The organism is Tsuneonella sp. HG222, assembly GCF_053819185.1.
In genome coordinates, this window is record NZ_JBSOQZ010000001.1 from 1,321,719 (window position 1) to 1,545,380 (window position 223,662).

Annotated in this window: 211 protein-coding genes and 3 tRNA genes (2 of these 214 running past the window's edge); 119 read left to right on the forward strand and 95 right to left on the reverse strand. The window is 66.6% G+C overall.

Translation table 11 applies throughout. From position 1 onward, the window contains the following. Both ACWPMZ_RS06670 and ACWPMZ_RS06675 read left to right on the forward strand, forming a co-directional pair. Positions 1–1,114, forward strand: the 3' portion of a protein-coding gene (locus ACWPMZ_RS06670) for a ribonuclease J (RefSeq protein WP_455703225.1). The gene continues 536 nt to the left of window position 1, outside the view; 1,114 of the gene's 1,650 nt are visible here — the last part of the coding sequence; the start codon falls outside the window, past its left edge; the stop codon is at positions 1,112–1,114. Continuing rightward, positions 1,114–1,401: a DUF1467 family protein gene (locus tag ACWPMZ_RS06675; protein ID WP_455703226.1), complete on the forward strand. Its 288-nt coding sequence runs from the start codon at positions 1,114–1,116 to the stop codon at positions 1,399–1,401. Before ACWPMZ_RS06670 ends, ACWPMZ_RS06675 begins: the two co-directional genes overlap by 1 nt. On the opposite strand, the gene ACWPMZ_RS06680 is transcribed toward ACWPMZ_RS06675, so the two are convergent. Next, positions 1,398–3,944: an ATPase gene (locus ACWPMZ_RS06680; RefSeq protein ID WP_455703227.1), complete on the reverse strand. Its 2,547-nt coding sequence runs from the start codon at positions 3,942–3,944 to the stop codon at positions 1,398–1,400. The two genes, ACWPMZ_RS06675 and ACWPMZ_RS06680, sit on opposite strands and share 4 nt — an antisense overlap. A 70-nt stretch (positions 3,945–4,014) precedes the next feature. On the opposite strand from ACWPMZ_RS06680, the gene ACWPMZ_RS06685 reads away from it, so the two are divergent. The 4 genes from ACWPMZ_RS06685 to ACWPMZ_RS06700 are packed head-to-tail and all read left to right on the forward strand — an operon-like array spanning position 4,015 to position 7,926. Continuing rightward, positions 4,015–4,317, forward strand: coding sequence for an Hpt domain-containing protein (locus ACWPMZ_RS06685; protein WP_455703228.1), 303 nt, complete (start codon positions 4,015–4,017; stop codon positions 4,315–4,317). A gap of 56 nt (positions 4,318–4,373) precedes the next feature. Further along, positions 4,374–5,552, forward strand: coding sequence for a hypothetical protein (locus ACWPMZ_RS06690; RefSeq protein WP_455703229.1), 1,179 nt, complete (start codon positions 4,374–4,376; stop codon positions 5,550–5,552). 34 nt (positions 5,553–5,586) lie between these two features. Next, positions 5,587–6,540 (forward strand): hypothetical protein, encoded by a 954-nt coding sequence (locus ACWPMZ_RS06695; RefSeq protein ID WP_455703230.1) that lies wholly within the window; start codon positions 5,587–5,589, stop codon positions 6,538–6,540. Between the two features lie 3 nt (positions 6,541–6,543). Continuing rightward, the gene (locus tag ACWPMZ_RS06700; protein ID WP_455703231.1) at positions 6,544–7,926 is read left to right on the forward strand and encodes a sensor histidine kinase; all 1,383 of its coding nucleotides are present in this window, start codon (positions 6,544–6,546) and stop codon (positions 7,924–7,926) included. A gap of 4 nt (positions 7,927–7,930) precedes the next feature. On the opposite strand, the gene ACWPMZ_RS06705 is transcribed toward ACWPMZ_RS06700, so the two are convergent. Together ACWPMZ_RS06705 and gltX are read right to left on the reverse strand one after the other, a co-directional pair. Continuing rightward, positions 7,931–9,217 (reverse strand): citrate synthase, encoded by a 1,287-nt coding sequence (locus tag ACWPMZ_RS06705; RefSeq protein ID WP_455703232.1) that lies wholly within the window; start codon positions 9,215–9,217, stop codon positions 7,931–7,933. A gap of 26 nt (positions 9,218–9,243) precedes the next feature. Continuing rightward, on the reverse strand, positions 9,244–10,653 hold the full coding sequence (gene gltX, locus ACWPMZ_RS06710) for a glutamate--tRNA ligase (protein WP_455703233.1): 1,410 nt from the start codon (positions 10,651–10,653) through the stop codon (positions 9,244–9,246). Positions 10,654–10,771: 118 nt separating this feature from the next. Here gltX and ACWPMZ_RS06715 point away from each other — a divergent pair, with 118 nt between their 5' ends. Beyond that, positions 10,772–12,871, forward strand: a complete 2,100-nt coding sequence (locus tag ACWPMZ_RS06715) for a ComEC/Rec2 family competence protein (protein WP_455703234.1) — start codon at positions 10,772–10,774, stop codon at positions 12,869–12,871. 101 nt (positions 12,872–12,972) lie between these two features. Here ACWPMZ_RS06715 and lexA read toward each other — a convergent pair whose 3' ends face one another. From lexA to ACWPMZ_RS06770, 11 genes are all read right to left on the reverse strand, one after another. Beyond that, complete coding sequence (gene lexA / locus ACWPMZ_RS06720) at positions 12,973–13,662, reverse strand: transcriptional repressor LexA (protein ID WP_455703235.1); 690 nt, start codon at positions 13,660–13,662, stop codon at positions 12,973–12,975. Positions 13,663–13,735: 73 nt separating this feature from the next. Beyond that, entirely contained in the window at positions 13,736–14,935 is a 1,200-nt protein-coding gene (locus ACWPMZ_RS06725; protein ID WP_455703236.1) for a molybdopterin molybdotransferase MoeA, read from the reverse strand. Beyond that, positions 14,932–15,405 (reverse strand): cyclic pyranopterin monophosphate synthase MoaC, encoded by a 474-nt coding sequence (gene moaC / locus ACWPMZ_RS06730; protein ID WP_455703237.1) that lies wholly within the window; start codon positions 15,403–15,405, stop codon positions 14,932–14,934. Before moaC ends, ACWPMZ_RS06725 begins: the two co-directional genes overlap by 4 nt. A 165-nt stretch (positions 15,406–15,570) precedes the next feature. Next, positions 15,571–15,783 (reverse strand): hypothetical protein, encoded by a 213-nt coding sequence (locus ACWPMZ_RS06735; RefSeq protein WP_455703238.1) that lies wholly within the window; start codon positions 15,781–15,783, stop codon positions 15,571–15,573. Further along, a complete protein-coding gene (gene trpC / locus ACWPMZ_RS06740) occupies positions 15,783–16,577 on the reverse strand; it encodes an indole-3-glycerol phosphate synthase TrpC (protein WP_455703239.1) in 795 nt (264 codons plus the stop codon). The genes ACWPMZ_RS06735 and trpC overlap by 1 nt, the downstream gene beginning before the upstream one ends. Beyond that, a complete protein-coding gene (trpD, locus tag ACWPMZ_RS06745) occupies positions 16,574–17,566 on the reverse strand; it encodes an anthranilate phosphoribosyltransferase (protein ID WP_455703240.1) in 993 nt (330 codons plus the stop codon). The genes trpC and trpD overlap by 4 nt, the downstream gene beginning before the upstream one ends. Then, positions 17,563–18,189, reverse strand: a complete 627-nt coding sequence (locus ACWPMZ_RS06750) for an anthranilate synthase component II (protein ID WP_455703241.1) — start codon at positions 18,187–18,189, stop codon at positions 17,563–17,565. Before ACWPMZ_RS06750 ends, trpD begins: the two co-directional genes overlap by 4 nt. After that, on the reverse strand, positions 18,186–19,145 hold the full coding sequence (gene pip, locus ACWPMZ_RS06755; protein WP_455703242.1) for a prolyl aminopeptidase: 960 nt from the start codon (positions 19,143–19,145) through the stop codon (positions 18,186–18,188). Before pip ends, ACWPMZ_RS06750 begins: the two co-directional genes overlap by 4 nt. Then, positions 19,142–19,945, reverse strand: coding sequence for a phosphodiester glycosidase family protein (locus ACWPMZ_RS06760; RefSeq protein ID WP_455703243.1), 804 nt, complete (start codon positions 19,943–19,945; stop codon positions 19,142–19,144). The genes pip and ACWPMZ_RS06760 overlap by 4 nt, the downstream gene beginning before the upstream one ends. Further along, a complete protein-coding gene (locus ACWPMZ_RS06765; protein ID WP_455703244.1) occupies positions 19,942–21,453 on the reverse strand; it encodes an anthranilate synthase component I family protein in 1,512 nt (503 codons plus the stop codon). Before ACWPMZ_RS06765 ends, ACWPMZ_RS06760 begins: the two co-directional genes overlap by 4 nt. Before the next feature lie 11 nt (positions 21,454–21,464). Next, positions 21,465–23,435 carry a SurA N-terminal domain-containing protein gene (locus ACWPMZ_RS06770; protein WP_455703245.1) on the reverse strand — a complete coding sequence of 657 codons (1,971 nt, stop codon included), beginning with the start codon at positions 23,433–23,435 and terminating at the stop codon, positions 21,465–21,467. 154 nt (positions 23,436–23,589) lie between these two features. Between ACWPMZ_RS06770 and tpiA the strand changes: the two genes are divergently transcribed. From tpiA to ACWPMZ_RS06785, 3 genes are all read left to right on the forward strand, one after another. Continuing rightward, entirely contained in the window at positions 23,590–24,348 is a 759-nt protein-coding gene (gene tpiA, locus ACWPMZ_RS06775; protein WP_455703246.1) for a triose-phosphate isomerase, read from the forward strand. 73 nt (positions 24,349–24,421) lie between these two features. Next, positions 24,422–24,823, forward strand: coding sequence for a preprotein translocase subunit SecG (gene secG, locus ACWPMZ_RS06780; protein ID WP_455704176.1), 402 nt, complete (start codon positions 24,422–24,424; stop codon positions 24,821–24,823). Between the two features lie 80 nt (positions 24,824–24,903). Next, complete coding sequence (locus tag ACWPMZ_RS06785) at positions 24,904–26,535, forward strand: CTP synthase (protein WP_455703247.1); 1,632 nt, start codon at positions 24,904–24,906, stop codon at positions 26,533–26,535. Between the two features lie 281 nt (positions 26,536–26,816). Here the strand turns inward: ACWPMZ_RS06785 and ACWPMZ_RS06790 are convergent, their stop codons facing one another. Further along, entirely contained in the window at positions 26,817–27,305 is a 489-nt protein-coding gene (locus ACWPMZ_RS06790) for an Hsp20 family protein (protein WP_455703248.1), read from the reverse strand. A 129-nt stretch (positions 27,306–27,434) separates the two neighbouring features. On the opposite strand from ACWPMZ_RS06790, the gene grxC reads away from it, so the two are divergent. The 11 genes from grxC (at position 27,435) to ACWPMZ_RS06845 (ending at position 34,090) form a co-directional block, all read left to right on the forward strand. Beyond that, positions 27,435–27,695, forward strand: a complete 261-nt coding sequence (gene grxC, locus ACWPMZ_RS06795; RefSeq protein WP_455703249.1) for a glutaredoxin 3 — start codon at positions 27,435–27,437, stop codon at positions 27,693–27,695. 13 nt (positions 27,696–27,708) lie between these two features. After that, positions 27,709–28,536, forward strand: coding sequence for a carbon-nitrogen hydrolase family protein (locus tag ACWPMZ_RS06800; protein ID WP_455703250.1), 828 nt, complete (start codon positions 27,709–27,711; stop codon positions 28,534–28,536). Continuing rightward, a complete protein-coding gene (locus tag ACWPMZ_RS06805; RefSeq protein ID WP_455703251.1) occupies positions 28,533–28,982 on the forward strand; it encodes a DUF1178 family protein in 450 nt (149 codons plus the stop codon). The genes ACWPMZ_RS06800 and ACWPMZ_RS06805 overlap by 4 nt, the downstream gene beginning before the upstream one ends. Positions 28,983–29,021: 39 nt before the next feature. Beyond that, a tRNA-Arg gene (locus ACWPMZ_RS06810) sits at positions 29,022–29,098 on the forward strand. A gap of 88 nt (positions 29,099–29,186) precedes the next feature. Further along, entirely contained in the window at positions 29,187–29,906 is a 720-nt protein-coding gene (ccmC, locus tag ACWPMZ_RS06815; protein WP_455703252.1) for a heme ABC transporter permease CcmC, read from the forward strand. Further along, positions 29,903–30,043 carry a hypothetical protein gene (locus tag ACWPMZ_RS06820; RefSeq protein ID WP_455703253.1) on the forward strand — a complete coding sequence of 47 codons (141 nt, stop codon included), beginning with the start codon at positions 29,903–29,905 and terminating at the stop codon, positions 30,041–30,043. The genes ccmC and ACWPMZ_RS06820 overlap by 4 nt, the downstream gene beginning before the upstream one ends. Beyond that, positions 30,040–30,501 carry a cytochrome c maturation protein CcmE gene (gene ccmE, locus ACWPMZ_RS06825; protein ID WP_455703254.1) on the forward strand — a complete coding sequence of 154 codons (462 nt, stop codon included), beginning with the start codon at positions 30,040–30,042 and terminating at the stop codon, positions 30,499–30,501. The genes ACWPMZ_RS06820 and ccmE overlap by 4 nt, the downstream gene beginning before the upstream one ends. 10 nt (positions 30,502–30,511) lie before the next feature. Further along, positions 30,512–32,458 carry a heme lyase CcmF/NrfE family subunit gene (locus tag ACWPMZ_RS06830; protein ID WP_455703255.1) on the forward strand — a complete coding sequence of 649 codons (1,947 nt, stop codon included), beginning with the start codon at positions 30,512–30,514 and terminating at the stop codon, positions 32,456–32,458. Further along, positions 32,455–32,985 (forward strand): DsbE family thiol:disulfide interchange protein, encoded by a 531-nt coding sequence (locus ACWPMZ_RS06835; RefSeq protein ID WP_455703256.1) that lies wholly within the window; start codon positions 32,455–32,457, stop codon positions 32,983–32,985. Before ACWPMZ_RS06830 ends, ACWPMZ_RS06835 begins: the two co-directional genes overlap by 4 nt. Further along, positions 32,982–33,386: a cytochrome c-type biogenesis protein gene (locus ACWPMZ_RS06840; RefSeq protein ID WP_455703257.1), complete on the forward strand. Its 405-nt coding sequence runs from the start codon at positions 32,982–32,984 to the stop codon at positions 33,384–33,386. Before ACWPMZ_RS06835 ends, ACWPMZ_RS06840 begins: the two co-directional genes overlap by 4 nt. Then, complete coding sequence (locus tag ACWPMZ_RS06845) at positions 33,383–34,090, forward strand: tetratricopeptide repeat protein (protein WP_455703258.1); 708 nt, start codon at positions 33,383–33,385, stop codon at positions 34,088–34,090. The genes ACWPMZ_RS06840 and ACWPMZ_RS06845 overlap by 4 nt, the downstream gene beginning before the upstream one ends. Here ACWPMZ_RS06845 and ACWPMZ_RS06850 read toward each other — a convergent pair whose 3' ends face one another. Next, positions 34,091–35,080: a zinc-dependent alcohol dehydrogenase family protein gene (locus ACWPMZ_RS06850; protein WP_455703259.1), complete on the reverse strand. Its 990-nt coding sequence runs from the start codon at positions 35,078–35,080 to the stop codon at positions 34,091–34,093. Positions 35,081–35,198: 118 nt separating this feature from the next. Beyond that, positions 35,199–38,390: a TonB-dependent receptor domain-containing protein gene (locus ACWPMZ_RS06855; protein WP_455703260.1), complete on the reverse strand. Its 3,192-nt coding sequence runs from the start codon at positions 38,388–38,390 to the stop codon at positions 35,199–35,201. 564 nt (positions 38,391–38,954) lie between these two features. On the opposite strand from ACWPMZ_RS06855, the gene ACWPMZ_RS06860 reads away from it, so the two are divergent. Further along, positions 38,955–40,268, forward strand: coding sequence for a winged helix-turn-helix transcriptional regulator (locus ACWPMZ_RS06860; protein ID WP_455703261.1), 1,314 nt, complete (start codon positions 38,955–38,957; stop codon positions 40,266–40,268). 6 nt (positions 40,269–40,274) lie between these two features. On the opposite strand, the gene ACWPMZ_RS06865 is transcribed toward ACWPMZ_RS06860, so the two are convergent. Together ACWPMZ_RS06865 and hppD are read right to left on the reverse strand one after the other, a co-directional pair. Beyond that, positions 40,275–40,814, reverse strand: coding sequence for a hypothetical protein (locus tag ACWPMZ_RS06865; RefSeq protein WP_455703262.1), 540 nt, complete (start codon positions 40,812–40,814; stop codon positions 40,275–40,277). Between the two features lie 178 nt (positions 40,815–40,992). Beyond that, complete coding sequence (gene hppD / locus ACWPMZ_RS06870) at positions 40,993–42,093, reverse strand: 4-hydroxyphenylpyruvate dioxygenase (protein ID WP_455703263.1); 1,101 nt, start codon at positions 42,091–42,093, stop codon at positions 40,993–40,995. Positions 42,094–42,217: 124 nt separating this feature from the next. Between hppD and ACWPMZ_RS06875 the strand changes: the two genes are divergently transcribed. From ACWPMZ_RS06875 to ACWPMZ_RS06885, 3 genes are all read left to right on the forward strand, one after another. Then, a complete protein-coding gene (locus ACWPMZ_RS06875) occupies positions 42,218–42,535 on the forward strand; it encodes an FtsB family cell division protein (RefSeq protein WP_455703264.1) in 318 nt (105 codons plus the stop codon). A gap of 100 nt (positions 42,536–42,635) precedes the next feature. After that, positions 42,636–43,742, forward strand: coding sequence for a pyruvate dehydrogenase (acetyl-transferring) E1 component subunit alpha (gene pdhA / locus ACWPMZ_RS06880; protein WP_455703265.1), 1,107 nt, complete (start codon positions 42,636–42,638; stop codon positions 43,740–43,742). Then, positions 43,742–45,106 (forward strand): pyruvate dehydrogenase complex E1 component subunit beta, encoded by a 1,365-nt coding sequence (locus tag ACWPMZ_RS06885; protein WP_455703266.1) that lies wholly within the window; start codon positions 43,742–43,744, stop codon positions 45,104–45,106. The genes pdhA and ACWPMZ_RS06885 overlap by 1 nt, the downstream gene beginning before the upstream one ends. A gap of 10 nt (positions 45,107–45,116) precedes the next feature. Here the strand turns inward: ACWPMZ_RS06885 and ACWPMZ_RS06890 are convergent, their stop codons facing one another. The 6 genes from ACWPMZ_RS06890 to ACWPMZ_RS06915 all read right to left on the reverse strand — a co-directional run bounded on the left by ACWPMZ_RS06890 (position 45,117) and on the right by ACWPMZ_RS06915 (position 50,572). After that, complete coding sequence (locus tag ACWPMZ_RS06890; protein ID WP_455703267.1) at positions 45,117–45,803, reverse strand: TadE/TadG family type IV pilus assembly protein; 687 nt, start codon at positions 45,801–45,803, stop codon at positions 45,117–45,119. Beyond that, positions 45,800–46,381 (reverse strand): TadE/TadG family type IV pilus assembly protein, encoded by a 582-nt coding sequence (locus ACWPMZ_RS06895; protein ID WP_455703268.1) that lies wholly within the window; start codon positions 46,379–46,381, stop codon positions 45,800–45,802. Before ACWPMZ_RS06895 ends, ACWPMZ_RS06890 begins: the two co-directional genes overlap by 4 nt. Further along, positions 46,378–47,973, reverse strand: coding sequence for a pilus assembly protein TadG-related protein (locus ACWPMZ_RS06900; RefSeq protein WP_455703269.1), 1,596 nt, complete (start codon positions 47,971–47,973; stop codon positions 46,378–46,380). The genes ACWPMZ_RS06895 and ACWPMZ_RS06900 overlap by 4 nt, the downstream gene beginning before the upstream one ends. A gap of 78 nt (positions 47,974–48,051) precedes the next feature. After that, complete coding sequence (locus ACWPMZ_RS06905; protein ID WP_455703270.1) at positions 48,052–48,483, reverse strand: TadE/TadG family type IV pilus assembly protein; 432 nt, start codon at positions 48,481–48,483, stop codon at positions 48,052–48,054. Beyond that, the gene (locus ACWPMZ_RS06910) at positions 48,480–48,926 is read right to left on the reverse strand and encodes a TadE/TadG family type IV pilus assembly protein (RefSeq protein ID WP_455703271.1); all 447 of its coding nucleotides are present in this window, start codon (positions 48,924–48,926) and stop codon (positions 48,480–48,482) included. Before ACWPMZ_RS06910 ends, ACWPMZ_RS06905 begins: the two co-directional genes overlap by 4 nt. Further along, positions 48,926–50,572: a pilus assembly protein TadG-related protein gene (locus ACWPMZ_RS06915; RefSeq protein ID WP_455703272.1), complete on the reverse strand. Its 1,647-nt coding sequence runs from the start codon at positions 50,570–50,572 to the stop codon at positions 48,926–48,928. Before ACWPMZ_RS06915 ends, ACWPMZ_RS06910 begins: the two co-directional genes overlap by 1 nt. A gap of 157 nt (positions 50,573–50,729) precedes the next feature. On the opposite strand from ACWPMZ_RS06915, the gene ACWPMZ_RS06920 reads away from it, so the two are divergent. Together ACWPMZ_RS06920 and ACWPMZ_RS06925 are read left to right on the forward strand one after the other, a co-directional pair. Next, complete coding sequence (locus ACWPMZ_RS06920; protein ID WP_455703273.1) at positions 50,730–51,377, forward strand: hypothetical protein; 648 nt, start codon at positions 50,730–50,732, stop codon at positions 51,375–51,377. 14 nt (positions 51,378–51,391) lie between these two features. Then, positions 51,392–51,847, forward strand: a complete 456-nt coding sequence (locus ACWPMZ_RS06925) for a hypothetical protein (protein ID WP_455703274.1) — start codon at positions 51,392–51,394, stop codon at positions 51,845–51,847. On the opposite strand, the gene trmFO is transcribed toward ACWPMZ_RS06925, so the two are convergent. After that, on the reverse strand, positions 51,844–53,211 hold the full coding sequence (gene trmFO / locus ACWPMZ_RS06930; RefSeq protein ID WP_455703275.1) for a methylenetetrahydrofolate--tRNA-(uracil(54)-C(5))-methyltransferase (FADH(2)-oxidizing) TrmFO: 1,368 nt from the start codon (positions 53,209–53,211) through the stop codon (positions 51,844–51,846). The two genes, ACWPMZ_RS06925 and trmFO, sit on opposite strands and share 4 nt — an antisense overlap. A 72-nt stretch (positions 53,212–53,283) precedes the next feature. Between trmFO and ACWPMZ_RS06935 the strand changes: the two genes are divergently transcribed. After that, on the forward strand, positions 53,284–53,961 hold the full coding sequence (locus ACWPMZ_RS06935) for a lysoplasmalogenase family protein (protein WP_455703276.1): 678 nt from the start codon (positions 53,284–53,286) through the stop codon (positions 53,959–53,961). 32 nt (positions 53,962–53,993) lie between these two features. Here the strand turns inward: ACWPMZ_RS06935 and gyrA are convergent, their stop codons facing one another. Continuing rightward, on the reverse strand, positions 53,994–56,822 hold the full coding sequence (gene gyrA, locus ACWPMZ_RS06940) for a DNA gyrase subunit A (protein WP_455703277.1): 2,829 nt from the start codon (positions 56,820–56,822) through the stop codon (positions 53,994–53,996). 295 nt (positions 56,823–57,117) lie between these two features. Between gyrA and ACWPMZ_RS06945 the strand changes: the two genes are divergently transcribed. After that, entirely contained in the window at positions 57,118–58,410 is a 1,293-nt protein-coding gene (locus tag ACWPMZ_RS06945) for a hypothetical protein (protein ID WP_455703278.1), read from the forward strand. A gap of 61 nt (positions 58,411–58,471) precedes the next feature. Here ACWPMZ_RS06945 and ychF read toward each other — a convergent pair whose 3' ends face one another. Next, a complete protein-coding gene (gene ychF, locus ACWPMZ_RS06950; RefSeq protein ID WP_455703279.1) occupies positions 58,472–59,572 on the reverse strand; it encodes a redox-regulated ATPase YchF in 1,101 nt (366 codons plus the stop codon). A 140-nt stretch (positions 59,573–59,712) separates the two neighbouring features. Between ychF and ACWPMZ_RS06955 the strand changes: the two genes are divergently transcribed. Next, positions 59,713–62,139 (forward strand): zinc-dependent metalloprotease, encoded by a 2,427-nt coding sequence (locus ACWPMZ_RS06955; RefSeq protein ID WP_455703280.1) that lies wholly within the window; start codon positions 59,713–59,715, stop codon positions 62,137–62,139. Here the strand turns inward: ACWPMZ_RS06955 and ACWPMZ_RS06960 are convergent. The 5 genes from ACWPMZ_RS06960 to ACWPMZ_RS06980 all read right to left on the reverse strand — a co-directional run bounded on the left by ACWPMZ_RS06960 (position 62,136) and on the right by ACWPMZ_RS06980 (position 66,728). Beyond that, a complete protein-coding gene (locus ACWPMZ_RS06960; RefSeq protein ID WP_455703281.1) occupies positions 62,136–63,518 on the reverse strand; it encodes an MFS transporter in 1,383 nt (460 codons plus the stop codon). The two genes, ACWPMZ_RS06955 and ACWPMZ_RS06960, sit on opposite strands and share 4 nt — an antisense overlap. Then, positions 63,515–64,084: an aminoacyl-tRNA hydrolase gene (gene pth, locus ACWPMZ_RS06965; protein ID WP_455703282.1), complete on the reverse strand. Its 570-nt coding sequence runs from the start codon at positions 64,082–64,084 to the stop codon at positions 63,515–63,517. The genes ACWPMZ_RS06960 and pth overlap by 4 nt, the downstream gene beginning before the upstream one ends. A 96-nt stretch (positions 64,085–64,180) precedes the next feature. Beyond that, positions 64,181–64,843, reverse strand: coding sequence for a 50S ribosomal protein L25/general stress protein Ctc (locus ACWPMZ_RS06970; RefSeq protein WP_455703283.1), 663 nt, complete (start codon positions 64,841–64,843; stop codon positions 64,181–64,183). A 152-nt stretch (positions 64,844–64,995) separates the two neighbouring features. After that, positions 64,996–65,847 (reverse strand): TraB/GumN family protein, encoded by an 852-nt coding sequence (locus ACWPMZ_RS06975; protein WP_455703284.1) that lies wholly within the window; start codon positions 65,845–65,847, stop codon positions 64,996–64,998. Beyond that, entirely contained in the window at positions 65,844–66,728 is an 885-nt protein-coding gene (locus ACWPMZ_RS06980) for a TraB/GumN family protein (RefSeq protein ID WP_455703285.1), read from the reverse strand. The genes ACWPMZ_RS06975 and ACWPMZ_RS06980 overlap by 4 nt, the downstream gene beginning before the upstream one ends. Positions 66,729–66,845: 117 nt before the next feature. Here ACWPMZ_RS06980 and ACWPMZ_RS06985 point away from each other — a divergent pair, with 117 nt between their 5' ends. The 3 genes from ACWPMZ_RS06985 to ppdK all read left to right on the forward strand — a co-directional run bounded on the left by ACWPMZ_RS06985 (position 66,846) and on the right by ppdK (position 72,794). Next, positions 66,846–67,757, forward strand: coding sequence for a glycine--tRNA ligase subunit alpha (locus ACWPMZ_RS06985; RefSeq protein ID WP_455703286.1), 912 nt, complete (start codon positions 66,846–66,848; stop codon positions 67,755–67,757). Further along, entirely contained in the window at positions 67,757–70,042 is a 2,286-nt protein-coding gene (gene glyS / locus ACWPMZ_RS06990; RefSeq protein WP_455703287.1) for a glycine--tRNA ligase subunit beta, read from the forward strand. Before ACWPMZ_RS06985 ends, glyS begins: the two co-directional genes overlap by 1 nt. 61 nt (positions 70,043–70,103) lie before the next feature. After that, positions 70,104–72,794, forward strand: a complete 2,691-nt coding sequence (ppdK, locus tag ACWPMZ_RS06995; protein ID WP_455703288.1) for a pyruvate, phosphate dikinase — start codon at positions 70,104–70,106, stop codon at positions 72,792–72,794. Here ppdK and ACWPMZ_RS07000 read toward each other — a convergent pair. After that, positions 72,777–73,535, reverse strand: a complete 759-nt coding sequence (locus ACWPMZ_RS07000; RefSeq protein WP_455703289.1) for a methyltransferase domain-containing protein — start codon at positions 73,533–73,535, stop codon at positions 72,777–72,779. The genes ppdK and ACWPMZ_RS07000 overlap by 18 nt on opposite strands. Positions 73,536–73,577: 42 nt before the next feature. Here ACWPMZ_RS07000 and ACWPMZ_RS07005 point away from each other — a divergent pair, with 42 nt between their 5' ends. From ACWPMZ_RS07005 to ACWPMZ_RS07015, 3 genes are all read left to right on the forward strand, one after another. Then, complete coding sequence (locus tag ACWPMZ_RS07005) at positions 73,578–74,318, forward strand: ComF family protein (protein ID WP_455704177.1); 741 nt, start codon at positions 73,578–73,580, stop codon at positions 74,316–74,318. Between the two features lie 350 nt (positions 74,319–74,668). After that, a complete protein-coding gene (hisI, locus tag ACWPMZ_RS07010) occupies positions 74,669–75,007 on the forward strand; it encodes a phosphoribosyl-AMP cyclohydrolase (protein WP_455704178.1) in 339 nt (112 codons plus the stop codon). Further along, on the forward strand, positions 75,004–76,761 hold the full coding sequence (locus ACWPMZ_RS07015; RefSeq protein WP_455703290.1) for an acyl-CoA dehydrogenase C-terminal domain-containing protein: 1,758 nt from the start codon (positions 75,004–75,006) through the stop codon (positions 76,759–76,761). The genes hisI and ACWPMZ_RS07015 overlap by 4 nt, the downstream gene beginning before the upstream one ends. Here ACWPMZ_RS07015 and ACWPMZ_RS07020 read toward each other — a convergent pair. The 8 genes from ACWPMZ_RS07020 to tyrS form a co-directional block, all read right to left on the reverse strand. Next, positions 76,758–77,462 carry a dienelactone hydrolase family protein gene (locus ACWPMZ_RS07020; protein ID WP_455703291.1) on the reverse strand — a complete coding sequence of 235 codons (705 nt, stop codon included), beginning with the start codon at positions 77,460–77,462 and terminating at the stop codon, positions 76,758–76,760. The genes ACWPMZ_RS07015 and ACWPMZ_RS07020 overlap by 4 nt on opposite strands. Then, complete coding sequence (locus tag ACWPMZ_RS07025; protein ID WP_455703292.1) at positions 77,459–78,184, reverse strand: hypothetical protein; 726 nt, start codon at positions 78,182–78,184, stop codon at positions 77,459–77,461. Before ACWPMZ_RS07025 ends, ACWPMZ_RS07020 begins: the two co-directional genes overlap by 4 nt. Further along, positions 78,184–78,591, reverse strand: a complete 408-nt coding sequence (locus ACWPMZ_RS07030) for a DUF6152 family protein (RefSeq protein ID WP_455703293.1) — start codon at positions 78,589–78,591, stop codon at positions 78,184–78,186. Before ACWPMZ_RS07030 ends, ACWPMZ_RS07025 begins: the two co-directional genes overlap by 1 nt. 71 nt (positions 78,592–78,662) lie before the next feature. Further along, positions 78,663–79,355 carry a CDP-alcohol phosphatidyltransferase family protein gene (locus ACWPMZ_RS07035; RefSeq protein WP_455703294.1) on the reverse strand — a complete coding sequence of 231 codons (693 nt, stop codon included), beginning with the start codon at positions 79,353–79,355 and terminating at the stop codon, positions 78,663–78,665. Between the two features lie 57 nt (positions 79,356–79,412). Beyond that, a complete protein-coding gene (gene cysK, locus ACWPMZ_RS07040) occupies positions 79,413–80,333 on the reverse strand; it encodes a cysteine synthase A (RefSeq protein WP_455703295.1) in 921 nt (306 codons plus the stop codon). Beyond that, positions 80,330–81,610: an MFS transporter gene (locus tag ACWPMZ_RS07045; RefSeq protein WP_455703296.1), complete on the reverse strand. Its 1,281-nt coding sequence runs from the start codon at positions 81,608–81,610 to the stop codon at positions 80,330–80,332. Before ACWPMZ_RS07045 ends, cysK begins: the two co-directional genes overlap by 4 nt. A gap of 84 nt (positions 81,611–81,694) precedes the next feature. After that, on the reverse strand, positions 81,695–82,030 hold the full coding sequence (locus tag ACWPMZ_RS07050; RefSeq protein WP_455703297.1) for a PilZ domain-containing protein: 336 nt from the start codon (positions 82,028–82,030) through the stop codon (positions 81,695–81,697). A gap of 80 nt (positions 82,031–82,110) precedes the next feature. Further along, positions 82,111–83,340 carry a tyrosine--tRNA ligase gene (gene tyrS / locus ACWPMZ_RS07055; protein WP_455703298.1) on the reverse strand — a complete coding sequence of 410 codons (1,230 nt, stop codon included), beginning with the start codon at positions 83,338–83,340 and terminating at the stop codon, positions 82,111–82,113. Between the two features lie 32 nt (positions 83,341–83,372). Between tyrS and ACWPMZ_RS07060 the strand changes: the two genes are divergently transcribed. Both ACWPMZ_RS07060 and ACWPMZ_RS07065 read left to right on the forward strand, forming a co-directional pair. Continuing rightward, positions 83,373–83,915 (forward strand): DOMON-like domain-containing protein, encoded by a 543-nt coding sequence (locus ACWPMZ_RS07060; protein ID WP_455703299.1) that lies wholly within the window; start codon positions 83,373–83,375, stop codon positions 83,913–83,915. Continuing rightward, the gene (locus ACWPMZ_RS07065) at positions 83,912–85,111 is read left to right on the forward strand and encodes an exo-beta-N-acetylmuramidase NamZ family protein (RefSeq protein ID WP_455703300.1); all 1,200 of its coding nucleotides are present in this window, start codon (positions 83,912–83,914) and stop codon (positions 85,109–85,111) included. Before ACWPMZ_RS07060 ends, ACWPMZ_RS07065 begins: the two co-directional genes overlap by 4 nt. A gap of 3 nt (positions 85,112–85,114) precedes the next feature. On the opposite strand, the gene ACWPMZ_RS07070 is transcribed toward ACWPMZ_RS07065, so the two are convergent. Further along, positions 85,115–85,456, reverse strand: coding sequence for a hypothetical protein (locus tag ACWPMZ_RS07070; RefSeq protein ID WP_455703301.1), 342 nt, complete (start codon positions 85,454–85,456; stop codon positions 85,115–85,117). A gap of 202 nt (positions 85,457–85,658) precedes the next feature. Between ACWPMZ_RS07070 and ACWPMZ_RS07075 the strand changes: the two genes are divergently transcribed. The 3 genes from ACWPMZ_RS07075 to ACWPMZ_RS07085 all read left to right on the forward strand — a co-directional run bounded on the left by ACWPMZ_RS07075 (position 85,659) and on the right by ACWPMZ_RS07085 (position 88,775). Beyond that, on the forward strand, positions 85,659–86,486 hold the full coding sequence (locus tag ACWPMZ_RS07075) for a hypothetical protein (protein ID WP_455703302.1): 828 nt from the start codon (positions 85,659–85,661) through the stop codon (positions 86,484–86,486). Between the two features lie 56 nt (positions 86,487–86,542). Beyond that, positions 86,543–87,286: a glutathione S-transferase family protein gene (locus ACWPMZ_RS07080; RefSeq protein ID WP_455703303.1), complete on the forward strand. Its 744-nt coding sequence runs from the start codon at positions 86,543–86,545 to the stop codon at positions 87,284–87,286. An 88-nt stretch (positions 87,287–87,374) separates the two neighbouring features. Further along, positions 87,375–88,775 (forward strand): methyl-accepting chemotaxis protein, encoded by a 1,401-nt coding sequence (locus tag ACWPMZ_RS07085; RefSeq protein WP_455703304.1) that lies wholly within the window; start codon positions 87,375–87,377, stop codon positions 88,773–88,775. On the opposite strand, the gene ACWPMZ_RS07090 is transcribed toward ACWPMZ_RS07085, so the two are convergent. From ACWPMZ_RS07090 to ACWPMZ_RS07100, 3 genes are all read right to left on the reverse strand, one after another. Continuing rightward, the gene (locus tag ACWPMZ_RS07090) at positions 88,726–89,610 is read right to left on the reverse strand and encodes a DUF817 domain-containing protein (RefSeq protein ID WP_455703305.1); all 885 of its coding nucleotides are present in this window, start codon (positions 89,608–89,610) and stop codon (positions 88,726–88,728) included. The genes ACWPMZ_RS07085 and ACWPMZ_RS07090 overlap by 50 nt on opposite strands. A 69-nt stretch (positions 89,611–89,679) precedes the next feature. After that, complete coding sequence (gene parE / locus ACWPMZ_RS07095; RefSeq protein ID WP_455703306.1) at positions 89,680–91,656, reverse strand: DNA topoisomerase IV subunit B; 1,977 nt, start codon at positions 91,654–91,656, stop codon at positions 89,680–89,682. 60 nt (positions 91,657–91,716) lie between these two features. Continuing rightward, positions 91,717–92,868: a penicillin-binding protein activator gene (locus tag ACWPMZ_RS07100; RefSeq protein WP_455703307.1), complete on the reverse strand. Its 1,152-nt coding sequence runs from the start codon at positions 92,866–92,868 to the stop codon at positions 91,717–91,719. 39 nt (positions 92,869–92,907) lie between these two features. Between ACWPMZ_RS07100 and rsmI the strand changes: the two genes are divergently transcribed. From rsmI to gshB, 3 genes are read left to right on the forward strand one after another with little or no spacing between them, the layout of a single operon-like run. Continuing rightward, positions 92,908–93,762 (forward strand): 16S rRNA (cytidine(1402)-2'-O)-methyltransferase, encoded by an 855-nt coding sequence (gene rsmI / locus ACWPMZ_RS07105; protein WP_455703308.1) that lies wholly within the window; start codon positions 92,908–92,910, stop codon positions 93,760–93,762. Next, complete coding sequence (locus tag ACWPMZ_RS07110; RefSeq protein WP_455703309.1) at positions 93,759–94,109, forward strand: YraN family protein; 351 nt, start codon at positions 93,759–93,761, stop codon at positions 94,107–94,109. Before rsmI ends, ACWPMZ_RS07110 begins: the two co-directional genes overlap by 4 nt. A gap of 19 nt (positions 94,110–94,128) precedes the next feature. After that, positions 94,129–95,076, forward strand: a complete 948-nt coding sequence (gene gshB, locus ACWPMZ_RS07115; RefSeq protein ID WP_455703310.1) for a glutathione synthase — start codon at positions 94,129–94,131, stop codon at positions 95,074–95,076. Between the two features lie 113 nt (positions 95,077–95,189). Here gshB and ACWPMZ_RS07120 read toward each other — a convergent pair whose 3' ends face one another. Continuing rightward, positions 95,190–96,362: a GAF domain-containing sensor histidine kinase gene (locus ACWPMZ_RS07120; RefSeq protein WP_455703311.1), complete on the reverse strand. Its 1,173-nt coding sequence runs from the start codon at positions 96,360–96,362 to the stop codon at positions 95,190–95,192. 196 nt (positions 96,363–96,558) lie between these two features. Here ACWPMZ_RS07120 and ACWPMZ_RS07125 point away from each other — a divergent pair, with 196 nt between their 5' ends. Continuing rightward, positions 96,559–97,182: a DedA family protein gene (locus tag ACWPMZ_RS07125; protein WP_455703312.1), complete on the forward strand. Its 624-nt coding sequence runs from the start codon at positions 96,559–96,561 to the stop codon at positions 97,180–97,182. Positions 97,183–97,210: 28 nt separating this feature from the next. On the opposite strand, the gene ACWPMZ_RS07130 is transcribed toward ACWPMZ_RS07125, so the two are convergent. Both ACWPMZ_RS07130 and hemW read right to left on the reverse strand, forming a co-directional pair. Then, positions 97,211–98,107 (reverse strand): tyrosine recombinase XerC, encoded by an 897-nt coding sequence (locus tag ACWPMZ_RS07130; RefSeq protein ID WP_455703313.1) that lies wholly within the window; start codon positions 98,105–98,107, stop codon positions 97,211–97,213. Continuing rightward, complete coding sequence (gene hemW / locus ACWPMZ_RS07135) at positions 98,104–99,255, reverse strand: radical SAM family heme chaperone HemW (protein WP_455703314.1); 1,152 nt, start codon at positions 99,253–99,255, stop codon at positions 98,104–98,106. Before hemW ends, ACWPMZ_RS07130 begins: the two co-directional genes overlap by 4 nt. 47 nt (positions 99,256–99,302) lie before the next feature. Between hemW and ACWPMZ_RS07140 the strand changes: the two genes are divergently transcribed. Further along, positions 99,303–99,848, forward strand: a complete 546-nt coding sequence (locus tag ACWPMZ_RS07140) for a CAP domain-containing protein (protein ID WP_455703315.1) — start codon at positions 99,303–99,305, stop codon at positions 99,846–99,848. On the opposite strand, the gene rdgB is transcribed toward ACWPMZ_RS07140, so the two are convergent. After that, on the reverse strand, positions 99,849–100,484 hold the full coding sequence (gene rdgB, locus ACWPMZ_RS07145; protein WP_455703316.1) for an RdgB/HAM1 family non-canonical purine NTP pyrophosphatase: 636 nt from the start codon (positions 100,482–100,484) through the stop codon (positions 99,849–99,851). It abuts the gene before it with no gap. Continuing rightward, positions 100,481–101,197: a ribonuclease PH gene (gene rph, locus ACWPMZ_RS07150; protein ID WP_455703317.1), complete on the reverse strand. Its 717-nt coding sequence runs from the start codon at positions 101,195–101,197 to the stop codon at positions 100,481–100,483. The genes rdgB and rph overlap by 4 nt, the downstream gene beginning before the upstream one ends. 49 nt (positions 101,198–101,246) lie before the next feature. Here rph and hrcA point away from each other — a divergent pair, with 49 nt between their 5' ends. Together hrcA and grpE are read left to right on the forward strand one after the other, a co-directional pair. Further along, positions 101,247–102,290, forward strand: coding sequence for a heat-inducible transcriptional repressor HrcA (gene hrcA / locus ACWPMZ_RS07155; RefSeq protein ID WP_455703318.1), 1,044 nt, complete (start codon positions 101,247–101,249; stop codon positions 102,288–102,290). 10 nt (positions 102,291–102,300) lie between these two features. Next, the gene (gene grpE, locus ACWPMZ_RS07160; RefSeq protein ID WP_455703319.1) at positions 102,301–102,873 is read left to right on the forward strand and encodes a nucleotide exchange factor GrpE; all 573 of its coding nucleotides are present in this window, start codon (positions 102,301–102,303) and stop codon (positions 102,871–102,873) included. On the opposite strand, the gene ACWPMZ_RS07165 is transcribed toward grpE, so the two are convergent. After that, complete coding sequence (locus ACWPMZ_RS07165; protein WP_455703320.1) at positions 102,870–103,559, reverse strand: cysteine hydrolase family protein; 690 nt, start codon at positions 103,557–103,559, stop codon at positions 102,870–102,872. The genes grpE and ACWPMZ_RS07165 overlap by 4 nt on opposite strands. 124 nt (positions 103,560–103,683) lie before the next feature. On the opposite strand from ACWPMZ_RS07165, the gene ACWPMZ_RS07170 reads away from it, so the two are divergent. Next, entirely contained in the window at positions 103,684–103,977 is a 294-nt protein-coding gene (locus ACWPMZ_RS07170) for a hypothetical protein (protein ID WP_455703321.1), read from the forward strand. A gap of 45 nt (positions 103,978–104,022) precedes the next feature. Here ACWPMZ_RS07170 and ACWPMZ_RS07175 read toward each other — a convergent pair whose 3' ends face one another. The 3 genes from ACWPMZ_RS07175 to ACWPMZ_RS07185 all read right to left on the reverse strand — a co-directional run bounded on the left by ACWPMZ_RS07175 (position 104,023) and on the right by ACWPMZ_RS07185 (position 106,241). Next, a complete protein-coding gene (locus tag ACWPMZ_RS07175) occupies positions 104,023–105,186 on the reverse strand; it encodes an indoleamine 2,3-dioxygenase (protein ID WP_455703322.1) in 1,164 nt (387 codons plus the stop codon). Between the two features lie 90 nt (positions 105,187–105,276). Next, the gene (locus tag ACWPMZ_RS07180; protein WP_455704179.1) at positions 105,277–105,744 is read right to left on the reverse strand and encodes a vgr related protein; all 468 of its coding nucleotides are present in this window, start codon (positions 105,742–105,744) and stop codon (positions 105,277–105,279) included. 26 nt (positions 105,745–105,770) lie between these two features. Then, positions 105,771–106,241: a copper chaperone PCu(A)C gene (locus ACWPMZ_RS07185; RefSeq protein ID WP_455703323.1), complete on the reverse strand. Its 471-nt coding sequence runs from the start codon at positions 106,239–106,241 to the stop codon at positions 105,771–105,773. Positions 106,242–106,415: 174 nt separating this feature from the next. On the opposite strand from ACWPMZ_RS07185, the gene dnaK reads away from it, so the two are divergent. Both dnaK and dnaJ read left to right on the forward strand, forming a co-directional pair. Next, a complete protein-coding gene (gene dnaK / locus ACWPMZ_RS07190; protein ID WP_455703324.1) occupies positions 106,416–108,341 on the forward strand; it encodes a molecular chaperone DnaK in 1,926 nt (641 codons plus the stop codon). An 80-nt stretch (positions 108,342–108,421) separates the two neighbouring features. Next, a complete protein-coding gene (gene dnaJ, locus ACWPMZ_RS07195; RefSeq protein ID WP_455703325.1) occupies positions 108,422–109,537 on the forward strand; it encodes a molecular chaperone DnaJ in 1,116 nt (371 codons plus the stop codon). On the opposite strand, the gene ACWPMZ_RS07200 is transcribed toward dnaJ, so the two are convergent. Further along, positions 109,534–111,837: a patatin-like protein gene (locus tag ACWPMZ_RS07200; protein WP_455703326.1), complete on the reverse strand. Its 2,304-nt coding sequence runs from the start codon at positions 111,835–111,837 to the stop codon at positions 109,534–109,536. The two genes, dnaJ and ACWPMZ_RS07200, sit on opposite strands and share 4 nt — an antisense overlap. A 136-nt stretch (positions 111,838–111,973) precedes the next feature. Here ACWPMZ_RS07200 and radA point away from each other — a divergent pair, with 136 nt between their 5' ends. The 7 genes from radA to ACWPMZ_RS07235 all read left to right on the forward strand — a co-directional run bounded on the left by radA (position 111,974) and on the right by ACWPMZ_RS07235 (position 119,228). Next, positions 111,974–113,341, forward strand: coding sequence for a DNA repair protein RadA (gene radA / locus ACWPMZ_RS07205; protein WP_455703327.1), 1,368 nt, complete (start codon positions 111,974–111,976; stop codon positions 113,339–113,341). 11 nt (positions 113,342–113,352) lie between these two features. Beyond that, complete coding sequence (locus ACWPMZ_RS07210) at positions 113,353–113,883, forward strand: CvpA family protein (protein WP_455703328.1); 531 nt, start codon at positions 113,353–113,355, stop codon at positions 113,881–113,883. After that, positions 113,883–114,314, forward strand: a complete 432-nt coding sequence (locus ACWPMZ_RS07215; RefSeq protein ID WP_455703329.1) for an iron-sulfur cluster assembly scaffold protein — start codon at positions 113,883–113,885, stop codon at positions 114,312–114,314. The genes ACWPMZ_RS07210 and ACWPMZ_RS07215 overlap by 1 nt, the downstream gene beginning before the upstream one ends. A 31-nt stretch (positions 114,315–114,345) precedes the next feature. Beyond that, positions 114,346–115,962 (forward strand): MFS transporter, encoded by a 1,617-nt coding sequence (locus tag ACWPMZ_RS07220; protein WP_455703330.1) that lies wholly within the window; start codon positions 114,346–114,348, stop codon positions 115,960–115,962. Continuing rightward, a complete protein-coding gene (gene alr / locus ACWPMZ_RS07225) occupies positions 115,959–117,008 on the forward strand; it encodes an alanine racemase (protein WP_455703331.1) in 1,050 nt (349 codons plus the stop codon). Before ACWPMZ_RS07220 ends, alr begins: the two co-directional genes overlap by 4 nt. A gap of 75 nt (positions 117,009–117,083) precedes the next feature. Further along, complete coding sequence (gene phaR, locus ACWPMZ_RS07230) at positions 117,084–117,635, forward strand: polyhydroxyalkanoate synthesis repressor PhaR (RefSeq protein ID WP_455703332.1); 552 nt, start codon at positions 117,084–117,086, stop codon at positions 117,633–117,635. A gap of 51 nt (positions 117,636–117,686) precedes the next feature. Further along, complete coding sequence (locus tag ACWPMZ_RS07235) at positions 117,687–119,228, forward strand: aminoacyl--tRNA ligase-related protein (RefSeq protein ID WP_455703333.1); 1,542 nt, start codon at positions 117,687–117,689, stop codon at positions 119,226–119,228. Positions 119,229–119,285: 57 nt separating this feature from the next. Here the strand turns inward: ACWPMZ_RS07235 and ACWPMZ_RS07240 are convergent, their stop codons facing one another. Beyond that, positions 119,286–121,301, reverse strand: coding sequence for a M3 family metallopeptidase (locus ACWPMZ_RS07240; RefSeq protein ID WP_455703334.1), 2,016 nt, complete (start codon positions 121,299–121,301; stop codon positions 119,286–119,288). Between the two features lie 135 nt (positions 121,302–121,436). On the opposite strand from ACWPMZ_RS07240, the gene rnr reads away from it, so the two are divergent. Then, positions 121,437–123,722, forward strand: a complete 2,286-nt coding sequence (gene rnr / locus ACWPMZ_RS07245) for a ribonuclease R (RefSeq protein WP_455703335.1) — start codon at positions 121,437–121,439, stop codon at positions 123,720–123,722. A 27-nt stretch (positions 123,723–123,749) separates the two neighbouring features. Here the strand turns inward: rnr and ACWPMZ_RS07250 are convergent, their stop codons facing one another. Further along, positions 123,750–124,202: a universal stress protein gene (locus ACWPMZ_RS07250; protein WP_455703336.1), complete on the reverse strand. Its 453-nt coding sequence runs from the start codon at positions 124,200–124,202 to the stop codon at positions 123,750–123,752. Between the two features lie 128 nt (positions 124,203–124,330). Between ACWPMZ_RS07250 and ACWPMZ_RS07255 the strand changes: the two genes are divergently transcribed. The 4 genes from ACWPMZ_RS07255 (at position 124,331) to lpdA (ending at position 128,419) form a co-directional block, all read left to right on the forward strand. Then, positions 124,331–125,632, forward strand: coding sequence for a pyruvate dehydrogenase complex dihydrolipoamide acetyltransferase (locus ACWPMZ_RS07255; RefSeq protein ID WP_455703337.1), 1,302 nt, complete (start codon positions 124,331–124,333; stop codon positions 125,630–125,632). A 16-nt stretch (positions 125,633–125,648) separates the two neighbouring features. Next, positions 125,649–126,020: an acyl-CoA thioesterase gene (locus ACWPMZ_RS07260; protein WP_455703338.1), complete on the forward strand. Its 372-nt coding sequence runs from the start codon at positions 125,649–125,651 to the stop codon at positions 126,018–126,020. A gap of 198 nt (positions 126,021–126,218) precedes the next feature. After that, the gene (locus tag ACWPMZ_RS07265) at positions 126,219–126,998 is read left to right on the forward strand and encodes a dienelactone hydrolase family protein (RefSeq protein WP_455703339.1); all 780 of its coding nucleotides are present in this window, start codon (positions 126,219–126,221) and stop codon (positions 126,996–126,998) included. An 11-nt stretch (positions 126,999–127,009) separates the two neighbouring features. After that, the gene (lpdA, locus tag ACWPMZ_RS07270) at positions 127,010–128,419 is read left to right on the forward strand and encodes a dihydrolipoyl dehydrogenase (RefSeq protein WP_455703340.1); all 1,410 of its coding nucleotides are present in this window, start codon (positions 127,010–127,012) and stop codon (positions 128,417–128,419) included. 18 nt (positions 128,420–128,437) lie between these two features. Here the strand turns inward: lpdA and ACWPMZ_RS07275 are convergent. Continuing rightward, a tRNA-Ser gene (locus ACWPMZ_RS07275) sits at positions 128,438–128,527 on the reverse strand. A 100-nt stretch (positions 128,528–128,627) separates the two neighbouring features. On the opposite strand from ACWPMZ_RS07275, the gene ACWPMZ_RS07280 reads away from it, so the two are divergent. The 12 genes from ACWPMZ_RS07280 (at position 128,628) to mazG (ending at position 139,390) form a co-directional block, all read left to right on the forward strand. Beyond that, a complete protein-coding gene (locus tag ACWPMZ_RS07280; protein WP_455703341.1) occupies positions 128,628–129,296 on the forward strand; it encodes a hypothetical protein in 669 nt (222 codons plus the stop codon). Between the two features lie 39 nt (positions 129,297–129,335). Continuing rightward, positions 129,336–130,202, forward strand: coding sequence for a hypothetical protein (locus ACWPMZ_RS07285; RefSeq protein WP_455703342.1), 867 nt, complete (start codon positions 129,336–129,338; stop codon positions 130,200–130,202). A gap of 78 nt (positions 130,203–130,280) precedes the next feature. After that, on the forward strand, positions 130,281–131,300 hold the full coding sequence (locus ACWPMZ_RS07290) for a lytic murein transglycosylase (RefSeq protein ID WP_455703343.1): 1,020 nt from the start codon (positions 130,281–130,283) through the stop codon (positions 131,298–131,300). Between the two features lie 121 nt (positions 131,301–131,421). Next, positions 131,422–132,525, forward strand: coding sequence for an SPOR domain-containing protein (locus ACWPMZ_RS07295; RefSeq protein WP_455703344.1), 1,104 nt, complete (start codon positions 131,422–131,424; stop codon positions 132,523–132,525). Positions 132,526–132,562: 37 nt separating this feature from the next. Beyond that, positions 132,563–133,738, forward strand: coding sequence for a serine hydrolase (locus ACWPMZ_RS07300; RefSeq protein ID WP_455703345.1), 1,176 nt, complete (start codon positions 132,563–132,565; stop codon positions 133,736–133,738). Next, the gene (gene tmk, locus ACWPMZ_RS07305) at positions 133,735–134,373 is read left to right on the forward strand and encodes a dTMP kinase (protein ID WP_455703346.1); all 639 of its coding nucleotides are present in this window, start codon (positions 133,735–133,737) and stop codon (positions 134,371–134,373) included. The genes ACWPMZ_RS07300 and tmk overlap by 4 nt, the downstream gene beginning before the upstream one ends. Beyond that, positions 134,370–135,320: a DNA polymerase III subunit delta' gene (locus ACWPMZ_RS07310; protein ID WP_455703347.1), complete on the forward strand. Its 951-nt coding sequence runs from the start codon at positions 134,370–134,372 to the stop codon at positions 135,318–135,320. The genes tmk and ACWPMZ_RS07310 overlap by 4 nt, the downstream gene beginning before the upstream one ends. After that, positions 135,313–136,875 carry a methionine--tRNA ligase gene (gene metG, locus ACWPMZ_RS07315; protein ID WP_455703348.1) on the forward strand — a complete coding sequence of 521 codons (1,563 nt, stop codon included), beginning with the start codon at positions 135,313–135,315 and terminating at the stop codon, positions 136,873–136,875. Before ACWPMZ_RS07310 ends, metG begins: the two co-directional genes overlap by 8 nt. Continuing rightward, entirely contained in the window at positions 136,875–137,648 is a 774-nt protein-coding gene (locus ACWPMZ_RS07320) for a TatD family hydrolase (protein ID WP_455703349.1), read from the forward strand. Before metG ends, ACWPMZ_RS07320 begins: the two co-directional genes overlap by 1 nt. Beyond that, complete coding sequence (locus tag ACWPMZ_RS07325) at positions 137,645–138,412, forward strand: MBL fold metallo-hydrolase (RefSeq protein ID WP_455703350.1); 768 nt, start codon at positions 137,645–137,647, stop codon at positions 138,410–138,412. The genes ACWPMZ_RS07320 and ACWPMZ_RS07325 overlap by 4 nt, the downstream gene beginning before the upstream one ends. Then, positions 138,409–138,582 (forward strand): hypothetical protein, encoded by a 174-nt coding sequence (locus tag ACWPMZ_RS07330; RefSeq protein WP_455704204.1) that lies wholly within the window; start codon positions 138,409–138,411, stop codon positions 138,580–138,582. Before ACWPMZ_RS07325 ends, ACWPMZ_RS07330 begins: the two co-directional genes overlap by 4 nt. Before the next feature lie 52 nt (positions 138,583–138,634). Then, positions 138,635–139,390 (forward strand): nucleoside triphosphate pyrophosphohydrolase, encoded by a 756-nt coding sequence (gene mazG, locus ACWPMZ_RS07335; RefSeq protein WP_455703351.1) that lies wholly within the window; start codon positions 138,635–138,637, stop codon positions 139,388–139,390. Here the strand turns inward: mazG and hflX are convergent. The 7 genes from hflX to dusB form a co-directional block, all read right to left on the reverse strand. Beyond that, a complete protein-coding gene (gene hflX, locus ACWPMZ_RS07340) occupies positions 139,375–140,676 on the reverse strand; it encodes a GTPase HflX (protein ID WP_455704180.1) in 1,302 nt (433 codons plus the stop codon). The genes mazG and hflX overlap by 16 nt on opposite strands. Positions 140,677–140,690: 14 nt before the next feature. Then, positions 140,691–141,272, reverse strand: coding sequence for an RNA chaperone Hfq (gene hfq / locus ACWPMZ_RS07345; RefSeq protein WP_455703352.1), 582 nt, complete (start codon positions 141,270–141,272; stop codon positions 140,691–140,693). 159 nt (positions 141,273–141,431) lie between these two features. Next, complete coding sequence (gene ntrX / locus ACWPMZ_RS07350) at positions 141,432–142,808, reverse strand: nitrogen assimilation response regulator NtrX (protein WP_455703353.1); 1,377 nt, start codon at positions 142,806–142,808, stop codon at positions 141,432–141,434. A 16-nt stretch (positions 142,809–142,824) separates the two neighbouring features. Then, positions 142,825–145,053 carry a sensor histidine kinase gene (locus tag ACWPMZ_RS07355; RefSeq protein WP_455703354.1) on the reverse strand — a complete coding sequence of 743 codons (2,229 nt, stop codon included), beginning with the start codon at positions 145,051–145,053 and terminating at the stop codon, positions 142,825–142,827. Between the two features lie 59 nt (positions 145,054–145,112). Next, on the reverse strand, positions 145,113–146,525 hold the full coding sequence (ntrC, locus tag ACWPMZ_RS07360; protein WP_455703355.1) for a nitrogen regulation protein NR(I): 1,413 nt from the start codon (positions 146,523–146,525) through the stop codon (positions 145,113–145,115). A 9-nt stretch (positions 146,526–146,534) separates the two neighbouring features. After that, positions 146,535–147,596: a two-component system sensor histidine kinase NtrB gene (locus tag ACWPMZ_RS07365; RefSeq protein ID WP_455703356.1), complete on the reverse strand. Its 1,062-nt coding sequence runs from the start codon at positions 147,594–147,596 to the stop codon at positions 146,535–146,537. Further along, entirely contained in the window at positions 147,593–148,612 is a 1,020-nt protein-coding gene (dusB, locus tag ACWPMZ_RS07370; RefSeq protein WP_455703357.1) for a tRNA dihydrouridine synthase DusB, read from the reverse strand. The genes ACWPMZ_RS07365 and dusB overlap by 4 nt, the downstream gene beginning before the upstream one ends. A gap of 76 nt (positions 148,613–148,688) precedes the next feature. On the opposite strand from dusB, the gene ACWPMZ_RS07375 reads away from it, so the two are divergent. Genes ACWPMZ_RS07375 through ACWPMZ_RS07385 form a run of 3 tightly spaced genes read left to right on the forward strand, consistent with a single transcriptional unit; the run spans position 148,689 to position 150,897 of the window. Then, positions 148,689–149,858 carry a bifunctional 2-C-methyl-D-erythritol 4-phosphate cytidylyltransferase/2-C-methyl-D-erythritol 2,4-cyclodiphosphate synthase gene (locus tag ACWPMZ_RS07375; RefSeq protein WP_455703358.1) on the forward strand — a complete coding sequence of 390 codons (1,170 nt, stop codon included), beginning with the start codon at positions 148,689–148,691 and terminating at the stop codon, positions 149,856–149,858. 5 nt (positions 149,859–149,863) lie between these two features. After that, on the forward strand, positions 149,864–150,400 hold the full coding sequence (locus ACWPMZ_RS07380; protein WP_455703359.1) for a hypothetical protein: 537 nt from the start codon (positions 149,864–149,866) through the stop codon (positions 150,398–150,400). 8 nt (positions 150,401–150,408) lie between these two features. After that, entirely contained in the window at positions 150,409–150,897 is a 489-nt protein-coding gene (locus ACWPMZ_RS07385) for a CinA family protein (protein WP_455704181.1), read from the forward strand. On the opposite strand, the gene ACWPMZ_RS07390 is transcribed toward ACWPMZ_RS07385, so the two are convergent. Together ACWPMZ_RS07390 and lipA are read right to left on the reverse strand one after the other, a co-directional pair. Beyond that, positions 150,858–151,319 carry a type II toxin-antitoxin system RatA family toxin gene (locus tag ACWPMZ_RS07390; protein WP_455703360.1) on the reverse strand — a complete coding sequence of 154 codons (462 nt, stop codon included), beginning with the start codon at positions 151,317–151,319 and terminating at the stop codon, positions 150,858–150,860. The two genes, ACWPMZ_RS07385 and ACWPMZ_RS07390, sit on opposite strands and share 40 nt — an antisense overlap. Beyond that, positions 151,319–152,245, reverse strand: a complete 927-nt coding sequence (lipA, locus tag ACWPMZ_RS07395) for a lipoyl synthase (RefSeq protein WP_455703361.1) — start codon at positions 152,243–152,245, stop codon at positions 151,319–151,321. The genes ACWPMZ_RS07390 and lipA overlap by 1 nt, the downstream gene beginning before the upstream one ends. A gap of 94 nt (positions 152,246–152,339) precedes the next feature. Between lipA and ACWPMZ_RS07400 the strand changes: the two genes are divergently transcribed. Genes ACWPMZ_RS07400 through ACWPMZ_RS07410 form a run of 3 tightly spaced genes read left to right on the forward strand, consistent with a single transcriptional unit; the run spans position 152,340 to position 154,599 of the window. After that, positions 152,340–152,987 (forward strand): carbonic anhydrase, encoded by a 648-nt coding sequence (locus ACWPMZ_RS07400; RefSeq protein ID WP_455703362.1) that lies wholly within the window; start codon positions 152,340–152,342, stop codon positions 152,985–152,987. Positions 152,988–153,027: 40 nt separating this feature from the next. Next, complete coding sequence (locus tag ACWPMZ_RS07405; protein WP_455703363.1) at positions 153,028–153,747, forward strand: NYN domain-containing protein; 720 nt, start codon at positions 153,028–153,030, stop codon at positions 153,745–153,747. 54 nt (positions 153,748–153,801) lie between these two features. Further along, positions 153,802–154,599 carry a DUF1206 domain-containing protein gene (locus ACWPMZ_RS07410; RefSeq protein ID WP_455703364.1) on the forward strand — a complete coding sequence of 266 codons (798 nt, stop codon included), beginning with the start codon at positions 153,802–153,804 and terminating at the stop codon, positions 154,597–154,599. Here the strand turns inward: ACWPMZ_RS07410 and ACWPMZ_RS07415 are convergent, their stop codons facing one another. Beyond that, entirely contained in the window at positions 154,600–154,992 is a 393-nt protein-coding gene (locus tag ACWPMZ_RS07415) for a MerR family transcriptional regulator (RefSeq protein ID WP_455703365.1), read from the reverse strand. It lies immediately after the preceding gene. Positions 154,993–155,033: 41 nt separating this feature from the next. Here ACWPMZ_RS07415 and ACWPMZ_RS07420 point away from each other — a divergent pair, with 41 nt between their 5' ends. Together ACWPMZ_RS07420 and ACWPMZ_RS07425 are read left to right on the forward strand one after the other, a co-directional pair. Beyond that, on the forward strand, positions 155,034–155,780 hold the full coding sequence (locus ACWPMZ_RS07420) for a glutaredoxin family protein (RefSeq protein ID WP_455703366.1): 747 nt from the start codon (positions 155,034–155,036) through the stop codon (positions 155,778–155,780). Positions 155,781–155,829: 49 nt separating this feature from the next. After that, positions 155,830–157,272, forward strand: a complete 1,443-nt coding sequence (locus ACWPMZ_RS07425; RefSeq protein WP_455703367.1) for a hypothetical protein — start codon at positions 155,830–155,832, stop codon at positions 157,270–157,272. 3 nt (positions 157,273–157,275) lie between these two features. On the opposite strand, the gene ACWPMZ_RS07430 is transcribed toward ACWPMZ_RS07425, so the two are convergent. Then, a complete protein-coding gene (locus ACWPMZ_RS07430; protein ID WP_455703368.1) occupies positions 157,276–157,701 on the reverse strand; it encodes a hypothetical protein in 426 nt (141 codons plus the stop codon). Beyond that, positions 157,701–159,494, reverse strand: a complete 1,794-nt coding sequence (mutL, locus tag ACWPMZ_RS07435; protein WP_455703369.1) for a DNA mismatch repair endonuclease MutL — start codon at positions 159,492–159,494, stop codon at positions 157,701–157,703. The genes ACWPMZ_RS07430 and mutL overlap by 1 nt, the downstream gene beginning before the upstream one ends. A 184-nt stretch (positions 159,495–159,678) precedes the next feature. Here mutL and ACWPMZ_RS07440 point away from each other — a divergent pair, with 184 nt between their 5' ends. From ACWPMZ_RS07440 to ACWPMZ_RS07465, 6 genes are all read left to right on the forward strand, one after another. Then, a complete protein-coding gene (locus ACWPMZ_RS07440; RefSeq protein WP_455703370.1) occupies positions 159,679–160,728 on the forward strand; it encodes a rod shape-determining protein in 1,050 nt (349 codons plus the stop codon). A 31-nt stretch (positions 160,729–160,759) separates the two neighbouring features. Next, positions 160,760–161,650, forward strand: a complete 891-nt coding sequence (mreC, locus tag ACWPMZ_RS07445; RefSeq protein WP_455703371.1) for a rod shape-determining protein MreC — start codon at positions 160,760–160,762, stop codon at positions 161,648–161,650. Next, the gene (locus tag ACWPMZ_RS07450; protein ID WP_455703372.1) at positions 161,647–162,204 is read left to right on the forward strand and encodes a rod shape-determining protein MreD; all 558 of its coding nucleotides are present in this window, start codon (positions 161,647–161,649) and stop codon (positions 162,202–162,204) included. The genes mreC and ACWPMZ_RS07450 overlap by 4 nt, the downstream gene beginning before the upstream one ends. A gap of 2 nt (positions 162,205–162,206) precedes the next feature. Beyond that, positions 162,207–164,303 (forward strand): penicillin-binding protein 2, encoded by a 2,097-nt coding sequence (gene mrdA / locus ACWPMZ_RS07455; protein ID WP_455703373.1) that lies wholly within the window; start codon positions 162,207–162,209, stop codon positions 164,301–164,303. Beyond that, positions 164,300–165,418, forward strand: coding sequence for a rod shape-determining protein RodA (gene rodA, locus ACWPMZ_RS07460; protein WP_455703374.1), 1,119 nt, complete (start codon positions 164,300–164,302; stop codon positions 165,416–165,418). The genes mrdA and rodA overlap by 4 nt, the downstream gene beginning before the upstream one ends. A gap of 77 nt (positions 165,419–165,495) precedes the next feature. Next, positions 165,496–165,571: transfer RNA gene (locus ACWPMZ_RS07465), tRNA-Lys, on the forward strand. A gap of 12 nt (positions 165,572–165,583) precedes the next feature. Here ACWPMZ_RS07465 and ACWPMZ_RS07470 read toward each other — a convergent pair. Both ACWPMZ_RS07470 and ACWPMZ_RS07475 read right to left on the reverse strand, forming a co-directional pair. Continuing rightward, positions 165,584–166,603 (reverse strand): LacI family DNA-binding transcriptional regulator, encoded by a 1,020-nt coding sequence (locus tag ACWPMZ_RS07470; protein ID WP_455703375.1) that lies wholly within the window; start codon positions 166,601–166,603, stop codon positions 165,584–165,586. 19 nt (positions 166,604–166,622) lie between these two features. Beyond that, positions 166,623–167,804 (reverse strand): cytochrome P450, encoded by a 1,182-nt coding sequence (locus ACWPMZ_RS07475; protein WP_455703376.1) that lies wholly within the window; start codon positions 167,802–167,804, stop codon positions 166,623–166,625. 101 nt (positions 167,805–167,905) lie between these two features. On the opposite strand from ACWPMZ_RS07475, the gene ACWPMZ_RS07480 reads away from it, so the two are divergent. Both ACWPMZ_RS07480 and ACWPMZ_RS07485 read left to right on the forward strand, forming a co-directional pair. Beyond that, positions 167,906–169,225, forward strand: a complete 1,320-nt coding sequence (locus tag ACWPMZ_RS07480) for an MFS transporter (RefSeq protein ID WP_455703377.1) — start codon at positions 167,906–167,908, stop codon at positions 169,223–169,225. Continuing rightward, the gene (locus ACWPMZ_RS07485) at positions 169,222–170,382 is read left to right on the forward strand and encodes a Bcr/CflA family efflux MFS transporter (RefSeq protein ID WP_455703378.1); all 1,161 of its coding nucleotides are present in this window, start codon (positions 169,222–169,224) and stop codon (positions 170,380–170,382) included. Before ACWPMZ_RS07480 ends, ACWPMZ_RS07485 begins: the two co-directional genes overlap by 4 nt. 17 nt (positions 170,383–170,399) lie before the next feature. Here ACWPMZ_RS07485 and ACWPMZ_RS07490 read toward each other — a convergent pair whose 3' ends face one another. Genes ACWPMZ_RS07490 through ACWPMZ_RS07500 form a run of 3 tightly spaced genes read right to left on the reverse strand, consistent with a single transcriptional unit; the run spans position 170,400 to position 172,967 of the window. Beyond that, the gene (locus tag ACWPMZ_RS07490; RefSeq protein WP_455703379.1) at positions 170,400–171,785 is read right to left on the reverse strand and encodes an MmgE/PrpD family protein; all 1,386 of its coding nucleotides are present in this window, start codon (positions 171,783–171,785) and stop codon (positions 170,400–170,402) included. Between the two features lie 8 nt (positions 171,786–171,793). Next, positions 171,794–172,588 carry a hypothetical protein gene (locus tag ACWPMZ_RS07495; RefSeq protein ID WP_455703380.1) on the reverse strand — a complete coding sequence of 265 codons (795 nt, stop codon included), beginning with the start codon at positions 172,586–172,588 and terminating at the stop codon, positions 171,794–171,796. Then, positions 172,581–172,967, reverse strand: a complete 387-nt coding sequence (locus tag ACWPMZ_RS07500; RefSeq protein ID WP_455703381.1) for a DUF6152 family protein — start codon at positions 172,965–172,967, stop codon at positions 172,581–172,583. The genes ACWPMZ_RS07495 and ACWPMZ_RS07500 overlap by 8 nt, the downstream gene beginning before the upstream one ends. A gap of 93 nt (positions 172,968–173,060) precedes the next feature. Here ACWPMZ_RS07500 and ACWPMZ_RS07505 point away from each other — a divergent pair, with 93 nt between their 5' ends. Both ACWPMZ_RS07505 and ACWPMZ_RS07510 read left to right on the forward strand, forming a co-directional pair. After that, the gene (locus ACWPMZ_RS07505) at positions 173,061–173,477 is read left to right on the forward strand and encodes a DUF6152 family protein (protein WP_455703382.1); all 417 of its coding nucleotides are present in this window, start codon (positions 173,061–173,063) and stop codon (positions 173,475–173,477) included. Then, positions 173,477–174,229 (forward strand): hypothetical protein, encoded by a 753-nt coding sequence (locus tag ACWPMZ_RS07510; protein WP_455703383.1) that lies wholly within the window; start codon positions 173,477–173,479, stop codon positions 174,227–174,229. Before ACWPMZ_RS07505 ends, ACWPMZ_RS07510 begins: the two co-directional genes overlap by 1 nt. Here the strand turns inward: ACWPMZ_RS07510 and ACWPMZ_RS07515 are convergent. The 3 genes from ACWPMZ_RS07515 to ACWPMZ_RS07525 are packed head-to-tail and all read right to left on the reverse strand — an operon-like array spanning position 174,226 to position 179,122. Further along, positions 174,226–174,558, reverse strand: coding sequence for a c-type cytochrome (locus ACWPMZ_RS07515; RefSeq protein WP_455703384.1), 333 nt, complete (start codon positions 174,556–174,558; stop codon positions 174,226–174,228). The genes ACWPMZ_RS07510 and ACWPMZ_RS07515 overlap by 4 nt on opposite strands. Further along, positions 174,555–176,108: an FAD-binding oxidoreductase gene (locus ACWPMZ_RS07520; RefSeq protein ID WP_455703385.1), complete on the reverse strand. Its 1,554-nt coding sequence runs from the start codon at positions 176,106–176,108 to the stop codon at positions 174,555–174,557. The genes ACWPMZ_RS07515 and ACWPMZ_RS07520 overlap by 4 nt, the downstream gene beginning before the upstream one ends. Beyond that, positions 176,108–179,122 (reverse strand): TonB-dependent receptor domain-containing protein, encoded by a 3,015-nt coding sequence (locus tag ACWPMZ_RS07525; RefSeq protein WP_455703386.1) that lies wholly within the window; start codon positions 179,120–179,122, stop codon positions 176,108–176,110. Before ACWPMZ_RS07525 ends, ACWPMZ_RS07520 begins: the two co-directional genes overlap by 1 nt. Before the next feature lie 100 nt (positions 179,123–179,222). On the opposite strand from ACWPMZ_RS07525, the gene ACWPMZ_RS07530 reads away from it, so the two are divergent. The 5 genes from ACWPMZ_RS07530 to ACWPMZ_RS07550 are packed head-to-tail and all read left to right on the forward strand — an operon-like array spanning position 179,223 to position 183,118. After that, a complete protein-coding gene (locus ACWPMZ_RS07530; protein WP_455703387.1) occupies positions 179,223–180,671 on the forward strand; it encodes a carotenoid oxygenase family protein in 1,449 nt (482 codons plus the stop codon). After that, on the forward strand, positions 180,668–182,209 hold the full coding sequence (locus ACWPMZ_RS07535) for an FAD-binding protein (RefSeq protein WP_455703388.1): 1,542 nt from the start codon (positions 180,668–180,670) through the stop codon (positions 182,207–182,209). The genes ACWPMZ_RS07530 and ACWPMZ_RS07535 overlap by 4 nt, the downstream gene beginning before the upstream one ends. Continuing rightward, complete coding sequence (locus tag ACWPMZ_RS07540) at positions 182,206–182,532, forward strand: c-type cytochrome (RefSeq protein WP_455703389.1); 327 nt, start codon at positions 182,206–182,208, stop codon at positions 182,530–182,532. The genes ACWPMZ_RS07535 and ACWPMZ_RS07540 overlap by 4 nt, the downstream gene beginning before the upstream one ends. Next, positions 182,529–182,891 (forward strand): hypothetical protein, encoded by a 363-nt coding sequence (locus tag ACWPMZ_RS07545; protein ID WP_455703390.1) that lies wholly within the window; start codon positions 182,529–182,531, stop codon positions 182,889–182,891. The genes ACWPMZ_RS07540 and ACWPMZ_RS07545 overlap by 4 nt, the downstream gene beginning before the upstream one ends. Continuing rightward, positions 182,888–183,118 carry a hypothetical protein gene (locus ACWPMZ_RS07550; protein WP_455703391.1) on the forward strand — a complete coding sequence of 77 codons (231 nt, stop codon included), beginning with the start codon at positions 182,888–182,890 and terminating at the stop codon, positions 183,116–183,118. The genes ACWPMZ_RS07545 and ACWPMZ_RS07550 overlap by 4 nt, the downstream gene beginning before the upstream one ends. On the opposite strand, the gene ACWPMZ_RS07555 is transcribed toward ACWPMZ_RS07550, so the two are convergent. The 7 genes from ACWPMZ_RS07555 to ACWPMZ_RS07585 form a co-directional block, all read right to left on the reverse strand. Continuing rightward, on the reverse strand, positions 183,119–184,060 hold the full coding sequence (locus ACWPMZ_RS07555) for a hypothetical protein (RefSeq protein ID WP_455703392.1): 942 nt from the start codon (positions 184,058–184,060) through the stop codon (positions 183,119–183,121). Positions 184,061–184,080: 20 nt separating this feature from the next. Next, positions 184,081–185,112 (reverse strand): LacI family DNA-binding transcriptional regulator, encoded by a 1,032-nt coding sequence (locus tag ACWPMZ_RS07560; RefSeq protein WP_455703393.1) that lies wholly within the window; start codon positions 185,110–185,112, stop codon positions 184,081–184,083. Positions 185,113–185,125: 13 nt separating this feature from the next. Further along, positions 185,126–186,637 (reverse strand): tannase/feruloyl esterase family alpha/beta hydrolase, encoded by a 1,512-nt coding sequence (locus ACWPMZ_RS07565; RefSeq protein WP_455703394.1) that lies wholly within the window; start codon positions 186,635–186,637, stop codon positions 185,126–185,128. Further along, a complete protein-coding gene (locus tag ACWPMZ_RS07570) occupies positions 186,637–189,324 on the reverse strand; it encodes a TonB-dependent receptor plug domain-containing protein (RefSeq protein WP_455703395.1) in 2,688 nt (895 codons plus the stop codon). Before ACWPMZ_RS07570 ends, ACWPMZ_RS07565 begins: the two co-directional genes overlap by 1 nt. 26 nt (positions 189,325–189,350) lie before the next feature. Next, positions 189,351–190,379: a hypothetical protein gene (locus ACWPMZ_RS07575; RefSeq protein ID WP_455703396.1), complete on the reverse strand. Its 1,029-nt coding sequence runs from the start codon at positions 190,377–190,379 to the stop codon at positions 189,351–189,353. After that, positions 190,376–191,503 (reverse strand): CapA family protein, encoded by a 1,128-nt coding sequence (locus ACWPMZ_RS07580; protein ID WP_455703397.1) that lies wholly within the window; start codon positions 191,501–191,503, stop codon positions 190,376–190,378. The genes ACWPMZ_RS07575 and ACWPMZ_RS07580 overlap by 4 nt, the downstream gene beginning before the upstream one ends. 173 nt (positions 191,504–191,676) lie before the next feature. Continuing rightward, on the reverse strand, positions 191,677–192,972 hold the full coding sequence (locus tag ACWPMZ_RS07585; protein ID WP_455703398.1) for an alpha/beta hydrolase family protein: 1,296 nt from the start codon (positions 192,970–192,972) through the stop codon (positions 191,677–191,679). A 171-nt stretch (positions 192,973–193,143) separates the two neighbouring features. Between ACWPMZ_RS07585 and ACWPMZ_RS07590 the strand changes: the two genes are divergently transcribed. Then, a complete protein-coding gene (locus tag ACWPMZ_RS07590) occupies positions 193,144–193,872 on the forward strand; it encodes an SDR family oxidoreductase (protein WP_455703399.1) in 729 nt (242 codons plus the stop codon). Between the two features lie 4 nt (positions 193,873–193,876). Next, the gene (locus ACWPMZ_RS07595; RefSeq protein ID WP_455703400.1) at positions 193,877–195,022 is read left to right on the forward strand and encodes an alpha-hydroxy acid oxidase; all 1,146 of its coding nucleotides are present in this window, start codon (positions 193,877–193,879) and stop codon (positions 195,020–195,022) included. Between the two features lie 71 nt (positions 195,023–195,093). Here the strand turns inward: ACWPMZ_RS07595 and ACWPMZ_RS07600 are convergent, their stop codons facing one another. Continuing rightward, a complete protein-coding gene (locus ACWPMZ_RS07600; RefSeq protein ID WP_455703401.1) occupies positions 195,094–195,321 on the reverse strand; it encodes a hypothetical protein in 228 nt (75 codons plus the stop codon). Between the two features lie 327 nt (positions 195,322–195,648). Between ACWPMZ_RS07600 and ACWPMZ_RS07605 the strand changes: the two genes are divergently transcribed. Beyond that, positions 195,649–196,494 carry a M48 family metalloprotease gene (locus tag ACWPMZ_RS07605; RefSeq protein ID WP_455703402.1) on the forward strand — a complete coding sequence of 282 codons (846 nt, stop codon included), beginning with the start codon at positions 195,649–195,651 and terminating at the stop codon, positions 196,492–196,494. A gap of 6 nt (positions 196,495–196,500) precedes the next feature. Here ACWPMZ_RS07605 and ACWPMZ_RS07610 read toward each other — a convergent pair whose 3' ends face one another. Beyond that, a complete protein-coding gene (locus ACWPMZ_RS07610) occupies positions 196,501–197,016 on the reverse strand; it encodes a flavin reductase family protein (RefSeq protein ID WP_455703403.1) in 516 nt (171 codons plus the stop codon). A 97-nt stretch (positions 197,017–197,113) separates the two neighbouring features. Here ACWPMZ_RS07610 and ribB point away from each other — a divergent pair, with 97 nt between their 5' ends. The 6 genes from ribB (at position 197,114) to ACWPMZ_RS07640 (ending at position 201,479) form a co-directional block, all read left to right on the forward strand. Next, positions 197,114–198,382 (forward strand): 3,4-dihydroxy-2-butanone-4-phosphate synthase, encoded by a 1,269-nt coding sequence (gene ribB / locus ACWPMZ_RS07615; protein ID WP_455703404.1) that lies wholly within the window; start codon positions 197,114–197,116, stop codon positions 198,380–198,382. A gap of 3 nt (positions 198,383–198,385) precedes the next feature. Beyond that, entirely contained in the window at positions 198,386–198,805 is a 420-nt protein-coding gene (gene ribH, locus ACWPMZ_RS07620) for a 6,7-dimethyl-8-ribityllumazine synthase (protein WP_455703405.1), read from the forward strand. Beyond that, the gene (locus ACWPMZ_RS07625) at positions 198,802–199,776 is read left to right on the forward strand and encodes an aldo/keto reductase (RefSeq protein WP_455703406.1); all 975 of its coding nucleotides are present in this window, start codon (positions 198,802–198,804) and stop codon (positions 199,774–199,776) included. Before ribH ends, ACWPMZ_RS07625 begins: the two co-directional genes overlap by 4 nt. Positions 199,777–199,783: 7 nt before the next feature. Next, on the forward strand, positions 199,784–200,512 hold the full coding sequence (locus ACWPMZ_RS07630) for a class I SAM-dependent methyltransferase (RefSeq protein ID WP_455703407.1): 729 nt from the start codon (positions 199,784–199,786) through the stop codon (positions 200,510–200,512). Between the two features lie 198 nt (positions 200,513–200,710). Next, positions 200,711–201,031: a hypothetical protein gene (locus tag ACWPMZ_RS07635; RefSeq protein WP_455703408.1), complete on the forward strand. Its 321-nt coding sequence runs from the start codon at positions 200,711–200,713 to the stop codon at positions 201,029–201,031. 40 nt (positions 201,032–201,071) lie between these two features. Next, entirely contained in the window at positions 201,072–201,479 is a 408-nt protein-coding gene (locus tag ACWPMZ_RS07640; RefSeq protein WP_455703409.1) for a DUF6152 family protein, read from the forward strand. Positions 201,480–201,496: 17 nt separating this feature from the next. On the opposite strand, the gene ACWPMZ_RS07645 is transcribed toward ACWPMZ_RS07640, so the two are convergent. The 3 genes from ACWPMZ_RS07645 to eno form a co-directional block, all read right to left on the reverse strand. After that, a complete protein-coding gene (locus tag ACWPMZ_RS07645; protein ID WP_455703410.1) occupies positions 201,497–202,210 on the reverse strand; it encodes a CPBP family intramembrane glutamic endopeptidase, BDIM_20840 family in 714 nt (237 codons plus the stop codon). Between the two features lie 21 nt (positions 202,211–202,231). After that, positions 202,232–204,313 (reverse strand): M13 family metallopeptidase, encoded by a 2,082-nt coding sequence (locus tag ACWPMZ_RS07650; RefSeq protein ID WP_455703411.1) that lies wholly within the window; start codon positions 204,311–204,313, stop codon positions 202,232–202,234. Positions 204,314–204,407: 94 nt separating this feature from the next. Continuing rightward, positions 204,408–205,685 carry a phosphopyruvate hydratase gene (eno, locus tag ACWPMZ_RS07655; RefSeq protein WP_455703412.1) on the reverse strand — a complete coding sequence of 426 codons (1,278 nt, stop codon included), beginning with the start codon at positions 205,683–205,685 and terminating at the stop codon, positions 204,408–204,410. A gap of 184 nt (positions 205,686–205,869) precedes the next feature. Between eno and ACWPMZ_RS07660 the strand changes: the two genes are divergently transcribed. The 5 genes from ACWPMZ_RS07660 to ACWPMZ_RS07680 all read left to right on the forward strand — a co-directional run bounded on the left by ACWPMZ_RS07660 (position 205,870) and on the right by ACWPMZ_RS07680 (position 208,030). Next, the gene (locus ACWPMZ_RS07660; protein WP_455703413.1) at positions 205,870–206,421 is read left to right on the forward strand and encodes a hypothetical protein; all 552 of its coding nucleotides are present in this window, start codon (positions 205,870–205,872) and stop codon (positions 206,419–206,421) included. Between the two features lie 129 nt (positions 206,422–206,550). Beyond that, positions 206,551–206,904, forward strand: coding sequence for a hypothetical protein (locus ACWPMZ_RS07665; protein WP_455703414.1), 354 nt, complete (start codon positions 206,551–206,553; stop codon positions 206,902–206,904). Then, the gene (locus tag ACWPMZ_RS07670; RefSeq protein ID WP_455703415.1) at positions 206,901–207,227 is read left to right on the forward strand and encodes a hypothetical protein; all 327 of its coding nucleotides are present in this window, start codon (positions 206,901–206,903) and stop codon (positions 207,225–207,227) included. Before ACWPMZ_RS07665 ends, ACWPMZ_RS07670 begins: the two co-directional genes overlap by 4 nt. 17 nt (positions 207,228–207,244) lie before the next feature. After that, entirely contained in the window at positions 207,245–207,727 is a 483-nt protein-coding gene (locus ACWPMZ_RS07675) for a hypothetical protein (RefSeq protein WP_455703416.1), read from the forward strand. An 87-nt stretch (positions 207,728–207,814) separates the two neighbouring features. Next, positions 207,815–208,030: a DUF4170 domain-containing protein gene (locus ACWPMZ_RS07680; protein WP_455703417.1), complete on the forward strand. Its 216-nt coding sequence runs from the start codon at positions 207,815–207,817 to the stop codon at positions 208,028–208,030. A gap of 18 nt (positions 208,031–208,048) precedes the next feature. Here ACWPMZ_RS07680 and greA read toward each other — a convergent pair whose 3' ends face one another. The 4 genes from greA to carA form a co-directional block, all read right to left on the reverse strand. Further along, positions 208,049–208,516: a transcription elongation factor GreA gene (gene greA / locus ACWPMZ_RS07685; RefSeq protein WP_455703418.1), complete on the reverse strand. Its 468-nt coding sequence runs from the start codon at positions 208,514–208,516 to the stop codon at positions 208,049–208,051. Between the two features lie 93 nt (positions 208,517–208,609). Beyond that, positions 208,610–211,933 carry a carbamoyl-phosphate synthase large subunit gene (gene carB / locus ACWPMZ_RS07690; RefSeq protein ID WP_455703419.1) on the reverse strand — a complete coding sequence of 1,108 codons (3,324 nt, stop codon included), beginning with the start codon at positions 211,931–211,933 and terminating at the stop codon, positions 208,610–208,612. Beyond that, positions 211,933–212,172, reverse strand: coding sequence for a hypothetical protein (locus ACWPMZ_RS07695; protein WP_455703420.1), 240 nt, complete (start codon positions 212,170–212,172; stop codon positions 211,933–211,935). The genes carB and ACWPMZ_RS07695 overlap by 1 nt, the downstream gene beginning before the upstream one ends. A 98-nt stretch (positions 212,173–212,270) precedes the next feature. After that, positions 212,271–213,461 (reverse strand): glutamine-hydrolyzing carbamoyl-phosphate synthase small subunit, encoded by a 1,191-nt coding sequence (carA, locus tag ACWPMZ_RS07700; protein ID WP_455703421.1) that lies wholly within the window; start codon positions 213,459–213,461, stop codon positions 212,271–212,273. Positions 213,462–213,609: 148 nt separating this feature from the next. Here carA and ACWPMZ_RS07705 point away from each other — a divergent pair, with 148 nt between their 5' ends. The 7 genes from ACWPMZ_RS07705 to ACWPMZ_RS07735 form a co-directional block, all read left to right on the forward strand. Next, positions 213,610–214,062 (forward strand): GatB/YqeY domain-containing protein, encoded by a 453-nt coding sequence (locus ACWPMZ_RS07705; RefSeq protein WP_455703422.1) that lies wholly within the window; start codon positions 213,610–213,612, stop codon positions 214,060–214,062. Next, positions 214,059–214,748, forward strand: coding sequence for a hypothetical protein (locus ACWPMZ_RS07710; protein ID WP_455703423.1), 690 nt, complete (start codon positions 214,059–214,061; stop codon positions 214,746–214,748). Before ACWPMZ_RS07705 ends, ACWPMZ_RS07710 begins: the two co-directional genes overlap by 4 nt. 36 nt (positions 214,749–214,784) lie before the next feature. Further along, entirely contained in the window at positions 214,785–216,677 is a 1,893-nt protein-coding gene (gene dnaG / locus ACWPMZ_RS07715) for a DNA primase (protein ID WP_455703424.1), read from the forward strand. Between the two features lie 2 nt (positions 216,678–216,679). Next, positions 216,680–218,725: an RNA polymerase sigma factor RpoD gene (gene rpoD / locus ACWPMZ_RS07720; protein ID WP_455703425.1), complete on the forward strand. Its 2,046-nt coding sequence runs from the start codon at positions 216,680–216,682 to the stop codon at positions 218,723–218,725. A 78-nt stretch (positions 218,726–218,803) separates the two neighbouring features. Then, on the forward strand, positions 218,804–219,715 hold the full coding sequence (locus ACWPMZ_RS07725) for a hypothetical protein (protein ID WP_455703426.1): 912 nt from the start codon (positions 218,804–218,806) through the stop codon (positions 219,713–219,715). A gap of 163 nt (positions 219,716–219,878) precedes the next feature. After that, complete coding sequence (locus ACWPMZ_RS07730) at positions 219,879–222,398, forward strand: TonB-dependent receptor (protein WP_455703427.1); 2,520 nt, start codon at positions 219,879–219,881, stop codon at positions 222,396–222,398. 80 nt (positions 222,399–222,478) lie between these two features. Further along, on the forward strand, positions 222,479–223,662 hold the 5' portion of the coding sequence (locus ACWPMZ_RS07735) for a GMC family oxidoreductase (RefSeq protein WP_455703428.1). 460 nt of this gene lie beyond the right edge of the window; 1,184 of the gene's 1,644 nt are visible here — the first part of the coding sequence; its start codon is at positions 222,479–222,481; its stop codon lies beyond the right edge, outside the window.

Here is a 223,662-nt window from a genome sequence, read left to right on the forward strand (position 1 = left end):
GGCCACCGAAGAGGAACTGACCGAATACGGCGACGAGGGCGTGCTGGCGCTCGTGTGCGATTCGACCAACGTGTTCAATCCGGCCCCGTCGGGCAGCGAGGGGGCGGTCTACCGCGGCCTCCTCGACGAAGTGCGCAAATGGAGCGGGCGGCGCGTGCTGGTGACGACCTTCGCCTCCAACGTGGCGCGGTTGCAGACCCTGGGTCACATCGCGGAGGAAACCGGCCGCCGCCTGTGCGTGGCCGGGCGCTCGCTCGACCGGATCATCGAGGTGGCGCAGGACAACGGCTATCTCGAGCATTTCCCCGAACTGGTCGATTTCGACACGGCGATGGGGCTGCCGCGCGGCGAGGTGCTGATCCTGGCGACCGGGGGGCAGGGCGAGCCGCGCGCCGCGCTGGCCCGCATTGCCGAGGAAAACCACCCGATCGAACTGGTCAGGGGCGACGTCGTCCTGTTCTCGAGCCGCCAGATCCCCGGCAACGAGATTGCCATCGGCAGGATCCAGAACAGGCTCGCCGGGCGGGGCATCGAGATGGTCACCGACCGCCAGAGCGAAATCCACGTCTCGGGCCATCCCGGCCGCCCAGAGCTCGAGGCGCTCTACGGCTGGCTGCGGCCCGAGGTGCTCGTGCCGGTCCATGGCGAGATGCGCCATATGCAGGAACAGGCCCGGCTCGGCCGCTCCAGCGGGATTCCCCAGGCGGTGGTCCAGCAGAACGGCGACATCGTCCGCCTCGCTCCGGGCAAGGCCGAGCGGCTGGCGCAGGTGCGCGCCGGGCGTCTGGTGCTGGATGGCGAGATCATCGCCCCGGCCGACGGCGAGGCCATCGTCATGCGCCGCCGCCTGGCGCGCGACGGCTTCGTAATGGTCGTTCTCGACGGCCGGACCGTGCGCGTCGAGGGCATAGGATTGCCGCTCGACGAGGATTACGACGCCTTCGTTGAAGAGGCGCAGGTCGACGTGCTCAACGCGCTGGCCCGCCTCAAGGGCCCGCAGGCGCGCGACGGCGAGGCTCTGATTGAAGCCGCCCGGCTCGCCGCCCGCCGCGCCGCCCAGCGGTGGAGCGGGAAGAAGCCGCAGGTCCGCGTGATCCTGGCCGGGGGCGAGTGATGCAGTGGACGTCGATCGTCGCGATCTACGCGCTGTTCTGGGTCATGAGCGCGTTCCTGATGCTGCCGTTCGGCGTTCGCACCCATGACGAGGCCGGCATCCCGCGCGTTCCGGGTCAGGCGGACAGTGCGCCGGCAAATTTCCGCCCCGGCCGCGTGGTGCTGCGGGCGACGGTGCTGGCGACGATACTCTGCGCGATCTTCATCGCCAACTACACGTTCGGCTGGGTCGAGGTCAGGGACATCGACCTGCTCGGCAAGCTGTTGGGGCTCGACCCCGAGCGCTAGTCGCGCAGGCGGTCGATCGCCTGCGCCAGCGCCACGTAGAGCTTCCCCGGATCCGACGACAGCAGGGTGACGCCCAGCGCGTGGCCGTCGCGCGTCGACAGGACGGAGCGCAGCATCGCCTCGAAATCATGGATGTAGCGGTTCACCGTGTCGCGGAAGTCGGAATCGTCGTGATAGATGTCGGCCACTTCGCGCGCGGTGGGATTGTCCAGCAGGCGCACCGCGCGGCGGGTGAAGATGCCGCGGTCGCCGCGCAGGTAGCTCGCCCAGGCGGTGTCGGCCACGTCGTTGTCGAACGCCTTGGTGATGTCGATCGCGCTCGAATTGAGGCTCTCAGTGATCAGCGCCATCCGGCGCGCGAAGTCGTTGTCGACCTGCTCCTCGGCGCGGCTGCGGGCATGGGCCACGCGGTGCTCCAGGTTCCCCGCCAGTTCGTTGACCGCCGATAGCTGGTCGCGCAGCTGCAGCGCCACCTCGCGGCTCGCTTCGCTGGCGCGCCGGGCGGTTTCCTCCAGGTCGGCAATGGCGGCTTCGGCATGTTCGCGCATCGCCTTCTCGACGATCCCCGCGCTGTCCTGCGCCAGCCGGTCCGACATGTTCTCGAGCGCGTCGCCGAGCGAAGCGCGGGCCTTCTGCGCCAGACCGTCCGCCTTGGCAGCCACGCCGTCGAGCGATTCTTCCAGGCGCGCCAGATGCTCGGCCTGGGCGCGGTTCGCTTCCGCGATGCGGACTTCCAGCGCCCCGAACTGCTCGACCGCCGAGAGGCCTTCGCGGCGCGCCGCATCGGCGTGCCCGACCAACGCCGCGCCCCGTTCCGCCGCCTCGCCGATCAGCCCGTGCGTCTCGCGCACCCGTGTCTCGAACCGGTCGAGGTCGTTCGCCGCCTGCGTCAGTGCCTGCGGCAGGTCTTCCTGCGAATGCACGGCGCCGGCGCGGATCAGTTCGAGCAGGCGCACCGTCTCGTCGGTCAGCTTGGCCACGCGGGCGCTGCTGGCTTCGAGCTCGGTCCGTCCTTCCGCCAGGTTTGCGGCAAGCCCCGCCGCCGCTTCCTGCAGCGATTCGCCGGTCTCACTGCCCTGCCGGGTCAGTTCGTCCAGCCCGCGCGAGATATCGCGCATCCGGGCCAGCATCGCGTCGCCGCGTTCGGAGAGCCCGGCGATATGGGCCAGGTGCTCTTCCTGCCGCTCGCGGACATAGCCGTCGAGTTCCTCGAGCCGCCCTTCGAGCGCGGCCGCGGCCTGCGCCTCGCGCTCACGCGCCTCGGCGCTGCGGCGGCGCATCGCGTCGTCGAACGCCGCGGCGCGCTGGCCCATCGCGGTGTCGACCCGGTCGGCTTCTTCGGCGAGGGTGGCGAGGCGGGTGCGGGCATTCTCCAGCGCGTGATTGTCGACCCGGGCGATGTCCTCGATCGCGGCGAACATCCGCGCCTTGAGGTCGTCGATCGCCGCGTTCCACGCGCCTGCAGCCTCGTCCTGCCCGCTGCGCAGCGTGGCGATGGCGTCGGTCCCTTCGGTCGCCACCGACGCGACCCTGTCGCGCAGCCGCTCGATCTCGGTTTCGGCCTGCTGCTGCACGTCGGCGTGGCGGGCGGCCAGTTCGCCCTGCAGGGCATCGGCCCGGCGGCGCAGGGCGGCCAGCGCCTCGACCTCGTGCCCGTCGAGTTCGGCGCGGAAGATCTCGCTGCGTTCGCCAAGCGCGGCGAAGCGCGCGGCGGCGACTTCCTCAAGTTGGGTGGCCTGCGCCTCGAACGCGGCAAGCGCCGCATCGACGCGGCTGCGCAAGGAGGCGACCTGCCGCTCGCTCGCTTCGCCGAACTGGTTGAGCCGGTTGAAGCCGGAGACCATTTCCTCGAGCTGGCCCTGCGCCGTGTTGCCGGCGTGGCCGATCTGGTTGGCCACGTCGCGCGCGGAATTGGAGATGACCGGCAGATCGCCGCGCAGCCGCTCCATGTTGTCGCGCGCCGTCTGGCTGACGCGGCCGATCGTTTCGACCTGCGCGCCGTTCTCCACGATCAGCGCCTGAAGCCGCGCGGCATGTTCGGAAATGCGTTCGCTCGCCAGGCGGCCCAGCGATTCGAGATCGCGCGACTGGGAGGCGATGAAGTCGCGCGCCAGGCTGAGCTCGCTGTTGACCGCGGACAGGCGCGCTTCGAGCGCGGCGCTTTCCCGCGACAGGACATTGGCGACATCGGCGAACCGGGCCGCCTCGCGGCGCGAATTGCGCATCGCCAGCAGCCAGAGCGCGACGACGAGCAGCACGGGGACCGACCAGGCGACGATCCACTCGCTCCACAGCGCGGGGCTGGCGCCGGCCAGCATCTCGCGCTGGTGGACCCAGCCGAAGAAGCCGGTCCAGCCCAGCACCGCGACGATGGCCAGCGTCGGAACGATCCAGCCGCCGCGAATGCGCGGGGCCTCTTCCTCGTCCTCCCACACGTCCTCGACCAGGAGTTCCTCCTGCATCGGGGCGGTTTCGACCAGTGTCGTTTCGCCTTCGCCTGCGGGCTCGGAGCCCACGGCGACGAGATTGTCCCTGCGTGTCATGCGCGGCAGAATACCACAGGCAGGGGTCCTTTAAACCCGCGTTAACCGCATTGGGCTCAAGGACCTGTGGATGGCTTATATCTCCGACAGTCTGGATGCCACCTTCGCCGCTGCCGCGGGGCAGGATCCGGCGCTGCTGGAGGAACTGCGCGCGGCCTTTGCCGAAAGCCTCGCCGGCCAGATCGACCTGCTGCGGCGGGCCCGGTGCGACGGGAACTGGGAAATGGCGGCCCAGCGGCTCAAGAGCCTGGGCGCCAGCTTCCACGCCCCGGCACTCGTGTCTCTGGCGAGCGAGGCGCTCGACGGCGCGCCGTCCGATCCCGTGGTGCTGCGCAAGCTCGAGCGTTTCGCGCGGGACTTCGCCGCCGGCTGACTTGTGCCCACTCCCCGGCAGGCCTAGCTAAACGCTCTGCCGACGAGGAGATGCGGGTGCGGGCCGCCCTGATTGCCACCGACGACGCCGCTTTCGAGCCGGAGCGCGAGCCGGCGCGCCTCGGTGGCCGCGCGGTCTCGCTCCACCAGCTCGATTTCGCGCTCGGCCAGGGCTGCGGCAAGATCCTGTGCCTGGGCCATGGTGCCTCGCCTGAAGCCATCGCCCTGCGCCATGCGGCCGAGGCGGCGGGGGCGCAGTTCCAGGTCCTGCGCGGGCCGCGCGACCTGCCCGCAGCGGTGCGCGGCGAGGACGAGCTGCTGGTCTTCACGCGGGGACTGCTGCCGGATTCGCTGGTCGCGTTCGACCTGCTTCGCCGCGGGCCGGTAATCCTGTCGTTGCCGGTCCGCCCGGGTGCGGGTGCGGGCTTCGAATTGCTCGACCTGACGACCGCGTGGGGCGGGGCGATGAAGATACCGGGCCGCTTCGCCGCTGCGATGGACATGCTGCCCGACGATGGCGACGCGGTCTCGGGCCTGCTGCGCATCGCCCGCCAGGCCGGCGTGCCGGAAAAGGAGCTGCCCGAGGCCGAACTGGCCGAGGGGCGCTGGGTCCTGCTGCGCACCGCCGAACAGGGCGTCGCGGCCGAATCCGGTTGGCTCCGCCGCCGGCTCCCCGCGGTATCGCCCTGGCGCCCGACCGCTTGGCTGGCCCGCACCCTGCTGCGCCGTTTCGGATCGGCTTCGACCGACCGGTCCCATCTGAAGTCCGGCGCGAAGGCCGTCGCCGGGCTTGCGATTGCGGGCGCGGTCGCTGCCGCCTGGTATGCCGCGCCCCTCGCGGGGTTCGCCCTGCTGGCATTGGCGCTGCTGGCGATCGAATTCGGCGATGCCGCGGCGCGTCTCGAACGCCCGAGCTTCGCCGGCGAGGCGAGCCCGTCGAAGGTCTCCGCCGGGCTGCGCATCGCGCTCGACCTTGCGCTGATTGTTGTCGGAGCGCTGGCCATCCCGGGGGCGCTGCATCGGCGCATATTCCTGGCGATCCTCCCGGTCGCTTTGCTGCAGCTCTGGCCGGGCGGGAACCGGGCCGACTGGCGCAGCCTGGCGACCGACCGGATGCTGGTCATCGCGGCCCTCGCGCTCACCACGGCCGGAGACGGCGCGGAGAAGGGCTTCATGGCCGTGACGCTGGTCCTGCTCGCGCTGCGCCTGGTGGCCCGGCCGGAGCCGCGCGGCTAACGCGGATTTAACCCTGTCGGTCTATGGCAACTCTATGGACAGCAACCCCGTGACCGCGAGCAGCCTCGAAACGGTCGAGGCGACTTTGCGCGACGAACTCGCGCAGGGCGACGCAGTGCTGTCCACCGCGACGCCGATCCTGCGCCATCTGCTTGTCAACGAGGACCAGGCGCTGTTCGGCGACGAAGTCGTGGCGCGGGTGCGCGGGATGATCGGCGACATCGCCCGGCAGGTCCTTTTCGCCCACGCCGAGGCCTCGCGCGCGAGCGACCGCATCGCCTTTGCCGACCAGCGCGCGGAACCACTCGTCGCCGCGCTTGCCAACGATCCGGCGCTGCTGGCGCACCTGCATGCCCTGACGATCGAAGGCCAGCTCGCCCGCAGGCTCAACGCCCGCACCGGCGCCGACCTCGTGCTTTCGCCGCTGCTGCAGGAACTCGTCGCCTCGCGCGACGAGCCGGTGGCGGCGGCGGCCATGTCGGCGATCACCGCGCAGGCTCGCTTCGGGCAGCAGCAGCAGCGCATGGCACTGCCGCTGGGCGAACTGCCGGGCGACCTGTTTCACCACGCCATGCTTGCCTTCCGCACAGCGGCGGACGGCGAGGACGGGGCGGAGGCGGCGGAAAAGGCGCTGCGGGAAAGCTTCGACGAGGGGCTGGGCCGGATCGGCCTGCTTGCACACCTCGTCATGCGGCTGGGCAAGGGCGCGGTCCGGGCGCTCGACGTCGACAACGCCGGCATGGCGATCTTCATCACCGCGCTGGCTATGGCCTCGGGCCAGAGCCGCGACACGGCGGTGCTGTCCCTCTCCGAACGGCAGTTCGCCCGGCTCGCCCTGGCCTTAAGGGCAGCAGGCCTGTCGCAAGCGGCGGTGGAGGAGCAGTTCCTCTACCTCCATCCCGATTTCCTGCTTCCGGACGGGTTCGAAAAGCTGCGGGCCGACCGCGCGGCGGCGATGCTTTCCGCCTCGCCGGTCCGGGCCGGCTGACCGATGGCGACCGCCGCGCATTTCGTTGCCACCGCGCGCACCGACGGGCGCGACTGGCTGGTCGAGGCCGAGGAGCCGCTGGCCGGGTTGCAATTGCGCAGCGGCGGCGAGCTTCCCGGGATCGTCGCCACGCCGGCCCTGCTCGAACTGGTGCGCAAGTCGCGCCTTTACGGCCTTCGCCTGGCCCGCGCGATCGAGGCGCAGGACGGCACCGAAGCCGTGACCGCCTGGGTGGAAATCCAGCCCGATATTTCCGGCGGGGGCTGCACCATCGGGCTTGCCAACTGGCAGGCCGAGCCGCTGCCGCCCGAGGACCAGGCCGCGGCCGAGGAGCGCCGCGCGGCGATCGAACGCCATGTCGCCGAACTGACCGTGCGTCTGGGCCCCGACCAGCAGGTCATCGCGGTCGACTGCGACAGCGCCGAACTGGCGGAGACGGCCCGCCGCCTGCGCGAAGGGCAGGGCACGCGCTGGACCGAGATCGTCGAGGTTGCGGGCGACGACAACCGCCAGGACCGCCATTGGCGCCTGCTCGACGGGGCGCGCCTCGTCGTTCCGGAATCTTCGCGGAGCTGGAAGGCCGTGCTCCTGCCGCTCGGGCGGCCGGAACCCGGTTCGGCCGGATTCGACCTGCTGTTCGTGGCCGATGAGCCAGCTGGCGATGCCCAGCCGGCCAAGCCCAGGACCGTGTTCAGCGCGGCGATGGGGCGCGAGATCGCACCTGTCCTGCGCCAGCCGATCAGCCGGATCATCGCCAATGCCGAGACCATTCGCACCCAGCTCGCCGGGCCGCTGGCGGAGGAATACAGCAAGTATGCCGCCGACATCGCGACCGCGGGCGAGCACCTGCTGGCGCTGATTGACGATCTGGCCGACCTCGAGGTGGTCGAGGCGGAAGACTTCGACACCGCCCCCGACAGGATCGACCTTGCCGACGTGGCCCGCCGAGCGGCCGGCATTCTCGGCGTGCGGGCGCGCGAACGGGCGATTGCGGTCGAACCGCCGGGCGCGGACGACAGCGTCCTGGCGGTCGGCGAGTTTCGCCGCGTCCTGCAGATTCTGCTGAACCTGCTGGGCAACGCGCTGCGCTACGCCCCCGAGGGCACGCAGGTCAGCCTGACGGCCGAGCGCGACGGCGACCGCGCACGCATCCACGTGGTGGACCAGGGCGAAGGGTTGAGCGCCGAGCAGCAGGCCCGCGTGTTCGAGAAGTTCGAGCGGCTCGGCCGCAGCGGTGACGGCGGCTCGGGCCTGGGGCTCTACATCTCGCGCCGTCTGGCCCGGGCGATGGAGGGCGACCTCACCGTCGCCAGCATCCCGGGCGAGGGCGCGCGCTTCACCCTCGACCTGCCCGCCTTCGACGATCGCCGGGCGGAGAAGCGCTGATCCCTCAGCGCTGGCTCAGCGGGATGTAATCGCGCTCGGTCGGGCCGGTGTAGAGCTGGCGCGGGCGGCCGATCTTCTGGCCGGGATCGCTGATCATCTCGTTCCACTGCGCCACCCAGCCGACCGTGCGGGCAAGGGCGAACAGCGCGGTGAACATCGTCGTCGGGAAGCCGATCGCCGAAAGAATGATCCCCGAGTAGAAATCGACGTTGGGGAACAGCTTCTTCTCGATGAAATAGTCGTCGTGCAGCGCCAGTTCCTCGAGCCGCAGGGCGGTCTCGAACAGCGGGTCCTTGACCTTCAGCGCATCGAACACCTCGCGCACGGTCTTCTGCATCACGGTCGCCCGCGGATCGTAGTTCTTGTATACCCGGTGACCGAAGCCCATCAGGCGGAACGGGTCGTTCTTGTCCTTGGCGCGTTCGATGTAGTGCGGGATGCGATCGGGCGTGCCGATCTCGCGCAGCATGTTGAGCGCTGCCTCGTTGGCGCCGCCGTGCGCCGGGCCCCACAGGCAGGCGATGCCCGCCGCGATGCAGGCGAACGGATTGGCGCCCGACGAACCGGCAAGGCGCACGGTGCTGGTCGAAGCGTTCTGTTCGTGATCGGCGTGGAGGATGAAGATCCGGTCCATCGCCCGCTCGACCTCGGGCACCACCTCGTATTCCTCGGCCGGGACGCCGAAGGTCATGCGCAGGAAGTTGCCCGTGTAGCTCAGCGAGTTGTCGGGATAAAGGAAGGGCTGTCCGATCGAATACTTGTACGCCATCGCCGCGATCGTCGGCATCTTGGCGATCAGCCGGTGGCTGGCGATGCGCCGCTGGACCGGGTCGGAGATGTCGGTCGAATCGTGGTAGAACGCCGACAGCGCGCCCACGACGCCGCACATGATGGCCATCGGGTGCGCGTCGCGCCGGAAACCGCGATAGAACTGCGCGAGCTGCTCGTGCAGCATGGTGTGGCGGGTGATCGTCCAGCTGAATTCATCCAGCTCGTCCTTGGAAGGCAGCTCGCCGTTCAGCAGCAGGTAGCTGACTTCCATGAAGTTGGACTGTTCGGCCAGCTGGCCGATCGGATAGCCGCGGTGAAGCAGGACGCCTTCGTCACCGTCGATGTAGGTCAGGCCGCTCTCGCAGCTCGCGGTAGAGGTGAACCCCGGATCGTAGGTGAACATCCCGGTCTGGCCATAGAGCTTGCGGATGTCGACCACGTCGGGCCCGACCGTGCCGTGCATGACGGGAAAATCGGTGGTGTCGCCGCCTACCGCCAGTGTCGCCTGTGAGTCAGCCAAGATACGTCTCCTGCAAGTTCCGTTGCTCAGGCCGGTCCGACCGCCTGTGCGTCGATCCGCGCGAGGCTTTCTTCCCTTCCGAGAAGCGCCAGCACATCGAAAATTCCCGGGGAAGTGGTCTGCCCGGTCAGCGCCGCGCGGAGCGGCTGGGCGAGCTTGCCGAGACCCAACCCCAGCTCCTCCGCATAGGCTTTCAGATTGGCTTCCAGCGCCTCGATTGTCCAGTTCGGTTCGTCTTTGAGACGCAAAGAAATCGTTGCCAGCATGGCCCGCGCCTCGGGCGTCAGCAGCGCTTCGGCCGCGTCCGAAATCGGCAGCGGGCGGGTGCGGAACAGGAAGGCGGCTCCGTCGGCCAGCTCGTTCATGTCCTTGGCCCGCGTCTTGAGCACCGGCATGGCCTCGACCAGACGCGCCACGTCGGCCTCGGGGCCGATGCGGGCCGCGGCGATCCGGGCCAGCTCCGCGTCGTCCGCCGCGCGGATGTAGTTGCCGTTCATGTTGAGCAGCTTCTTCATGTCGAAGCGGCTCGGGCTCTTGCCGACGCCTTCCAGCGTGAAGGCGGCGATCGCCTCCTCGCGGGTGAAGTCCTCCTGGTCGCCGTGACCCCAGCCCAGGCGCAGCAGATAGTTGAACAGGGCCTCGGGCAGGATGCCCAGCTCGTCTCGGTAAGCGTCGACGCCCATCGCCCCGTGGCGCTTGGACAGCTTGGCCCCGTCGTTGCCGTGGATCAGCGGGATGTGCGCGTAAACCGGCTGCGGCCAGCCCATCGCCGTGATGATCGGCAGCTGGCGGAACGCGTTGTTGAGATGGTCGTCCCCGCGCACGATGTGGGTCACGCCCATGTCGTGATCGTCGACCACCACCGCCAACATGTAGGTCGGCGTCCCGTCGGCGCGCAGCAGCACGTAGTCGTCGATCTCGGCGTTCTTGACCGCCACGCGGCCTTGGACCCGGTCCTCGATCACCGTCTCGCCCTCGTTGGGGGTTTTCAGGCGGATGACGTAGGGCGCGCCCTCCGGCGCCTCGGCCGGGTCGCGATCGCGCCAGCGGCCGTCATAGCGCAGCGGCAGCTTCCTTGCGCGCTGGTCCTCGCGCATCGCCTCGAGCTCTTCGGTCGTGGCGAAGCACTTGTAGGCATTGCCTGATGCGAGCAGCTGCGCGGCGACCTCGGCATGGCGCCCGGCGCGCTCGCTCTGGAAGACCGGCGGCTCGTCGTAGTCGAGGCCGAGCCAGTCGAGACCGTCGAGAATGGCGTCGATCGCCTGCTGGGTGGACCGCTTCCGGTCCGTGTCCTCGATCCGCAGCAAGGCCTTGCCGCCGTGGTGGCGCGCGAACAGCCAGTTGAACAAAGCAGTGCGTGCGCCGCCGATGTGCAGGAAACCGGTGGGCGAGGGCGCGAAGCGGGTAACAACCGTTTCGCTGCTGCCGCTTGCCATGCTTTCGACTTTCCCTATCCACTACAGATCGATGGCCACGCGCTTACCGCCGCTGATCCCGCTGGAAGTCGGGGAGCCGGGTGATGTTGCGTTGCAGCAGACGCCTTGGCGAAAGCGCGTGCGCTTGTCCAGCGTGCTCGATGCGGCGGATCAATTCCTGCAGCGCGCGGCCTTCGACCGCGGCCCGTGGCTGACGCTGGCGCTGGCGGCGGGCATTGCCGCTTGGTTCGTGCTGCCGGAACCGGCCTGGTGGGTCGGGGCGATCCTGGCGGCCTTGCTGGTCGCGGCGACGGCCGGGGCGCTGTGGCGCGGGGTCGAGGGGCGCAATCACCTGTTGCTGGCGGCGGTCTCGCTGGGGCTCGTCTTCGCCTTCGGCACCGGGCTCGTCTGGATGCGCTCGACCCTGATCGGGGCCGAACTGCTCCCGCGCCCGGTATCGGCGACGTTCGAGGGCCGGATCCTCGAGCGGATCGAACAGCCCGCGGAAGGCCGCACCCGGCTGGTGCTGGCGACCCGCGACGAGGAGGGCCGGGCGATCAAGGTGCGAGTCAACGTGCCCCTGGCCGAGGACGCGCCGGCGCTGCGCGAAGGCGCTGTGATCCGCTTTCGGGCGCGGCTGATGCCGCCCGCCTCGCCGATGTTGCCGGGCGGTTACGACTTTGCCCGCGCGGCCTGGTTCCAGGGCTTCGCGGCCACCGGCAGCGTGCAGGGCGGGGTGGAACTGGTCGAGCCGGCGCGCGGCGAGGCCTGGCTGGCCGCCACGCAGCGCCGGCTGGCCGATCACGTTCGCGGGCAACTAGGCGGATCGGCCGGTTCGATCGCCGCGGCCTTCGCCAGTGGCGACCGCGGGGCGATCGACCCGGCCGACGAGGAGGCGATGCGCGACGCGGGCCTGACGCACCTGCTGTCGATCAGCGGGGTGCATGTCAGCGCGGTCATCGCGGCGGTCTATTTCCTCGCCATTCGCCTGCTGGCGCTCTGGCCGTGGTTCGCGCTGAGGGTGCGGCTGCCGCTGGTCGCCGCCGGCGCGGGGGCGCTGGCGGGCGTCGGCTATACGCTTCTGACCGGCGCCGAGGTGCCCACGATCCGCAGCTGCGTGGGCGCGGTCTTGGTGCTGGGAGCGCTGGCGCTGGGGCGCGAGCCGCTGTCGATGCGTATGGTCGCGGTGGCGGCGGCCTTCGTCCTGCTGCTGTGGCCCGAGGCGATTGCCGGGCCGAGCTTCCAGATGAGCTTTGCCGCCGTGGTCGCCATCGTCGCGCTGCACGATGCGGGATGGGTCCGGCGCTTCCTCGCGCCGCGCGAGGGGAGGGCGCTGGGCCGGCTGTGGCGCGCGCTGGCGATGCTGCTCGTCACGGGGCTGGTCATCGAGCTGGCGCTGATGCCGATCGTGCTGTTCCATTTCCACCGCGCGGGCGTCTACGGCGCGTTCGCCAACGTCATCGCCATCCCTCTGACGACCTTCGTTTCGATGCCGCTCATCGCGCTGGCGCTGCTGCTCGACCTCGTCGGGGCCGGGTCGCCCGCGTGGTGGCTGGCGGGCCAGTCGCTCGACCTCTTGCTCGGCCTCGCTCACCTCGCCGCGGACCAGCCCGGCGCGGTCAGGCTGATGCCGCAGATGGGCTGGGGCACCTACGCCCTGTTCCTGGCCGGCGGCGCGTGGATGGCCCTGTGGCGGGGCAGGGTCCGGCTCTGGGGGCTGGGCCTGGCGGGCCTCGCCACCGTGCTGTTTGTCCTGACCCCGGAACCCGACGTGCTGATCGCCGGCGATGGGCGCCAGGTCGGGGTGGTGACCGCTGACGGGAGGCTGCTCTCCCTGCGCGACAGCAGAAGCGACTTCACGCGCGAAAACCTGATGGAACTGGCCGGCGTCGCGGCCGAGCCGATCCCGCTGGCCCAATGGCCCGACGCCGAGTGCACGCCCGACTTCTGCGTGCTGGGCATCGAGCGCGAGGGGCGGACCTGGCACCTGCTCCTGTCGCGCAGCCGCAATCTTATCGAAGAGCGCGCGCTGGCCGCGGCCTGCGAGCGGGCGGACATCGTCGTGGCCGACCGCTACCTGCCGCGCACCTGCCAGCCGCGCGCGCTGCGCGCCGACCGCCGGATGCTCGACGCCACCGGAGGCCTGTCGCTCGTGCTGGGACGCGACGGGATAGCGGTGGAGTCTGTCGCCGAAGGGCAGGGGCGCCACGGTTGGTGGCGCGGGCGACCGGCCGACTGACGAATCTGGCCAGCTAACCCTGGAGACAAGGGCAGACCCCGGAGCAGGACCGGACCGGGCGCGCCGCTCCGGCGCCGCCCGGCCTCGGTTTTCGCGACAGCCTAGTGGTAGCGGCGCAGCAGGCCGGCGAGCTTGCCCTGCACCTGGACCTCGTTCTCGGCATAGTACTGCGGATCGTAGGCGGCGTTGGCCGGATCGAGCCGGATCATCCCGTTTTCGTGGCGCAGGTACTTGAGCGTCGCTTCCTCGTCACGGACCAGGGCGACGACGATCTCGCCGTCGCGCGCCGAGTTCGTCTTGCGCACCAGCGCGTAGTCGCCGTCGAGGATGCCCGCCTCGATCATCGAATCGCCCGACACCTCGAGCGCGTAGTGCTCGCCCGCACCCAGCAGGGCAGCAGGCACGGGCAGGGTGCGATCGGTCTCGAGCGCTTCGAGCGGGACGCCCGCGGCGATCCGCCCGTGGAGCGGAATCTCGATGACATCGTTTGCGGCGGCCGGCGCAGCGCGCGGCGGCACGGTCACCCGAGCGACCGCATCGTTGGCGGCTGCCGCCGTGACGCGCGCGGGGGTGGCATTCTCGGGCTGGCGCAGCACTTCCAGCGCGCGAGCCCGGTTGGGCAGGCGGCGGATGAATCCGCGCTCCTCGAGCGCCGAGATCAGGCGGTGCACGCCCGACTTGCTCTTGAGATCGAGCGCCTCCTTCATCTCCTCGAACGAAGGCGAAATCCCGCTCTCTTCCAGCTTGCGCTGGATGTAGAGGAGCAGTTCGTGCTGCTTGGCGGTCAACATTCCGGCGCTCTCCGCAAAAACGTTCCAATTCGGGAACGAACGCGGAACAAGTAGGCAACCCGGATAACTCTTGTCAAGCGATACCGCCATTTTCGAGCCAATAGGCCGCCACGGTGTCGCCCGCCTCGGCAGCCGGCGCAAAAGCGGGCCGCCGGATCAGCGCGTCGGCGCGCGAAAGGGCGAGCAGGGCGCTGCTGTCGCGCTCCGAAATCGGGGCGAGCGCCCCATCCTCGAACCGCGCGCGAACGAACTCGGCCCGCTCGCCCACGGCGAACAGCGGCCGGGCCAGCGGGGCGCGGAACGCAGTGGGGAGCGGGTTCGCCGCCCCGCCGAGCGCGCGCAGCAGGGGCAGGGCGAAGAGGAACGCGGTCACGTAGCTCGACACCGGATTGCCGGGCAGGCCGATGATCCATTGCGGACCTTTGCGCGCCACCAGCAGCGGCTTGCCGGGACGGATCGCGACGCGCCAGAAGGCGATTTCGGCGCCCCATGCCTCCAGCGCCGGGCGCACCAGATCGTGATCGCCCACTGATGCGCCGCCGCTGGTCACGATGACTTCGGCGCCTCCCGCACGGTCGAGCGCGCCGAGCATCGCGTCCATCGTGTCGGGCACCGGCCCGAGCCGCGCGACCGAGGCGGCCCAGGGCGCCGCCATCGCCGCGAGCATCGCGCCGTTGCTGGCGGGTATCTGGTGGGGAGCACAGGCGGCCGGGTTGGCGACGAGCTCGTCTCCCGAATCGAGTACTGCTACCAGGGGCCGGCGATGGACTACCAGGTTTGCCTGCCCCGCCGCGAGGGCGAGGGCGAGGTGCGCCGGGCCGATCCGGACCCCCTTGTCGAGCAGCGTGTCACCGACGCGAAAATCGAATCCGGCACGGCGGATATGCCGCTCAGTGGGTCCGTCATCATTGGCGAGGATCAGACGGTCGCCTTCGCGCGCGGCGTTCTCCTGCAGCAGGACGGCACCGGCCCCCTGCGGCATCAGCGCTCCGGTGGAAATCCGCACGGCCTGCCCGGGCGAAAGCTCGCCGGCGAAGGGATGGCCAGCCGCGCTCTCGCCCACGACGGTCCAGGGGCCGGCACTGTCGTCGCCGCGCACGGCATAGCCGTCCATCGCCGACAGGTCGGCGGTGGGCTGGGTGCGGGCGGCGAGCAGTGGCTCAGCGAGATAGTGGCCGACGGTCTCGCCGGCCGCGAGTGCTTCGGCTGGCAGTGGCTCGACCCCCGCCAGCAGGCGCGCCTGCGCCTCGTCGAGCGGAAGGGGCGGCGTCATGTCGACGCGCGCCAGGTACCGCTCTTGCCGCCGGTCTTCTCGAGCAGGCGGACGCCCTCGATCGTCATGCCCTTCTCAATCGCCTTGGCCATGTCGTAGATTGTCAGGAGCGCGACGGAAACCGCTGACAAGGCTTCCATTTCCACCCCCGTCTTGCCGGTGAGCGACGCCGTGGCGCTGACCCGCACGGCATCGTGCTCGAAGGCGAAATCCACGCTCACCGCGTCGAGCGCGAGCGGGTGGCACAACGGAATGAGATCGCCGGTTTTCTTGGCGGCCATGATCCCGGCGATGCGCGCGGCGGCGAGCACGTCGCCCTTGGGTCCGCTCCCCTCGCGCACTGCCTGCAGGGTTTCGGGCGCCATGCGGATGCGGCCCTCGGCCGTGGCGCTGCGGGCGGTCTGCGCCTTGCCGCCGACGTCGACCATCCGGGCTGCGCCCGATTCGTCGAGATGGGTCAGCCGGCTCATCGTGCCCTCCGCAACAGGCTAGGATGACACGGAGTATACGACTGGATCGCTGCCGTTCGGACCCTGCTACGGCGAGGCCGAGCGGTGACAGGGGAAATGCCCGGGACGAGGATCCGATTCATGCCGAATCTCATGGCATATCGCGACCTTGTAGGACAGCGCCGCCTATGTCGGGCGCTTGTTGCTCCAGATCACCTGCCCGATCCCGCCCAGGGCCAGCAGCACGCCCCAGATGGTCCACGTGATGTCGCCGGCCATGAAGCTGTCGAGAAAGGCGATGTTGAGGCCCTGCAGGATCCAAACTCCGCCCAGCAAGACCATGACGCACCCCAGCAAGGTGCTGATCACCCGGAACGTCGTGTCGAGGAGCTTGCGCATCAGATTTCCCCCGTCAGCAGCAGCCTCGTTGCCGCCTCGACGTCGTCCTGCCGCATCAGGCTCTCGCCGACAAGGAAACAGCGCACGCCCGCCGCCGCAAGGCGCAGGCAGTCCTCGTGCGAGTTGATCCCGCTCTCACCCACCAGGAGCGTCCCCTCGGGCGCCAGCGGGGCGAGGCGCTCCGTCGTCGCCAGGTCGGTGCGGAAAGTGCGCAGGTCGCGGTTGTTGACGCCGATCAGCCGTGACCGCAACCGGGCCGCCCGCTCCATCTCCGCCTCGTCGTGGACCTCGACCAGCACGTCCATCCCGCGCTCGAGCGCGGCGGCCTCGATCTCCGCCATGGCGCCGTCGCTCAGCGCGGCGACGATGATCAGGATCGCATCGGCGCCGATCGCCCGCGCCTCGGCCACCTGCCAGGGGTCGATCATGAAGTCCTTGCGCAGCACGGGCAGCGGGCAGGCCGCCCGCGCATCCATCAGATAGTCCTCGTGCCCCTGGAAATAGGGCGCGTCGGTCAGCACCGAGAGGCAGGCGGCGCCCCCGCGGGTGTAGGCAACCGCGTGTTCGGCCGGGCGAAAATCGGCCCGGATCAAACCCTTGGAGGGGGAAGCTTTCTTGATCTCCGCGATGAGGCCGAAGCGTTCTGACGCCATCGCTTCGAGATTGGCCCGGAAGCCGCGCGGGGCCGTGGCGTCACGCGCGATCCGATCGAGGTCCTCCAGTGTCGCCAGCGCCTGGCGCGCCAGCACTTCCTCGCGCTTGGTGGCGCAGATTTCGGCGAGCTTGTCGGTCATCGCGCGGCCGCGATCCAGCAGTCGAGCAGCGCCTTGGCGAGGCCCTTGTCGAGCGCCTCGGCCGCTTCCTCGACGCCGTCTTTCCAGTCGGAGACCTCGCCCGCCACCATCAGCGCGCCGGCGGCATTGAACAGCACGGCATCGCGGTAGGGGCCGGGCGCGCCCATCAGCAGGGCGCGCAGGGCGGCGGCATTGTGCGCCGCGTCGCCGCCGCGGATCGCCTCGACCGGGGCGTGCGGCAGTCCGGCGGCGGCGGCATCGACCCTCCGCATCTCGAAATCGTGGCCCTGGACGTCGGCGAGCTCGTTGCCGCCATCGAGCGAGAGCTCGTCGAGCCCCTCGTCGCCCGAGACGATGAAGCTGCGCCCGGTGCCGAGCCGCGCCATCGCATCGGCATAGATCGGCACATAGGCCGGGCGCGCGATGCCGAGCAGCTGGCCGGTGACATGGGCCGGGTTGGACAGAGGGCCCATCAGGTTGAAGATCGTCCGCTTGCCCAGTTTCTGACGAATTGGCTGAATTCGTCGCATCGCGGGGTGATGATTTGCAGCGAAGAGGAAGCAGATGCCGACTTCGCGCAGCGTGGTTTCGGCGGTGCGCCCGGCGGCTTCCATGTCGAGACCCAGCGCCTCGAGCGTGTCGGCCGCGCCGGCCTTGCTGCTCGCCGCACGGTTGCCGTGCTTGGCTACCGGCACCCCGCAGGCCGCCACGACCAGGCTGACCGCGGTCGAGACGTTGAGCGTATGCTTGCCATCGCCGCCCGTGCCGCAGACGTCGATCGCGCCTTCGGGCGCCTCGATCGGGATTAATCGCGCGCGCAGGGCCCGCGCGGCTCCGGTGATCTCGCTGGCGGTCTCGCCGCGGTCGGACAGCTCGGAGAGGAAGCGGGCGATCTCCTCGTCCGAGGTCTCGCCGTCGAGCATCGCGGCGAACGCGGTCTCGGCTTCCTCTTCGGAGAGGTGCGGCTCGACCGGCGGCAGGCGCTTCATGCCGCCCGCACACCCTCGCGCCGGGCGTCGATGCCGCAGACGCGCAGGAAATTGGCCAGCAGGTCGTGGCCGTGTTCGGTGGCGATCGACTCGGGGTGGAACTGCACCCCGTGGATCGGCAGGTCCGCATGGCGGAAGCCCATGACCGCCGTGCCGTCGAGCCCCGGGGTCTCGCTGGTGGCGTTGACCAGCAGGCAGGCGGGAATGTCCTCGACGATCAGCGAGTGATAGCGGGTGGCGATGAAGGGGCTGGGCAGGCCGGCGAACACGCCCGACCCGTCATGGTCGACCGGGCTGGTCTTGCCGTGCATCAGTCCGCCGCGCACCACCCTGCCGCCGAAATGCTGGCCGATCGCCTGGTGCCCGAGGCAAACGCCCAGCAACGGCAAGGCCTTGTCGGCGCTTGCTGCCACGAGGTCGAGGCTGATGCCGGCTTCGTTCGGGGTGCACGGGCCGGGCGAGATGAGGATCCCCTTCGCCCCGCTCGAGACCGCCTGCCCGGCGGAAATCTCGTCGTTGCGCACCACCTCGACCCTGGCACCCAGTTCCATCAGGTAATGGACCAGGTTGAAGGTGAAGCTGTCGTAGTTGTCCACGACCAGGATGTCTGCGCCGGCGCTCATCGGCCGCCCCTAGCGAACTTGTCGGTCGCGCGCACCAGCCCATCGACGATGCCGGGTTCGCTCGCCGAGTGGCCGGCGTCGGGCACCATCCAGAGCTCGGAGCCAGGCCATTCCCGGTGCAGCGCCCAGGCCGAAGTCGGCGGAGTGCAGATGTCGTGCCGGCCCTGGACGATGATCGCCGGAATTTCGCGGACGCGGTCGAGGTTGGCGAGCAACTGGCCTTCTTCCAGCCAGAAGCGCTGCTGGAAGAAGCGCGCGCAGATACGGGCGAAGGGCAGCGCCTTGTGCGGGTCGGCATAGGCCTCGACCAGTTCGGGATTGGGCAGCAGCGTGGCGACGCTCCCCTCCCAGCGCGACATCTCGGACGCCGCGGCGAGGCGCGTGGCCTCGTCCTCGCTGAATAGCCGCCGGGCATAGGCGTCCAGCAGGTCGCCGCGCTCGTCGGCCGGGATGTGGCCGCTGAAGCGGGCCCACGCCTCGGGCATGACCTCGCTGGCGCCGTATTCGTAGAGCCAGCGGTTCTCCTTCGCCGTGGCGAGGAACACGCCGCGCAGGATGAGTTCGCTCACACGCGTAGGGTGAGCCTGCGCATATGCGAGGGCGAGCGTCGCGCCCCAGCTTCCGCCGAAGACCTGCCACGCGGCGTGCCCGCACATCTCGCGCAGCCGCTCGATATCGGCGACGATGCGCCAGGTGTCGTTGTGCTCGATTTCGGCGAAAGGCTTCGACTGACCGCAGCCGCGCTGGTCGAACAGCAGGACATCATAGCGCGCCGGGTCCCACTGCCGCCGATGGTCGGGCGACATGCCGCCGCCGGGCCCTCCGTGGAGGAACACCGCCGGTTTCGCGCCGGGCGCGCCGACGCGCTCGTAATAGAGCGAATGGCCTTCACCCACGTCGAGCCAGCCGCTTTCGTAGGGTTCGATGGCCGGATAGAGCCCGCGATAGCCGCTCATGGCTGGCGGCCCTTGTTCTCCACCACGATCAGCGGCCCGAGCGGCGCGCCATCATCGATCCGCTGACGAGCAGGGTCCCACAGGGCGGAGACGGTGCCGTCGAGGAACAGCGCGTTGGGAATCTCCAGCACGTCGCGGAAATAGCGGCCGAACTTGCCGAAGCTGATCGGCGCCTCGCTGATCACGAAATGCGCCCGGCCGCCGCCATCCACCCCCACGCCGTTGCGGATCTTGGTCGACTGACCGTCGGAGTCGAACGCCTCGTGCAACTCGCCGTCGATCACCAGCATCGGGCCGGATTGCGTGGCGAACTGCGGGCGGGTGAGAATGCGTTCGGAAAAGCTCTCGCTGTCGAGCACCTGCCACTGGTCGCCGGTGCCGAAGAAGACGCCGTTGGGCTTGAGGTGGAAATTGCCCGGCCCTTCGGTCTGGTTGAGCACCGTCAGCCGCCTGCCCGAGGAAACATAGTAGCCGACCGGTTCGCCGTCCTCGTCGAACATTCCGCCGTTCATGGCGAACGCCACGACCGGCGCGTCGCCCGGGCGATCCTCGGCAAAGGCCTTGAGGCTGCGATAGGGCGGGCCGCCGTCGGGACCCAGGACCATGCGGATCTGGTGGCGCCGCGGGTCGGCGACGCAATGGGTCAGCGGGCTTTCCTCGAACATGACCGGCTCGCAGGCTTCCTGACCGGTCGTGACGTTGATGACCAGGTTGTCTTCTTCTTCAGGCTGCTGGGAGCAGGCGCCGAGGGCCAGCAGGGCGGCCAGGCTGAGGGACAGGGTGGGGAGGAGCCGCTTCATTGCCCGAACCCCGGTTCGCTGGCGATCCGCGACGCCTCGCGCGCGGCGGCGATCAGCGCGCCGGCCTTGGCTTCGCATTCGCGTTGTTCGTAGGCCGGGTCGCTGTCGGCGACGATCCCGGCGCCGGCCTGCACGTGCATCAGCCCGTCCTTCACCACCGCGGTGCGCAGGACAATGCACGAATCGACCGAGCCGTCGGGCGCGAAGTATCCGACCCCGCCGGCGTAGGGCCCGCGTGTCTCGGGTTCGAGTTCGGCGATGATCTCGCAGGCGCGGATCTTGGGCGCGCCGCTGACGGTGCCGGCCGGAAAGCCCGCGAACAGCGCATCGAGCGCGTCCTTCGCCGGAGAAAGCCGGCCGACCACGTTGCTGACGATGTGCATCACGTGGCTGTAACGCTCCACGGTGAAACTGTCGGTGACGCGCACCGTGCCCTCGGAGGCGACCCGGCCCACGTCGTTGCGGCCCAGATCGAGCAGCATAAGGTGCTCGGCGCATTCCTTGGGATCGGCCAGCAGGCTGGTCTCGGCCGCGTCGTCGAGCTCGCGGGTGGCGCCGCGCGGCCGGGTCCCGGCGATCGGGCGGATGGTCACTTCCCCGTCGCGCACCCGCACCAGGATTTCCGGGCTCGAGCCGACCACGGCGAAGCCCGGCAGGTCGAGAAAGTAGAGGAACGGGCTGGGGTTCACGCGCCGCAACGCCCGGTAGAGCGCCAGCGGGGGCAGCGGGAAGGGGCAGGTGAAGCGCTGCGCGAGGACGACCTGGAACACGTCGCCCGCGGCGATGTAGTCCTTGGCCGACAGGACCATGCGCTCGTAGACCCCCGGCGCCAATTTGGGCGCGAGCGCCATGTCGGGCAGATCGGCCACGCTGGCCCCGCCGGCATGCGCCGCGGACAGCTTGCGCAGCGCTTCGTCGATGCGCTCGGCGGCGCGATCGAGCGCCTGGTCGGGTTCCGTCCGGTCGGGCCACAAGGGGGCGATGCAGTACAGGTCGTCGCTCAGCCGGTCGAACACGCAGATCAGCGCCGGGCGCGCGAAGAGCATGTCGGGCAGGGCCAGATCGCTTTGCGGCGCGCGCGGCAGTTTCTCGACCAGGCCGATGGTCTCGTAGCCGAAATAGCCGACCAGGCAGGCGATCGGCGGCAGGCCGGCGGGCACATCGATGCGGCACGCTGCGGCGAGAGCGCGCAGTTCGTCGAGGCTGTTGCCGGGCAGCGGTTCGAACGCGCTGCGGTCGGTGCGCCACGCGCGGTTGACCTCGCAGCTTGCGCCCGTGGCGCGGAACATCAGGTCGGCGTCGATCCCCAGCAGGCTGTAGCGCCCGCGCACCTCGCCGCCCTCGACGGATTCGAGCAGGAAGTCCCCCCGCCCGGGCTCGATCAGCTTGATCGCCGCGCCGACCGGCGTCTCGGTGTCGGCGACGAGCTTGCGCCAGACCAGCGCCGGCCTGCCATCCGCCAGTGCGGCGCGCGCCGCGGCGGCGTTTTCCGGCAGGGCGCCAGCCAAGCCCCGTGCCCCTACTGCGCGGAGCCGGTGAGCTGGCGAACCACGGCGTCGATGGCGGCGGGGTTCTTCTCCATGCCCAGCGAGGCCTGTGCAGCGCCTACGAGCTGCTCGGCGTATTCGCTCCCGAGCGCGTTCGCCAGTTCGCGCTGGGTCTGCCCGATCAGCGGATCATTGCCCTCGATCCGGGGAACCGAGATGTCATCCAGCCGCGCGACGAACCAGCCCGCGTTCTGCGCGCCTTCGAGCTTCTTTGTCGTCCGCTCGGCCATCGAGAAATAGAGCGCGAGGACCGGGGGAATGCGGGGCAGTGCGGCCAGTTCGGGCCGGCCCATGTCGACGGGCTGCGGCGCGGGCAGGGCGACCTTCTCCGCCGCGGCGGCGGCCGCGAGGGTCGCGCCCTTTTCCACGCGCTGGAGGATGCGCTCCGCCGCGGCGCCGGCCAGCCGGGCACCTTCTGCCATACGCCAGTCGGCAATCACGTCGTCGCGGATCTGCGCCAGCGGAGCGACGGCCGAGGGCGTGATGTCGGCCACGCCGAAGACGAGGAACGTCTGGCCGGGCACGACCTCGGCGATCTGCGGCTCGCCCTCTTCCATCTCGAACGCGGTGCGCAGCGCCGGCTGAAGCGCGGCGGGAGCGGTCTCGGTGCTCGAATAGACCCGGCCGTCGGCGGTCAGCGGCGCGGTGTTGACGAGCTCCAGCTTCATTTCCGCAGCGACGTCGTCGAGCGAGGATCCTGCTTCGAATTCCTCTTCGACGCGCGTCGCCATATCGATGAACGCGGCCCGGCGTTGCTCGGCCGCCAGTGCGGTGGAAATCTCGCTGCGGGCCTGCGCCAGCGTGCGGGCAGGCACCCGGGTGACGGCGTCCACCCTCAGAACATACCAGCCCAGGTTGCCCCGCGTCGGGGTCGCGACGGCGCCTTGCGCGGCGGCGAAGGCGGCATCGGCCACCGCCTGCGAGGTCTGCCCGGCAAGCTGGCTCTTGGAGACAGGGCCGACCGTCGTGGTCGACAGGCCCTTTTCGCGCGCCGAGACGGCCAGCGACTTGCCGCCCGCCACTTCGCGCACAATCGCTGCCGCAGCGGCCTGCGTGGGCACCACCATCTGCGTCAGTGTGCGGGTTTCGCTCGCGGCGTACTTCGCCTTGTCCTGGTTGTAGCGCGCGGCGATCTGCGCCTCGGTCGGCGCCGGCAGATCGGCCAGAGCCTCGGCGCCGAAGGTCGCGTAGCGGATCACCCGCCGTTCGGGGCGGATATACTTGCTGCCGTTGGCCTTGTGATAGGCGGTCAGTTGCTCGTTCGTCGGCGCGGCCGTGGGGGCGAACGCGGTGCTCGGCAGGTTGAGGATCGCGCCCTTGCGCCGTTCGCGCAGCAGGACGGCATATTGCCTGGCAATGCTCGGTGGGACGACGATGCCTGCGCTGGTCGGCGTGAGGACCTGCTGCGCCATCAGGCCCGAGGCGATGTCGGACCGGACCGCGGCCTCGCTTAGGCGCTGCTGCTGCAGGACGGCGTCGAACGCCTGGCGGCTGAACTTGCCGTCGGGGCCCTGGAAGGCCTGGATCTTCACCAGTTCGCTGTCGACCAGCCGCTTGCCGACCCGGAATCCGTGCTCCTCGCCCCACTGGGTGAGCGCGAGGCGCTGCATCAGGCGGTCGAGAACGCTGTCGGTCGCCCCGTCCTGCGCCAGCATGGCTTCCATCGTCAGGGTGGGATTCTGCTGCCGGCGGGTTTCGAGCTCGGCATTGAGCGCGGCGGTGAATTCAGCCGGAGTGATCTCGCCGTCGCCCACGACCGCGACCGAATCCCCGGCCGAGACGCTGCCGATGTTGCTGTTCGTGCCGGTGATGTCCGACATGGCGAATGCCAGCGCGATGAGCGCCAGGAAACCCATGGTCAGGACAAGGCCGAACTTTGACTTGAAGATATTGCGGAAGAAGTGGAGCATCGTGAAACTCTGGCCGGGGAGGGCCTGCGCCATATCCGCGCTGCGGCGCGCCCGCAACAGTCGGGCTGAGGTTTCCCAACCTGCGTCAACTGTCGCTTTGACAAGCGCTCGCCCGGCGATTAGCGCCCCACGACGCCTGCAAAGGTGAAACTCTTCCCTCCAGGATCATCGAAGTCGCAAACTGAACATGGCTGAACGTCCTTACATCGTTGGTAACTGGAAGATGCACGGCACGCGCTCGATGCTGTCGGAAGCGCGGGCGATCGATCGCGCCGCGGAGCGCCTGATGAAGGTCGAGGTGGCGCTGGCGCCGCCGTTCACCCTGATCCATGCGACCCGCAAGGAAGCCTCGCTGATCGGCGTGGGCGCGCAGGATTGCCACGCGGCCGATGGCGGCGCGCACACCGGCGACATCTCGGCCTCCATGCTCAAGGATGCTGGCGCCGGGTTCGTGATCGTCGGCCATAGCGAGCGCCGCGCCGATCATGGCGAGACCGATGCCGACGTGAAGGCCAAGGCCGAGGCTGCGCTGGGCGCGGGCCTGTCGGTCATTGTCTGCGTGGGCGAGATCGAGGCGGAGCGCGACGCGGGCGAGGCCGAAAGCGTCGTCGCCAGGCAGCTAGACGGCTCGCTGCCGCAGGGCGAGGGCGCCGCCGACAAGGTCACCGTCGCCTACGAGCCCGTCTGGGCAATCGGCACCGGGCGCACGCCCACGGTGCAGGACGTCGCGGCGATGCACGTGTCGATCCGCGCGAAGCTCAACGCCATCTACGGCGCAGGCGGGGCCGCGATCCGCATCCTTTACGGCGGCTCGGTCAAGCCCGGCAACGCGGCGGAACTGCTGGCGGCGGAGGAAGTGGGCGGGGCGCTCGTCGGCGGGGCCAGCCTCACGGCGGAAAGCTTCCTCGGCATCGTCGCCGCAGCGGCCGAGGGCCTCGAAGGCTGACGTTGTAAACCCGGCCGCCGGTCGCTATCTGACCGGTCGTCCGCAGATACCCGGAAATTTGCTACCCATGAACCTGTTCCTGTTTCTCACCGTCGTCCAGGCGATCATCGCCGCGGCTCTCGTCGCGATCGTGCTGATGCAGCGCTCCGAAGGCGGCGGCCTGGGGATCGGCGGCGGCGGCAGCCCCGGCGGGATCATGAGCGCGCGCGGCGCGGCCGATTTCCTCACCCGCACGACCAAGTGGCTGGCGGTGCTGTTCGTGGGGCTGGCGATCGTGATGGCCGCCGTGGCCGTGGGCGCGACCACCGGAAACGAAATCGACGACTCGCTCGACCGCACCGTGGTGCCGGTCCAGGGCGGCACCGACCCGCTGACCGGCCTTGCGGTCGATCCCGCAGCGCCGCCCGCGGCCGTTCCCGCTCCGGCCGAGCCGGCGCCGGGTAGCGACGATCCGCTGGCCGACGTCGCCCAGTAAGCGGGTTCGACGACTAATTGTGCATACGGGGCAAGTGTCGCTTGCCCCGAATCCAATTCGCCGCTTAAGGCCCGTCTCCCATGGCGCGGTTCATTTTTATTACCGGCGGCGTGGTCTCATCGCTTGGCAAGGGACTGATGGCGGCAAGCCTTGCCGCCCTTCTCCAGGCGCGCGGCTACAAAGTCCGGATTCGCAAGTTCGACCCCTACCTCAACGTCGATCCCGGGACGATGAGTCCCTACCAGCACGGCGAGGTCTACGTCACCGACGACGGGGCTGAAACCGACCTGGACCTGGGCCACTACGAGCGGTTCACCGGCGTTTCGGCCAGGCAGGCCGACAACATCACCAGCGGGCGGATTTACCAGCAGATCATCGCCAAGGAGCGCCGCGGCGATTATCTGGGCGCGACGGTGCAGGTGATCCCGCACGTGACCGATGCGATCAAGGAATTCGCACTGGCCGATACCGGCGAGCTCGATTTCGTGCTCTGCGAAATCGGCGGGACCGTAGGCGACATCGAAAGCCTGCCGTTCATTGAGGCGATTCGCCAGTTGCGCAACGAACTGGGCCGCGAGCAGACTTGCGCCGTCCACGTCACGCTGGTGCCTTACGTCTCGGCGGCCGGCGAGCTCAAGACCAAGCCGACGCAGCACTCGGTGCGCGAACTGACCAGCCTGGGCGTCCAGCCCGACTTGCTGCTGTGCCGCTGCGAGCATCCGCTGCCCGACAACGAACGCGCCAAGATCGCGCTGTTCACCAACGTGCGCAAGGAAGCGGTCATTCCCGCGCTCGACGCGCCTTCGATCTATGCGGTGCCCGGCCAGTATCATGCCGAGGGGCTGGACGACGAGGTGCTCCGCCACTTCGGCCTGACCGCGCCGGCGCCTGACATGGCTCGGTGGGACGACATCCTCGACCGGTACACCAACCCGGAAGGGGAGGTCACGGTTGCGGTCGTCGGAAAGTACGTCGGCCTGCCCGACGCCTACAAATCGCTCAACGAGGCGCTGGTCCACGGCGGCATGGCCAACCGGGTCAAGGTCAACATCCGCTGGATCGACGCGGAAATCTTCGAGACCGACGATGACGAAATCGCCGCGCGGCTCGAACCGATGCACGCCATCCTGGTCCCCGGCGGTTTCGGCACGCGGGGCAGCGAGGGCAAGATCGCCGCGGTGAAGTTCGCCCGCGAGCGCGGGGTGCCGTTTTTCGGCATCTGCCTCGGAATGCAGATGGCCTGCGTCGAGGCGGCCCGGGCGGCGGGCCATCCCAACGCCAGTTCGACCGAGTTCGGCCCGACCGACGAACCGGTCGTGGGGATCATCACCGAGTGGATGGGCAAGGAAGGCCTCGAGCAGCGCAGCGCCGAAGGCGACCTGGGCGGCACGATGCGTCTTGGCGCCTACGAGGCGAAGCTGGCCGGCAACAGCCACGTCAGCAGCATCTACGGTGGGGCCAGCGCGATCTTCGAACGGCACCGCCACCGCTACGAGGTCAATTCGGCCTATCGCGACTCGCTCGAGGGCGAGGGGCTGATCTTTTCCGGCATGAGCCCCGACGGCCTGTTGCCCGAAATCGTCGAGCGGCCGGATCATCCGTGGTTCGTCGGCGTCCAGTTCCACCCGGAACTGAAGAGCAAGCCGTTCGACCCGCACCCGCTGTTTGCCGGGTTCATCGCTGCAGCGCTGGCGCAATCACGGCTTGTCTGATTGCAGGACTAACCACATTTGTAAGAAAATGTCTCACTTGCACTCTTGTGAGTAACGACGCGTCGGATTATCCTTTGTTCATCGCTTGCGCCGTTTGAACGGGGCGAGGTCGGGTGGTCAGGGCCGCAAATCCAGACCATTCAATCGGTTCGTCTCCTCGAATGGCTGTCTTCTGCGACCCGGACAGCCAATTGCAGGGGGCGATTCGGCGCTTATGCGTCGAGGGGGCGGAACCCATCCCGGTTCCGCCCCCACATTTTATCCCAGCAAAGTCGGGTGAATCAGGCCGCGTCGGCCTGATCGTTCGCCACGTCGTCGTCCTTCACCAGGTCGAGCTTGTTGCGCTGGCCCGGCAGGGTGATCTTCTTCGGCTTCATCGCTTCGGGCACCTCGCGCACCAGATCGATGGCGAGCAGGCCGTCGGCCAGCTTGGCATCATCGACCCGCACGAAGTCGGCCAGTTCGAAGCGGCGCTCGAACCCGCGATTGGCGATGCCGAGATGCAGCATCTCGCCCTCGGGAACATCATCGCGCTTCTTGCCGATCACCACCAACAGGTTCTGCTGGGCGGTGATGTCGAGATCGTCGGGCCGGAAGCCGGCGACTGCCAGCGTGATGCGGTAGGCATCCTCGCCGCGACGCTCGATGTTGAACGGCGGATAATTGTCGCCGCCGCCCGGGGCACCGCGCGTGGTGTTCTCGAGCAGGTCGAACAGCCGGTCGAAGCCGACGGTGGAACGGCGATAGGGGGTAAAATCGAGACGGTTCATGATGTTACAAATCCTCTTGTGAGCAATTTGAAAATGGCGGAAGCCCTTCATGGCACTTCCGTGATCGAAGATAGGATGGCGCTCGGCGCGGTCAAGAGTTAGGAAGGCGCTGAAACGGAAGGCGAAACGATGGCGGCCAAAGTCGAGATATATACCAAGGCCTGGTGCGGTTTTTGCCACCGGGCCAAGCGGCTGCTGACCGACAAGGGCGTCGAATTCATCGAATACGACGTGACGATGGATCGCGAAAAGCGCGAGGAAATGGTCCAGCGCCGCCCGGGCGCGATGACGGTGCCGCAGATCTTCATCGACGGGCAGGCGATCGGCGGCAGCGACGATCTCGCCGCGCTGGAACGCGAAGGCAAGCTGGACAGCCTGCTCGGCCTCTGACAGGCAGCGGCGCATGACGCGCGTAGCTCTTCTGCAGATGACCACCGGGATCGATCCCGTCCAGAACGCCCAGACGATTATCGACGCCATCGGGCAGGCGAAGGCGGGCGGGGCCGAGATGCTGTTCACCCCCGAGATGTCCGGTCTTCTCGACCGCGACCGGGAGCGCGCGGCACCCAACATCGTAGCCGAGGGGGTGGACCCGGTCCTGGCAGCCGTGCGTGAAGCGGCGGCGGCAGCAGGGCTGTGGGTTGCGCTGGGATCGCTCGCCATTCGTCGCGAGGACGGGCGTCTGGCCAACCGGGCGTTCACGATCGACCCCTCGGGAGCGATCGCCGCGCGCTACGACAAGATACACATGTTCGACGTGACCCTTGCGACCGGCGAGACCTGGCGGGAATCGGCCGCTTATGCGCCGGGCGAACAGGTCGTGGTGGTCGACGGGACGCCGCTGGGCAGGCTGGGCCTGTCGATCTGCTACGACGTGCGCTTCCCCGCGCTCTACGAACAGCTCGGACGGCTGCAATGCGACGCCATCTCGATCCCCGCTGCCTTCACCGTCCCGACGGGCCAGGCGCACTGGCACCTGTTGCAGCGCGCCCGCGCGGTGGAGGCCAGCGCATGGGTGATTTCCGCGGCGCAGGTGGGCCACCATGACGACGGTCGCAACACCTTCGGCCATTCGCTGGTGGTCGATCCGTGGGGCGAAGTTGCGCTCGACATGGGCAACGAGGCGGCAGGTCTCGCCTTTGCCGAGATCGACCACGGCCGCACCGCCGACGTGCGCTCGCAGCTCCCCAGCCTTGCCAACAAGCGCCCGGTTCCCACATCGACGCCATGATCGTGTTTAACCTGAGCTGCGCCGGGGGCCATCGGTTCGAAGGATGGTTCGGCTCGTCCACCGATTACGCCGACCAGCACGAGCGCGGTCTGGTGTTATGCCCGCAATGCGGTTCGGCCGACGTGGGCAAGGCGCCCACCGCGCCTGCAGTGCCGCGCAAGGGCAACGCGAAGCCCGAGGCTACTCCGGTCGCCGGAGGGCAACTTCCGCCGGAGGCACGGGCCATGCTGGACAAGATCGCCCGCATGCAGGCCGAGGCGCTGAAGACATCTACCTGGGTCGGTGACGACTTCGCCGAGCAATCGCGCAAGATGCATTACGGCGAGCAGGACGCCGCCCCGATCCACGGCAAGGCCACGCCCGACGAGGCGCGCGGGCTGGCGGAGGAGGGCGTTCCGGTCATGCCCTTGCTCGTTCCGGTGACGCCGCCGGACGAACTCAACTGATTGCCTAGCGCCGTGCCGGCCCGTAAAGGGACGCGCGGCGCGCCCGTAGCTCAGCAGGATAGAGCATCGGATTCCTAATCCGGGGGCCACAGGTTCGAATCCTGTCGGGCGCACCAAGATTTTGCGCTATCGCTTCGCTCGTCGAGCGCGGGGGTGCCGCTCCCTAGATGCGAGGTCGCTTCAAAAGCGCATTCAGATTGCCCAATGCACGCCTTTGCCAATCCTGCCCGTTTCCTGCGCATTGCCCGGCCGCTCACGCCGGTCCTGTTGCTGTCGGGCCTGCTCCTGACGGGCGCGGCGCTCGGCTACGGCCTGTTTCTCGCCCCGGCGGAGAGGCTGCAAGGGGAAACCGTGCGGATCCTCTTCATCCACGTGCCGACTGCCTGGCTGGGGATGGCCGGGTGGAGCGCGATCGCCGTGGCTAGCCTGGTCGAACTGGTCTGGCGCCACCCTCTCGCGGCGCTTGCGGCGCGCGCTTCTGCACTGCCCGGCGCGGTCTTCACCTTCCTGTGCCTCGCCACAGGCTCCATCTGGGGCCGCCCCGCCTGGGGCACTTGGTGGGTGTGGGACGGCAGGCTGACCTCGATGCTCGTGCTCCTGTTTCTCTACTTCGGATACATGGCCCTGGCGAACGCGCTCGACCGCGAGAGCGGATCGAGCCGCATCGCCGCGATCTTCGGCTTGGTCGGGGCGGTGAATATCCCGATCATCCACTATTCGGTCATCTGGTGGAACAGCCTGCACCAGCCACCCAGCCTGACGACGGGCGGATCCGCCATGGCGGGGCCGTTCCTGTGGGGCCTGCTCGCTGCCACGCTGGGATTTTCGCTGCTGTTCGGCGGGGTCGTGCTGGCGCGAATGCGCACCTTGCTGGCCGACATACAAGCAGAGGCGCGACTGCGCCGGAAAGCGCTCGAGGCATGAGGGAAGCGCTCGATCAATGGACGTTCGTGATCGCCGCGTACGCGGTGGGCGTGGGCACGACGCTGGCGCTGGTCGCCTGGTCTTGGTGGACCATGCGCCGGGCCGAGAAGCGGCGCGACACGGTTCGCGGGAAATGAGCGTGGCGCTCAAGGCCAAGCACCAGCGCCTGGTGCTCGTCGTCGTCGCGTTGATCGCGATCCTGGCGGCGGGCGCGCTTGCCGCCTGGGCGCTGCGCAACCAGGCGAGCTATTTCTACGTTCCCTCCGACGTCGCCGCCAACCCGCCCGTGCCCGGGCAGGCCGTGCGCTTGGGCGGAATGGTCGAGGCCGGTTCGCTCAAGACCCAGGCGGACGGCGTGACCATCAACTTCGTCGTCGGCGACGGAGACGCCCGGGTGCCGGTGGTGTTCAGCGGCATCGTGCCCGACCTGTTCGTCGAAGGGTCGGGCGTGGTCGCCGAAGGCAGCTTCGAGGCGGACGGCACGTTTCGCGCCAGCAATCTCCTGGCCAAGCACGACGAGAACTACATCCCGCGCGAGCTGGAGCACATGACCGAGGCGCAGAAGCTCCAGGCCGTGGCCGAGACCAGCGAATGAAACTTGCGCGATGATTGCCGAGCTGGGTCTCGCCGCCCTGTGGCTCGCCGCGGCGCTGGCCGCGCTGCAGTGCGTCGCGGGACTGCTTGCCCTGCGTGCGCAAGGCGAGGGGCTGGGCGCGATCGTGCGGCCGGCTGCGGTGGTGCAGGCCATCCTCGCCCTCGTGTCGTTCGCCATGCTCGTCTGGCTGTTCGCGCGGACCGACCTGTCGGTGCTGCTGGTCGCCAGCAATTCGCATTCGGAAAAGCCGCTCATCTTCAAGCTCGCCGGAGCATGGGGCAATCACGAAGGCTCGATGCTGCTGTGGGTCACGGTGATGGCGCTAGCCGGCGGGCTTATCGCCCTGGTCGAACGGCGCCTGCCCGACAGGACGATGCTGGCGACGCTGGGCGCGCAGGCCTTCGTGGGGCTCGGCTTCTATGCCTTCCTGCTGTTCTCCTCGAACCCGTTCGAACGACTTTCCCCGGTGCCCGCCGATGGCGCCGGCCTCAATCCCCTGCTGCAGGACCTCGGCCTGGCGTTCCATCCGCCCACGCTCTACTTCGGCTACGTCGGTCTCTCGATCGCCTTCAGCTTCGCGGTCGGCGCGCTGATGACGCGCAGTGTCACCCCGGAATTCGCCCGCGTGATGCGGCCCTGGGTGCTGGGCGCGTGGATCTTTCTGACGCTGGGTATCACGGCAGGGTCCTACTGGGCCTATTACGAGCTTGGCTGGGGTGGCTGGTGGTTCTGGGACCCGGTCGAGAACGCGTCGCTCATGCCGTGGCTGGCGGCGACGGCCCTGCTCCACTCGGCCAGCGTGCTGGCGTCGCGCGATGCCTTGCGCACGTGGACCATCATGCTGGGCGTCGTCGCCTTCTCGATGAGCATGATCGGCACGTTCCTCGTGCGCTCGGGCATTCTCACCAGCGTTCACGCCTTTGCCGTGGATCCCGAGCGCGGCAGCTTCATCCTGGCGCTGCTGGCAATCTACATCGGCGGCGCGCTGGCGTTGTTCGCGGTGCGCGCCGGGACCATCACGGAGGGCGAACGCTTCGCCCCGGTCAGCCGGGAAGGCGCGCTGGTGGTCAACAACGTCGCGCTCTCGGCCATTCTCGGCATCGTGCTGGTCGGCACGCTCTATCCGCTGCTGACCGAAGCCTTCGGCGTGAAGGTCTCTGTCGGGCCGCCGTATTTCAATCCTGTCGGCGCGATCTTCCTGGTGCCCATGCTGCTGGTCCTGCTGGTGGGCCCGCTGCTGCGCTGGCGGCACGACCGCTTCGCCCGTGTTCAGAACCCCGTGGTCCTTGCGGTTTCGGTTGGCCTTGTCGTTCTGATCGGACTGGTTGTTCTAGCGCAGCCCGACTTGCTGCCCCTCATCGGCATTGCGTTGGCCGCGGCGGTAGCCGTGGCGAGCGTGCTGCCGCTGTGGAAGCGGAACCTGCGGCGCACGCCGCTGGCTACGTGGGGCATGGTCATGGCCCATCTGGGCGTCGCGGTTTCGCTCTTCGGCATGGGGGCTGACAGCGCCTTCACGGTCGAGAAGCTCGCCGCCGTCAGGCCGGGCGAGACGGTAAGCGCGGGCCCGTGGCTGGTCCGGCTCGACGCGGTCGAACCCGTGGCGGGCGAAAACTGGACAGCGATCGAGGGGCGCATGACGGCACGCTACGGCAACGGCACGCCGCGCCCGGTGGCCCCGCAGGCCCGCACGTTCTGGACCCCGCCGCAGGAAACCACCGAATCCGCGCTCCTGACGCGCTGGAACGGGCAGCTATACGCGGTGCTGGGCGATGAGGCTGAGGACGGGCGCTGGCAGGTCCGGCTGTGGTGGAAGCCCTTCGTCACCTGGATCTGGCTGGGCGGCCTGCTGATCGCGCTCGGCGGCGCGCTCGCTTTGGTCGGCCGGGTCGTCGGCGACCTCCGGCTGCGCGAGCGCAAGCGCCTGATCGCCGTGCGCCATGCGGAGCCGGCGAAATGACCGGCTGGAAGTTCTGGCTGCCCGTGGCGCTGTTTTTCGCGCTTGTGACGATGTTCGCGCTGCAATTGTCCCGCCCTAAGGATGAATTCGTCGCCAGCGCGATGATCGGCAAGCCCGTACCGGCGTTCGACCTGCCGGCGGCAGTGGCCGATCGGCCGGGGTTGTCGAGCACGGACCTGGCCGACGGTACGCCGCGGCTGCTAAACGTCTTTGCCAGCTGGTGCGTGCCGTGCATCGCCGAGGCGCCGCAGCTCGCGCTGCTCGAGCGGGCGGGGGCGCCGATCGTCGGCGTGGCCATTCGCGACACGCCCGAGGACCTTGCCAGGTTCCTGCAAACAAACGGGAATCCCTTCATCCGCATCGGCGCGGACGATGTTTCGGAAGTGCAGTTCAAGATCGGCAGCTCGGGCGTTCCCGAGACCTTCGTGATCGACGGCAAGGGCATCATCCGCCACCAGCACATTGGCGACATCCGCGATTCCGACGTGCCCGTCCTGCTCGAAAAGCTGCAGGAGGCGCGCGAATGAAGCGCCTGATCTTTGCGATCCTGCTGTGTTCGGCGCTGCCGGTCGCGGCGCAGGACAAGCTGCCGCCCGCCCCTTACGCCTACCGCCAGCTCGACGACCCGTCGCTCGAGGCCAAGGCCCAGGCGCTGATGGAATCCATCCGCTGCCTCAAGTGCCAGAGCCAGTCGATCGCGGACAGCGATGCACAGATGGCGGGCGACATGCGCCACCAGGTGCGCAGCCGGATCGCAGCGGGCGAGGAGCCGGAGGCCATTCGCGCCTGGCTGGTCGAGCGCTATGGCGACTGGGTCAGCTACAAGCCCGAGGTTTCGGCCACCACATGGCCGCTGTTCGCCCTGCCGCTGCTGCTGCTGGTCGTCGGCGCGCTGATCATGCAGCGACGCTTCGCGAGGCGCGCATGAGCTGGGTGCTCGCCATCGGCCTGACGGCGGCGGCCTTCGCGGTCTTCGTCTACGGCTTCCGCCTGCCTCGCGCGGCCTGGACGACCGTGCTGGCCGCGCTCGCCCTGGGGCTCGCGGGCTATGCCTGGCAGGGCAAGCCGGGCCTGGCGGGCGCTCCCAGGGCCGCGGCGCCGCAAGTGCCGGGCGAGGGCGGGGCGATGGTCGAGATGCGCCGCTCGATCCTGCCCGACAGGTTCGAAAGCCAGTCGGCCCGCCTGATCACCGCCGACGCGCTGCTCCGGCGCGACCGCTATACCGAGGCGGCAACGCTGCTGCGCGGGGCGGTGCGCGAGAATCCGAAGGACGGCGAAAGCTGGCTGGCGCTGGGCAACGCCCTGGTCGCGGCGACTGGCGGCACGATGACCCCGGCGGCGCGCCTCGCCTATCGCCGGGCCGAGGCGGTCGCTCCCGAAAGCCCGGGCGTGCCGTTCTTCGTGGGCATTTCGCTGCTGCAGGAGGGACAGCTCGTCGAGGCGGCGCAGGCGTGGCGCGACGCCGCCGGCCGCGCGCCCGAAGGCAGCGACGAGCGCGCCGCGATCATGAGCCGGGTCGAGCGGCTCGACACCGTCATGCGGCAGATCGTTGCCCAGCAACAAGGCGAGGCATTCCCCCCGCAAATGCCGGAGGCGCCGCAAATAGCACCTCCAGAAGCGCCAGCGCCCTGATCAGAAGCTGACGACGACCTTGCCGATCTGCTGGTTGGATTCGAGGAAGCGATTGGCCTCGGGAAGAGCCTCCAGTCCGTGGAATTCGCGCGCGATCACGGGTTTGAGCTGACCGCCCGCGAGGCCGGCGAGGATCCGTTCCTTCGCCGCCTCGAAACGGTGCGGGTGGTTCCAGATCTCGCTGGCGACCCAGCCACGCATCGAGCACCCCTTGAACGCCATCTGCCAGTGCGGGTAGGGCGTCGCGCTTTCCGACAGGCCGCCGTAGACGAACAGGATGCCGCGCGGGCGCAGGGCCGTGGCCAGCGTTTCGACGTAGGGCCCGCCGACAGGATCGAACGCGACATAGGCGCCCTTCCCGTGGGTGATGGCCATGACCCGCTCAACGAGGTCTTCCTCCTCGGTCGCCACGACATGGGCGGCGCCCTGCTGGATCAGGGCATCGGCCTTGTCGCTGGTGCGCGTGGCTGCGATCGATACCGCACCGGCCCAGTTGGCCAGCTGGATCGCCGCCAGACCCACGCTGGAGCTTGCCGCGCGGATGATCACGCCGTCATCGATCCCGACATTGGCGACTTCGACGAGCGCATATGCCGTCATGTATTGCATCCAGATCGACGCAGCTTCCGCCGGCGAAAGTCCGGGCGGGGCGGGGACGAGGATGCGTGCTGGGACGATCGCCTGCTCCGCCCAGATGCCGTACTGGCCCTGCTGGATCATCGGCAGCACGCAGACCCGGTCGCCTTCCCGGAAACCCTCGACCCCCGGCCCCAGCGCCTCGATCACGCCCACGCCTTCGTAGCCGATGAGCGTGGGAAGCACCGGCTTGATGGGATAACGGCCCGCGCGGTACATCGCTTCCGACCGGTTGAGGCCGACCGCTTCCACCTTGATGCGGATCTCGCCGGCGCCGGGATCGCCGACCGCCATGTCCTCGATCTGCAAATTGTCCGGGCCGCCCAGCGTATGGACCCTGATCACACGCGCCATTCCTGCTCTCCTCTTGTCTCTCGAAGCTTTGCGGGCAGACCCCGCGCCTGTCCAGTTGGCAAAGAAAAAGGGCCCCTCCCGAAGGAGAGGCCCCAATTCTTCGGCATGACTGCCCGGATCAGAACTTGGCGTTGAAGCCGAGGTAGAACCGGCGGCCAAGTGCGTCGTAGTTGGTCACGTTCACACCACCACCGGACAGCTGGAAAGCTGCCGGGTTGGCGACCGGGTTGGTGTTGCCGAACAGCGGCGCCTTGTCGAACAGGTTGTCGACACCGAAGCGCATCGTCAGGTTGTCCGTCACCGCATACGAGGTGTTCAGGTTGAACAGATCGTACTTGCCGTAGCCGGTGTTGGTCGTGCCCGAAGCGATGGCCGGCAGATGCTGCCACTGCAGACCGACCCGCAGCCCCTCGAGCGAGTAGGCGATCGAGGTGAAGGTCTTCCAGCGGAAGGCGCCGGAGGTGCTCAGGCCGCTGTCCGGTGCCGCGAAGGTGCCGGCGTATTCACGGAACGGAGTCCGCGAAGCTTCCGGAACGCCCGAGTAGAACGGCGAGGATTCGAGGCTGATCAGGTAGTTGAACACCGTGTTGAGCGAGAACCGGCCCGGTCCGAGGTCGAAGGCCCAGTCGAACTGCGCGTCGACACCCGAGGTGCGGAAGGCACCGCTGTTGGTGTAGGCGAGTTGGACCGCACCGATGCCGCCACCCGTTCCGCGTGCAAAGTTGTTGCAGAAGAAGGTGTTGGGATCGAACGTCGGGTTGAACGACGAGTCAAGGCAGAGCTGCTGGAGCGTCTGACCGGACTGCAGACCGATCGCATCGTCGACCTTGATGCTGTAGTAGTCGACCGCCAAGCGCATGCCGCTGAGCATGGGCGAGGAGAACGGCGATGACAGCACGCCGCCGATGGTCAGCGTCTTGGCCTTTTCCGGCGTCAGGTTCGGGTTGCCCACGAAATAGGGGAACGCGAAGCCCGGAGCCGTCGAGGTGCTGGTCGAGCCCGGCGACGGAGCGATGTAGTTCGGATCGTTGACCGGAAGCCCGTTGCCGTAGAACGACACCGAATTGAGCGGCTGGCCGGGAATCTGCGTCTTGTCCATCAAGGCAACGCAGAGCGCCCGCACCTTCGCGCCGTTCGGATTCGACGGGTTCGCCGAGTAGGAGAACGGGTTGCCGGTCGAGCAGGCGTCACCACCGGTCAGCAGACCGAAGTTCTGCGTGAACGAGTAGAGCTCACCGATGTTCGGCGCGCGTTCGGCCACGTTGTAGGTACCACGGAAGCGAAGGAAATCGGTGACTTCCCAGTTGGCTTCCGCCTTCCAGGTCGTGCTTCCGCCGGTCTGGCTGGAGTCCGAGTAACGGATACCGCCGACGACTTCCAACATCTGCACGAACGGCAGGTTGTGGATCAGCGGAACCGCGATTTCGCCGTAAACTTCCTTGTAGCTCAGCTCTTCGTCGATGCTGCGCGCAGGGTAGATGCCCAGGGTCTGATCGAGGAAGGAGCTGTCGGCTTCCTTGATGGTGTCCTCGAGGAACTCGTAGGCGTTCTTGCGATAGGTCGCACCAAGAGCGGTCCTGACCTCGCCTGCGGGCAGGTTGAAGAGCCCGCCCTGCAGGTTTCCTTCGTAGATCGTCTGGACCATGACGCCGGTCTCCTTGAGAGGAGCTTCGACGGCATCGATACAATCCTGCGTAACCACCAGGTTCGCATCGAACGGATTGAGACCGCTGGTGCAGGTCGCCTTGTTCGCGCCGAATCCGCCACCGACGGCGTTGCCGGTCCGCGCGAAGCCCTTGCCGAAGTTCGGCGCGGACATCACGGCCCTCAGACGCTCGAGCGAGGCCGTGCCGGTGGTGAGCGAGTTGGTGGTCGACTCACCGCGCTGCGCGGTCACGTCCCAGGTCCAGTCGGAGCCCGGGATGGTGCCTTCGAAGCCGGCCAGGATGTTGTAGGTGTACTGGTCGGTGAAGACCTCGCGGTTGCCGAGGCCCGGAACATACCCGGTCGGCGACCAGGGCGCGTTCGGATCCGTACGGGCGTTGAGCAAGGCAACGAGCGCCGGGGGCAAGTAGCTGGCATCGTTCACGACCGTGCCGTTGACCACGGTGTTGCGATAGCGCGGAATGACCACGTTCCAGCCGCCGACGATCGGGCCGGGCTGCTGCACGGTGGCCGTCTCGGACTTGTTGAAGTAGCCCTGCGCGATCACCGACACGTTGTCGTTGATCTCGTAATTGCCCCGCATGTAGAAGTTGTAGCGGGTGAGCGGCAGGTTGATGTAATCTTCCTGGAAGTTCTGGCTCAACGTTCCCAGCGACGACTTCACGGTCAGCTGCTGGTCGATCAGGCTGGCCGGGAAGTTGCTGACGCCCGAAAGGCCGGCAGCCGAAGCACCCATGGTGAAGGGCGTGTTACCCAGGAAGTACAGCGTGGTCGTGGCCGACACGTTGGACCCGGCCGGGCGGTTGGGGAAATAGCTGTTGAGCAGCGTCTGGTAGTTGGCGTTCGCGCCGGTCTGCACCAGGCCCGAATAGATCGGGAAGAAGTAGTTGCCGCCCACGTTCGGGTTGGCGAACACGTCGCGGAACCAGGGGCGGTCGACGCGCAGCGAGGGGAAACGGCGGGCGTGGGCGATCGCCACGCTGATGTTGCCGCGGCCATCGGCGAAGTCGCTGCCCATGATGCCGCTGAGCTGGTATTCGTCGCCGTCGCCACGCTGGGACAGGCCATACTGGCCGTCGAATTCGACACCCTCGAAGTTCTTCTTGAGGATGAAGTTCGTCACGCCGGCCACGGCGTCGGCACCGTAGGTCGACGAGGCGCCGCCCGAGATGATTTCGACGCGCTCGATGGCGGCCGAGGGGATGGTGTTGATATCCACCGCCATGTTGGCGTTGCCCGGGGTCGCGCGGCGACCGTCGATCAGCACCAGGTTGCGGTTGGAGCCGATGCCGCGCAGCGACACGGTGGCCGAGCCGGGGGTGTTGTTCGGCGAGGCCTGAATGTCACCGCCTTGGACCGGGGTCTTTTCCGGGGTGAACTGCGGCAGCTTGTTGAGGTTGACTTCGACCGAGCCGGTGCTGGAATTGGCCAGCAGCTCTTCGCCGACGGTCACGATCGGGCTGTTCGCCTCATAGTCCTGGCGCGCGATGCGCGAACCGGTGACGATGATCGCCTGCCCTTCGACGACTTCCTCTTCCTCGGCGTCCTGCGCCATGGCGGGCGCGGACATGATGACCAGGCCCGCGCCGCTTGCCAGCAGCAGGCCCTTGAAAACCGCGCTGCGGCTTGTCTGCAAACTCCTCACTTCGAGCTCCCTTCACAGATTAGGCGTGCGGACGATCGGCCGCCGCCGGTTTTATGCATTGTCGTGTTCCGGGCGGCCCTGCACCGCCCAAGAATTCGCTGATTGAGAGGTATGACATGGCCCCCGCAGCCCATGCGGGCCGCATGTCCTGCGCTGTTTCGCGCAAAGGCCATCGATTCTTCCCTCCCAAACGGGCTTACCCTGTTGAATCGGGTGTTTCCGTCACGACCGTTAATATGCTCACGCGTTGATAGTGTCTAGCCTTGGCCTCTCCGCCGGCCGGGGAAACAGGATAATCCCCGCAATATTACGCCGGTTTGCCAGCTCGACGCTGCAGTTTCGTTGCGTCTCTGGAGCGATGTACGAGGGATTTTAGTAAGGTTTTCAACGCTTCTTTCGCTTGGCTGCCTACAGGCGTCGAGCGAGTGTTGCCTCTACGCATCATTGTTGGACTTTGTCCGGAATACCCACGGTTGATAATGTCCATCGCCATTGCCCAACTGACACTTTGCAGCGCCCGCAATCGGGGCTACGCATGCGGCGGGGGAGAGGACAGCTGTCGGAATGAGCAAGCTTCAGTCCGCGGAACAGCGGCGAAACGGCGGATCAGCGATGCAGGCGGCGCGCCCCGACGACGGCTGGCGCACGGCGCTCCAAGCCTACGCCGCCGGCCTGTGGGCCCGCGCCGCGACCGGCAGTAAGGAGCCGGACCTGCCCACCCTGCCGGCACTTGGGTCAATGGCCGGAGAGGCGCTCGCGCTGGTCGAGACCTTCGCGCTGGGCGCCGTCGCCCGCGCACAGCGGGGTGGGGCCACCCTGCCTGACAGCCCGCCCGAGGATTTTTCCTCGCAGATCGGGCTGATCCTCAACAGCCTCGAGCCGAGCGCGGCAACGCGGCGCTCCAGCCCAGAGGGCGATGCGCCGATCGTGTTCCAGAGCGAGCTCTGGCAGGTCCTCCACAAGATGCGCGAGAGCGCCGAGCTGTCCTACTCGCGCGAGGCGGAGCTGGTCGAACTCGATCGCCGCATCCTGTTCCTGCTGCGGCAGAACGGCCCGACCGTGCCCGCCGGACTGTCGAGCGCCGTGGGGGTGGACAAGGCGCAGGTCAGCCGTTCGGTCAAGCGGCTGCTCGAACTGCGCATGGCCGAACGCGATCAGATCCGCTCGCCCGTGGCGCTGACCCGCAAGGGCGAGGTGGTCGCCGACCGGCTGCTCCGGCTCGCCGACCTGCGCAACCGCGAACTGACCTTCGATATCGAGGACGAGGAGCTCGACGAGTTCTTCGCCGCGATGGAAAAATTGCTCGACCGCTCGGTAGCGCTTTACGAGCAGGAGCGTGCGAAGACGGCCGATCCGGGCCGCGACGACGGCGAGATCGAGACCACGGTGGCCGAGCGCCGCGCGGGCGAGGCCCTGCCGCTCGACCGGTCGCGCATCATGTCGCCGCTGCTCACGCTGAGCGCCTACTTCAGCCGCAGCGGCGCACTCGCCTTCAAGCGGCGCACGGGCCTGTCGAATTTCGAGGCGTGGGTCCTGAACGAGGTCGGGCGCGCGTCGCCGATCGACTGGCCGACGCTGACCGACGCCCTCCAGCGCGATCACAGCCAGGCCGGCCGCACCGTGCGCGCGCTGATGGACCGGGGCCTGCTTGCCCGCGAGGGACGACCCGGGCGTCGCCACGGCCGGTTCTATCCCACGCCCGAAGGCGGGCGCCTGTACGACATTATCCAGGACACCAGCATCGAGCGCAGCACGTTCCTCATGGCGCCGTTGGGCGAGAAGGAGCGGGAGCGATTTCTGGCGACGTTCGACAAGCTGCGGCGCAATGCCGAGGCACAGCTCGAGCGCGAGCGCGCGTTCGACGAACTGGACCGCTGAGCGGGCCTACTTGATGCGCGAGACGCGCACGCCCTGCTGGTTGTCGAATACCATCAGGTATCCGCCCATCGCGCCGCGCTGAATCTCGACCAGATCGCCGCGGCTGGGCGGACGATAGTTGCCGACGCTTTCGCTCATCAGCCATTGGTTGCCGTTTTCCAGCTCAACCAGATAGGTCCCGGGCTGGCGCTCCCGCGCACTCCTGACGCGGGTGGAGATCTGGCTGACGCCGTTGCTGGCCGGGTTGAAGCGTTCCGGGGTGCGGATGTCGTCCGAACCGAAGCCCGCGGGCCCGCGCGGCTGGATCACCGCGTTGCCGCCCGATGGGGCGGGCATCTGCCCCGGGATCGACGCGGGCGTTCCGCCGGCCGCGCGGATATTGTTGTCGTAGCAGGCAAGACGCGCGGTAGGATCGTCGATCTTGGCGCACTCGCGCAGGATATTGACGACGATCGTCTCGCTGACCTGCGCCGTGGCAGGCATCGCGGAGCCGGCGACGAGCGCAGCCCCGGCAGTGAGAACGGCAGCGCGAAGCGCAGAAGACATTTGCGGAAAACTCCCTCTCTTTGCCGGGCTTAGTGGCCTGCCGTGGGAATTGGCGCAAGCCCATTGCAGCGGATCGGCCGCAGGGGAATCACTCGCAGGCGCCAAGGGCCGTCCAAACTGGGAACTTGCCGTGACGTCAAAGAAACCTGCCGCAATTCTATAATTTATAACGGATAAATCAGTCGCCGGCAGCTTCCGTCTGGAGTGCTCCGCGCCGGAGCTGATCGGCTTCCATCGACTTGAACAGCGCGGTGAAGTTCCCTTCGCCGAACCCTTCGTCCTTCTTGCGCTGGATGAACTCGAAGAACACCGGGCCGATCGACGTCTGGCTGAAGATCTGCAGCAGCAGGCGCGGATCGCCGTCCTGGGTCGATCCGTCGAGCAGGATGCCGCGCTTCTGGAGTTCCTCCACTGGCTCCCCGTGGCCGGGCAGGCGGTCTTCGAGCATCTCGTAATAGGTGGCGGGCGGGGCGGGAGCAAACGGGGTTCCGCTGGCCTTGAGCCGGTCCCACACCTCGTAGAGGTTTTCGCTGCTCATCGCGATGTGCTGGATGCCTTCGCCGTTGAATTCGCGCAGGTATTCCTCGATCTGGCCGCCGCCCTTCTTGCCTTCTTCGTTGAGCGGGATGCGGATCTTTCCGTCGGGCGCAGTCATCGCCTTGCTGGTCAGGCCGGTATATTCGCCCTTGATGTCGAAGTAGCGGATTTCCCGGAAGTTGAAGATCCGTTCGTAGAACGCCGCCCAGTGCGCCATGCGCCCACCGTAGACGTTGTGGGTCAGGTGATCGATGATCTGCAGGCCCGCCCCGAAAGGATGGCGGTCGACATTGGGCTCCCACATGAAATCGATGTCGTAGATCGACAGGGCGCCGTTGCCGTCGGTTTCGTAGCGGTCGATCAGATAGATCAGCGAATGGCCGATCCCGCGAATGGCGGGGATGTTGAGTTCCATCGGGCCGGTCGGGACGTCGGCCGGTTCCGCCCCGCGGGCGAGCGCCTCGGCATAGGCCTTGCCTGCGTCGCGCACGCGGAAGCCCATGCCGCAGGCCGACGGCCCGTGTTCGGCGGCGAAGTAGGCGGCGGGGCTGCGCGGTTCGTAGTTGGCGATGAAATTGATCTGCCCCTGGCGCCAAAGGTGGACATCCTTGCTGCGATGCCTGGCGACGAGGGTGAAGCCCATCGCGGCGAAGGCCTTTTCGAGCGTGCCCTTCTCGGGCGCTGAAAATTCGAGGAATTCGAAGCCGTCGAGGCCGAGCGGATTGTCGAAGAGGTCGGTCATCGTTTCATTTGTAACCTTTTGTCCGACTTGCGACAAGCCTGCCATCGACAATAACCTGCCAACTGCCCACGGGTTTCGCCCGAAATCGCTTGAATCGCACCGTTAACTGTGATTCACACTAGGAATGAACCGCCCCCGGCATCAGCCTCGAATCCCGCGCGAAAAGCTGACCCAGCTTGGCGCGCTCGGCTGGCTGCTCCTGCTCGGCGGCCTCGCGCTTGCAGGGCCCTACGGCGTCCTGTCGTGGGGGGAGAACCTTTCGGTTCTCGACAAGCGCGAGAAGCAAATCACGGCGGTGGAAACGGAAAACGCGCGGCTGACCAATCTGGTCGCGCTGCTCGATCCCAATCATGTTGATCCCGATCTCGGCACCGAGCTGTTGCGCCGCGACATGAACGTCGCCCACCCCGACGAATACATCATCGAACTCGGCCGCGAATAGCTGCCTTTCCCGGTCACAAGTGCAACCATTTGCGGGCGTTGCCAGCGCGGCATTTGTGAGCCTATAGGCCGGGCGATGATGCCGCGCGCAGGCGGCGCCGATGAGAGGACGAGAGACCTTGGCAAAAGCCGCTAGTCCGCGTGCGAAGAAATCCCCGGCGGGTTCCAATCCGCCTTCTTCCGATGACAATTTCGTCCTTCGCAGCCTGCAGGACCAGTTGAGCGAGACGCCGCGTTTCAAGGCGAGCAGGGACCAGCTCCTCGGCTTCTATCAGCAGATGCTGCTGATCCGCCGGTTCGAGGAGAAGGCCGGCCAACTTTACGGCTTGGGCCTGATCGGCGGGTTCTGCCACCTCTACATCGGCCAGGAAGCTGTCGCCGTGGGCCTCCAGTCCGCCCTTACCGAGGGCAAGGACAGCGTGATCACGGGCTATCGCGACCATGGCCACATGCTGGCCTACGGGATCGAGCCCCGGGTCATCATGGCCGAATTGACCGGGCGCGAGGCGGGGATCAGCCGCGGCAAGGGCGGTTCGATGCACATGTTCAGCACCGAGCACGCCTTCTACGGCGGCCATGGCATCGTCGGCGCGCAGGTTTCGCTCGGCGGCGGGCTGGCCTTCGCCCACAAGTACCGCGGCGACGGCGGCCTGTGCCTGGCCTATTTCGGTGACGGGGCGGCCAACCAGGGCCAGGTCTACGAAACCTTCAACATGGCTGCGCTGTGGGGCCTTCCGATCGTCTTCGTGGTCGAGAACAACCAGTATGCGATGGGCACCGCGGTCAACCGCAGCTCGGCCGAGACCGAGTTCCACCGCCGCGGCACGGCCTTCCGCATCCCCGGTATGGATGTCGACGGGATGGACGTGCTGGCAGTGCGGCAGGCGGCCGAGATCGCCTTCGCCCATGTACGCGGCGGAAACGGCCCGGTGCTGATGGAGCTCAACACCTATCGCTATCGCGGCCACTCGATGTCGGACCCCGCGAAGTACCGCACGCGCGAGGAAGTGCAGGACCAGCGCGAGCACAACGACCCGATCGAACGGGCCAAGGCCGACCTGCTCAAGCTCGACGTGACCGAGGACGAGTTGAAGGAACTGGAGAAGGGCATCCGCGCGCGGGTGGCCGAAGCCGCCGATTTCGCGGAGAAATCGCCCGAGCCGGAGCCGTCCGAGCTCTATACCGACGTTCTGGTGGAGTCCTATTGATGGGCATCGAACTGAAGATGCCGGCCCTTTCGCCGACGATGGAAGAGGGCACGCTGGCCAAGTGGCTGGTCAAGGAAGGGGACACGATCTCGCCGGGCGACGTGATCGCGGAGATCGAGACCGACAAGGCGACGATGGAATTCGAGTCGATCGACGAGGGCACGGTCGGCAAGATCATGATCGCTGAAGGAACCGAAGGCGTGAAGGTCGGCACGGTGATCGCCGTGCTTGACGGTGAGGGCGAGACGCCCCCTGCCGCTCCCGCGCCCGCGCAGGAGACCGAGGCTGCTGCGGCGCCCGCTCCGGCAGCGGCACCCGCGGCTGAGAAGCCTGCGGCCAAGCCGCGCGCTGCCGACCCCGACATTCCCGCCGGCACCAACGTCATCACCGTCACCCTGCGCGAGGCGCTGCGCGACGCGATGGCCGAGGAAATGCGTCGTGACGAGCGCGTCTTCGTGATGGGCGAGGAAGTGGCCGAGTACCAGGGCGCCTACAAGGTGACCCAGGGGCTGCTCGAGGAGTTCGGCCCGCGCCGGGTGATCGACACGCCGATCACCGAATACGGTTTCGCCGGCATCGGCACGGGCGCGGCAATGGGCGGCCTGCGGCCGATCGTCGAGTTCATGACCTTCAACTTCGCCATGCAGGCGATCGACCACATCATCAATTCGGCCGCAAAGACCAACTACATGTCCGGCGGCCAGATGCGCTGCCCGGTGGTATTCCGCGGGCCGAACGGCGCGGCCAGCCGCGTCGGCGCGCAGCACAGCCAGAACTACGGCCCATGGTATGCCAGCGTGCCGGGCCTGATCGTCATCGCGCCCTATGATGCGAGCGACGCCAAGGGCCTGCTCAAGGCCGCGATCCGTAGCGAGGACCCGGTGGTCTTCCTTGAGAACGAACTGCTCTACGGGCGGTCTTTCGAACTGGCTCAGCTCGACGATCACGTGCTGCCGATCGGCAAGGCGCGGATCATGCGCGAAGGTACCGACGTCACCATCGTCAGCTATTCGATCGGCGTGGGCCTCGCGCTCGAGGCGGCCGAGACGCTCGCTGCCGAAGGGATCGATGCCGAGGTGGTCGACCTCAGGACCCTGCGCCCGCTCGACACTGCCACCGTCCTCGAAAGCCTCGCCAAGACGAACCGACTGGTCGTGGCGGAAGAAGGCTGGCCAGTCTGCTCGATCGCGTCCGAGATCATCGCGGTCTGCATGGAGGAGGGCTTCGACCATCTCGACGCGCCGGTCATGCGGGTCTGCAATGAAGACGTGCCGCTGCCCTATGCCGCCAACCTGGAAAAGCTCGCCCTGATCGACGCCAAGCGCATCGCCGAGGCGGCGCGCAAGGTCTGCTACCGAGGCTAGGCCGGGTTGCTCAACCGAGCGCCTCGTGCCGGTCGCACGAGGCGACGGGATCGGGGTCTGACGCGTTGCGCTGGTAGATCTGCGTCAGATCGCGGCTGTCGCGCACGTTGAACGCGCCGTAGACGTGGACCTCGGGGTCCTGCACGAAGACATCGCCGAACAACGGCTCGTAATCGTAGGAAATCTCGACGAAGATCACCGCATCGTCCTCGTCGTAGGCGGTGACCTTGTTGCCTGCCGGTCCCATGCCGTCGAAGGCCGACCCATCGAGCCCCGCGCCTTCCACGCCGTAGGTCGAATCGAAATCCTTCGCGCCCATGCAGCGTTGCCAGTGGATGTACTGCTGCTTGGTCGCGCTGCCGGGCACGACCTCGAGACTGCTGATAATCACCCGGCCATGATTGAACAGGTCGATGCTCGGCCCCGCCTGCAGGTCGGCGCCTTGGAACACGTCGTTGAGGTCGCTCTCGTAGATTCGCCGGTATTCGAGCATCGAGGTGTCGCCGATGCGCGACCCGTTGTCGGCGATCTGCATCGCGGTCTGGCTGATCTTGAGATGCGTCAGGGCCAGCCAGGCTACTTCGGTTCCATACAGGCCCGCGGTCATCAGCAGCGGCGCGGCGAGGGCGAACTCGGTCATCGCCAGCCCCGACCGGCTGCGCGCGATGCGCCGCAGGAGAGCCCGCATCGGCTTCACGTACAATTCCCCAACGTCGGCGCCGAGACGTTCTGGTCGGCATAGGGCTGGTTGCGCAGAACCGCGGAGCTTTGGGTCTGATGCGTTTCCGACAGGCCGATCAGGGCGCCAATCGGAAATGCCCGGGGATAGCTGACCCGCACCGTATACAGCACCGCATCGCGCGCCCCGCCGCCACCGGAGCGTCCGCGGTCCATGTCCCACGAATTGTTGCCGTTCACGTCCTCGAAAGGCTCCCCGGCGTCGCAGGCGCCGTTACCGTTGAGGTCGGAAAAGTCCTCCGGCGAGCGCACGTCGGAAAAGTTGCTGTACGCCTTGCGCTCGAAAGTCACCGTGGCATTGCCGGCGATGTTCTTGACCGCGGCCTCGACCTTGCTGTCCAGCGCCGTGTGATCGGCCCCCTCGATCGCCGAATTGCGCGCCGCCTTGGCGATGGCGCCCTGCAGGACAGAGGAGGTGTATGTGTTGTAGCCCATGTCGAACAGGCCAAGCAGCGACACCACCAATACGGGTGCAAGCAGCGCAAATTCGACCACGGTCGCACCGCACTCGTCCGTCCGGAGGCGACGCAGCGTCACTTGCTGAGCCTCAGGTCGCCGATCTGGCGGGCGATCTTCTGGAATGCCTGTTCGAGCGAAATTGCGTCGGCCGCCTCGAAATAGTGACCGTTCCCCGCGCAGGTCGTCAGCATGGGGTTGAGGTTCGTGCCGAAGGCGATGACCCAGACCGTGATGTTCTTCTTTTTCACCTCTTCGCAGGCAAAGGAGAAGCGCCGCTCGACAGTCTGCGTCAGGGTGAGAGGCGAGGTCGGCCTCCAGCGTTTTCCGTCGAGGCCCTCGATGCCATAGCTCGAATAGCTGATGTCGAGGGGCGCGGTCTGGCCATCGGTCAGGAAGATGATGTTTCGCGAGGTCGGCTGGCCGGCAAGGTCGGCGTTGTCGGGGGCAAATATCCCGGTCGGCGACAGCAGCCGTCCGCCCCAGATCATGCCGATGTCGTGGTATGTGTTTCCATAGGCGGACAGGGTGGAAAGGTAGCTGTCCACCTGGGCTGCCGTCATCGGGGCGAGCTTCTGGGCCTTGGCCGGGCAGGCGGCATAGCCGTGCCAGTTTGGGTTGAGATACTGGCTGTCGGTGTCGAGCGCCGCGATATTGAACAAGTTGGGCGCGGCGCCCATGCCGCGGGCGAAACTGAGGTCGGCGATCAGCGGCTTCCACAAGGTGGCGGGCCGGGCCGGGTTCGGAACGGTATCGATGTCCAGGTCCAGCGCGCGCGTCAGGTCCACGTTCGTATAATCGGTGATCTCGTAGGTATCGCGCTCTTCGATGCAGCCGTCCCAACCCACTGTCAGCGGGCTCGGACTGCCAGCGGTGCCGCCGATATTGAACTGCTTGGTCGGCGTCCCGCTCCACAGGAAGCGCGTGTCGACGCTGATCTTGTCATAGTGCCACAAGTTCGCGCCGAGCAGCGTTATCGGCTCGCGCGTGTTGTATTCCACGTCCTTCGCGAACCAGTCCTCCTGCAGCAGGTGTCCCACGTTCACGTTCGTCGAATAGGGGACGAACCCGAAGCGGATCCGCGTGGCCGGCGAGGCGGCGGCGCCGAGGGTGGCATGGAACGAGCGCACCACATCCTTCAGCGCTTCCATCTTGGTCTTGCTGTCGCCGGGGTTCGTGCTGTTCATCGACCCGGTGGTGTCGAGCACCATCATGACGTCGGTGTTCGACATCGACAGCTGTGCCCCGCATTCGGCGCGGAGCGGGATTTGCGTGTAACCGAAGATGTTCATGATGGTGGTGGGCACGACTACGGTCGCGATCCCCCCGATGGTGAAATCCGGCTGCACCGTCATGTCGAACGTACGGCTCTGCGTGCCGTAGATTCCATTGCCGAAGTTGACTTCGAAGAAGTTCTGTCCGGCGTTCCGAGCGTCGCCGCTGAGGACTCCGGCGACGATATTGCGCCCCATGCGCTTGCGTGCGGCGAGGACCCCGGCGTCGCAGGCCTGCTGCAGGCGGCTCTGCGCAAGATAGCCGCGGCTCACGTCGACGCCGCCGCCGACGATCGCCAGCAACGGGACCATCGCCGCGGCGATCATCGCCAGCGTGTTGCCGGCGGTATCACGGGCAAGGCGGGCGACGAACCCGTGGAGGGAAGGGTGCAGCTTCACACGGTCGCGTTACACCGTGCGGCGTAACGCAATGGCAAAGCGAACTGGTTAATTTGTTACCGAATGCTGGTGACACACTCAGCTGGTGACGAAGACCGGCCTCGAATAGGTCATCGTGAAGCCCTTGAGACCCATCTCGTCGAAGAGGGTCGGCATCGTGGCCGTGACAACGATGGTCTTCTCGACCGCCCCACCGACCCTTTGGGTGGCGGCATTCGTCACGACGACCGTTCCGCCGCGCAGCTTGTACGCGGGGCCCGTGGCCTGGGTCGTGCCCCAGGTACCGATCTCATCGTTGGTCGGGACGGTGCCGCCATTGGCGAATTCGACGACGGTATAGCGCGCAACGTCCGCCGATACCGACCGCATCGCATTGTAGTTCTGCATCCCGGTGCCGACATGCAGGATCGCGATCAGGCTGCCGATCAGTACGGGAGCCAGCAGGGCGAATTCGACCGCGGTCGAACCCGAACTGTCGCGCAGTATCCGGGGCAGGAATCGCGCCATCATGCCACCTGGGCCGTCCTGTCGACGGTGATGACCACGTTGTTGCCCACGCCCCATTCCACCCACTTGGGTACGTAGGTGTAGGTCAGCTGGGTGCGCACATAGATCCATTCGACCCCGCTGCCGCAGGTACCCGCGGTGGCAGTAGTCGTGGCGGTGGTTCCGCAGCGGTAGAGGAACGAGACCGTCACGGCGTTCCCGGTCAGGCCCGTCGACGTGCGCAGGATGGCTGCGATGGTATCGAGCTCGGCGGTCGTTTTCGGCTGCTTGGCCAGGATGATGGTTTCGGCCTCCGCCGCGGCGGACTGCAGTTCGGCGCGCTTGGCGACTAGTTGACTCGCTTTCACGCCGCCAAGGCTGAGGGCGAGCAGGACCGGCAGGGCGAGGGCCGTTTCCACCGCCATCGCGCCGCGCTTGTCGCGCAGGAAGGTTCGCAACCTGCGCATCAGGCGACCAGCTTGACCGCCTTGGAGGTGCCGCCGATGCTCATGGCCGACGCGCCGGTCGTGACGCAGAAGTTGCTGACCGAGAAGTTGCCGGTCAGCTTGATCATGTCGGCCGCAACCATCATGCAGCTGCCCGACGCGCTTCCTGCGGTACCGTTGCCGTTAAAGGTCATGTCGCGCTGCGGCATGTAGAGAATGCCGTTGAGCACCATCTGGGCATTGCCGTTGATTGTCATGGCACTGGTAGAATCGGGATCCCAGATCAGCATGCCGGCCATCTTCGCGGCATCTTCGGTCGAGTAGCCGTAGGTGTTGATGAGCATGGATTCGGAAATGCCCGACAGGTTGACCGTGGAGTCCGCATTGACGTGAGTGCTGCCCGAAGCGCTGGTCAGCACGAACATCACCCCGCCGGTGCCCGTCACGGACTTGTTCTGACCAAGATCGAACAAGCCGTCCACGAAATAGACCCCCGGCTCGAAGACCGTGGCGCAGGTAATGTGGAGTGACGGATAGATTCCGGGCGACAGGTGCACCTTGCCGTCGCTCGCCGGGGTGGTGAACGGGATGATGCTGTTGATAGTGTCCTGCGTGCTGGTGAACGGGATGCGCCAGACTGCCTGATTGCCATTCTGGTTGTTGACCTTCGTGGCCGTACCCTGCGCCGGAGTGGTTTCTGCCTGCAGGCCAATTGTAGTAGTCGACGTCACCGAGCGGTTCGCGAAGGCGACCGGAGTGGACCAGCTATCGGGAAGATATCCCGTGCCGGTGTAGTTGTTCTGCACCGTGCCGTTACCCGCGTTGGCGCCCTTCTTGTACACGTAGGTCGTGTGGGTCCTGGTCGTGCCCTCTGCCGTGTAGGTGGTGCTGGCCGGAGCCGCCACCGGACAAGTGGCGGGATATTCGTAGTTGGGTTGACCCACCCGGCTGGGGGCGGAAATGCCTTCGTACGGGTTGGCCAGGCCTTCCTGGTCTTCGTAGATCGTGCCGTTGTTCGAGTAGCTGTCTTCCACGCCGCCGGTCGCCACGATGGTGCCGAAGGGAATGGAGCTGTCGCCGGTCTCGAAGATGGCGCTGCTGTCGTCGGACAGCGAACCCAGCCCGCAGGCGGCCGTTCCGTTGATCGAGTTGCCCGTCTTGACCGCCTGGCTGTTGTGCGGATTCAGGGCGAGCATGCAGGCCGTGAAGTTGACGCCGCCGGTATAGGTGGCCTGGGCGCGCACGTTGATCACGGTCGACGCCGACTTGAACAGACTGGAGAAGGGCAGGCGCTTGGTGGCCGAGGCGGTCACCACTACGCTGTTGTTGGCCGTGGCAGTGCCGAATATCGCCAGGCTGACCGAGGGGCCATTGGCCCCGTCGAACGACGACACGGTGGAGACGTTGGCATTGTATTCCTGCGTCGCGCGGGTCGAGTAGGTCGCCCGGGTCGAGGCATCGCTGCTAGCGCGGGCATGCGCCCCGGCGAGCGCCGCCTGGTCGACGGCGAACTGCAGTTCGCGTTTCCACATGTACCACTGGGCCGCGTCGGTCGCGAGACCGGCGCTGCCGATCAGCGCAGGCGCGCCCATCGCCATCATCATCAGCGCGTTACCGCTGGTATCTGCCAGCAGCCGCTTGAAAAACGGGCTCTTTTTTTCGTGCATGCCCCTGCCTCGCATTGAAGTTCGATCGATCCTGCACTTCGTAGGACCATCATGCTGACCACTCCGTATAAGGATAAGGTAAACGCCGCGTTGACCATGCCCCGCGTGACGCCGCGGTCCGCTTGACACAGCGCGGAGGGCCCTGCGTAAGGGCGCGATGAGGGATGCGCTCGCGGAGGAATTGCCCGAACCCCAGCGGCTTGCCTTGGCGCATGCGACGGCGGCCACGCGCCCGTATTTCCTGGCCTTTTTCACGCTCGACGCGCGCCTTGGCGGGATAGTTCGCCGTCGGGTGGAGCCGATGCTGGTCCAGATGCGCCTCGCCTGGTGGCGTGAAACGCTTGAAGGCCCGGCGGTTACCTGGCCGCGCGGAGACCCGCTGCTCGAAGCCTTGGCGGGATGGCGTGAGCCTGCGGCCCTCGCCGGCTTGGCGGCCGGGTGGGAAAACCTCCTGTCGGACAGGCTCGACAGCTCCGCAATCGCGGCTTTCGAGGAAGGGCGACAGGCCGCGCTCGCGGCCGTGGCGCGCGAGGTTGGCGCTGGCGCTTCGGCAGAGGCGACGGAAGCCGCGGCGAGGACCTGGGCTCTTGCGGACCTGGCAGCGAACCTGTCCGATCCCGCCGAGCGCGCGCAAGTTGTTACGCACGGCTTGCCAGTTCAAAGAGAAGCGCTTCCACGCAGCCTGCGGCCCCTGGCGATTCTCGCGGCCCTGGGGGGCAGGGCGCTCGAGCGCGGAGGGCGGCCACTGCTCGAAGGGCGGGGTGCCGCGCTGGTCGCGTTGAGGGTTGGCATGTTCGGCCGCTAGGCTATGGTCGGGGCATGAACAGGGTCGTTCTGGGCGCCATGGGGATGCTTGCGCTGCTGGGCCTCGGGCTCTTCTGGCTCGAAGGGCGGGCCGAGGTCGAGCGCGGCGCGCCGCCGCCTGTTGCCGCGCCCAGCGAAACCCCCACGGGCCTGCCCAGCGCGGATGTCGCGGGCCTGACGGGACCCGCACCCCCCGAACAGACCGAGCTAGGCAAGGAAGAGCAGCGCTTCTTCCGCTACGATCGGGACCGAGACCGTCTAATCACGCGCAACGAAATGCTTTCGACCCGCACCGATGCATTCCGCAAGCTCGACAAGGACGGCAACAATCTGCTGACTTTCGAGGAATGGGCGGTCGCCACGGTCAACCGCTTCGAGGGCGCCGATGCCGACGCCAACGGCAAGCTGACCCCGGCCGAATTCCGCACGACCGCGCCCAAGCCGGCCAAGAAGCCCGCCTGCCGCTGCTAGGCAGGTACAGGCTCCAGCTCAGCCAGCCATGCCCCGAAGTCGGCCTTCGCCCGCCCGGTGTAGGCTTCCTTGCGGGCCTTCTTGTTGACGTCGGGCAGCGGCGGAAACAGTCCGAAATTGACGTTCATCGGCTGGTAGCTGTCGGCTTCGGCATCGCCGGTAATGTGGGCCAGCAGGGCACCCATCGCGCTGGTGCGGGGCGGGGCAAGCCAGTCGCGCCCGGCAAACTCGTGCGCCGCCATCATCCCGGCAAGCAGCCCGACGGCCGAGCTTTCGACATAGCCTTCGCATCCGGTGATCTGCCCGGCGAAGCGGATGTGCGGCGCGGACTTCAGGCGGAACTGCCGGTCGAGCAGGGTCGGCGAATTGAGGAACGTGTTCCGGTGCAGCCCGCCAAGCCGCGCGAACTCGGCATTCTCGAGCCCCGGGATCGTGCGGAACAGGCGGACCTGTTCGGCGTGTTTGAGCTTGGTCTGGAAGCCGACCATGTTCCACAGGGTGCCAAGCTTGTTGTCCTGCCGCAACTGGACCACGGCATAGGGCCAGCGGCCCTGCGGAAACTCCGGCGTGGTGTCGCGCGGATTGTCCAGCCCGACCGGCTTCATCGGCCCGAACCGCAGTGTGTCGACGCCGCGCTCGGCCATGACCTCCACGGGCATACAGCCGTCGAAATAGGGCGTGTCGGCTTCCCATTCGCGGAATGTGGTCTTCTCGCCCTCCATCAGGCCTTGATGGAAGGCGAGGTACTGCTCCCTGGTCATCGGGCAGTTGATGTAGTCCTTGCCTTCGCCGCCGCTCGGATCGACCTTGTTCCAGCGGCTTTGCATCCAGCACACGTCCATGTCGATCGTGTCGAAGTGGACGATGGGGGCGATGGCATCGAAGAAGGCGAGCCTTTCCTGCCCCGTGGCGCCGACGATGCTCTGCGCCAGTGCCGCCGCGGTGAGCGGGCCGGTGGCGACGATCGTGAGGCCGGCATCCGGCAATCTGTCGATCCGCTCGCGCACGATCTCGACCCCGGGATGTGCCTGCAATTCGCGCTCGACCTCATCGGAAAAGACATCCCTATCGACCGCCATGGCCGAGCCTGCGGGCACGCGGGCATTTTCCCCGGCGCGCATGACCAGCGAATCGAGCCGGCGCATCTCGTCATGCAGCAGGCCGACGGCGTTCTTGTCGCTGTCGTCGGAGCGGAACGAGTTGGAGCAGACGAGCTCGGCCAGACCCTCGCCCTGGTGGGCCGGAGTCGTGTCGCCGCCTCCGCGCATTTCCGACAGGCGCACCTTCACGCCCCGCCGGGCGAGCTGCCAGGCCGCTTCGCTTCCGGCCAGGCCGCCGCCGATTACATGGACATCGTAAGACATTCTCAATGCGCCTAGTGCTTGAAGCCGCCCGGCGCAAAGTCCAAACGCGCGCCGGCGAGGGGAAGGGACCGAATGCCGAAACGTGCGCTGATGGAAAAGAGGCCGATCCTGCTAGCGAGCCTGGCCGCTTCGCTCATTTATTTCGCACTGCGCCTTTCGCCGGTCGTACCCGAGATGTGGCTTATCCCGCTCAAAGGCGCCGGGGTCGGGCTGCTCGCTCTCTACGTCATAGCAAGGGGGTCGGGCGGCGACGCGCGACTTCTCGCGCTGGGCCTCCTGATTGCGGCGCTGGCCGACATGGCGATTGACGTCGACCTGTGGGCCGGGGCCCTGCTGTTCATCGCCTATCACGCCGCGATGATCGTGCTCTACCGGCGCCACCCGCGCGAAGCGACCAGCGGCAGCCAGAAGGGCCTGGCGCTCGCCATGCTGATCCTGACGCCCGCGATCTGCTGGCTCCTGCCCGTCCAGCGGGGCGAGGCGCTGCAGGCGGCAATCTACGGCCTGGCCGTGGGCGCGATGGCGGCGTTCGCCTGGATGAGCGCCTTTCCACGCTACCGGGTGGGCGTGGGGGCAGCGCTGTTCCTCCTCAGCGACCTACTGATCGTGGCGGGCAGGGGGCCCCTGATGGGTGAGACCTGGCAGGAATTGCTGATCTGGCCGCTGTATTACCTCGGGCAGTTGCTGATCTGCCTGGGCGCGATGCAGCGCATCGGGCGGACCGACAGGGACGCCGCGCCGGCGGTCTAGCGGGCGCCGCGAGGGGCGGCGCCCGCCAGCGCCTAGCCTTCGTTGTCTCCGCTGTCGTCTTCGCTAGCGTCCTCGATCCCGTCGTCGGGCTCCTCGTCGCGGGTCGCCGGGTTGTCGGGGGTGACCACCGCGCCGCTTTCGCGGGCGATCATTTCCTCGGCGATCGCTTCCTCGGCAGCATTTTCCGGCCCTTCCTCTTCGTCCAGCCGCACCGCGCTCACCACGTGTTCGCCTTCGGCGACGTGGAACAGGCGGACGCCGGCCGATCCGCGCCCGATCACGCGCAGCGACGAGAGCGACAGACGGATCAGCTTGGCCTGGTCGGTCACGAGCATCAGTTGTTCGGCCTGGGTCGCCGGGAAGCTCGCCACGACGAGGCCGTTGCGGGCGATATTGTCGATGTTTGTAATGCCCTGGCCACCGCGCCCGGTACGCCGGTACTCGTAGGCCGATGACAGCTTGCCGTAGCCGTTCGAGCAGACGGTCAGGAGGAATTGCTCCCTTTCCGCCATCTCGGTGAAGCGATCGGCCGGCAATTCGGGCTCGCCTTCCTTCTCGGCCTTCCACGGGGCGAAGCGCAGGTACTGCTCGCGTTCGTCCCCCTGGGCGCCGACCCGGTGCAGGATCGAGAGCGAAACGACTTCGTCGTCCTTGCGCAGCTTCATCCCTCGCACGCCGGTGCTGGTGCGGCTCTGGAACTCGCGCACGTCGTCGCCCGAGAAGCGGATGGCCTTGCCCTGGCGGCTGGCCAGCAGCACATCGTCCCCGGGCTCCAGCAGCGCGACACCGATCAGGCGGTCGTCGCTCCCATCCTCGAACCGCATCGCATACTTGCCGTTGGTCGGGATGTTGGAGAAGGCGTCCATCGAGTTGCGCCGGACGTTGCCCCTGGCCGTCGCGAACACGACGTTGAGCGCGCCCCACGTGTTCTCGTCTTCGGGCAGGGGAAGCATGGTGGCGATGGTCTCGCCTTCGTCCAGCGCCGGCAGCAGGTTGACGATCGGCCGCCCACGCGTGGTCGGTCCGCCTTCAGGCAACTTCCAGACCTTCAGGCGGTAGACCTTGCCGGCGGTGGAGAAGAACAGCACGGGGTTGTGCGTCGAGGTGACGAACATCTCCATCACCGCGTCCTCGTCCTTCGTCGCCATGCCGGCGCGGCCCTTGCCGCCGCGGTGCTGGGCGCGGAAGGTGGAGAGCGGGGTGCGCTTGATATAGCCGTCGAGCGTGACGGTCACGACCATCTCGTCGCGCTCGATCAGGTCCTCGTCGTCGAGCCCGTCCCACGCCGGTGCGATCTCTGAGAGGCGCGGCGTGGCATAGGCCTCGCGGATCTCGGTCAGTTCCTGCCGCATGACGTCGTACAGCAGCCCGCGGTCGCCCAGGATGGCGAGGTAGCCTTCGATCGCGACCGACAGCTCCTTGAGCTCGTCGCCGATCTCGTCGCGGCCCAGCGCGGTGAGGCGATGGAGGCGAAGCTCCAGGATCGCACGCACCTGGCGGTCCGACAGGCGATAGGAACCGCCAGTTTCCTCGGCATCGGGCTCGATCGCCTCGACCAGGCGGATGTATTGCGCGATGTCGCCGATCGGCCATTCCTTCGCCAGCAGCCGGCTGCGGGCTTCGGCGGGATTGGGCGCGCTGCGGATCATCGCGACCACCTCGTCGAGGTTCGACACGGCGACCACGAGGCCAAGCAGGATGTGGGCCCTGTCACGCGCCTTGTTCAGTTCGAACTTGGTGCGCCGGGTGATGACGTCTTCGCGGAAGCTGACGAAGCTTTGGATGAAGTCGCGCAGCGTGAGCGTTTCGGGGCGGCCGCCGCGGATCGCCAGCATGTTCGCCGGGAAATTGGCCTGCGCCGGGGTGTGCCGCCACAACTGGTTGAGCACGACCTCGGGCGTCGCGTCGCGTTTCAGGTCGATCACCACGCGCACGCCGCGCCGGTTGGATTCGTCGCGGATGTCGGAGATGCCCTCCACCCGCTTGTCCTTGGCCGCGTCAGCGATCTTTTCGACCAGACCCGCCTTGCCGACCTGGTAGGGGATCGAGGTGAACACGATCGACTGGCGGTCGCCGCGGCCGCTCTCGATCACGTGGCGCGCACGCATGATCACCGAGCCGCGCCCGGTGGTATAGGCGGCGCGGGCCCCCGCGTTGCCGAGGATCAGCGGCGCGGTCGGGAAATCGGGGCCGGGAATGATCTCGAACAGTTCTTCGGTGGTGATCGCGGGGTTTTCGATGAAGGCGAGGCACCCGTCGATCACTTCGCCCAGGTTGTGCGGCGGGATGTTGGTCGCCATGCCGACCGCGATGCCGCCGGCGCCGTTGACCAGCAGGTTGGGGAAGCGGGCGGGGAGGACCGAAGGCTCCTGCCTGGAATCGTCGTAGTTGCCGACGAAATCGACCGTGTCCTTGTCGAGATCGTCGAGCAGCGCGTTGGCGACGCGTGCCAGGCGACTTTCGGTATAACGCATGGCGGCCGGCGGATCCGGGTCCATCGAGCCGAAGTTGCCCTGGCCGTCGATCAGCGGCACGCGCATCGACCATGGCTGCACCATGCGGGCGAGCGCGTCGTAGATCGCGCTGTCGCCGTGCGGGTGATATTTACCCATCACGTCGCCGACGATGTTGGCGCTCTTGCGATAGGGCCGTCCGGCGACGTAGCCGCCTTCCTGGGCGGCGTAGAGAATACGGCGATGGACCGGCTTCAGCCCGTCGCGCACGTCGGGCAGCGCGCGGCTGACGATCACGCTCATCGCGTAATCGAGATAGCTGGTCTTCATCTCATCGACGATGTCGATGCGTTCGTAACCGCCGGGAATCCCGGACGGGGAATCGGTAAGGTCGGTGTCGTCGCTCACTTGCGAAAATGGCCTGTTCTGTTCTGGGGCTCTGGCGTAGCCAAATCCTACGGGATGGGGGCTGGGGAGGCCAGCGCCGTGCCCTGTAGATGGTGTCGAAAGGCCCGGTTTTCCACACTTCCCGGCGAATTTCCGCCGTAGCCTAGCTGACCCGGCGCAAACGGCGCATTCAATTTCGGTTCACGCCCGCGACGCGATAACCGGTTTGCAAATTTCGGCGTGTCCCGGCACAGGCGGGCGCGCGAAAAGTTGGGCTGTGTACAAGGCCCGATCAGGTTCACAGGAGAGACCCTTTATGTACCGCAAGTCCACTCAGCATGCCCGCCGCTTCGGCTCGCACGTTGCCCTTGCGCTGGCGCTTGCCGGCGGCGGCGTGCTCGGTTCGGCCGTGATCGCAACGCCCGCTCTGGCGCAGAAGAAAAAGGAAGAGGTCAAGGAATCGAAGCCGACGAATTCGAAGGCTTTCGCTGCGGCCTACACCCCGCTCAGCGCAGCCGTCACTGCAGGCACCGACCTGCAGGCCGCCAAGGCCATGGTGCCGGGCGTTCAGGCGACGATCGAGACCAATCACGACAAGTACCTGATGGGCAACGTCATGATCTCCCTCGGCGACAAGCTGAAGGATGTCGCGCTGCAGGAGCAGGGCATCCAGCTGATGCTCGACAGCGGCGAGGTTCCGGCCGACAAGCTGGGCCAGTTCCACTATTACATCGGCAAGTTCGCGCTCGATGCCAAGGATTTCCCCAAGGCGCGCGCCGCTTTCGAGCGGTCGGCGGCGGCCGGCTTTGCCGAGGGCAATCCCGAAGTCGTCATCGCCGAAACCTATTTTGGCGAGAAGAACTATCCCCAGGGTTTGAGCTATCTCGGTGGACTGATCGAACAGCGGAAGGCTGCCGGGCAGGAAGTTCCCGCCGCCTGGTACCAGCGCGGTCTGGCGATGGCCTACGAATCCAAGGTTCCCGAGCTCGGCAACGAGTGGGCCAATCGCCTGCTGAGCAACAGCACCGACAACGACAGCTGGCTGCGCGCGTTCACCGTGGTCGGCACGCTGAACAAGGTCGACGAGCAGGGCCAGCTCGACATGCTGCGGCTGATGAGGCTGACCGATACGCTCAAGGAAAAGTACCAGTACCAGGAGTATATCGACACCACGATCCGCAACGGCCTGCCCAGCGAGACACTGGCAGTCATCAACTACGGCGTGGGCAAGAGTGCCTTCGGCACGAGCGATCCGGTCTACCTCAGCGCCAAGGAAGCGGCCGATCCCATGATCGCCCGCGACGCGCGCGACATTCCTGGCCTCGCCAAGGATGCACAGGCTGCCTCCACGGGCCGCAACGCCAACGGCGCGGGCAACGCGTTCTACAGCCTAGGGCGCTATGCCGAGGCTGAGGCGATGTACAAGCTGGCGCTCGAGAAGGGTGCGCCCGATGCCGACCTGACGCGCACGCGCCTCGGCATGGCGCAGATCCAGCAGGGCAAGCTGGCCGAAGGCAAGGCCACGCTTGAGCAGGTCGGCGGCACTCGCGCTCCGATCGCCGACCTCTGGGTCGCCTATGCCAACGCGAAGTCATCGACCGGCGCCTGATCGCGCGGTCGGTTAACGAAAATGGCGGCGCGGCAACTTCGGTTGCCGCGCCGCTTTTCGTTCAGACGTTGAACTTGAAGTGCAGCACGTCGCCATCCTGCACCAGGTATTCCTTGCCTTCCTGGCGCAGCTTGCCGGCCTCGCGCGCGGCGCTCTCGCCGCCCAGCGACACGTAGTCGTCGAACGCGATGGTCTCGGCGCGGATGAAGCCCTTCTCGAAATCGGTATGGATTTCGCCTGCCGCTTGCGGCGCCTTGGCGCCTGACGGGAAGGTCCACGCACGCGCTTCCTTGGGACCGGCGGTGAAGAAGGTCTTGAGGCCCAGCAGCTTGTAGCCCGCGCGGATCACGCGGCTCAGGCCGCTTTCCTCGAGGCCCAGCGATTCGAGATATTCCGCCCGGTCTTCGGCCGGCATTGCGACGAGCTCGCTCTCGATCGCGGCCGACACCACCACCGCCTCGGCACCCTCGGCCGCGGCCTTGGCGAAAACCTGCTCGCTCATCTCGTTACCGGTCGATGCGTCGTCTTCCGATACGTTGCACACGTAAAGTACCGGCTTGGCGGTGAGCAGCTGAGCCTGGGCGAAGACGCGCGCCTCCTCGTCGTCCTTCGGCTCGGTCAGGCGCGCGGGTTTGCCTTCGCGCAGCAGCTCGAGCGCCTGGCCAAGGACGCTCGCCATCAGCTTGGCTTCCTTGTCGCCGCTCGTGGCTCGCTTGGCCGCGGCGGGCACGCGCTTCTCCAGGCTGTCGAGATCGGCCAGCATCAGTTCGGTTTCGACCACTTCGGCGTCGGCCAAGGGGTCGACCCGGTTGGAAACGTGCTGGATATCGTCGTCCTCGAAGCAGCGCAGCACGTGGACGATCGCATCGACCTCGCGGATGTTGCCCAGGAACTGGTTGCCCAGTCCTTCTCCCTGGCTGGCACCCTTCACCAGGCCCGCGATATCCACGAAGGCGAGCTGGGTCGGGATGATCTTGGCCGACTTGGCGATCGCGGCGATCCGGTCGAGCCGGGTGTCCGGCACGGCGACCTGGCCGACGTTGGGCTCGATCGTGCAGAACGGATAGTTGGCCGCCTGCGCTGCCTGCGTCTCGGTCAGGGCGTTGAACAGGGTCGATTTGCCGACATTCGGCAGACCGACGATTCCGCAGCGGAAACCCATCGAAAACTCCGGTTTTGGGGACAGGAGGCGGCCACTAGCGAAGAGCGCGCCGAAAGGCCAGCCTGCACGCCTGTCGAACGACCCTCGACCCGCTGCCGCGGCGTGCTAGCAAGCCCGCTTCCGGTCCAGAGGGGGACACCATGCGCCGATTCGCCTTTGCCATGCTTGCTGCCACCTCGCTCGCCTTGCCGCTGGCGGCGAAGGACAAGGCACCGGAAACGCCTTCGGCAGTCGCCGGGGCAGAAGCGCAGGAGGGGCTGCTCAGGGTCTTCACCGATCGCAAGGCCGGCAAGGTCTTCATCGAGCTGCCGCCGCCCGATGCCGACGGGGTGTCGGGCCGCTTTATTTACACCGCCGCGCTGGAAACCGGGCTGGGCTCCGCACCGATCGGCCTCGACCTGTCGGCCCCCAAGGGCACCCAGATCCTCGCCTTTCGCCGCCTCGGCCAAGCCGTGGTGGCGGAGATCGAGAACCCGCGTTTCGTCGCCAGCAGCGGCACGCCGGCGGAACGGGCGTCCGTCCGCCGCGCCTTTGCCACCTCCACCCTGTGGCAGGGCAAGGTCGCAGAGGAGCGGCCGGGCGGCGGGGTTCTGGTCGAACTGACGGATTTCACCCTGCGCGACGACATGGGCATCGCCCGCGCCATCCAGCAGGGCGGGGGCGGGACGTTCAAGTACGCACCCAACTTGTCCGCCTTCGATCCGGCGTCGGTCAAGGTCTTTCCCGGCAACATCGAACTGACCAGCCGCCTGACCTTCACCTCCGACGATCCGCAGGCCGAGGTGAGCAACATCGCGCCCGAATACGGCAACGTGACTCTACTCGTGCGCCGGTCGCTGGTCAGGCTGCCCGAACCGGGCTTCGTTCCGCGGGCCTACGATCCGCGCGCGGGCGGCTTCGCCCAGCAGGTGATCGACTTCTCGACCCCGATCGACCGCTCGCCCGTGCGCCAGCTGGCGATGAAGTTCCGCCTCGAGAAGACCGATCCCGCCGCGGCGCGCAGCCCGGTGAAGGAGCCGATCGTCTTCTACATCGATGGCGGGGCGCCCGAGCCGGTGCGCAGCGCGCTGGTGGACGGCGTGGGCTGGTGGGCGCAGGCGTTCGACGAGGCCGGGCTGGTCGATGCCTTCCGTGTGGCGGTCCTGCCGTCCGAGGCGGACCCGCAGGACATCCGCTACAACGTGGTCAACTGGGTCAATCGCGCGACCCGCGGGTGGAGCTTCGGCGCGCCGCTGACCGACCCGCGCACGGGCGAAATCCTCAAGGGTGCGGTGGTGCTCGGCTCGCTGCGCGTGCGGCAGGACATGATGATTTTCCAGGCGCTCGTCGGCGCGGGCCTTACCGGCACGGGCGATCCCAACGATCCGGTCACCGCGTCGCTCGCGCGGATCCGGCAGCTCGGTGCGCACGAGGTGGGCCACACCCTGGGGTTCGAGCACAATTATGCCTCCAGCACGCAGGGCCGCTACTCGGTCATGGATTATCCCGCGCCCCGGGTCGCGCTCACGCCCGATGGGCGGATCGACCTCTCCGACGCATACGGCAGCGGGATCGGCGAGTGGGACAAGTTCGCGGTCAAGTGGCTCTACGGAGCGCAGACGCAGGAAGAGGCCGACCGCGTCATGGCCGAGGGGCGGGCCAAGGGACTGCGGCTCGTCACCGATGGCGAAAGCCGTTCGGCCGATGGCGCCCATCCCGAAGGCGGGTTGTGGGACGACGGCGGCGATTCGGTTGCCGAACTCGCACGGGTCCTCGCGGTGCGCCAGGCGGCGCTGGCGCGGTTCGGCGCGGACGCGATTCCGGCGGGCGAGGACAGCAGCGCGCTGCGCCGCGCCTTCGTGCCGATCTGGCTGCTCCACCGCTACCAGGTCGAAGCGGCCGCGAAGAAGATCGGCGGAGTCTATTTCGATTATTCGCTTGCGGGTGACGGGACCGAACCCGCCCGCGTGGTTGCAGCTTCCGAGCAGCGCGCTGCGCTCGATGCCGTGGTCGGCACGCTCGATGCAAAGGTGCTGGCGGTGCCCGCGCGGCTCGTGCCGCTCCTGACCAGCGGCGCCAACGGGGAAGCCGACCGGCAGACGCAGATCGAGGTGATGGGCACGACGGGGCCGGGCGTGTTCGATCCGCTGGGCGCGGCGGAGACGGCGGCGGCGGTGACGCTGCAGTTCCTTTTCGCCCCCGGCCGGCTCGACCGGCTCGAGAACCAGTCGCGCGCTTATCCCGGCGTGCCGGGGGCGCTCGAGGTGGTTGACGCGGCCATCGAGAAGGCATTCGCCGTCAACGGATTGAGCGAGGCGGACGCGGCAGTCCAGCGGCGGATTGCGACCACCACGGCATTCGCCGCGGTCCGCCTGCAACGCGACAAGGCGCTTTCGCCCACGCTGTCGCTGGCATTGGCGGACCGGCTGAGCAGGCTGGCGACCCGCCTCTCCGCGACCGCAGGTGCGGGAGAGGGCGCTGCCTGGGCCCGGGGCCTTGGTGCGCTTCTGAGTGACAATGAAGCGCTCGATCGGGCGGTGAGCAGCGGCATGTTCCAGCCGAGCATCCCGCCCGGCTCGCCGATCTAGGCGTTCGCGCCGCTCGCGATTTCGTGCGGGCGCAAAAGGACCAGCGCTGCCAGCCCGGCAAGGGCGGCCGATCCCGCCGCGGCCAGCACCGCGCGGTCGAAGGCGATATCCAGCGCCTCGCCCGTCGCCGCCAGCACCGAACCGAGCACCGCCGTGGCGATGAGCCCGCCGGTCCGGGCAATGGCGCTGTTGAAGCCGTTGGCGGTGCCGACGTGCTTCTCGTCGACCGAGGCCATGACCGCGGTGGTCAGCGGAGCCACGACGCCCGCCATGCCGATCGCCACGACGACGAGGGCGGGAAACATCGTCGTCCAGTAGCTCGCGCCAGCAGCGGTGCGGGTCAGGAGGGCGAAACCTGCCGCCACGATCAGCGGACCTACGGTGAGCGGCCAGCGCGGGCCGATGCGCCCCGCCAGCGCACCCATGGACCTCGAGGCGCCCCCCAGGATCACCGGGATCGGCAGCAGCGCGGCGCCCGCCGCCAGTGGCGTGAAGCCGTGGTTTTCGATCAGCAGGAAAGGGATCAGCACGAATGTGGCCCCGAGCGCGCCGTAGAGCAGGAACGTCAGCAGGGTCAGCCCGGCGAAGCTCTTCGTGCCGAAAAGGTCGAGCGGCATGCTCGCATGCTTTCCTTGGCGCGCTTCGATCCAGACGAACAGGCCGAGCGCGGCAGCCCCGGCAAGGGCGGCGGCAAGCCCCGCGCCGGTCTGCGGTTCGGTGCCGCTGAGCACCGTCAGGCCCCACGTCAGCAATCCGAGCGCCACGGTCGCCACGCCCACGCCGGACCAGTCCAGCCGTTCCTTGCCCTCGCGGGTCTCCGCCACCTTGAACCACGACACGGCCATGGCGCAGGTGGCGAGCGGCAGGTTCAGGTAGAAGATCGCGCGCCATCCGACGCTCTCGATCAGCCAGCCTCCCAGCAACGGCCCGATGGCCGCTGCAACGGTCGTCGCTGCCGCCCAGGTGCCGATCGCCCGGCCGCGCTCCTCGCCCGAATAGACGCTGCCGATCAGCGCCAGGCTGTTGGGCATCAGCATCGCCGCGCTGGCGCCCTGCACAAACCGCGCGGCCAGCAGGATTTCGAGGCTGGGCGCAAGCGCGCAGGCCAGTGAGGCAGCCGCGAACACGACCACGCCCGAGAGGAACATCCGCCTGCGGCCGAACCGGTCGCCAGCCGCCCCGCCGAGCAGCAGGAGCGCGCTGAGCGGCAGCAGGTAGGCGTTCACGATCCACTGCAGATCGGCGGCGCCGGCCCCAAGATCCTCGCGAATGGCGGGCAGGGCCACGTTCGTGACCGACCCGTCGATAAACGCCAGGCTCGATGCGAAGATCGAGGCGACCAGCGTCCAGCCGGGGGCGGCGGTGCGCTTCGGACTCAAGCCTGCTGTCTCAGCGCCACGTCGCTCATGAAGCGGGCGTCGTCACCCCGGGCGAGCCAGTCGGCCTCGCTCGATATCGCGCCCAGCATTTCGGCGAGCTCGTCGATCTCGGCTTTGGCGTAATTGCCCAGGACATAGCCGTGTACCCGGTCCTTGTGCCCCGGGTGGCCGATGCCGATGCGCACCCGGCGAAAATCGGGCCCCAGGTGCTGGTCGATGCTGCGCAAGCCGTTATGCCCGGCCAGCCCGCCGCCGGTCTTCACCTTGACCTTGAACGGCGCGAGGTCGAGCTCGTCGTGGAACACTGTCAGGTCCTCCACCCCCAGCTTGTAGAAGCGCAGCGCCTCGCCGACCGATCGGCCGCTTTCGTTCATGAAGGTGGCGGGCTTGAGCAGCAGAATCTTTTCGCCGCCGAGCCGTCCTTCCTGGAGCCAGCCCTGGATTTTCTTCTGCACCGGCCCGAACCCGTGCACGTCGGCGATGGTGTCGAGCGCCATGAAGCCGACGTTGTGCCGGTGCATCGCATATTGCGGACCAGGATTTCCGAGGCCGACCCAGAGCTGCATCGGCGCCTCCTATGCGCGGGCGGGCGGAAAAGCAAAGCGCCGGCCCCCAAGGTGAGGACCGGCGCCGTGTTTGCTTCAGCGAGAGGAAGCCGAGGATTATTCCCCGGAGGCTTCCTCGTCGGCCGCGCCGGAATCCTGCTCGCTCGAAGCGGCCGGTTCGGCGTCGCCGTCGTCACCGCTTTCGCTCCTGAGAGCGGAGGGGGCGATCAGCGTGGCGATCGTGAAATCCCGGTCGGTGATGCCGCTTTCGGCGCCATCGGGCAGGGTCACGTTGCTGATGTGGATCGAATCGCCGACTTCGAGACCGGTCACGTCGATCGAGATCTCGCTCGGGATCTTGTCGGCTTCGCACACCAGGTCGAGCTCGTGACGAACGACGTTGAGCACGCCGCCCTTCTTGAGGCCCGGGCTGGCTTCTTCATTGGCGAAAACCACCGGCACGTTGACATGGACCTTGGCGTCCTTCGAAAGACGCAGGAAATCGACGTGAATGGGGCGGTCGGAGACGGGGTGCAGGGCAACGTCCTTGGGGATCGTGCGCAGCTGCTTGCCGCCGAGTTCGATCATCACGATCGAGTTCATGAAGTGACCGGTGCCAAGCTGGCGGACCAGTTCCTTCGCCTCGACGTGGATCGTCGTGGGTTCTTCCTTGCCGCCGTAGATCACGGCGGGGACACGGCCTTCGCGGCGAAGATCACGGGAGGCTCCCTTGCCAGCCCGTTCGCGCGCTTCGGCCGGCAGGGTGAGAGCGTCGCTCATCGTATATGCCTTTCGAGTTGCATTGGGTTTACCGTCACGCCTCCAGGGATGACCATGACGGGAGGCGCGCCCCTAGGCGAAAGGGGCCCATAACGCAAGCAGCGATGCAAGCGCATTGGACCGTGGCGCCTTGGCCGGGTCCTCCGCCCGGATCAGTCGATCCGCCGGACCGCGAAGCCGGCGCGTTCGAGCAGCGCGGGCAGGCCCTCGTCGCCCAGCATGTGCGCCGCGCCCACGGCCACGAAGGGCCGTTCGTTCAGCCGCAGCATGTCGGCGATCTGCGGCGCCCAGCGGCGATTGCGCGATACCTGCAGCGCCTCGCGCAGTTCCGGGTCGGCCAGCAGGCCTTCGCTGCCCTGCTTTTCAAGTGCGGCCAGGTTGCCGGTGAGCCAGGCGTCGATCCGTTCGTAGCCCGGCTTCTCGCGCGCGAGGGTCATCAGCAGCGCCGCCTGGTCGGCAGGTGCCAGCGTGTCGAAATAGCCGTATTGCTGGGCAAAGGTCTCGAGCCCGTAGACGCGCTTGCCGCCGTCGACGAAGGCGCGGTCGACACTCTGCGTCGGGCCTTCCGGCCGGGTCCGGTTGGCGAGCACCAGCGCCGCGCCCCAGGTCTCGATCTGCGAGAAGGCATCATCCTCCATTTCCGCACGCTCGAGGAAGTCGACTAGGTCGGCCCGGTCCTCCGGGGCGACCCGCGCCGAGAGCGGGGGTAGGTCGACGGTGTTCTGCAGCCGGTCGAATACGCCGGCCGCGCGGTTGGCGTTGCCGATGTCGGCGATCTCCAGCACCAGCACGCCGGCCTGATCGTAGGCCCCGCTCACCGCCGGGGTCCGCCAGCGGACGTCCTGCGGCAGCGAATGAATAGTGCCGAACAGCCAGCCCTGTTCGCCGTTGGGGCCTTCCACTTCCCACAGCGCGGGCTTTGCCGCGGGCCATTCGCGCGGCGGCTCGCCGCAGGCCGTAAGCGCCAGGGCGCCCAGGATCGCGAGCGCGAAGCGCCAGATCAACGCATCACCCGGCGAACCTTGATCCCGCGCCGCTGCAGCAGGTCCTGCACGCTGCCCTTGCCGGCCAGGTGCCCCGCACCGACCGCAACGAAGCTGGTGCCCGGCGTGCCCAGCCGCTGGCCGATCCAGTCCGCCCAGTTGCGGTTCCGGTCGGTCATCAGCCGCCGATAGAGCACCGGGTCCTCCAACTCGTCGTTCATCAGCACGGCCAGCGACTGCGCGTCGCCCGCCAGCCACTTGTCGACCATGGCCTGCAGCGTCTGCCCGGCGGTGCCGATGCCCTCGACCGTTTCGTCGAGAAAGGTCAGCTGCGCGTCCATCGGCAGGCCGTCGAAAATGTCGATCTGCTGGTCCAGGGTTTCGAGCGCGAGCTGGTTCTTGCTGCCGGAGCGGGCGGCAAGGGCGTTCTCCGCCCCGGTCTGGGGATTGAACCCCTGCTTCATCACGGGGAGCAGGGCCAGCGTCATCGAGGCGTACCACGGCTCGTACCGGTCGAGCGCCTCGACCGGGAGGCCGAGCGAGACCATCGCCTCTTCGTACTGGACGCGGTTGTCCGGTGTCATCATGTTGCGCAGGTTCTGCCCGGCCGGCAGCGCGGCGCGGGCGATTATCGCGCGCGAATCCGCCTCGCCCTGGCCGAGCGGGATCTCGGTCACCAGTTCGTCCGACGCGTTGTAGGCATCGGCGATCGGCCCGGCGAACCACCCGGCATTCTCGGTCAGCGCATGGACGGTGCCGAACAGGTAGATCTTGGTGTCGCCGTCCGACACTTCCCACATCGCCGGGGCGACGAAGCGCGGATCGGGCGCGTACAGGTTTCCTGCCGTGGCACAGCCAGGCAGCGCGAAAGCGAGCAGGGTGGCGAAAAGCTTGCGAAACATGGAGAAAGGGGGACCCTGAGACCTAAGATGGCTATCTAGGGCCTCTCGGGCGGTTCGTGTAGGGGTTTCCTGCTGCGCCATTGACGGTTTTTCGCCTGTCGGCCAAAGCGCCGGCCCATGACCGCCGCCCTTTCGCCTCCAGGTCCGCTCAGTTTCCAGGACATGATCCTCACGCTCCACGATTACTGGAGCGCGCAGGGATGCCTGATCCTGCAGCCCTACGACATGCGGATGGGGGCAGGCACGTTCCACCCGGCGACCACGCTGCGCGCGCTCGGGCCAGAGCCGTGGAGCGCAGCCTATGTCCAGCCGAGCCGCCGCCCGACCGACGGCCGCTACGGCGAGAACCCCAACCGGCTGCAGCACTATTACCAGTACCAAGTCATCCTGAAGCCCAACCCGGCCGACCTGCAGGAACTATACCTCGAGAGCCTGCGGCGCATCGGCATCGACCCGCTCAAGCACGACATCCGCTTTGTGGAGGACGACTGGGAAAGCCCCACGCTGGGCGCCTGGGGGCTGGGCTGGGAAGTCTGGTGCGACGGGATGGAGGTGACCCAGTTCACCTATTTCCAGCAGGTCGGCGGGTTCGACTGCAAGCCGGTCGCCGGCGAGCTGACTTATGGGTTGGAGCGCCTGGCGATGTACCTGCAGGGCATCGACAACGTTTACGACCTGAAATTCAACGCGGCCGGCGTGACCTACGGGCAGGTCTTCCTCGAGAACGAGAAGCAGATGTCGAAGTACAACTTCGAGATCGCCGACACCGACCAGCTGTTCAAGGGCTTCCAGCACGCCGAGGCGGAGGCGCAGGCCTGCATCACCGCTGGCGTACCGCTGGCCGCCTACGACCAGGCGATCGAGGCGAGCCACCTGTTCAACCTGCTGCAGGCGCGCGGCGTGATCAGCGTGCAGGAACGCGCCAGCTACATCGGCCGCGTGCGCGACCTGGCCAAGGGCAGCTGCGAGGCCTGGATCGCGCATAACGAGGCCAAATGGGCCGCGGCCTATCCGGGGTGGAGCGCGTAATGGCCGACTTCCTCCTCGAACTGCGCTGCGAGGAAATCCCGGCGCGGATGCAGGCTAGCGCGCGCGCCGACCTCGAAAAGCTGTTCCGCAAGGAAATGGACGCGGCGGGCGTTGCAGTGGGCGGCGTGACCGTCTGGTCGACCCCGCGCCGCCTGGCGTTGATCGCGCGCGGCCTGCCGGAAGCGACCGAGGCTGTGCGCGAGGAAACCAAGGGCCCGCGAGTGGGCGCGCCGCCGCAGGCGCTCGAAGGGTTCCTGCGCAAGACGGGTCTCGCCCAAACCGACCTGACCGAGCGGGACGGCGTGCTCTATGCCGTGGTCGAGAAGCCGGGCAGGGCGGTGGCCGAAGTGCTGGCCGAAGCGATCCCGGCGATCGTCCGCGCCTTCCCCTGGCCCAAATCGATGCGCTGGGGCGCGGCCTCGCTTAGCACTGAGAGCCCGCGCTGGGTGCGCCCGCTGTCGGGCATCGTCGCGATCCTGGGCGAGGACCTGATCGAGTGCGAGGCCGGCGGCATCGCCAGCGGCTACGCCACGATGGGCCACCGTTTCCACCACTCCGGCCCCATCACCATCGGCGGCGCCGACGACTACGCCGAGAAGCTGCGCGCCTGCCACGTCATCGTCGACCATGCCGAGCGGCAGGACCTGATCCGCGCCGGCGCCGCCAGGGCGGCCGCCGATGCCGGGCTGACGCTGGTCGAGGACGAGGGTCTGGTGGTCGAGAACGCCGGCCTGACCGAATGGCCGGTGCCGCTGCTCGGCCGGTTCGACGAGGCGTTCCTCGCCGTGCCGCCTGAAGTCATCCAGCTCACCGCGCGGGTGAACCAGAAGTATTTCGTGTGCGAGGACGCTGCCGGCAAACTGGCCAACGCCTTCGTCTGCACCGCCAACGTCGAGGCCGACGATGGCGGCGCTGCAATCGTCGACGGCAACCGCAAGGTCCTCGCTGCCCGGCTTTCCGATGCGCGCTTCTTCTGGGAGCAGGATCTCAAGACGCCGCTGGCCGACCACGCGAAGAAGCTGGAGCGGATCACCTTCCACGAGAAGCTGGGCACCGTGGCCGACAAGGTCGAGCGCGTGGCCAAGCTGGCCCGCTGGCTGGTGGAAGAGGGCATCGTCAAGGGCGCGGACCCCGACCAGGCCGAGCAAGCGGCCCGCCTCGCCAAGGCCGACCTCGTCACGGAAATGGTCGGCGAGTTCCCCGAGCTTCAGGGTTTGATGGGCGGCTACTACGCCCGCGCCGAGGGCCTGCCCGACACCGTGGCCGACGCCATCCGCGACCACTACAAGCCGGTCGGGCAGGGCGACGAGGTACCGACCGCGCCGGTCACGGTGGCGGTGAGCCTGGCGGACAAGCTGGATACTCTGGTTTCGTTTTTCGCGATCGACATGATGCCGACAGGGTCAAAAGACCCCTTTGCGCTCAGGCGAGCTGCAATCGCGGTTATTCGACAAATAACGGAATGCGCCATCCGATTGTCGCTAAAGAAAACTTTAGGCCAAGCGGCCATTCCAATCATGGCTATCCGCTTTGCCCTTAAGCCGCTCGAACAACTTGCGACACGGTTTGAAGACCATTCGATGTCCACGCACGACGCGACAGCCGAGTTAGCAAAGAATGTCTCGGCTTGGACGGCGGAAACGATCCGACGCGATGTTATTGGACAGGCGACCTGGTCGGTCGATCGAATCCTCGATTTCTTCGCCGACCGCCTCAAGGTCCAGCAGCGCGAAGCCGGGGTCCGCCACGACCTGATCGATGCGGTCTTCGCGCTCGGGAACGAAGACGATCTCGTGCGCCTTCTTGCTCGTGTGAACGCACTTCAGGCCTTTATCAAAACCGAGGACGGCGCCAACCTGCTCGCCGGGTACAAGCGCGCGGCCAATATCCTCAAGAAGGAAGACTGGCACCTGACCGAGGGCCAGATCGCCCGCACCGGCGAGGAGGACCCACTCGCCATGGTCGACGATCCCGACATGAAGGCGGTGATCGCGGCCAAGATGGCGGAGAGGAAAACACTTTCCTACACGCCCGAACCTGCGGAAAAGGCGCTGATCGACGCGCTCGACGCCGCCGAGCCGCAGGCCGAGTCCGCCGTGGAATCCGAGGATTTCGCCGCCGCCATGGCCGCGCTCGCGAGCCTGCGCGCGCCGATCGACCGGTTCTTCGAGGAAGTCACCGTTAACGCCGATGAAGAAGATAAACGCGCCTCGCGCCTCGACCTGCTTGCACGCTTCCGTGCTGCAGTGCACAAAGTGGCCGATTTCTCGCGCATCGAGGGGTGAATTTCTTCTCCCCTGGACCGTGTAACATCCGGTCCAAGTCGTCAGCTTTTACAGGGGTAACATGATCAAGACGGTCTATCCATTCGGCGGTTCGGCGGACCATTCCGATCCCCGGCAGAAGGACAAGACCGTCACCGGCGGCAAGGGTGCCAACCTTGCGGAGATGGCCGAGATCGGCCTGCCGGTTCCCCCCGGATTCACGATCACAACCGAGGAATGCACTGCCTACAACGCAGGCGGCAGGTCACTTAGCGGTGCGCTCAAGGACGAGATCCGCCAGGGCATCCGCCACATCGAGCAGGCGACCGGCTGCCGTTTCGGCGTGCCCGGCTCCGGGGTGCCGCTGCTCGTCTCAGTGCGCTCGGGCGCGCGGGTCTCGATGCCGGGCATGATGGACACGGTGCTGAACCTGGGAATGAACGAGCAGGCGGTTGAAAGCCTGGCCGACACCAGCGGCGACGCGCGCTTCGCGTGGGACAGCTATCGCCGCTTCATCCAGATGTACGCCGACGTCGTGATGGGCGCCGACCACGGCCTGTTCGAGGAAGCGCTGGAAATCGCCAAGGAGGACAACGGCGTCTACCTCGACACCGAATTGCCGGTTGAGGCGCTCGAGGGCCTTACGGTGCGCTACAAGGACATCGTACGCGAGGAGACCGGCCGCGAGTTTCCCGACGATCCCTGGGGCCAATTGTTCGGAGCCATCGGCGCGGTGTTCGACAGTTGGGAGAGCGACCGGGCCAAGGTCTACCGCCGCCTGAACGACATTCCGGGCGACTGGGGCACGGCGGTCAACGTGCAGGCGATGGTCTTCGGCAACATGGGCGAGACGAGCGCCACCGGCGTCGCCTTCACCCGCGACCCGGCCACCGGCGAGCGTGCCTATTACGGCGAGTGGCTGGTCAACGCGCAGGGCGAGGACGTCGTCGCCGGCATCCGCACCCCGCAGTACCTGACGAAGGCCGCGCGCGAGCGGGCCGGGGCCAAGCCGCTAAGCATGGAAGAGGCCATGCCCGAAGCCTATGCCGAACTGGCCCGCGTGTTCGACCTGCTGGAAACGCATTACCGCGACATGCAGGACATCGAATTCACCGTGCAGCAGGGCAAGCTGTGGATGCTGCAGACGCGCAGCGGCAAGCGCACCGCCAAGGCCGCGCTCAAGCTGGCGGTCGACATGGTGGCCGAGGGGCTGATCGACGAGAAGACCGCCGTGCTGCGGGTCGATCCGATGGCGCTCGACCAGTTGCTCCACCCCACGCTCGATCCCGATGCCCCGCGCGACGTGCTGGCCAAGGGCCTGCCCGCCAGCCCCGGCGCGGCGTCCGGCAAGATCGTCCTCGATGCCGACACCGCGGAAAGCTGGTCGGGCCGGGGCGACCGGGTCGTGCTCGTGCGGGTAGAAACCTCGCCCGAGGACATTCACGGGATGCACGCGGCGCAGGGTATCCTGACGGCCCGCGGCGGCATGACCAGCCATGCGGCGGTCGTAGCGCGCGGAATGGGCCGCCCGTGCGTGTCGGGCGCCTCGGGGGTCACGATCGACCTCACCGCGCGGACGCTGCGCATCGGCGAGCGCGACCTGGCCGAAGGCGATACCATCACCATCGACGGGGCCACCGGCGAAATCATGGCCGGGCAGGTGGCGACTATCGAGCCCGAACTGGCTGGCGATTTCGGCACGTTGATGGAATGGGCCGACCGGCACCGCCGGATGAAGGTGCGGACCAACGCCGAAACGCCCGAGGACTGCCGCATGGCTCGCCAGTTCGGCGCCGAGGGCATCGGCCTTGCGCGCACCGAGCACATGTTCTTCGACGCGAACCGCATCGGCGCGGTGCGGCAGATGATTTTGGCCGACGACGAGGCCGGGCGCCGCCGCGCGCTCGAGCGGCTGCTGCCCGAACAGCGTGCCGATTTCGTCGCGATTTTCACCACGATGGCCGGACTGCCCTGCACGATCCGCCTGCTCGACCCACCGCTGCACGAGTTCATGCCGCACAGCGATGCGGAGTACGAAACCGTTGCGCAGGCTTCCGGGGTAGGCATCGACCATCTCAAGCGCCGGGCCGCCGAACTGCACGAGTTCAATCCCATGCTGGGCCATCGTGGGTGCCGGCTGGGCGTGACGTATCCCGAGATCTACGAAATGCAGGCGCGGGCGATCTTCGAAGCGGCCTGCGAGGTGACGGCCCAGGGGAGCAGCGGCGGCGCCGACCCGGTCGTGCCCGAGGTGATGATCCCGCTGGTCGGCACGCGCAAGGAACTGGCGCTACTGAAGGCTGTGGTCGAGGAAACCGCCAGCAAGGTCTTCGCGGAGAAGGGCATCACGCTCGACTATCTGGTCGGCACGATGATCGAGCTGCCGCGCGCCGCGCTGATGGCGGGCGAAATCGCGGGAGAGGCAAGCTTCTTCAGCTTCGGCACCAACGACCTGACGCAGACCACGCTGGGTGTCAGCCGCGACGATTCGGCGCGCTTTCTGGCGGTCTACGTCGACAAGGGCATCTACGCGCGCGACCCCTTCGTCAGCCTCGATATCGAGGGCGTGGGGCAACTGGTCGAGATGGCGGCCGAGCGGGGCCGGGCGGCGCGGCCCGACCTCAAGCTGGGCATCTGCGGTGAGCATGGCGGCGATCCTGCCAGCATCATGTTCTGCGAGCAGGTCGGGCTCGATTACGTCAGCGCCAGCCCCTACCGCGTGCCGATCGCGCGGTTGGCGGCGGCGCAGGCGGCGCTACGTTCCGGCGAGTGACCGGCGGCCCGTGAGGGTCACGATCTCGAAGGTCTCGCTGACTTTCCCGTCGGCATCGGCCTGCGCGAGAAACGCCGCCCGCGCCCGGTCGGCCGCCTCGGGCGAGAGGTAGGGGGCGCGCGAGGCGAGGACATTGCCCAGGCGCTGCTCGCGCAGGTCCTGCACCAGCCGGTCCATCCCGGAATAGCGCACGGTCAGCGTGAAGGTATCGACCACCGGGTGCGACCAGCCAGCCCGCGACAGCAGTTCGGGGCACGATCGCGGGTCGATCATCGGGTGGATGCGCGCGGCGGGCCGGTCGGGCTCGGCCCCGAACATCGCCCGTCGAAGCCGGGGCAGGCTGGCGCCACCGACGAACGAGGCGATCACCAGGCCGCCGGGTTCCAGCAGCGTGCGCATCTCGATCAGTGCGCCCGGCAGGTCGTTCACCGCATCGAGCGCGGCAACGCTGATCACCGCGTCGAACCGCTCGGGGAATTCGGCACCCGGACCGGATGCCGAGCCATCGCCGAACTCGCGGACGTAATGCCAGCCAGCCCCCTCCGGACCGCAGGCGAATCCGGCCCTGTCGGTTAGGATCGTTCGCGGAGACACCTGCAGGAAGGCGAGCCGCTCCTCGATATCCTCGCGCATCGCCTCGATCAGGAAATCCGCCGCGCCGTCTTCCCGCGCGAGGCGGGACGAGCGCATCGCGCGAGCCAGCTTGCGGCGGGGCGCGAAAATGATCGGCGGGGCGGTCACGGCGGGTTGCCTACCAAGGGAGCGCGGGGCAGCATACCCACGGTGTCGCTCAAGCAGGTTCTCTCCCCCGTCATCGACCTCGTCTACCCGCCGCGGTGTCCGCTGTGCAGCGCCGGACTTGCGGCGCAGGACGGACTCTGCGCCGCTTGTTGGGGCGACTTGGCCATCCCCGGGGAGCCCTGCTGCGCCAGTTGCCAGCGGCCCTTTGCGCAGGCCATGCCGGACGGGACGATCTGCGCGCCATGCATGGCCGATCCGCCCAGGCACGACGGGATCGCCGCGGCGACGCTCTACAACGAACCATCGCGCAAGCTGGTGCTGGCCTTCAAGCACGGGCGGCGGATCGCGCTGGCCCGGCTGCTTGCGCGGCAGATGGTCGCGCGGTTGCCGGTGCTCGAGGGCGAATGGATCGCGGTGCCGGTGCCGCTCCATCGCCGGCGGCTGTGGCAGCGCGGGTTCAACCAGTCCGCCTTGCTCGCCGCCGAGGTGGGCAAACTGACCGGCGCGCGGCTGGTGGTGGATGCCCTCGTCCGCACGAAGCCGACCCCGCCGCTCGGGGGACTCGGACGCAACGCCCGATCGCGCGCGCTCTCAGGGGCCATCGTTGCCAATGCGAGTCGTGCGGGCCGATTAAAAGGAGCGCAGGTCCTGCTGGTCGACGATGTGATGACGAGCGGCGCGACCAGTGCCGCTTGCGTGTCGGCCCTGAAGCGGGCGGGGGCGGCCAAGGTGGTGATCGCCTGCTTCGCCCGCGTGCTCGACGAAGCACTGGACGCCGCATAAGCAAAACGCCCGGGCAATGCCCGGGCGTTCGCGTGACGAAAATCGCTGGACTGCCGCATCGCCCCCAGTGGATGCAACGGTCCAAACCCTCATTTTGTCCAGTCCGCGTTGACGGTCCCGGGACCCCCCATACCTTGGCGCGATGCGCGTCCGGCTTGGACGGCGGCTCGTCAGAACCGCAAGACGGTTCATTCCACCGAAAGAATTCGAGCGAAAGCCACTTGGCCTGAACGCATAGATTTTACATGGCGCATGTGGTTATCGTGCAACAAGCTGCCAGCAATGGTTGCAGGTCGCGCAACAGTCGGAAAGGATGTGTCATTTCTGAGCGGGAAACCGGCAGGGCCTTCATGCCCAAGTTCGATTCTGCGGGGCTTTTGTCGGCCGTGGTGCAGCACGCCGAAACGGGCGAAGTGCTGATGGTGGCGTTCATGGATTCCGCCGCATTAGCGAAGACGCGCGAGACGGGGCTGGCGCATTTCCATTCGCGCAGTCGCGGCAAACTGTGGATGAAGGGCGAGACGTCGGGCAACGTGCTGCGGGTCCAGCGGATATTGGTCGATTGCGACCAGGATGCGCTGGTGCTCCAGGTGCAGCCCGCCGGCCCGGCCTGCCACACCGGGGCGCCGACCTGTTTCTATCGTGCGCTTGAGGGCGAATATCTCGTGCCCGCCGGAGATACCGAATGACGCCATGGACCCCTCCGCTGCGCGACACGATGTTCGTGCTCGAGAAGTTGCTCGGCGTGGGCGGCCGCGACGACACGCCGCAACTCGCCGCAGTTGACGGCGATCTGCTTGAAGCGGTTGTCGGCGAGGCCGGCCGCTTTTGCGCCGAAGTCGTCGCCCCACTCAATCTGGTGTCCGACCGCGAGGGATGCACGCGTCACGACGACGGGTCGGTATCGACACCGAGCGGGTTTCGCGAAGCCTACCGCAAGGTCGTGGAAGCCGGCTGGATCACTCTGGTCCAGCCCGAGGAATTCGGCGGGCAGGGGATGCCCCATGTGCTGTCCGCGGTGATCGAGGAGTACATGAATTCGGCTTGCGCCGGCTTCATGATGTACCCCGGCATCATGCCCGGGGCGGTGACGACAGTTAATTCCACCGCCACCCCTGAATTGAAGCAGGAGTACCTTCCCAGGATGGTCTCGGGTGAGTGGCTTGCCACCATGGCGCTGACCGAGGCGCACGCCGGCACCGACCTTGGCCTGATGCGCACTCGCGCGGAACCGCGCGGCAACGGCACATACGCGATCTCCGGGCAGAAGATATTCATCTCGGGCGGCGAGCACGACCTGACCGATAACATCGTTCACCTGGTGCTGGCCCGCGTTCCCGGTGCGCCCGATGGTTCGCGCGGCATATCGCTGTTTCTGGTGCCCAAGCTGCTGCCAGACGGGGAGCGCAACAGCCTGTCGTGCGGCTCGATCGAGCACAAGATGGGGCTGAACGGCTCCGCTACCTGCGTGATGAACTTCGACGAAGCGACCGGCTTCATGCTGGGGCAGGAGAACATGGGCCTGGCCGGCATGTTCCTGATGATGAACGCGGCGCGGCTGGGCGTGGGCGCGCAGGGGCTCGCCCACGCGGAGAACGCCTACCAGAAGGGTGTCGCCTACGCGATCGATCGCAAGCAGGGCCGCGGGACCCGCAAATCCGAACACGCGGCCGATCCGTTGCTCGTCCACGCCGATGTGCGGCGCATGTTGATGGACGCCAAGGCCTTCACCGAGGGGTTTCGCGCGCTGGTCCTGTGGACCGCGTTGCAGATCGACCTCGCGCACGGGTTGGCCGATGCGGCCGAGCGCAAGGCGGCCGACGATCTGGTTTCCTTCCTCACGCCGGTGATCAAGGCCTTCGGCACCGACCGGGGGTTCGAGACCGCGGTTGCCATGCAGCAGGTCTACGGCGGGCACGGTTACGTCAAGGAGTGGGGCATGGAACAGATCGTGCGCGATGCACGCATCTGCATGATCTACGAAGGTGCCAACGGGGTGCAGGCACTCGACCTGGCAGGGCGCAAGCTCGCGCGCGACGGAGGCGAGGTGTGCGAGCGGTTCCTGGCACTGATCGAGAGCGCCTGCGCCGACTGTGCTGAGGAACTGCGCTGGATTTCCGGCCCCTTGCGCGAAGGTGTGCACGAAACACGCGAAGCAGCGACCTGGCTGGTATCAGAGGGGCAGGACGATCCCGATGCGCTGGGTGCAGGGTCCTATGCGTTCATGCAGATGATTGGCACGGCTGCCATCGGCTGGATGTGGCTTCGCATGGCCGCGCTCGCAGCCAGCGAGCCCGACAATGCGTTTCTCGCGGCAAAACTGGTGACGGCACGGCATTATGCCGAGCGGACGCTGCCCGATTGCGGGGCCTTGCGGCGCAAGGTCGAGGCTGGAGCCGCAACCCTGATGGCGCTCGATGCCGAGCAGTTCGAGCGGGCCTAGCCGGCCTGTTCAAGGACCTCGTCGAACAGCGCGTGCATCGCGGCCCAGCTTTGCCGGTCGGCGCTCGCGTCGTAACCGGTCGCGGGGTTCGTCGCCGGGCCGGGGTTGGTGAAGCCGTGCTTGACGCCGCTGTAGGAATGGAAATGCCAGTCCGCCCCGGCCGCGTCCATTTCCTCCCAGAAGGCCACCACCTGGCTGCGCGGAACCATCGGATCCGCATCACCATGACAGACCAGTATCCGCGCGGAAATCCTGCCCGGTTCGGTCCCCAATTCGGTGTCGAGCAATCCGTGAAAGCTGACGACGGCCTCAAGCGGAGCGCCTTCGCGCGCCAGTTCCAGCACCGCGCGTCCGCCGAGGCAGAAGCCGATCGCCAGCATGGGAACGCCTGCCGCTCCTTCCAGCGCAGCCAGCGCGCGTAGCGCCTGCCGGATGCGGCGGCGGAAGTCCTCCGGCTCGGGCCTGATGGCGGCAGCAAACTCGCGCGCCTCGTCGAAGGAGGCGGGGTTCTTGCCGTAGAAATCGGCAACCATCGCGAGGTAACCGGCATCGGCAAGCTTGCGCGCCTTGGCGAGCACCACGCCGACCTGGTTCATGATCGTAGGATAGACCGCGACGGTGGCACGCGGCGGGCCCGATGGGCGAAAGACCAGGGCGGTCAGCGTCGTGTCGCCATCGGTATATGCGACCTGTTCGCTCATTCGGACGACCCCTTGGGGACGAAGACCTGGATGCCGTCCTCGCCGATGATCTCGCGGTTATCCTCGCAGACGTATTCCTGCATCTTGTAGTCGGGCAGCCGCTTGTAGGTCCACGACCAGGTCCATGGCTTGGCGAGATGCTCGTCCTCCACGGTGACCTCGTTTCGCAGATAGTCGGGCGCCAGCAGACTGATGCGCTCGGTGATTTTCATCGACTCGGCGTGGGGCGTCCAGCGGAAGGTCACGTAGTCTTTCACGCCGGTCGTCTCGATGACCAGGGTATCGCCCTCCCAATGCCCGACCGACCGACCGAAGAAAGTTGGATCGATCTCGTCCCATGCGGGCAGTTTTTCGCCCATGTAGATGCGACGCTGCTGGTTGAAGGCTTCCTGAGTGATGTTGATCTTCTCGGGTCGCTGGACGATTTCCATCGGAAACATGCCCATCATCATCGCGGGCATGCCGTCAGGGATGCATTTGACGTAGTTGTCTCCCGCCGGCTGCCCCTCTTCGATGCGCTGGGCCAGGATTTTCTGCTTCTCGCGCCAACCAGCCATGAATTCCGGCTTGAGCGGAGGATCGGGAATCGGGGTGGGCGCATAACGCGGATCGACCGGATCGCCCTGCGCGACCGGGTACCGCTCCCACTGTCCCGACAGGTCCGGTTCCGCCAGCACCGGCGCTCCTGCCAGGAGGGCGATGACCGCCAGAAAGGCCCGCATCAATCGGAGGTCCGTGCATAGCGGCTGGCATTGGGGACGCCCGGCAGCATGTGCTTGCCGCTCGGCAGCACGACTTCCAGCACCAGGCCGCCCGCGGTACCGTTGCGCAGCGGCGAGACGTAGACGGTCACCTGGTCGCCGGCCTTGATCGTGCGCGAGGACCAGCCGCCCCGGCTCATCATGTTGATGCTCGTCATCTCCAGCGTGTAATGCTTGGTCGAGCCGTTGGGCTGGGTGGCATCGACCTCGAGAAAGGCATGCGGATTGGTCCACTGGAACTTGGTGACCGCGCCGCGCAGCGTTATCGAGCGCGTGTTGTCGAACATCGCGAACGAATGATGCGCCGCTAACGGAACGATTGGCAGCGCTGCCGCCGCCAGAGCCCAACAGGCCAACCTGCGCATCATTCAACCCTCCCGCCGCTTATGCTTTCGCGAAGGGTATCACGCGCGCCTGCCGCGGCAAGTCCTCTCGCGGTCTAGGGACGCCATTTCACCGGCGGTTCCTCGACGGCGAGGCGACGCGCGGTGGTCACGGTCTGAAGCACGAAAAGCAGGATCAGGAGAATCCCCACGGCTCCGACGAACAGGTCGAACCAGGTCAGTCCGAACACCACCGGCCGATTGCCGGCGGCGATCATCAGCAGGGTCATGGCGATAAGCACCAGGCGCAGCTCGGTTGGTCCGGCATTGAGATAGGACAGCTTCAGCTCTCCCAGCACGCGGACCGAGAGGAACGCGTGGATCGACATCAGCAGGTATCCGACCAGCGCGACGAGCGCGACTTCGAGCATGACGTAGTGGCTGAGCCCGATCCCGACCACGACCAGCGTCGTCGCCAGGCCGTCGCAGCTGTGGTCGAGAAAGTAGCCATAGCGCGGGCGTTCTGTCTTGCGGAAGCGGGCGAGGCTGCCGTCCATCGAATCGCCGAACCACTGGATCACGTACCCGGCGATCGAGAGCCAAAGCCACGCGTCGGCCGCGTTGCTGGCGATGTAGCCGGCGAAGACCGCGAGCGCGCCGACCATGCCGATCGCCGTTAGCAGGTCGGGGACGACCCAGGCCGGCATCCGTGCGCAGAGCCAGTTCAGCAGCCGCCGCTCGCTGCGGGCGAGAACGTTTTCCTGAATCCGGTCGATAGGTTTGAGTTGCGGTGCGTCACGCGATGCCATGGGCGCGCTTATCCGCGCATGTCACCGAATTGTAAACTTGCGCGGAGCCCGGCGGTTCTATTCGGTCGGCAGAAAATCCGGCACGGACAGGTAACGCTCGCCCGTATCGTAGTTGAAGCCGAGGATGCAGGTCCCGCTGTCGAGTTCGGCCGCCTTGGCCTTGATCGCCGAAAGCGTTGCGCCGCTCGAGATGCCGACGAGCAGGCCTTCCTCGCGGGCGCAACGGCGGGCCATCTCCTTGGCATCCTCGGGATCGACCTGGATCGCCCCGTCGATGACCTGGGTGTGGAGGTTGCCGGGGATGAACCCCGCGCCGATGCCCTGGATCGGGTGGGGGCCGGGCTGGCCGCCGCTGATGACCGGGCTCAGCGTAGGCTCCACCGCATAGGCCTTGAGGTCGCTCCACGTCCGCTTGAGCACTTCGGCACATGCCGTGAGATGGCCGCCGGTGCCGACCCCGGTGATCAGCACCTGCGGAGGAGCATCGGCAAAGTCGGCGAGGATTTCCTGCGCGGTGGTACGCGCATGAACGGCGATGTTCGCCGGATTTTCGAACTGCTGGGGCATCCAGGCCCCCGGTGTGCTGGCGACGAGTTCGGCTGCTCGTTCGAGCGCGCCTTTCATACCCTTTTCCTTCGGGGTCAGGTCGAAGGAGGCGCCATAGGCGAGCATCAGGCGGCGCCGCTCGATGCTCATCGATTCGGGCATGACGAGGACGAGCTTGTAGCCCTTCACCGCAGCGACCATCGCCAAACCGATACCGGTGTTGCCGCTGGTCGGCTCGATGATCGTGCCGCCGGGCTTGAGGCTCCCGTCCTGTTCGGCCGCTTCCACCATGGCCAGGCCGATGCGATCCTTGATCGAACCGCCGGGATTGGCCCGCTCGCTTTTCACCCAGACCTCGTGATCGGGGAACAGGCGGACGAGGCGGATATGCGGGGTGTTGCCGATGGTGGCGAGGACGTTGTCGGCCTTCATGGTGCTGGTTCCTTCCGGGGATCATCGTCGAGGTATTTGGGGGCGAACGTCCGTGCGTGCCGCAGCTCGGGAAAGATCACCGCCCAGATCGCGGTAACCACTATCGCACCCACGCCGCCGAAGACAACAGCCCCCGTTGCGCCGAGCAGTGCCGCGGCCAGGCCGGACTGCAGTTCGCCCAGTTCGTTGGAAGCGGAAATGGCCAGCCCGGAAATCGCCGACACACGGCCCCGCTTGTCGTCGGGCGTGTTGAGCTGGACGAGCGAACTGCGCACGAAGACCGAGATCATGTCGGCGGCACCCAGCGCCGCGAGGAAGAACAGCGAGAGAAAGAAGTTGCGCGACAGGGCGAATGCCAGCGTCGCTCCGCCGTAGGCAACGACCGCCCAGAGCATCTTGACGCCGACGTTGTAGCCGAACGGGCGAAACGCGAGGAAGCCGGCGACCAGCGCCGCGCCCAGCGCAGGGGCCGCGCGCATGATGCCGAGCCCCTCGGGCCCAACCTGCAGTATGTCGCGCGCGAAGACCGGCAGCAGCGCCGTCGCCCCGCCCAGGAGGACCGCGAACAGATCGAGCGTGACGCAGCCCAGCAGGAACCGCTCGCGGCGCACGAAGCGGAACCCCTCGACCATCTGATGCAGCGGCCGGACGGGCGGCCCTTCGTGACGCGCACGGACAGGCCGGATCGACGAGATCAACAACCCTGAACCGACCAGCATCGCGGCCGAGAGGAAATAGGGTGCATGCTCGCTCCACCCGAACAGGAGCCCGCCGATGGCCGGCCCGGCCACGCTGCCGCTCTGCCAGGCGATCGAGCCCAGCGCGATGGCGCGCGGAAGCAGGGGCGGGGGGACGATGTTGGGCGCGATGGCCGACAGGGCAGGGCCGTTGAACACCCGCGCCGCGCCGTGCAGCGCGGCAACCGCGAACAGCAGCGGCAGCGTGAGCCAGTCCTGCCATGTCGAGACGGCCAATATCAGCGCGATCGCCCCGTCAATGGTGTTGGCGAAAAGGACCACATGGCGCCGGTCGAAGCGGTCGGCCGCCACGCCCGCCACGGGGGTCAGCAGCATGAGCGGCACGAACTGCGCGGCGCCGAGCAAGCCGAGCATGAAGGCCGCGTCGCGCCGCCCCATGCCGTAATCGGCGCGCGCGACGTCGTAGACCTGGTATCCGAGTAGCACGACCACGGCGATCGTGGCGAAAACCGAAAGGAATCGCGCCAGCCAGAAGCGCCGGTAGTCGGCGATCTGCAACGGGCTGGTCGGTTCGCTCACGCCAGCGCAGATGACAGGCGCGCGAGGGCCTGCCAAGCGGTGCGAACTATACGGGGTGCGAGAAGGGCTTTAGCCCGCGGTCGATCAGCTTCTGCGGCGCAGGCGCGGATTGGGCTGAATCGCGGAGATCATGCCCATGAAATCGTCGAGCCGGATGATCCGCTCGAACTGGAAACCCGCGCGGTCATCGGCCGTCCAGATGCAGTACGCCTCGATCCGCCCGATTTCGGGGAGGCGAACGATCACGCGGTCGCCCCGCGCAAGGTCGGTCGCCTGATCGACCATGAAGCCATGGGCAGACAGATTGCTGACATGCAGTTGCACATCGCCGCGAGTGCGATGTTCCCCGATGACCGGGAAATCGACCGGATGCCGTGTAGCGCGGCGCTGGTCGGTAACGGATAGCTGCGCTCCGCTCATGTTCCCACGACCCCTCCGTTCAGTTGCATGGAACGAGGGTTCTGGCAGCAAAAGCTGGACAAACGGTAAAGGACCGGGCCTCAGGCCCCGCGCAGTATCCCGTGACGCTTCCGGCCGAGCGACAACTTACGCTCCTCGCCCGGGGATAGCGAGATGAGCAGGCCCGGGTCGGACTGGGGCACATCGTCGATCCGCACGGCCCCTTCGGCGATCTTGCGCTTGGCCTCGCCTCCCGAGGCGGCGAAGCCGATGGCCGTGCACGCGGCGCCCAGGCGAATGCCCTCCGCGCCTACCTCGAGCACGGGCAAGTCTTCCCCCATGCCGCCGGCGAAGGTCGCCGCCGCAGTCGCCGCCGCGGCACGGGCCGCTTCGGGGCCGCGGACCATGGACGTGACTTCGTTGGCCAGCAGGATCTTGCCTTCGTTGATCTCGCTGCCTTCGAGCGCTTCGAACCGGGCGATCTCGTCCAGCGGAACGTCGGTGAACAGGCGCAGGAATTTGCCGACGTCACGGTCGTCGGTGTTGCGCCAATACTGCCAGAAATCGAAGTTGGGCAGGGCATCCTCGTTCAGCCAGACGGCGCCGGAGGCCGTCTTGCCCATCTTCGCCCCATCGGCCCGGGCGAGCAGCGGAGTTGTCAGGCCGTAGACCTCCACACCATCCATCCGCCGGGTCAGCTCGACGCCGTTGACGATGTTGCCCCATTGGTCGCTGCCGCCCATCTGGAGGCGGCAGCCGTAGCGTTGCGATAACTCCCTGAAGTCGTAGGCCTGCAGGATCATGTAGTTGAATTCGAGGAAGCTGAGCGACTGCTCACGGTCGAGCCGCAGCTTGACCGAATCGAAGCTCAGCATGCGGTTGATCGAGAAATGCTGGCCGACCTCGCGCAGGAACGGCAGGTACATCAGCGGATCGAGCCATTCGGCGTTGTCGACCATGATCGCATCGCTCGGTCCGTCGCCGAATTGCAGGATGTTGCCGAAGGTCCCGCGGATCGAGGCGACGTTGGCGGCGATCCGCTCGTCGTTCATCATCGCGCGCGCTTCGTCCTTGAAGCTGGGGTCGCCGACCTTGCCGGTTCCACCCCCCACCACCACGATCGGCTTGTGCCCGGCCTGCTGAAGGCGGCGCTGGAGCATGATCTGGATCAGGTGACCGACATGCAGCGATGGCGCGGTCGGATCGTAGCCGATATAGCCGGGCACAATTTCCTTCGTCGCCAGCGCATCGAGTGCGGCGGCGTCGGTCACCTGGTGGATGTAACCCCGCTCGTGGAGCAGGTTCAGGAGGTCTGACTTGTACTGGCTCATGGCGGCGCGGCGGTTAGCACTTAAGGCGCGCGATGCAAACGCATAGCCTGATCGCCCATCCCGCGCATCCGCCGCTCGAAGTATCCGCGATCGAGGCGCGGATCACCGGGCGGGACGAGAACTGGCTGCGCGTGCGCTGGCGGATCGAGGGGGCTGGCTCCCTCGTCATCCCCGCGTTTGCAGGGAAGGGCCGGGCGGACGGCCTGTGGCAGACGACCTGCTTCGAACTGTTTCTCCAGCCTGCGGGCGGAGCGGTCTATTGCGAATTCAACCTGTCTCCGTCCGAGCGTTGGGCGGCCTACGATTTCGAACGTCGCCGCGAAGGCATGCGCGAGCGGCCGGTGTCGCGCGAGCCGACCTGCACGATGCGCCGAGGAAGTACCTTCGCCATATTCGACGCCGCGATTCCCGCCGACGGCATCCCGCTCGCGGATTGTGCCATGGGGCTGACGGCAGTAATCGAGGAAAGCGGCGGGGTGAAATCCTATTGGGCGCTGGCGCACAGGGGCGAGGCTCCCGATTTCCATGACCCGGCTTGCTTCACGGCCGCGCTTGCGGCACCCGGCCCGGCATGAAATTCGGTATCGACCGGCTCCTTGCCGAACCCGACCTGAGGAAGCAACTCGAAGGGCGGCGCGTGGCTCTGGTGGCCCACCCGGCATCGGTCACCGCCGACCTGGTGCATTCGCTCGATGCGCTCGTCGCCGCGGGGATCAACGTGACCAGCGCTTTCGGCCCGCAGCACGGCCTCAAGGGCGACAAGCAGGACAACATGGTGGAGACGCCGGACGAGACCGATCCGGTCCACGGCATCCCCGTGTTCAGCCTTTACGGCGAGGTGCGCCGCCCGAGCGGGCAGATGATGTCGTCCGCCGACGTGTTCCTGTTCGACCTGCAGGACCTCGGCTGCCGCATCTACACCTTCGTCACCACGCTGCTCTACCTGCTGGAGGAAGCTGCAAAGCTGGGCAAGACGGTGTGGGTGCTCGATCGACCCAATCCGGCAGGCCGCCCGGTCGAGGGCACCCTGCTGATTCCGGGGCAGGAAAGCTTCGTCGGCGCCGCGCCGATGCCGATGCGGCATGGGCTGACGATGGGCGAGATGGGCCACTGGTTCATTCGCCACTTCGGACTCGATGTCGATTACCGGGTGATCGAGATGCACCACTGGCTGCCCGAGGCCGGACCGGGTTTCGGCTGGCCCGACAGCCGGGTGTGGATCAATCCGAGTCCCAATGCGGCGAACCTCAACATGGCGCGGGCTTATGCCGGCACCGTGATGATCGAAGGGGCGACGCTGAGCGAGGGCAGGGGTACCACCCGGCCGCTCGAAGTGCTGTTCGGTGCACCCGACATCGACGCGGGCAAGGTCCTGGCCGAGATGCACCGCTTCGCGCCGGAATGGCTCGACGGATGTGCGCTGCGCGAATGCTGGTTTACGCCGACGTTCCACAAGCATGCGGGCGAGCTGTGCAGCGCGCTGATGATCCATGCCGAGGGGCGGTCCTACGACCATGAGGCGTTTAAGCCGTGGCGCCTGCAGGCGCTGGCCTTCAAAGCGATCCGACGGCTCTATCCGGATTACCCGATCTGGCGGGATTTCCCCTATGAATACGAGTTCAATCGGCTGGCGATCGACGTGATCAACGGCGGGCCCGGCCTGCGCGAATGGGTGGACGACGATGCCGCGCTACCCGGCGACCTTGAGGCTCTTGCCGGACCCGACGAAGCGTCCTGGCGCGAAGAGATCGCGAACCTGCTGCTGTATTGAAGCCTAGCGCGCGGGCCGCAATCGCGGTTCGCCGACCTCGACTTGCGGCAGCGGGCGGACGTCGCTGGTGTCCCACGCCATGATCATGGCCGAACAACCATCGATTCGGTGGTCCACCGCTTTGATGAACAGCGGCTCGTCGTCCGAGGCGCTTTCGCGGCGCACCGAGGGCAGCCCGCGCTCGGCGCGCACCGACTGGATCTTGTCGCTGCAGACATGTTCGCTCGGACCGTTGGCCTCGTTGCCAGCGCTCCGGGCATTGGCAGGCGGGGCATTCTCGACTCGATCGGGGGCTGTGGCGCCGATGCACGATAGAAGGGCGGCCATTGCAAGAATGTTTCTCATTTCAAGCGCTCCTATTGCGGCAAGATAGCAAATCGGCCCGATTCACGCAAAATCCGTCAAGCCGGCGGGGCCAGTTGAGCAGTCCCACGACGAACGGATATCCAACGTCTGCGAGCGACGTGAAGTTTCGACAAACAGCAAGCCAGGGCACTACAGCGGTTCAGGCACGAGCGTAGAATGGTGGCGGATCAAGGAGGTACACATGGTTCGCAAGTTTGCTCTCTCACTCGTGGCGCTCGTTTCGGCCCCGGCCCTGGCGCAGCAGTCGGAAATCGTCGTCACCGGCCAGGTCGAAGTCCCCGAGGCGGTGGCCCGGAGCCATGTCAACGCGATTGTCGACCCGGTCGACGGGCAGATCGCGCGCTATATCGACGGCGTGTGCCCCGCCATCACCGGGGTCACGCCGGATTTCGCCGCGCGGCTCGATGCGCGGATCCGCAAGGTCGCATCGGCTGCCGGGGCCGCCGAGGGTGCGGAAGGTTGCAAGCCGAACCTCGTCGTCATGTTCACCGACAAGCCCGCCGCACTGTTTAGCCAGGTCGGTGGCACCGAGCCCACGTGGATCAAGAGCCTGAGCAAGCACCGGGTCAAGGAGCTGGGCAATTCGGATGCCAAGGTCCTTTCATGGGCAGTTACGAGCTCACGCAATCTCAAGGGAGAGCGGTTGCAGGACCCCAATTCGCCGTTCGAGCCCTCGTCGGCCCGGGTCGACAGCGTTTCGCTGTTCGACAAATCGAGCAAGCAGGTCATCGACACCGCGTTCGTCATCGTCTCGCTCGACGCGGTGAACGGCCGACAGTTGTGGCAGATCGCCGACCATATCGCGATGCGGGCGCTGACGCCGATCGAGGTGCCGGGTAGCTCGGCGGTGCCCACTGTCCTGACGGCCTTCGATCAGGCGCCGGAAGATGCGCCGGCGATGATCACCGCCACCGACCTGGCCCTGCTGCGCGGAATCTACGCCAGCGACGGCATGACCAACAAGTCGACCGAGGTCGCGCGCCTGGCGCGGACGATCTCCAACCAGTAGTTGCCTGTGCCCGTGCAGGCCCGCTAGGCGATGGGTCTGCACGGGAGACAGGAATAATGCTTACGCTCTACAGCTTCGGACCGGGTGCGAACTCGCTCAAGCCCATGCTGGCGCTTTACGAGAAGGGGCTGGAGTTCACCCATCGCCAGCTCAACCCGGCCAAGTTCGAGCACCATTCGGACTGGTACAAGGCGATCAACCCCCGGGGCCAGGTCCCGGCACTTGAAGACGGCGGACGGATCGTCACCGAAAGCACGGTGATCTGCGAATACCTGGAGGACGCGCACCCGACCGAAGTGAGCCTACGGCCCGACGATCCCTACGACCGGGCGCAGATGCGGGTCTGGACCAAGTGGGTCGACGAATACTTCTGCTGGTGCGTCTCCACCATCGGCTGGCACCGCTACATCGGCAGCATGGTCAAGCACCTGTCGGACGCCGAGTTCGAGGACATGGTGACGCAAATCCCGGTCCCCGAGCAGCAGGTGAAGTGGCGCAATGCCCGGGCCGGCTTCCCGCAGGAGGTGCTGGACGAGGAGATGCGCAAGATCGGGGTGTCCGTCCGCCGGCTGGACGACCACCTGGCGAGCAACGAGTGGCTGGCCGGGGGCATGTATTCGCTCGCCGACATCTGCAATTTCGCCATCGCCAACGGGATGGAGAAGGGCTTCGCCGAACTGGTCAACGAGAGCGACACCCCGCATCTTGTGCGCTGGATCCGGCAGATCCACGATAGACCCGCGGTGCAGAAGATGTTCGCCAGCGTCCCGCGCGAGAAGTTCGAGCCGCGCAAGGACTGACCGGCACGCGTAATTCGGTCCATCCCTTAAACGAACGATAACCATCGCGACCTAAGTGTTCCGGCAAGATCGGGCACAAGGGTTGAATATGAACATTGCAGGAGTTCCGGCCGCGGCCGGTGCCGACGTCGACGCGATTTCTCTTCATTGCGGGGAGGTCACGGTCGGATGCTCGGACGTGGCGGGCGTCATCAGCGCGGTCATCGCGTCGTCGCGCACCCTGCGCGAGGAATATTCCGCGCTCGAAGGCACTGTGAAGGCGCTCGACGCCGACCAGGCCCATGTAACCGACGCCTGCGACGAAGCGCGGGTCCTGTCCGCCCGGGCGACCGCGCGGTTGCAGGAAGGTTCGCAGCACATCCGCTCCTCGCTGGCCGAGATCAACGGGTTGCTCGAACTAGTGCAGACATTGGCGCAGCACGTGACCGGGTTCGCCGCGGCGATGGAACAGGTCAAGCGCACCAGCCTCGAGATCGAGCAGGTCGCCGACCGCACGAACATCCTCGCGCTCAACGCCGCGATCGAGGCGATGCGTGCGGGCGAGGCCGGTCGAACGTTCTCGGTCGTCGCCAACGAGGTCAAAAACCTCGCCGGCGAGGCCCACCGTGCGAGCAAGGAAATCTCGCGCACGGTCGACATGCTGGCCGGCGAAGGCGAGCAGGTGATCGGCAAGATCCGCTCGGGCAGCGAGGCCAGCGGACTGGCGCGCGCCTCGGTCAGCCGGATCGAGGAAACGCTCGTCACCGTGGGCGACCTGATCCACGAGGTGGACACGCAGAACGAGCAGATCGCCCGCGCAACGGGCACGATCAGCAGCCATGTCCACCGGGTCAGCGAAGTCCTCGACCGCTTCGGCCTCACCGCGGCCACCAACGAAAGCCAACTTCAGGGCGCGCACCAGCGGGTGGAGGATCTCGAACTCACTGCCAGCGGCATGTTCGACGCGCTGGTCAAGTCGGGTCTCTCCCCCGCCGACAGCGCGATGGTGGAAATGGCCCAGGCCAATGCACGCGAGGTGGCCGCGCGGACGGAGGCTGCACTGGCAGCGGGCGAAATCACTGCCGACGCCTTGTTCGACGCCGACTATATCGAAATCCCCGGCAGCAACCCCCGGCGTTTCCGCACCCGTCTGACGCCGTTCGCCGACCGTGCCTGGCAGCCGCTGCTCGACAGGTTCGCCGCGGCCGACACGCGCATCATGGCGAGCGCCTGCACCGACATGGCCGGTTTCCTGCCCACCCACCTGTCGCGCCATTCGCGCCCGCCGACCGGCGATGTGGCCCATGACACCCAGTTCTGCCGCAACGGCCGCAAGATCCTCGATGCCATCGACCGCAAGGCGAAGGCCAGCGCGGACGACTACATGATGGCGGTCTACCGGCAGGAGAACGACGGGCGCAGCTACCGCGTGGTGCGCAATGTCTACGTCCCGCTGGTGATCAACGGGCGGCGCTGGGGCGACGTGGAACTGGCCTACAGCTTCGGTTGACTCCCGGCCGCTCGACCACGGCGACCAGCACGAAACTGATATACATCAGCAGGTACCAGGCGCCCAGCTTCGCGGGAGAGACCATGCGCCAACCCTCCGCCTGGTCCGGGTAGCTCCACGCCCGCGCGAAGGTGCCCACGTTCTCGGCAAACCAGATGAACAGGGCCACGAGTAGCCAACCGAGCAGCAGCGGCATCCGTCGCTCGGCCCGCCAGGTGGTGAAGTGGACCCGCGTACGCCAGAACAGGCCGCCGATGGCGAGGAACAGGATGACCCGGGCATCGGGCAGCCAATGATGCGCGAAGAAATTCAAGTAGATCGCCCCCGCCAGCAGGTGCGGCCAGAGCCCCGAGGGAAAGCCGCTGAAGCGAAAGCCGAAGATGCGCCAAACGCGGGCGATATAGCTGCCGACCGCGGCATACATGAACCCCGAGAACAGCGGCACGCCGCCGATCCGCAGCACGCTGGGCTCGGGATAGATCCACGACCCCACGCTCGTCTTGAACAGTTCCATGACGGTGCCGACGATATGGAACGCCAGGATGACCTTCGCCTCGTCCAGCGTTTCCAGTCGCAGCGCGAGCATGGCGATCTGGATGCCCAGCGCCGCCAGGGTCAGGAAATCGTAGCGCGCCAGCGCCGCGTCGGCAGGATAAAACAGGTGCGTCGCCAGCAGCAGCGCGAGCATCAGCGCCCCGAACAGGCAGGCCCAGCCTTGCTTGAAGACGAACAGCGCGAACTCGAAGGCCCACGACCGCCATCCGGCGCGCGGCTCGATCGCCTCGAGGCGGGCGCGTATCGCGGCATAGCGGGTGGTCTGGACTGGCGAGGACATGACGAGTGCATGCGTTCGCCATGCCGCCTCGGGCAAATGAGCAATTCCTGAGCCGCGTGACGAAACGCGTCAGGCGTCGATCAAATCGCGGTCCAGTTCGCCGGCACGGCTCTGGATGAAGTTGAACCGGTGCTCGGGATTGCGGCCCATCAACTGATCGACCAGTTCGGCCACGGCGTAGCGCTGCTCGTGCTCGGGCGGCAGGGTAATGCGGATCAGGCTGCGGCTCTTGGGGTCCATCGTCGTTTCGCGCAGCTGCGCGGGGTTCATTTCCCCCAGTCCCTTGAATCGGCTGACCTCGATCTTCTTGCCCTTGAGGATCGTGGCTTCCAGCTCCCGTCGGTGATCCTCGTCGCGCGCGTAATGGCTTTCCTTGCCAGTGCTCAGGCGAAACAGCGGGGGCTGGGCCAGGAAGAGGTGCCCGCGGCGGACCAGTTCAGGCATTTCCTGGAAGAAAAAGGTCATCAGCAAGGTGGCGATGTGCGCGCCGTCGACGTCGGCGTCGGTCATGATGACCACGCGGTCATAGCGAAGGTTGGCCGGATCGCAGTCCTTGCGAGTGCCGCAGCCGAGCGCGAGCGCCAGGTCGGCGATCTCCGAGTTGGCGCGGATCTTGTCCGCCGTGGCGCTGGCGACGTTGAGGATCTTGCCGCGGATCGGCAGGATGGCCTGGGTCTTGCGGTCGCGCGCCTGCTTGGCGCTGCCGCCGGCGCTGTCGCCTTCGACGATGAAGATCTCGGTCTCGCCGCTGCCTTCGCCCGAACAGTCGGTCAGCTTGCCGGGCAGCCGCAGCTTCTTGGCATTGGTCGCCGTCTTGCGCTTGACCTCACGCTCTGCCTTGCGGCGCAGGCGCTCGTCCATCCGCTCCATCACCGCGCCGAGCAGCGCCTTGCCGCGCTCCATGTTGTCGGACAGGAAATGGTCGAAGTGGTCGCGGACCGCATTCTCGACCAGGCGGGTCGCCTCGGGGCTGGTCAGCCGATCCTTGGTCTGGCTCTGGAATTGCGGATCGCGGATGAAGACCGAGAGCATGATCTCGCTGCCGTTGACGACGTCGTCGGCGGTGATGTCCTTGGCCTTCTTTTGTCCCACCAGTTCGCCGAAGGCGCGGATGCCCTTGGTCAGGGCGGCGCGCATGCCCTGCTCGTGCGTGCCGCCGTCGGGCGTGGGCACGGTGTTGCAGTACCAGGAAAACGAACCGTCGGACCACAGCGGCCAGGCGACAGCCCATTCGACGCGGCCCTGATCGTCGGGAAAGTCCTGCCGCCCGGCGAAGAACTGGCTGGTGACGCATTCGCGCCCGCCGACCTGCTCGGCAAGATGATCGGACAGGCCGCCCGGAAACTGGAACACGGCTTCTGCCGGAACGTCTTCCGACGCCAGCGAAGGCGCGCATTTCCAGCGTATCTCGACACCGGCATAGAGGTAGGCCTTGGACCGGGCGAGCTTGAACAGGCGCTTGGGGCTGAACTCGCGATCGCCGAAGATCTCCGCGTCGGGGTGGAATTCCACCGTCGTGCCGCGCCGGTTGGGCGTCGTGCCAAGGCGTTGGATCGGCCCCTTGGGCACGCCGCGCGAAAACTCCTGCGCGAACAGTTCCTTGTTGGTCGCCACCTCGACCCGGGTGTGGTCGCTCAACGCATTGACCACGCTCACGCCCACACCGTGCAGGCCGCCGCTGGTGGCATAGGCCTTGCCCGAGAATTTGCCGCCCGAGTGCAGCGTGGTGAGGATGACCTCTAGGGCCGACTTGCCGGGAAACTTGGGGTGCTCGCCCACCGGGATGCCGCGCCCGTTGTCGCTGATGGACAGCACGTTGCCCTCGCTCAGCACGACCTCGATGCGGTTGGCATATCCGGCCACCGCCTCGTCCATCGCGTTGTCGAGCACTTCGGCGGCGAGGTGGTGCAGCGCGCGGTCGTCGGTCCCGCCGATATACATGCCGGGCCGACGCCGAACCGGCTCGAGCCCTTCCAGCACCTCGATCGACGAAGCGTCGTAGTCGCCGCCCGCGGCGGGGGTCTTGTCGAACAGGTCGTCGGCCATGGAACTGCTATAGGTGCGCGATTCCGCGCAGTTCAAGCTGCGGGCGCAGTTTATCCGGTCCTAGAACCGCGCGGGGGCCGGATCGACGACGCTGACGGCGCCGTTGCCAACCTGGCGCACCTCCAGCGACCGTTCGCCTATGCCGTCGCGGCGGAAGCGAAACGCGCCGTCGAGCCCGAGGAAGCCGCCGGCGTCGAGCATCGCGGCGGTCGGGAACGTCGTGCCGGGCCGCCAGTCGCGCGCCACCCGCAGGCTCAGCAGCACGGCGTCGTAACCGAGGGTGGCGATGCGATAGGGCTGGGTGCCGAAGCGGCCCTGGTAGCTGTTCACGAACTGGCGATAGCGGGTGTCGCTGAGCGCCGAGAACCACGCGCCGCGCAGCGCACTGGCCCGCGCCAGGCTGTCGTCGCCGCTCCACAGCTCGGTGCCAAGGATCATGGGCTGCGCCGCGCCGGCCGCCTTCAGCGTGCCCGCGGCCATGGCCGAAAGGCGCACGCCGTCGGCGATCAGCACCGCGTCGTATCCACCGCGTGATTTCAGTCTCTCGGCCGCGCTGACGATCGAGGTGTTGCCGCGGTCGTACCGCTCAGTCGCGACCAGCACGCCGCCGGCCGCGCCGAGGCGCTGGGTCAGGGCGATCTCGGTGCGCCGGCCGTATTCGCCATTGGGCACCAGCGCGACAAAGCGCCGGGCGCCCTTGCCGATCGCGTAGTCGACCGTGCGGACGACCGACTGCTCGGGGATGACACCCATGACGAACACGTCGTTCGCCGCGACCGAGGTATCGTTGGAAAAGGTGATCAGCGGCACGCGGGCAGGGCGCGCCTGGGCCACGACGCCCGGGACATCGTCGCCGAGCAGGGGGCCGAGGATCAGCTTGTTGCCTTCGCGAATGGCGCGCGCGGCGGCGTTGTTGGCGCCGGTCGCCGTGTCGTAGGTCGTGATGCGCAGGTTCGAGGCGTTGGTGTCGAGCAGCGCCATCGTGGTGGCGTTGGCGATCGACTGCCCGGCCTGGCCGTTGGCGCCGGTCAGCGGCACCAGCAGTGCGACACGGTGGCGGCCGTCATCGCTCGGCAGATCGTCTGGCGAGGTGGTCGGGGCCGCCGTGGGGGAAGCTATGGGCGGGGCCTGCGTCTTCGGAATGACCTGGCAGGCGCCCAGCGCCATGCCTAGCAGGCCAACGCCCAGCAACCGCTTCAAATTACCGAACATGCTTGCCGCTCCTCATGCGGATGGTTCAATAGGCTCATCGTGAGCGAAGAGCGCGACCCTTCTCCCGAACCCTTGCAACCCGGTCTCTATATTGTCGCGACGCCGATTGGCAATCTCGGCGACGTGACAATCCGCGCCGCGGACGTGCTGCGCCGGTGCGATGGGATCGCCTGCGAGGACACGCGGGTGACGCAGAAGCTGATCCGCCACTTGGCCGTGTCGAAGCCGCTCTGGCGCTACGACGACCATGCCAGCCCGAACGACCGCGCGCGGCTGATCGATTCGATGCGGACCCGCGCGGTCGCCCTGGTCAGCGATGCCGGCACGCCGCTGGTTTCGGATCCCGGTTATCGCCTGGTGCGCGAAGCGCGGGCGGCGGGGATCGCGGTCACCAGCCTGCCGGGGCCGAGCGCACCCGTCCTGGCACTGACGCTGTCAGGCCTGCCCAACGACCGCTTCCTGTTCGCCGGCTTCCTGCCGCAGAAGGACAAGGCGCGCGAGGATACCCTGCGCGAACTGGCGGCCGTGCCGGCCACGCTGATCTTCTTCGACACTGCGCCTCGTCTGGCGAAATCGCTCGCCGCAATCGCCGCCGTCCTGCCCGGGCGCGACGTCTCGGTGGCGCGCGAGCTGACCAAATTGCACGAGGAATGCCGGACGGGCCAACCGGAAGATCTGGCGGTGCATTACGCCGCCCATCCGCCACGAGGGGAGATAGTCCTGCTGGTGGGGCCGCCGGGCGAACAGGTGGCCGACGCTGCCGAGGCGGACGATCTGCTGCGCGAGGCACTGGGCGACCTCAAGCCGTCGCAGGCGGCCGCCCAGGTCGCCAAGGCCACCGGGCTCGACCGCAAGGCGCTCTACGCGCGGGCGCTGGAACTGCGCGACCGGTGAGGCGGCAGGTCGCCGAAAAACAAGGCCGCGAAGGCGAAACCCGCGCGGCCCTGTGGTTGCAGGTGCAGGGCTGGGCGATCCTCGCCCGCCGGGTGAAGACGCCGCGCGGCGAGATAGATCTGGTCGCCCGGCGCGGCGGGACGGTCGCCTTCGTCGAGGTCAAATGGCGCAAGACGACTGCCGATCTTGATTTTGCGATCGACCAGTACCGTCTTGCTCGCGTGGCCGCTGCGGTCGAATGCGTGGCCCACGAGTACGCCGGCCAGGGCGAGGATATCCGCATCGACGTCATCCTCCTTGCGCCCCGCAGCCTGCCGCGCCACATCGTCAACGCCTGGCAGCCCTAGGCCGGGAAAGGGAGAATTCATGGTCCTTCGCGTCGCCGTTCAGATGGATCCGATCGAGACGATCGGGATTGCCGGGGACAGCTCGTTCGCGTTGATGCTCGCCGCTCAGGCCCGCGCGCACGAGGTTTGGCATTACGATGTGACCTCGCTCGCCTGGGACGAAGGGCGAATCACCGCATGGGCACGCCCGTTGACCGTGCGGCGCGTGGAGGGCGACCATTTCGAATGGAGCGGCGAGGCACGCCGGATCGATCTCGCCACCGATATCGACGTCGTCCTGATGCGCCAGGATCCGCCGTTCCACCTGGGCTATATCAGCGCCGCCATGCTGCTCGACCGGCTGCGCGGCGAAACGCTGGTGGTCAACGACCCGCGCAGCGTCATCAACGCGCCGGAAAAGATGTTCGTGCTCGACTACGCGCGGTTCATGCCGCCAACGCTGGTGACCCGCCAGGTGCGCGACGTGCGGCCCTTCATGGAGAAGCACGGCGCGGTGGTGGTCAAGCCGCTCCACGGCAACGGCGGCAAGGCGATCTTCAAGATCGAGGCAGACGGAACCAATCTTGCCGCGCTGTTCGAGGTGTTCAACCAGACCTGGCCCGAACCGCACATGATCCAGCCGTTCATCCCCGAGGTGGCGGAAGGCGACAAGCGCATCGTCCTGATCGACGGCGAGGTGACGGGCGCAATCAACCGCAAGCCGGGCAAGGGCGAATTCCGCTCCAACCTGGCGCAGGGAGGCTATGCGGAAAAGACCGAGCTCACCCCACGCGAGGAGGAAATCTGCGCCGCACTCGGCCCAGAACTCAAGGCGCGCGGCCTCGTATTCGTGGGCATCGACGTGATCGGGGGGAAATACCTGACCGAGATCAACGTCACCAGCCCGACCGGCATTGTCGCGATCGACGCGTTCAACGGGACCGACACGCCATCGCTCATCTGGGACGCCATCGAGGCACGGCTTTAGACTGGTGAGACTGGCGGGTTGCGAGGTGCAGACCCGCCATGGGCGCTGCTAAACGAGAGGCATACTTTCCGGCACGGGCGATCTCGATGGCCGATGCTCGGGAAGATATCCGGTCAGCCGATGGGCATCCGGAATGTGAAGGTCGTTTCCCGCCCTTCGGATTTCGCAGTCAGATTACCCTGATGCGCCTGCGCGATCTGCGAAGAGATATAGAGGCCGAGCCCCAGACCCTGAAGGCTCGACCGGCCTCCGCCCCGCTCGAAGGGTGAGAAAAGGTTTTCCATCGCCTCGGCGGGGATCGGCTCGCCGACATTGATCGTCTCGAATGTCAGGTGATCGCCGTCCCGGTCGAGAACGGCCCGGACAGGAGCGAACGGATCGCCATGCATGAGTGCGTTGCCCAGCAAGTTGGAAAACAATTGCCCGAGCCGGCTATGGTCGCCGCGCACTTCCGTTTCGAGCCTGAGATCGACGACGATTTCCCGATCGGGATAGCTCGCGCGCAATTCGTCCGCGACCTGCTTCACCGTGGTATCGATCCGCTGATGCGAGGGATTGAGGAGGATGCCGCCGCCAAGCCGCCCGCGGGCGAAGTCCATGACGTTATCGATAAGGCCGGCCATCCGGCTCACGGTCGAATTGACCATTTCGAGAACGTTCTTGCCTCTGTCGCTCAGGTTTTCGCGTTCAAGCAGCCGCATCCCGCCCTGTATTCCGGCAAGAGGATTGCGCAGGTCATGGCCCAGCACGGCGATAAACTGTTCTCGCAGGGCCGATGCTTCCTTTTCGGTAAGGAGCGCGGACTTGCTTTCGACGAGCGACTGGCTGGCTTCGATATGGTACCCGATCATCTGGGCAAACAGCTTGAACATCGCCCCGATCTCGGGCCTGCTCACCTGGGCAGGCTGGGGGGAAATCGCACATAGCGTACCGAAGAAGCTGTCGTCGGACAGGATGATTGGAACCGAAATATAGCTTTTCAGGCCGTATATTTCCGGCGTGTGGTGATCGCGATAATGGGGGTCGTGATCGACGTCGTCGATAAGAACCGGCTCCCCATGCGCGCGGATCTCGTTGCAGATCGTTGTTTCGATCTGGAGTTCGCCACCTGCTTCAAGCCCGAAGCCGATCTCGTCGCGCACGGCGCAGGCGATCCAGCGATCTTCGGTGACGCGAGCTACCGCAGCATAGCCCATTCCCGTTGTCCGGCAGATGACTTCCAGGATTGACGGGACGACATCGATCGCGCCGACCGTACTCACATCGCTGGCCAGATTCCGATCCATAAGTCCTTGTTAGATCGTGCGTCGCGCCGAGTCATGCGTGAAAGTCGAACCGTTGGGGATGCGCATTTGCCTGAAATATCGAACAATGCCTCGATCATCGCAATGGCTGGTTAGGGGACGTCCGCCTTTCACCACCCGGTTCCCGCACCATTGCATCCCCAAGGGATAAAAGCCCCATCCCGGCCGTTACCCCGCAATGCACGATCTGATCATCGAGTTTATCGCCAAGGGCGGCTACATCGGCATCTTTCTGCTGATGGCGCTGGAGAACATCGTCCCGCCGATTCCGTCAGAAGTCATCATGGGTATCGGCGGGATCCTCGTCGCGCGCGGGAGCATGGACTTCTGGTGGCTGCTGTTGGCGGGGACGGTTGGGTCGACCGCCGGCAATTATGCCTGGTTCTGGGTCGGCGACCGTTGGGGTTACAAGCGGCTGGCGCCCTTCGTCGCCCGCCATGGCCGCTGGCTGACCCTCGACTGGGAAGACATCGAACGTGCCAGCCGCTTCTTCCGCCGGCATGGCCAGTGGGTGGTGTTCGCGCTGCGCTTCTCGCCGTTCCTGCGCACGATCATCTCTCTGCCGGCCGGGCTGGCACATATGAACGTGTGGAAATTCCTGATCTTCACCTTCGTCGGCGCGGCGATCTGGAACGCGATCCTGATCGAGGGAGGTCGCCGGTTGGCGCCGTTGATCGACCAATACGAAGGCTGGGCAAGCTGGATCGTGCTGGGTTTCGTGGCCATCCTGGCGCTGTTCTACGCCTACCGCGTGCTGACCTGGAAACCCCGCCACGAGAGGGAGGCCGAGGCCGCCGAATAACGCCGCGCGGTCAGCCGACCGGCAAATTCTAATCGCGTTCGCGGGGATGGGCGGCGCGGTAGGTTTCCAGCAGGATCGCGGCATCGACCTTGGTGTAGATTTGCGTGGAGCCCAAGCTGGCATGGCCAAGCAGTTCCTGCAGGCTCCTTAAGTCGGCCCCGGCGCCAAGCAGGTGGGTGGCAAAGCTGTGGCGCAGCGCATGGGGCGTCGCGGTTTCCGGCAGGCCCAGCGCGATACGCGCCCGGGCCATGGCCTTCTGCACCATCCCCTGGCCGAGCGGGCCGCCCTTGGCGCCGCGAAACAGCGGATCGCCCTTGTCCATCGGCCAGGGGCAGCGCCGCGCATAGTCGGCCACCGCCTCGCGCACCACCGGCAGGACAGGAACCACGCGCTGCTTGCCGCCCTTGCCGGTGACCAGCAGCGTCTCGCCCAGCGGCAGATTCCCGCCGGTCAGCGAGAGCGCCTCGGCGATCCGCAGCCCACTGCCGTACATCAGCAGCAGCACCGCCCGGTCGCGCGCGCCGATCCAGTCCTCGGTAGCCAGGGTATGGACCCCTTCCGCCAGGTTGGCTGCCTCGTCGGGCGTGACCGGGCGGGGCAGTCCCTTCTTGATCCTGGGTCCGCGCAGACGGGGTGGCGCCGTGTCGGCGTGGCCCGCCTGTTCGCGCGCGAAGGCGACGAAACCCTTGAGCGCGGACAGCTCGCGCGCGGTGGAAACGTTGCCCAGGCCATCCGCGCGGCGCGCCGCGAGCTGGCGGCGCAAGCCCGCGGCATCGAGTGTGGCGATCTCCGGCCAGCTTTCGGCAGCCAAGCTGTCGACCAGGCGCGCGGCGGCGGCGAGATAGGCCCGCACTGTGTGGGGTGAGCGGCGGCGACCTTGCGCCAGATGCGCGCCCCATGCCTCGAGCAAGTCCGCTCCGCTCACGCCGCGACCAGCGCGGCGGGCACCAGTTCGCCGAGCAGCGCGTCGAGAACCGGCATCCCTTGCGGCGTGACGGTAATGCGATCGCCGTCGCGCTCGACCAGGCCCAGGTCACGGTAGAGCGCCAGCCGGTCGTGATCGACGAGGTCCTGTCCGGGGATGCCGAACCGGCGGGAAAGCGCGGCAAGGTCCAGCCCTTCGGCCAGCCTGAGGCCCATCAGCAGCGTCTCGCTCGCCTGCTCGCGCAGGCCCAGAGGCCGCTCCTCCTTCAGCCCGTGTCCGCTTGCCGCGACCGCGGAGAGCCAGTTCTCCGGCTTCTTGTGGCGCAGCGTGGCCAGGCCGCCGCGCCGCCCGTGCGCACCCGGGCCGATCCCGGCATAGTCCTGATAACGCCAGTAGGTCAGGTTGTGGCGGCTTTCCTCGCCCGGGCGCGCGTGATTGCTCACCTCGTAGGCCGGCAGGCCTGCAGCGGCGGTCATCTCGCGGGTCAGGGCGAAGAGATCGGCTGCAGGATCGTCTTCGAGCGGCGTGAACGCCCCCTGCCGCACGTCGGTCGCGAAGCGCGTGCCGGGTTCGATGGTCAGCTGGTAGAGCGACAGGTGGCCGGTCCCAAGGTTCAGCGCCCGTTGCAGCTCGGCTTGCCACTGCTGCACGGTCTGGCCCGGCCGCGCATAGATCAGGTCGAAGCTGACCCGGCCGAAATGCGCCTGTGCCGTCTCCAGCGCCGCAAGCCCCTCCGCGGCGCCGTGCAGCCGGCCCAGGAAGCGCAAGGTCGCGTCGTCGAGCGCCTGCAGCCCCAGCGACACGCGGTTGACCCCGGCGCTAGCCAGATCGCGGAACTTGGCGGCTTCGACGGATGAGGGATTGGCCTCCAGCGTGATCTCGATCCCAGGCCCGAACCCCCAGAGCCGCTCAGCATCGTGGAGGAGGTCGGATACGAGCGAGGGAGGCATCAGCGAGGGCGTTCCACCGCCGAAGAACACCGAATCGAGCGCTTCATGCGCAGTCGTCTGTGCTTCGTGCCGCATGTCGGCGAGCAACGCCGAACGCCACTGCGCCGCGTCGATCCCTTCACGCACGTGGGAGTTAAAGTCGCAGTACGGGCACTTCGCCAGGCAGAAGGGCCAGTGTATGTATAACGCGCGCGCCACGCTGTCTTTTCAGCCGGTGTTAACCGCACAAAGTCAAGTTCGCCGACGTGAGGACGGGTTCGCTGATCGTCGCCGTTGTGGCGCTGGGGCTGGGCTGCGCTGCCGGAGCGCAGGAAATTCGCCTGCGACTGCCGCAGTTTGAGGCGCAACCTTCAGGCGATTTCGCATGGCGGCTGCTGGCGCGCCACAATCTCGAGCGGGATCGCAAGGGCGCCGATCGCCTGCGCTGGAGCCAGAGGCTGGCCCAGCAGGCGCAGACCTGGGCCGAGCGCCTCGCCCGCGAAAACCGCTTCGAGCACGCCGACTACACGACGCGCGCGGGCGCGGGCGAGAACCTGTGGATGGGCAGCGCCGGATACTACGATGCCGACCAGATGATCGACACCTTCCTCAACGAACGCCGCTACTACAAGCCCGGCCCCTTCCCGCAGAACTCGAGTTCCGGGCGGTGGCAGGATGTGGCGCATTATACCCAGATCATCTGGCCCGAGACGCAGGAGGTGGGCTGCGCCGTGGCCAAGGGGCGCGTCAACGACGTCCTGGTCTGTCGTTACTGGCCCGCCGGCAACACCGTGGGCGTCAGCATAAACTGATCAGGTGCCGGCGCCGAACTGCTCGGCCACCAGTTTGGCGAACGCGTCGGCGCGGTGGCTGATGCGGTGCTTTTCTGCAGGGTCCAACTCGGCGAAGGTCTGCTCGCGGCCCAAGGGCACGAACACCGGATCGTAGCCGAAACCCATCTCGCCCCTTGGAGGCCAGGTCAACGTTCCGTCGACCCGCCCTTCGTAAATCGCATGCTCGCCGTCTGGCCAGGCAAGGGCGAGCACGCAGGAGAACCAGGCACCTCGCGCCACATCGGGTCCGATCGCCTGGAGCATCCCTTCGACCTTGCCCATCGCCATGTACCAGTCGCGGCCCGGATCGCCTTCGAACCACTGCCGCTCCGCCCAGTCGGCAGTGTAGACGCCGGGCCGCCCGTCCAGCGCTTCAACCGACAGCCCGCTGTCGTCGGCCAGGGCCACCATGCCCGACGCTTCCGCCGCCGCGCGTGCCTTGATCAACGCGTTGTCGACGAACGTGCGGCCGGTCTCGGCCGGCTCGGGCAGGCCGAGCGACCCGGCCGAAATGCAGTCGACGCCATAGGGCGCCAGCAAGGCGCCGATCTCCTTCAGCTTCCCGGCATTGTGTGTCGCGATGACCAGCCTGCCGGAGCCGATCCGGCGGGTCACTTGCGCACCGCCTCCGCTTGCGCCGCGAAGATCCTGTCGCAGCCGAGACGGGCGAGCCGCAGGAGGCGCAGCAGGCCTTCCTCGTCGTAGGTCGCACCTTCGGCGGTCGCCTGCGCCTCGGCGATCTGCCCGCCTTCGATCAGCACGAAGTTGGCGTCGGCATCGGCATGCGAATCCTCGATGTAATCGAGGTCGAGCACCGGCGTGCCCTGGTGAATGCCGCAGGATACCGCGGCCACCTTTGCCGTCAGCGGATCCTCCGCCAGCTTGCCTTCGGCCATCAGCTTGTCGACGGCGAGCCGCAGCGCGACCCAGGCGCCCGAGATTGCGGCAGTGCGAGTCCCGCCATCGGCCTGAAGCACGTCGCAATCGAGCGTGATCTGCCGTTCGCCCAGCTTTTCCATATCGCACACGGCGCGCAAGGAGCGACCGATAAGCCGCTGGATTTCCTGCGTCCGGCCGCTCTGCTTGCCCTTGGCAGCTTCCCGCTGCCCGCGCGTGTGCGTGGCCCGCGGCAGCATCGAGTATTCGGCCGTGACCCAGCCCTGACCCTTGCCCCTGAGCCATGGCGGCAACCGCTCCTCGACGCTAGCGGTGACGAGGACCCGGGTATCCCCGAAGCTGACGAGGCACGAGCCTTCGGCATGCTTGGTGAAGCCGGTTTCGATGGCAATGGCGCGCATTTCGTCAGGCGCGCGGCCGGATGGACGCATTGGTGTCTCCTTTTCGTGGGCCCGCCTAGCGGCTAGATAGGGCGCTGTCATGTCGGGACCGCCACTCAAGGAACTGAATAACCGGACGCGCGAGATTTTCCGTCTCGTGGTCGAAGGGTATCTCGCCAGCGGCCAGCCCGTGGGTTCGAAGACGCTTGCCGGGGAAGGGGGGCTCAACCTTTCGCCTGCTTCCATCCGTTCGGTACTCGCCGAACTGGAAACGCTCGGATTGCTCGCCGCGCCGCATACCAGCGCCGGGCGCATGCCGACCGAGTCGGGCCTGCGCCTGTTCGTCGACGGAATGATGCAGGTCGCGGAGCCGAGCGCAGAGGAGCGCGCCGCCATCGAACGGCGCATCGCCGCGCCTGGGCCGATAGAGGCGGCGCTCGAGCAGGTGAGTTCGGTCCTGTCCGACATATCCGGCGCCGCCGGCATGGTCATGGTGCCGCCCCGTGAGCCGCGCCTCGCCCAGGTCAGCCTCATGCCCTTGTCGCACGGCAGAGCGCTGGCGATCCTCGTGGGCGAGGACGGGCAGGTGGAGAACCGTGTGCTCGACGTCGGAGCGGCGATCTCACCGTCCGCGTTGGAGCAGGCGGGCAACTATCTCACCGCGCGGTTCGCCGGGCGGACCCTGGCGGAGGCGGCGGCACAAGTGCGCAGCGACATAGCCTCGGGCCGTAGCCAGCTCGACGAGGCCGGGCGCGATCTCGTCGAACGCGGGCTGGCCGTGTGGAGCGAGGATGCGGCCCGGCGGCCGATTTTGATCGTGCGTGGGCAGGCCAATCTGGTCGATGTGGCCGCCATCGGCGACATCGAGCGCGTGCGCTCCCTGATAGAGGATCTTGAGAACAAGCAGGCCATCGCCGAAGTGCTGGACACCGCACGCGAGGCGGATTCTGCGCGAATATTCATCGGGAGCGAGAACCGGCTCTTCGCGTTGTCGGGTTCGTCGGTCATCGCTTCGCCCTATCGCGACCGCGACGGCAGGGTGATCGGCGTGCTGGGCGTAATCGGGCCGACTCGGTTGAATTATGCCCGGGTTGTACCCATGGTGGATTTCACGGCCCATTCGCTGGGCAGGCTGATCGGATAACAGGACCAAAATGATCGAGAACGAAAAGCCGCGCGATGCCGCGGTCGAAGCGGAATTGCAGGGCGTGCCCGAGGATCTGATCGACAAGGACATGCTCGAGGAAGCGTCGGCGGACGGCGACGCCATCGCGCAGCTCAAGTCCGACCTCGAGGCGGCGAAGCAGGACGTTCTTTACGCAAAGGCCGAAGCGCAAAACGTGCGCCGCCGGGCGGAGAAGGACGTGGCGGATGCGCGCGCCTACGCCGCGACCGGCTTCGCACGGGACATTCTTTCGGTTTACGACAACCTCGTGCGCGCGGTCGAGGCGATCCCGGCCGACCTGCACGACGATCCGCGGCTCAAGGGCCTCGTCACCGGCGTCGAAGCGACCCAACGCGAGGTCGAGAAGGTCTTCGCCCAGCACGGCATCAGTCGCATCGCGGCGATGGGTCTGCCGCTCGACCCCAACCAGCACCAGGCGATGATCGAGGTGCCCAGCGATCAGGAGCCGGGCACGGTCGTCACCGAAATGCAGAGCGGCTGGATGATCCGCGACCGCCTGCTTCGCCCGGCGATGGTGGGCGTGGCCAAAAAGCCGGACTAATCCGCGCCAGCGGTGGCGAGCATCGTTTCCAGCTCGCCCACGGTGCGCAGGTCAGCGAAGATCAGCGCCATGCTGTCGAGGGTCGCGGCATGGGCCGCGTCGGTCAGCGCGGCGCATGCATCGACGGCAAAGAGCACCTTGTAGTTGAGCTGCATCGCGTCACGCGCGGTGCTTTCGCAGCAGCAATTGGTGAGTGTGCCGGAGATGATCAACGTATCGATCCCTCGCGCCTTCAGATGAGCGTCAAGTTCGCTGGTGCCGGCGGTAAAGCCGCTGAAGCGGTGCTTCTCGATGGTCGCATCGTCGGGCGATACGTCGAGAGTGGGCCACAGCTCCCAATAATGCGAGCCGGGAGTAAAAGCGGCGCGATGGCCGCGGATGCCCTCTCCCATGCGCTCGGCGAAGATCGGCCACGCCATCGGGCCATCCTCCGGAGTGGTGAAACGCAGGAACACGTTGTGCCCGCCGGCCGCGCGCGTCGCCCGGCTTAAGCGATTGACCTCCTCGACGATATTGCGCGCCTCGGGCACCTCTACCGGGGCTCCGGGTTCCATGAAGCCATTCTGCATATCGACCACGAGGTGGGCCGTTCGGGACGGGTCGATACGATCCCAGATGTGCCTGGGGCCTCCGCGTCCGGCGGCATAGCTGTCAAGAATGGCATGGTGATCGACGGCGTGAGGCATGAAAAGATCTCCCTTGCGTGGTTTATCGCCTCAATCGCACGTCCGGGCAAACCCGTTGCCAATCTTCGGAACCTGATGGGGTTGCGACCCGTAATCGTGCCGACAGGGAGAAACGGAGCAAATTATGAACACCAGGATATTTCTCGCCCCGGCCCTGCTCGGATCGGCTCTCACGCTAAACGCCTGCGCCCAGAATTACGCTGCCGAGGGCGCACTGGGCGGCGCTGCGGTGGGCGCCGGCATCGCCGCGGTCACGGGCGGCGACATCAGGACGTTTGCCTTGGCGGGCGCCGCGGCAGGCGGGCTGGCCGGCTATTTCGTCGACAAGAACGACGGGTGCGACGGGTACGGCCGCGACGGCTATCTCGATGACGACTGCTTCGGCACCCGCGGATATCCGGCCGACCCACGTTATTGATCCGGTACCGGAGGAAGGGCCGCCCATCGGCGGCCTTTTCCCGATCTAGGCGAGGATTTGCGCGCGGTTCTCGTCGCGGTGCTTTTTCAGGTATTTCATGAAGGGCGTGCCGCCGGTGCCGACATCGGGATCGTTCCCGGGGATCGAACCGGCCTGCTTGTTGATGTAGCTCGCCGCATATTCGAGATGGCGCGTGCGAAACCGGGCGACCTGTTCGACGCACCGGTTGAAGGCATCGCGCAGGGCGGGGGAGCCGCTTGCCGTCACGAAGTCGCGCAGGGTCGATTGGGCCGCCAAATCCTCGATAAAGCGGCGATGTTCGACGGGGCGATACTGGTGCAGTTCGGTGAGGAATGCCTTCAGCGGATCGTCGCTGTGTCCGACCTGGAATAGCGCATCCATCGCGGGAACGATGCTCGACTGACTCCCGGTCTGTCCGCGATAGGCCTGTGGCCGGCCCTCGAAGCGGTCGACCCCTTCGTAGACCAGCCCTTCGCCCAGCGCCGGATTGTTCGCCCAGCCGTGGATGTAGGGGCGCACCCGGTGGAAATATATGTACGGGTCGCAGCGCTCGGGCATGCGGGCGAAGTGGCCGTAGATCCGCTCCCACGCGGCGTCCATCTCGCCCAGCAGACGCTCGGCTTGTGCGGCATCGCCCTGCCGCGCAACTGCCACCAGCTTCGCGGCGTTGTCGAGCAGGACGCCTGCCTCGGCCTCGATCGCGACGTGGACCAGCACGAACCAGTTCTCGTCGTCGCCGCCGAGGAAGTTCTGGAACATGCCGATGTTGCTCAGGTCGATCGGCCCTGCCTTGTCGAGCCGATACCAGTTGTCGAGGACATAGCCCGAGTACGGCAGGAGCGGGGCCTGGCCCAGCCGGTCGGCCACGGCGACCATCGGCCGGGCGAGGTTGGCCGGCAGATGTGCGGGCGCGGTCGGCTCCCCCCAGACGTAGGCTTGGACCAGGAAGCTGTAGTGCACCATCGCGGTGCGCACTTCCTCGATAGGTGCCTCGCGCGCCCAGTCCTCCAGTGCGGGGTCGGCCAGCTGGGCGAGCCAGTGCCGCACGCGCCCGCTCGTCAGCAGGGCTGAAAGCTGGCCTGCCGCCTGCCGCACTCCGTCGAAGCGGGAGGGGAGGGCGATCTCGTCGATCTCGTAATGCGAAAGGTAGCCGCGCTCGCGCGACATTCCGTAGTCGGAAAGCTCCATGGGTTGCTCATAGGCCGGGCGCGGGTTGGGCCGCCCGGTCGATGACAAGCTGGTATCAATTGAAACGATCGCCGACAAGGCCGGCTAGGGCTAGGTACCCGGGAACCGCACCAGAAGATCGTAGGCCGAAGCGTCGCACACGCCTGCGAGCTTCATCCCGTTGCGCAGGAGGAAGGCATGGCGCACGATCTCCGCCTGCTGCTCGATGCCGTATTTCTCCAGCGACCAACCTGGGCGGAGGCTGTAGTCGTAGCGCGAAAACGGATGCCGGTTCAGCAGCAGGTACCATTCGCCCAGCGTCTGGGTCTGCCAAACGTGCGTCATCTCGTGGATGAAAAGGCCCTGCCGGATGAGCGAGACCTGCGCGAAATCGTCGCAGTATCCCTCGCTGAGGGGATGGAAATGCAGGTGTCCGCGCGGCGCCATCGTCACACGCCTGGGCTGGAACGGGAAGAACTTGCGGCGCCTGATGGTAACCTTGGAATAGTCGATCGCGCTGCCGAAGACGCTTTGCGCCAGCGCGACTTCGCCTTCGGAAAGGCGGCGCTCTCCCCCAATGGGGCAGGAGAGTGCGCCGCCTTCGCTCAGCGGTCTTCGCCCGCGGCGCGGATCTGGGCCGGGAAGTTGGCCTTCTTTCCGTTGGAAAAGTGCAGCGTGACCTCGGCGGTGCCGCCCGCCGCGAGCGTGGGATCGAGTTCCATCGCCATGACGTGGTGGCCGCCGGGTTCGAACTTCAGCTCCTCGCCTTTGGGAAGCTGGGCCAGCATCATGTCGACCATCTCGCCATCCGCCGTCGTGTGCAGCGCCGCGCTCTTGGCGCCGGCCACGCTGACCGACCGGATCGCTGTGTCGGCGTCGCTGTCGTTCTTGGCGGTGAAGTAGACCGCGGCAGGGTTGCCCGCGACGGCCGGGAGGACGAGCCGCGCGTCGCTGATCGACACGCCTTCCATTGCCCGCGCATCGGCTTTTTCGACCGGTGCGGGCTCTTCCCCGCAAGCAGCCAGTCCGAGTGTCGCGAAAGCCAGGACAATGCCGGCCAACTTCAATGATTTCACGTGATTCCCTCCCGTTTCAACTTGTCGCTGAAGGCGCATTTTCTAGGCCGCCGCATCCCTTGTGCCAAGGAAAACCGCACCTATATCGCCGCCATCAAGAGCCGCCGAGTGGTCTTGCCGGGACGGGGGACCGAAGGCGCGGCGTCCAACTGCAAGAAGGAACTGGGGAAACCTATGGCCAAAGTAATCGGTATCGACCTGGGCACCACCAACTCGTGCGTGGCCGTGATGGACGGGGGCAAGCCCAAGGTCATCGAGAATTCCGAAGGGGCGCGGACCACGCCCTCGATCGTCGCCTTCGCCAAGGATGGCGAGCGACTGATCGGCCAGCCGGCAAAGCGCCAGGCGGTCACCAACAGCGACAACACCGTCTTCGCCGTGAAGCGCCTGATCGGCCGCCGGTTCGACGATCCCATCACCAAGAAGGACACCGAGCTCGTCCCCTACACCATCGTGAAGGGCAAGAACGGCGACGCGTGGGTCAAGGCCGGTGGTGAGGATTATTCGCCCAGCCAGATTTCCGCCTTCATCCTGCAGAAGATGAAGGAAACCGCCGAAAGCTATCTCGGCGAGACCGTCACGCAGGCCGTGATCACGGTTCCCGCCTACTTCAACGACGCGCAGCGCCAGGCGACCAAGGACGCCGGCCAGATCGCCGGTCTCGAAGTGCTGCGCATCATCAACGAGCCGACCGCGGCGGCGCTGGCCTATGGCCTCGACAAGACGGACGGCAAGACGATCGCGGTCTACGACCTCGGTGGCGGAACGTTCGACGTCTCGATCCTCGAGATCGGCGACGGCGTGTTCGAGGTGAAGAGCACTAACGGCGACACGTTCCTGGGCGGCGAGGATTTCGACACCGCCCTGGTCGAATGGCTGGCCGACCGGTTCAAGACCAAGGAGAACATGGACCTGCGCAGCGACAAGCTCGCGCTCCAGCGTCTCAAGGAAGCTGCCGAGAAGGCCAAGATCGAGCTGTCGAGCACCACGACGACCGAGGTGAACCTGCCGTTCATCACCGCGCGCATGGAGGGTGGCAACACCACGCCGCTGCACCTGGTGGAGACCGTCACGCGTGCCGATCTTGAGAAGATGGTCGGCAACCTGATCGAACGCACCAAGGCGCCGATGAAGAAGGCGCTCGAGGATGCGGGCATGAAGGCCGGCGACATCGACGAGGTCGTCCTCGTCGGCGGCATGACCCGCATGCCCAGGGTGCGCGAAGTCGTGAAGGAGTTCTTCGGCAAGGAACCGCACACCGGTGTGAACCCGGACGAGGTCGTGGCCATGGGGGCCGCGATCCAGGCGGGCGTGCTGCAGGGCGACGTCAAGGACGTGCTGCTGCTCGACGTGACTCCGCTCTCGCTCGGCATCGAGACGCTGGGCGGCGTGTTCACCCGCATGATCGACCGCAACACCACGATCCCGACCAAGAAGAGCCAGGTCTATTCGACTGCCGAGGACAACCAGCAGGCGGTCACGATCCGCGTGTTCCAGGGCGAGCGCGAGATGGCGGCGGACAACAAGCTGCTCGGCCAGTTCGACCTGGTCGGCATCCCCAGTGCGCCGCGCGGCGTGCCGCAGATCGAGGTCACCTTCGACATCGACGCCAACGGCATCGTCAACGTCAGCGCCAAGGACAAGGGCACCGGCAAGGAGCAGCAGATCCGCATTCAGGCCTCTGGCGGTCTGTCGGACTCCGACATCGAGCAGATGGTCCAGGATGCCGAGAAGTTCGCCGACGAGGACAAGAAGCGGCGCGAAGGGGCCGAGGCGAAGAACAACGCCGACAGCCTCGTCCATGCGACCGAGAAGCAGCTCGAGGAGCATGGCGACAAGATCGATGCTTCGCTCAAGGGTGAGGTCGAGGCCGCGATTGCCGAAACCAAGACAGCCATCGAAGGCGGCGAAGTGGAAGCGATCAAGGCAAAGAGCCAGGCGCTGACCGATCTCGCCATGAAGATGGGCCAGCAGATCTACCAGCAGGAACAGGCCTCCGCGGCCGATGCTCCTGCGGGCGAAGCTGCCGGCGGCTCGGGTGCCGACGAGGATGTCGTCGACGCCGAGTTCTCCGAAGTCGACGAAGACAACAAGGGCTGATGTCCTGATGAAAACCGCAGCCGCCGCCGGTGCATTTCGCTCCGGCGGCGGCTAGGTTTTCGGGACGGGGGTCTTATCTCATGTCGATGGAAATCGATTTCTACGAAATTCTCGGGGTCGAGCGGACCGCGGACGACGCGACGATCAAGTCGGCGTACCGCAAGCTCGCCATGCAGCACCACCCGGATCGCAACGCCGGCTGCAAGGAGAACGAGGACAAGTTCAAGGCGGTGAGCGCCGCCTACGAAATCCTCAAGGATCCGCAGAAGCGGGCCGCCTATGACCGCTATGGCCACGCCGCGTTTCAGAACGGCGGCCCGGGCGGCGGGCACCCTGGCGGCGACTTCGGGGATATCGGCGATATCTTCGAGACCATCTTCGGCAGTGCATTCGGCGGCGGCGCCCGCCAGCGTCCGCGCCGCGGCGCCGACCTGCGCTACGACATGCACGTCACCCTGGAAGAAGCCTTCCATGGCAAGAACACCGAGATCGAGGTCGAGGTTTCGGTGGCTTGCGAGCCCTGCCACGGCAGCGGCGCCGAGCCCGGAACCGACAAGCGCGTGTGCAACCTGTGCCGCGGGCATGGCAAGATCCGCGCGCAGCAGGGCTTCTTCGTGATCGAGAAGCCGTGCCACAATTGCCACGGCTCGGGCCAGGTAATCGAGAACCCCTGTCGCTCGTGCGGCGGCGAGGGCCGCGTGGACAAGCGCCAGCGGCTGACCGTCGAGGTTCCTCCAGGGGTCGATACCGGTACCCGGATCCGGCTCGCCGGCAGGGGCGAAGCGGGGCCGCAGGGCTCACCAGCGGGCGACCTGTACATCTTCGTTCACGTCAAGCCGCACCCGGTGTTCGAGCGGGAGGGAACCATCCTGTTCACCCGCGCCCCGATCAGTTTTACCACCGCCGCCCTGGGTGGCTCGCTGGAAATCCCCGGGCTGGACGGCGAGACGAGCACGATCGACATTCCCGCCGGTATCCAGTCGGGCAAGCAACTGCGCAAGCGCGGCGCCGGAATGCCGGTCCTGCAGGGGCGGGGTCGCGGCGATCTGGTCGTCGAGGTCAAAGTCGAGACACCGACCAAGCTGACCGCCCGGCAGAAGGAAATCCTGCGCGAACTTCAGGAAACCGAGACGGGCGAGGAATGCCCCGAAAGCCGCGGATTCTTCGATAAGCTGAAAGGCGCGCTGAGCGGCTAGCCGCCGATTTCCCGCTCGATCCTTGAGATCAGTTCGGGATCGCAGGTCAGGCGCTCGCGCTCTTCGTTCAGGATGGCGCGGAATGCTGCGCGCTTGAAGCTGTCGCATGCATCGTCGCTCACCGTTTTGGGGGAGCTCGAGCAGACGAGATCGATCATCCGTTCGGCGCCGTGCAGGCGGCCCCAAAGGTAGTCGTTCTCGCGGTATGCCCGGCTGAAAAACGCCCCGAAATTGTAGAACTCCGTTCCGCGCAGCGTCGCCCGGGTTCCACCGGGACGGATCGATGGGGCATCGTCGGGGCTGATGCGGTCGACCTTGATCCCCTCGAACTCGGTCAACCCTTCGTTGCGCATCAGCGGCAGGGTTGCGACGTCGTAAAACGGGAAGCCCAGATAGGCGAGCAGCGTGCGCCGTCGCAGCGCCTTGGGCATCGCAGTGAGCGCCTGCGACAGCAACTCCTCGGCCTCGCGGTCCGCTTCCAGCAGGTCGCGCCGTGTTGCGATCGTGTCGAGCACCCGGCCCGGATCTTCGAAGATGCGCGCCGCGATCTTCGGGAAATCGTCGCCCAGCGCCGCAGCGCCGTCGCGCGCGAAATAGAGCGCTAGAATGGCGTAGATCGACTCGCGCGCATCGTCGAGTGCCGCCTCGGGAATGGTCGGGTCGGCCTCCCACTCGCGCGAAAGGCGGCGCGCGATAAGCCGCAGGCGGCGCACACGGAACGTCAGGTCATGGGTGCGAAGGAACGTGATCGCATCGGGCGTAGCCCCGCCGCCGGTTGCCGCAAGCCGGCTAAGACCGCGCCGGTCCAATTCCGCGCGCAGGACCTCGACGATCGGCTCGGCATTGGGCAGTCCGAGCTGCGGTGTGGCTTCGAAGATCGTGCCGGCCAGCCGCTCGACGATGCCGATCAATTTCGCTTGGGCGTAGGAGTGGAAGGTGTATCCCGCCCGCTCCGCCGCCGCCTGTTGCGCCTTGCTGCGCCATCCGGCGAGCCGGGCGGTCGTCGGCCGATCGAGGAACAGCGTGAGGCCGAACAGCTTCTCGACTTCGGTCTCCACCTGCGGGCGCAGCGCGGTCACGATTTGCCGCGTCCGCTCGGCCTCGCGGGTCAGGTGTTCGATCGCTTCTAGGTTATCGCGGATCGGCTGCTCGCGGGGGATGGTGGACAGTGAGCCGAAGATCGCCCCGAAGAACCCGACCGGCCGGTCGATGCGATGCTCCAGCGTGCCGAAGCGGTCGGGCCGCGGATCGATGTACACGAACCGCCGGTCCACCTCGCGCTGCGCCGGCCTGGCGGGCAGAGCGGCCATGGCCCCCGCGAACGGGGCATTGACCAGGACCGACCCGTCGATCAGCGCGACCTGTTCTTCGGCGCCCTTGTGCAGGTGTACCGGCATGATCCGTTCCAGGAAATCGCGCCGCCCCGGCCATTCCACGCCGCCGCTTGCGGCCAGCGCATCGATTTCGCCCACCTGCAATGGCGGAAAGGCGCCGGGAAAACTGGCGGTGGCGCGCGCGGCGAAGGTCAGCTCCAGCGGGTCGGCGAGGTTCTCCTTGCCGAGCGCCGGCGTCCGCGCCCGGAAGGCGATCTGCAACCGGTGCTCGCTTTCCTCCACCAGCGGCGGGCTGTGCAGGTGGAGCGGTTCGAGAAAGCCCCTGAAATCGGTTGTGGTGACGAGCAGGTCCAGCGGGTGGCCCGGCGGCAGCAGCGGAGGTCCCGGCTCGCCTGCCGCCATCGCCAGCAGTGCGTCGTGGATCAGGTGCGAGAAGCCGAGACCGGAGAAGGGCGGCTCGAACCACCGGCTGCGGATCAGGCGCGACACCTTGCTGCGCACCTCGGCGCGCGTTTCGGGCGAGACGGTTTCGGAAACCACGTTGCCCGGCCGTCGCAGGAGCCACCAGGCAATGGGTTGGGCCCAGAACTTGGCGAAGCGCCAGCCCGGACGGGCATCGGGATCGAGCAGGGCTTCGACGTCGGCATTCTTCAGCCACAGGTCGGTCAGAGGATCGAGGCTCTGGCCGGAATGGATCGCCTGGGCGAGGAACACCGCGTTGATGCCTCCGGCGCTGGCCCCGGTGAGGATGTCGGGCAAGACGCGAAGCCGCAGGTCGGCGCCGCTTTCGATGCTTTGCAACAGGTCCAGGTAAACGCCTTCAACCCCGTCGGCGCTGGCACCGGCATGGGCCGAGCGGCTCGCCCGCGCGAGCTTCCAGATCTCCTTGGTCACGCCATGCATGTAAACGGCAAGACTGATCCCACCGTAGCAAATGAGCGCGATGCGCAGTTCCTTTTGCCGCATGGCGGAACCTTGCAGCCGCCGAAGGCGCATGGCAACGGGCCGTGGCCGGTTGCAAAGAGTTCGATGCGTCCTTCCGCTTGGTACAGCCCGGTAGTCGCCTCTTGTGTTCCGACTTTGTTCCGCATAAGCTCGGGCGATGTCCAAGACCAAGCGCCGTTATGTCTGCCAGGCCTGCGGCGGCGTGTCGCATCGCTGGCAGGGCCAATGCCCAGATTGCGCCGAGTGGAACACCCTGGTCGAGGATACGCCGGCCACGGTCTTTTCGATGAAGCACGACCTGTCGAGCGGCGGGCGGGCGATCGAGTTCGTCACGCTCGATGCGCCGGGCGAAAAGCTCGTCCGGCGCAGCACGGGTCTGCCCGAATTCGACCGTGCCCTGGGCGGCGGGCTGGTCCCGGGCGCGGCGATCCTCATGGGCGGGGATCCGGGCATCGGCAAGTCGACCTTGCTGTTGCAGGCATCGGCCAAATTGGCGAGCGCGGGCGCCGATGTCGTCTATGTCAGCGGCGAGGAAGCGGCCGGTCAGGTGCGGCTGCGCGCCGAGCGGCTCGGCCATGCGCGCGCGCCGATCCGGCTCGCCTCGGCAACTTCGGTGCGCGACATCCTCACCACGCTGGGCCGCGGTGATCCGCCTGCGTTGCTGGTGATCGATTCGATCCAGACCATGCATTCGGATACGATCGAAGGTGCGCCGGGATCGGTCAGCCAGGTCCGCGGCTGCGCGTTCGAACTGATCCGCTTCGCCAAGGAGACGGGCACCGCGCTGGTGCTGGTCGGGCACGTGACCAAGGACGGAACCATCGCCGGTCCCCGCGTGCTGGAGCACATGGTCGATGTGGTCATGAGCTTCGAGGGCGAGCGAAGCCACCAGTACCGGATCCTGCGCTCGCTCAAGAATCGCTTCGGCGCGGTCGACGAGATCGGCGTCTTTGCGATGGCGGGGCAGGGCCTGGAAGAGGTGCCCAATCCCTCCAGCCTGTTCCTGACCGGCCGCGAAGAGCCGATTGCCGGCAGCGCGGTCTTCCCTGCGCTCGAGGGGACGCGTCCGGTTCTGGTCGAGGTTCAGGCACTGATCGTGCGCCTGCAATCGGGCGCGACGCCCCGGCGGGCCGTGGTGGGCTGGGATACGGGTCGCCTGGCAATGCTGCTGGCCGTTCTGGAATCGCGCTGCGGGCTGAATTTCTCATCGGCCGAGGTCTACCTCAACGTCTCGGGCGGTTACCGCCTGTCCGATCCCGCCGCCGATCTGGCTGTCGCCGCCGCGCTCGTTTCTGCGCTGGCCGACAAGCCGCTGCCGCTGCGCAGCACGTGGTTCGGCGAGGTGTCGCTGGCCGGGGAAGTGCGCCCTGTCGCCCATTCCGGACTGCGCCTGCGCGAAGCGGCCAAGCTGGGTTTCGACAGCGCGTTCGGGCCCGACGATGCTGGCGAGAGTCCTGTGGGGCTCCGCTATGCCGGGGTCGGCCGTTTGCCCAAGCTCGTTGACCGGATAATGGCCGCACCCTAAATCCGCCCGTGATGACCGGTTTCGACATTATCGTCATGGTGATCGTGGGTGTCGCGGCCGTTGGCGGATTCACCCGCGGCTTCATCCAGGAAATACTCGCCCTCCTTGCCTGGGTCCTGGCGATCGTGGCGATCAGGTTCCTGCATACCGATCTCTCGGCCTTGCTGCTGGGCTACGTGGAGTCGCCGACCACCGCAGCCATCCTCGCCTTCGCGATCCTGCTAGTGGTTCCGTACGGCGCGATGAAGGTGATCGCCTCCAACTTCGGCAAGCGGTCGCGCAACTCGCTGGTGGGCCCGATCGACCGGGTGCTCGGGTTCGGGTTCGGCGCGGTCAAGGGCGTGATCGTCGTCGTCATCGCCTTCTCGCTGGTCGTACTCGGTTACGACACGATCTGGGGGCCCAAGGGCCGGCCCGACTGGATCAAGGAAGCGCGGACCTATCCCTTCGTCAACGCCGCGTCCGAAGCGATGGTCGAGATCATCCAGCAACGCCGCGAACGGCTGCGCGAGAGCGAGAGCGAAATCGGCGAACTGCCCTGATGGCCGCCGACCGACTCTACACGCCCGAGCTGCTCGCGCTGGCGGTGACGTTGGGTGACGTGCCGCCCGATCCCGCTCTTCCGCTGCACGGCTCGGCACGGTCGAAGAGTTGCGGCAGCACGCTCGACATCGATCTTGGCCTCGATGGCTCTGGGGCAATCGAAAAGCTGGGGATGCGGGTCAGGGCGTGTGCCGTGGGGCAGGCCGCGGCGGCGATCTTCGCTGCGGCCGCGCCCGGGCACGATGCGGGCGAGATCGAGGCGGCCCACGGCGCAATCGGATCTTGGCTCGCAGGGGAGGGTGATCTTCCCGATTGGCCCGGCTTCGCGCCGCTGATCCCGGCGCGCGATTTCCCCGCGCGCCATGGCGCTATTCTGCTGCCGTGGAATGCCGCGCGCGACGCCCTTTCCAGCGCGGCGCCCGCCAGCTAAATCCCTCCCCGCAGAGGGGATCGAATTCGACATGGCCACGACAGCGCTGACGACAGCCCACGAACCGAGCGCGAGCGACATCAGGCTGGTGATCGCCGCGAGTTCGGCCGGCACGATCTTCGAGTGGTACGACTTTTTCATCTACGGCACGCTTGCCGCATTGATCGGGGCCGCTTTCTTCCCCTCCGACAACGAGACGCTGCAATTGCTGCTGGTCTGGGCCGGCTTCGCGGTGGGCTTCGGCTTCCGTCCACTGGGCGCCATCCTATTCGGCTACCTGGGCGACAAGCTGGGGCGCAAGTACACCTTCCTCGTCACTGTCACCCTGATGGGCGTCGCCACGGCGGGCGTCGGCCTGATCCCCACCGCGGCGACGATCGGGCTGGCTGCGCCTGCCATCGTCATCTTCCTGCGCATCCTGCAGGGGCTGGCGCTCGGCGGCGAATACGGCGGCGCGGCGATCTACGTGGCGGAGCATGCTCCGCCAGAGAAGCGGGGGTTCTATACCAGCTTCATCCAGGCGAGCGTGGTGGGCGGTTTCGTCCTGTCGATCGCGGTGGTGCTGGTCTGCCGGGCGCTCATTCCGCCCGAGGATTTTGCCGCCTGGGGGTGGCGCGTGCCGTTCCTGCTCTCGCTGATACTGCTGGGCATCTCGCTCTGGATGCGGCTCAAGCTGGCGGAAAGCCCGGTGTTCAAGGCGATGAAGGAGGCGGGCGAAATGGCCGGCAATCCTTTCGTCGAAAGCTTCACCTATCCCGGCAACAAGAAGCGCATCTTCGTCGCCCTGTTCGGCGTCACCGGCATCCTGACCACGATCTGGTATACCGCGTTCTTCTCCGGCCTGTCGTTCCTGCGCGGGCCGATGCGGATGGACGAGACCCTGGTCGAATGGATCATGATGATCGCCGGCCTGATCGCGATGGGGTTCTATCTGGTCGTCGGCAAATGGTCCGATGCCATCGGTCGCAAGCGGCCGATCATCCTCGGCAGCCTGCTGACCCTGCTGCTGCTCTTTCCGATTTTCTGGGGCATGGGCTCGCTGGCCAATCCGGGGCTGGCCCGTTCCTCGGCGGAGCAGCCGGTTGTCGTCAGCGGAACGGGCTGCGACTACGATCCGTTCGCGAGCAAGCAGGCCACGGCGTGCGGCCGGCTCCTGTCGGACCTCACCTCGTTGGGCGTGAGCTACGACGTGGCCGAACCTTCCGGCGAACCGCTCCTGACGATCGGGCAGGAAAGCCCGGCCATCGACCTGGCCGACGATGCCGGGCGCAAGGCGGCGGTGCAGGCGGCTCTCGAGGCAAAGGGCTTCGATTTCGCCAGGCAGACCCCGCCCGTCGCCAACATCCTCGGGATCATCGGGTTGCTGGTTGCCATGGGCGTTCTCTCGGCCCTGACTTACGGCACCGTTGCGGCATTGCTGGCCGAGATGTTCCCCCCGCAGATCCGCTACAGCTCGATGTCGATCCCCTATCATATCGGGGCGGGCTATCTCGGCGGTTTCCTTCCGCTGATCGCAGGTTACATCGTGGCGACGACAGGCAACCCCTATTCGGGCCTGTGGTACACCTGGGCCGTCGTCGCGTTCGGCGTTGTCGTGGCCTGGTGGGGGCTGCCGTCCGGGCCACCGCGCGATTTTGCCGACGAATGACCGGCCGCCCCTCGCGAACGCTCCGGCTGCGCCTCGATCGCGCGGCGCTGGCGAATAACTGGACCGCGCTCGACAGACTCTCGGGGGCTGCGGCCGCGGGCGCCGCGGTCAAGGCCGACGGTTATGGTCTGGGCGCGGAACGGGTCGTCCCCGTGCTGCGCGATGCCGGCTGCAGGATGTTCTACGTCGCGCACTGGAGCGAAGTCGAAGCTGTGCTGCATCATGTCCCCGCAGCGCAGGTCGCCGTGTTGCATGGTCCATTAAGCCCCGACGACGTCGATTATGCGATCGCGACGGGCGTCCGTCCGGTCATCAACAGCCTGCATCAGGCGCGGCTGTGGACCCGGGGCGGGCGCCACGCCTGCGACCTGATGCTCGACACCGGGATCAATCGCCTGGGGGTGTCCCCCGGCGAGATCGGCGACGAGGCGATCCGCGCTCTGGAGGTCCAGACGCTGATGTCGCACCTCGCCTCGGCGGACGAGGATAGCGCGCAAAACGATGCGCAACGCACGCTGTTCGAAGAACTGGCACCCCATGTGCCGCACCGCGCGCGCAGCATCGCCAACAGCGCCGGCATCGCGCTGGGCAGGGCGTTCGCCTACGATCTCACTCGACCCGGGCTTGCCCTCTACGGCGGCATTCCGCGCGGCGAGCTGGCATCCCTCGTTTCGCAGGTGGCCTTTCCGCAGGCGGCGATCATTCAACTGCGCGATATCCAGCCGGGCGACCGGGTCGGCTACAACGCCACCTGGACCGCCAGCCGCCCGATAAGGGCCGCCACGGTGTCCGTCGGTTACGCCGACGGTTTCCTGCGCTGTTGGTCGGGCAAGGGCGTTTTGCTGCACGGCGATCGCACGCTTCCGATCGTCGGCCGGGTGTCGATGGATATGGTCGTCGTAGACTGCACGGCGGCACCCGAACTTCGCGAAGGCGATTGGCTCGACCTGATGTACGATCTGCCGCAAGCGGCGGAAATCACGGGGCTTTCCCAGTACGAATTGCTGACATCGATCGGCTCGCGATACGCGTTCACAGATTTCTGAGGAGTCATGTTGCACTGCACACTGTGCAGGTGCTAAATGTCGCGCGGTCGTTTCGTACCCGAGGGCTCAGAAAAAGTGGCATCCGCACAGCAGGCATCCGAAGACCGGGTCGTGGTCAAGAAGTACGCCAACCGGCGACTCTACAACACGAAAAGCTCTTCCTACATCACGCTAGACGACCTCGCGAAGATGACGCGTGATGGGACGGACTTTGTTGTGCTCGACGCCAAGACGGGCGGCGACATCACCCACCAGATCCTGACCCAGATCATCATGGACGAGGAATCGAACGGCGAGCAGATGCTGCCGATCAGCTTCCTGCGCCAGCTCATCTCTATGTATGGCAATTCGATGCAGGCGATGATGCCGCAGTATCTCGAAGCGTCGATGGAGCATTTCCGCACCAACCAGGAAAAGCTGCAGCACGCCTGGAAGGACAGCATCGGCCCGCAAGCTTTCGCCAAGATGGCCGAGACCAACATGGCCATGTTCAAGGCGGCCGCCAGCGCCTTCATCCCCAAGACTCCGGCCGGGGATGCCCCTGCCGATCAGCGGTCGGGCGACATCGACGAGCTGAAGACCCAGCTCTCGGCCATGCAGAAGAAGCTCGACGAGCTTGGCAAATAGCTGCGGGCAGGCCAGTGCCTGCCGCAGTTTGAAGCAGAATCGGAAAATTCAGTGACCGGCATTCGCCACGCTTTGTCCGTCAAGCGCGAGGACGATTTCGCGCAGTGGTACCAGGAAGTCGTCTCCGCCGCCGACATGGCCGAGGAATCGGGCGTGCGCGGCTGCATGGTCATCAAGCCGTGGGGCTTCGGCATCTGGGAACGGATGCAGGCGCTCATGGATCGGCGCATCAAGGCGGCCGGCGTGCAGAACGCCTATTTCCCGCTGTTCATTCCGCTCGGCAATTTCGTGCGCGAAGCCGAGCATGTGGAAGGCTTCGCCAAGGAAATGGCGGTCGTCACCCACCACCGCCTGATTTCCGACGGCAAGGGCGGGTTGATGCCCGATCCCGAGGCCAAGCTGGAAGAACCGCTGATCGTGCGCCCCACGTCCGAGACGATCATCGGCGACGCGATGAGCCGCTGGATCCAGTCGTGGCGCGATCTGCCGCTGATGCTCAACCAGTGGGCCAATGTTGTGCGCTGGGAAATGCGCACGCGCATGTTCCTGCGCACCAGCGAGTTCCTCTGGCAGGAAGGGCATACCGCGCACGCGACGCGCGAGGATGCGATGGCCGAGACGCTGCGCGCGCTCGAAATGTACCGTGCCTTCGCGGAAGAGGACGCGGCGATCCCCGTGATCGTCGGTGAAAAGCCCGCCAACGAGCGCTTCCCCGGCGCGGTCGGCACCTGGTCGATCGAGGCGATGATGCAGGACGGCAAGGCGCTGCAGGCCGGCACCAGTCATTACCTGGGGACCAGTTTCGCGCACGCGGCGAACATCCGCTATCAGGACAAGGAAGGCGGCCAGCAGCTCTGCCACACGACCAGCTGGGGCGTCTCGACACGCATGGTCGGCGCGATGATCATGGTCCATGGCGACGACGACGGGCTGCGCGTTCCGCCCACGCTGGCGCCGTTCCAGGTCGTCATCCTGCCGATGCTGCGCGAGGATGACGGCGACGCGGCCATCATCGAATATTGCGAAGGACTGCGTGCGGCATTGCTGCAGCAAACCGCCTTCGGCGAGCCGCTGCGCGTGCTGCTCGACGCCAAGCCCGGCAAGGCCGCGGCGAAGCGGTGGGATTGGGTGCGCAAGGGCGCGCCGCTGATCGTCGAAGTGGGCCCGCGCGACATGGAGAACGGCAAGGTCGCCGTGCTCCGGCGCGACAAGCTGTGGAACGAGGCCGCGAAGACGAATTTCGACTTCGCCGCGCGTGACGAATTCGTCGCTACCGCCGCCGGACTCGTTGGGGACATCCAGCGGGCGCTCTACGGCGAAGCGCACGCCCGGCGGGAAAGCAATATCGTGCGCGGGATCGAAACGATCGCGCAGCTTGATGCCATGTTCGGCGCGGACGCGCGCTACCCCGGATGGGCCGAGGTCCAATGGTCGCGGCCCGAGGGCGCGGAACTGGACAAGGTCGTCGAACAGCTCAAGGCGCGCAAGCTGACCTTCCGCAACGTTCCGCTCGATGCCGCTGCGGCCGACGGCCCCTGCATCTTCACCGGCGAGCCGGCGGTCGAACGGATCTACGTCGCCCGCGCCTACTGAGCCCGGCCTGCCGGCCCCGAGCCACGATGGCCCGGGACCGGCGTTCCCGACCTTCGGTTACTTGGGCGCCAGGATCATCCCCTTGGCGACCTTCTCGCGATAGGCATCGAGGCTGATGTCGCGGCCCAGGAACTGCTTCACCAGTGCGGCCGACGGCCCCGATCCGCCAGGCGCCAGGATGAAGTTGCGGTAGTCGGCGGCGGTCTGCGGGTTGCGCAGGCCCTCCTTGGCGAAGCGCGTGAACATGTCGTCGGCCACCACGACCGACCAGCGGTAGGTGTAATAGGCCGCCGAATAGCCGTTCAGGTGACCGAAGGCGTCCTGCATCTGGGTGCCAGTCGGATAGCCCATCGGGTCGAACTTGCCTTCGTACTGGCGGGTCAGGTCGCCCAGGTTGCCCTGCGGTACGCCCTCGTGGAACTTGAGCGAGATGTTCGACAGGCCGAGCTGGCGCATGTCCGACAGACCGAGGCCGAAATACCGCGCCGCATTCATCTTCTCGACCAGGTCGCGCGGGATCGTCTCGCCCTTCTCGTTCTTCGCGAACTGCGAGAGCGTGTCGTAGTCGTAGACCCAGTTCTCCAGCACCTGCGAGGGCGCCTCGACGAAATCCCACTCGTTGGTGATTCCGCTGGTGCCGAACCAGCGGTGCGTCTGGCCGCCCAGGATCCCGTGCAGCATGTGGCCGAATTCGTGCAGGAAGGTTTCGACCTGCCCGTGCTCCATCTTGCCTTCGGGGAAGTTCTGCACCAGCGCGCCCACCGGAACGGAGCGGCCCTGCAGGCCTGCGCGCAGCGGGATCATGTTGGCGTGGGTGTACTTGCCCTGCCGCGGGTGGTTGTCGAAGTAGAACCGGCCGATGACCTTGCCGCCTTCGACAACCTCGTAAGCTTCGACGTCCTCGTGCCAGGTGGGGGTGTCCCACTTGCGAATGTCGAGCTTGAACAGGTCCTCGGTCAGCGCGAGGATGCCGTCGCGCACGTTGTCGTAGAGGAAGTACTCGCGCGCTTCGAGCGGGTTGTAATCGAAGTACTTCTGCTTGGCCTGGCGGCTCAGCCAGCCCGAGTTGAAGATCGACACGTCGCCGCCGGCCTGCGCCGGATATTGCGCCTGCATCGCACGCAGCACGGCCATGTCGCTCTGCGCCGAAGGGCCGGCCGCGGCGGCCATGTCGGCCAGCAGGGTCTCGACCTTCTGCGGGGTGTTGATCATGCGATCCTCGAGGACCAGCGCGGCGAAGTTGGGGCGCCCCAGCAGCTCGGCCAGTTCCTGGCGCTTGGTGAACAGCCGGGTCAGCACCGCGTCGTTCTCGGGATAGGCCCGCGAAAGGTATGACCGCGCCATGCGCTCGCGCGTGATGGGGCTGTCGGCATAGGTCATGACCGGGCTGTAGTCGGTGCCCGACATCGTCAGTTCGATCAGCCCGTCACCACCGACCGGGTGCTTGTCGAGGAAGTCCTGCGGCAGGCCCGCGAGTTCGGACGGCAGCACCTTCAACCGGGTCGCGTCCTCGGCGATGTTGCGGTCGAATTCGGTGCCGATCGCCGCAATCTCGTCCTTCAGCGCCTTCACCTGCGCGCGCTTCGCCTCGTCGAGCGACACGCCCTCGCGCTCGAACTTGGCGAGCGCGCGGCTGAGGTAATACTGCGTGGCGGCGTCGGCGCTGCCCGGCGCGATGGCCTTGAGCTTGTCGTAGGTCGGGCGCGACAGGGTCAGCCGGGCGTCGGCCTCAGCGAGCTTGACCTCGCAGTCGCCGGCGGCGGAGCGCTGATCGGCCTCCAGCATGACCTCGCGGTACAGCGTGAATTCGCCCAGCGCGCTCTGCTGCAGGTTGCTGATATCGTCGTAGGCCTGCAGCGTGGTGTCGATGCTCGCGGCGCCCGTGCCGCTCTCAAGCTGGGTCATCAGGCGGTTGTTTTCCGCCAGCACCTTGTCGCACCGGGCCGTGATCTCGGCCGCGCTCGGGCTCGCCAGGATGGGGCCGAGAAAGGCGTTTACGTCGTAGCCTTGCGCAGCCGCAGGTGTGCTGAGGGCGGTGGCGAGCATGGCGGCGGATCCGATCAGGTGACGCATGTAAGACAAATCTCCGGAGAAAGTTTTTCGTGAAACCGGTTAGCGGAGCGCAGTTGCACTGGCAATGAACGCCGCGCACGGGGACCGTGGCGCCCGCGCCTTGCACTTTGCGTCCCGCACCGCCACATCCACCCCATGCCGCAGCGCTTCAAGCGCGTGCCGGGTCTCCCGAGCCGCGAACAGATCCTCGAATTCATCCGCGAAGCGGAAGGTCCGGCCGGAAAGCGCGAGATCGCGCGCGAATTCGGCCTCAAGGGGCAGGAGAAGATCGCGCTCAAGAAGCTGCTGGGCGACATGGCCGAAGAAGGCCTGATCGACGGGAAGAAGAGCGCGTTTCACCGGATGGGCGGCCTGCCCAAGGTGACCGTGCTGCGCGTGGTCGAGATCGACGACGGCGAGCCCATTGCCATCCCCGACAGCTGGCAGCCGGAAGACGCCGTGCCCCCGCCGCGGGTCCGCATCGTGGAAAGCAAGAAGGGCGGCGCGCTGCGCAAGGGCGACCGCGTGCTTGCGCGGACCGAGGAGGCCGGGCGCGGCTTCCTGGCGCATCCGATCAAAAAGCTTCCCGCGGCGACCGATTCGATGCTCGGCGTGGTCGAACAGGACAAGGCCGGCGGTTTCTGGCTGGCGCCCGTGGACAAGCGGATCCGCAGTTCGTGGCCGATCAAGGATATCGGCGAGGCCGAGGTCGGCAATCTCGTGCTGGCCGAACCGACCGGCCGCGGGGCGCATTCGGGCGTCAAGGTGGTCGAGGTGCTGGGCGACCCGCTGGCGCCGCGCAGCTTCAGCCTGATCGCGATCCACAAGTACGGCATCCCGCATGTCTTCCCCGAAGCCGCGCTGGCCGAGGCGGAACTGGCGGCCAGGCTGCCGCTCAGCCAGGATAGGCGCGAGGATCTGCGGCACCTGCCGATCGTGGCCATCGATCCGGCCGACGCGCGCGACCACGACGATGCGATCTGGGCCGAGCCCGACGGCGAGGGCGGTTTCCGCGCGGTCGTCGGGATCGCCGACGTCAGTTTTTACGTGCGACCCGGCGGGGCGCTCGACCGCGAGGCGCGCAAGCGCGGCAACTCGGTCTACTTCCCCGACCGCGTCGTGCCGATGCTGCCCGAAATCCTGTCGGCCGACGTGTGCTCGCTGGGCGAGGGCGAGGATCGCGCGGCGATGGCCTGCCATATGCAGATCGATCCCAGCGGCAAGGTCAGCTCGTTCCGCTTCACCCGCGCCATCGTCCGCATCGCCGAAGTGATCGCCTACGAGGATGCGCAGGCGCGGTTCGACGGCGAGGGCGAGGAGAAGGAACTGCGCAACCTGTGGGCGGCCTGGGGCCTGCTCAACGCGGCGCGCGTCGACCGCGATCCGCTCGACCTGGACCTGCCGGAGAGGCGGGTGGTGCTCGATGCCGAAGGCAGGATCGCCGAGGTTGCCGTGCGCGAACGGCTCGACGCGCACCGCGTGGTCGAGGATTTCATGATCGCCGCCAACGTGGCCGCGGCCAAGGCGCTGGAAAGCAAGACCAGCCCGGTCGTCTATCGCGTCCATGAACCGCCGACGCGCGAGAAGCTGATCGCGCTGAAGGACTACTTCAAGTCGATCGGTCAGAACCTGGCGATGGGGCAGGTCATCACGCCGGGCCTGTTCAACCGCATGATCAAGGACGTGGCCGACCCGGCCGAGAAGGCCCTGGTGATGGAAGCGGTGCTGCGCAGCCAGACGCAGGCCTATTACGGGCCGCAGAACGCCGGGCACTTCGGCCTGGCGCTGGGCAGCTATGCGCATTTCACTTCGCCCATCCGGCGTTATTCGGACCTGCTGGTCCACCGCGCGCTGGTCGACGCCTTCGGCCTTGAGCAGCCGGAGCCGAAGGGCAAGCTGCCGGCGGCGAGCGGATTGTCGGAACAGGACCGTGCGGACCTGGGCAAGGTCAGCGAGGCGATCAGCCAGACCGAGCGCCGCGCGATGGAAGCCGAGCGCGATACGATCGACCGCTACGTCGCCGCGTGGCTGGCGGGCAAGGTCGGCGAGGTCTTCGACACCCGCGTGACCGGCGTGCAGAGCTTCGGCTTCTTCGCCACGATCCAGGGCTTCGGCGGGGACGGACTGGTGCCGGTCTCCACGCTGGGCAACGACTACTTCAGGTACGACGAAGGCGCGCGGGCGTTGATCGGCGAACGGACGGGCGAACGGTATGCGATCGGCCAGATCCTGAAGCTGCGCCTGGCGGAGGCCAATCCGCTGACCGGCGCGCTCAAGTTCGAACTGCCCGAAGGAAAAGGCGCCCCGGTCGAACCCCGCGGCGCCCGGCCGGAGACGAAGAAGGGCCGCAGCAAGCATCCGCAGGGCGGGGCGGGCCATGCCCAGGGGCGCAGGGGTCGCCCGGGCAACATCCGCCACCAGGGCCGCGGCAAGAAGAAGTAACTCCCGGCGATCAATCCGCCCGAAGGTTCAGCTCAGTTCGTCGATGCGCTCTTCGCCCAGGCCGCCGGGCACGATGAACAGCGGGCAGCGCAGCGATCCGGAATGGGCCGAGAAATGCGTCACCAGCGGGCCGGGCGTGCCCTCGGCGGCCGCCCCCAGGACCAGCGCGGCGACTTCCGGGTGGGTCTCGAGGTATTCGTTGATCACCCCGACGCCTTCGCCCACGCGCACCGCGATCTGCGGCATCTTGCCGCTTTCGGAAAAGAGCTCGCCCGCGGCGCCGCTGGCCAGCACCTCGGCCCGGTCGCGCGCTTCCTCCTCGATCGTCGCCTGGACGCCGCCAAACGCGTTGAACTGCTGGCGCGGCACGAGGGCCAGGATGTGTACCGTGCCGCCGGTGTCGGCGGCGCGGCGCGCGGCGAAGCGCAGGGCCAGTTTGGCCTCTTCGGTCTCGTCGATGATCGCCAGGTAGACCCGCATGTTTTCCCCGTTCCCCGGCGGCTCGTATCCGCCGAAACAGCGGCTTGCGCAAGAACCTTGCCCGCCGCGCGGTTATTCGCCAGAGGTCTTGCCGAGAGTGACCGCCTGACAGGAACAGCGCCCGACCCATGCCCATCGCCATCAAGATGCCCGCCCTTTCGCCCACGATGGAAGAGGGCACGCTCGCCCGTTGGCTGGTGAAGGTGGGCGACGAGGTCCGCGCGGGCGACGTCATGGCGGAGATCGAGACCGACAAGGCGACGATGGAGTTCGAAGCGGTCGACGAAGGCACGATCGCCGACATCGCCGTGGCCGAAGGGACCGAGGGCGTGAAGGTCGGCACCGTGATCGCCACGCTGGCCGAAGAGGGCGAGGATGCAGGCAGCGTGAAGCCCGCCGCCGAGGCCGCCGCGCCCGCTCCAGCGCCTGCCGCCAAGGAGGCGCCGCCGCCGGCAGCTTCCGCTGCGCCTGCGCCGTCACCTACCGCAGCTCCCTCCGCCGCCAACGCCGCGCCCGCGCCTTCGGGCGACCGCGTCGTCGCTTCCCCGCTCGCCAAGCGGATCGCGGCCGACAAGGGCATCGACCTTGCGGGGATCAAGGGCTCCGGCCCCAACGGCCGCATCGTCAAGGCCGACGTCGAGGGCGCGCAGCCCGCCGCCGCCGCCCCCGCAGCCGCCCCGGCCGCGAGTGCCGGCGCGTCCGCCCCGGCAACTGCACCCGCCGCAGCGCAGGACTTCGGCATCCCGCACGAGGTCGAGAAGCTGTCGGGAATGCGCAAGACCATCGCCCGCCGCCTGACCGAATCGAAGCAGCAGATCCCGCACATCTACCTCACCGTCGACATCCGGCTCGACGCGCTGCTCAAGCTGCGCGCCGAGCTCAACGATGCGCTGTCGGCCCAGGGGGTGAAGCTGTCGGTCAACGACATGCTGATCAAGGCGCTGGCTAAGTCGCTGCTGGCGGTCCCGGCGTGCAACGTGCAGTTCGCCGGCGACACGCTGCTCAAGTTCAGCCGGGCCGACATCTCGGTCGCGGTCTCGATCGAGGGCGGGCTGATCACCCCGATCGTCGTCGACGCCGGCAGCAAGGCGATCAGCGCCATCTCCACCGAGATGAAGGACCTCGCCGGCCGCGCCAAGGAAGGCAAGCTGCAGCCGAGCGAATACCAGGGCGGCACCGCCTCGCTCAGCAACATGGGCATGTTCGGGATCAAGCAGTTCGAGGCGGTGATCAACCCGCCGCAGGCGATGATCATGGCGATCGGCGCGGGCGAGAAGCGGCCCTACATCGTCGACGATGCGCTCGGCGTCGCCACGGTGATGAGCGCCACCGGCAGCTTCGACCACCGCGCCATCGACGGGTCCGACGGGGCTGCGCTGATGAAGGTGTTCAAGGAACTGTGCGAAAAGCCGCTGGGGCTGGTCGCCTGAGCGGCCGGCGCGCGGCATGACCGAACACCGCGATCCCGCGATCCGCGTCACGGCCATGCCGGCCGACGCCAATGCCTATGGCGACATCTTCGGCGGGTGGCTGATGAGCCTGATGGACAGCGCCGCCGGCCTCGTGGCCGCGCGGCGCACCAAGGGGCGGGCAGTGACCGTGGCGATGGACGGGATGCAGTTCCACGAACCCGTCAGTGTCGGCGACGAGGTCTCGGTCTACTACGAAATCCAGTCCATCGGCCGCACCAGCATGAAGATCGCGACCGAGGCCTGGCGCCGCCACCGGCACGAGGAAGAGGCGGTGAAGGTGACCGAGGCGGTCTTCACCTTCGTCGCGGTGGATGCCGAAAAACGGCCGCGGACGATCGAGCGGTGAGGCAAGGCGCTTTCCTACACGGTGCCCGGTGTGGCAGTCCGGCGGCATGACGCGGACCGTCCGGAATTCTTTCGCATGCACGGCAAGAAGGCGGCTCGCAGCGCCCAATTTTCTTGCCTCTGGACCGTGTAACATGCGGTCCATGTCCAAGTCTTTCGCTGGGCAGGCAGGGCCCGCAGTAGCCGGGGAGAATCGAGCATGAAACGTGTGATCCTGCTCGCTTCGGCCCTCGGCATGGCATCGGGCGTCGCGGCGCAGACCGCCCCGGCGAGCACCGAGCAGCATTACTATGCCCGCCCGGTCGAGGGCGAGGCGAAGGCGCGGCCATGGCTGGTGCTGATGCCCGGCGGCGGCGGCATGGACGTGTTCGGCGATACCGAGCATTACTTCAACGTCGCCCGCGAGTGGAACGCGGCCGGATGGGACGTGCTGCTGGTCCATTACCAGGAGGCGGCCAAACTGATCCCCGGCGCCGCGCAGAGCAACCCGGCCAGGATGGAAACCACCGTCATCGCCGATGCGCTGAATGTGGCGGGCGCGAAGGGCTGGCTCGACCTGCAGTGTCCCGGGATGGTCATGGGTTTCTCGATGGGCGGGGCGGGCACGCTCGGCCTGGCCGCCGATCCGCCCAAGACGCTGATCGGCGCGATCGGCTATTATCCGATGACCGCCGGGCAGGCGGCGCGCTATACGCCCAAGGTGCCGGTGCTGGTGCTGCAGGGCGATCTCGACCAGCTCACCACGCGCGATGCGCTGGATGCGCTCGTCGCGAAATCGGCGGACCGGTCGAAGCTGAGCGTCTTCCACTTCCCCTCGGCGCACCACGGGTTCGACATCCCGTCGCTCGCCAAGCCGGTGACCTTCAACGGCGGCACGTTCCGCTATAACAACGGTGCGGCGCTCGCCGCGCAGGCCGAGGTGGAGGCGTTCCGCAAGACCCAGCTTGCCGCGGCGAATGCCCCGGCCGAATGCAGATGACAGGATAGACCATGGCAGACCAATACGACGTCATCGTTCTGGGCTCGGGCCCGGGTGGCTATGTCGCCGCGATCCGCGCGGCCCAGCTTGGGCTGAAGACGGCCATCGTGGAGCGCGAACTCCTCGGCGGCATCTGCCTCAACTGGGGCTGCATCCCGACCAAGGCGCTGCTGCGTTCGGCGGAGATTTTCCACTACATGCAGCACGCCAAGGACTACGGCCTGGCCGCGCAGGCGATCAGCGCCGATCTGGACGCGGTGGTCAAGCGCAGCCGCGGCGTCGCCAAGCAGCTCAACCAGGGCGTCACGCACCTGATGAAGAAGAACAAGATCGCGGTGCACATGGGGGAGGGCACGCTGACCGGCCCGACCAGCCTGACGGTGAAGGGCGAGAAGGGCGAACAGAAGCTCACCGCCAAGCACATCATCGTCGCCACCGGCGCCCGCGCGCGCGACCTGCCCTTCGCCCCGACCGACGGCAAGCGCGTGTGGACTTATCGCCACGCCATGACCCCGCCCGAAATGCCCAAAAAGCTGCTGGTGATCGGATCGGGTGCGATCGGCATCGAGTTCGCCAGCTTCTACAACGACATGGGCGCCGAAGTTACCGTGGTCGAGATGCTCGACCGGATCGTGCCGGTGGAAGATGCCGACGTTTCGGCCTTCCTCGAAAAGAGCCTGACCAAGCAGGGCATGACGATCCTGACCGGCGCCGGCGTCGAGGAACTGAAGGTCACCGGCAGCGGCGTCAGCGCGAAGATCAAGGGCAAGGACGGGAAGGTCACGAGCGGCGAGTTCAGCCACTGCATCGTCGCCATCGGGATCGTGCCCAACACCGAGAACGTGGGCCTCGAAAAGCTGGTCGAGATGGATCGCGGCTTCATCCAGATCGACGACTACGGCCGCACGAAGTCGAAGGGCCTGTGGGCCATCGGCGACTGCACCCCCGGCCCGTGGCTGGCGCACAAGGCGAGCCACGAGGGCGTTACCGCCGCCGAAGCCATCGGGAAGGAACTGGGCAACAAGGACGTGCACCCGCATCCGCTGGACCGGCGCAACATCCCCGGCTGCACGTACTGCCACCCGCAGATCGCCAGCGTGGGCCTGACCGAGGCGAAGGCGAAGGAAGCGGGCTACGAGGTGAAGGCCGGCACATTCCCGTTCATCGGCAACGGTAAGGCGATCGCACTGGGCGAGGCAGAGGGCTTCGTGAAGACCGTGTTCGACGCGAAGACCGGCGAACTGCTGGGCGCACACATGGTCGGCGCCGAGGTGACCGAGATGATCCAGGGCTATGTCGTGGGCAAGACCCTCGAGACCACCGAAGCCGAACTGATGCAGAGCGTGTTTCCGCACCCGACGATGTCGGAGGCGATGCACGAAAGCGTCCTCGCCTCGTACGGCCGGGCGCTGCACATCTGACGCGATCCGGGGGCAGAGTGGCGGACAGGGTGGGATTCGAACCCACGGTGGACTTGCACCCACGGCGGTTTTCAAGACCGCTGCCTTAAACCACTCGGCCACCTGTCCGTTGCGGCGTCGGCTATCGGCAAAATCGGCCCATGTCACCCGTGACTTGTGGCGCGCGATAAATTAGACATAGTCAACCGGTCGCAAGGGAGAGATTTCGATGAAGGTTGTGCGCAAGGCGTTGCTGGCGGCTGCCGCGGGATGGGCAGTGCTGTCGGGCGGGTCCGCCATGGCGCAGGCCAGTTGCGACCGGGCGACTCTGCAGGACATCGCCGACCGCTACGTCAAAGCGCAGGCCGACGGCTCGATGTTCGCCCTGCCGGTGGGCGAATGGGTCGACTACCGCGAGAATCTGGTCATGTCGTCGAGCGCGACGGGTGTGCTGGGCACCGCGCGCGAGTTCGCCTGGACGTCCAAGCTGCTCGATACCGCGCAGTGCAGGGTCTACGTCGAAGGCGTGATCACGGCGCCCGAGCCCTATGTCCTGGCGACGGTGGTCAACAACGGGTTCTTCGGCGTGAACCAGATCAGCACCATGGTCGGCAGCGGCGATGCGAATGCCGTGATGGCGGCTGCCAAGGCCGAGGATTGGGCCGAGATTCCCGCGGCATCGCGCGCGGCCCGCAAGGATCTGATCGCTGCCGCCGATGCGGTTCTCGACGCCGAGGCTACGCCCACCGTGGGCCGGGACTACATCGTCGACGAGGCGCGCGGCGCAGTCGGCGTGTTCGCCCGCGTCGGCTCTGCCGAAGGGCGCGCCACGGCACACGTGTTCCGCATCGAAGACGGCGCGGTCAAACATCACCGGGAAAACCCGGCAAGGGAGTAGCCGCAAGCGCAGGCGCGCGGCTTGGAGAGGGGTACGCGAATGCTGAAGAAGACATTGGCCTTGGGAGCCATCGCCGCCGCAACCGCGGCCATCGCCACGCCCGCGGCGGCGCAGAACGCCGGCGGAAGCTGCGAGCGCGCCATGCTGCAGGACATGGCCGACAAGTACATCAAGGGCCAGACGGAGGGCTTGCCGCTCTACCTGCCGATGGGCAACTGGGTCGTCTATCGCGAGAACGGCAAGCTATCGACGATGTCGCAGGGCGTGTTCTCGACCGCCTTGCCGATCGATTTCAGCCGCGCCCTGCTCGACACCGAGCAGTGCAAGGTGTTCCTCGAGATGGTCAGCCATTCGGGCAGCAAGCCTTACACGCTCGCCGTCCAGTTCGGCGCGCGCGGCGGCAACGGCAACAACATCGAAGTGGTCACCGCGACCAAAGGCGACTGGCTGTTCGATGCCAAGTACACCTACGAATATGCCCGGCGCGAAGCCTGGCCGGAAATCCCGGCCGACAGGCGCAACACCCGCGCCGAGCTGAAGGCGGCGGCCGACGCCTATCTCGACCTGTTCAAGGACAAGACCGTCCAGGTCCCGTGGGGGACGCCGTGCCACCGCCTCGAAGGCAGCATCTACACCAGCGGCGAGAGCTGCAACGTCGGCGTGCCGGACAACATCGACATGGTCGAGCGGCAATACGTCATCGACGAGACCATCGGAGCGGTCGACGTCATGCTCAAGATGGGACCCGGCCAGCGCCCGGACAGCCACCTGTTCCGCATCGAGGATGGCAAGATCCGCTTCATCCACACGGTGACGAACTGCCTGGGAACGGACAACTGCGGTTTCGGGTCGTTCGACGAGATGATCGCCAAGCGCCCGGAATTGAGGCCGCCTTTCAAGGACTAGTCCCGCGTGGGCGGCATCCTGGCGACATTCGGTCCGTCAGGGATTCACAGCAGGGCGGCAGCGTGCAAAGGTGGCCGGATGCGAATCCTTGCCCGTCTCCTGTCCTTTGCCACCGTCGTTCTCGCCACCGCATCGGTCGGCAATGCCCAGAGCATGCCGTTCGATTCCTATCTCCAGCTCGTCGCCGCCAAGGCGCGCGGGCAGGGCGTCAGCGAGCGGGCGGTGCGCGAAGTGCTGAGCGGGTTGCAGCCGAACCAGCGGGTGATCGCGCTCGACCGCGACAACATCTCCTCGGGCGGCAGCGTCGGCGGCTTTCCGCCGCTCGCGCCCTATATCCGCAGCCACAACACGCAGGCGCGGATCGACGCCGGGCGCCGGGCCTACAGCCGGCTCGCCCCGCTGGCAGCCCGGATCGAGCGTGAGTACGGCGTTCCCGAACCCGTGATCCTCGCGATCTGGGGGCACGAAACGAGCTACGGCGCGGTGAAGGGCAACTTCGACCTGCCGCAGGCGCTGGCCACTCTCGCGTGGGAAGGGCGCCGCCGCGATCTGTTCGAGGGCGAACTGATCGACACGATGAAGATGGTCGACCGCGGCGTGCCGCGCTCGCGCCTCGTCGGAAGCTGGGCCGGGGCGTTCGGCAACCCGCAGTTCCTGCCCAGCGTCTACCTTCGTCTGGCGCAGGACGGCGACGGCGACGGACAGGCCGACATCTGGAACAGCGAGGCCGACACGTTGGCCTCGATCGCGAATTATTTTCGCGATGCCGGGTGGCGCCGCGGCCAACCCTGGGGCGTGCGCGCCTTCGTCCCCAATTCGGTCGATCGCGGGGCAGTCGAAAGCCGCCTCGTGTCGCCGGTCTGCCCGCGCGTCCACGTGCGCCACAGCAAGTGGATGAGCGTGCGCGAGTGGCGCGATCGGGGCGTGATTCCGCAAGGTTACATCGCCGACGACGCGATCGCGGCGCTGTTCGAACCCGACGGTCCCGCAGCACCCGGGTATCTCTTAACTCAGAATTATAGGGTTATCCTCGAATATAACTGCTCGAACTACTACGCGATGAGTGTGGGGTTGCTTGCAGATGAGATTGCCCGTTGAACCTTTCCGCCGCCTCGCGCTGGCCCTGAGCGCGTCCCTCGCCCTGTCGGGGTGTGGCATTTTCCAAGGCGGCGATGGCGCCGCCAGGCTTCAGTCCGCCCCGAAAGGCGTTGCATCGAACGTGTCCTACACGGTCGCGGGCCAGCCGCAGGGCGCGGCCGGCGCTCCCCTTCCCGCAAGCGCGAGCATTGCTCCGTCGGTGCAGGGCGGAGGCGGAGTGGGGCCTGCAGGCGATTATCCCGTCACCGTCGGGGAACCGTACCGCATCGGGACCACGCTCTACACTCCGGCCGACAAGCTCAATTACGACGAGGTCGGCTACATCGCCGCCGATACCGGTGCGGGTGTCACGGTGGCCCATCACACGCTCCCGGTGCCGAGCTACGTCGAGATCACCGCTCTGGACAGCGGACGCACGATCCTGGCGCGCGTCGAGCGCCGCGGGCCGATGACGAGCGAATCCCTGGTCGCCCTGTCGCCGATGGCGCTGGAAGTCCTTGCCGCAACTGCCGGCACTCCGGTCCGGGTGCGGCGCGTCAATCCGCAGGAATTCGACCGAGCGAAGCTGCGCTCCGGCCAGTCGGCCGCAGCACGAATGGATACGCCGGAAACCTTGCTGACCGTCCTCAAGCGCAAGCTGCCGGATGGCGGCCTGCAGAAGCCGGCCCCGGTGCAAGCCCAGGCCCAGGCTCAGGCCCTTCCGAAAGCCGTGCCCAGCGTGGCCGTCCCGCCCAGCACCGTCAGCCGCGAACTGCCGCAGGTAGCTGCTGCGCCGGCTCAGGTTCAGCGCCCGGCCGTCGCGGCCCTGCCGCGCCCGAGCCTGCCGCCGCTCGGCAGCCCAGCCCAGCCATACCGCGCGCCGACGGTGGTCGCCACGCTTCCGGCACAGCCCGCGACCATCCCGGTTGCCCGTGGTGCAGCCCCGGTTGCTGCTCCGGTCGCCGCCGCTCCTGTCGCACGGCCGACTGTTCAGACCCCGCCACAGCAGACGGCCGTGAGGGCCGCCAGTGCCGCCAGCGGCGCATATGTGGTGCAGGTCGCGGCACTGAGTTCGCTCCAGCGGGCGCAGAGCCTGGCCGGGACCATCGGCGGCCAGGTCAGCAAGACCGGCTCGCTCTATCGGGTGCGCACGGGGCCGTTCACTTCCCGTGGGCAAGCCGAGGCGAGCCTCGCAAAGGTGCGCGCCGCGGGCTATAGCGAGGCTCGAATCTTCACCAACGGCTGATCGTGCCGGCGCTCACCGCCCGGCGGTGGGAGCAGGCTTGAAACACGCGATCACGACGGTCCTGGGCATGGCGCTGCTGGCCGGCGCCGCCCTCTCCGCGCCCCAACGGCAACCGGCCGATGCGACGGCGGCCCCGGCGGAACCGGTCGACCGTGAAATCCCGGTGGCCCTGCTGGTCGACCAGACCTCCGGGCAAACGCTTTTCTCGCGGGATGCCGACCGGCGCTTCCTGCCGGCTTCGGTAACCAAGATCATGACCGTGTTCACCGCCTTCGAACTGGTCGAAAGCGGCAAGCTGTCGCTCGACCGCATGGTGGTGATCGACCAGGCGCTGGAGGACGAATGGGGCGGTGAGGGTTCGACCCTGTTCCTCGAAGCGGGCGATCGGCTCACGGTGGGCGAACTGCTGCTGGGCGTTACGACGGTTTCGGCAAACGACGGCTCGGTTGCTCTGGGCCGCGCCGCTGCAGGCTCCGATGAGCAATGGCTGGGGCTGATGAACGCCAACGCCGCCAGGCTCGGGATGAATGACAGTCACTTCGGAACGGCGAACGGTTACCCGGACGAAGGCAAGACCTGGACCAGCGCACGCGACTTGGCGATCCTTGCCGAGGCGCTGACGACGCGCTTTCCCAGCCTCTACAAGCGCTATTTCGGGCACAAGGGCCTCGCCTATCACAACATCGTCCAGGCGAACCACGACCCGATCATCGGCGTCATCGAAGGAGCGGACGGTATCAAGACCGGTTACACGCGCCAGGCGGGCTACAACTTCGTCGGCTCGGCCGAGCGTGGCGGGCGGCGGCTGACCCTGGTAATCGCCGGCGCCCCCACGGCAGGCATCCGCGACCGGGCGGCGCGTGACCTGATGAGCTGGGGTTTCGACAATTTCTCGAGCCGCCGCCTGCTGTTCGCCGATACCACGGTGGCAACGGTCGATGTCCAGGGAGGGGCTGCGCTCACCGTCCCCGTCAAGACGGACAGGCCCGTGTTCGTGAACCTTTCGCGCGGCCGCGACGCCGGGATCGACCTCTCGCTGCGTTATCGCGGCCCGGTCGAGGCGCCGCTCAAGGCGGGGGACGTCGTCGCCACCCTGCGCGTCGCCGTGCCGGGGAAGGAGCCGCACGACGTTCCGCTCGTCGCGGCGGCCTCGGTCGAAAAGGCAAATGGCGCACAACGATTGCGCAACGGTGTTGTGGGGTTCTTCCGTTGAGCCGCGGTCGCTTTATCGTGCTTGAAGGAGGGGAGGGGGCCGGCAAGTCCACTCAGGCGCGGCTCCTTGCCGACAACCTCGCTGCACGCGGCCTGGACGTCGTCCTCACGCGCGAACCCGGCGGAACACCGGGGGCAGAGGCCATTCGCGCGCTCCTGCTCGATCCGCAAGGCGCAGGATGGGAGGCGCCGGCGGAGGCTTTGCTGTTCGCTGCCGCCCGGTCGGACCACGTCGCGCGCCTGATCCGCCCTGCGCTGGACCGCGGGGCATGGGTGGTGTGCGACCGGTACATCGATTCGAGCCGCGCCTATCAGGGTGTGGGGCTCGGTCTTGCCGATGAGGACATCATGGCACTGCACCGGATCGGATCGAACGGGCTGCTGCCCGACCTGACGGTCCTGATCGAAGTCGATCCGGACGAAGCGTCCCGCCGCCTGGCCGCGCGCGACGGTGACGCGAGCGACCGTATCGGCGGCCGCGATGCAGCGTTTCATCAGGGGGTGAGGAGCGCGTTCGATGCCTTCGCCGCAAGTGAACCGGGCCGCTTCGCCCGAGTTGACGGCTCGGGCGACATGGAAACCGCGTGGAAAGCCATTTGGTCGGCGGTCGAACCCTTGTGCGGTGAACAACCGTGAACCTGACCGGTCACGAGGAGCCCTGGCGGGCCTGGCGCGCGGCGCTGGAGGGCGACAGAATGCACCATGCGTGGCTGCTTTCCGGGCGCCGCGGTGTGGGGAAGGGCGCCTTCGCGCTCGCAGCCGCGCGCGAACTCGTCGGCGGTCCTGCGACCGGCGATCACCCCGACATCATCGTCCTGTCGCACCTGCCGAAGGACGATAAGGAGGCGGCCAAGCGCGCGGACGGCAAGCCCTACGAACTGGCCCGCAACATCAGGATCGATCAGATCCGCGGCATGCAGCAGCGGCTGACCACGCGGCCCACGATAGGCGAGAAGCGAGCGATCATCGTCGATCCTGCCGACGACATGGAATCGAACGCTTCGAACGCTCTGCTGAAGAGCCTGGAGGAACCACCCACCGGCACGTTCTTCCTGCTCGTGGCGCACCGTCTCGGCCGACTGTTGCCGACGATCCGCTCGCGCTGCCGCATCCTGCGTTTCCCGCTCGTCGGTGCCGAGGAGATCGACGCGATCCTGCGCAGCGAGGTTCCCAAGGCCGATGCCGCCACGCGTGCCGCGGCGATCGCCGCATCGGGCGGTTCGCCCGGCGCGGCCCTCGATTTCGTCGAACTGGGACTTGCCGACCTGCATGGGCTGATGCGCACCCTCGTGCGCCAGGGGGACGGCGACTTCATGCTGCGCGGGGCGATGGCGGACGCCATGGGTGCCCGGCCGGACCGGCAGCGCCAGCTTGCCGCCATAGAACTGGCGCGATCGGTCCTGGCGGACGAGATGCGCTCCACCCCGCTCGGCCGGGTGAGCGCGCTCGCCGATGCTCATGACGAGCTGACCGTCCTTGCCGCCCAGGCGCCGACCTACAATTTCGATCCGGGCCTGCTGGTGATGGAAATCGGCAGCTTGCTCGCCACGCTCGGCAGCCCTAGGGCCCAAGGGCATGGCTGAGCCTTATTACATAACGACCGCTATCCATTACCCGAACGGAAAGCCGCACATCGGCCACGCTTACGAGACGATCGCGGCCGACGTGGCTGCGCGGTTCCAGCGGATGCAGGGGCGCGAGGTGCGCTTCCAGACGGGTACCGACGAGCACGGCCTGAAGATGGCGCAGAAGGCGCGCGATCTGGGCATCACGCCGCGCGAGTTGGCGGACGAGATGTCGGGGCACTTCCGCGAGTTGTTCGATCGGCTCGACATCTCCTACGACCGCTATTTCCGCACCACGGAAGACGTGCATCACCGTGCGAGCCAGGCTCTTTGGCAGGCGATGGAGGCCAACGGCGACCTTTATCAGGATCGGTACGAAGGCTGGTATTCGGTCCGCGACGAAGCCTACTACGACGAGAGCGAGCTCGTCGCCGGGGAGGGCGAAGAGAAGCTTTCGCCCCAGGGCACCCCTGTCGAGTGGACGGTGGAGGAGAGCTGGTTCTTCCGCCTGTCGAAGTACGAAGTGCCCCTCCTGCAGCTTTACCGCGACAATCCGGAATTCGTCCGGCCCGCGTCGCGCCTGAACGAAGTGCGCAGCTTCGTCGAAGGCGGATTGCGCGACCTGTCGGTCAGCCGCTCAAGCTTCGACTGGGGCGTGCGCGTGCCCGGCTCCGAAGACCATGTGATGTATGTCTGGGTCGACGCGTTGACCAACTACTTGACCGGCTTGGGTTATCCCGACGATACCGAGGATTTCCGCAAGTTCTGGCCGGCATCGGTCCACCTGATCGGCAAGGACATCGTACGCTTCCATGCGGTCTACTGGCCCGCATTCCTGATGAGCGCGGGGATCGCCGTTCCCAAAGAGGTGTTCGGCCACGGATTCCTGCTCAACCGCGGCCAGAAGGAATCCAAGTCGCTCGGCAACGTGACGGATCCGCACGATCTGGCGGACCGGTTCGGAGTGGATCCGCTCCGCTACTTCCTGCTGCGCGAATTCACCTTCGGGCAAGATGGCAGCTATTCGGCACAAGCTATTGCCAACCGGAATAATTCCGAGCTGGCCAACAGCTTCGGCAACCTTGCCCAGCGGACCCTCTCGCTGCTGTACAAGAATTGCGACGGCCGGCTGCCCGGGATCGATACGCATACCGACGCCGACAACGCCCTTTTCGAACTATTGAGCCGCGTCACGCAGGTGGAGATGCCGGCAGCCTACGATCGTCTCGCATTCGCGCAGGCGCTGGAAAGCTGGATGAGCGCCGTCTTTGCCTGCAATGCCTACATCGACGAGCAGGCGCCCTGGGCGCTGAAGAAGACCGATTTCGACCGCATGCAGACCGTCCTGGCGACGCTTTATATTGCCATTGCCCAGCTCGCCGTGCTCGCGCTGCCGGTGATGCCGGGGTCGATGAACAGGCTGCTCGAGGCAATGGGAATCGCACCCGATCTGCGCTCCGTCGAAGGCATCTGGTCACACTGGTATTCGCCGCTGGCGGAGAGTGGCTTCCAGCTCGAAAAGCCCGAAGGCCGGTTCCCCCGCATCGAGCTGCCGGCAGAGGACGCCGCCTGATGCTGGTCGATAGCCATTGCCACCTGGAATACGAGGGCCTGGTCGAGAACCAGCACGCCGTGCTCGAACGCGCCAGGGCGGCCGGGGTGCGCCAGTTCCTCAATATCTCGACCCGGCAGAGCGAATGGGACCGCGTGGTCGCCACCGCCGAGCGCGAGCCCGACGTGTGGGCCAGCATCGGCATCCACCCGCACGAGGCGGACCAACACGCCGACCTGGGTGAAGGGGCCCTGCTCGAGGCATCCGACCATCCGCGCGTCGTCGGCCTGGGCGAAAGCGGTCTGGATTATTACTACGACAAGTCCGACCGTCAGGTGCAACAGACCCTGTTCCGCATCCATTGCCGCGTCGCGCGGCAGACCGGACTGCCCGTGATCATTCACACCCGCGATGCCGAGAGCGATACCGTGTCGATTCTTGAGGAGGAGCTGGGCGAGGGGGCCTTCCCCGCGCTGATCCACTGCTTCACTGCGTCTCCCGAGTTCGGACGCAGGGTGCTGGAACTTGGCCTGTCGATTTCGCTTTCGGGAATTGTGACTTTCAAGAACGCGAAAGACCTGCAGGCCTTTGCCCGCGAGATTCCTGCTGACAGGCTCCTTGTCGAGACCGACAGCCCGTTCCTCGCACCGGTCCCTCATCGCGGCAGGACCTGCGAGCCGGCTTTCGTTCGCGACACCGCTCAATTCGTTGCCGACCTGCGCGGAGAGACGGTCGCCGAACTGGCCGAGACGACCACCGAAAACTTCCACCGATTGTTCGAGAAGACGGCGTGAAGCTGCTCGTTCTCGGCTCGGGCACCTCGACCGGGGTTCCGCGGATCGGGAATGACTGGGGCCTCTGCGATCCCGCCGAACCCAGGAACCGCAGGACGCGGGTCTCGATCATCGTGGAGAATTCCGCCGGCTCGCGCATCCTGGTCGATACGTCGACCGATCTGCGCCAGCAGTTGCTCACCAACGGGATCGAAAGCGTGGACGCGGTCGTCTGGACCCACGATCACGCCGATCACTGCCACGGGATCGATGATCTGAGGCCAATGCGCTTCGGACGCGATGGAGCATTGCCGGGATACGCCTCCACCGAAACGGTCAGGCGCCTTCGGCAACGCTTTAGCTACGTTTTTGCCGGACGCTACGGCTATCCTTCGATCGTTCAACTGGAGACGCTCGACCGCGTAAAGATCGTTGCCGGGTTCGGCGTGACAAGCTGTGAAATGCCGCACGGACCCATCACCAGCACCGGATTTCGTTTCGAATGCGATGGCAAATCCATCGGATATGCGACTGATTTCTCTGCGATTACTCCCGAGATGGTCGATCTGTTTGCAGGCTTGGATGTCTTGGTAACCGACTGCCTGCGCCGCGAACCGCATCCGACCCACGCAAGCCTGGCCACCGCAATCGAGTTCGGCAAGGTGACCGGGGCGCGGACGACCGTGCTGACGCATCTCGACAAAAGCATGGACTATGCCGAGTTGTCCGCGGAGACGCCCGACAATGTCATTGTGGGTTACGACGGGATGGAGATCGTCCTGTGACGACGATGTCATGGGTTTCGATCATCGCGCTCACCGGATGGCTCGTGCTCGCGTTGTCGGCTTACCGATCGCACCGGCTGTCGGGCAAGACGATGATGGTACAGGGGTTCATCTGGGCAAGCATATTCCTTCTGGTCGCCGTTGTGTTCGCAGCCGTTGCGCGAGGATGACGCCCCCCGCGACGCAATCCTGATTTAACATAATATATATTATCATCGTTAGATGTCCGAGCAAATAACCCGCCTCCTGACCATCATGGCCCGCCTCCGCGACCCCAGCACCGGTTGCGAATGGGACCGCGCGCAGTCGTTCGCCACGATCGCACCGTACACGCTCGAAGAAGCCTACGAGGTGGCCGATGCGATCTCGCGCGGCGACATGGACGATCTGCGTGGCGAACTCGGCGATTTGCTGTTCCAGGTCGTATTTCATTCGCAGATGGCCGAGGAAGCCGGACACTTCGCATTCAATGATGTCGCTCGCTCGATCTCGGACAAGATGGAATCCCGCCACCCGCACATTTTCGGCGACGCTGATCAGGCTCCCGATTGGGAAAGCCTGAAGGCCGCCGAGCGCGCCGATGATGGCGATCACAGCGCCATGGACGGCGTCGCGGTGGCGTTGCCCGCGCTTGTCCGGGCGGAAAAACTCCAGAAGCGCGCAGCGCGTGCCGGTTTCGATTGGCCCGATCCCAGCGGTCCCGCCGACAAGGTGCGCGAGGAGATGGAAGAGCTTCGCGATGCCGCCGACAAGTCTCAGCGTGTCGAGGAAGCAGGCGACCTTTTGTTCGCAGCGGTCAATCTCGTAAGAGCGTACGGCATCGCGCCCGAAGATGCCTTGCGATCGGCCAACGCAAAATTCGAAGCGCGCTTCCGCGCTATGGAAGCTCTGGCGGCCGGGCAGGAAAATTTTGCCAGGCTATCGCTCGAACAGCAGGAGCAACTCTGGCAGCAGGTCAAGGCTCACAGCGAGCAGTAGCGCCCGAACTCCTTGTCGGTCAGCCTGACTTCGACCCGGACAGAAGGCCCCTGCTCCGCCCCGGCAACTTCCTGCTCCTCCAGCACTTCGCCATGGGCATGGAGCCAGGCGATGCGCGCGCCATCGCCCGCAGGTACCAGAAGGTTGTGCACCTTGGCGCCTTCGGTCAGCAGATCGCCGATGCGCGTGAGCAGGTCGTCGACACCGGTGCCCGTCAAAGCAGAAATCGGCACGATCTCGTCTGAGTTTGAGGCCTGGACCAAGAGCTCCTCCCCTGTCTGGGCATCGAGCAGGTCCCACTTGTTCCAGACTTCGAGGATGGGCACGCGGCTTTCGCTTCCCTCCCCCCCGATCACCTCGAGATCCTGAAGGATATCCAGAACCTGCTTCCGCTGTGCGGCGCTGTCCGGGCTGGCGATATCGCGCACGTGCAGGATGAGGTCGGCTTCAGTCACTTCCTCGAGCGTCGCCCTGAACGCCGCGACGAGCTGCGTCGGAAGGTCGGAGATGAAACCGACCGTATCGGAAAGGATCGCCTTCTCCACGCCCGGCAACTCGATCGCCCGCATCGTCGGATCGAGGGTGGCGAACAGAAGGTCTTCGGCCATCACGCTTGCCCCGGTGAGCCGGTTGAAGAGCGTCGATTTTCCGGCATTGGTGTAACCCACCAAAGCGATGACCGGCCATGGAGCCCTCCCCCGGCGCTTGCGATGCAGGGCGCGTGTCCGGCGGACTTGCTCCAACTCGCGCCGCAGCCTGCCCATGCGGTCGCGGATCATGCGGCGGTCCGCTTCGATCTGCGTTTCGCCCGGGCCGCCCAGGAAACCGAAGCCGCCTCTCTGCCGTTCGAGGTGGGTCCAGCTCCTGACAAGTCGGCTCTGCTGATAGTCCAGGTGAGCGAGCTCGACCTGCAAACGCCCTTCGGCCGTCGCTGCCCGTTCGCCGAAGATCTCCAGGATCAGACCAGTGCGGTCGATGACCTTGCGCTTCAGCTTTTCCTCGAGGTTGCGCTGCTGGATCGCCGACAGGGCACCATCGACGATAACCAATTCGGCTTCATGCAGTTCGCAATCGGTGGCTATCCGCTCGATCTGGCCTTCGCCGAACAGGGTAGCGGCGCGGGCTTGCCTGACGGGCAGCACGTAAGCCTCGGCCACGATGAGCCCGATTGCCAAGGCAAGTCCCTTGGCCTCCTCAAGGCGCGCTTCGGGGTCCTGATCGTGGCGCTGGCCGCGGATATCCGGACACACGACAAGGGCCCTCGCCCCGCGCGAGACTTCACCGATCTGTTCGTCGAAACTCAGGCTGCATCGCCCCCATTGCCAGATGTGTCGCCATCGTCGTCCCACTCGGTCGAGAGATCGACCGCTACTGCGGGCTGAATGGTTGACACTGCGTGTTTGTAGGCGAGCTGAACGAAGCCCTCCCGCTCGAGCAGCATGCAGAACAGGTCATAGGCGGCGATGCGCCCCTGGAGCATGACCCCGTTGACGAGGAACATGGTGACCTGAACGCCCGCATCCCTGACGCGACTGAGAAAAATGTCCTGCAGCAAGCGCTGCTTCCGCCCACCGTCGGTCCCGCCGGCGAATTGCGCCGCATCGACCGATTGGCTCGGCATGATGGTGGAGATGGCGTGCTTGTAGACCAGCTGCGACTGTCCGTCGCGGCGCAGAAGTATCGAGAAATTGTCGAACCAGGTGACGATGCCTTGCAGCTTCACGCCTTTCACAAGGAACATTGTGACCGGCATCTTCTCGCGCCGAAGGTGGTTTAGGAAGACGTCCTGCAGGTTGGCGGCCCGGCCGGCATTTCCGGTCGGGGCGGGCGAGGCTTCCTCACGCGACGGCTTGGGGCGCGCGGAAAGTGTACCTTTCGACATCGGCATTGGTCCTTCTTCTTTATTGGCAGACAACGGCAATGTCCGCATTCTGGCTCGGCAAGCCGGGCCGGTGATCACCTCGCAGACCTCCGGGTTGCCCCGGCAATCCTGCAAATCAATGACAAATAGTTCAGTTCCTTGCGGGCGCTGTCAATCCCGTCATTCCCCTCCGTCACGATCTCCCATGCCGAGCAGCTTGAGCTTCCTGTGGAGAGCGGAGCGCTCCATCCCGATGAATCCGGCAGTCTTGGAAATGTTGCCCGAGAAGCGGCGGATCTGGATGCGCAAGTACTCCCGCTCGAAGCTTTCCCGCGCCTCGCGCAAGGGAACGCCCATCAAAGCTGACATGCCCTGCCCGTCCTCGCCCGATCGGCCGGTAATCTCCTCGGGAAGCATGTCGGCTTCGATCCGCGCAAGCCGATCGCGCGGCGCCAGGATCACCGTGCGTTCGACGACGTTGCGAAGCTGCCGCACGTTGCCCGGCCAGTCGTAGGCCTGCAGCGCTGCAAGCGCTTCGGGCGCCAGATCGGGTGCGGCCACCCCCTGCTCGTTGGCGTATCGGGCGAAGAAGTGCTCGGCCAGGGCGGGTATATCGTCGCGCCGTTCCGCAAGCGGGGGGATGGCGACGGGCACGACGTTGAGGCGATAGAACAGGTCTTCGCGGAAGCGCTTCTCCTCGATTTCCCGTTCGAGATTGCGCGAAGTCGAGGAGACGACCCTCACGTCCACCCGCAGTTGCCGGTTGCCGCCGACGCGCGCGAAGCTCTGGTCGGTGAGCACGCGCAGGATGCGCGCCTGGGTGCTGGGCGGCATGTCGGCCACTTCGTCGAGATAGAGCGTTCCGCCGTCGGCCATCTCGAGCATTCCGGGGCGGACGAGATTGCCGTCAGCCTCCTCGCCGAACAATTCCTGTTCGAACCGTTCGGAGGTGATGCGCGCGGAATTGACCGTGACGAAGGCCTTGTCGGCGCGCGGGCTCCAGGCGTGCAGCAGGCGCGCGGCGACTTCCTTGCCGGCCCCTGCCGGTCCGGTGATCATTACCCGGCTGCCGGTGTTCGCGACGCGCTTCAGCGTCGCACGCACGGTATTGATCGCGCTGGAGTTTCCGGTGAACTCTTCCGATTGGGTGAACCCTTCGCGCAGCCGGGCATTTTCCCGCCGGAGACTCTCGGTCTCGGTCGCACGGGCGACGAGGTGCAGCAGCCGCCCCGCCTCGAAGGGCTTCTCGATGAAATCCATCGCGCCGCGGCTCACGGCCGAAACGGCGGTGTCGATGTTCCCGTGGCCAGAGAAGATGATCACCGGCAAGGTCGGCTCGCGGGTCTTGATCTCGTCCAGCATCTCGAGCCCGTCCATCGGGCTGCCGTGAAGCCACACGTCGAGCAGGACCAGGCTTGGCCGCCGCTCGTCGATCATCGCGAGCGCGCGGACGCTGTCGCCAGCGATGCGACATTCGTAACCCTCGTCGCTCAGCACACCGGCAACGAGTTCACGGATATCCTGTTCGTCGTCGACCACCAGGATGTCGAGCGCCATCAATCGTTCTCCGTCATCATTCGGCTGCCTTGGTCTGGCCTGTGGCCAATGGATCGCGCGCGAAGCGCAATGTCACTTTCGTCCCACCGTTGTCGGCGCCCGAAAAGGTCATGTCGCCAGAGTGTTCCTCGACGATCTTCTTGACGATCGCCAGGCCCAGACCGGTGCCCTTCTCGCGAGTGGTCACGTAGGGCTCGAGGATCCGGTCGACGCTCTGCTTGGGCAGCCCTACTCCGTTGTCCGTGATCGCGACCGTGCAATAGCGGTCGTCGAAAGCCACCTCGACCGCGATCCGGCCGCGATAGTCGGGCTCGGCATTCAGCCGCCGTGCTTCCACCGCTTCGGCGGCGTTCTTGAGGACGTTCGTCATCACCTGGCCGAACTGATGGCGATCGCAGGCCAAGGTAGGCGGATCGTCGGTCGAGGAGAACGTGTAGTCGATCTCGGGACGCGCGATTTCCTGCAGAAACATGGCTTGCCGGACGAGATCGACCGCATCTTCCTGGCGGAAAACCGGCTTGGGCAGGCGGGCAAAGCTTGAGAATTCGTCGACCATGCGCCGCAGATCGCCGACCTGGCGGATGATCGTGGCGGTAAGCTCGTCGAACAGTTCGCCGTCCTGGATGATCTGCCGGCGATAGCGCCGGTTCAATCGTTCGGTGGCGAGCTGGATCGGCGTCAGCGGGTTCTTGATCTCGTGCGCGATCCGCCGGGCGACATCGGACCAGGCCGCCTGCCGCTGATCGACGAGCTGGCGGGTGATGTCCTCGAACGTGATGACCCAGCCGGCCGCCGCCGGTGCCAGCTTTACCGCAAGGGTCATGAGCTCGCCCTCGCGGTTTCGGTGGACGATGCCGCTCATGGTGCCGCTTTGCATCATCGCCGCCATCTCGGGCGCAACATCGGTGATCTTGAGCCCGACGGGCCCTGACCCCTCACGGTCGAGCAGAAGCTGCTGCGCCGAGGTGTTCATCAGCTGGACCTCGCCCCCACGGTCCACCGAAACAATCCCCGCCGACATGGCCTGCAGCACCGTTTCGATGAACTCCCGGCGTTCGGCGAGTTGGCGATTAGCCCCGAGCAAGGCCGTTGTCTGCTGCTCGATCTGCCCGGTCATGCGATTGAACGCCCGGTTGAGCAGGCCGATTTCGTCGGGTCCCGTCCGCCCTTCGATGCGTAGCGCATAATTGCCCGCGCCGACCTGGCGCGCGGCGGCGACGAGATCGGTCAAAGGTCGGACTTGCCGGTCGGCGAAGCGCAAGGCGAACCACACGGCCAGCCCGACGAGCGCGAGCGACGCGGCGAACAGCGCTATGTTGAATTGCAGCTGCTTGCGCCGCGCCTCGATGATCAGGAGATCGTAGGCGGCGAGCACGGTCTGTGCTCGCTCCCACTGGCGGATCGCCTGCGTATCGGACTCGCGCGCATTGTAGAGGAAGATGCCGCTCGCACGGTCGATTGCGGCCACCGCGACGATACGGTCCTGGCTGGCCGCCACCACCACGGATTCGCCGGCGCGAAGCTGCGGAAGTGCGGCCTGCACTTCCTGCCGCACCAGATCGCCTTCGCTCGGGTCGACGATCGCCACGATGTTGAGCGTGCCCTCGGTCCCTTGCTGTACGATGGCGCTGCGCGACAGTTCGCGCTGGTAGGTCTGGAGCGCCCACTGTTCGAGAAAATCGGCATCCGTCAGCCGCATCCGGGACAGGATATAGCGCAGGTCGCCCGCCATCAGCAGCGTGTTGTCGGACACGCTGCGCTGGTTCTGGTCGTAGAAGTCGCGGGCCAGCGTCCGCGCATTCTCCAGCACACCGCGCGACCGGTCCGAGAACCAGAACTCGACCCCGGACTGGAACAGGATACTGGCGAAGACCGCGACCAGCAGCGTCGGAACTGCCGCCACCAGTGAAAAGAAGAACACGAGCTTCACATGGAGGCGCGCGGAACTGTCGCCCGCCCGGCGGATCGCGAGGCGCCTTCCCCACAGGACCAGCAGCGCCAGCGCCGGGATCAAGGTGCCGACAAGAAGCGCAGCGGCCTGGAGCGAAGGCAGCGGCTCGGCCGTCGATCCGTCCCGCGAGAGCGCGAGATAGGAGATCGCCAGCATGACCGTCAGCGTGGTGGCCGCAATCACCTCGAGCCAGAAAAATAGGTTGATCCGCCGCGCCGTGATCTGGACGCGCCGCCACCAACGCGGGGCTGATCTCACGCGTGGAGTTTCGACAAAAGTGGCGGCATCGGCCATCGTTGCAATGTTACAACGGCGCTGTTGCAACTTTGCAAGGGGATTTTGCAGTTCGTGCGCTAGTCCATGCGAGAATTGCGTTCGGGGTCGATGGCGAGATCGTTGAGGCGCTTGCGCAAGGTGTTCCGGTTGATCCCGAGAAGGGCGGCCGCCCGCAACTGGTTGCCATCCGTGCGGCGCAAGGCATGTTCGAACAGAGGCCTTTCGAAAGCGGCAAGAGCGGCGTGGTAGAGATCGCCGTCCTTGGGCCTCTCCCGCGCCATCCAGGCTGCGAGTGCCGTGGACAGATCGACGGTGCCTGCCTCGTCTGGCTGACTGCCCTGCTGTGCAACGATGCGCTCGATCGTGGCTGCATCGATCGTTTCGTCCCGCGCCACCAGGGCAGCGCGATAGACGACGTTCTTCAATTCGCGGACGTTGCCCCGCCAAGGTTGGTCGGCCAGCACCTTCAGCGCCTTGGCGTCGAGGGACCGCGAGGGCAGGCCTTCGGATGCGGCCATGCGCAGGAAGTGCCGGGACAGCGCGTCCACGTCCCCCTCTCGGTCCCGCAGCGGGGGAAGCTGGATCGGGACGACGTTGAGCCGGTAGAACAGATCCTCGCGGAAGGTGCCCTCCGCGATCATCGGCGCGAGATCGCGGTTGGTGGCCGCCACGATCCGCACGTCGACCGCGATCTCCTCGCGCCCGCCCACGCGGCGGATACGGCCGGATTGAAGCGCCCGCAGCAACCGCGTCTGCGCTTCGGCGGGCATGTCGCCGATCTCGTCGAGGAACAGCGTTCCCCCCTGCGCCTGCTCGAACTTGCCGATGACCCGGCTCACGGCGCCGGTGAAGGCACCTTTCTCGTGACCGAAGAGCTCGCTCTCGATCAGATCGCGGGGAATGGCCGCGGTGTTGACGGGCACGAACGGGCCCGACTTGCGCTTGCCGAGTTGGTGGATCGCTTCGGCAACCAGTTCCTTGCCGGTGCCGGATTCGCCGAGGATCAGGACCGACAGGTCGTTGCCGAGGACCCGGGCGATCATGCGATAGACTTCCTGCATGGCAGGACTGCGCCCGATGAGCGGCATCCCGTCGCCCATTTCCGCCTCGTCCACCGAGCCGCCGGCGGAGCGCTCGGCAGCCTGGTTGGTCGCCCGGATCAGGTCGTCGAGGTCGAACGGCTTGGGAAAATATTCGAAAGCCCCGGTCCCTGTCGCGCGAACCGCTGTGTCCAGCGTGTTCTGGGCCGAGAGAATGATGATCGGCAGATCGGGATGCGATTGCTGAACCGTCGGCAGGGTTTCGATGCCGTCCCCGTCGGTCAGGAGGACGTCCGTCAGCATGACGTCATAGGACCGGGCGGCGAGCATGCGGTCGCGCTCCTCGACGCTTTCGCACCGGTCGACCTCGAAGCCTTCGTCCTCGAGCGCGGCGATGATGACCGTCGCGATCGCGAAGTCGTCTTCCACCAGCAGGGCGGCCTTGGGCATCGTTCTCTCCTAGCGGACCATCGGCAGGTGGATGCGGAAATGGGTTAGGCCAGCCGACGCATCGCGCTCGTGCGTAATCCGGCCGTTCATGTCGCGCACCAGCTTCTGCACCAGCGCGAGGCCGAGCCCCTGCCCATTGGGTTTGCTGGTGACGAAGGGCTCGAAGATGTGATCGCCAAGGGCGGGATCGACGCCTTCCCCATTGTCGCTGACCTGGATCTCGATCGGGAGCTTTACGGGGCGGCCCAGGCGGATGACGTTCATGACCAGCCCGCTGACGAAGCGCGTGCGGATGGTGATTTCCGGTCGCGCCGCGCCAGAGCAGGCATCGCGCGCATTGGCGATCAGGTTGACCAGCACCTGCACCAGCGCGCCTTCGTTGGCGAGGACGGGGGGCAGCGAAGGGTCGAATTCCTCCCTCAGAAAGTCCGCACCCTGGCTGGCGGGAAACACGGTGTCGCAGGCCCGGTGGATCGCCGCGTGGAGGTTGAGCGGGGCGACAGGTTCGGGCTGTTCCCTCCCCAACCGCTGCATGCGGTCGATCAGTTGCGCGATCCGGTCGACCTCGTCGGCGATCAGGCCAGTCAGCTTCTTGGCCTCCGGCGTCGCCTTGCGGGCGAGGAGCTGCGCCGCGCCGCGAATGGCCGCCAGCGGATTCTTGATCTCGTGAGCCAGGATCGCCGGGCCCCTGAGCGGCGCCGGGCGCTCGTCCTCCGACAATCGCTCGCCCTGCCCCGCGTCGGACAAGGTCAGCACGCGCCATCCCGGGTGTGCCGCCATGCCTGATGCGGTCAGGTTGATGCGCATTTCGCGCTCGCCGATGCCGATCGGTATGCCTCGCGCGGTCAGCTTGGGGTCGTCGTCGCCCATGCGCTGAAGGATGCGCTCGTCGATGGCGACGACTTCATGAAGTCGCGTGCCCTTGAGGCGCCGGGCCGAGATGCCGAGCAAGTCCTCCGCGGCGGGGTTGGCTTCGTGAATCAGGAAACTCTCGTCGACAAGAAGGAAAGCGAAAGTCAGGCCGGCTATCTGGTCGGCGGTCGTGGGCGTGCCGGAAGCCGCCGGCGTCACGCGGCGCGGCGCCTGAGAAACGGTTCGTAGAAGCGGGCGATTTCGCCCTGAACCTGATTGGCGTCGGCGATGAAGTTGACCTTGTTGCGGAACTCGGCCGAGCCATGCAGGCCCTTGGTGTACCAGCCTACATGCTTGCGCGCGACCTTGACGCCCACGTCGCGGCCATAGAGTTCGAGCATTCCTGAGTAATGCTCGACAAGCGTCTGATATTGCTCATCTACGTCCGGAGCAGCGATACGTTCCCCGGTGCGCCACCAGTGCATCACCTGGGCGAGCAACCAAGGCCGCCCGTAAGCGCCGCGGCCAATCATCACCCCGTCCGCGCCCGATTGCTCGAGTGCGCGGGCCGCATCCTCCACGTCGCAGACGTCGCCGTTGACCACGACCGGGATCGACACTGCGTCCTTGACCTTGCGCACGAAGCTCCAGTCGGCCGATCCGCGGTACATCTGGTTGCGGGTGCGACCGTGGACGGTGATCATCCGCACGCCCAGGTCCTCGGCGATGCGCGACAGTTCGGGGGCGTTGAGGCTGTCGTGGTCCCAGCCCATGCGCATCTTGACGGTGACGGGAATCGACACCGCTTCGACCGTCGATTTCATCAGTTTCGTCGCCAATCCGACCTCGCGCATCAGCGCCGAGCCGGCCAGCGTGCCGACGACCTTGCGCACCGGGCAACCGAAATTGATGTCGATGATCGCTGCGCCGCGATCCTGCTGCAGACGCGCGGCTTCGGCCATCGCGACCGGGTCGCAGCCGACGAGCTGCATCGAGACCGGTTCCTCGATCGGATCCCACGCCGCCTTCTGGACTGCCTGGCGCGTCTCGAGGATGGCCGACTGGCTGGCAATCATCTCCGTCACGTTCAGGCCGGAGCCGTAGCGCCGCACCATCCGCCGGAATGGCAGGTCGGTCACGCCGGTCATCGGCGCGAGGACGACCGGGCAGTCGATCTTCACGTCGCCGACCATGATCGGCCGCAGGGGCGGTGGCGGGGGGAGGACGTCGGTCATCGGGGTCTGCCTAAAATATGGGCAGCCGCATAGTGGATTGCGAGGGGGCAGGCAAGGCGGTAGGCGCGCGGACGCCATGGCCGCCCTCCCCCCTTTCGCCACGATCATAGTGGCCGCCGGCAAGGGTTTGCGCGCCGGACAGCCGGTGCCCAAGCAGTTCGCCCCGTGGCGCGACAAGCCGCTGGTGCGCCATTCGGCCGAGGCGCTGGCCGCCCAGGGCGCGTCGCAGATCGTCGTCGCGATTCCGGAAGGTGCGCGCGAAGTCGCGATCGAAGCGCTTAGCGCGATTCCAAACACCCGCACTGTTCCGGGCGGGACAACGCGGCAGGAATCCGTCCGCAACGCGCTCGAAGCGCTGGTGGATTTCGCGCCTGAACTGGTGCTGATCCACGACGCCGCCCGCCCCGAGCTCCCCGTGGAAGTGACCGAGCGGCTGCTCCTTTCCCTGGCCGATCATCCGGGCGCCATCCCCGTTCTCCCGGTGGTCGACAGCATGGCGCTGGACGAAGGCGGGCTGATGGCCGGGACCGCGCCGCGCGAAAAGCTGCGGCGAGTCCAGACGCCGCAGGCGTTCCGCTTCGCCGACATTCTTGCCGCGCACCGCGCGTGGCAGGGCGCTTCCGATGCCGGGGACGATGCCCAGGTTGCCCGCGCCGCCGGCCTGGAGGTCGCGCTGATCGAAGGCGACGAACGGCTGCGTAAGTTGACCTTTGCCGGCGACTTCACCACCTCCGCCACCATGAGCGCCCTTCCCGTCCGCACCGGCACCGGCTTCGACGTCCACCGCCTGGCCGCGGGGGAGGAGCTTTGGCTTTGCGGCTTGAAGATCGAGCACACCAAAGGCCTGGCCGGACACAGCGATGCCGACGTGGGCCTCCACGCCGTGGTCGATGCGATCCTGGGCGCCTGCGCGCTGGGCGACATCGGCGACCACTTCCCGCCGAACGACCCGCGCTGGAAGGGCGCCCCGTCCGCCCAGTTCATCGCCCATGCAGTCGCCCTGGCCGAAAAGGCCGGCTACGCGGTCGGCAACGTGGATCTGACGCTGATCTGCGAGGAACCGAAGATCGGCCCCCATCGCCAGGCCATGCGCGCCAAGCTGGCTGAACTGATGGGTGTCGAAGCAGGACAGGTGAGCGTGAAGGCCACGACAACCGAGCGCCTCGGCTTTACCGGCCGCGGCGAAGGCATCGCCGCTCAGGCCGTGGCAACGATGATCGCGTCCCGCGACGCAACTGGAGTTTGAAACGCATGAAGACGAGCAAGCTGTTTGCCGTGGGCCTTGCGCTGGCGGCCATGGGAAGCGCGGCGACCGCGCAGACGGCGCAGGCCGCCCAGTGCCTCAGCGAAGCGGAGATTTCCGGCCTCGTGGTCTATGCCATGCCCAGCGTCATCAGCGCCGGGCAGACGACCTGCGCCAAGCAGCTGCCGGCCAACGGCTTCATGGCCACCGGCGGCGCGAAGATGGCCCAGCGCTATGCCGCCAGGGGCGATGCGAGCTGGCCGATGGCCAAGGCGGCGTTCTTCAAGATCGGCAAGCTGAAGCCCAAGGACACGGCGATGTTCGCGCAGCTGCCCGACGAGGCCGTGCGCCCCCTGTTCGACGCTCTGGTCGAGCAGATGGTCGCGCAGGAGATCAAGCCGGGCTCGTGCCGCAACATCGAGCGGCTGGTCCAGGTGCTCGACATGCTCTCACCCGAACAGGCCGGCACCCTTTCGGGCGTGATCGCCGCGCTGGCGCTGGGCGACGACAAGGACGTCAAGATCTGCCCGGCACGCAATTCGTGACGACTTCGATGCTGCTGCCCAAGGACATCACCGACCTAGCGCGCCGGGTGGTCGAGGAGAACCGCGCGATCGGCCGCACGGTCGCGCTGGCGGAAAGCTGCACCGGCGGCCTCGTCGCAGCGGCGCTGACCGAGATCCCTGGCTCCTCGGCCGTGCTCGACCGGGCCTATGTCACCTATTCCAACGAGTCCAAGCGCGAGGCGCTGGGTGTGTCGGGTGACGTCATCGAGGCGTTCGGCGCGGTTTCCATCGCCTGCGTCTACGCGATGGCGCAGGGCGCGCTGCACAACAGCCGGGCCGACGTGGCGGTGGCGATCAGCGGCGTGGCAGGGCCCGACGGGGGCACGGAGCACAAGCCGGTCGGCACGGTGGTCTTCGCCCGCGCACTGCGCGACAGCGAGGAGCGCGAGGCCGAATCCAGGTTGTTCGAAGCCGCCGACCGCGCCGGCGTGCGCCATCAGGCGACGCTGGCGGCGCTCGAGCTTCTCTTGCCGTAGAGGTCTTCGGCCCGCGTCTCGAACGCGGCGACCATCTTGCGGAAGGCGCGGTCGAAATACTGCCCGGCCAGCGCTTCGAACATCATGTTCTTGAACTTGAAATCGACGCAAAAGTGGATTTCGCAGCCGCCGCCTTCGGTGGGTTCGAAGGTCCAGACGTTGTCGAGGTCTTTCAGCGGCCCGTCGACGTAGACCACTTCGATCTCGTGCGGGCGTTTCTTGTACACCTTGCTGGTGAACTTCTCCCGCAGCGCCTTGAAGCCGACCAGCATGTCGGCGACCATCTCGGTCTCGCTGTCCGACTTCACGCGCGTGGCCACGACCCAGGGCAGGAACTCGCCGTAGCGGGCCACGTCCGCCACCAGGTCGAACATTTCCTCGCAGCTGTACGGCAGCCGCCGGGTTTCGCGAATGCCGGGCATCAGGCCTGCTGTTTCGCCAGTTTCGCCTCGCGCGCCGCCTTCATCTGCGCGAAGTCGTCGCCTGCGTGGTAACTCGAGCGGGTCAACGGGCTGGAGGCGACCTGCAGGAAGCCCTTGGCCCGGGCGATCGCGGCATAGGCGCTGAACACCTTGGGCTCGACGAATTCCTCGACGCGGGCGTGCTTTGGCGTCGGCTGGAGGTACTGGCCCATGGTCAGGAAATCGACGTCCGCGCTGCGCATGTCGTCCATCACCTGGTGCACTTCGAGCCGCTGTTCGCCCAGGCCGAGCATGATGCCCGACTTGGTAAAGATAAGCGGGTCGTGCGCCTTGACCTCTTCGAGCAGGCGCAGCGAGGCATAGTACCGCGCGCCGGGCCGGATGGTCGGGTAAAGCCGGGGCACGGTCTCGAGGTTGTGGTTGTAAACGTCGGGACCCGCTTCACAAATCGCCTCGACGGCGGGGCGCATCTTGCCGCGAAAGTCCGGCGTGAGGATTTCGATCGTGGTGTTCGGCGTCTCGCGGCGCAGGGCCTGGATCACCTTGACGAACTGCCCCGCCCCGCCGTCCGGCAGGTCGTCACGGTCGACGCTGGTGACCACGATATGCTCGAGGCCCAGCTTGGCCGCGGCGGTGGCGACATGCTCGGGCTCGAGCGGGTCGACGATGCGCGGCATGCCGGTCTTCACGTTGCAGAAGGCGCAGGCCCGGGTGCACACGTCGCCCAGGATCATCACCGTCGCGTGCTTCTTGGTCCAGCACTCGCCGATGTTCGGGCAGGCGGCTTCCTCGCACACGGTGTTGAGATTGAGGTCGCGCATCAACTGGCGCGTTTCGTGGTAGCCCTTGCTGACAGGGGCCTTCACGCGGATCCAGTCGGGCTTGCGCTGGCGCTCTGGCCGGGGGGCGCTGGCGAGATCGTTCATGGATGGCCACTTAGGGATGCGACTTGAATCTGGCAATGCCGCGCTGCCCCATGGCCCGCTTGCCAGCCGCATTTACCCGACTTAGGGCGCGGGCATGACGAACGACGCATCCCCGCTTGGCGGCCTGCTCGAAGGCTACCGCCGTTTCCGCGAAGGGCATTGGGAGGAAGAGCGCGAGCGCTGGGCCTCGCTGGCCGAGGGTCAGTCGCCCAAGACAATGGTGATCTCCTGCTCGGACAGCCGGGTCGATCCCTCGCAGATCTTCGACGTCGCGCCGGGCGAGCTGTTCGTGGTGCGCAACGTCGCCGCGCTGGTCCCGCCGTTCGAGACCACGCCCGGCCAGCACGGCGTCTCCGCCGCGCTCGAGTTCGCGGTCCAGTTCCTCAAGGTGAAGGAAATCGTGGTCATGGGCCACGGCATGTGCGGCGGGTGCCAGGCGGCCCTCACCCAGGACCTGCACGGCAACAAGCTGGGCGAAGGCGGCTTCGTGGCCCACTGGATCGATATGCTCGACGACGTGCGCGAGCCGATCGCGGCCAGGCTGGGCACGACCGGGCGCGAGGCAGAGCGGGCGATGGAGATGGCCGCGGTCAAGGTCAGCCTGGCCAACCTGCGCACCTTCCCCTGCATCCAGGACAAGGAACCGACTGGCGAGATCGCCCTGCGCGGGGCTTACTTCGCGATCTCCGACGGCGTGCTGTACCTGCTGGACGAGGCGAGCGGAGAGTTCCGGGCGGCTTGATCGCTTGCCCTGTGGCCCTTCGCAGGCCAGACAGGCGCCCATGTCCGAAGCCGCTCTCCGCAACATCGCCCTGCTGATCGACGCCGACAATGCGAGCCATCGCGGGATCGACGCGGTGCTCACCGTCCTGGCCGAGCTGGGGCAGGTCAACGTCCGCCGGGCCTATGCCAACTGGGCCAAGCCGGCGCTCAAGGGGTGGAGTGCCACCACCCATCGCTACGGCCTGCAGCCGATGCAGCAGTTCGACTTCACCAAGGGCAAGAACGCGACCGACATCGCGATGACGATCGACGCGATGGATCTGCTGAGCGCGGGTAAGGTCGACGGGTTCGGCATCATGAGCAGCGACAGCGATTTCACGCCGCTGGTGATGCGGCTGCGTCAGGCCGGCCTGACCGTCTACGGCTTCGGCAGCAGCAAGGCGCCCGAAGCGTTCAAGACGGCCTGCTCCCGGTACATCGATGTCGAGAAACTCGTGGAGGCCGCCGAGACCGAGGAAGACACCGCCCCGGAGGCGTCGGAAGAGAAGACCAAGGATTACCAGGAACTGCTCGATCTGCTCGCCGCGGCCTGGAAGGCGGCAAAGCGCGATGCCGAAGGTTATGCATCGCTGAGCGAGGTCGGGAACATCGCCGGCAACCGTTCGAGCTTCGACGTGAGAAATCACGGCTTCAAGCGCTTGTCGGACCTGTTCCGGGCCGACGAGCACTTCCGGGTGGAGGACCGGGCGGGCCATTTGATGGTCAAACGCGTTCGCTAGGGCACGTTTTGCCCCCTGCCCCGTTTGTCGCCCAACGGCTCACGGGGAGAAATCATGGTCGACAAGTCCGAACAATTCACCTGGCTGGTACGCCTCGGCTATTTCGCGCGCGGGCTGACCTACATCCTGCTGGGCTATCTCGCCCTGGGCACCCGCGCCGCGCCCGACGAGGGCAACCAGGCGGTGTTCGACATGCTGCAGGAAGTCCCCTTCGGCGAGGCGATCCTCTACCTGATGGCGCTCGGTCTGCTGGCCTATGCGCTGTTCAAGTTCGCCAGCGCCTTTGCCGACGTGCAGAACCACGGCAGCGACAAGGAAGGCTTGCTCAAGCGCGTGGGCGACGGGGCGAGCGGCGTGGCCTACCTGATCCTGGCCTATGCCGCGCTGCAGTTCGCCCAAGGCGACAAGCAGTCGGCCGAAAGCGGCGCGACGCAGCAGAACGTCTCGACGGTCCTGGACTGGGGCCTCGGCCCGCTGGTCATCGGCCTGGTCGGACTCGGCTTCCTCGTCGGCGCCTTCATGCAGGCCAAGGCGGCCGCGACCGCCAACTTCATGAAGCGAATCAGTTCGAACGCCCCTGCGGCAGTGGAACCCCTCGGCCGTGCAGGATCGGCCGCGCGGGCGGTGGTCTTCGCGATCATCGGCTACTCGCTGGTGCAGGCCGCGTGGCTCGACAGTTCGAGCCAGGTGAAGGGCTTGGGCGAAGCGATCCTCTCGCTGCGCGGAAGCGGCTGGACCTATACGCTGGTGTGCGTCGGGCTGATGCTGTTCGGCGCGTTCAGCATCGTCGTGGCGCGCTATCGCATCATCCCCGACATCCAGCGCGGCGACCTGAAGCCCAAGCTGCGCTGATCAGGCGGCGTCGAAGGCGTCGAGGATCGGGCACGGCCCGGCGCCGCCCATCGCGCAGTCCTTCGCCAGCTTGGCGAGCGATGTCCGGGCCCGTTCGAGCGAGGCGATCTGTTCGTCCAGCGCGGCGATCCGCTCGCGCGCCATGGCCCGGGCGCGGGGGCGGTCGTCTGTCCGGTCCAGTTCGATCAGCTCGCCGATCTCGGCCAGGGTGAAGCCCGCCGCCTGCGCCTGGCGCACAAAGCGCAGGCGGCGCAAGTCGTCCGGGCCGTAGTGCCGGTTGCCCGGCGCCTCGCCGGTCGGAACCGCCAACAACCCGCGCCGCTGGTAGAAACGGACTGTTTCCACCCCCACTCCGCCGCGGACGGCCAGGTCGGAAATGCGCATCGCAGACATCGCTTGACTCCGTACCGTGGTACGCAGGGCATAAGCGCCGCATGACAGAGTTGGAACCCCGAATCGCCCGCCTCTACCGCATGGTGATGGACAAGCACGTCTGCCCCTACGGCCTCAAGGCGAAGTGGCTGCTCGAGCGCGAAGGCTACACGGTCGAGGACCATTGGCTCACCACGCGCGAGCAGACCGATGCCTTCAAGCGCGAGCACGGCGTGGAGACCACCCCGCAGTTGTTCATCGCCGGCCAGCGGATCGGCGGCTACACCGAGATCCGCAAGCACATCGGCAAACCCCTGCCCGACCCGCAGGCCACCAGTTACACGCCCGTCCTGGCGGTCTTCGCAGCCGCGGCGGGGCTGGCGATGGCGGTCAGCTTCTTCGCCTATACCTCGCCCTTCACCATTCGGGCCGCCGAGTGGTTCGTCAGCTTCAGCATGGTGATCCTGGCGATGCTCAAGCTGCAGGACATCGAGAAATTCTCGACCATGTTCGTCGGATACGACCTGCTCGCTCGGCGGTTCGTGCCCTACTCCTACGCCTACCCGTTCCTCGAGGCGGGCGCCGGCATCCTGATGGCGGCACACGCGCTCGACTGGCTGTCGATCCCCGTGGCGCTGGTGATCGGAACGGTCGGTGCGGTCAGCGTGTTCTACGCGGTCTATGTCCAGAAACGCGCGATCAAGTGCGCCTGCGTCGGCGGATCGGGCAACGTGCCGCTGGGCTTCGTATCGCTGACCGAGAACCTGTTCATGGTCGGCATGGCGATCTGGATGCTCGCCCATGGTTGAGAACAACGGATCCCTTCAACCAACTGATTTGCAGACCAATGAAAGCTTTATGATGAGAGTCGCAACCACGGCGCTTGCCGCCACGTTTCTTGCCTTTCCCGCCATCGCATCGGCTCAGGATCATTCCGCGCATGGAGCGGCAGGGCAAACGCAACCTGCGCCTGCCGACGAACCGGACCCGCAGGGCGAGCAGACGCCGGTCGACCATGCCGCCATGGGGCACTCGGTGCCGACAGCGAACGGCGCCGCGACCGAGCCGGCCATGGATCACTCCGCCATGGATCACGCCGCGATGGGTCATGGGGCGATGAACCACGAGACTATGGACCATTCTGCAATGGGCCACGGCGCAACGCCTCACGGTGCCGGCAAGGGGTCAGGCACCGCCTTGCTGCCGCCCAACGAACAGATGTCTCATGGCCCGATGGTGGGCCTGGGCGGCGATGCATCGCTGATGCTGCACGGCTTCGTCTGGCCGGTCTACACCAACCAGTCCGGCCCGCGCGGCGACGACAAGTTCTACGTCCAGTCGATGGCCATGGCGACCGTCGAGAAGCCCTTCGAAGGCGGCAAGTTCACACTGCGCACGATGATGAGCCTCGAACCTGCGATGCGGCACGACGGGTATCCCAATCTCTTCGCCACCGGCGAAGTCGCCTATGGCGAGCCGCTGGTCGACCGGCAGCATCCGCACGATCTGTTCATGGAGCTGGCCGGCAGGGTCGATCTCGACCTCGGCGGCGGTCTGGACGGGTTTCTCTATGGTGGCCCGGTGGGCGAGCCGGCCCTGGGCCCCAGCGCCTTCATGCATCGGGCCAGCTCGCGGCTAAACCCCGAAGCGCCGATCACCCACCACTGGTTCGATTCGACCCATATCGTCTACGGCGTGGTCACCGCCGGGGTCGCGGGCGCCAACTGGCAGCTCGAAGGCAGTGCTTTCCGTGGCCGCGAGCCGGACGAGTTCCGCTGGAACATCGAGACGCCCAAGCTCGATTCCTGGAGCGTGCGGGCAAGCTACGCCCCCTCGCCCGCCTTCCTCGTCCAGGCCAGCTACGGCCAGATCGAGGAGCCGGAAGCGCTGCACCCGGGCGAGAACGAACATCGCACGACCGTGTCCGCGCACTTCAACAACGACCGGGGCCTGTCGGCGATGGCCGCGTTCTCGGCCAAGGACCGGGTACCCGGCGACACGCTGACGGCATGGCTGGGCGAAGTGAACTGGGATCTCGACGACCATCACACGCTGTTCGGCCGGGTCGAGAACGTGAAGAACGACGAGCTCTTCCCCGATCATGCGGACCCGCTGCACGACACGCCCTTCAGGGTGTCCAAGTTCCAGGCCGGATATGCCTACCGCCTGTCTCTGGGGCCGGTGAACCTCGCGCTCGGCGGGACGGTGTCCGCATACGCCAAGCCTTCCGCGCTCGATGCCGCGTATGGCAGGAATCCGATGGGCTACACCGTGTTCGCCAAGCTCAGCCTGGGCGACTGAGCCTCAGCCGAGAGTGCACTGGACCGCGCCTTGGGCGCGGAACAGGTCGGCGCCCTGATCGTCGGATAGCCTCACGGCGCCTTCGAAACGCAGGTCGCCGGCGCGCGAGCCGGGCCTGGCCGAAAGGTCGAGCACGCGCCCGCCGCCGCGATAACGCGACCCTGTTCCCGCCTCGAGCGGCTGGCTTTGGGGATCGAGCCCGAGCCGGACGATCGCGCCCTCGATCTTGATCACCGCTTCATCCGGCATGGCCAGAGCCACCGGGGCCATCGACGTGCCCGACGCATAGGCGCAGCTGGCCCCATGAAGGTCGTTCGCCTCGATATCGCTGTAGGATATCGGCTGGAGGGTGAGTGCCGGCGGGGCAACCTCGTCCGGCTCGGCGCCGCAGCCGGCAAGCAGCAAAACGGCCGCCAGCGCCGCGCGCATCAATGCCGCCCGAACAGCTTTTCGACGTCGCCCATCGACAGTTTCACCCAGGTCGGGCGGCCGTGATTGCACTGGCCGGAGCGCGGCGTTCGTTCCATTTCGCGCAGCAGCGCGTTCATTTCGGCGACCGATAGCGTGCGCCCCGCACGGACCGATCCGTGGCAGGCCATCGTGGCAAGTACATGCTCGATCTTCTCGCCCAGCAGCAGGCCTTCGCCGTGCTTGGCGATATCGTCGGCCAGGTCGGTCAGCAGGCGTTCGGGATCGGCGCCGCGCAGCACCGCCGGCATGGCGCGCACCAGCATGGCCCCCGGGCCGAAGCGCTCGATCGCCAGACCGAACGCGGCGAGGCGCTCGGCCTGATCCTCCAGCCGATCGCAGGCCGCCTCGTCCATCTCGACCACTTCGGGGATCAGCAGCGCCTGGCTGGCGGTGGCAGCCTCCCCCGCCCCGGCCGCGCGCAGACGCTCCAGCACCAGTCGTTCGTGGGCGGCGTGCTGGTCGACGATGACCAGCCCGTCGGCCGCCTCCGCGACGATGTAGGTCTGGGCGACCTGGCCGCGCGCGATGCCGAGCGGATAGTCCTCGGCCGTGTCGGGGGCGGTCTCGGCGACTTCCGCCCTGCCCTGCGGCGCATCCATGACCTCGGCCTCGAACCCGCGCCACACCTGGCTTGCCGCGCGCACCGACGGCGAAGGTGCCGACCAGTCGCGTCCGCGAAAGATCGAGGCCAGAGCCGCAGGTTGCTCGGGCTCCACCTGCCAGCGCCCCATCGCGCCGGCATCGGGCGACTGCGCGCTGCGCCGGTCGCCGGTTGCCAGTGCCTGGCGCAGGCCGGAAACGATGAACCCGCGCACGGCGGCGGCATCGCGGAAGCGCACCTCCGTCTTGGCGGGATGGACGTTCACGTCCACCTCCTCGTTGGGCAGTTCGAGGAACAGTGCGAGGACGGCGTGCCGGTCGCGCGCCAGCATGTCGGAATAGGCGCCGCGTACGGCCCCAACCAGCATGCGGTCCTTCACCGGGCGGCCGTTGACGAAGAGATACTGATGATCGGCGACGCCGCGGTTGTAGGTGGGCAGGCCGGCTATGCCCGTCAGCCGCATGCTCTCGCGCTCGAGACCGATGGCCACCGAGTTGTCCGCCAGCTCGCGCGCCACGATCAGCGCCACGCGCGCTGCCAGTCCGTCCCCGCCCTGCAGATCGAACACCGTCCGTCCGCCGTGTTCGAGCCGCATCGATACCTCGGGCCTCGCCATCGCGAGGCGGCGCACGACATCGAGGCAGGCGGCATACTCGCTGCGCTCCGTGCGCAGGAACTTGCGGCGCGCCGGGACCCGGGCGAACAGATGCTCGACCCGCACCCTGGTGCCCGGCGGCAGCGCAGCAGGCCCTTCTTCCGCCAGCGTGCCGTGGTCGACGATCCGGCGCCAGCCCTGCGCCGCGCCGCGGACCCGGCTTTCGATCGTCAGCCGGGCGACGCTGGCGATGGACGGCAGGGCCTCTCCACGAAAGCCGAGGGTGGCGACCTGCTCGATCGCGTCGTCGGGCAGCTTGGAGGTGGCGTGCCGCTCCAGCGCCAGGGCCATTTCCTCGGGCGTCATGCCGCAGCCGTCGTCGGTAATCTCGATCCGCCCCAGGCCCCCTTCGGTCAGCGAAACGAGGACGCGCGTAGCCCCGGCATCGATGGCGTTTTCGAGCAGTTCCTTGAGCGCGGACGCGGGCCGTTCGACCACCTCGCCGGCGGCGATGCGGTTCACAAGCGTTTCGGGAAGGCGGCGGATCGTTGCCATTTGCCCCAGGGTAACGGCGGGGCGATGCAATTTCGAGGCGGACAGTGCAAAAACCCGTCGATTGCGGTACAAATTTTTGGCCTTTGCCGGGACCTTGCGTTAAGGGGGCGCCTCGTGCCGGGTCCGCCCGTCAGTCGCCAGATCAAACACCCGCCCCATTTCCCGGAAATAGCACGGAATTTCGATGAGCTCCTTCCTTTCCCGCCTCTTCTCGTTCGGTTCGCAGAACTTGGCCATCGATCTCGGTACGGCCAACACGCTGGTCTATGTGCAGGATCAGGGAATCGTGCTCAACGAACCGTCGGTCGTCGCCATCGAGACGATCAACGGGATCAAGCGGGTCAAGGCCGTGGGCGACGATGCAAAGCTGATGATGGGCAAGACCCCCGACAGCATCGAGGCCATCCGTCCGCTGCGTGACGGCGTCATCGCCGACATCGAAATCGCGGAAGAGATGATCAAGCACTTCATCCGCAAGGTTCACGGCAAGCGCACCAGCATGTTCCGCCATCCGGAAATCGTCATCTGCGTCCCGTCGGGTTCGACTTCGGTCGAACGCCGCGCGATCCGCGATGCGGCGTCCAACGCGGGCGCTTCGGACGTCTTCCTGATCCTCGAGCCGATGGCCGCCGCGATCGGCGCCGACATGCCGGTGACCGAACCGGTCGGCTCCATGGTGGTCGACATCGGCGGCGGCACCACCGAGGTGGCGGTCCTTTCGCTGCGCGGCCTCGCCTACACCACGTCCGTCCGCACCGGCGGCGACAAGATGGACGAAGCCATCGTCAGCTACGTTCGCCGCCACCACAACCTGCTGATCGGCGATGCGACGGCGGAGCGGATCAAGAAGGAATACGGCGTCGCCACCGTGCCGGAAGACGGCGTTGGCGAAGCGGTGACGATCAAGGGGCGCGACCTGGTCAACGGCGTGCCCAAGGAAATCACGATCAACCAGGGCCACATCGCCGAAGCCCTGTCCGAACCGATTGGCGCGATCGTGGAGGGCGTTCGTATCGCTCTCGAGAATACCGCGCCCGAACTCGCGGCCGACATCGTCGACCAGGGCATCGTCCTGACCGGCGGCGGCGCGCTGATCAGCGGGCTCGACGATCATCTCAAGGAGGAGACCGGCCTGCCGGTCAGCGTCGCGGAGGATCCGCTGTCGTGCGTCGCCCTGGGCACCGGCCGTGCGATGGAAGACCCGATCTATCGCGGCGTCCTGATGACCGCCTGATCCTCCGGCACAAGAAGGAGGCGAGGCGGCAATGGCTCCGCCGAACATTCGAACCACGAGCAACCGCAGGGCGCAGCTTGGCGTCTTCGCCGGGTATGTGATCGCGGGGATCGGGGCCGTGATCGGTGCCGCCCTGCTGATCATCTCGCTGTGGCAGCCGCAGGCGCTCGCGGGCCTGCGCGCGATGGCGACCGATGCGACCTCGTCCGTCGGCAGCGCCGGCGCCAGCGCGCGCGTCGGGAGCAAGAATTTCCTCGAAGCAATCAGGGGCTATTACCAGGCCGGCAGCCGCAATGCCGAACTCGAGCGCGAAATGAAGATCGCGCGCGTCAAGCAGGCCGAAGCCGAGGCTCTCCGCCAGGAAAACAACCGCCTGAAGGGCACGCTGGGCTTGCTCGAGGGCGAAACCAGGCCCGTCGCCGTCGCGCGCCTGATCGGTTCCACCTCCTCCAGCGCCCGCCGCTTCGCCTACCTCTCCGCCGGGCGCACAGACGGCCTGGAGCCCGAGATGCCGATCGTCTCGCCGATGGGGCTTGTCGGCCGCGTGCTCGAAACAGGGCGGACCAGTTCGCGGATCATGCTCCTCACCGATGCCGAGAGCATGGTCCCGGTCCGCCGGTCGGACGACGACGTCGTCGCCTTCGCCGAGGGGCGGCCCGACGGGTCGCTTCGCATCAGGCTGATCAACCTGGGGATCAACCCGCTCAAGGTCGGCGACATCTTCGTGACGTCAGGCGCGGGCGGCATCTTCCGGCCGAACATTCCGGTGGCCGTGGTCGCCGGGATCACGAAGGACGGCGCGGTCGCCAACCTGCTCAGCAACCCTGCGGCGACCGACTATGTCTCGGTCGAGCCTGTCTGGAAGCCCGAGGCGGTCCAGCTTCTGCGCAGCCCGGAACAGCCTCCGGCCGATCCGGAATGATCGATCCGATCAATCCCCGATCGCGGCGGGACGCTTTCGGCAGCAAGATCAACCGCGATCACTCGCGCGTGCTGGCGATCGGCGTTCCCTGGCTGTCCATTATGCTGGCCTCGCTGGCGCCGCTGCTGCCGATCATCACCCCGGCGCCGATCGTTCCGCCGATGGGCTACCTCTTCATGGTCGCTTGGCGCGTGGCCCGGCCTGGCCTGTTGCCCCTGTGGGCGGGAGCGCCGCTGGGGGCCTTCGACGATCTGTTTTCCGGCCAGCCCTTCGGCAGCGGAATCCTGCTCTTCTCTCTGACGATGATCGCGCTCGACCTGATCGATCTCAGGCTCCCGTGGCGCAGCTTCTGGCAGGATTGGCTCGTCGCCTCCGGCCTGATCGCGGTGTACCTGATCCTGGCGGCGCTGGTTTCGGGTGCATCCATCGAAGGCGGCCATCTGGAATTGCTGCTGCCGCAATTCTTGCTCTCCGCCATCGGTTTCCCCATCATGGCAAGGATGGTTGCACTCCTGGATCGCTTTCGCCTGCTGCGCATCCGCCGGGTCGGATAGCCATGGCGCAGAAGTATTCCGCAAGCATCCTCAACCAGACGTTCGAACGACGCTCCTTCGCGGTCGGGGCGATCCAGGGCGGGATCGGCATGCTGCTCGCCGCCCGGATGGGCTACATCGCGGTCGCCGAGAACGAAAAGTACGAGATGGAAGCGGAGAGCAACCGGGTTAACCTTTCGCTGATCCCGCCGCGCCGCGGCTGGATCCTCGATCGGGACGGTGCCCCCCTCGCCTCCAACCGGGCGGATTTCCGCGTCGATATCATTCCGGAGAGGCTCGAGGACCCGGACGGGACGGTCGAGGTCCTGGGCAAGCTTCTCGCGTTCTCGATCGACGAGAAGACGGATCTGCGGAACAAGCTGAAGACCGCGACGGGCTTCCAGGTTGTCCCGGTCAAGGGCGGGCTCGACTACGAGCAGTTCGCCGCCATCAGCGTGCGCCTGCCCGAACTGCCCGGCGTCATCCCGCAACGCGGCTTCAGCCGCTATTACCCGACCGGCCCGGCCGTCGGCCACCTGATCGGCTATGTCGGAGCGGCCTCGAAAGAGGAATACGACGAGGAGCGCATCCCCCTCCTCGTCACACCGGGGTTCAAGCTGGGCAAGGACGGCCTGGAGAAGCAGTACGAACAAACCCTGCGCGGAAAGCCGGGGGCGCGGCGGGTCGAAGTGACCGCCGGCGGGCGCATCGTGCGAGATCTGGAGACCCGCGAGGACACGCAGGGCAACTCCATCCAGCTGACGATCGACGGCCCCCTGCAGGACTATGCCGCCAGGCGCATCGGGCTCGAATCCGGATCGGTCGTCGTTATCGATTGCCTGACGGGCGACCTGATGTGCATGGCATCGATGCCCAGTTTCGATCCCAACAGCTTCTCCGACGGGATCGGCAGCGTCGAATACTCGATGCTCAGCCAGAACGATCGCGTTCCGCTGCGCAACAAGGTGCTCAAGGGCCTCTATCCGCCGGGATCGACCGTCAAGCCGATGGTCGCCATGAGCTTCCTCGAGGCGGGCCTGGATCCGAACGCGGCGACCAGCTGCGGCGGTGGCCTGCGCGTGGGCAACCGCGTGTTCCACTGCTGGAACCGCAGGGGGCACGGCAGGGTCGACATGGCCAAGGGCATCTACCAGTCGTGCGACGTCTATTTCTATCACTTCGCCCAGCAGCTGGGCATGGACGTGATTGCGCCGATGGCGAAGCGCTGCGGGATGGGCCAGGAATTCGACCTGCCGGTTGCCAGCCAGTTCTACGGCACCGTGCCCGATCCCGCCTGGAAGCTGAAGAAGTACGGCACCGAGTGGCAGGGCTACGACACCGTTAACGCCACGATCGGGCAAGGCTACATGCTGGCGAACCCGATGCAGCTTGCGGTCATGGCCGCGCGGCTTGCCACCGGTAACAAGATCATGCCGCGCCTCCTGCTCGACGGCAGCAAGCCCAAGTTCGACACCATGAATTTCCATGGCGATCACGTGCAGGTCATCCAGAACGCCATGAGCGACGTGGTCAACGGGCCGGGCACCGCCGGTCGGGCGCGGTTGCCGATCGATGACGTGCTGATGGCCGGCAAGACGGGGACCGCGCAGGTCGTTGGCCTGAACATCTCCAGCGGCAAGGGCGGCCTTTGGAAGTATCGCGACCACGGGCTGTTCATCTTCTTCGCGCCGTTCGACAAGCCGCGTTACGCGGGGGCGGTCGTCATCGAGCATGGTGGCGGCTCGGGTTCTGCCTACCCGATCGCGCGTGACGTGATGACCTTCATGTTCGATCCGGCGAAGGCCCTGGAGGCGCTTCACGCGCTCGAGAAGCAATGGGGCGGAACCGCGCAGCAGCGGCTGAACTCGCAGTACGCCTCGTTCGCCGCCGCCGCCGGAATCGACGTGCCGCCCACGCCGCAGGACCCCGTCACGGTCGCCAAGAAGGTCGACGCCGAGGCGCGCGCAGCGGTGGAACCGGCCCGGGCCGACACCGGCCCCATCGAGCCGGGGCCCGAGCCCGTGACCGGAGCCGGTTCGCCGGCGCGGGCCGCTCCCGCTACGCCCGCTCCGGTCGCGGCAAGCCCTGCTCCCCCAACCGTCGCAGGCACCCCGGAATGAGACAGTCGATCCTCCCGCCCGTCCTGGCCGATCAACCGTGGCGCGTGCTTCTGCCGCTTGCCCTGATGGTGTGTTTCAGCGCAGCCGTCCTTTACTCGGCCGCGGGCGGGTCGCTCTCGCCGTATGCCTCCTCGCAGGTGTTGCGGTTCTTCGTGTTCCTGATCGCCGCCTTCGTCATTTCCTACATGTCGACCAACCTCGCCCGGGTGGCGGCCTTTCCGATCTATGGAGTGGTGCTGCTGCTGCTGCTGGCAGTCGAATTGCTCGGTAAGATCGGCGGGGGCAGCCAGCGCTGGATCGACCTGGGCCCGATCGTGCTGCAGCCATCGGAGCTGATGAAGCCCACCATCGTGCTGGCGCTTGCCGCGTTTTATCACAATCTGCCCCCCGCGATGACCAACCATTGGCGAGCGCTGCTGCCCGCCGCCGGGTTGATCGGCTTCCCGGTGCTCCTCGTGCTGCTGCAGCCGGACCTCGGGACCTCGCTCGCCATCGCATTCGGCGGGGCGGTCACGATGTTCCTTGCCGGCCTGCCGATGCGCTGGTTCGTCGGAGCGGGCCTCGCAGGCGCGGCGGTGATCCCGATCGCCTATTTCTTTGCGCTGCACGATTACCAGCGCGCCCGGGTCACGACGTTTCTGGATCCCGAGAGCGATCCCCTCGGCACCGGCTACCACATCACGCAGTCGAAGATCGCCATCGGCTCCGGCGGGATCACGGGCAAGGGCTTCGGCAACGGCTCGCAGAGCCACCTCGATTACCTGCCCGAACCGCACACCGACTTCGTGTTCGCCACCATGGCGGAGGAATGGGGTCTCGTCGGCGGCATCTTCGTTCTGCTGGTGTTCGGCATCGTGCTGCGCTGGGGCCTGTCCGTCGCGCGCCGTGCGCCTGACCGGTTCACCCGCCTGCTCGCGGGCGGGATGACGGCGACGATCTTCTTCTACGTCGCGATCAACCTGATGATGGTCATGGGGCTCGCCCCGGTCGTCGGCATCCCCCTGCCCTTCATGAGCCATGGCGGCAGTTCGATGATGACCAACATGATCTGCATCGGCACCCTGATGATGGTCGAGCGCCACGGCCGGCGCACCCGAACTCCGGGCCTTGCCTGAATTCGAAGCCCCGCTATATGGGCCGCTCCCCGCGATTCGCGGGCCTGCCGCAACCGGCCTGTTTGCCTTGGCAGTGTGGACGCATAGCTCAGTTGGTAGAGCAGCTGACTCTTAATCAGCGGGTCCTAGGTTCGAGCCCTAGTGCGTCCACCACCCTCTCCCGGATCAGGCACTTTCGCGCACGATCAGGCGGAAGCCCACGTCGATGATCGCAGCGTCGCGCTGACCGGTGTCGGCGTGGCGCTTGATTGCCGCGAGGGCTTCGCGCGCGATGCGGGAACCGTCGATATCGACGCTGGTGATCGTTGGCCGCATTTCGCCCGCAATCGCGCTGTTGCCGAAGCCGAGCACGGCAATTTCGCCCGGCACCGTCATGCCGGCGCTCTGCGCTTCGACGATGACGCCCTGGGCCAGGTTGTCCGACCCGCAGACGACCACATCGGGGCGCTGCGGCAGGGCGAGCAGGTCTGCGAAGATGCCGCGTGCGTGGCCAAAACGCGGCGGTGTGCCCACGGCGGCTTCGCTCGGTGTCTCTCCGCCCAGGACCGACCATTCCTCGACCAGTCCGTTGCGCCGCTGCTGCGCGCGCGGACCCTCGGCGGTGACGATATGAGGGCGGCGGTAGCCGCGGGCGTGAAGGAAGCGGGCAATGTCGCGCCCCGCGTCGTGGTGGGAGAAACCGATCGCCAGTCCGATCGGGTCGGCCGGCAGTTCCCACATCTGGATGAAGAGACAGCCGCTGCGCGTCACCATCTCGGCGGTGGCGTCGTCCATGGGACCGGTCGAGATGATCGCATCGGCGCGCCGCGAGATGGCGGCCCGGATAAGATCGCAGGTCCGTTCTTGCGACATGCCGGTGAGGCCCAGCATCACGTTCAAACCGCTGGCCGCCAGCTCCTCGACCATCGTCTCGATCGTCACGTTGAAGATCGAATCCACGAGATTGGGGATCAGCACCGCCACGAGCCGGCTACGCGAAGAGGCGAGACCTCCTGCGAGGGCATTGGGAATATAGCCGGTTTCCCGAATGGCCCGCTCGATCCGCGTGCCCGTCCCCTGGGCCACGATCGCTGGGTTGGACAAAAACCGGCTGACGGTGGCGGCCGACACCCCGGCGCGGCCCGCAACGTCGTCGAGTGTGGGGACGCGTGTGCCCGGCTTGTCCAAATCCTGCGCTTTGCCCATTCCTGCCGCCGCAACGCTGTTACAGGAAGCGCAGCGGAACCGAAAGGGCGCCGATTTCGGGCCAGCGCGAGACGGCTATCGGGCCGGACAGCTCGAAGTCGCGGGTAGCGGCCAACAGCTCTTCCAACGCAACGCGCAGTTCCATGCGGCCGAGGTGCGCCCCGGGGCAATTGTGCGGTCCGCGGCCGAAAGCCAGGTGACTGTCGATGTTCGGTCGGTGGAGCACGAAGCTGCCGCCATCGGGGAACACATCCTCGTCGCGGTTGGCCGAGGCATAGACCAGCGCGACCGGTTCATCCCTGGCGATGGTCCGCCCCCCAATTTCCACGTCGCGGGTCGGCGTGCGGGCGAACCCGCGATAGGGCGAATAGAGGCGCAGGAATTCCTCGATCGATGCCGGAATGAGGGCGGGCTCCGACCGCAGCCGGGCCTGAAGCGCGCGGTCGCGCGAAAGGTGGACCGCCATGTTGCCGATCATCACCATCGGCGCGACCATGCCGACGACGAGAACCTGGCGAACGGTCCCGACCACCAGTTCGTCGGGCAACGGCTCGCCGTCCAGCCTTGCCGCCAGCAGCGCGGAGGTCGGATCGATGGCGGGGTCCTGCGGATTGGCGTGCCGGTCGGCCACCAGCGCCCGCGCCATGTCGTAGAGCTTGAGGCTCGTGTCGCGCATGGCCTGGGGCACGGTCGAATGAACCGCCATGATGAAGGCCCGGCCGGAATCGTGCAGCGTGTCGAGCCAGTTGTCCGGGATCCGCATCCACACGCCGAAGATGTGCACCGGGAGATAACTGGAAAACTCGGCGCAGATGTCGCCCCCGCCCTTGGCGACCATCGGCCCCAGCAGCTTGCGGGTCAGTTCGCGCGCCACCGGCTCGAGCGCGGCAGTCTTCTCCGCGGAAAGGAGCGGGTTCAGCGCGCGGCGATAGGGGGTGTGCTCGGGCGGGTCGAGGTGCAGCGGCGGGCGCCGGCCCGTGAAGGCGACCTTGGGGACCACGTTCTGCACGGCGGTAGTGAATGTGCGGTAGTCGCTGGCCGCGGCCAGCACGTCGGCGTGCCTGGTCAGCGCCCAGAATCCGCCCAGGCGATCGGTATGCGCCACTGGGCATTCGCGCCGCAGGCGGGCATACTCGGCGTGGGCGCTGTCGAAGTCTTCGGGCAGGTCGGGATCGAAGTCCCGGGCCGGTTGAGAGCTCACGTCTTGTCCCCGTCTCGCCGCTGCGAGCCGCTCGAATAACCCCCGGCCACCTCCTTCGCAAGCGCTTTCATCGGGCGGGTTTCCGTTGTAGGCAAACCAGCATGAGGGCCGATTCCGAAGAAAGTGCAATCGAACGCGCGATCGGGCGAAAGGTCGTGCGCCGGCTGGTCATTCCGTCGGCCCTGTTCGTGCTGATGGGCGCGATTGACCGGACCAATGTCGGGTTCGCCGCGCTGCAGATGAATGCCGACCTGGGCCTGTCGGGCACGCAGTACGGCTTTGGCGCGGGCGTGCTTTTCATCGGCTTTCTCGCTGCCAAGTATCCCAGCGTCCTGCTGTACGAGGCGATCGGCATGCGCCGCTGGCTGACGTGCATCACGCTGGCCTGGGGCATCGCGGCTTGCATGATGGCGGCCATCCAGAACGAATGGCAGCTTTACGGCTTGCGCGTGTTCATCGGATTTGCCGAGGGCGGCCTTTCGTCCGGCATGATGATCTACCTCAGCACCTGGGCGACCGAGCGATACCGCGCATCGATCCTGGCCATCCCGATCACGGCGATTTCCGTCGCGCAGGTCGTGGGTGCGCCTATTTCGGGCGCCCTGCTCGACTATGCCAATCCGCTGGGCATGGCGGGCTGGCGCTTCATGTTCCTGGTCGAGGGATTGCCGGCGGTCGCACTGGGCATCTTTGCCTACCTGCATTATCCCGACAGCCCGAAGGATGCGCGCTGGCTGAACGATCGGGAGCGTGACTGGATGGCCGCCAACATCCGTGGCGCCACCCCGCCCCGCGCCACCCGGCCCGAGGATGGCACCCGCTGGGCCGCCTTGCGGCAGCCGATCGGCTGGATGTGCGCCCTGATCTGGTTCTGCATCCTGGCCAGCAACTACGGCGTGATGTTTTGGCTGCCGCAGATCGTAAAAGGCCTGACCGGATTCTCGGCCACGCAAACCGGTTGGATCGTGTCCCTGCCCTTCGCCGGCAGCGCCATTGGCCTGCTGCTCAACGCGCGTCATTCCGACAAGACGCAGGAGCGCTATCTCCATGTGGCCGTTCCGGCGCTTATCGGCGGTGCGGGATTGCTGCTCGCCTACTTGCTTGGGCCGGGCCTGCCCGGGCTTTTCGCCCTGATCGTCGGGGGCGCCTGCACGGGGTGCACGGTCGCGGCCTTCTGGGCGATCCCGACCCGGCTTCTCGCACCCGGAAGCCTGGCAATGGGCATCGTGATGATCAACATGGTCGGGAGCCTGGCCGGCGCCACCGTGCCTGCGATCATGGGCTATCTCGCCGAAACGTCGGGCTCCTATTTCCCGCCCACGCTGCTCCTGTTCGGTATCTCCGTGACCTGCGCGCTGCTGTGCCTGGGGGCCCGCGCGATCGACCGTGACCGCATTCCCGCCGCGGCGGCCGGCGCGTGACGACGCAGACGGGCGGCCGCGCGTCGCTCATTCTCCTCCTCGCCGCGGTCGCGGCCCTTGGTTCCTCGGCGATGCACATGCTCGTGCCCGCCTTGCCCTTCCTGGCGGAAGGCCTGCGGATTTCGGCCAGGGAGGCACAACTGACAATCTCGACCTGCCTGGTGGCGATGGCGGCCGGTCAGATGGGCGCCGGCCCGCTGGTCGACCGCGTGGGACGGCGGCAAGTGTTGCTGGGCGGGCTTGCGCTCTTCTTCGCCGGGTCGGTCGGAGCGGCGCTCGCCCCCGACATCGAGACGGTTCTCGCCTGCCGCGTCCTGCAGGGCCTGGGCGGCGCGGCGGGCGTGGTGACGAGCCGGGTGATCGTGGGGGACATGTTCGGGCGGGAGGAAGCTGGGCGGCGGCAGGCGACACTCATGAGCGTGGTACTGCTCTCCCCGGCCGTCGCGCCCGTGATCGGCGGGGCGATCGTCGAGGCAAGTGGCTGGCGCGAAATCTTCGCCACGCTTGCCGCATTGGCAGCGGTCGCTCTCGTTGCGTGCGCGGTCAAGATCAGGGACGCGGCGCAAACGCCGGTCGCGCGCCCTCCCCTGCTCGCGAGCTACGCGGTGCTCGCCCGCAACCGCCGGTTCGTCCTGCTGGTGTGCTCGATGGGATTGTCCAGCAGCGCAATGTTCATGTTCCTCAGCGTCTCGCCCTTTCTGCTGGTGGAGACCTGGGGCCTGAGCGAGCGGGCCGCGGGCTTTTGCTACCTCATAGTGGCATTGGGCGGCATCACCGGGACCCGGCTTTACGCCGTGGTCGAACGGCGAGCAGATCCGGTCATGGCGGGGTTGCTTCTTTCGATCCTGGGCGGGCTGCTGACCGTGACGGCATCGCTGTTGCCGGTGGTCGACTGGCCGTCGCTGGTGGTTCCGGTGACGGCCACCACGATCGGCGTCGGCCTTGCCGCGCCCGGCATCATCGCCAAGGTGGTCCACGTCGACGCGTCCCTTTCGGGCACGGCGACGAGCCTTGCGGGCGCCGGGCAGATGGGGTTCGCCGCCATTGCCACGGCCCTGCTTGGGATCGTTCACGCCGAAAGCCTGTTTGCCATGTCCATCGCAATGGTCCTGGCGAGCGGCGGGGCGTTCCTGTGTGCACGAATGGCCGCCCGCTGAGCCGAGGCGGGCGGGCTTCAGGCGAAGAGCGCGCCGACGTCTTCGACCGTTTCGAGGGCAAGGATAGCGTCGGCCAGACGCCCGACCTTATCCGCAGCCAGCGGCAGGCACGCACGGGCGGCACAGTCCAGGAACTTGGCGCGCAGTTGCTCTTCCGTCAGCGGGTTCTGGGGCGCTCCGGCCGCCTGCCGAACGACCCACTCGTAAGGCTCGCCGCCCCGCATGGTGACCCGCATCGCGCCGCTTGCACCGATCTGTCCGTCGAGGGTCGGCTCGACCCGGTAGGACACGCGGGAAGCGAGATCGAGGATCGCCCGATCTGTTAGCGCTGCCAGCGTGAAGTCGTCGAGCGTCACCCGGCCGCGAACGAATGCCAACGCCGTGCAAAACGGGATCGAGAACTTTGCGTCTATCAGCACCGAGGGCGCATTCCTGCGTGCTCGGGGCTCCATCAGCATCCGCTGCACCGGATGGATCGTCACCTCGATCCGTTCGATTGCCGCGGGGTCGATGCCGGTGGACAGCAGGTCCAGCGCGGCTTCGATGAACGGGTGCGTGCCGCGGCAGCTCGGCCAGGGCTTGAAGGTCAGCTCCTCGATCCAGAACCGACTGCCGTGGCCGTCCGTCAAATCGGCAGGCGCGTAGTCGCCGCCTGCGTAGAGCGAATAGAAGCCTCCCGGGCCTTCCAGCGGTTGCTCGAAGCCCGGCACGCCCCCTTTGGCCAACAGGGCCGAGATCACCGCACCCTGCGCCGGGAAGGCTTCTCGCACGGCGCGCAGGACCGTTCTTTGCGAATGCTTGATTTCGCCCGGCATGGTCGCCTGGCAGAGCATCAGCGACAGCGTATCGCGCACCCCTCGCGCATCGAGCCTGAGCAGCCGCGCGCACCCGGCGGCCGCCCCGAAGGCCGCGACGATGGGCGGTGGGTACCAGTTGTCGAGCTCCATAGGGCGCCGCAACGCCAGCCCCATGCGGCAGGACAGGTCCCCTCCCGCCGCCAGAGAGCAGAGAAATTCCTTGCCCGAGATCGGACCGGAATGCTGCGTCAGGGCAATCAAAGCTGGTATCAGCGACGCGTTGGGGTGGCCGGGCGCCGGGTCGAACGCGTCCTCGAAGTCGAGTGCATGGGCCATTGCGCCATTGGCGAGCGCCGCCATGGCCGGTTGCGCCCGCAGACCGGTCCCGAGGACTGATGAAGGCCCCGCACCGCTCGCTGCCGCCAGGTCGATGAACGGCGCCACCTCGGGGCTCAGGCCACTGGCGCCCAGCATGACGCCCACGGCATCCAGCAGGACATGGCGCGCGGCGGTGACCGTCCGGGGTGGAAGGTCGCCGTAATCCAGGGCGGCGATGGTGGCGCACAGGCGGTCGCTCAGCCCCACCTCGTCCGCCGCTTCGGTCATGGGGCGGCTTATTCCTCGCTGTCGACCACGCCGCCGCGCCGCTCGCCCGAAGCGTCGGGCGCGTCGCGATTGTTCTCGGCGCAGCTGTATTCGCGGATTCGCCAGTCGGGGCGCTTGGAGTAGATGACCGTCTGCTCGATCGGCTGCGTGAACGCGCGCGGATCGATGAGGGTCATCTTCACTTCCATCGTATCGCCGTCGATGTAGCGCATGCGCTCGACGATGCGCAGGTCGGTCGAATGGGGCACCGCGGCGCCGAACTCGGTCCTGTCGTGCAGGCCGATCGTGTCGACGACCAGCGTGTCGCCTTCCCATCGGCCGATCGAATCGCCGTTGTACGTCGGGTCGAGCTCGTCTTCCGGCAGGTGTTCGGCTCGGTCGAGGAATATGCGCCGGACTTGGCTTTCCGCTTCGAAGATCATCGTCACCCGGCCCGGGGTGTGCAGGATCTCAAGCGGATAGGGATAGGTCATGATCCGCGGCATCCCGGGCCATTCACACCCTTGCGCGCCTTCGGCCAGCCTGGCGCGTTCCTGCGCGCGCTCCGCCCGGATCGCCTGATACTCGGGCGTGAGCGGCATTTCGGCACGCGGCGGACCTTCGGGTTCACCCGGATCGAGCCGCTTCTTGCCCTCGCGCTTGAGCTGCTCGTCGAGCGAATAGTCGTTCATCCACACGCCGCTGAAGTCGCGCGGGTCGGCCGGTGTGGTTCCGTCAGGCGTCGATCCCTGCGCCGCCATGGCCGCGAACGGGAGGCTGGCTGCCAGGGCCAGCGCGCACAGGGCGTGGGTCGTCCTAGCCATGGTAGTAGTAGACCGTCCCGTCCTGCTTGTGGACTTCGAGGAACGAGCCGCCGGGTTTCCCCGAACGCAGCGGGTAAACCAGGACGCGGACCTTCTCGCCCTTGCGCAGGCTGGTGCGTTTCCACCCGTTGCGCGACAGGATGTTGGGGCTGCCGCCCTCGAGGCTCCATTCGACGGCCTTGGCCCTGCCCGGCACCGCCACCTGGATGAAGGCATGGGGGTTCGTCCACTGGAACTCGGTGACCGTGCCTTCGAGCCAGGTCTCCTTGGACTTGTCGAACATTGCGAAGCTGTGGTGCGAGGCAACCGGCGCCGCCGGCGCAAGGCAGATTGCCGCGACCACGGCCCACCTGGCGGACCTCATCCGTCTGATTTCCATCGGTTACTCCTCTCCCGCCCCGGCGAGATATTGCCTTCGCCCCTGCTGATGTATACGCTTACATCAAAGGTTCGTGGGAGGAAAGTGTCGCGTATGCATTTCATCACCAAAAGAGCGCTCGCCGCCCTGTCGCTCGCCGCCCTCGCCGCTACCGCGCCCCTCGCCGCGCATCACAGCTTCGCGATGTTCGACCGCGCCAAACCCATCAAGATCAAGGGGAAGGTGCGCGAGTTCCAGTGGGTCAATCCGCACACCTGGATCCAGTTCACGGTCATGCAGAATGGCAAGCCGGTCGAATGGAGCATCGAAGGCCGCAGTCCCAACGTCCTTGCCCGCCGGGGCTGGAGCAGGAAAGCGCTGCAGCCGGGCGACGACCTGACCCTGACGATCTATCCGTTGAAGAACGGAAAACCCGGCGGCGCGATCGTGCTGGTCGAGTTCGCTGACGGCCGCAAGTTGAATGCCGACACGCCCACCGCGGTCGACACCGACGAGGAAGGCCCGCGCTGATGCTTCGATTTCTGACGGCCGCTGCTGTTCTCCTTGCGGTCCCCGCCATGTCCGCGCAGGCGCAGGAACCGTCCGCAGCAGCGGTCGCCCAGCCCGACTTCTCCGGCCTGTGGGTCATCTCCAACCGTTCGCTCTCGGGCAACCGGGACGAGCGGTTCGAGCCCCTCAAGCCGCAGGACTACCTGACCCCCGCGGCGCAGGAAGCCGTTGCGAAAATGCGGCCGGCCTACGATCCCAGCGCCTTGTGCCTGCCCGCCCTCCCCCGGCAGATCCCCGGGCCCTACCCGATCGAGATCGTCCAGCGGCCCGGCCGTGTTGCGATGCTGTTCGAATGGGATACGGTTTTCCGGCTGATCTACACGGACGGGCGGCCGCATCCCGACGCCGACGAAGATCAGCGCTTCATGGGCCATGCGATCGGCCGGTTCGAGGACGGCCGGCTCGTGGTCGACACTACGAACTTCAACGGCAAGACCTGGCTCGAGGGATCGGGAGTGCCGATGTCGCAGCAGGCGAGGCTGAGCGAAACCTACGAGCTGCAGGACGGCGGCAAGACCATGGTGGTGACGGTCAAGGTCGAGGATCCCGTCAATCTCACCCGGCCAATCTTCCGCCGCCACGTGTTCAACCGCAAGGACGACTGGGCGCTGGCCGAGTATGTCTGCGCGGAGGGCAATCGCGACAACGTCTTCCAACAGCGCGAAGGACAGCCGGGCTCGCTGGAGGAAAACGACGTGATCGAAGCGCCCTAGCGGCTCTGCGCGGCAGCGGTCCGTTCGATCCAGGCGGCCAGCGCGGCCAGCTCGGCGTCGGTCAGCTCGGAAGGATTGAACTGCGGCATCGCGCCGACTCCGTTGCGCACCACGTATTCGACCATCGAGGCCGGCAGCGCCCGCCGCTTGAGCAGTTCTTCCTGCCCCTTCGGGACACGGCGCGCCAGCGCGCGCGTGCCCCAGCCCCGTGCATCGTGGCAATAGGCGCAGCGCTCGGCCCAGTTGGCCTCCGGCGATCGTTCCTCCCGCGCCGCAGCCGGCGAGGCAAAGAGCGAAAGCGCGGCAGAGACGACAAGCGCGCGCATCATGCCTGCCTGCTCCCGATACCCTGCTTGCCCGGGGCGAGTATGCCGTTGGGATCGAGTGCTGCCTTGATGCGGTCGTTCAGCCGCGGAAGCGCATGATCGCCCCAGGTGTGCATGGCTTCCACGTCATCCATGAATTCGATGTGCGAGCGGTAGAGGCCGATGCCCATCTCCGCCGCATCCTTGCACAACTGGCGGAACAGCGCCTTGCAGGCGTCGGTCATGGCCTTGTCCGTTTGGATGTAGAGCATGTCCGCCACGAACACGAGCGCGCGGCCGCCGATGCCGAACATGCCAATCCACGGATCGATGCCGTATTCGATGAAGCGCCGCTCCACCAAGTTGTACAACTGATCGACGCGCGTCCCGACCGCAGCCACGACCGGCCCGAAATCGCTGTGTCCGCCGGGCGATCCGCGCCAGTCGACAATGCCGAGCGGAGCCAGGCTGACTTCCTGGCGCATCCACGGTTGCTGCGGTTCGCCGCGCTTCCAGCGGGTTACGGCAATCTTCGCCTCGGGGAGGTGGGCTGCCAGGTGCTGCTCGATGCGGGCAAGGCGCAGGTCGATCCCGCCTGCCCGGTGGTCGAACAGGTTGACGATAACGTTCCACCACCCCCGCCCGCGGCGCGCAAGTTCCTGCTCGATCCGCTCGATGGGAATGGCGCCCTCACCCTGCCAGATGTCCTCCCGCCGGGCGCCGCCAGTGATCTGCCGCATCCCGTTGGCGATCGTGTAGGTCGAGTTGATCGTGTCATCGATCTTCAGCGGCCGCAGGGCATCGACCAGTTTCGCCAGGTCGCCCTTGCCGGGAACTTCGATGGTCAGCCCGGCCATTTCCTCGGGCTCCGGCATCAGCCATAGCCCCATCTTGGTCACGATGCCGAAGTTGGACTGGGTGAACATTCCGTCCCACACCGGGCCGAACGGGAGCTTGAAGGCCTGCCATTCGCGACCCCCTGCCACGGCGCCAAGTCCCGTGCGCACCAGCGATCCATCGGCCAACATGACCTCCATGCCGCAGATGGTGTCGGCGTGAATACCATAGGGGGTGTAGCCGACGCCGTGTTCAAGAGCATTGCCGATCACGCTGCCCCACGAATGCGCTGCTCCGCTCATCCAGTAGCGCGACCCGCGGCGGTCCAGCTCTTCCTTGAAATCGAAGAAGCTCACGCCGGGTTCGACCAAGGCAAAGCCCAGTTCTTCGTCGATTTCGAGCACGCGGTTCATGCGCTTGAGGTCGACGACGACAGAGCCCTTGAGCATCGGCGCGGCGGTGCCGTAGGCGAAGTTCTTGCCCATCGAGACCGGCCAGAGCGGGATGCGATAGCGGTTGGCGATGGCCAGGATCGACCGCAGCTGGTTGGTGTCGGCCGGCGCGAGCGCGGCGGACACCGCATGATCCTCCCGAGGGCCGATCGCGAAGGGATCGAGGTAGCTCGCCCGGTCGTCGTCATCGGTAAAGACCCATTGCGCCCCCAGCGCCGCCCGGAATTCTTCGAGTGCGGCGGCAAAAGCCGCCTCGCCCGAACCGGGCGGCAGGAGGTCGGGCATCAGAAGGTCACACTTGCCTTTGCATAGACCGAGCGGCCGCGCGTATCGTGCAGCGTCGGAATGAACGGTTGGAACGACGGGTACATCAGATAGGGTTCTTCCTGCCCGAACACGTTCTGCGCGCCCACGCCAAATTGCAACTCCCGGCCGCCCAGGTCCCACGTGTAACTGTAGCTCAGGTCGATCGGCGCCCAGGCATCCACTGTGTCGAGTTTCACCAGCGTCGTCTGGCTGTCGTAAAGGTCGATCGGGCCATAGTAGCGGACGGCCGCGGTCAGATTGTGACCGTCCATCTGCCAGGTGACGCGTCCGTTGATCCTCAGGTCGGTGTTCGGCGTGATCGCCGTGATGGGCGAAGCGGTGTAGAACCGTCCATTGCCATCGACCACCGGCCCACCGACCACCGCCTGGGCGTCGTACTTCAGGTTCTTGGTGCCGCTGAGGTTGAAGTTGAGCGATCCGTAGCGGCCGATGTCGTGGGTGTAGTCGACCGAGAAGTCGATGCCCCGCGTTTCGACCGAAGCCTGGTTGAAGAAGCTGGTCGTAACCGAGAGGATGGCGCTGCGCACGTTCGGATCGTTCGACTGACGCACGATCGGGAACTGCGCGGTGCCGAGCGGACCGAGCGCAACGATGGCGTCGGCGCCGACCGAGGTGATGCGATCCTTGAACTCGAAGTTCCACCAGGTGGCTTCCATTTGCAGCCCCGGGAGAGGCTTGAGGACCGCACCGAAGCTCATCGCCTCGGACTGCTCGGGCTCGAGGTTGAGATTGCCCACGGAGATGAGCGCAATGCGCAGGTTCCGGTCGCCGTTGCAGGGCGCCGGCTGCGTCACCGGGCAATCGTTGACGCCCGCCCCGCCCGCAGACTTTGCGAACAGGCGGAACAGCGAGGGAGCCACGAAGCTCGTCCCCCAGCTGCCACGCAGGGTCAGGACATCGTTCTGCGTGTGATACAGCAGGCCGATCTTGGGGTCGGTCGTTTCGAGATCGGATCCGATCCATTCGTGCCGCAGCGCGCCGTTGAATTCCAGGTAACCCATCGGGCCATCCATCAGCGGTACGTTGGTTTCGAGGAAAGCGGCGTAGGTCGTGCGCGAGTTGTCGAAGTCGGTTTGCGTGACTGCGTTCGCCTTGTTGCCGATGTTCGCCTGCGTATCGTAATCGATCGCCAGGCTTTCCTTCCGCATCTGCCCGCCGACTGCCACTGCCAGAGGTCCGCCCGGCAGGTCGAACACCGTACCGCTGAGGGTCGCGTCCGCGGTCACCAGGCTCGACTGGAAGCGGTCCTGCAGGAACGGCACGACGTAATCGATGGTCTCCTGCGTGTTGGCCGCCGCGGATCCCGGAGCGGCCAACGCGCTGTTACCGAACAGGTTGAAGTAGGAGCAGCCGTTGCGCCCCGGTGTATTGGCAGTGCGGTTGCACGAGGTTCCGCCCAGGCCGGCCAGGGCGTAGTTGAGCTCGTTGGTCAGCGCCACGCCGACGGTGCCGTTGGTGTTGAGCTTGTACTTGCTCCAGGCGAGTCCGGTGTTCCACTGCCAGTCCGTCGATATGTCGCCCGACAGTGCAGCCACGGCCCGCATGATCGTGTTGTCGGAGACCGACCGGCGGGTCGACGCGCATTCGCCCGGCTTCAGCGTGTTGCCGGTGGGCAGGCCGCACTGCGACCCGAGCGGACGGCCGCTGTAGACCACGTCCTCGTAAAACGGGATGCCGGAACCCGCCACCGTCGGCGTGGGCGAGAGAACGACCCGCCCGGCGGCATCGCGCGTGGGCAGGAACACTTCGGCGCCATCGCGGACATAGCCTGCGGAGACTCCGCTCGACACCGCATAGAGCGGCTGACCCGCCGAGTTCACCGCCCGGTAGTAGATGTTGCCCGGGTTGTGGCCCGGTATGGTCACCGGCACGCCGATCGTGTCGCCGGGGGTGTAGCTCGTCGAGCTGCGAACGTCGGCAAAGCCGGCCTCGACGTCGAGCCGCAGCGAATCGCTCAGGTCGTAGAACCCATGCAGCAGCCCCTGGTACCGGCGAATGGCGGACTGCGAGCCGTTGTCGGACCAGAACTGATAGCGGCAATCGACGCCGGCGGCCGGGCTCGCGACGACCGGAGGCAACTGGCCCGTCGCTGCCGTGCCGACCGGATAGGAACCGACGATCGTGCCGCAAGTCGGGTCCACGATATTGCGCCGCAGCGTCGTGGTCAGCTGGCCGGCAGCATTGCGCACTGGCAGGGTGAATTCACCCGGCGCGCTCTGGGAGGAGCTGAAGCGGATATCGTTCTGCAGGCCCTTCTGTGATGGCGTGTAGAGCGCGTAACCGTCGATCGGGTCCTGGTCGTAGAAGCCGAAGGCAGCGGTGATGTGGCCGGAGTCGCCCACCCCGGTGCCCATCATCATCTCGACCCGGTAGTCCAGCGCATCGGAGTAGGTGAACATGTTGCCGCGCGCGGCGACCTTCACCCCTTCGAAGGTGTTGTTGGTGATGAAGTTCACCACGCCCGCCACCGCGTCCGACCCGTAGGTGGCGGAGGCGCCGTCCTTTAGGATTTCGAGGCGCTGCAACATGATTTCGGGGACCAGCGAGTTGACGTCGACCACGTTGTCCTGCGCGTCGGGAAGCTGCGTCTGGCGGCGGCCGTTGAGCAGCACCAAGGTCGCCGAGGAGCCGAGGCCGCGCAGGTTGATGGTGCCACCGCCGCGCTCGTTGCCGAAGGCGCGGCCGGAAGCGAAGGCCGATCCCGTGTTGTACGGGAGGTCGCGCACGAATTCCGCGATCGAGGTCGGAGCCTTTGATTCGAGCTCGTCCCGACCGACGAAATCGACCGGGGAGGACAGCTGGTATTCGCTTCGCTTGACCAGCGACCCGGTGACGATGATCGTCTCGCCCTCGGCCGCGCGGTCACCCTCGGTGATTTCTTCGTCGGTCGCGTCCGCTCCTTGCGATTGCGCGGCTGCCGGCTGTGCACACAAAGCGAGCGTCGACGCTGCGACGAACCAAAATGACCTCATTCACACCCTCCCCTGAAAGCGATTGCTGTAAACGCTTGCAAAGGTTGTTGACAATCCCCCGCCGATTGTCAAGCTGGTGGCGCGGCGAGGAGGCCTGCGAATGACGTTATCTTATGCGGACCGGCCCGCCCTGCGCGGCCCGACAGAACCCGCGCGTTTCGATTCGGAAGTATTCGACTGCGAGGTCGTCGGCGCTCTGCCGAAGGACCTGAGCGGCGTGTTCTATCGCGTGGGCGGGGAGTGGTTCTATCCGCCCCGCTTCGCCGACGATTCGCCGTTCGCGGCCGACGGGATCGCTTCGCAGTTCCGCATCCATGACGGATCGTGCGACTTCACCTCGCGATTTGTGCGCACGCCGCGCTATCTCGCCAACAGGGCGGCGCGCGAGCAGTTGTTCGGGTACTATCGCAATCCGTTCACCGACGACCCGCGTGTTGCCGGCGTCTCCGGCACGGTGTCCAACACGAATATCGTCTACTTCGCCGGCCGCCTGCTCTCCCTGAAGGAGGATGCGCTGCCCTACGAGCTCGATCCGGAAACGCTGGAAACGCGGGGGCCGTTCGATTTCGGTGGGGGATATCGCTCGCCCACGTTCACCGCGCACCCCAAGGTGGACGGCAAGACCGGCGAAATGATCACCTACGGCTACGAGGCCGAGGGCCTCGCGACCAACGCGATCTGGCTCTACACCATCGATCCCGCGGGCAAGGTCACCAGCGAGCGCCGGATCAAGGCGCCGTACCTGTCGATGGTGCACGACATCGCGCTGTCGCAGAACTACATCCTGATCCCCGTCTACGGCATGGTCAGCAGCATGGAGCGCCTGCGCGCCGGCAAGGTCCACTGGGGCTGGGACAGCAGCGTGCCGAGCTACATCGGCGTCGTACCGCGCAGCGGAGAGGGCGAAGTCCGCTGGTTCGAAGGGCCCGAGATGGCCATGGTCCACACCTTCTCGGCGAGCGACCGCGATGGGGTGATCACACTGCACGCCGCGGTGAGCGATTCGAATCCCTTCCCCTTCTTTCCCGAAGTGTCCGGCGCCCCGTTCGATCCTGCCGGCGCCGCGACGACGGTGCGCAAGTACACCCTCGACACGCGCGGCAAGGCCAAGGGCTGGCGGGAGGAAAAGCTGTTCGCGGACAAGCCCGGCTCGCTCAGCCGGATCGACGACCGGCTGCTCGGCCACGACTACCGGTACGGCTTCCTCGGCTATTCCGATGCCGCCCGGCCCTTCGAGGGCGGCGGCGGGCGCCGGCCGGTGAACAGCTACGGCAAGTTCGACTTCACGACCGGCGCGGTGCAGTCGCTGTTCGCCGGGCCGACCCATTCGCTGGGCGAAATCGCCTTTGCCCCGCGCAGCCCGACCGCCCCCGAGGGCGATGGCTGGATCCTTGGACTAGCGACGAACTATGCCGACATGCATTCCGAACTGATCGTCGGCGATACCCGCGATCTGGCCGCGGGACCGGTGGCGCGGGTGCGCCTGCCATTCAAGGCGCCGGGACAGATCCACGGAAACTGGGTTCCGACCTGGAGCTTCGCCAAGTGAGCGTAGATCCAGCCCGTCTCGAGCGCGCGCTCAAGGCGTTCGAGGCCATCGTGGGCGCGCAGAACGTCTACCGCGGCGACGATGCCGTTCTCGGCTATGCCGACGCCATGGCGCCGCGCGATCCGGCAAGCTACGCGCCTCGCGGCGCCGTGGCACCCGGCTCGGTCGAGGAAATCCAGGCGCTGGTGCGTCTCGCTGGGGATCACGGGGTGCCGCTCTGGCCGATCAGCCGGGGCAAGAACTTCGGCTACGGCGGCGCCGCGCCGCGCCTGCCCGACATGATCACGCTCGATCTCGTGCGGCTCAATCGCATCCTCGAGGTGAACGTCGAGCACGGGTTTGCCCTGCTCGAGCCCGGCGTTGGGTTCGACGATCTCCACGATTATCTGGTGGCCAACAACATTCCCCTGTGGATGTCCGCTCCGGCGCACACCTGGGGCAGCGTCGTCGGCAATGCTCTCGAACGCGGCGTGGGATACACGCCCTACGGCGAACATGCGTCGAAGATTTGCGGGCTCGAGGTCGTCACCGGCACCGGCGAACTGCTGCGCACCGGGATGGGCGCGCTGGCCGGCAGCAAGACCTGGCAAGCCTTCCCTTATGGCTTCGGTCCGGCGTGGGACACGGCCTTCATGCAGTCCAACTTCGGGATCGTCACCAAGATGGGCCTGTGGCTGATGCCAGAGCCGGAAAGCACGCTGAACCTGGCCATGCAGCTTCCCAAGGTCGACGAGCTGCCGGCAGCGATCGATGCACTGCGCCCGCTCAAGCTCGACGGCACGGTGCAGGCCAATCCGTCGTTCGGCAACATCATCCGGAATCTCGCCACCCGGGGCCAGAAGGCGGCCTATTACGACGGTGACGGCCCGATCCCCCCCGCCGCGCTTGAACAGGCGCGCGTGAAGGCCGGGATCGGCCACTGGAATTTCTCCGTCCGCCTGTTCGGCGACCCGCGGATAAACGCGATCAACGCCGGAAAGGTGCGGGACGCGTTCCGCGGCAAGGTCTCGGCCGAATTCACCGAAACCATGTGGCAGCGGGGCGAGCCCCTGCGGGGATCGGGCGCGCCCTCGCCCTCGCTTGGCGCGTTGTCGGTCGTCGATTGGCACGGCGGTCAAGGTGGGCATCTTACCTTCTCGCCGGTCTCACCCTTCTCCGGGGCGGAGGCGTGGAAGCAGTATTCGCTGATCCGGTCGATGTACGAAGATCATGGCTTCGATTACTACGGCGGCTTCACCGCCGGGCAGCGGTATCTCAACCACATCACGATGATCCTGTTCGACCGCGCCCAGCCCGACATGATGGCACGGGCAAACACGTTGTTCTCCAAGCTCATCACGACTGCCGCAGCCAACGGTTGGGGCGAGTACCGCACGCACGTCCTGTGGTATGACGAGGTCGCGAAGAGCTATGACTACAACAACGGGGCGATGCGGCGCTGGAACGAGACGGTGAAGGATGCGGTCGATCCCAAGGGCGTGATTGCGCCGGGGAAGATGGGCATCTGGCCGCGTTCCTATCGCGAGGAGCGGACATGATGCGCGCGGCGATCCCCACTCTCATCCTGACGGCGATGGCGATCTGGTCGGCCCCGCTCGGTGCCCAGGAGGGTGACGCAGGTCAGCAGGCCTTTCGCGAGCACTGCGCCGGGTGCCACCTGGAAGATGGCTGGGCGAGCCGCGTGCTCGCCCGCCGCGTTCCGGCAGGCGAGGCGGCGCTTGAAAAGCGAACAACCCTGCCCGCCGCCTATGTCGAAATGGTCGTCCGGCGCGGTATCGGATCGATGCCGCAGCTGCGGCGCGCCGAGCTGGACGACGCGACCCTCAAGTCGATTGCTGCCTATCTGGAGCGTACGAAATGAAGCCCTTTTCCCGGCGAACCGTGCTTCAGGGCGGGATCGGGCTCGGCCTGGCGACCGCCGTTCCCGCCGTCGCCCTGGCTGCCCAGCCCGGGCGCGTTTTCGTCTTCGACGGCCGCAGCGCCGAGGGCAGGCGTGCCGCGAAAGAGCGAGGCGGCATGACCTTCGATTCCGCGCACGAGGGTTTCGGCCGGGCCTGGCGCAGCGAACTGCCAGCGGCCTTGGCCGGCCGGCCGGTGCTGGAAGGACTGACCACCTGGTCGGCACTGCTGATCTGCCAGGGCTTCGCGCGCGAGCGCGGCCTTAACCTGCGTTCCGCCGAGCCGCGGCCGGGCGGGCTTTATGCCTGGACGATCGCATGAGAACGTCCCGCCGCGCCTTGCTCGTCGCCGGTGTTCTGGGCCTGGCTACGCCCGTCGGCCCGCGTGTTCTTGCCGGGCCAGGTCGCGCAGCTTCGCTTGGCAAGGCGCTGCACCCCGCCGAGCTTTGGGGCATCGGCTATGCCTCGTCGCATGCCGACGCGGTGATCCCGGCTGCATCTGGTGCAATCCTGGATGCCCCGGCCAGCTGGCATCCCGAATTCGTCTGATCACATCGGAGGAATCGGCGGCCCCTTGTGGGCCTCGCCTTCGAACGGATACAGCGTGCCGACCGGGCCGTTGCGCAAGGTGGCCTCGATCCGCCGGATGCGCCCGTCCTCGACCTTGAAGGTCTCGAACAGGTAGAGGCTGCGCGGCAGATTATTGCGCTCTGGCGAGATTTCGACCGGCTTTCCGCGCACCGTCAGTGTGCGGCGTTGCACCGGCATGTCGACCAGAGTGATCGCCGTCACGATCCCGCGCGCGGGATCGACCACCGGAAACCTCAGGCCCGTATAGCTGTGCATGTAGACGAAGCGCTCCATGCCTTCGGAGCAGCCGGCACTGCCGCCGCGCGAGGTGTTGGTCGTGCGCACGTTGTTCTCCACCCGGTTGCAGTCGGGGTGGAATGCCGTTTTCACGCTGCCGTCCGTCAGAGTCTGGAAATACCCCCGCGCCGCCTGGATCAGCTCTTCGCGGGTTTGTTGCCGCCCCTCGGGAATGAAGATGTCCATATAGGGGTCGCCGTCGCGCGGTTCTCCGGGATTGAACAGACCGGCCTCCCCTTTGCGGGTGAGCATGATTTCGCTCTCGGCAATCCGGCCACCCTTCTGGGCGATGCGAACGGCGACATGCGCGAGTTCATCCTCGCCCAGGCGGATGACGCCGTGCGTGATGGCCTGCCCGTTCGACGGGTCGGCGAAGGTATGGCGGAACGTCCACCCATTCCCTTGGGTCCAGACACCCGACTTGAGGTCGGCGGGCTCGCCGTTGACCCAGATCTTGTGATCGGGAGCGAAGGCAATGCGCGACGCGTCGCCGACACCCAGCCCGTCGAGGTAGTCCATCATCAGGCCCACGGTGCAGCTTTCCCCGCACTCCTGCGCCATCGCGGCCTGCGGGGCCGCCGCAGCGAAAACCAGCGCCAGCCCCAGTGAAATCCCGCGCTTCATAAATCCCTCCCGTTCAGGTGTCAGGCGCTCTCCCGCCTCACGATCTCGAATCCGCAATCGACCTTGTTGGTCAGCAAAGGCGTGCCCTCGCGCCGGCTGCGCAGGATGTTCAGCGTTTCGTCCGCGATGCGTTCGCCGTCGATCCTTACAGTGGTCAGTGGCGGACGAACCACTTCGGCGGCGGCGATGTCGCCGAACCCGATCACAGCATAGTCCCTGGGAACCAGCAGTCCGCGTTTGGTGCTCACGGCGATGACGCCGATCGCCAGATAGTCCGACCCAGTGACGATCACGTCCGGCCTCTCGGCCAGGCCCTGAACATTGGTCACAACGTCCTGCGCATGACCGAAGTCGGACGGGATCGGCACTTCGAACTCGGTGGCCGGCCGCCCGCCGAGCCGCTCCCATTCGCCCAGGAAGCCCTCGCGGCGGCGATAGGGACGCACGCCTTTGCCGGTGACGAGGTGGGGCCGCCGATAGCCTGCGTCCCACACGAAGCGCGCCAGCGCGCGTCCGACCTCGAAATGGGAAAAGCCGACCGCCACGTCGACCGGATCGTCCGGCATTCCCCACATCTCGATCGTCGTGGAATCCGAACGGCGCAGCAATTCGCGCATGTCGGGCGGCACCGGGCCGCTCAGCACGATGGCCTCGGCCCGCCGCTGCAGCGCGGCCAGGATCGTGGCCCGGTGGCGGTCTTCGGAAAGCGAAGTCAGCGCAAGGAACGGCACCGATCCCGCCTCCGCCAGGCGATCCACCAGCCGCTCGATCGTGCGCTCGACGATCGAGTTCGCCAGATTGGGGACGAGGATTGCGATGAAGTGGCTCGATGAGGAGGCCAGGCTTCCCGCGTGCGCATTGGGTACGTAACCCAGCGTTTCGATGGCAGCCTGCACCCGCTTGCCGGTTTCCTCCGCAACGACATCGGGGTTGTTGACGTAGCGCGAGACTGTTGCGGTCGAGACCTTGGCCAGGCGTGCGACGTCGTCGATCGTCTGGGCCCGCCCGCGCTGGCGTGGCGATCGCGTGATTGTTCGACGCCGTTTGGTCACCAGGGCCGGACTATCATATTCCCGGGTCCTGCCAACGGTCCATTCGCGCCCTCAAGCCAAGCAGGACCGGATCGGTAACGCAGGAATAGGATGCGGCGTTCGCACTCGGCCCACCGTCGTAGCGCGCGGCTTGCGGGAACGGGCACAGTAGTCGCGTGAAATCCGGACCGCTCGGGCCGATCTTCTGTGCGACCAGTGCTTCAGGCGTTCGGCCCTTCTCCACCCAGTCGATCACGGCCCACAGTGCGTCGCGCCTCGGGTCTTCCGGGTTGCTGCGGTGCCCCGCTCCGCCGAACTGGTCGGCCCCGGGTCCGCCGGCGCAATGGTACATCCCGGGGACCATGAACAGGCGGACGGCGCTGCGCGCAGCCTCCAACCCGCCGTTGGCGCCGGTCAGGCGTGTGTAATAGTCGATCGTCGGATCGGCGTTTGTCGAAGGGTCTGCCCATCCCTGGTAGATCAGCGCCTTGCCGCCCCGGGCGATGAAGGGCTCGATCGAGGCACGGTCGGCTCGCAGTTCCGGCATGGCGCGGTTTGCCGCCTTCAGGTCCCGGCTGCGCTGAAACGTCGTAGCATCCCACGCCCCATCGTCGAACACGCCATCGGCCCACATGGCCCTGAGCAGGGGTGACGGCGGGCCCGGCCGTGTTCGGACGCCGGGCTGCAGGCCATGATCCATTACAGTGCCGGCTTCGCTCATCATCGGCGACGTGATTGTGCGCAGCATCTCGACCTTGGGCTGCGACAGGCAGGCGGCGGACTCCCCCTTCCCGCACTTCAACTCGGCAACGTCGAACCTGCAGCTTGGGGGGCTGGCGACGATACCGTCCGTCACTCCGTCGAGAGCGTCGCACGCACGGGTCGTACGCTGCTCGTAGAGGTCCCAGTCCGCATCGGTCAGCGCCGCTTCCGGCCGCGCCTGCTGCAGCAGCGAGAACCACATCATGCGCACCGACTGGAGCGGCATGTAGGGCCCGGGGGCGCCGGCGACGATCCCGTCATAGTCGAGGGGATAGAGCTGCAGTTCCTTGAGCCCCTGGCGCCCGCCTCCCGAGCAGCCGAGGAAGTAGCTGCGATCGGCTTTCCGGCCATAATATCTGGCCAAAAGGGCCTTCGCCGACTGGGCCGCGAGATGCACCGCGCGGTGCTCGTAATCGACGCGCGCCTTCGGGTCGGCCATCCATCTGGCCTGTGTCCGCTTGTGGCCGGCATCGGTCGTGACCGTGGCGAACCCTTCGGTCAGGCGGCGCGCGCTGTCGGAATAGTTGAACACCCCGGCATCGCCGCCCACTCCTGCTCCGAGCAGACGGCCGTTGAACTTGGTCGGCAGCCACAGTTCGAAGCCGATATTGCCTTCGATCATTCCTTCTACCCGGCAGAACGGGACCGTCGTCGACTGCGCCCGCATCGGGCCTTCGCCCGGAGCCTGCCAGGCCTGCTCGATCGGCGTCGCCGCCGTGACGACGACGTGATCGGCATGCGCGCCGGCTAGCAGAGCGCAACCGGCGAGCAGCCCCCCGGCCATCAGAACTTCGTGCGGGCGTTGATGACGAACATGCGGGGGAGCGGGTTGGCCGACTGCGGATCCCATCCCGTCGCCGCGTCGACGAACGGCGGATCCCGGTCGAACAGATTGCGCACTTCGAGCGCCAGCGTCGCACGATCGAGAACGTCAACGCCGACATAGAAGTCCGCCGTGTCGTAGGCCTTCACCCTTTGCGCCGGCGTGACCCCGGTATTGCGGTAGCCGGAGAGGTGGCTGAAAGTCAGCCGGGTCTTCACGATCCCCAGCTTGAGACCCGCATCGGCCTGCAAGCGGAACTTCTGCGGAAATCCGAAGGTGCCGAGAACATCGGCAAAGGCAGCGCTGGGCACCGCCTTGAAGTCGTAGCTCAGGAAATAGCTGGCGTTCGCGCCCAGATCGACCTCGGCAGTCCCCACGTCGAACCGGTAGCCGACCTGCGCATCGATCCCGTCGATCTTGCTCTCGCCGAGATTTTGCCGGCGGCCGTCGGCGATGAACTGGATGTTGCCCGTCAGGACGTTGGGATTGTTGATCGGCAGTCCGGAGGTGCGCAGCGCGGCGATCTGGGCAGCGGTGGGCGCCAGGTTCACGAACGAGGCGTAGAGCGGGCTGGTCAACAGGTTGGCAGTCCCGCGTAAGGCCTGAATCTGGTTCCTGTATGCGATGTTGAAGTACGTCGCGCTCGCGAACAGCCCCGGGATTGCCGCGGGTTCGAGCTCGGCTCCAACCGACCAGGTTGTTGCCTCCTCGGGCCTGATGTCGGGGTTCCCCCCCGCGATGCCGATCCCGGTAAGATTCCCAGCAGGCCCTGGCAGCGTATCGAAGTACAATCCGGCGCCGCCGCCGATAACCGCCTTGTCGGTGAACGTCGGCGCACGGAACGAGGTGCCGTAGCTTGCGCGCAGGCGCATGCCCTCGAAGGGGGCGTAAGTGAGGCCGATCTTGGGATTGGCGGTGTCGCCGAAGTCGCTGTACTCTTCGTACCGGCCTGCAAGCGAGAGCGAGAGCTCATGCAAGCCGGGCTGTGCGTTACCGCTGCCGAAGATCGGCAGGAAAAGCTCCCCGAACAGCGCCTTCACGTTGCGCGATCCGTCATCGATGACGTGGGTCTGCGCCAGGCTGCTGCCGGTGATCAGATCGGTGAAGGTATATTCCTTGCGGTACTCCCCGCCGAGCGCGAAGCGCAACGCTCCACCGGGGAGTTCGAGCAGTGAGCCGTCGAACTGCAGGTTGTATACGTCGAGTTCGGTTTTCCCGAGGATGACGAAGTAGCTGTCGAGGATGCGGCGCAATGTGGCCGGGTTGTTCGGCCCGCCGAATACGTTGAGCGCGGTCGCCGGATTGGGGTCGGCAAGGGCTTGCGCGGCAAAGATCCCGTTGATGCCGTTGTTGCGCCGGTCGGCCAGATCCTCCGACGCGCCGTGCGAGACATAGAACGTGGCCTGCACGTCGCCGAACAGCTGAGCCTCGACCCCGCCCGCCACATTCCAGGATTCGGTGTAATAGGGATTGAACACTGGCCCCACGTCCGGGGCGATGGACCATGTCACGCTGACGGACGTCGCGCCCGCCACGGGGGTCACGAAGAACGGATTGGTGCTCGGCACGGTTAGCGTCGCGCTCGGCAGAAAGGGAAACCTGCCCTTCCGGTTGCCATAAAAGCCATCGGCGAAGATGCGGATGCGATCGCCCAGGTCTTGCGACACGGCGCCGATCACACTCCGGCGTTCGCTTTCGGGGAGCACCGCGTTGTCTTGCGGGCCGTTGTAGAAACACGAATTGCGTGTGCCCCGCACCAGAGTGCCGACATTCGCCGGAGTCACGCCGCCTGCGGGGATGGCATAAGTCCCGCCCCCGACCGTGATGGTGCTGGGGTTGCAGAAGTTCGACCGCAGGTCGCGCCCGCCCCGGCTTCGGTTGTCGGTCTGATACCAGGGCAGGTCGTAGCCGTAGAGCGCTGAACTGTCGGTGTATTCGGCGGCAATCATGCCCCAACCGCTGCCCCAGGTCTTGCCGAACAGGCCGGAGACCTGCTTCTCGGTGTAGGACGCGCCCTCCGTCATCCCCGCCCGCGCGCTGAGTTCGAGGCCGTCGAAGTTCTTGCGCAGGATGAAGTTGACCACGCCGCCGACGGCATCGGATCCATAAACGGCGGACGCGCCGTCGGCGACGACTTCGAGGCGCCCCAGCGCGATGGCGGGGATGACCGACGGATCGGTCAACTGCCCTTGCGTGCCTTGCGGTGGAAGCCGCTTCCCATCGTAAAGGATCAACGTGGCCGAATTGCCGAGGCCGCGCAGGTTGATGCCTGCACTGCGTGTGGCATTGGCCGCTCCGTTCTGCGCCGAACCCCCCGCCGGGTTGGCCCCGAGCGTGATGATCTGGGGAACCTTGCGCAGCAGGTCCGCAGTCGTCGTTGCCGGTGCTTCGGCGATCTCGGTCTGATCGAATGCGATGACGTTGGAGCCGACGGCCGACACCCCGCGAATCCGCGAACCGGTGACGACGATTTCCTCAGCGTCGGCGGCGCTGGTGGCCGACTGAGGCTCGCCTTCATCGGCATCCTGGCGGACCTGTTCGACGGGGGCAGCAGTCTGCGCGAAAACCGGGGTTCCCCCGATCGCCGCCGCCAAGGTAGCAGCGCTGCAGCCCAGCAGGCGGGCCTTGCAAAGCGATGTCGTCTTCATGTCGATCCCCTCCGGATGTCTTCGTTTCAGTTGCTTTCTGCGATTGCGACCTGTCGGCTTCGTTCGAAACGGGGCGCCAGCGACAGCAGCACGATCGCTGCGATCAGGATGCCGGCGCCGATCAGTTCTGCGTTGCGCGGGAATGGCAGCCCCCACCCCCAGGCCAGGATGATCGAACCGCCGATCCCGGCGATCAGGCTGGCCGAGCGTTCCAAAGGCACGCAGTAGGCGTTCTCCCGCGGGTCGAGCAGGATGATGATCGCTAGGATCGAGATCACCGTCAGCGTCGAACCGATGCCCAGCAGCGGCCAGATCACCGGGTCGCTCCACACCGCGAGGAAGCCCCACGCCAGCTCGCCCGACTGGCTGCCGATGCCGCTCCACGACAGTAGCGCAAGGGCGGCCACCGACATGGGCAGCGCGATCATCTTTTCCTCGACGAAATACTTGCGGATGGAAGCGGGATCGCCCGTCTTGGAGACCTTGGTCATCACCGCCAGGCGCAGGAAATATCCGAAGGTGTAGAGCACGACCGTGGCGATCGCGATCGGGGGCAGGCGCAGGCCGCCCCGGTCCGAAAGGGTGATCACCAGCGCGGCCATGACCATCGCCAGCGCGACCCAGCTCCACCAGCGCACGCGCCGCCCGAAGGCCATGTCGACCAAGGGCGCGATGACCAGGATGTCTCCGCGCATCAGCAACTGGATGAAGGGGATCGAGACGTCGGTGAAGGTGAACGACAGCGGCACGGTGAACAGCACCAGTGCCGTGCCGATACCCGACAGGAAGGTATAGCGGGTCGGGATCGGAACCCGGTGGCCGCCCAGTTGCACCGCGTTCGCGTCGCGATGCCAGCCGGAAAGCCAGATGAAAGCGTAAGTGAGAACGAGATTGATGATGAGCGACGCCGGCAGAGTCTCAAGGCCGGTCGGCGCGCGCCCCAGACCCGGATGGATCGTGGTGGTCACCAACCGCGTGATGATGACGTTGGGCAGATACATCAGGAAGTAGAGGAGCACGAAGCCCTCCACCGGGGTGGATGCCCAGCGGTTCATCGTATCGCCTCCGTCACCACCACCATGTCGTCATCGACGCGCACCGTGCCGTTGAGCCCGGCCTCGCCGGTGACGGCAGTCAGGTAGTCCACGACTTCGGCAAATTCCGCGGACCCCCGCGCGGCGAAACGCGGAACGGCGTCACGGCCGATGTGCAAAGGTAGGTAGCCGGCCCGCACCACCCGCCCGCCGGCCATGTCGAGCCGCACCGCGATCGCCAGGCGCGATGCCTTGGGAAAGTTGTAGAGGCTGTCGAAATCTGGCTCCCACTCTTCGGCCAGGACGCGGATCTCGTTGAAGCTTTTCGAGGCGGCATGCGCCGGGTCCATCCGAAGATCGGTGGCGAAGTTGCACAGCGAATAGAACACCGGCTTGCCGTCGATGACCTCGATGCCTTTGAGGATGTGCGCATGCCCGCCGATGATCGCATCGGCCCCGGCCGCCACGGCGGCGCGTGCGACGTCGCGTTGGTAGTCCGCGATTGCCGCGCGGACGAAGTGGATGCCCCAGTGGAGCGAAACCACCACGACATCGGCTTGGGCCTTGGCGGATCGGATGTCCGATTCGAGGGCGGCAAGGTCTTCCCGGTGCGGGTAGGTATGGATGCGCGCTGGTGTGCCGGGCTGGTCGTGCTCGATCTGCTCGTACACGGTGAATGCGCGCATGGGCGCGCACCCGGGGCGTCGCTCGTCGGCCCAGTAGGCTTGCGGAAGTATGCTGGAGTAGGCGAGCAGCGCGACCCTCGAGCCGTCATCCAGGGTCTTGCAGTAGGGCTGGCGCGCTTCGCGAATGGTGCGCCCGGCGCCGACGACTTCTACCCCTGCGGCGATGAGATTGTCGCGGGTCTCGAAGAAGGCGTCGTGTCCCCAATCGAGCACGTGGTTCCCCGCCATCGAAACGACATCGAAGCCGGCCCGGCCCAGGGCGGCCGCACCGTCCGGCCTCGCGAGCACGGCATGGCGCGCCTGCGGCAACCTTACTCCCCGCTCGGCAAAGCTCGTTTCGAGTTGCCCGAATGATATTGCGGCGCCTGCCAGGATGTCGCGCGTTGCAACGAAGCTCTCGTCGTAATCGTCGCGGTCCATTGCCAGGTCCCCGACGGCAATGAGCGACTGGGTCAGCATGCGGGCTGGCGACCATGTGCACGGTCGCGAATGCCGTGCGCGATCCGGCATCGCCGGATTTCCAGAACCACTCTCCCCATGCGAGGAGATTATGTCGCGCTGCAAGCGCTTGCAACGCTGACGACGCCCAAATCGTCGGAAATCGTCTTGATGAAATTGTCGACGAAATTGTTCTAACGGGTTGAACGCGGCATCGGCGGAGGTCGCGATGTTGCGCTTCCGCTCAGGGATCCCTTCCAGTCTCCGGTCTCGAGACGCGTCAGCAGCAGATCGATCGCCTGCGATAGCTGTTCCGTCGTCTGGGCACAGTGGCCAGGCTGCTCGAGATAGATTTCGTGCACCTTCTGGGCTGAAGCCTGATCGACGTAATCCCGCTGGATGGACGGTGACGTGACCGTGTCGCCCAAGGCCTGGACCGCGAGCAGCGGAACCGACGGGCGATGCGTCGGCTCGTAGTTACGCCGCATGTAGTCTGCCGCCTTCTCGTCGCGGGCCAGGCGCGGCCCGGCGTTGAGAAGCGCGAGATCGCGTTCGAGATCGGCCCCCGCTTCGCGGTAGACCTGACGCACGAATTCCGCCCGCCCGCTTCGCTCCAGCAGAGCCGCATAATCGACGCCCGTATTCCAGGAGTAACCGACACCGGCCCGCGCCTCCTGGTCGGCCCGAGGAGCGAAGGTCGCCGGGACGAAGCTTCGCACGAGCAGGTCGACTTCGGCATTGCGCCGAACAGCCGGTGTTTCGCCGGACGCCGCCGGTAGCCAGCCCGGAATTCCCCCGAGTACGGCTGCGAGCGTTATCCGCGCTCGGCCCGCGGCAGTAGCGGCTGCCGCCGCATGCACTTCCTGCACCAGCGCTCCGTTGGCCCGGTCGTCGGAGATGCCGGTCAGGCGGATCGCGGAATCGGGCGCGAGCAAGGTGCGGAAGGCATAGGCGCCGTCGAGCGCCATGTTCATCATGCCGAGCGTGCCCCCCATCGAACTGCACAGCGCGATGCCGCCGTCGATGACCGGGTCTGGCCGTTCGACCAGCGCCGTGGTTACCAGGCCGCCCATCGAGAAACCGTAGCCGATCACACGCCGCGGCTTGCCATAACGCGCAGCAAAGGCCGAGAGGGCCGCCTCCTGCGCCGGGCCTGCCTGCTCCAACGCCCAACCGCCCGAACCGTAGTTGGACGCGACAAGTGCAAATCCGCGGGCCAGCAGCGCCTCCCTATGACGCGCCGGAGCGGCCTCTGGCTTGCCGGCCACCGGCGAGTATCCGCGCGAATGAAGCAGGACCACGCCGTTCCAGCGGGCTGGCACCTCGGCAGACCAAAGCGGGCCGCCGGGCATGGCCGCCTCGACCGTAGGGGAGAAGTCGCGCGGCGGCGCAGTCGCGCACCCCGGCAGCGCCAGCAGGGCAAATGAGATCGCGATCGCCTTTCCAGGGTGACCAAGTGAGAGCCGAGGCGTCGCCGCGTCACGTTGCATTGCTCGTTCCCCTCACCCCGGCGCGAGGTCGACCTCGCTCGCGCCGAAACCTATCAAGGATGGGTAATGTTGCAATCCGTGCCGACCGCGGGCTCTTCCCATTAGACGAAAAGCCAGTTTCGCCTTGCTCGTGGCCGGGCTAAGCCACGCGGCCAAAACAGGGAGAGCTTGATGAGTGTGTTGCAAGGCAGGGTAGCGGTGGTGACCGGTGCGAGTTCGGGCATCGGCGAGGCATGCGCCCGGGGGTTCGCCGCTAAGGGAGCGAAAGTCGTACTCGCCGCGCGCCGGGCCGAAAGGCTTTCCGGCTTCGTGGAGTCGATCGAAAGCACCGGGGGAGAGGCCCTCGCCGTTGCGACCGACGTGACCGACGAGGCGGCCGTCGAAAACCTCTTCGCCCAAGCCGTGGCCCGGTTCGGCACCGTCGATGTCCTGATCAACAACGCTGGCGTCGCCGAGAACACCCCGGTGGATCAGGCGACGCTCGATCACTGGAACTGGGTTCTCTCGACCAACCTTACCAGCGCTTTCCTGTGCGCCAAGCATGCCTGGCCGCTATTTAAGAAGGGCGGCCATGGGCGGATCGTCAATGTCGGGTCGATCTCCGCGAAGGTTCCGCGCAGCGAATGCCCGTCGTATACCGCGAGCAAGTTCGGGCTGGCCGGCCTGACCCATGCCCTCGCGCTGGACGGGCGCGAGCACAACATCGCGGTTTCGATCTTTCATCCCGGTATCGTCGCCACCGAAATCATGCCCGGATCGGTCAAGCTGCCGGACAATTTTGCCGCTACGCCCGACGAGGCTGCGGCGATCATCATCCACATGTGCGACATGCCCGACCATCTCAATTTCTACGAAGCGCTGATGGTTCAGAACAAGCTGCCCTTCCTGGGACGGGGATGAGGCGATGCCTGCCGATCTCGGCTGCTACAACATTGCCGACTTGCGCGACCGCGCCCGTCGCAGGTTGCCGAAGGGTGTCTGGGAATATCTCGAGCGCGGGGTCGAGGACGAAATCGGGCTCGCTCGAAACCGGGCCGCTTTCGATGCCGTGACCTTCCGCCCGCGCGTCCTGCGCGGTGTGTCCGATATCGACACCTCGGGCGATCTCTTCGGAAGCCCCCTCCCCCTTCCCCTCGCGGTGGCGCCAACGGGCGGCGCGGGAATGTTGTGGTTCAACGGTGACCTGGCACTGGCCCAGGCCGCCGCAGCGGCCGGAGTGCCGTTCACGATCTCCAGCGCCAGCACACTGGACGTCGACACCATCGCCCGCGCGGGTGGGCGCCTCTGGTTCCAGCTCTACCTGTGGGCGGACCGCGAGCTGTCCATGGCTGTCGTCGACCGAGCGGCGGATCTGGGGTGCGAGGTCCTGTTCGTTACGCTGGACCTGCCCGTGATGCCCAACCGGGAATACATTCACCGGAACGGCTTCGGGACACCGTTCCGGATCAATGTGCGGAATTTCTTCGACATTGCGAGCCATCCGCGTTGGCTGGCAAGTGTCATGGGCCGCTACATGCTGGCAGGGGGCATCCCCTCCCAGGCCAACCTGCCCGACCGCATGCGAAACAAGGTGACCCAGTCGGCCATGCCCGGGGCCCTGTTCAAGCAGGACGATCTCGACTGGAAGGGGATCGAGGCCCTGCGCGCCCGGTGGAAGGGCAAGTTCATCCTGAAGGGGATCCTGCATCCCGAGGATGCGGTGCGTGCGATGGCCATCGGCGCGGACGGGGTGGTCGTTTCCAACCATGGCGGCCGCGCGCTGGACTCTTCGATCGCCACGCTCGACGCACTGCCCGCCATAAGGCAGGCCGTGGGGCGTGAGGCCACCGTCATGGTGGATAGCGGGGTCAGACGGGGAAGCGATATCGCCAAGGCGCTCGCAATGGGGGCCGACCTGGTCATGGTCGGACGGGCACCGCTCTATGGCCTTGCCGCATTAGGGCAGGACGGAGCCGAGCGTGCCCTGCACCTGCTGCAGGCGGAACTCGTCCGCACGATGGGAATGCTGGGTGCCCGGACCATTGCCGAGCTGCGTGCCGCCCTCGACTGACCAGCCTGGCCCGCACGCAAAAAAAAACGGCGGGACAAGCCCGCCGTCTTCCTTAATTCTGCAGCCGGATACTACGGGCTGGTCGGCGCGTCTTCTTCGTCATCGGAGACGATGATCGCGATCACGCCCGCAACGATGAGGAGGCCAAGCAGCAGGCCGAAGGTGCCGATGCCAGCGAAGTCTTCCGAAGCGGTGACTTCCGACGCGGCGCGGTCGGCGACCGGAGCCGCAGCGGCGGCCGTCGAGCCGAAGATCAGGCCCGCAGCAGCGAGGCTGACAAGCGATTTACGAACAATCATCTGGGTGCCCTTCCTTATTTCAAAGCCCCGATATTCGGGAATTACCGACCAGTCAACCCGGCCGAAACGACAAAAAACCATGTGTCAAATTTGCAACGCGCGGGAAATTCTCGATTTCCTGCCCGCTCGAAAACTCGCGACTCGATCCTCTTCGCCGACCCCTTATAACCATGTTGCCCATTGACGGGCAAAGGTGAAACTTCGCTTAAACCATGAGATCGGAATGGCATGTTACGTTCGATGAACCGATGGGTTCCTGCGGTAGGCTTCATTGTCTGGGGGTCATCGGTCTTTGCGGCAACACCCGACGCCTTGCGCGCGGCAGATTTGCGCCTGCTGACCGTCGCCGACCGCATGCAAGTTGCCAATGCCGCGCTGTGCGACCGCCTTTCCCCAGCGCTGGGTGCATCCTTGCAGAGCAAGGACCAGTTCGAGCCCGGTCAGGACCCGGGCTTTCGTGCGGACGTGGCTTTCGCGCTGGTCAGCCCCGGCGGCTTGGCTGCAGCGAACGGCATCTCCGACAACGATGGCCTGGTCGCGATCGACGGGCAGCCGGTGCGCCAGTCTGCCGACCTGGCAGGCAATCCGCTGCGCGATTCCGCGCACGCGATGCTCGCCGCGCATGACATGACGAAGGACCTCACGCTTACAATCGAGGATGTGAGCGGCCGGAGACAGGTAACCTTGCGCCCCCGGCCGGAATGCCGCGCCCTCGTGGAGGTGGTGGCGCGCGAGGGAACGATCGGCAGATCAGACGGGCGTGTCATCCAGCTGAGCCAGGGCCTGATCGAACGGACCGACGACAACGCCCTTGCCGTGATCTTCGCCCATGAGCTGGCCCATTCGGTCCTGCGCCACCGTGATCGCTTGACCACGCTGGGCGTGAGCAAAGGCCTGGCCGGGGAGTTCGGGCGCGACCGCCACTTGAACGCCGAGGCGGAGATCGAGGCCGACCGCCTCAGCGTCCACCTTCTCGCCAATGCCGGGTTCGATCCCCGGATCGCCCCGCAATTCTGGCGCAGCGGACTGGGCCGACAGATCGGTGGCGGGGTGTTCCGCAGCCGGGTCTACGCTTCGCCCGAGGGCCGCGCCGAACAACTGGAACTGGAGATCGCCCGCTACCTTGCAACCGGCGCGCCGAGCTGGCCGGGGCACCTGCTGTCCAAGCGCTGAGCGCTGCTACTTCTCGGCAGCGACTGCCGTAATAAGATCTACGTAGTGGCGATCGAAATAGGTAAGCGGCGCCGCATCTTCCCTGTGACGCGCATCCAGCAGTTCGCCAATGAAGATCGTATGCGTGCCGAACTCGTGGCGATACGCGGTCCGGCATACGAAGCTGGACTGCGCGGTCTGGAGCACGGGCACGCCGAATACCTCTTTCCAAGCACCGACGGTGAACCGATCCTCCCCTCGCCTTTCGGTGAAGGCGTCGGCCACGTCCCTGTTGCCCGCGCCCAGCACGTTGACGCAGAACGTGTCGGCGCAGGCCAGCGGTTCGTGCAACGAGGCGGTGCGGTTGATGCAGACGAGAAGCGACGGCGGATCGAAACTGAGCGAACTGACCGCCGTGGCCAGGATACCGTGGCGATCCGCTTCGGGCCCCGTCGTTACCGCGTAGACGGTCGCTGCCACATGGCGCATGGCCGAGCGGAAGGCATCGAGCAGTTCCCCACGATCCTGTACTTTCTCAGCCATGCCGGGCTGCTTTACGGACTGCTTGGGAGAGCGCAAGCGACCTTTGGATGTCAGGAGACGACTTGCGATCACATTAAAATGTGATACGAGCGAGATCATGGACAATTCGACGATCGAGCGGGTGCGAAATCTCGTGGAAGGCGGGAAGCTTACGCGGGCGGGACTGGCGCGGGGGGCGGGGTTGCATGCCAACACCCTGCGCGACTGTACCGAGGAGGGCTGGAATCCCACAGCCGAGACGCTGGCGAAGGTCGAGCGCTTCCTGGCCGAGAACGACGACACGCCGGTGCTCGTGCCGATCGAGGAGATCATCGACGAGGCTCGCAACGGGCGCATGTTCGTGCTGGTGGACGACGAGGACCGCGAAAACGAGGGCGACCTGATCATCCCGGCGCAAATGGCGACGCCCGACGCGATCAACTTCATGGCCACCCACGGCCGCGGCCTGATCTGCCTGGCCTTGGGCAAGGCGCGGGTCGACGCGCTGGGCCTGCCGCTGATGAGCCGGAACAACGGCACCCGGCACGAAACCGCCTTCACCACTTCGATCGAGGCGCGCGACGGCGTGACCACCGGGATCAGCGCGGCGGACCGCGCGCGCACGATCTCGGTCGCGATCGACGCCGCGAAGACCGCCGAAGACATCGTTAGCCCCGGCCATGTCTTCCCACTCGTCGCGCGCGAGGGAGGCGTGCTCGTCCGTGCGGGTCATACAGAGGCCTCGGTCGACATCGCGCGTCTCGCCGGCCTCAATCCCTCGGGCGTGATCTGCGAGATCATGGACGAGGACGGCACCATGGCGCGGCTCGATTCGCTGATCCGCTTCGGGCGCAAGCACGGGCTCAAGATCGGCACGATCCGCGACCTGATCGCCTACCGTATGCGGCACGACCACCTGGTCAAGCGCACCGGCGAGAGCACGCTGACGTCCGACTACGGTGGCACCTGGAAGGTTATCGCCTATCGCAACACGGTCGACGGCTCGGTCAACTTCGTCCTGCAGAAAGGCCATGTCGTGCCCGGTACGCCCGTTCTCACGCGGATGCACGCGATCTCCATCCTCGACGACATCCTCGGCCGCCCGGGCGACAAGAAGCGCGTCCTGCAGCGTTCAATGGAAGAGATCGGCCGCGCCGGCGCAGGGGTCATTGTCGTCATCATGCCCAATCGGCCTGAGACGCTCGAAGCGGAAGTCGCCGGGCTTCCCCGCGAATCGGGCGAACTGCGCGAATACGGCATCGGCGCCCAGATCCTGGCCGACCTTGGCGTGACCGACATGATCCTGCTGACTAACTCGCATCACAACGTCGTGGGCCTCGAAGGCTATGGCATCACCGTGCGCGAAGAGCGCCGTATACCGGAGTAAATCATGGCCCGATTCCTCATCGTCGAGGCGCGCTTCTACGACCATCTCAACGACATGCTGATTGCCGGGGCCCGCGCGGCGCTCGTCGCCAAGGGGCATGAGGTCGAGGTCGTCACCGTGCCCGGCGCGCTGGAAATTCCCGGCGCCATCGTCCTCGCCTCGGAAAGCGATCGCTACGACGGTTTCGTTGCGATCGGCGTGGTCATTCGCGGCGAAACCTATCATTTCGAGATAGTTGCGGGCGAGAGTTCGCGCGGCATCATGGCCTTGACGATGGACGGACTGGCCGTCGGCAACGGCATCCTGACTGTCGAGAACGAGGATCAGGCGATCCGCCGCGCCGATCCGGCCCAGTTGAACAAGGGCGGCGCCGCGGCCGAAGCCGCGATGGCATTGCTCAAGTTGCAGGAGAAGTTCCGATGACCCAGTCCAAGTCAGGGCATCCCTCGATCGCCGGCATCCCGCTCGTCCTGGGTGGCAACGTCTTCGGGTGGACTGCCCATGGGGACGAGGGCATGGCTGTGCTCGACGCTTTCTACGAGGCAGGCGGGCGGATGATCGACACCGCCGACGTCTACTCGGCTTGGATACCGGGCCATGTCGGGGGCGAGTCGGAGACCTTCATCGGCCAGTGGCTTTCTTCGCGCGGAGTGCGCCAGGAGATGCGCATCCACACCAAGACCGGCATGCTGCCGCGCGGCGGCGGCCAGCACACTTTCGGCGCCGAAGGCGATCCCACGCTCTACGAACCGGCCGAAGTGCTGGTCTCGCTCGACGCCTCGCTTCAGCGGCTGCAGACCGAATATCTCGATCTCTACTACGCCCACCGCGATTACGAGCAGCTGCCGATGACGCAAATCGTCGAAGGGTTCGACGGTGCGGTGCGGAGCGGCAAGGTGCGCGAAATCGGCGCCTCGAACTTCTCGGCCGTGCGGCTCAAGGAAGCTCTCGCAGCCGCCGACGCTGCGGGCCGGACACCCTTCACCGTGCTGCAGAACCAGTACAATCTCGTCGCCCGCGACGCCTATGGCCCCGACCTGCAGGCGCTGTGCGTCGAGCGCGGAATCGCCATGCTGCCCTTCTTCGGGCTCGCCTCGGGATACTTGACCGGCAAGTACCGCAAGCCGGAGGATTTCGAACAAGGCAACCGAAGCCACCGGGTAAAGGACTTCGACGAGGCCGGCCGACCGGTTCTCGCCGAGATGGACCGGATCGCCGAGGAGACGGGCGCGAGCCTGCCCGCGATCGCGCTTGCCTGGCTGGTGCGGCAGCCCGGCATTCCCGCGCCGATCGCCAGCGCGCGGACGGTGGAGCAGCTCGAAACCATGCTGGAATTCACCCGCCTCAACCTGACCGAGGACCAGCTCGAGCGGTTGACCGCCACCGTTTCCTAGCGGCGCGGTGAGCGCGGCCTACGACACGATCGGGCGAGGCTACGCGGCACTGCGCCGGCCCGATCCGCGCATCGCCGCCGCGATCCGCGAGGCGCTGGGCAACGCACACAGTGTAGTCAACGTCGGCGCCGGAACGGGCAGCTACGAACCGGCCGATTGCTCCGTAATCGCGGTCGAGCCCTCGGCCGAAATGATCGCCCAGCGCCCGCCAGGTTCGGCGCCGGCGGTGCAGGCAAGCGCGGAACACCTGCCCTTTCCCGACAAGGCATTCGACGCGGCGATGGCCGTGCTCACCGTCCACCACTGGGGCGACAGGGCGCGAGGCCTGGCCGAAATGCGCCGCGTGGCGCGCGGACCGGTGGTGATCCTCACCTTCGATCCGGCGCATCCGGGCACGTGGCTGACCGACTATTTACCCCAATTGCGCAGCCTCGACGCCCAGATCATGCCTCCGCTGGAGTTCTACCGCGAGCATCTGGGCCCGGTGGAGATCCGTCCGCTGCCGATCCCTCACGATTGCAGCGACGGATTTCTCTATGCCTATTGGCGGCGGCCCGAGGCCTATCTCGATCCGCAAATTCGTGCGGGCATCTCGTCGTTCCACAGGCTCGATTGCAAAACCGGACTGGAGCAGCTCGCACAGGACCTGGAGAATGGAGAGTGGGAAGCGACGTACGGCGACTTGCGCGCATTGATGAATTTCGACGCCGGATATCATCTCGTCATTGCTGAATAATACACACGAACTGCGAATGAAGCGTGCATTGTCGGGATCAGCTATCGGGAGCAAGAGGAGACAGGCCGGCGCGCTAAGGATCATGGTCCACTGCTGTCGAGATCGTCACATTACAATGTGTGGATGAGTGGCCAAATACGGTTTTGGCAAATCACGATCCGCGGAACGCTTCGCCCACTTCGCGCGCTTAGCGCAACGATGAACGGACCACTCGAATGGATCGCCGCAATCGGCACGATGCTGGCGGCCGGGCTTGTCGCCGCCGACATGGGCCGCAAGGTCACGGGCTGGGGCTTCATCCTGTTCTGCGCGGTGTCCGTCACCTGGATCGTTTCCGGCCTGACATCAGATGCCTTGCCGATTGCGGCGATGAACGCGATCCTCTTGCTGATCAACGCGTGGGGTGTTTGGCAGTACCTGCTCAGTACGAAGAACCGCGAGGTCATGGAGCGGGTCGAGCCGATTGCCGAGCGGATCGAGCACGAGGTCGATGCGGAATTGAAGCAGGGCGCAAGCTGACGCGAAACGTGTTATGCTTGCCGGCGATAGGAGAAACTCCATGTCCCTTTCGTCCAAGACCCCCGCCCTCAAGACCCTAGCTCTGGCCGTTGGGCCGATCGCCGCCCTCGCCCTGCCCGCCGCCGCGCTGGCGCATCATGGCTGGGGCTGGACCGAAGAGAGCGAATCGCGCCTGACCGGCACGATCAAGTCGATCAGCTTCGGCAATCCGCACATGCACCTGCAGGTCGAGGCGCCCAACGGGCTATGGGAAGTCGACCTTTCGCCGCCAATCCAGGCGCGCGCTTCCGGCTTCGGGCCCGGCGCCGCCAAGACCGGTGACAAGGTGGTGCTCACCGGCCACCGCGCACGCGACCGAGACGTGCGCGGCTTCAAGGGGGAAACCATCACCGTGGGCGGCAAGACCTACGACGTCTATCCGCAGCGCGAGAAGTCGCTGAAGCCCTGAGCCGAGCAAAGCCGGCGTCAGATAAACAGTCCGATCGAGTTGCCGAAGTTGTGCAGTAGCACGGGCAGCAGCAGGCTGCCGGTGCGATAGACCAGCCAGACGGCTAGCAGCGAAGGGATCGCTGTCAGCCCAAGCGTCATCCAGTCGAGGCTGACGCTGCCGTCGGAAATGCCGAATGCATGGGCCAGCCCGAAGGCGAGCGAACTCAGGATCGCGCCCCAGCCCCATTCGACGCCGAGGAAGCGCTTGCGGCCGCGTAGCGCGCGATCGAAGGCGACCAGCAGCAGGCCGCGGTAGAACAGCTCTTCCTCCAGCCCCGGCATGGTGAGCTGGAACGCCGCATCCTCGGCCGTGGCGCCCTCGCCGGGAAAGGCGAGCGCGATGGCGAGGAAAAACAGGACGTAGAGCACCGCTACGGGAATTGCCGCCCTCATGCTGCCCGGCGCCTGCCGCGAAGTCACCCCGACGGCGCGCAAGCCGAACGCGGGACTGGCGGCCACCGCCAGGCTGGCGAGGAGCGCCAGCAGCTTGCCCTGCCAGTTCCAGTTGCCGCCGACGACGTCGGGCAGCAAGCCGTAGAGGTTCGTCAACAACGCATCGTTGAGCAGGACCAGGCCGAGCGCAGCCAGCAGCCATCGCGGCGCGAAGTTTCGGCGGTCGGCAAGGCCGAGCAGCCCCGCGGCGACGCAGAGAATGGCTATCACGCCCGCGATGGAAACCAGCGCGTTCATCCCTTTTCCTCCCCTGCGGTCCTACCAGACGGTGATGCGCTTTTCGGGCGGCAGGTAGAGCTTGTCGCCGGGCTTCACGTCGAAAGCATCGTACCAGGCGTCGAGATTGCGCACGGTCAACGCGCGGAACATGCCGGGCGCGTGGGCATCGGTCGAGACCCGCTGGCGCAGCACTTCCTCGCGCATCTTGGTCGCCCAGCTCTGCGCGAAGGCGATGAAGAACCGCTGGTCGCCGGTCAGGCCGTCGATCACCGGGGCTTCCTTGCCGCCCAGCGAGGCGCGGTAGGCATCGTAGGCCGCGGCAAGCCCGGCGACGTCGGCGATGTTCTCCGCCAGCGTCTGCTCACCGCGCACCGAAACGCCGGGCAGCGCCTCGTAGGTGTCGAACTGCGCGGCCAGTGCCTGGCCCGCCTTCTCGAACTCGGCGCGGTCGCGCGCGGTCCACCAGTCACGCATCGCACCGGTGCTGTCGAACTCAGCGCCGAGCGAATCGAAGCTGTGCGACAGTTCGTGGCCGATCGTTGCGCCGATGCCGGCGTAGTTCGCGGCCGGGTCGGCCTGCGGATCGTAGAACGGCGGCTGCATGATCGCGGCGGGGAAGTTGAGCGCGTTCTGCACCGGCAGGTTGACCGCGTTGACGAGCTGGGCGTTCATCCACCATTCGCGCCGGTCGAGCGGCTTGCCGATCTTGCCGAGCTGCTGGCGATAGTAATGCCGTTCCAGCGCCTGCTTGTTGGCATAGGCGGCCTGCGGATCGAGCGAGACGCCGGCAAAGCTGCGCCAGGTGTCGGGATAGCCGGTGCCGACTTCCATCGTGGCGACCTTCCTCTTAGCCTCCTCGCGCGTCGCATCGTCGAGCCAATCGATACCGTCGAGCCGCCTGACGAAGGCCGCCTTCACCTGGTCGACCATGCGATGGACCTCGGCCTTCGATTCGGGCTTGAAGTACCGCTCGACGTAGAGCTGGCCCAGCGCATCGCCCAGGTTGGCGTTGATCGCCGAAAGAGCGCGCGCTGCGCGCGGGCGCTGCACGGTCTGGCCGCTCATCGCCGTGCTGAAGAAGCCGAACCGGAGGTCGTCGAACCTTGCCGGCAGAACGGTCGTGTTCTGGTTGATCTGGTGGAACGCCAGCCAGTCCTTCCACGCGTCGAGCGGCTCGGACGCCACGAGCGCGGCGATCCGCGGGATGGCATCGGAGTTGTAGGCGTCGAAACGCGCGACGCGGCCCATTCCGGCGGCATCGAGGAACGCCTTCCAGTCGAGACCGGGGGCCTTCGCCGCGAGCATCTCGGGCGTCCACAGCTCCGCGGCCGAGGTCCAGTCGTCGCTTTCGGCCAGGGTCTCGTGCGCGCGGGCCAGCTTCGTCTCTAGGTCGAAGACCCGCTGGGCGCGAGCGGCGGGCTCGTCCATCCGCGCGGCCGCGAAGATCGCCTCGATGTAGGCGCGGTACCCGTCGCGCAGCTCCGCCATGTGCGGATCGGCCGAGAGATAATACTCCCGGTCGGGCAGGCCGAGGCCGCCCTGCAGCAGGTAGGGCACGACCTCGCCGCCCTTGAGCGCCTGGGTGACGTAGACGCCGAACAGGTTTTCGCTGCGCAGGTCGTAGAGGTTGAGCGGGTCGACGTCGGCGCGCAGCTGGCTGCCGAGAACCTGCGCGAGCTGCGTCTTGTCGCACACTGCGGCGAACCGGTCGAGATCGGGGCGAATCGGCGCGAGGTCGGCCGCCTCGATCGCCGCCGTATCCATGTAGGCTTGGTAAAAGGTCTTGATGAGGTCTTCGTTGCTGCCGGGCCTGGGTTCGCCGGCGAGCAGGTCGCGCAGCAGGATGTCGGTATTCCGGTCGGTCCGCTGCTGGGTGAGCCAGAAGGCGTTGACCTCGCCGCGGTCCGCCGGGATTTCCTGCGCCCACTTGCCACTGGCATAGGCGTAGAAATCGTCGCCGGGTTTGGCCGAAGTGTCCATCCACTCGCGGGCGATGCCCAGGCTCTTTCCCGCGGGCGCCACATTGGTGGCGGCCGTGGTGCAGGCGATGGGGCCGAGCGCGGGCATGGCCAGGCACAGCAGGATGGCGGATGTCAGGCGATGTGTGCGAAGCTTTCTCATGCAGCGCCGCCTAGACGCGCGGCGCCGCAAGGCCAAAGCCGCCCGTCCATCCGCTTAGGCGATTTGTCGAAAGGCGGGCGAGCCGCCCCGGCTCTCAGCGCCCGAAGCAGCCCTTGCCCGCGTAGTGGGCGCCGCCGCCCAGCTCTTCCTCGATGCGGATCAGCTGGTTGTACTTCGCGAGCCGGTCCGAGCGAGCGAGCGAGCCGGTCTTGATCTGCCCGCAGTTCGTGGCGACCGCGAGGTCAGCGATGGTCGCGTCCTCAGTCTCGCCCGAACGGTGGCTCATCACCGCGGTGTAGCCGGCGCGGTGCGCCATATCGACCGCCTGCAGCGTCTCGGTCAGCGTGCCGATCTGGTTGACCTTGACCAGCAGCGAATTGGCTAACCCCTTCTCGAAGCCCATCGCGAGCCGCTTTGGGTTGGTGACGAACAGGTCGTCGCCGACCAGCTGCACCGTGTGGCCCAGCTTGTCGGTCACGTCTTTCCAGCCCTCGAAATCGTCCTCGCTCATGCCGTCCTCGATCGAGCGGATCGGATAGTCGGCGCAGAGCGCGGCGAGATAGTCGGCCATTTCGGTGGGTGAGAGCGAGAGCCCTTCCCCACTGATCTCGTACTTGCCGTTCCTGAAGAACTCGGTTGCTGCGCAGTCGAGCGCCAGGACGATGTCCTCGCCCGGCTTGAACCCGGCCTTCTCGATGCTGGCCATGATGAAGTCGAGCGCGTCGCGCGTGCTGGCCAGGTTCGGCGCGAAGCCGCCCTCGTCGCCCACGGCGGTGGCCAGGCCCTTGTCGTGCAGGCCCTTCTTCAGCGTGTGGAAGACCTCGGCGCCCCAGCGCACCGCCTCGGCCAGCGAATCCGCGCCGACCGGCATGATCATGAATTCCTGGAAGTCGATCGGGTTGTCGGCATGCTCGCCGCCGTTGATGATGTTCATCATCGGCACCGGCAGGACGTGTGCCGAAACGCCCCCGACATAGCTGTAGAGCGGCAGTCCGCGCGCATCGGCTGCCGCCTTGGCCACGGCCAGGCTGGTGCCCAGGATCGCGTTGGCGCCCAGGTTCGCCTTGTTGTCGCTACCGTCGAGCTCGAGCATGGCCATGTCGATATCGCGCTGGTCTTCCGCGTCGTAGCCCAGCAGCGCGTCGGAGATCGCCCCGTTGACCGCGTCGACCGCCTTGAGCACGCCCTTGCCGAGGTAACGCCCGGCGTCGCCGTCGCGCAGTTCGACCGCCTCGTGCGCGCCGGTGCTGGCGCCCGAGGGGACCGCGGCGCGGCCGAAGCTGCCGTCTTCCAGCATAACGTCCACTTCCACCGTGGGATTGCCGCGGCTATCGAGGATTTCGCGGCCGTGGATGTCGATGATCGCGGTCATTTGCGTGATGCTCCGGGAAGTGTTGTATAGAGGTAAGGCACTACCCACATCAGGCAGGCCGCGCGCGGCGTAAACTGCGGAACCAAGCGGTGCAAGTCGCGTTCGTTTGTCGAGTGCCGGGCAGCCTTCGCGCCCGGCGAAACAGGACTTATCGCCCCGCTGGGGCAAGATGAAAGGGAATCCCATGGCCGGAGCTGCCTCCACCACCCCCAAGACGAGCAAGCCGCGCACCCAGAAGCCTGCCGCCATGACGGCGTCGGGCTCCGCGGCAACCTCTGCCGAGACGAACAACAAGGACGTGGCCAAGAGCCGCTTCAACGCCGCGCTTGAAGAAGCCAAGGCCGGTGCCGCCGCACTGACCGCTGACGCGCGCGAGCGTGGAGCCGACTACCGTGCCCAGGCCAAGGCCAAGAGTGACGACTACGCCGCCCAGGCGAAGCTGAAGGCGAGCGAGCTGGCCCGTGACGGCAAGACGAAGGCGAGCGACGCGCTGTCGAGCCTGGGCAAGGCCGTCGCCGACAATGCCTCCACCCTCGACGAGAAGCTGGGCAGCAAGTACGGCGACTACGCCCGCACCGCCTCGCGCTCGCTGCAGGAAACCGCCGCCAAGATCGATTCCCGCAGCGTCGAGGAACTGAGCGAGGATGCGCGTGAATTGGTGCGCAAGAACCCCGGCGCGGCCGTGGGTATTGCCGCGGTGGCCGGTTTCTTCCTCGCCCGCCTGTTCCGGCGGTAATCGCCCGTGGAGGGGCGGGCCGACGAAACCTTTGTTCCGCTTCCCGATGCCGGCGTAGCGGATTTGCCGGAAGAGCCGACTCGGCACATCGGACCGGGGCCCGACCATCGGGCCGCGGCCCGATCGCTGATGGCTGATCTCGAAGCGCTGATCGATGATGGCAAGGTCTACCTCGAAGCCGAGGTTGTCTATCAGAAGACGCGCGCGGCCTACGTTGCCGACCGGATCCGGGCGGCAGCGTTTTTCGGTCTGATCGGTGCGGCCTTCGGCTTCATCGCGCTGATCGGTCTCACGGTCGGCGCCATCCTGACGCTGGACCAGTGGCTGCCCACCTCGGCGGCCAGCGGGATCGTTGTCGGCCTGGAAGCCGTGCTGGCCTGGTATTTCCTGCACCGCGCCTCGCGCCGGTGGAGCAAGATCATGGACGCGCTGGGCGTGGACGAGGACCGGGTCGAGTCGCCGGGCGAAGGGGTCAAGGAATGAACAAGGCCGACCTCAATCTGGCCGATGCCCAGGCCCTGCGTGACGCGGCCAAGAAGATCTTTCTCGACGACCTGCGCTTCGTGCGCGCGGACCTCGATGCGCGCGGCGTCGGCGGGCGGATCGCGGATCGACTGGGCGACAGTGCGCTCGACGTGTTCGACGAAGCGGTCGACTATGCCGGGGAGAACAAGGGCACCGTTGCTGCGGTGGTCGCGGCCGTCGTCCTGTGGTTCGCGCGCGCGCCGATCATGCACGTCTTGGCCGAAGTACTGGGTCTCGACGAGGAACAGGACGGCAGGGATAGCCGTTCGGCAAACGACTGATCAATTGGAGAGCCACCATGGCCGAGACGAAAAAGAAGAAAACCCTGAAGCAGAAGGTCGACGCCGCGCAGGCGCGCCAGGCCGAGCGCCAGAGCCCGACCCTGATGGACCGCGCTGGCGAGACGGCGATCGAGGCCAAGGACCAGCTGACGGCTTTCGCCAAGAAGCACCCGATCGCAACCGTTGCGGGCGGTATCGCCGTCGGCATTCTGGTCGCCGGGATGTTCCGGGGTCCGCGCAAGGCGGCGGTCGAAGGCGGCACCAAGCTGGCCGGGCTCGCAGCGGTCGGCGCCGAACTCGCCCTGGCTTACGCCGCCAAGGCGTTCGACGCGGCGAAGGAAGCCGGTGACGAAAGCCTGGATTGGCTGGAAGATCTGGGGCTGCGCGAACGGGCGCGGACGCTGGGTTCGGACGTGGCGGACTATGCCGGTAGCGCGCGTGACACCGTCGTCGAAAGCGGCCGTAGCGCGGCGCGCGCAGTGCGTGGCCGGCTAAACTGACCGACCCCAACCCCGGCCCTTGCGGCCAAACGACAATCCCCTAAGGAGCGGCAGACTTTTTCCGCCGCTCCGAAGGGGATTTTTCGTATGGCGCAGCTACTTCACCTGGTCATGGGCGGCCGTGTGGTCGATCCGCAGGGCACCGAGTTTCAGGACCTGAAGGACATCCACGTCGTAGGGTTCTACCCGAGCCGGGCCGAGGCCGAGGAGGCTTGGCGCGCCTGGGCGCAGCGGACCGTCGACGATGCGGAAATGAAGTACGTCATCGTTCACCTGCACAAGTTGCTCGAGCCGAGTCTCTGACCCGGGCCGCAGCGGGCCTCAGATGAACTCGATCTTGTCCACCAGGTAGAACCGGTCGCCGCTGGGCACGGTAACTTCTACCTCGTCGCCCACGACCTTGCCGATCAGCGCACGGCCCAGCGGGCTGTCATAGCTGATGCGGCCGACCTTGGCGTCGGATTCGGTCTGCCCAACGATCTGGTAACGGTTGGGCTTGTCGTTGTCGTCGCGCACGGTCACGGTCGCGCCGAAGACGATGCGATCGCCCGAAAGGCTCGTCGGATCGATTATCTGCGCGCGGCTCACCCGGTCCTCGATCTCGGCGATCTGCGCCTCGACCTGGCCCTGCCGCTCCTTGGCGGCGTGGTATTCGGCATTCTCGGACAGATCGCCATGGGCGCGGGCTTCCTCGATCGCATCGACGATCTTGGGCCGTTCGGCGCGGAGAACCTTGAGATCGGCGGTCAGCTTTTCGTAGCCTTCCGCCAGCATGGGAACACGTTCCATAACCGCCCCTGATTTCCTTTCCGGTCCGTCAACGCCGCTCTGCCCCGCTCTGTTGAAGCGGCGGTTGGAGCGGAATGTCGGGAAATATATTTCTCAGCTATAATAGTCTTGCAGCGAGCGCACTTCAAGGTCGGCCGCCTTCACGCCTGCAATTGCCTGCGCCGCCGCCGAGGAAGCCGCCGCCGTGGTGTAGTACGGCACCTTGGACGTCAGCGCGCTGGCCCGGATCGACTTCGAGTCCATGTGGCTCTGCCAGCCTTCGGTCGTGTTGAAGATCAAATCGACCTCGCCATCGATGATCTTGTCGACGATGTGCGGCCGCCCTTCGGCAACCTTGTTCACCCGTTCCACCGGCAGGCCGTTCTCGGCAAGGAAATCGCGCGTGCCGCCCGTGGCGATGACGTTGAAGCCGAGCCCGATCAGCGTGCGCACGGGCGCCAGGATCTGCGGTTTGTCGCTGTCTTTCACCGACACGAACAACACGCCGCTTTCGGGCAGCATCGTCCCCTCGCCCATCTGGCTCTTGATGTAGGCAGTGGGAAAATCCCGGTCGATGCCCATCACTTCGCCGGTCGATTTCATCTCGGGGCTGAGCACCGGATCGGAGCCGGGGAAGCGGGCGAAGGGGAACACGGCTTCCTTGACTGCAATGTAATCGATGTCGAGCTTGACCGCCGGCAGGTCGACCAGCATCTCGCCGGCCATCACGCGCGCGGCGATCTTGGCGATCTGGCTGCCGGTCGCCTTGGCGACAAATGGTACGGTGCGGCTCGCACGCGGATTGACCTCGATGAGGTAGACCTCGCCGTCCTTGATCGCGAACTGGACGTTCATCAAGCCGCGCACGCCCAGCGCCATCGCCAGTTCGGCCGCCTGGCGGTGCATTTCCTCGACGATGGAATCGGGCAGGCTGTAGGGCGGCAGGGTGCAGGCGCTGTCGCCCGAATGGACGCCCGCCTCCTCGATGTGCTGCATCACGCCCGCGATCACGACCTGCTCGCCGTCGCACAGGGCATCGACGTCGCATTCGATGGCATCGCGCAGGTACTGGTCGACCAGCACCGGGCTGTCGCCCGACACGTTGACCGCGGTGGCGATGTAGGAATCGAGCTGGGCGTCGGAATCGACGATCTCCATCGCCCGGCCGCCGAGCACATAGCTGGGGCGCAGCAGCACCGGGTAACCGATGCGGTGCGCCACGGCGAGCGCCTCGTCGCGGCTCTTCGCGATGCCGTTCTGCGGCTGCTTGAGGCCCAGCTTGTTGACCAGCTTGGCGAACCGCTCGCGGTCCTCGGCCAGGTCGATCGCGTCGGGGCTGGTGCCGAGGATGGGAATACCCGCCGCCTCAAGCGCGCCCGCCAGCTTGAGCGGAGTCTGCCCGCCGAACTGCACGATCACGCCTACCAGTTCGCCGCGCGAATGCTCGACGCGCAGGATCTCCAGCACGTCCTCGGCGGTCAGCGGCTCGAAATAGAGGCGGTCGGAGGTGTCGTAGTCGGTGCTGACGGTTTCCGGGTTGCAGTTGACCATGATGGTCTCGAACCCGGCTTCGCGCAGCGCATAGCAGGCGTGGACGCAGCAGTAGTCGAACTCGATACCCTGCCCGATCCGGTTCGGCCCGCCGCCCAGGATGACGATCTTGCGCCGGTCGCTCGGCCAGGCCTCGTTCTCCGGCTCGCCGAAGGATGGCGCCTCGTAGGTCGAATACATGTAGGCGGTCGGCGCCTCGAACTCGGCCGCGCAGCTGTCGATCCGCTTGTAGACCGGCAGCACGCCCAGCTTCTGGCGCAGTTGCCGGACCTCGTCCTCGCTCGTCGCGCCGGCCATGGCGCGCAGGGCGTCGTGCAGCAGGCCGCTGCGCCGGGCCTGGGTTTCCGCCAAACCGCCCGCGACGCCGACCGAACGGACCGCCAGCGTGGCCAGGCGCTTGTCGGAAAAGCCCATCGCCTTCAGCCGGCGCAGGCCGGCGGCGTCGTTGGGGATGCCGTGCTGGCCGATCATGGACTCCTCGTAGATGATCTCCTCGATATGGCGCAGGAACCACGGATCGTAGTGTGTGATCGCGTGGATTTCCTCGCAGGTGAACCCTTCCCGGAAAGCCTGGCCGATGATGAGGATGCGGTCGGGCGTCTGCTTGCTGAGCGCGGCGGTGATCTCGTCGCGGGTGCAGCCTTCCAGCTCGAGCACGCGGTTGAACCCGTCGAGGCCGGTTTCCAGGCCGCGCAGGGCCTTCTGCAGCGATTCCTTGAAGTTGCGACCGATCGCCATGACTTCGCCGACCGACTTCATCGCGGTCGACAGGATCGGCTCGGCCCCCTTGAACTTCTCGAACGCGAAACGCGGGATCTTGGTCACGACGTAATCGATCGTCGGCTCGAACGCCGCCGGGGTGGCGCCGGTGATCTCGTTGGTGATCTCGTCGAGCGTATAGCCGACCGCCAGCTTGGCCGCGACGCGGGCGATGGGGAAGCCGGTGGCCTTGGACGCCAGCGCCGAGGAGCGCGAGACGCGCGGGTTCATCTCGATCACGATGAGCCGCCCGTCCTTCGGATTTACCGCGAACTGTACGTTCGAACCGCCTGTTTCCACGCCGATTTCACGCAGCACGGCGATGCTGGCCGAGCGCATGATCTGGTATTCCTTGTCGGTCAGGGTCAGCGCCGGGGCGACGGTGATCGAGTCCCCGGTGTGCACGCCCATCGGGTCGACATTCTCGATCGAGCAGATGATGATGGCGTTGTCGTGCCGGTCGCGCACGACTTCCATCTCGTACTCTTTCCAGCCGAGCAGCGATTCCTCGATCAGCACTTCGTTGGTGGGGCTGGCGTCGATGCCCGAGCGCACGATGCTCTCGAATTCCTGCCGGTTATAGGCGATGCCCCCACCCGTGCCGCCGAGCGTGAAGCTGGGACGGATAATGGCAGGAAGGCCGGTGCGCTCTAGCACTACGAAGGCCTCGTCCACCGAGTGCGCGATGCCGCTGCGGGCGCTTTCCAGGCCGATCTTGTCCATCGCCTGGCGGAAGCGCATCCGGTCCTCGGCCTTGTCGATCGCGTCAGCCTTGGCGCCGATCATCTCGACGCCGTATTCCTCCAGCACGCCCATCTTCTCGAGCGCGAGCGCGCAGTTGAGCGCGGTCTGCCCGCCCATCGTGGGCAGCAGCGCGTCGGGGCGCTCCTTGGCGATGATCTTGGCCACGATCTCGGGCGTGATCGGCTCGACATAGGTGGCGTCGGCCGTGTCGGGATCGGTCATGATCGTGGCGGGGTTGGAGTTGACCAGTACCACCCGGTACCCTTCCTCGCGCAGCGCCTTGATCGCCTGCGTGCCCGAATAGTCGAACTCGCAGGCCTGCCCGATGATGATCGGACCGGCGCCAATCACGAGGATCGAGGAGATGTCAGTGCGTTTGGGCATTATTCGCTTTTTCCCGGTGTCACGTACTTTTCGTTTCCGACGAATCCGAATTTGGTCGTCCCCGAAGCTTTCAACTCATTTAAGACACAGACGCTGGTGTCATAATCCGCTTTTGATGAGGGCTCGAAGCGGATGTCCCCCGTCGATTCCACCCAAAGTACGCCGGGCGGCGCGTGACAATTGTGCAGAACAGCAAGAGCATCGCTCTGATCAAAACCGTCGGAATAATCAGTAGCCATCGGTTCGGCGTTCGGTTCTGAAACGCTGGCCGATTGCGCACAGGATGCCGCCAGAATGGAGCTTAGAAGTGCTGCATATCTGCTTGACCAAAATCGCCTCACCCCAACATCCCAACGAACTTCTCGAACAGGTAGAAGCTGTCCTGCGGTCCCGGGCTGGCCTCGGGGTGGTACTGCACGCCGAAGGCCTTCTTGCCCCTGATCGAAATGCCGCAGTTGCTGCCGTCGAACAGGCTGACGTGGGTTTCCTCGACACCCTCGGGCAGGGTCGCGTTGTCGACCGCGAAGCCGTGGTTCATGCTCGTGATCTCGACCACGCCGTCCTCAAGCCGTTTGACCGGGTGATTGGCACCGCGGTGGCCCTGGTGCATCTTGCTGGTCGTCGCTCCGGCGGCGAGGCCGAGCATCTGGTGGCCGAGGCAGATGCCGAAGATCGGCACGTCCTTGTCCAGCAGCGCCCTGATAGTCGGCACCGCATACTCCCCCGTCGCGGCCGGGTCGCCCGGGCCGTTGGAAAGGAACACGCCGTCGGGCGAAAGCGAAAGGATGTTCTCGAGCGAGGTCTCCGCCGGCACCACCGTGACCCGCGCCCCGGCCTTCACCAGGTTGCGGAAGATGTTGTCCTTGCTGCCGTAGTCGATGGCGACGACGTGCGGGGCCAAGTCCCCGCCTTCCTTCTTCCACGGGGCACGGCCATAGCCCTGCCCCAGGCGCCAGGGGCCGCCCTCCCAGCCCTCGTGCTTTTCGCGGCTGACGCGCTTGGCCAGGTCCATGCCTTCCAGCCCGGGCCAGTCCTGCGCGCGTTTGAGCAGCGCGGGAATGTCGAACGCGCCGCGCGGATCGTGGGCGATGACCGCGTTGGGGGCGCCCTGCATCCGGATACGGCGGGTGAGTGCGCGGGTATCGACCCCGGCGAGCCCGATCTTGAGGTGGCCCTTCATCCAGTCGTCAAAGCTGCGCTGGCTGCGGAAGTTGCTGGGATCGGTCGGATCCTCGCGCACGATCGCACCAAGCGCGCCCTCGACGTTCGATTCGATGTCATCGGCATTCGCGCCCACGTTGCCGATGTGCGGGAAGGTAAAGGTCACGATCTGCGCGGCGTAGGAGGGATCGGTCATCACCTCCTGGTATCCGGTCATCGCGGTGTTGAAGCAGACTTCGCCCACTGCGGAGCCGACGTGGCCGAAGCCCCGCCCCCATACGACGGTGCCGTCGGCCAGGACGAGGACTCCGGTCGCATCCTTGGGTTGTGCCAAAGTCGTCGCAGGCGTGCGGGCGGCGTCGGCCATTCTTCGGGCGCTCCGTTCTCAAGGTTTCCGGCGATGTGTGCTAAGTCGCGGGCGCTAGAGACCGGTTGGTTGCGCGTCAACCTGTGCAACCCCAATTTATCCCGCTAATCGGCACTTCCGACGAAACTTGCAGCGAAAGAATATCACGATGCTCCGCGAAGATCTCAAGCAGGCGCAGATTGCGGCGATGAAGGGCGGCGACAAGGAACGCCTTGCCGCCGTTCGGCTGATCCTGGCCAAGATCAAGGACCGCGACATCGAGCTGCGCACCTCCGACAAGGCGACCGACGACGACGCGCTCGTCACGGAGGTGCTCCAGAAGATGGCCAAGCAGCGGCGCGAATCGATCGATATGTTCGAGAGCGGCGGCCGGCAGGAACTGGCCGACAAGGAAAAGGGCGAACTGGTGGTGATCGAGGAATTCCTCCCCCAACAGATGAGCGAGGCCGAAACCAAGGCCGCGATCGAAGCGATCAAGGGCGAGGTCGGCGCCGCGGGCATGAAGGACATGGGCAAGGTCATGGGCAAGCTCAAGGCGCGCCATGGTCCGCAGCTCGACATGGGCCGGGCGAGCGGATGGGTGAAGGAGTCGCTGCAATGAAGCGCTTGATCCTGGCTTTCCTGCTCGTGCTGAGCGCTTGCGGCGGGGCCGACCAGCCCGCGCCCGAGCCCACGCCCACGGCAACGATGGCGGCCGAGCGCACGCTGGTCGCCTCGGACTTCGATCCGGCAGCCTATGGCGCGATGGTCGAGGGGCCGGATGGCACCGAGGTCGAATCGGTCGCCACCGCAGCGGGCAAGGAAATCGGTCAGGTAACGAGCTACGTTGCCTGCAAGACCGATGGGCCGGTCTGCGACCCCGCGACCGCGCCGGAGGGCACCGTTTTCACCTACGTCCACCGCATCACGCTCGCTGCGGCACCGGGTGGCACCCCCTCGCCGGTGCCGACCGCGCTCGAGACGCCGCAGGTCGTCGAAATCGGCCCTACCCTGTTTCGTACCACCCGGCCGGCCACAGGCTTCAACCTGGCGGTCGGTTATTCCCGCGCCGAGGCCGAGGCCGCGCTGGGCGATCCCGAGGCGATCAGGGTCACCATCGACCGTAACGAGCTTGCCTGGCGGGTGACCGGCGGCACTGGATGGAAGCCCGGTGCGACGATCACCGTGTGGTGGCAGGGCACCGCTCCGCCCTCGGGCCCGCAAACCGCATACAGCCTCGAAGTCGACGGCAAGCAGGCCGACGTGCGCGGCCCGTTCCCGGCGGAGGAAAAATCGGCCGCGAACTAGCCCTCGCGGCGCCGTGGGCTTAGTGTCGGCCGCCTGATGGCGCTTTCACCGCAATGGCTGGACGAACTGCGTGCGCGCACCACGCTTTCGAGCGTCATCATGCGCACGACCAAGCTGACCAAGGCGGGGCGGGAGTGGAAAGCGTGCTGCCCCTTCCATAACGAGAAGTCGCCCAGCTTCACTGTCAGCGACGAAAAGGGTTTCTACCACTGCTTCGGCTGCGGGGCGCACGGCGACGTGATCCGCTGGATGACCGACCAGCGCGGGCTGGCCTTCATGGACGCGGTCAAGGAACTGGCGTCACAAGCCGGGCTGGAAGTGCCGCTCGCCGATCCACGCGAAGCCGAGCGTGCGGAACAGCGCGCGACGCTGACTGACGTCATGACTTCAACCCAGGAATGGTTTGTAAACAACCTCTTGGCTGACGAAGGCACCAGAGCGCGCGAATACCTGGCGTCGCGCGGCTTCGACGCCGCGACGGTGCGACAGTTCGGCTTCGGCTTCGCGCCAGACAGCCGCACCGCCCTCAAGCAAGCCATGGCTCATTATGACGAGGCCATGCTGATCGAGGCCGGTCTGCGCATCTCGGTCGAGGGCAAGGAGCCCTACGATCGTTTCCGTGGCCGGCTGATGCTGCCGATCCAGGACACGCGTGGCCGGGTCATCGCATTCGGCGGGCGTATTCTCGACAGCGGCAAAACAGACGCGCCCAAGTATCTGAATTCACCCGATACCCCGCTGTTCGACAAGGGCCGCACGCTCTATAACATTCACCGCGCCGGCCCCGCCTCGCGCAAGACCGGTCGCATCGTCGTGGTCGAAGGCTACATGGACGTGATCGCGCTCGCGGCGGCCGGGATCGCGGACGCCGTGGCGCCGATGGGCACCGCGCTTACCGAGGCGCAGATCGAGCTCATGTGGCGCCTGGTGGAAACGCCGGTGCTGTGCTTCGACGGCGATGCGGCAGGACAGCGCGCCGCCATGCGCGCCGCCACCCGGGCACTGCCGCTCCTGCGCCCTGGTCATTCGCTCGGCTTCGTGACGCTTCCCGCCGGACTCGATCCCGACGATCTGCTGCGCAAACAGGGCGTCAAGGCGATGGAGAAGATCCTGTCAGAGCCGCTCGGCCTGCTCGACACGTTGTGGCAGCACGAGCGCGAGGCGCAACCGGTGCGGACGCCGGAGGAGAAGGCGGGCCTGAAGGAGCGCCTGATCGCCCATGCCGATACGATCCAGCACCCCGACATCCGCTCGCTCTATCGCCGCGAACTGCTCGACCGCTATTCGGCGTTCGCCTTTCCCAAGCGCGAATTCCAGCCACGCCAGTTCACTCCCGGCCGGTTCGCCAAGGCGGCACCCGCCCCCAGCGACACCAACCGCCTGCGACGCGTGGCCGCGGGGTCGCGCGACCACTTCACGCAGGCCGTGCTGGCAGGTTTTGCCCGCCACCCGCGCGAGATCGGGCGCCATGCCGAGTCCCTGTCGCGGCTCGCGCGCGCCGAGCCCTCCACTGCGGCCAGCGTCGATCTGCTGCTCGACCTGTCCGAAACGCTCGGTCCCGCGCCCCTTGAAGGGTCCGACACCGACACCATATCGCCAGCAGGCCTAGCACCGCCGCCGGATAACACACGCTTCACCTTCCTGACGGAAGGGTCCGATCCGGGCGCCGCGCGCGAAGACCTGGCCGAAGCTATCGCCCTGCTGGTGGAGACGCCGGCATTGGAAGCCGCGATTGCCGAAGCCACCGCAAGATTCGAGTCCGACCCGGAGGGCGCTTTCGCAGAGCAGCAGCGGTTGCGGAAACGAAAGCTGGAAATCGAGTCGCGACTCGGGCAATTGGCCCGCAAACGCGCGGCCGGCCCGGCGCGGGAAGACAACGAACCTTCGGTCTCCGCAGAGGCCGGAAACCAGGATACGGAACAAGGGTAGCGATGGCGTCCGACGAAAACACCTCCAACGGCAGCGGTAACGGCGCGGACGACGCTCCGCTGATCGACCTCAACGAGGCGACGATCAAGAAGCTGATCGCGAAGGCCAAGCGCAAGGGCTACATCACCTACGACGAGCTCAACGCCGCCCTGCCGCAGGACGAGCTCTCGTCCGAGCAGATCGAAGACGTCATGTCCGCCATCTCCGAGATGGGCGTCAACATCGTCGAAAGTGACGAAGACGCGGGCGAAGAGGAAGAAGACGACAACGACGGGCCCGACGAAATCGCCAATGCCGACGGCGACGATGGCGAGCAGCAGCACGTCCCCGAGAAGAAAAAGGCCGCCACTACCGAGCGGACCGACGACCCCGTGCGGATGTATCTGCGCGAGATGGGCGCCGTCGAACTGCTCAGCCGCGAGGGCGAGATCGCCATCGCCAAGCGCATCGAGGCCGGCCGCGACACGATGATCATGGGCCTGTGCGAGAGCCCGATCACCTTCCACGCGATCATCATGTGGTCCGAAGCGCTGAACAACGGCGAGATGCAGCTGCGCGAGATCCTGGATCTCGACGCGATGCTCTCCAAGGAGCCGCCCGTCGACAAGATGGAAGAAGGCGCCGAGGACGACGACGACGGCGAGATTTCCGAAGAGACCGCCGGCCCCTCGTACAAGGAAGACGAGGACGAGGCCGAGGAGGAAGGGGAAGAGACCGACGAGGACGACGAGGACGGCGAAGGCCGCCCCCGCCGCCGCGAGGAAGAGGACGAGGAGGACAACACCCTCAGCCTCGCGCAGATGGAAGCCGCGCTCAAGCCGGCCGCTCTCGAGACCTTCGCCCGCATCACCGACCTGTTCAAGAAGTTCGAGAAGCTCCAGGCTGAGCGGGTCGACGTCCTGGGCCGCGGCGACGAATTCCCCAAGGCGAAGGAAAAGAAATACGAGGAGCTGCGCGAACAGCTCACCGCCGAGGTCGAGAGCGTGCAGTTCCACGCGACCAAGATCGAATACCTGGTCGACAACCTCTATGCCTTCAACCGCCGGCTGACCGCGCTGGGCGGCCAGATGCTGCGCCTTGCCGAGCGCCACAAGGTCAAGCGGGCCGACTTCCTGACCGAATACGTCGGTCATGAACTCGACGAGAACTGGCTGGCCGACATGGCCTCGCGCGACAAGAAGTGGGCCGCCTTCGCCGAGAAGGAAGTCGACGCGGTCGAACGCATTCGTGCCGAAATCGCCGACATCGCCGCCAACACAGGCATGAGCCTGGGCGAGTTCCGCCGGATCGTGAACATGGTCCAGAAGGGCGAGCGCGAGGCGCGCATCGCCAAGAAGGAAATGGTCGAGGCCAACCTGCGGCTCGTGATCTCGATCGCCAAAAAGTACACCAACCGCGGTTTGCAGTTCCTCGACCTGATCCAGGAAGGCAACATCGGGCTGATGAAGGCGGTCGACAAGTTCGAGTACCGTCGCGGCTACAAGTTCAGCACCTACGCCACATGGTGGATCCGGCAGGCGATCACCCGCTCGATCGCCGACCAGGCGCGCACCATCCGCATCCCGGTCCACATGATCGAGACGATCAACAAGCTGGTGCGCACCAGCCGCCAGTTCCTGCACGAGCAGGGCCGCGAGCCCACGCCCGAGGAAATGGCCGAGCGCCTGTCTATGCCGCTCGAAAAGGTCCGCAAGGTGATGAAGATCGCCAAGGAGCCGATCAGTCTCGAGACGCCGATCGGCGACGAGGAGGATTCGCACCTCGGCGATTTCATCGAGGACAAGAACGCCGTCATCCCGGTCGATGCGGCGATCCAGGCGAACCTCAAGGAAACGGTCACCCGCGTCCTTGCCAGCCTGACCCCGCGCGAGGAGCGCGTGCTTCGCATGCGCTTCGGCATCGGCATGAACACCGACCACACCCTCGAGGAAGTCGGCCAGCAGTTCTCGGTGACCCGCGAACGCATCCGGCAGATCGAGGCCAAGGCGCTGCGCAAGCTCAAGCACCCGAGCCGCAGCCGAAAAATGCGCAGCTTCCTCGACCAGTAAAGTTTGTCCGCCGCCCCGGGATTTGGCGGCGCGGCCAAGGCTTGCTAATCTTCCCTCTCGACAGGGAGGGAGCCAATCGTGAAGCAATCCATCGTCACGCGCATCGTGCGCGCCGCCGCCGCCGCGTTCGTGGCCGGGGCGGCACTAGGCTCGGCACCGGCCGCCGCTGCGCCTGACTGCGACCGCGCCTGCCTGAAGGGCATGGTCGATGCCTACGTGGATGCCCTGCTGGCACACGATACCGCCCGCCTGCCGCTCGCCCCCGACGTGCGGGTGACCGAGAACTCGAAGGTCATCAAGTTGGGCGAAGGCATCTGGAGCAGCGCAACCGGCAAGGGCACTTTCCGGCACGACTACCTCGACGTCGAGAAGCAGGTCGCGGCCGCTCACGTCCACCTGATGAAGGGCAAAACGCCGATCCTGCACACGGTCGTGCTCCACCTCGACGACGGCAAGATTTCCGGCATGGAACTGCAGGTCGAGGAGATTACCCCGGAAGACCCGTTCCAGCCCAAGGTCCTCGACCAGCCGGTGCGCCGGATGGACGATGCCCTGCCCTCCAGCGAGCGGATGAGCCGCGCCGACATGATCGCCACCGCCCTGCGCTACACCGAAGGATTGCGGATCGGCAATTTCGACGATGCGGGCGTGCCGTTCGAACCGCTAACCTACCGCGTCGAGAACGGGGTAATAACCGCAGGCGACGGCTGCTTCTCGCCGACCGAATGCCGGCTCAATCACCAGCGGATCATGCTCCACCCCGAGATCATCCCGAGCGTGGTAGCGGTCGATGAGGAAAACGGCACCGTCCTGCTCTGGATGAATTTCGGCGACACCGGCTCTTATGGCGAGGATATCGCGCTCGTCACCTACGAAGCGTTCAAGATGTGGGGCGGCAAGATCCGCACGGTCAACGCCTTCTTCACTTTCCTACCGTCGAGCACCCCGCGCTGGTGGAATTCCGAGGAGCCCATACCGCATAAGTATTGAGCGGCGGGTCTATTCGCGGCGCGGTCCCAACCGGTGAGCCACCGCTCCGAATGGCTAAATCCGGAACGCCGGACGCCACGTTTGACGATAGCAATTGACAAACTCAATTAAGTGCTGAGAATTCTCCTTGTGCCGGCGGACCGAGGCGCGCGACCACCGAGTCGTGACCCGCCCCGGCACTGTGAAATGGGGAGGGTTATTGATGTCACCTTGCGTCGTAGAACGTTCGTTTGCGCGCCGAGTCGCGCGCTCCGCCGCTCTGGCCGGGACGTGCCTTGCAGCATTCGTGTCCACCGGCGCAGCCGCACAGAACGAGGCCGAAGCGCAGGAGCAGGCAGCCGCGTCGCCGCTCGAAATCGTCGTCACAGCGGAACGCCGTGCGACGAACCTGCAGGACACGCCTCTCTCCGTCCTGGCGATCACCAGCGAGGCTATCGAATCGAAAGGCATCGAGGATCTCCAGGACCTCGCTGAGTATTCTCCGAACCTGACCATTTCGCCCACGCGCGGCAGCGGCAATAATGCCGCCAACTTCGTCATCCGCGGCATTGGCGGCGGCGGCGGCGCGACCGGCGAGCGCGGCGTAGGCCTCTACGTGGACGGCGTGTACATGCCGCGCACCACCGGCGCCGTGCTCCGGGTGCTCGATATCGATCGCGTTGAAGTCTTGCGCGGACCTCAAGGCACCCTGTTTGGCCGCAACTCGACCGGCGGGGCGGTGCGCATCTTCAGCAAGGCACCGACCGACAATTTCGAAGGCTATGTCCGCGGCACCTACGGTTCGATGAACCGTCGGGATGTGTCGGGCATGATCAACGTCCCGCTGGGTGAAAACCTCGCGTTTCGTGGCCAGGCCGCATGGCTGAAGCAGGACGGTTACGTTCAGAACGGTACGCAGGATCTCGGCAAGGAGGACGAACTGATCGCCCGCGGGCGGCTCCGTCTCGACCTCGGCGCTTTCGACGCCACGATCGGCGGCCTCTACAGCCGCTCCCGGACCAACGCCTCACCCCTGGTGTTCGAGGAATTCGACATGCGGCCGGGCATCGAGGGCTTCATCCAAGGCAACTATGCCGACCTGCTGAACGATGCGTTCAAGGCTGCCGGCGGCGCTCCGCTGGCGGCGTACAACGATCCGCGGATCGTGCGGGGCGACTTCACCGCCCCGGGCCTGTGCTTCATGGACGATTTCAATCCGGATTACGATCCGGCCTGCAACCTGTTCAACAACAACACCTACTGGCAGGGTGACCTGGCGCTGAACCTGGACCTCGGCGACAACTTCAGCGTCCACTCGATTACCGGCATCTCGAAGCTGAAGCACCGCGGCAACGTGGACTTCCAAGTGCTCGGAACCGAGGTCCGAAACGATCCGCTCGACAGCGACGTGATCTACCAGGAGCTTCAATTCAACGCTTCGTTGTTCAATGGCGTGCTCGATCTCGTCGCGGGCGGCAGCTACTTCCACGAGAAGGCGATCAACCCCCGCAGCGGTCTCGTGACCCGTCAGCATACCAGCGTCTATCCCGCAAACCCGGGCACTCCACCCAACGCGGATCGCGGGCTGTTCCTGCGGGCCGAGACGTATCTGGAGCAGGTGTCGGATTCCTACGGCCTGTTCCTCAACGGGACCCTGCACGTCACTGACCGGCTCAACCTGACCGGCGGCCTTCGCAAGGCGTGGGACAAGAAGGATTATTTGCAGACCCGTTACGCGGCGACAGACTTCACGCCGGCGCCGGGGACGACTTCGACAACCGTGGAGAAGTCCGCCGAGTTCGACGCGCTCGATTACCGTGCGACGATCGACTATCACTTGACACCCGATGTGATGGCTTATGCCACGCTGTCTAAGGCCTATAAGGCGGGCCTCTTCAGTTACACAATCGCCTCGTGGACAGCCGCCAACAACGCGACTGGCCCGAACCAAAGCCTCGGCATTAATCCGGTCCCGAACGAAAAGGTAATCAATCGCGAGGTCGGCCTGCGCGTCACCCTGTTCGATCGCCTGCGTCTCAATCCGACGCTGTTCGAGATGGATTATACCGACCGCCAAGCGGCCGTGCAGGTTACCTGCAATACCGGTGTACTTGTCGGCACACTCCCCGGTAGCGCGCAATGCCCGGTCGGCTTCCTTATCCTGGTGACCAATCAGGGCGATGTGAAGCTGCGCGGCGTCGAAGTGGATGGGCAAATCCTGGTGACCGACAACCTGTCGATCGACGGCTCGCTCGGCAGCACCGACCCGAAGCTCAAGGACGCACCAGCCGGGACCGTCAATCTGTTCCCGGACGTCGCTTCGCCGACCTGGAACCTCGGCGCGACCTGGAACGGTAACGTGGGCAACACCGGCGAACTCACCGCCAGCCTCAGCTACGCCCACATCGGCGAGCAGGAGACGCACCCGACGCGGGGCACGGATTCGTCCTATACCTTGCCGTCCTACGGCCTTCTCAACGGCCGCGTGCAGTTCGAATTCGAGAACCTTCCGCTGACGGTGACGCTCTACGGCCAGAACCTGCTCGACAAGACCTATGCAACCTACGGCCAGCGTTTCGGTGGCGGATTCTGGGATTCGGGTGCCGGCACCGGGCCGGCGGCACCGCCGCGCAATGCGCTGAGCGTCGTGCGCGGCCGCCCGCGCGAGGTTGGCGTGACCCTGCAGTACAATTTCGGCGGCTGACCGGCACTCCGATAATGCACCACCGCGATGCACCCGCATCGCGGTGGACGCCGGGCCGCTGACGGGGCACTGTGCGCGGTGTGGGACAGGGGTACGATTACATCGTCATCGGGTCCGGCTCGTCCGGAGCGGTGGTTGCCGCGCGCCTGAGCGAAGATCCCGCCTGTTCGGTCCTGCTGCTCGAAGCCGGCCCGCGCGACCTGCATCCGCTGCAGCTAGTGCCGCTGGCGTTCCCGCGCGTGGCGCTCGGCCGTTTCGGCACGTGGCAATTCCAGAGCGAGCCGGAAGCCGGGCTTAACGGCCGCCGCCTGCCCGTGCCGCGCGGGCGGGTGCTGGGCGGGACGAGTTCGATCAATGCGATGATCGCGATCCGCGGCAATCACGCGGATTACGATGGCTGGCAACTGCCGGGCTGGTCTTTCGAGGAGGTGCTGCCCTACTTCCGCAAGCTCGAAACGAGCTGGCGCGGAGCCGACGAATGGCACGGTGCGGACGGGCCGGTGGCGATCTCGCCGATGGCCGGGCCCGACCTACTATGGGAAGCGACGCTCGAGGCTGCCGAGGCGGCCGGCATACCGTATTGCCCCGATGCCAACGGTGCAGAGCAGGACGGCATCTCGCAGATGGAATCGACCATCGGCGGCGGCCGGCGCAGCAGCGTGGCCCGTGCCTACCTCGCCCCCGCAAAAGAGCGCGCGAACCTGAGGGTTGAGACGGGCGCGCTGGTCCAGCGCATCGTCGTCGAGAGCGGACGCGCGGTCGCGGTGGACTATCTGCAGAAGCGGCAGGCTCTGACCGCCCACGCGGGCACGGAGATAATCCTGTGCGGCGGGGCGATCGGCTCACCGCAGATCCTGCTGCTGTCCGGCATCGGCCCGGCAGACGAAGTGCGCGCGGCCGGTGTCACGCCGGTGCACGATCTGCCCGCCGTAGGACGCAACCTGGCCGAGCATCCCAACATCATCAACGAGCACGAGCTCAAGGACGACCTCGGGCTCACCCGCCACCTCAGGCTTGACCGCGCGGCCCGGGCGGCGCTGCAATGGCGGCTGACGGGCGGCGGGCCTTTTTCCTACACCGGCACGCTCGCCAATGTGTTCATGCGCAGCCTGCCGGGCCTGCAACAGCCCGACGTGCAGCTGATGCTGCTGCCGATGAGCGGCGACGCGCGGATGTGGCTGCCGGGGCAGAAGCCCTTCCCTGCCCGCCTATCCGCCCGGTGCGGGTTCCTGCAGCCGCAATCGCGCGGCAGCGTGAAGCTGCG

Bases quoted from the DNA above. Each gene is read 5' to 3' on its own strand.
- parE (WP_455703306.1), bottom strand. From the start codon at position 91,656: ATGGCCGACGACCTGTTCGACAAGACCCCCGCCGCGGGCGGCGACTAC.
- ribH (WP_455703405.1), top strand. From the start codon at position 198,386: ATGGCCCGATTCCTCATCGTCGAGGCGCGCTTCTACGACCATCTCAAC.
- ACWPMZ_RS07580 (WP_455703397.1), bottom strand. From the start codon at position 191,503: ATGCTGACCCAGTCGCTCATTGCCGTCGGGGACCTGGCAATGGACCGC.
- ACWPMZ_RS07710 (WP_455703423.1), top strand. From the start codon at position 214,059: ATGAAGCGCTTGATCCTGGCTTTCCTGCTCGTGCTGAGCGCTTGCGGC.
- ACWPMZ_RS07575 (WP_455703396.1), bottom strand. From the start codon at position 190,379: ATGAACCGCTGGGCATCCACCCCGGTGGAGGGCTTCGTGCTCCTCTAC.
- alr (WP_455703331.1), top strand. From the start codon at position 115,959: ATGACCGGCCGCCCCTCGCGAACGCTCCGGCTGCGCCTCGATCGCGCG.
- ACWPMZ_RS07240 (WP_455703334.1), bottom strand. From the start codon at position 121,301: ATGCGTCACCTGATCGGATCCGCCGCCATGCTCGCCACCGCCCTCAGC.
- ACWPMZ_RS07405 (WP_455703363.1), top strand. From the start codon at position 153,028: ATGTCCGAAGCCGCTCTCCGCAACATCGCCCTGCTGATCGACGCCGAC.
- ACWPMZ_RS06875 (WP_455703264.1), top strand. From the start codon at position 42,218: ATGAACCGCCCCCGGCATCAGCCTCGAATCCCGCGCGAAAAGCTGACC.
- ACWPMZ_RS07250 (WP_455703336.1), bottom strand. From the start codon at position 124,202: ATGCGGGTCTACCTGGCGATCATCGACGAGACCGAAGAGGCCAAACTG.
- ACWPMZ_RS06800 (WP_455703250.1), top strand. From the start codon at position 27,709: ATGACGCGCGTAGCTCTTCTGCAGATGACCACCGGGATCGATCCCGTC.
- ACWPMZ_RS07595 (WP_455703400.1), top strand. From the start codon at position 193,877: ATGCCTGCCGATCTCGGCTGCTACAACATTGCCGACTTGCGCGACCGC.
- tpiA (WP_455703246.1), top strand. From the start codon at position 23,590: ATGGCTGAACGTCCTTACATCGTTGGTAACTGGAAGATGCACGGCACG.
- ACWPMZ_RS06925 (WP_455703274.1), top strand. From the start codon at position 51,392: ATGAACAGGGTCGTTCTGGGCGCCATGGGGATGCTTGCGCTGCTGGGC.
- pip (WP_455703242.1), bottom strand. From the start codon at position 19,145: ATGAGCGGCTATCGCGGGCTCTATCCGGCCATCGAACCCTACGAAAGC.
- metG (WP_455703348.1), top strand. From the start codon at position 135,313: ATGGCTGAGCCTTATTACATAACGACCGCTATCCATTACCCGAACGGA.
- ACWPMZ_RS07520 (WP_455703385.1), bottom strand. From the start codon at position 176,108: ATGCCCGACCTCCTGCCGCCCGGTTCGGGCGAGGCGGCTTTTGCCGCC.
- ppdK (WP_455703288.1), top strand. From the start codon at position 70,104: ATGATCAAGACGGTCTATCCATTCGGCGGTTCGGCGGACCATTCCGAT.
- ACWPMZ_RS06850 (WP_455703259.1), bottom strand. From the start codon at position 35,080: ATGGCGCGTGTGATCAGGGTCCATACGCTGGGCGGCCCGGACAATTTG.
- ACWPMZ_RS07260 (WP_455703338.1), top strand. From the start codon at position 125,649: ATGACCGAACACCGCGATCCCGCGATCCGCGTCACGGCCATGCCGGCC.
- ACWPMZ_RS07545 (WP_455703390.1), top strand. From the start codon at position 182,529: ATGAAGCCCTTTTCCCGGCGAACCGTGCTTCAGGGCGGGATCGGGCTC.
- ACWPMZ_RS07450 (WP_455703372.1), top strand. From the start codon at position 161,647: ATGATCGATCCGATCAATCCCCGATCGCGGCGGGACGCTTTCGGCAGC.
- dnaG (WP_455703424.1), top strand. From the start codon at position 214,785: ATGGCGCTTTCACCGCAATGGCTGGACGAACTGCGTGCGCGCACCACG.
- ACWPMZ_RS07285 (WP_455703342.1), top strand. From the start codon at position 129,336: ATGCTGAAGAAGACATTGGCCTTGGGAGCCATCGCCGCCGCAACCGCG.
- ACWPMZ_RS07675 (WP_455703416.1), top strand. From the start codon at position 207,245: ATGGCCGAGACGAAAAAGAAGAAAACCCTGAAGCAGAAGGTCGACGCC.
- ACWPMZ_RS07550 (WP_455703391.1), top strand. From the start codon at position 182,888: ATGAGAACGTCCCGCCGCGCCTTGCTCGTCGCCGGTGTTCTGGGCCTG.
- ACWPMZ_RS06985 (WP_455703286.1), top strand. From the start codon at position 66,846: ATGACCGCCGCCCTTTCGCCTCCAGGTCCGCTCAGTTTCCAGGACATG.
- ACWPMZ_RS07650 (WP_455703411.1), bottom strand. From the start codon at position 204,313: ATGAGAAAGCTTCGCACACATCGCCTGACATCCGCCATCCTGCTGTGC.
- ACWPMZ_RS07025 (WP_455703292.1), bottom strand. From the start codon at position 78,184: ATGCGGGCCTTTCTGGCGGTCATCGCCCTCCTGGCAGGAGCGCCGGTG.
- ACWPMZ_RS07660 (WP_455703413.1), top strand. From the start codon at position 205,870: ATGGCCGGAGCTGCCTCCACCACCCCCAAGACGAGCAAGCCGCGCACC.
- ACWPMZ_RS07015 (WP_455703290.1), top strand. From the start codon at position 75,004: ATGACGCCATGGACCCCTCCGCTGCGCGACACGATGTTCGTGCTCGAG.
- ACWPMZ_RS07600 (WP_455703401.1), bottom strand. From the start codon at position 195,321: ATGATTGTTCGTAAATCGCTTGTCAGCCTCGCTGCTGCGGGCCTGATC.
- ACWPMZ_RS06860 (WP_455703261.1), top strand. From the start codon at position 38,955: ATGAGCAAGCTTCAGTCCGCGGAACAGCGGCGAAACGGCGGATCAGCG.
- ACWPMZ_RS07355 (WP_455703354.1), bottom strand. From the start codon at position 145,053: ATGGCCGATGCCGCCACTTTTGTCGAAACTCCACGCGTGAGATCAGCC.
- pth (WP_455703282.1), bottom strand. From the start codon at position 64,084: ATGCAGCTCTGGGTCGGCCTCGGAAATCCTGGTCCGCAATATGCGATG.
- ACWPMZ_RS06905 (WP_455703270.1), bottom strand. From the start codon at position 48,483: ATGATGGCGCGATTCCTGCCCCGGATACTGCGCGACAGTTCGGGTTCG.
- ACWPMZ_RS06845 (WP_455703258.1), top strand. From the start codon at position 33,383: ATGAGCTGGGTGCTCGCCATCGGCCTGACGGCGGCGGCCTTCGCGGTC.
- ACWPMZ_RS06685 (WP_455703228.1), top strand. From the start codon at position 4,015: ATGGCTTATATCTCCGACAGTCTGGATGCCACCTTCGCCGCTGCCGCG.
- ACWPMZ_RS07440 (WP_455703370.1), top strand. From the start codon at position 159,679: ATGAGCTCCTTCCTTTCCCGCCTCTTCTCGTTCGGTTCGCAGAACTTG.
- ACWPMZ_RS07420 (WP_455703366.1), top strand. From the start codon at position 155,034: ATGACAGAGTTGGAACCCCGAATCGCCCGCCTCTACCGCATGGTGATG.
- ACWPMZ_RS07390 (WP_455703360.1), bottom strand. From the start codon at position 151,319: ATGCCCGGCATTCGCGAAACCCGGCGGCTGCCGTACAGCTGCGAGGAA.
- ccmC (WP_455703252.1), top strand. From the start codon at position 29,187: ATGCACGCCTTTGCCAATCCTGCCCGTTTCCTGCGCATTGCCCGGCCG.
- ACWPMZ_RS07670 (WP_455703415.1), top strand. From the start codon at position 206,901: ATGAACAAGGCCGACCTCAATCTGGCCGATGCCCAGGCCCTGCGTGAC.
- ACWPMZ_RS06805 (WP_455703251.1), top strand. From the start codon at position 28,533: ATGATCGTGTTTAACCTGAGCTGCGCCGGGGGCCATCGGTTCGAAGGA.
- ACWPMZ_RS07375 (WP_455703358.1), top strand. From the start codon at position 148,689: ATGGCCGCCCTCCCCCCTTTCGCCACGATCATAGTGGCCGCCGGCAAG.
- ACWPMZ_RS07385 (WP_455704181.1), top strand. From the start codon at position 150,409: ATGCTGCTGCCCAAGGACATCACCGACCTAGCGCGCCGGGTGGTCGAG.
- tyrS (WP_455703298.1), bottom strand. From the start codon at position 83,340: ATGAGCCAGTACAAGTCAGACCTCCTGAACCTGCTCCACGAGCGGGGT.
- ACWPMZ_RS07265 (WP_455703339.1), top strand. From the start codon at position 126,219: ATGAAACGTGTGATCCTGCTCGCTTCGGCCCTCGGCATGGCATCGGGC.
- mazG (WP_455703351.1), top strand. From the start codon at position 138,635: ATGTCCGAGCAAATAACCCGCCTCCTGACCATCATGGCCCGCCTCCGC.
- ACWPMZ_RS07035 (WP_455703294.1), bottom strand. From the start codon at position 79,355: ATGGCATCGCGTGACGCACCGCAACTCAAACCTATCGACCGGATTCAG.
- ACWPMZ_RS07425 (WP_455703367.1), top strand. From the start codon at position 155,830: ATGATGAGAGTCGCAACCACGGCGCTTGCCGCCACGTTTCTTGCCTTT.
- ACWPMZ_RS07565 (WP_455703394.1), bottom strand. From the start codon at position 186,637: ATGGCCGGGGGGCTGCTCGCCGGTTGCGCTCTGCTAGCCGGCGCGCAT.
- gshB (WP_455703310.1), top strand. From the start codon at position 94,129: ATGGTCCTTCGCGTCGCCGTTCAGATGGATCCGATCGAGACGATCGGG.
- ACWPMZ_RS07470 (WP_455703375.1), bottom strand. From the start codon at position 166,603: ATGGGCAAAGCGCAGGATTTGGACAAGCCGGGCACACGCGTCCCCACA.
- ACWPMZ_RS07175 (WP_455703322.1), bottom strand. From the start codon at position 105,186: ATGGAGCTTTCCGACTACGGAATGTCGCGCGAGCGCGGCTACCTTTCG.
- ACWPMZ_RS07540 (WP_455703389.1), top strand. From the start codon at position 182,206: ATGATGCGCGCGGCGATCCCCACTCTCATCCTGACGGCGATGGCGATC.
- ACWPMZ_RS06735 (WP_455703238.1), bottom strand. From the start codon at position 15,783: ATGCGCAAGCTCCTCGACACGACGTTCCGGGTGATCAGCACCTTGCTG.
- ACWPMZ_RS07070 (WP_455703301.1), bottom strand. From the start codon at position 85,456: ATGAGAAACATTCTTGCAATGGCCGCCCTTCTATCGTGCATCGGCGCC.
- moaC (WP_455703237.1), bottom strand. From the start codon at position 15,405: ATGAGCCGGCTGACCCATCTCGACGAATCGGGCGCAGCCCGGATGGTC.
- ACWPMZ_RS06915 (WP_455703272.1), bottom strand. From the start codon at position 50,572: ATGCACGAAAAAAAGAGCCCGTTTTTCAAGCGGCTGCTGGCAGATACC.
- glyS (WP_455703287.1), top strand. From the start codon at position 67,757: ATGGCCGACTTCCTCCTCGAACTGCGCTGCGAGGAAATCCCGGCGCGG.
- ACWPMZ_RS07495 (WP_455703380.1), bottom strand. From the start codon at position 172,588: ATGGCTAGGACGACCCACGCCCTGTGCGCGCTGGCCCTGGCAGCCAGC.
- ACWPMZ_RS07415 (WP_455703365.1), bottom strand. From the start codon at position 154,992: ATGTCTGCGATGCGCATTTCCGACCTGGCCGTCCGCGGCGGAGTGGGG.
- mutL (WP_455703369.1), bottom strand. From the start codon at position 159,494: ATGGCAACGATCCGCCGCCTTCCCGAAACGCTTGTGAACCGCATCGCC.
- hfq (WP_455703352.1), bottom strand. From the start codon at position 141,272: ATGTCGAAAGGTACACTTTCCGCGCGCCCCAAGCCGTCGCGTGAGGAA.
- ACWPMZ_RS07500 (WP_455703381.1), bottom strand. From the start codon at position 172,967: ATGGAAATCAGACGGATGAGGTCCGCCAGGTGGGCCGTGGTCGCGGCA.
- ACWPMZ_RS06980 (WP_455703285.1), bottom strand. From the start codon at position 66,728: ATGTTTCGCAAGCTTTTCGCCACCCTGCTCGCTTTCGCGCTGCCTGGC.
- ACWPMZ_RS06885 (WP_455703266.1), top strand. From the start codon at position 43,742: ATGGGCATCGAACTGAAGATGCCGGCCCTTTCGCCGACGATGGAAGAG.
- ACWPMZ_RS06955 (WP_455703280.1), top strand. From the start codon at position 59,713: ATGCGCCGATTCGCCTTTGCCATGCTTGCTGCCACCTCGCTCGCCTTG.
- ACWPMZ_RS07125 (WP_455703312.1), top strand. From the start codon at position 96,559: ATGCACGATCTGATCATCGAGTTTATCGCCAAGGGCGGCTACATCGGC.
- ACWPMZ_RS06935 (WP_455703276.1), top strand. From the start codon at position 53,284: ATGCCGAAACGTGCGCTGATGGAAAAGAGGCCGATCCTGCTAGCGAGC.
- rnr (WP_455703335.1), top strand. From the start codon at position 121,437: ATGCCGCAGCGCTTCAAGCGCGTGCCGGGTCTCCCGAGCCGCGAACAG.
- ACWPMZ_RS07585 (WP_455703398.1), bottom strand. From the start codon at position 192,972: ATGCAACGTGACGCGGCGACGCCTCGGCTCTCACTTGGTCACCCTGGA.
- ACWPMZ_RS07590 (WP_455703399.1), top strand. From the start codon at position 193,144: ATGAGTGTGTTGCAAGGCAGGGTAGCGGTGGTGACCGGTGCGAGTTCG.
- ACWPMZ_RS07530 (WP_455703387.1), top strand. From the start codon at position 179,223: ATGACGTTATCTTATGCGGACCGGCCCGCCCTGCGCGGCCCGACAGAA.
- ACWPMZ_RS07050 (WP_455703297.1), bottom strand. From the start codon at position 82,030: ATGAGCGGAGCGCAGCTATCCGTTACCGACCAGCGCCGCGCTACACGG.
- ACWPMZ_RS06820 (WP_455703253.1), top strand. From the start codon at position 29,903: ATGAGGGAAGCGCTCGATCAATGGACGTTCGTGATCGCCGCGTACGCG.
- ACWPMZ_RS07065 (WP_455703300.1), top strand. From the start codon at position 83,912: ATGAAATTCGGTATCGACCGGCTCCTTGCCGAACCCGACCTGAGGAAG.
- ACWPMZ_RS06675 (WP_455703226.1), top strand. From the start codon at position 1,114: ATGCAGTGGACGTCGATCGTCGCGATCTACGCGCTGTTCTGGGTCATG.
- trmFO (WP_455703275.1), bottom strand. From the start codon at position 53,211: ATGTCTTACGATGTCCATGTAATCGGCGGCGGCCTGGCCGGAAGCGAA.
- ACWPMZ_RS07610 (WP_455703403.1), bottom strand. From the start codon at position 197,016: ATGGCTGAGAAAGTACAGGATCGTGGGGAACTGCTCGATGCCTTCCGC.
- lpdA (WP_455703340.1), top strand. From the start codon at position 127,010: ATGGCAGACCAATACGACGTCATCGTTCTGGGCTCGGGCCCGGGTGGC.
- ACWPMZ_RS06830 (WP_455703255.1), top strand. From the start codon at position 30,512: ATGATTGCCGAGCTGGGTCTCGCCGCCCTGTGGCTCGCCGCGGCGCTG.
- trpD (WP_455703240.1), bottom strand. From the start codon at position 17,566: ATGAAGCGCCTGCCGCCGGTCGAGCCGCACCTCTCCGAAGAGGAAGCC.
- ACWPMZ_RS06680 (WP_455703227.1), bottom strand. From the start codon at position 3,944: ATGACACGCAGGGACAATCTCGTCGCCGTGGGCTCCGAGCCCGCAGGC.
- ACWPMZ_RS06760 (WP_455703243.1), bottom strand. From the start codon at position 19,945: ATGAAGCGGCTCCTCCCCACCCTGTCCCTCAGCCTGGCCGCCCTGCTG.
- ACWPMZ_RS07165 (WP_455703320.1), bottom strand. From the start codon at position 103,559: ATGCCTCACGCCGTCGATCACCATGCCATTCTTGACAGCTATGCCGCC.
- ACWPMZ_RS07075 (WP_455703302.1), top strand. From the start codon at position 85,659: ATGGTTCGCAAGTTTGCTCTCTCACTCGTGGCGCTCGTTTCGGCCCCG.
- hisI (WP_455704178.1), top strand. From the start codon at position 74,669: ATGCCCAAGTTCGATTCTGCGGGGCTTTTGTCGGCCGTGGTGCAGCAC.
- ACWPMZ_RS06770 (WP_455703245.1), bottom strand. From the start codon at position 23,435: ATGGCGCAGGCCCTCCCCGGCCAGAGTTTCACGATGCTCCACTTCTTC.
- ACWPMZ_RS06695 (WP_455703230.1), top strand. From the start codon at position 5,587: ATGGACAGCAACCCCGTGACCGCGAGCAGCCTCGAAACGGTCGAGGCG.
- ribB (WP_455703404.1), top strand. From the start codon at position 197,114: ATGGACAATTCGACGATCGAGCGGGTGCGAAATCTCGTGGAAGGCGGG.
- ACWPMZ_RS07280 (WP_455703341.1), top strand. From the start codon at position 128,628: ATGAAGGTTGTGCGCAAGGCGTTGCTGGCGGCTGCCGCGGGATGGGCA.
- ACWPMZ_RS07645 (WP_455703410.1), bottom strand. From the start codon at position 202,210: ATGAACGCGCTGGTTTCCATCGCGGGCGTGATAGCCATTCTCTGCGTC.
- ACWPMZ_RS07085 (WP_455703304.1), top strand. From the start codon at position 87,375: ATGAACATTGCAGGAGTTCCGGCCGCGGCCGGTGCCGACGTCGACGCG.
- ntrC (WP_455703355.1), bottom strand. From the start codon at position 146,525: ATGCCCAAGGCCGCCCTGCTGGTGGAAGACGACTTCGCGATCGCGACG.
- ACWPMZ_RS07410 (WP_455703364.1), top strand. From the start codon at position 153,802: ATGGTCGACAAGTCCGAACAATTCACCTGGCTGGTACGCCTCGGCTAT.
- ACWPMZ_RS07400 (WP_455703362.1), top strand. From the start codon at position 152,340: ATGACGAACGACGCATCCCCGCTTGGCGGCCTGCTCGAAGGCTACCGC.
- radA (WP_455703327.1), top strand. From the start codon at position 111,974: ATGTCCAAGACCAAGCGCCGTTATGTCTGCCAGGCCTGCGGCGGCGTG.
- dnaK (WP_455703324.1), top strand. From the start codon at position 106,416: ATGGCCAAAGTAATCGGTATCGACCTGGGCACCACCAACTCGTGCGTG.
- carB (WP_455703419.1), bottom strand. From the start codon at position 211,933: ATGCCCAAACGCACTGACATCTCCTCGATCCTCGTGATTGGCGCCGGT.
- ACWPMZ_RS06725 (WP_455703236.1), bottom strand. From the start codon at position 14,935: ATGACGCCGCCCCTTCCGCTCGACGAGGCGCAGGCGCGCCTGCTGGCG.
- ACWPMZ_RS07515 (WP_455703384.1), bottom strand. From the start codon at position 174,558: ATGATGCGCGCGCTTGTCGTCTCTGCCGCGCTTTCGCTCTTTGCCTCG.
- pdhA (WP_455703265.1), top strand. From the start codon at position 42,636: ATGAGAGGACGAGAGACCTTGGCAAAAGCCGCTAGTCCGCGTGCGAAG.
- lexA (WP_455703235.1), bottom strand. From the start codon at position 13,662: ATGTTGACCGCCAAGCAGCACGAACTGCTCCTCTACATCCAGCGCAAG.
- ACWPMZ_RS07490 (WP_455703379.1), bottom strand. From the start codon at position 171,785: ATGACCGAAGCGGCGGACGAGGTGGGGCTGAGCGACCGCCTGTGCGCC.
- mrdA (WP_455703373.1), top strand. From the start codon at position 162,207: ATGGCGCAGAAGTATTCCGCAAGCATCCTCAACCAGACGTTCGAACGA.
- ACWPMZ_RS07525 (WP_455703386.1), bottom strand. From the start codon at position 179,122: ATGAGGTCATTTTGGTTCGTCGCAGCGTCGACGCTCGCTTTGTGTGCA.
- ACWPMZ_RS07510 (WP_455703383.1), top strand. From the start codon at position 173,477: ATGCTTCGATTTCTGACGGCCGCTGCTGTTCTCCTTGCGGTCCCCGCC.
- ACWPMZ_RS07290 (WP_455703343.1), top strand. From the start codon at position 130,281: ATGCGAATCCTTGCCCGTCTCCTGTCCTTTGCCACCGTCGTTCTCGCC.
- ACWPMZ_RS07090 (WP_455703305.1), bottom strand. From the start codon at position 89,610: ATGTCCTCGCCAGTCCAGACCACCCGCTATGCCGCGATACGCGCCCGC.
- ACWPMZ_RS06750 (WP_455703241.1), bottom strand. From the start codon at position 18,189: ATGAGCGCCGGCGCAGACATCCTGGTCGTGGACAACTACGACAGCTTC.
- ACWPMZ_RS06910 (WP_455703271.1), bottom strand. From the start codon at position 48,926: ATGCGCAGGTTGCGAACCTTCCTGCGCGACAAGCGCGGCGCGATGGCG.
- ACWPMZ_RS07680 (WP_455703417.1), top strand. From the start codon at position 207,815: ATGGCGCAGCTACTTCACCTGGTCATGGGCGGCCGTGTGGTCGATCCG.
- dusB (WP_455703357.1), bottom strand. From the start codon at position 148,612: ATGACCGACGTCCTCCCCCCGCCACCGCCCCTGCGGCCGATCATGGTC.
- ACWPMZ_RS07120 (WP_455703311.1), bottom strand. From the start codon at position 96,362: ATGGATCGGAATCTGGCCAGCGATGTGAGTACGGTCGGCGCGATCGAT.
- ACWPMZ_RS07665 (WP_455703414.1), top strand. From the start codon at position 206,551: ATGGCTGATCTCGAAGCGCTGATCGATGATGGCAAGGTCTACCTCGAA.
- ACWPMZ_RS06840 (WP_455703257.1), top strand. From the start codon at position 32,982: ATGAAGCGCCTGATCTTTGCGATCCTGCTGTGTTCGGCGCTGCCGGTC.
- ACWPMZ_RS07215 (WP_455703329.1), top strand. From the start codon at position 113,883: ATGGCCGCCGACCGACTCTACACGCCCGAGCTGCTCGCGCTGGCGGTG.
- ACWPMZ_RS07430 (WP_455703368.1), bottom strand. From the start codon at position 157,701: ATGCGCGCGGCGCTGGCGGCCGTTTTGCTGCTTGCCGGCTGCGGCGCC.
- gltX (WP_455703233.1), bottom strand. From the start codon at position 10,653: ATGGCAAGCGGCAGCAGCGAAACGGTTGTTACCCGCTTCGCGCCCTCG.
- ychF (WP_455703279.1), bottom strand. From the start codon at position 59,572: ATGGGTTTCCGCTGCGGAATCGTCGGTCTGCCGAATGTCGGCAAATCG.
- carA (WP_455703421.1), bottom strand. From the start codon at position 213,461: ATGGCCGACGCCGCCCGCACGCCTGCGACGACTTTGGCACAACCCAAG.
- ACWPMZ_RS07255 (WP_455703337.1), top strand. From the start codon at position 124,331: ATGCCCATCGCCATCAAGATGCCCGCCCTTTCGCCCACGATGGAAGAG.
- ACWPMZ_RS07080 (WP_455703303.1), top strand. From the start codon at position 86,543: ATGCTTACGCTCTACAGCTTCGGACCGGGTGCGAACTCGCTCAAGCCC.
- ACWPMZ_RS07480 (WP_455703377.1), top strand. From the start codon at position 167,906: ATGAGGGCCGATTCCGAAGAAAGTGCAATCGAACGCGCGATCGGGCGA.
- ccmE (WP_455703254.1), top strand. From the start codon at position 30,040: ATGAGCGTGGCGCTCAAGGCCAAGCACCAGCGCCTGGTGCTCGTCGTC.
- lipA (WP_455703361.1), bottom strand. From the start codon at position 152,245: ATGAACGATCTCGCCAGCGCCCCCCGGCCAGAGCGCCAGCGCAAGCCC.
- ACWPMZ_RS07570 (WP_455703395.1), bottom strand. From the start codon at position 189,324: ATGAAGACGACATCGCTTTGCAAGGCCCGCCTGCTGGGCTGCAGCGCT.
- ACWPMZ_RS07170 (WP_455703321.1), top strand. From the start codon at position 103,684: ATGAACACCAGGATATTTCTCGCCCCGGCCCTGCTCGGATCGGCTCTC.
- grxC (WP_455703249.1), top strand. From the start codon at position 27,435: ATGGCGGCCAAAGTCGAGATATATACCAAGGCCTGGTGCGGTTTTTGC.
- hrcA (WP_455703318.1), top strand. From the start codon at position 101,247: ATGTCGGGACCGCCACTCAAGGAACTGAATAACCGGACGCGCGAGATT.
- ACWPMZ_RS07200 (WP_455703326.1), bottom strand. From the start codon at position 111,837: ATGCGGCAAAAGGAACTGCGCATCGCGCTCATTTGCTACGGTGGGATC.
- ACWPMZ_RS07380 (WP_455703359.1), top strand. From the start codon at position 149,864: ATGAAGACGAGCAAGCTGTTTGCCGTGGGCCTTGCGCTGGCGGCCATG.
- ntrX (WP_455703353.1), bottom strand. From the start codon at position 142,808: ATGGCGCTCGACATCCTGGTGGTCGACGACGAACAGGATATCCGTGAA.
- ACWPMZ_RS06835 (WP_455703256.1), top strand. From the start codon at position 32,455: ATGACCGGCTGGAAGTTCTGGCTGCCCGTGGCGCTGTTTTTCGCGCTT.
- ACWPMZ_RS07030 (WP_455703293.1), bottom strand. From the start codon at position 78,591: ATGATGCGCAGGTTGGCCTGTTGGGCTCTGGCGGCGGCAGCGCTGCCA.
- trpC (WP_455703239.1), bottom strand. From the start codon at position 16,577: ATGACCGACAAGCTCGCCGAAATCTGCGCCACCAAGCGCGAGGAAGTG.
- mreC (WP_455703371.1), top strand. From the start codon at position 160,760: ATGGCTCCGCCGAACATTCGAACCACGAGCAACCGCAGGGCGCAGCTT.
- ACWPMZ_RS06920 (WP_455703273.1), top strand. From the start codon at position 50,730: ATGAGGGATGCGCTCGCGGAGGAATTGCCCGAACCCCAGCGGCTTGCC.
- ACWPMZ_RS07705 (WP_455703422.1), top strand. From the start codon at position 213,610: ATGCTCCGCGAAGATCTCAAGCAGGCGCAGATTGCGGCGATGAAGGGC.
- ACWPMZ_RS07100 (WP_455703307.1), bottom strand. From the start codon at position 92,868: ATGTTCGGTAATTTGAAGCGGTTGCTGGGCGTTGGCCTGCTAGGCATG.
- ACWPMZ_RS07555 (WP_455703392.1), bottom strand. From the start codon at position 184,060: ATGAAGCGCGGGATTTCACTGGGGCTGGCGCTGGTTTTCGCTGCGGCG.
- ACWPMZ_RS07210 (WP_455703328.1), top strand. From the start codon at position 113,353: ATGACCGGTTTCGACATTATCGTCATGGTGATCGTGGGTGTCGCGGCC.
- rpoD (WP_455703425.1), top strand. From the start codon at position 216,680: ATGGCGTCCGACGAAAACACCTCCAACGGCAGCGGTAACGGCGCGGAC.
- ACWPMZ_RS06700 (WP_455703231.1), top strand. From the start codon at position 6,544: ATGGCGACCGCCGCGCATTTCGTTGCCACCGCGCGCACCGACGGGCGC.
- ACWPMZ_RS07695 (WP_455703420.1), bottom strand. From the start codon at position 212,172: ATGGCTACTGATTATTCCGACGGTTTTGATCAGAGCGATGCTCTTGCT.
- ACWPMZ_RS06945 (WP_455703278.1), top strand. From the start codon at position 57,118: ATGTACCGCAAGTCCACTCAGCATGCCCGCCGCTTCGGCTCGCACGTT.
- ACWPMZ_RS07060 (WP_455703299.1), top strand. From the start codon at position 83,373: ATGCAAACGCATAGCCTGATCGCCCATCCCGCGCATCCGCCGCTCGAA.
- greA (WP_455703418.1), bottom strand. From the start codon at position 208,516: ATGGAACGTGTTCCCATGCTGGCGGAAGGCTACGAAAAGCTGACCGCC.
- ACWPMZ_RS07220 (WP_455703330.1), top strand. From the start codon at position 114,346: ATGGCCACGACAGCGCTGACGACAGCCCACGAACCGAGCGCGAGCGAC.
- cysK (WP_455703295.1), bottom strand. From the start codon at position 80,333: ATGAAGGCCGACAACGTCCTCGCCACCATCGGCAACACCCCGCATATC.
- ACWPMZ_RS07625 (WP_455703406.1), top strand. From the start codon at position 198,802: ATGACCCAGTCCAAGTCAGGGCATCCCTCGATCGCCGGCATCCCGCTC.
- ACWPMZ_RS07635 (WP_455703408.1), top strand. From the start codon at position 200,711: ATGAACGGACCACTCGAATGGATCGCCGCAATCGGCACGATGCTGGCG.
- eno (WP_455703412.1), bottom strand. From the start codon at position 205,685: ATGACCGCGATCATCGACATCCACGGCCGCGAAATCCTCGATAGCCGC.
- ACWPMZ_RS06970 (WP_455703283.1), bottom strand. From the start codon at position 64,843: ATGAGCGACGCTCTCACCCTGCCGGCCGAAGCGCGCGAACGGGCTGGC.
- grpE (WP_455703319.1), top strand. From the start codon at position 102,301: ATGATCGAGAACGAAAAGCCGCGCGATGCCGCGGTCGAAGCGGAATTG.
- ACWPMZ_RS07020 (WP_455703291.1), bottom strand. From the start codon at position 77,462: ATGAGCGAACAGGTCGCATATACCGATGGCGACACGACGCTGACCGCC.
- ACWPMZ_RS06865 (WP_455703262.1), bottom strand. From the start codon at position 40,814: ATGTCTTCTGCGCTTCGCGCTGCCGTTCTCACTGCCGGGGCTGCGCTC.
- ACWPMZ_RS06790 (WP_455703248.1), bottom strand. From the start codon at position 27,305: ATGAACCGTCTCGATTTTACCCCCTATCGCCGTTCCACCGTCGGCTTC.
- ACWPMZ_RS06785 (WP_455703247.1), top strand. From the start codon at position 24,904: ATGGCGCGGTTCATTTTTATTACCGGCGGCGTGGTCTCATCGCTTGGC.
- ACWPMZ_RS07320 (WP_455703349.1), top strand. From the start codon at position 136,875: ATGCTGGTCGATAGCCATTGCCACCTGGAATACGAGGGCCTGGTCGAG.
- rodA (WP_455703374.1), top strand. From the start codon at position 164,300: ATGAGACAGTCGATCCTCCCGCCCGTCCTGGCCGATCAACCGTGGCGC.
- rph (WP_455703317.1), bottom strand. From the start codon at position 101,197: ATGCGTCCATCCGGCCGCGCGCCTGACGAAATGCGCGCCATTGCCATC.
- ACWPMZ_RS07640 (WP_455703409.1), top strand. From the start codon at position 201,072: ATGTCCCTTTCGTCCAAGACCCCCGCCCTCAAGACCCTAGCTCTGGCC.
- ACWPMZ_RS07505 (WP_455703382.1), top strand. From the start codon at position 173,061: ATGCATTTCATCACCAAAAGAGCGCTCGCCGCCCTGTCGCTCGCCGCC.
- dnaJ (WP_455703325.1), top strand. From the start codon at position 108,422: ATGTCGATGGAAATCGATTTCTACGAAATTCTCGGGGTCGAGCGGACC.
- hppD (WP_455703263.1), bottom strand. From the start codon at position 42,093: ATGACCGACCTCTTCGACAATCCGCTCGGCCTCGACGGCTTCGAATTC.